The sequence below is a fragment of the Microbacterium sp. LMC-P-041 genome, from assembly GCF_030209555.1.
GTDB lineage: Bacteria > Actinomycetota > Actinomycetes > Actinomycetales > Microbacteriaceae > Microbacterium.
The window spans coordinates 1-228021 of record NZ_JARVRV010000008.1; the positions used below are offsets into that span (position 1 = coordinate 1).

A 228021-nucleotide genomic window follows, 5' to 3' on the forward strand; every position below is an offset into this window, starting at 1 on the left:
CCCCGGCGAGAACCCCGGAGAAACCCCCGGCGGCGAAACCCCCGGCGAGAACCCCGGAGAAACCCCCGGCGGCGAAACCCCCGGCGAGAACCCCACGGAACCGGCCGCGCCGACGACTCCGATCGAAGTGAGCCTCGCGAGCATCTGCCTCGACGCACGCGCTGTCACCTATGTGACCGTGAATGTGTCCGGCGAACCGGGCGCGGACATCGAAGCGCTGCTCGGCGGACGCCGCGGCGGCGTCGACGGCACATCGCTGACTGACGCAGGGACCGGCACGATCGAGTTGCGCCCCGGTCTCGTCCAGATTCTCCTCGGCGCGCCCCTCGAGGTCCACTACGTGACGGCGTCCGGTCCGATGCTGCCGACGACCACGAGCCTCTCGGCTCTCGGGGTGACCCTCGGTTCCGTGGCCCTCGCTCCCTCGTGCGGAGGGCCGGCTGCGGATCCCGCCGAGACAGTACCCTCCGAGCCGACTCCGGACGACGCGATCGCGCCGATCCCCGAGCCGACGGACGAGGCAGCACCCGCTGCCCCGACCGAGTCCCCGGACGCCGAGGCGTCCCCTGAGACGCCGGCACCCGAGACGGAGGCCCCGGCCGCTCCCGTCGAGACCGCTCCTCCGGCACAGCCCGTGACCGAGGACCAGACCGCCCTTCCGGCAGAGCCTGCCCCCGCTGACGACACCGCGCCCGCCGACGAGACCGCGCCGGTCGACCAGGTGGCCGCAGACGAGGCCGCGCCCGCGCTCTGACCCGCCATCGGCGGCGAATAGACTGGATCCATGTCCCAGGATCCCGCCTCCGTTCCCGGCGTCGACCGCCCCACCATCACCGCTCTCGACGTCGTCCGATCGGTCGTCCTGATCGTCGCAGTGGGCACCCTCGCCCTGTGGGGATTCGCCACCTGGCCCTTCCCGTACAACGTCATCCTCGGCATCGGGGCTCCGGTCGTCGTGATCCTGATCTGGGCGCTCTTCGTCTCGCCGCGACCCGTCCTGCGACTGCATCCGTTCCTTCGCGTCGTCGTCGAGCTGCTGATCTACGTCGGCGTCACGATCGCGTGGTGGCTGATGGACCAGCCCCTCATCGGCATCGCGTTCGCCGTGGTCGCCGTCGGCGCAGGCGTCGTGAGCGGCCGGCGTCGCATCCGATGAGCGCCCTCGACCTGCTCGTCGCCGCACTCGGCGACATCGTCGACACCGATGCGACGGTCCTCGAAGAAGCCCGCGCCGACAGATCGGGGCATGCGGCGCCCGGGCGGCCGCTCGCGGTCGTGCACGCCGAGACGGTCGAGCACGTCCAGACGGTGATGCGCATCGCGACCGAGACGGCGACCCCTGTCGTGGTGCGTGGCGCCGGCACCGGTCTCGCCGGCGCGGCGAACGGCGGCGAGGGCGAGATCGTGCTGTCCACTCGCCGGATGACCGCGATCCACGAGATCCGGGCCGACGACCTGCTTGCCGTCGTCGAACCCGGAATCCTCAACGCCGACCTCAACGACGTGCTCGCGGAGCACGGACTCTGGTGGGCGCCGGATCCTGCGAGCCGTGCGATCTCGACGGTCGGCGGCAACATCGCCACCGGAGCGGGTGGGCTGCTCTGTGCGAAGTACGGCGTCGTGCGAGACGCGGTCCTCGGTGTCGATCTGGTTCTCGCCGACGGCCGACTGCTGCACCTCGGCCACCGCAGCGTCAAAGGCGTGACAGGACTCGACCTCACCTCGCTCGTGATCGGCTCCGAGGGCACGCTGGGCGTGGTCGTCGGCGCCACCCTCAAGCTGCGCCGACTGGTCGAGGGAACGACCTGCACGGTGACGGCCGTCTTCCCCGATGTGCGTGCCGCAGCGTCCGCCTCGGCCGCGGTCACCGCCTCGGGTGCGCAGCCGGCGATCATGGAGCTGATGGACTCCGCGAGCCTCGCCGCCGTCGCAGCCCTGCTCGACCTCCCCTCGCCCGTGGCCGGGAGCGCCCAGCTGACGATCCAGACCGATGGTCCGGCGGCAGTGGCCGAGGCGACGATGATCTCCGACATCCTGACGGCTCATCAGGGTGTGACCGAGGTCTCCCATGACCGCGAAGAAGGAGAGCGCCTCCTGGCCATCCGGCGTGCCATGCACCCCGCCATGTCGGCGCTCGGCACGACCCTCATCGAAGACGTGTCGGTGCCGCGCAGCGCCATGCCCGCCATGTTCGACGAGATCGCCCGCATCGAGAAGGCCTACTCGATGGCGATCCCCACGGTCGCTCACGCGGGCGACGGCAACCTGCATCCGAACTTCATCTTCGAGGGCGCAGAGCCTCCCGCTGAGGTCTGGGCGGCGGCGGACGAGCTGTTCCGGGCCGCGATCGCGCTCGGCGGCACGCTGACCGGAGAGCACGGCATCGGAACGCTGAAGAGCCGCTGGTTGGCCGACGAGCTCGGAGACGACCAGTGGGAGCTGCAGCGTCAGATCACTCGGGTGTTCGATCCGCTGGGAATCCTCAACCCCGGCAAGGTCTTCGCTCCCGATGCCTGACATCCACGTCAGCGCCGCGGTCATCGTCGATGACGCCGGCAGGGTGCTCGTCGTGCGCAAGCAGGGCACGACGCGCTTCATGCAACCCGGCGGCAAGCCCGAGCCCGGGGAGACCCCGTCGCAGACGCTGATCCGCGAGCTGCACGAAGAGCTCGGCCTTCGCCTGGATGAGGGCGATCTGGAGCCGCTCGGCACGTTCGTCTCCGAGGCGGCCAACGAGCCCGGTCACCGAGTCGTGGCCGACGCGTTCTCGGTGTCCATCGCCGCGGCGGAGGTCGTCGTCCAGGCGGAGCTCGCCGAGCTGCGATGGATCACACCCGCGGATGCCGAGACGCTGCCGCTGGCGCCGCTCAGCATCGAGCACCTGCTGCCGCTGGCGTGGCCGACGATTCGGCCCTGAGAGCCGACCGCGTCAGATCCCCTGCCAGCTCGGCTTGTTCGCGAAGGTGTAGCGGTAGTAGTCGGCGAGCTTCAGCCGGGACGCCGCGGCCTCGTCGACGACGACGGTCGCGTGCGGGTGCAGCTGGATCGCCGAACCCGGGAGGATGGCCGACAGCGGCCCCTCGACGGCATCCGCCACGGCCTGTGCCTTGCCCGCTCCGAAGGCGAGCAGCACGAGGTGCCGAGCGCGAAGGATCGTGCCGAGCCCTTGGGTGATGCAGTGCATGGGCACGTCGTCGATCGAGTCGAAGAAGCGAGCGTTGTCTTCGCGGGTCTGCTCGGTGAGGGTCTTCACGCGCGTGCGCGAGGCGAACGACGAGCCGGGTTCGTTGAAGCCGATATGTCCGTCGGTGCCGATGCCGAGGATCTGCAGATCCACTCCTCCGGCCGCGTCGATCGCGGTCTCGTAGTCGTCACCTGCGTGCTGGATGGTGGCCTGTGCGCCGTTGGGCACATGGATCCGTCGCGGGTCGAGCCCCAGCGGCTCGACGACCTCGCGGGTGATGACCGAGCGGTAGCTCTCGGGATGAGCGGGGTCGATCCCGACGTACTCGTCCAGGGCGAAACCGCGCACCTGCGAGACGTCGCGACCCGCGAGCCTGCCTCGCAGCGCCTTGTAGACGGGGAGGGGCGTCGAACCGGTGGCGAGGCCGAGCACGGCATCCGCACGTCCGTCGATCAGCTCGACGATCTCGGCGGCGACGAGGGCGCCTGCCGCTTCTGCGTTCTCGACGATGACGACTTCAGCCATGAGAAACGGTCTCCTTGGAGGGGGTGGTTGCGCCGACGACCGCGGCCCCGAAGGCCGCGGCGGGAGAGCCGGCAGGGAGCAGTTCGATCCTGTCGTCCAGGTGGAGCGAGCGCATGAAGGGCGAGGCCTCGGCATCGGACCGGAGAGCGTCGCGGATGCCCGTGTAGAGCCTGTCGCCGAGCGAAGTGAGGCCGCCGCCGATGATCACGCGTTCGACGTCGGCGGAGAGCACGAGCGCACGCACCGCCGCGGCCCCGCCGTGGAAGAGATCGGCGCGGAGCGCGAGCGCCCGTTCGTCACCGGTGTCGGCTGCGTCGAAGATGTCGCGCACCGGGAGCGCACCGGGACGATCCCAGGCTCGGGCGAGCGCGCCTCCGCCGCAGAAGGTCTCGATGCAGCCGCGCTGTCCACAGCCGCAGAGACGGCCGTTCGGGTCGACCGAGAGGTGCCCGACCTCGCCGGCCGTGCCTCGCGCGCCACGCCAGATCGTGCCGTCGACGACGATCCCCGCAGCGACCCCGGTGCCGAGATTGAGATAGGCCATCGACCCGTCGACGCCGCGCAGCACCGCAGCCCCGAGGGCGGCCGCTTTCACGTCGTTCTCCACGCGGACGGGGATGCCCAGCTGTCGACCGGCGCGCCCGGCGAGATCCAGGGACTCGACGCCGAGATTCACGGCATGGAGCACCCGACCGGTGTCGGCGTCGACCAGCCCGGGGATCCCGACGCCCACCGATCTGACCGACGAGCGAGCGAATCCTCCCTCGTCGGCGAGCGCATCGACCGTCTCGAGGATGCTGACGACGACTGCCTCCTCACCCCAGCCGGTGGGTCGGCGCAGGCGCGCCAGAATGTCTCCGTCCGCGGACACCGCGACGGCATCGATCTTGGTTCCGCCGACGTCCAGGCCCACTCGTATGGGCCGACCGGACAGGTCGACGGCGAGCGCATCCGTCATCGGATGGTGCCCCTGCTCGTCTTCGGCTCGTGGACGCGGTCGCTCCCGCCGGTACGGATCACGAGACGCCCAGCTGGCTGGACAGCACCATCACGGCGGCACCGCGCAGGACGATGTCGTCCTGGTGTGTGCGGCGGATGAGCGCGTCCTCGAAGACGCCCTCGAGCGTGCGCGCGTGCAGGGTCTCGACCGCGGCGTCGATCAACACGCCGTCGAGCAGATCCTCGGGACCCGAGAGCACGACCTCGGACAGATCGAGTGCCGCGACGATCGGGGCGATCGCGATGCCCATGCGGGTGCCCGCATCGCGGAGGATCTCGTCGCGCGATCCGGGGGCGTCTGCGATGGCGGGACGCAGCCGCGTCTCACTCAGCCACGCTTCGAGGCAGCCGTCTTTGCCGCACGCGCAGCGGGGTCCACCGTCGGTGCCCACGACGACGTGGCCGATCTCGCCCGCTGCGAAGCGACTGCCGAGCAGCGGCTGGCTGCCGGTGATGACGCCGGCTCCGACTCCGCGACCGATCTTGATGAGCATGAAGTCGGCCTTCGCCTCGCCGAACGTGTACTCGGCGAGCACCGCGGCGTTGGCGTCGTTGCGCACGAGGACCGGAAGATCGAGATCGACGCCCAGTTTCGCCTCGAGAGGGAGATTGCTCCACCCGAGGTTGGGCGAGCTGAGCACGACGCCGTCGGGACGCACGACACCGGGGCTGCCGATCCCGACGCCGAGGATGGGCTGCGTGGCCGTCTCGGCGAGCGCTCGGGCCAGCTCCAGCGTGGCGGCGTAGGCGGCGTCGCCGTCTGCGCTCTCGGGTCGCGGCACCTCACGGCGCTCGAGCACGTCGCCGTCGAGGCTGAGCAGAGCGCCGACGAAGGCATGGGGGCCGGAGAGATCGATCCCGATGATCTGGTGCCCGACTCGGTCGATGTCGATGAGGATCGGAGGCTTGCCCGGTCCGACCGTCTCGCGCACTCCCATCTCGACGACGATGCCGTCGGAGATGAACTCCGCGACGAGGTCGGAGATGGTGACCCGAGTGAGGCCGGTCTCGCGAGAGAGGTCCGCTCGACTCATCGCTCCCGAGTGATAGAGCGTCTGCAGCACGAGCGCGCGGTTGTGACCGCGAGCGTGTTCCGGGAGCACCTTCGAGCGAGAGCGCAGGTGGCGCCCCGGGCCGAAGGCGTGCGCGCTCGCGGCGACGTAATCTGGCGACGTCGAAGGACGCGATCCATCCGATACGGACATGTTTGTTAGTAGACCTTACGAACATAAATTTCGCAACCCCTGCCACAGTTAGCACAGGGAGGGTTACGGAAACGTTACATTATGCCGAGAGTACTCCGGCGGCGGTGCCCGACGAGTCCGCCAGGCCTTCGACGAGGCCCGCGACTATCGCCTGCCGCGCCTCGCGTGTCAGAGGCTTCCCCGGCACTCCAGGACGCCTCTGCACGGGCGTCGGACCGTCGAGAGGACGATACCGCACACCGGACTCGGCGAGGCGTCTGAGATGGACGGGAAGACGTCGCGCGAACCCCTCATACGAGGGTGGTTCGCCGCCGTCCCACAGCCGTTCGGCGATCGCTGCGAGACGAGGGAACATCGCGAAGTCGACCCGATCTCTCGTCGGGAGGTGCTCGGTCCACACGTTGGCCTGTCCGCCGGCCGCGCCGTCCTCGATGCGCAGCGTGTACGCCTGCTCGATCGGCAGCGGCGGGCCGACCCGGATCGGCTCCTCCGCCGACTCCGACTGGGGGTAGTCGAGATACACCTCGAGGTCGGGGCACGCGATCACGGGGATGCCGCGCCTCAGCGCCTCGCGCATCGCGACGGGACCCCGCCACGCGAGGATCCGCACACCCTCGGGGACATCGCCCTCGAGCACCTCGTCCCATGCCAGGGCGATGCGCCCACGGCTGCGGAGGTGGGCGACGAACTGATCGGTGAACCAGGGCTGCACGTCGTGGGGAGTCGCGAGACCGAGCTCGCCCATCCGCTCGCGCGCAGCGGCGCTCTGCGCCCACTCGGTGACCGGCACCTCGTCGCCGCCGATGCCGATCCACGCAGAGTCGAAGAGGTCGCACAGGGCGTCGATCGCCGCGCGCCCGAACGTGAGGGCGTCATCCGTCGGCGCGAGGGTGCGAGGGTTCACGCCGAAGCGCGACCACGGCGCGACAGCTCGCTCGCTCGCATCCGTGTTGCCGAGCGCGGGGTACGCGGCGAGCGCCGCCTGGATGTGCCCGGGCAGTTCGACTTCCGGCACGACCGTCACGAATCGCTCCGCGGCGTAGGCGACCAGGTCGCGCAGCTCCGCATCCGTGTAATGACCCTCGTGCAGCCCCGGCACCACTGTGGCGTGCGGCCCGTGGCCCCGCTGTGTCTCCTCGCGGCGCGCGCCCACCTCTGTGAGCAGCGGATAACCCGGCACCTCGAAGCGCCAGCCCTGATCGTCGGTGAGGTGGAGGTGCAGCACCGTGAGATGGTGGTCGGCCATCAGATCGACGAGTCGCTTCAGGTCCTCGACCGGGCGGAAGTGCCGCGCGACATCGAGCATGACCCCCCGCCACGTGTGAGCCGGAGCAGACTGCCATGTTCCTGCGGGGATCCGAGCGCGATCGGAGCCGGGCTCGCGCAGCTGCCGGAGCAGCGTGACACCCCGGAACACGCCCGCCGCACTCGCCCCCGCGACGTCGATTCCGTCGGCGGTCACCGTCACGCGGAATGCCTCGGCGCCGACACGCGCTCGGGCGAACGGCTCCCCCGCGAGAGACTCGTCGATCCTCAGCGTGATCGCGGGTGCCGCCTTCGCGGTTTCGAGATGCTCGCCGAGACGGGATGCGCTCGCGACGAGGGCTTCCGGAGCCGACACCGAGGTGTGAACCGTCCACTCGAACGGCTCGGCAGCGGGATCGATCACCGACGGGATGTTCGGGACCGGGGCACGATGCGCGGCGGGCGTCATTCGCAGCGCTCGACCCGGTGTCGCGCCGCACGCGTGTCCCGCCAGCACCACCGGCACACCGCCGACGAGCACCTCGTCGACGCCGATCGGCGCCTCGTGGGGAGCATCGAAGGTCGCCCCCGCCGTGATGGTCTCGGGATCGAACAGCACGAGGTCGGCCGTGGCTCCCTCGCGGATCACACCCCGCGGCGCATCACCCCGGTCGAGGCCCAGCCGCATCGCCGGCGTGCCGGACAGGTGCTGCACAGCCTGTTCGAGGGAGAGCACCCCGAGTTCTCGCACGTAGTGCCCGAGGTAGCGCGGGAAGGTCCCTCGGCCCCGCGGGTGCGGTCTCGCGCCGATCAGGATCCCGTCGCTGCCGCCGCTGTGCCGCGGGTGCCGCATGATCGTGCGGACGTTCTCCTCGTCGCCGATGTGCATCAGGATGCCGGTGGCCCCCGCATCCTCGAGGATCGTGTCCAGCACCACGTCGACCGAGCGCCTGCCGGACGACTCGGCGATCTCCGCGACGGTCCGTCCGACGAGGTCCGCGAGTTCGGGCGACGAGGTGCCGGAGATCTGGATGGCCGACCAGTCGGCACGCTCCCCGTGGAAACCGTCGCAGCCGATCTCCTCGAGCTCGACGCGGACGGTCTCGCGTCCGCTCTCATCGAGCGCAGCGAGGGTCGCGAGCAGGTCGCCACTCTCGGCCAGTCGGCTCGGAAGCAGCGCCGCGAGCGTGGTGGCACCGGGAAGATAAGGGTAGGTGTCGAGGGTCACGTCGACGCCGTCGTCGAGGGCCTCATCGACCAGAGCGAGCAGCTCTGCCGCACGCCCGCGGTTCGGAGCGAAGTTCATGGTCGCATGCGTGAGATGGATCGGACACCCGGTGCGACGGCCGATGTCGAGCGCCTCCCGATAGGCATCCAGGGCTCCCCCGCCGTAGCTTCGGGTGTGGGGCGCCCAGTAGCCGCCGCGTTCGGCGACGACTCGGCAGAGCGCTTCCAGCTCCGCCGTGTCGGCGTACATCCCCGGGGTGTAGGTCAATCCGCTCGACATGCCGAACGCGCCTGCGTCGAGCGCCGCGCCGAGGATGCCGGACATCGCTGCGATCTCCGCAGGTGTGGCCGCCCGGTTCTCGTGACCGACCACCATCATGCGCAGATTGCCCTGCGGCACCAGGACCGCGGCGTTGCCCACCGCGGCCGAGTCGATCGCAGCGAGCAGGTCATCCATCGAACGCCAGGGGACGGCGGGCGGCATGCCGTTCCAGCCCGCGATCTGAGCCGGGATCACCGCCGCCGTCGCGTCGTCGAGCGGGGCATAGCCGAGCCCGTCCTGGCCGAGCACCTCCGTCGTGACGCCCTGGAGGATCTTCGCGTCGTGGGCTGCTCCCTGCAGCACGGCCAGCTCGCTGTGCGCGTGCATGTCGATGAACCCGGGAGCCAGCACCCGCCCCGCCCCCGCGACCTCCACCGCATCCGCCGGCAGTTCCAGGACCCTCTCATCTCCGTCGCGGATCACCGCGACGATGCGGGCTCCTTCGACCGCGACGTCGGCCGCGAACCTCTCGGCTCCGGTGCCGTCGACCACGGTGACGCCTCGGTACACCCGCACGGGCTTCTCGGTACTCAGAAGCATGTCGCGACCGCTCCGATCACCCGGGGGTCCGCCGCATCCGGGTCGTCGATGACCGCCACCACGCGCCATTTGTCGAAAGCCGTGCAGGGATGCGACAGCCCGAGACGCACGACGTCGCCGACGGAGACATCCGCCCCGTCTGCAAGAGCGAGGAAGGCGTGCTGGTCATTCAGGGCCGTGATCCGCCCCTCGACCGATTGTGGGACCGGCAGGTCGAGGTCGAACGGCACATCTCGACGGCCCGCGTCCAGCAGTGCGAGTCCCTCTTCGGGCTGCGAGACGACGCGCGACCACGCATGCATGGCGGATCGCAGCGGCGCCGTCGATGTCAGGGCGCCGAACGGCGACATGCGGGAGTAGAAGCCGTCATCGTGGATCTGGAACGCACCCGACCGCAGCACGATGTCGGCATCCGCTCCGTGAGGGGCCAGGATCGCCGCTGCCCGGTCGGGGAAGGCGCTGCCTCCTGCGCTGAGCACGGGCCGGACGCCGGGCGGATACTCGAGGCGACGGTGGAGGTCGACGAGTGTGGACAGATAGGCGTCGACGGCGGCGACAGACGCCTCCGACCGGTCGGGACCGAACGGTCCTTCGTAGCCGGCGACTCCGGCGAGCCGCAGACCGGGGGCCGCGACGATCGCCTGGGAGATGCGCTCCCCCTCTTCCACGCTGCGTGCGCCCGTGCGCCCGCCCCGGCCACCGAGTTCGACGAGCACGTCGAGAGGACGCTCGGCGTCGTGAAGCGCGTCGGCGAGGATGCCGACGGTCTCGACGGAGTCCGCCCAGCAGAGGATCCGGAGATCGCCCGCCGCAGCGAGCAGAGCGCCGAGGTGGTGCGCGGCGCCACGATCCGTGACGGCGTTCGCGATGAGCACGGTGGAAACCCCTGCCTCCACCGCGACTTCGGCCTGCCACGGCGTCGCGACGGAGATCCCCCATGCGCCGGCATCGAGCAGCCGCTGCCAGAGCGCCGGTGCCATCGTCGTCTTGCCGTGCGGTGCGAGGACGACTCCCTGTTCCGCCGCCCAGGCGAAGACGGTCGATTCGTTGTGGGAGAGCGCCGCCTCGTGGACCGTCAGCACCGGCGTCACGAGATCGGACAGGTGCAGGCCCGCGTCGGGTACCTCCGACAGCCGCAGCCCCCCGGAACGCGGAGGGAAACCCTTCGCCCAGGTGCCGAGTACAGGATCCGGGATTTGTAGAGGCATCTAACAAGGCTACTAGGCTGGTCGCATGACCGCGAAGATCCGAGTGTCGACCGACGCCGCCCCCGCTCCCGCTCACACCTTCTCGCAGGGGATCCGAAAGGGCCCGATCGTGCAGGTCTCCGGGCAGGGCCCTGTCGACCCCCAGACGAGCGAATACCTCTTCCCCGGCGATGTCGCGGCTCAGACCACGCGCACGCTCGAGAACGTCAAGGCGATCGTCGAGGCATCCGGCGCGACATTCGACGATGTCGTGATGCTGCGCGTCTACCTGACCAAGCGCGAGGACTTCGCGATCATGAACGACGCGTATGGCGCGTTCGTGACAGCGCACACCACCAGCGGGGTCCTGCCTTCGCGCACGACCGTCTTCACGGGCCTCCCCCGCGAGGAGATGCTGGTCGAGATCGACGGCCTCGCCGTCATCAGCGACTGACGCATCGGGAATTTCCGCGGTCCACGGACCGTTGCCTCCTCGTTATCAGCGATCGCGTAGCATATCGCTAAGGACACGTGAGAAACCGGGGGGTGAGTTCGTGACCGATCTGATCTCAGCGCAGGATGCGAAGACCGAGAAGCTGACCGAGGCGACCGCCTCCGGCGACCAGCCGAATCCTGTCGCGCCCGCCGACTCCGGCGACGCACCCACCGACTCCCAGCCGCCGCGCAGCGGCGACCAGGAACTCGCCTGGGCGCCGATCGAACCGGCTCCGAAGAAGAAGCGCCTCGGCCTGTGGATCGGCCTCGGCGTGGGCGCGCTGGCCCTGGGCACGGCCGCCGCCTCGATGATCCTGATCGCGCCGGGCACCACGGTCGCCGGGATTCCCGTCGGCTGGCTCACACCCGGTGCCGCGGCCGACACGATCCAGGCCCACGTCGCCGATGCAGAGGTCACTCTGACCGGAGCAGGCGGCGACACCGTGCTGACGGGAGCGGATCTCGGCGCCGAGATCGACGCGACCGCACTCGCGGACGCCGCTTTCGCGGAGCGTCCGTTCTGGAACGTGACCGCCTGGATGGGTGACCCCGTCGCCGGCGAGATCACTCTCGATCCCGCGACGGCCGAGGCCGCGTTGCGTGAGGCCGTGCCGTCGAGTTTCGAAGACGCGGTCGATGCCGGCGTCGTCTTCGACGCCGCAGGCGGTGGCTACGCGATCACCCCCTCAGCCACCGGGACGGCCGTCGACCTCGACGGTCTCACCGCCGCCATCGTCGACACGATCGCGGACGGTGGCACGAGCCTCGAGTTCTCCGGAGACCCGGCCGAAGCCGCGCCGGCGATCACTGATGAAGACGCCACGGCTTTCGCGACCTCACTGAACACGATGCTCGGCTCGATCGGCTTCTACATCGGCGAAGAGCGCACGGTGCCCGTCGACGCGGCGACCGCCTCGACCTGGATCTCCGTCGTCGACGACGGTGGCGAGCTCAGCGTGGTCGCCGACGAGGCTTCGATCCAGGCGACGATCGATGCCCTCCCGGCGGCCGTCGACCGGGCCCCGGTCAACGCGACGAACATCGTCGATTCGGCCGGCAAGATCCTCCGCACCGAGGCCGAGGGAGTGAGCGGTCGCGCGATCGGCGACACCTCTGCCCTCGCATCAGACGTCGCGACGAAGCTCGAGGCCGGCGAGGGCATCTTCCCCATCGAGGTCACCGAGACGCCGTTCGAGTCCGTCAACCTCGTGCGCAAGATCGATGTCGACCTCGGGTCGCAGACCGCGACCCTCATCGAGAACGGCGCGGTCGTGCGCTCCTGGGCGATCTCCTCGGGCAAGAGCGCGACACCCACCGACACCGGCAACTTCCGCGTCTACGCGCACGTGCGCGAGCAGACCATGAAGAGCCGCGAGCCGGACGGCTCGATCACCGAGACGCCCAACGTCCCCTGGGTCACCTACTTCAACGGCGACGAGGGCTTCCACGGCACGTACTGGCACAACGACTTCGGCAATCCCCGCAGCCACGGTTGCGTGAACATGCCGATCGATGTGGCTCGGTACGTCTACGAATGGTCGCCCGTGGGCCTCGAGGTCGCGGTCCACTACTGATCCCCGCTCTCACCGAGCAGATCCCCCGCACGCGACGCGTCGTCGATTCCGCGGAGGGATCACGCGAAGAAGGGGCCGGATGCTCTCGCATCCGGCCCCTTCTTCTGTGATCTGCGTCAGCTCAGCGCGTCGACGATGCCGTTCAGGGTGGTGGACGGGCGCATGACTGCGGTGACGAGCGCGTCGTCGGGGCGGTAGTACCCGCCGATCTCGACGGGCTTGCCCTGCACGGCGTTGAGCTCGGAGACGATCTTCTCCTCGTTCTCGGCGAGCGTGGCGGCGATCGGTGCGAAGGACGCGGCGAGCTCGGCATCCTTCGTCTGCTTCGCCAGCTCCTGCGCCCAGTACAGACCCAGGTAGAAGTGGCTGCCGCGGTTGTCGATCGTGCCGAGAGCGCGGCCCGGGGAGCGGTCCTCTTCGAGGAACGTTCCGGTCGCCGCATCGAGGGTCTCCGCGAGGACCCGGGCCTTCTCGTTCCCGCTGCGGTCGGCGAAGTGCTCGAGCGACGCGGCCAGCGCGAAGAACTCGCCCAGCGAGTCCCACCGCAGGTAGTTCTCCTCGACGAGCTGCTGCACGTGCTTGGGGGCCGATCCGCCGGCGCCCGTCTCGAAGAGGCCACCGCCGGCGAGCAGCGGGACGATCGACAGCATCTTCGCGCTGGTGCCGACCTCGAGGATCGGGAACAGGTCGGTCAGGTAGTCGCGCAGCACGTTGCCCGTCACCGAGATGGTGTCGAGGCCGTGGCGCATCCGCGCCAGCGTGTAGCGAGTGGCTTCCTCGGGAGCGAGGATCGTGATCGTGAGGCCCTTGGTGTCGAGCGTCGCGAGACCCTGGTGCACCTTGGCGATGATCTGCGCGTCGTGCGAGCGGTTGGCATCGAGCCAGAACACCGCGGGCACGCCCGTGGCGCGAGCACGGGAGACGGCGAGCTTGACCCAGTCCATCACCGGGATGTGCTTCGTCTGCGTCGCACGCCAGATGTCACCCGCGCCGACCTCGTGCTCGATCAGCACGGTGCCCTCGCTGTCGAGCACCTGAACAGTGCCTGCGGCGGCGATCTCGAACGTCTTGTCGTGGCTGCCGTACTCCTCAGCCGCCTGGGCCATGAGGCCCACGTTCGGCACGGTGCCGATCGTGGCGGGGTCGAGCGGGCCGTTGGCGATCACATCGTCGATGACCGCCTGATAGACGCTCGCATACGAGGAGTCCGGGATCACCGCGAGCGTGTCGGCCTCGCCGCCGTCCTTGCCCCACAGCTTGCCGCCGTTGCGGACGAGCGCGGGCATGGAGGCGTCGACGATGACGTCGCTCGGGACATGCAGGTTCGTGGTCCCCTTGTCGGAGTTCACGTACGAGAGACGCGGCCCCTCGGCGATGGCCCTGTCGAACGCTGCGGCGATCTCGTCGCCGTCGGCGATGTCACCGAGGCCCGAGAGGATCGAGCCGAGACCGTCGTTGGGGTTGAGTCCCGCGGCGGCCAGCTTGTCGCCGTACTGCGCGAACACGTCCTTGAAGAACACCCTCACGACGTGACCGAAGATGATCGGGTCGCTGACCTTCATCATTGTGGCCTTGAGGTGCACCGAGTAGAGGACGTCGTCGTTCTTCGCCGTCTCGAGCGTCTCGGCGAGGAAGGCGTCGAGGTGCGCGGCCGAGAGGAACGTCGCGTCGATGATCTCGCGCGGAAGGACCTTCAGCCCCTCCTTGAGGATCGTGACGGTGCCGTCTGCGGCGGTGTGGCGGAAGCTGAGGACGTCGTCATGGGCGGCGACCCAGGAGCGCTCGTTGTGCTTGAAGTCGTCGTGACCGAGCGTCGCGACGCGGGTCTTCGATCCCTCGGCGAACGGCTTGTTGCGGTGCGGGTGCTTCTTCGCGTAGTTCTTCACGGCCAGAGGTGCCCGACGGTCGCTGTTCCCCTCGCGGAGCACGGGGTTCACCGCTGAGCCCTTGATGCGGTCGTAGCGGGCGCGGACGTCCTTCTCCTCGAGAGAGGTCGGCTCGTCCGGGAAGTCGGGGATGTCGTAGCCCTGGGCCTGCAGCTCGGCGATCGCGCCCTTGAGCTGCGGGATCGAGGCCGAGATGTTCGGCAGCTTGATGATGTTCGCCTCGGGGAGCGTGGCGAGGCCACCGAGCTCGGCGAGGGAATCACCGACCTGCTGCTCCGGGGTGAGCTTCTGCGGGAATGCCGCGAGGATGCGTCCGCCGAGCGAGATGTCGCGGGTCTCGACCTCGATGCCCGCCTGCCCCGTGTAGGCCTTGATGATCGGCAGGAAGGAAGCGGTGGCGAGAGCCGGAGCCTCGTCCGTGTAGGTGTAGATGATGGCGTCGTCGGTCACCAGGAGGTTCTCCGTTCGCGAGGGCATATTTGTCTCGATACCAAGATACCTGAGCCGCTCCCGACGCACGTTCGCCGGGAGGCGGGGTGCACATCGACTTCCGGCATTCCGCAGAGCTGCACCCCTGACGAAAGTCGAGGTTTCTGCGCGGCGACCCGATGAGGGGCTAGCCTGTGATCATGTCCGAACTGCGCATGGTCGAACTCTCCGCTGCGACGATCGTCGCCGTGAACAACATGTCGCTCAAGCCCGGACAGGAGCAGTTCCTCGCTCCGGTGTCCTATGGCATCGCGGCGACCGTCATCAACCCCCAGACCTCCTGGCAGCGAGTCGTCCTCGACGACGACCAGGTCGTCGGTTTCGTCAGTGCGAACTTCGACGCCGACGCCCCGGAAGAGCACTTCCGCTCAGTGCTGTGGCGCATCAACGTCGACGCCGACGACCAGGGCAAGGGCGTGGGTCGCTTCGCGGTCGAGCAGCTCATCGAAGAGGCGCGAGTCCGCGGATTCGACCACATCAACGTCATCTACGAGGCCGGAGAAGACGGCCCCGAGGCGTTCTTCCTGCGTGTCGGCTTCACCCCTGTCGGCGAGACCGAGTACTCCGAGGTCATCGCTCAGATCCGCATCCCTTCGTAGACCGGCGGCGGGGTCTCGAATCCCCTCCCCCATCGAGGCCCCGTCGCCCTGTCCGGTGAATCGATGGGACCGCTCCCGCGTTCTCCGCGATCGATTTGTTGCGAGTGACCACAAAAAGGTTGCGCGCAGCGTTGAACCGTGCCTATCATCTCTGTCAGAGGCGGTAGCGAAGCGCTTCGACGATGTGACCGAAACGCGACGATGGAGTCCTGATGACGACGATCCACGAGGTGGCAGAAGCCGCCGGAGTGTCGATCAGCACGGTCTCCTACGCTCTGAGCGGCAAGCGCCCCGTCTCCGAGAAGACGCGACGCCGCATCGAGGACGCGGTGCACACGCTCGGTTACGAACCCGACGCCGGAGCACGGATGCTCGCCGGGCGCCGCACTCAGATCTTCGGGCTCACCGAGCCCCTCCGCGCCGACACGCACGCCCCGACCCACATGGCGTTCGTGCTCGCGACCGCGGTCGCCGCGCGGCGCCGCGGTTACGACATCCTCCTCCTGACCGACGAGCAGGCGTCGGAGGGCATGAACCGCGTCGCCGCGAGCAATCTGGTCGACGCCATCCTCGTGCTCGACGTCGCCCCCGACGATGAGCGCGCGGACATCGCCCGCTCCCTGCGCTCCCCCACCGTGTTCATCGGCATCCCCGACGACGCCCGGGATCTGACCTGTGTCGACCTCGACTTCGAGGCGACGGGGCATCTCGCGGTGGATCGACTGGCCGATGCCGGACATACGTCGGTCACGCTGTTCGGCCAGACCGAGGTCTCCTACCGGAAGTCGAACTTCCCTCGTCGCCTGCTCCTCGGCGTGCAGGAGCGAGCGGCCGAGCGGGGCGTCGACCTCGACTGGGTGACGACGGGCGTCACGACCACCGATGCCTCCTCCGTGCGCGCGGCCGCAGAGCTGGCGCTGGAGCGCGGCGTCCGCGCCTTCATCGTCCACGCCGTCGGCGACGTCCACGATGTCCTCCTCGAGACGATCTCGGCCCAGGGGCTGACGGTGGGAGAAGACGTCTCCGTCATCTCGGCGGCCGCATCGTTCGACACGTCTGCGCTCGTCGTCCCGATCGACACGATCCCGCTCGTGCCGCAGAGGTCATGCGAGCTCGCCGTCGACCTCGCGGTGCGACGCCTGGAGGAACCGGGCCTGCCCGCGCAGATCCACCTGATCCCACCCGAATACCAGTCCGCCGGCTCCGTCGCTCCCGCCCGGGAGTGACGGGCGTCGACCACGCAGCCGCATCGCGATCATCGAAGCGCTTCGACGATCGCCTCATCACAACTGAACACCCGACCCACTGAAGTGTCCGGCCCCAGGGCCACCGAGAAAGGAGTGCCGACGATGGCACGCACCACCCGCAGGACGAAGACGTTGGCGGCTCTCGCCGCTCTCACCGCGACAGGCATCGCCCTGAGCGGATGCACCGCCGGTTCCGGCGACGAGGGGGGCGGCGGCGACACCCTCAAGCTCTGGCACTACGAGGGCGCCGACAGCGCGATGGGCAAGGCGTGGGCCGAGGCGATCGCGATCTTCGAGGAGGAGACCGGCGCGAAGGTCGAGTTCGAGGAGAAGTCCTTCGAACAGATCCAGAAGACCGCCAGCCAGGTGCTCGACACGGACGCCGCCCCCGACCTCATGGAGTTCAACAAGGGCAACGCGACGGCCGGCTTCCTCGCCTCCACCGGCCTGATCGCCGACATCTCCGACGCCGTCGAGGAGTACGGGTGGGACGAGAAGCTCGCACCCTCTCTCCAGACCACCGCGAAGTACTCCGAAGACGGTGTGATGGGCGGTGACACGTGGTTCGGAGTCCCGAACTACGGCGAGTTCGTCGGCGTCTACTACAACCAGGACGCGTTCGCCGCGGCAGGGCTCGAGATCCCCACCACCTACGAGGAGTTCGTCGACGTGCTCGACGCGTTCGTCGCACAGGGAGTCACCCCTCTCGCCGAGGCCGGCGCGGAGTACCCGCTCGGACAGCTGTGGTATCAGCTCGCGCTGCTCGAGGGAGACCGCGACTTCGTCGACTCCTATCAGCTCTACGACGGAGAGGTCGATTGGCAGGGCCCGGAGGTCACCGCCGCCTCCGAGACGCTCCAGGACTACGTCGACAAGGGCTACATCGCCTCGGATGTCTCATCGGTCAAGGCCGAGGACGCCGGTGTCTCGTTCATCAACGGCACCTCGCCGATCTTCGTCTCGGGCTCCTGGTGGTTCGGACGCTTCGTCTCGGAGGCCACCGGCTTCGATTGGACGATGACGGCGTTCCCTGGAGCGGATCTCTCGCTCGGCTCGTCCGGCAACCTGTGGGTCGTCCCCGAGAACGCCGCGAACAAGGAGCTCGCGTACGAGTTCATCGACATCACGATGCGGCCGGAGATCCAGGCGATCATCGGCAACAACGGCGGCCTCCCCGTCGCGGCAGACACCGCTGACATCACCGATGAGAAGAGCGCGGCCCTGATCGAGACGTTCAACGGCGTGCTCGACGCCGACGGACTCTCGTTCTACCCCGACTGGCCCGCCCCCGGCTTCTACGACGTGATCGTCCAGGAGCTCCAGGGTCTGATCACCGGCACGCAGGACGCCGAGACGACCAACACCAACCTCGGCGAGCAGTACGACGAGGGCACGTCCGAATTCCGTTGATCCACTCGCGGGGGCGGCGACCGCACGTCGCCGCCCCCGCATCCTCCTGGAGATGAACATGTCACTCGTCACCCGCCGCGAGGGCCGCACGAAGCTGCCGCCCGAAGAGCCGTCGATCCCGCAGCGCAGCGGTGGGACCGGCGCCTACTGGATGTACCTGCTCCCGGGCTTCGTCCTGCTCCTCGTCGTCGTCATCGTCCCGCTGATCTGGAACGTGTATCTGACCTTCACGAAGTGGAAGGGCGTCCGCACGCCGGAGTTCATCGGTCTCGAGAACTGGCAGAAGATCCTCACCGACAGCGACTTCTGGACCTCGTTCACGAACTCGGTGTGGATGATCATCGCCATGGTCGTGGTGCCCACGATCGTCGGTCTCATCGTCGCCGCCCTTCTCTTCGACGTCGTCGGACGCAAGTTCGGCGGCAAGGTGGGCAGCTTCCTGCGGGCGACGTACTACCTCCCCCAGATCCTCCCGATCGCCGTCGCCGGCATCGTGATCGGCTGGATCGTCCGGCCGGGTGGCGACGGCGCGCTGAACCAGATCCTCGGATGGTTCGGCATCCCCGCCTACGACTGGCTCGGCCAGATGCCCTCGGCCCTCATCGTGCTGATGGTCGTCATGGTGTGGGTGCAGCTCGGCTACCCCGTGGTCGTCTTCATGGCGGCGCTGCAGCGCGTCGACCCTGAGCTCTACGAAGCCGCCGAACTCGACGGGGCGAACTGGTTCCAGCGATTCTCGGCGATCACGATGAGCATCATCCGCCCGGAGATCTTCGTCGTCACTCTGACCTGCACGATCGCGGCACTCAAGGTCTTCGGCCCCGTCTACATCATCACCCGCGGCGGCCCCGCCGGCGCCACCCTGGTGCCCGCGTACTACGCCTACCAGGAGTTCTTCACGAAGCGGAACGTCGGCTACGGCGCGACCATCGCCACCGTGCTGACCATCGTCGTGGTGATCGTGTCGATCATCTTCATCCGCGTGCAGAACTCGCTCGAGCGCAAGGAAAGGGCGGGTCTCTGATGCACGCCACCACCGCCATCGTCACCGGCAAGCCGGCCACCAGCCGTCCGCGCGGCGGCATGACCAAGAAGCGTCCGATCGACTGGCTCATGCTCGCCCTCGTCGTGATCGGTGCGCTGCTGATCATCGCGCCGTTCTACCTCGTGCTGGTCAACTCGTTCAAGTCGCCGGTCGACTACGCGACGTCGGGTCCGCTGGCGTTCCCCGAGACCCTCGACTTCGGCGGGATCATCAAGTTCTGGGAGAGGGTGAACTTCCCCGAGAAGGTCTGGAACTCGCTCTTCATCGCTGGCGTGGTCTCCGTCCTCGCCGTGGTCATCTCGATGCTCAACGCCTTCGCGATCGGCATCGGGCGAGTCCGCGGACGCAGCTGGATCGTGCTGCTCTTCCTGCTCGCGAACCTGCTGCCCCAGGAGGCCCTCCTCTACCCGCTCTACTACATGTTCAAGTCCGTCGGCCTGTACGACAACGTGTGGTCGGTGATCATCGTCTTCACCGTGATCCAGGCGGCGTTCGGCACGTATCTGCTGTCGTCGGTCTACGGGACGTTCCCGAAGGAGATCCTCGAGGCGGCGTCTCTCGACGGCGCGAGCCGCTGGCAGATCCTGTGGCGGGTCGTCTTCCCGATCAGCCGTCCGACCCTGTCGGTGCTGCTCATCTTCTTCTTCATCTGGACGTGGAACGAGTTCCTGATCCCGCTGACCTTCCTCGCGTCGAACGCCAACCAGACGGTCCCCGTGGCGATCAGCGTGCTGCAGGGCGACCGGCTCATGGACGTCACGACGACGAGCGCGTCAGCGCTGCTCGGCATCATCCCCACGCTCATCTTCTTCCTCATCTTCCAGCGCACCCTCACGCGCGGCATCACGGCAGGAGCAGTCAAGTAATGAAGTTCACCGACGGGTTCTGGCAACTGCGTCCAGGGGTCACCGCGCTGTACGCGCAGGAGGCCTATGACATCGCCGAGACCACCGACACCCCCGACGGGCGAGGGATCGTCATCACGGCGCCCACCATGGTGATCGCCAAGCGCGGCGACACCCTGAACCGTCCCGTGCTCACGACCACGCTCTCCTCTCCCGCCGAAGGGGTGGTGCGCGTGCGCATCGCGCACCACGAAGGCGGCCGCTGGCACGGCGGATTCGGCCTCCCCGGCGCAGGAGCGGGGGCCGCCTCCGTATCCGTGAGCGAGGCGGGCGGCGTCCTGGATGCCGGTTCGCTCGTGGCGCGGATCACCCACGGTGCGCCGTGGGGCCTGTCCTTCGAGGTCGACGGCAGGCGTGTGACCGGAAGCGGGCACAAGGCTCAGGGTTACGTCCGGCTCGCTCCGGACGCGCAGGTGGATGCCGGAATCGTCGACAACGCCCGCCAGGGCGGCTCGACCCCCAGCGGATCCGTCTTCGTGCACGAGCAGCTCGACCTGGGAGTGGGCGAGCTCATCTACGGCCTCGGCGAGCGCTTCGGCCCGCTGGTGAAGAACGGTCAGTCGGTGGACATCTGGAACGCCGACGGCGGGACCTCGAGCGAGCAGGCGTACAAGAGCATCCCGTTCCATGTGTCGAACCGCGGGTACGGGGTTCTCGTGAACGATCCGGGTCACGTGTCGTACGAGATCGGCTCGGAATCGGTCGAGCGCGTGCAGTTCTCGGTCTCGGGCGAGGTGCTCGAGTACTTCGTCATCGCCGGTCCGACGCCGAAGGAGGTGCTCTCGCGCTACACGGCTCTCACCGGACGGCCGCCGGTGGTTCCCGCCTGGTCATACGGGCTCTGGTTGTCGACGAGCTTCACGACCGACTACGACGAGCAGACCGTCAACTCGTTCATCGACGAGATGGCGGCGCGGGAGCTGCCGGTGTCGGTGTTCCATTTCGACTGCTTCTGGATGCGGGAATTCAACTGGACCGACTTCGTCTGGGATTCGCGGGTGTTCCCCGATCCCGAGGGCATGCTGTCGCGACTGCACGACAAGGACCTGCGCGTCTGCGTCTGGATCAACCCCTACATCGCCCAGCGCTCCCCGCTGTTCCGCGAGGCCGCCGATCAGGGCTTCCTCGTGCAGCGCCCCGACGGATCGGTCTGGCAGTGGGACCTGTGGCAGGCGGGTATGGGTCTCGTGGACTTCACGAACCCCGAGGCCACCGCCTGGTACCAGTCGAAGCTCCGCGGGTTGATCGACCAGGGCGTGGACTGCTTCAAGACCGACTTCGGCGAGCGCATCCCGACCGAGGTCGTCTGGGCCGACGGCTCCGACCCCGAGCGCATGCACAACCTGTACACCGATCTCTACAATCGCGCGGTGCACGACGTGCTCGTCGACGCCCGCGGCGCGGATGACGCCGTGCTGTTCGCGCGCTCGGCCACGGCGGGCGGACAGAGCATGCCGGTGCACTGGGGCGGGGATTCCACCTCGACCTATGCGTCGATGGCCGAGACCCTGCGCGGAGGGCTGTCGCTGGCGCTCAGCGGCTTCGCCTTCTGGAGTCACGACATCGGGGGCTTCGAAGGCACTCCGGATGCCGGGGTCTTCAAACGCTGGACGGCGTTCGGCCTGCTCGGCTCGCACTCCCGCTTCCACGGCTCGAGCTCGTACCGGGTGCCGTGGGCCTTCGACGAGGAGGCCGTCGACGTGACGAGGCGCTTCACCCACCTCAAGATGCAGCTCATGCCCTACCTCTATCAGCAGGGCATCATCGCCTCGAGAACCGGGCTGCCGGTGATGCGTCCGATGCAGCTGGAGTTCCCGGACGACCCGGCCGTCGGCTACCTCGACCGGCAGTACATGCTGGGCTCTGACCTGCTCGTCGCGCCGGTCTTCTCGGAGGACGGAACGGTGGAGTTCTATCTCCCGGAGGGCGAGTGGACGTCGCTGCTGACGGGAGAGACGGTCGCGGGTGGCGGATGGCGCCGGGAGACCCATGCCTTCGATTCGCTGCCGCTGTACGTGCGCCCCGGCACCGCGCTCCCCTGGGGCGCTCGCACCGATCGGCCGGACTACGACTATCACGACGGCCTGCGACTGCGCGTGTTCCCCGGCGGATCGGGGTCGACGACGGTGACGGTCACGAGCCCCGACGGCCGTGAGAAGATCTACGAAACCGACCTGACGGAGGTGACCCGGTGACTCTCTCCCCCGCCGATGACTACCGCGGATCCGGACTCGTCCTCCCCGAGGGCTTCACGTTCGGATCGGCGACCGCCGCGTACCAGATCGAGGGTGCGGCAGACGAGGACGGCAGGACGCCGTCGATCTGGGACACGTTCAGCCGAACGCCGGGCAAGGTGTGGAACGGCGACACCGGCGATGTGGCCTGCGATCACTACCATCGCGTCGATGAGGACCTCGACCTGATGTCGGATCTCGGACTGCAGGCCTACCGATTCTCGATCGCCTGGCCGCGCATCGTCCCTGCGGCAGACGGACGAGTCAATCAGGCGGGCATCGACTTCTACTCGCGTCTCGTCGACGGACTCCTCGAGCGCGGCATCCGCCCCGTGGCGACCCTCTACCACTGGGATCTTCCGCAGTACCTCGAGGATACGGGCGGGTGGACCTCTCGCGCCACGACCGATGCCTTCGAGCGATACGCGTCGATCGTGGGCGCAGCACTGGGCGACCGGGTACACACCTGGACCACGCTCAACGAGCCCTGGTGCTCCGCCTATCTGGGCTACGGTCAGGGCGGTCACGCGCCGGGTCGGCACGAGCCCGCCTCCGCGCTGTCGGCCGTGCACCACCTGAACCTCGCGCACGGGCGCGCCATCCAGGCGCTCCGGGCGACGTCGACCGGTGACCCCGACTACTCGGTGACGTTGAACTTCCATGTCCTGCGGGGCGTCGGCGACGGCGCTGACGAGGCCATGCGCCGGATCGACGGTCTCGCGAATCGCGCCTTCACCCACCCGATGCTGCGCGGCGAGTACCCCGCAGACCTCCTCGACGACACGGCATCGGTCACCGACTGGTCGTTCGTGCAGGATGGCGACCTCGCCACGATCAACCAGCCGATCGACGTCCTCGGGGTCAACTACTACTCGACGGCGACCGTCCGCCTGTGGGACGGGGTGTCGGAGAAGCAGCAGAACGACGGGCACAAGGGCACGGCCGGAGGCACGGCGTGGCCGGGCAGCGATCAGCTGGTCGAGTTCGTCGAGCAGCCGGGGCCGTACACGGCGATGGGATGGAACATCGCGCCCGAGGGACTGGAGGAGCTGCTCGTCTCGCTGTCGGAGCAGTTCCCGTCGCAGCCGCTCATGGTCACCGAGAACGGGGCGGCGTTCGACGACGAGGTGGCTGAGGACGGCTCCGTCCCCGATCCCGAGCGCACCGACTACCTGCGCAGGCACTTCACGGCCGCTCATCGTGCGATCCAGCGCGGTGTCGACCTGCGCGGCTATTTCGTGTGGTCGCTCCTCGACAACTTCGAGTGGGGCTACGGCTATGCGAAGAGATTCGGCATCGTGCGCGTGGACTTCGACTCGCTCGAACGCACCGTCAAGGACTCGGGGCACTGGTATCGACAGCTGATCGCCTCACGGACGATCGGCGCCTGAGGCACCGCACTCACGTGAGCATCGAGCGCCGTCTTCGCCCTGCGGAGGCGGCGCTCAGCGCTTGTCCGGGCGTTTGCGTTCGTTCCACGCGGCGAACGCCGATGCGGCGGCGCCGGCGGCACGGTCGATCGCCTCGGCCGACCGACTGATCACATCCTGCGCGGCATCCTGCCAGGTGGACGATGCCGAGGACGCCTCTCCCGCGTGCACCCGAGCGGCATGCTCGGCCGCTTCGAAGGCCCGCTCGAGATCGGCGACGGCGTCGCGGTACGCGGCGAAGTCCGCCGCGCTGACCCTCCCGGTGGCGGCGCGGCGCATCTCGACCGCGTGCGCTGCCGCGCGCAGATACGCCGCAGTCGCCGGCTGTCGGACGTCGGTCATCTCCGGGTAGGCGATCTGCAGCCCCGGATCGGTCTCGTAGCTCATCCAGCGCGCGACGATCGCCTCGTGCTGCGCCTGAAGCCTCTCCAGGGGGCGTGGTGCGGATGCCGTCGGGATCGCCGCACGGGCGGCGTTCAGGCGCACCTGCTTGGCGCGGACGTCGGCGGACGCGGCTTTGGCGTCGTTCTCCTTCGCCCGCAGCATCCGCTTGGCACCCGCGACCTGCTCCGGGGTCGCACGCCGCGCGCTGCGTTCGGCCGAGATGCGGGCGACGTCGGCGCGCGCCAGCTTGACGGCCATCCGCCTCTCGACCGCCGTCTGCCTGGCGGCTTTGAGATCATGCCGAGCCGCGTCGTACTCGAGTCGGCGTCCGCTCTTGATGCTGCGGCGACGCAGCCCGACCGCGCCGGCTGCGACACCCCCGGCTGCGGCGGGCGCGATCCACCACAACTCGACGGCGAGCAGCAGCGGATCCATACCTCGATGGTACCCAGAGCCAAGGCTCGTGTCCCTTCCCCCCTCTCCCCCTTTCCCCTCTCCTGTCCCCCTCCTCCCCTCCTCCTGTCCCCCTCCTCCTGTCCCTCTCCCCCCTCCCCTCCTCCCTCGTGTCTCCCTCCCCCTCCCCACATCTGCGGCTTTGGTCACCTTCTGCGGCCAGGGCCGAAGCTCACGGCCGCAGAAGCTCACCCGAGCCGCCGAAGTGGAGGGCGTGACTGCCCCTCCACATCCCGCTTCGGCAGTCGGTTCTCCTCAGGATGCGGGTAGCCGGCTTTCGAGGAGGTGGGCGGGGCGGCATCCTGAGGCGATGGACCTGAGGGAATGGCTCACTGCGCGAGGCGGCATCGCCCACCGATCGGACGCTGCCGAACACGGCTTCGCCCCGAGACAGGTTCGTGGGGCGATCCGCTCCGGAGCAGTGCGCCGCCTGCGCGCTCAGTGGGTGGCCCTGGCATCGGCTCCCGACGACCTGGTGGCGGCTGCCGCGGCATCCGCGCGGCTGACCTGCGTGTCGCTCGCACGTCGTCGCGGGTGGTGGGTGCCGGATCGAGCGCCGGGGGGTCTGCACCTGCAGGTCGGGCCCAATGCGCACCGCCACCGAGATGACGCGACCCTGCATTGGGGCGCGCCGCTCGTCGACTGCGGCCCGCGGCGACTCACGGCGTCCGTCGAAGACGCTTTGGCGCACATCGCCGGCTGCTGCCTCCACGAGGACGCACGGGTGATCTGGGAGTCGGCCGTCCGCATCGAGCGGCTCGACGTCGAAGCTCTTCGACTGGTGGAATGGCGTGAGCCGCGGTCGCGCGCACTGGCCGAGGAGGTCATCGGACTGTCGGACTCCGGCCTGGAGACGATGGTGGTCGTACGGCTCAGTGGTTGGGGTGTGCCCCTGCGCCAGCAGGTCCGGCTCGCGGGTCGCCGGGTCGACATCGTGATCGGCTCACACCTGGTCGTGCAGATCGACGGATACGCACATCACTCCTCGTCGGCGCAGCGGGGATCCGATGTCGCCCATGATGCCGAGCTGCGCCTGCGCGGGTACACCGTGTTGCGCCTGTCCTATGCGCAGATCGTGCACGGGTGGGAAGACGTCGAGCGCACTCTGCAGGCCGCGATCGCGCGGGGGCTGCATCTTCCACCCCGTCAGCGCCGATGATGGCCAACGGTTCGTGCGGCCACAGTGACCTTCTGCGGCCACGACTTCTCGTCGTGGCCGCAGAAGTGCGCCCTGGCCGCAGAAGACGCGGAGGGCGACAGCAGTCGCGCTCGCTCAGGCGACGGTCACACCAGCGTCTGCTGCCAGGCGGCGTGCAACTGAGCGAACTTGCCCGTGCCGCTGATGAGGGTCTCCGGGGTGTCGTCCTCGATGATCTTGCCGTGCTCCATCACGAGCACCCGGTCGGCGATCGCGACCGTCGACAGCCGGTGCGCGATGATGATCGCCGTGCGGTCCTTGAGAAGCGTCTGCAGCGCATCCTGGATCAGACGTTCCGAGGGGATGTCGAGCGACGCGGTCGCCTCGTCGAGGATCAGCACCGCAGGGTCCGCGAGGAATGCCCGCGCGAACGAGATCAGCTGACGCTGCCCCGCCGACACCCGGCCACCCCGCTTGTTGACATCGGTGCCGTATCCGTCGGGCAGCGACGAGATGAACTCGTCTGCCCCGACCGCGCGGGCAGCCGCACGGATCTCATCCAGCGAGGCATCGGGCTTTCCGAGAGCGATGTTGTCGGCGACCGTGCCGCTGAACAGGTAGGCCTCCTGCGTGACCATCACGATGGCGCGACGCAGGTCCTTCGGATGCAGGCTGCGCAGGTCGACTCCATCGAGCGTGACCGTGCCGATCGACGGGTCGTAGAACCGGGAGATCAGCTTCGCCAGAGTGGACTTGCCCGCGCCCGTGGTACCCACCAGCGCGATCGTCTGCCCGGCAGGGATGTCGAGCGAGAAGTTCGGCAGGATGGTCTTCTCGCCGTTGTATCCGAACGTGACCTCGTCGAACCGCACGTGTCCGCGCGACTCCCACAGGTCGACCGGCTTCTCGGGATCCGGAACCGTCGGCACCTCTTCGAGCACTCCGGACACCTTCTCCAGGGCCGCGGTGGCGGACTGGTAGGAGTTCAGGAACATCGCGATCTCCTGCATCGGCGCGAAGAAGTTGCGCACGTACAGCACGGCCGACAGCAGCACGCCGACGGTGAGGGTCTCGTTCGAGACCCTGATGCCGCCCCACAGCACGACGATTCCGAGCACGAGCGCCGCGACGCCCATCAGGCCGGGCTCGAACGTGCCGAACAGCAGCATCGAGCGTCGGTTGACGTCCCGGTAGTCGCCGGCGATCTTCTGGAAGGTCACGTCGTTGCGAGGCTCCTTGCGGAAGGCCTTGACGGCACGGATGCCGGTCATGGTCTCGACGAACTGCACGATGACCTTCGCGCTGATGACGCGCGACTCACGATAGACGAGCTGCGAACGCGAGTAGAACCAGCGCATCAGGAAGAACAGGGGTACGCCGCCGATCGCGAGGATGAGCCCGGACTGCCAGTCCCACACGCACAGCGCGATGAAGGTGAACAGGCCGAACAGCACGCCGGAGACGAGCTCGTTCAGCCCGCCGTCGAGCAGCTCCTTGATCGAGTCGAGGTCGCTCGTCTGACGCGAGATGATGCGACCGGACGTGTAGGACTCATGGAATTCCAGGCTGAGGCGCTGGGTGTGCAGGAAGATCCGCTTGCGGAGGTCGAGCAGCACTGCCTGCGTGAGCTTGGCCGCGATGATCACGTACCAGGCGATCATCGCCGCCGCGACGGCGCCGGCGAGAAGGTAGATCCCGCCGATCATGAAGGTCGGCATCCAATCGGCGCGCTCGAGCACAGCGGGCAGGGCACGGTCGAGACCGATGCTGATGAGGATCGGTCCCGCGACCTGGAGCGCCGTCGAGATGACGAGAACGATGGCCGCCAGAGTGATCTGCGGCTTCAGCGGACGCACGAGCGATCCCAGCAGTCGGAGCGACCGGCGACGGATGGCCCGGCTCTCCTCCTTGGTGTAGCTGGAGCGGTCTTCGTCCTGGGTTCCGGTGATCGCGGAGCTCATCGCTGCACCTCCTTCTCGGTGATGATGTCTTCGTCGGCGGCGTCCTGGCGGATCCCGTCCTGCACGACGGCGTCGATCTCGTCTTCCTCATCGCGGATGATCGGGATCGCGCCGGTGCGCGCCGCCTCCTCAGCCTCGAGGCTGGAGATGACGTGGCGGTAGTGACGACTCGTCTTCAGCAGCTCGCTGTGCGTCCCGACGGCGGTGACTCGGCCCGATTCGAGCAGCGCGACCCGGTCGGCCAGAGCCACGGTCGAGGGCCTGTGCGCCACGATCATGGCGGTCGTATCGGCCAGCACGTGCCGCAGCGCCTCTTCGACGAGAGCCTCGGTGTCGACGTCGAGCGCCGACAACGGGTCATCGAGCACGAGCACCTTCGGCTTGGCGGCGACCGCCCTGGCCAGTGCGAGACGCTGACGCTGTCCGCCGGACAGGCTCAACCCTTCCTCGCCGATGACGGTTTCGACCCCCTCGGGGAGCGAGTCCACGAAAGAGGCCTGTGCCACGTCGAGCGCTTCGCGCAGCACTCGTTCGGCCTCGTCGCTGTGCACGTCGAGATCGGCCCGTCCGAGCAGGACGTTCTCGCGCACGGTGGCCGAGAACAGCGTGGCGTCCTCGAACGCCATCGCGATGTGCTGACGCAGCTCGGCGAGCGGCAGGTCGCGCACGTCGACGCCGTCGAGCGTCACGCGCCCGCCGGTGACGTCGTAGAGGCGCGTGGGCAGGGTGGTCAGGGTGGTCTTGCCGCTGCCGGTCAGCCCCACGAGCGCCATGGTCTCGCCCGGGCGCAGCACGAGATCGATGCCGTCGAGCAGATCGCGCTCGTTCGCGCCCGCGTCCTGGTACCGGAAGTGCGCCTTGTCGAATGCGAGCTCGCCACGGGGTTCCGCGATGTGCACGGGGTTCTCGGGGTCGGTGATGCTGTTCGTCTCGGAGTAGATGTCGAACACGCGATCGGTCGCCGTGCGGGCGTCGAGCATGAACGAGAACAGGAACCCGATCGATTCGATCGGCCAGCGCAGCACGACGGCCATGGCGAAGAACGCGAACAGCTGAGCCTCGTCGATCTGTCCCTGCGAGATCAGCCAGATGCCGGACATCAAGCTCAGCCCGAACGCGATCTGCGGCATGAGATCGAGCCAGAACCAGATCGACGCGATCGCGCCGGCCTTGCTCATCTCGGTCTCACGCAGCGTCTCGGCCTGGCGGCTGAAGCGGCTCAGAGCGTGCTTGCCCCGACCGAACGCCTTGAGCACGCGGATGCCGTGCACGCTCTCCTCGACGCTGGTGGCGAGGTCGCCGGCCTGGTCCTGGCTGCGGCGAGTGAGCGCGCCGTAACGCTTCTCGAAGAGGTAGCCGCGGATCCAGAGCGGAATGGCGGTGACGATGAAGATCACTCCCAGCAGCCAGTGCCAGCGGAACAGGAGCACGGATCCGATGATGATGGTCAGGACGTTGACCACCAGCAGGACGAGGCCGAAGGCCAGCCACCGGCGGATCAGGCCGATGTCCTGCATCATCCGGCTCAGCAGCTGCCCCGACTGCCAGCGGTCATGGAAGGAGACCGGCAGCGTCTGCAGGCGCGAGTAGAGCTCGGTGCGCATCTTGTACTCGACCTGTGTTGCGGGGTTGAGCACGAACTGGCGGCGCAGCCAGACCATGAGCGCCTCACCCAGCGCGAGGCCGAAGACCGCGAGCGCACCCCAGGCGATCGCATCGATCGCGCCCGTCCGCACAGGACCGCGGATGATCTGCTCGAGGACGATCGGAATCATCAGTGCGATGATCGCGGCGACGAGCGCGCTCGCGGCGCCTCCCGCGAGCCGCCAGATGACGGGCTTGACGAAAGGCTTCAGGCGCCACAGTGCGGCCGGTGTGGAAAGGGAGGAGGAAGGGGAGGCGTTCTGCGATGAAGGCGAGGAAGACATGTCTCTCAGACGAGTTTCGTATGGGGAAGCGGTTGCTGAAGGCGGCAGACGCAGCGAAGGACTCTCGGAGTCCGGCATCCGGTGGTCGTGCGTGTCGGAAAGTGGCTCTAGCGGAGCGGGCGCACCGGGGTCGAGCCGAGAGCGGCGATCTGCACAGCGGCGATCGATGTCATGGTGTCCTCCTCAGGGGCTCGGCTATGTCGTCCCGGTCGGTGCGACAGCCCACCAGCCTATTCCTGTGAACAAGCTGAGCACAAGAGAGATTCCCGATTCATGCCCGCGCGGCTTCTCGCTCCAGCAGGCTCGCCTTGACGTCGAGACCCCAGGCGAACCCGCCGAGGGTGCCATCCGATCGCAGCACACGGTGGCAGGGCACGAACAGCGCGGGGGCGTTGCGGGCGCAGATCGATGCCGCGGCGCGCACCGCACGGGGGTTGCCGAGCCGCGCTGCGAACGAGGTGTAGGTCAGCGGCTCCCCCGGCTCGATCGACCTCAGCGCCGACCATCCGGTGAGCTGGAGCGCCGTGCCCGTCTGCTTCACGGCGACCGCGTCGATCGCCGAGAGGTCCCCGGCATAGAACGAGAGCGCAGCGGCAGCCGCATCCGTCTCGCCCTCGCGCACCTCCGTCGGCCGCACCGGGACGGCGAGCCGTGCGAGGATCGTCGCCTGGTCGGCCGTCCATCCAGAGGCGAGCACCCGCTGACGGTCGTCGGCGAGGATGGTGAACGGTCCGTCGAGCGTCTCGACGGTCTGGATGATGGCGTTCATGAGGTCTCCTTCACAAGGGCGGTGGTCTGTCTCGCGCTCGGCCGTCGAACCGGACGTGCGGGCGCTGCTCGCCAGAGGTGAGCACTGAGATAACTGCGCCACGGGGCAGCCCGCTCGGCCCACGCGACCAGCGGCAGCGGATCCGCCGGCAGTCCGGACGCGGCGGCCCCCGCACGAAGTGCGACGTCGCCGGGGAGCAGCACGTCGGGGTCGCCCAGCACCCGCATCCGCACGTAGTCGGCCGTCCAGGGGCCGATGCCGGGCATCGCGAGCAGGGCAGCGCGCTGCTCGACTCCGTCGTCGCCGACCGTGAGAGCGAGGCTGCCGTCGGCGAGGGCCGTGGCTGCGCCGACGATCGCCCTGATGCGGGCGGCCGGTCCGCGCAGCACCGAGGCCCCGTGCTCGGCGATCGCCGCCATCGTCGGGAAGAGCAGCCCCTGCTCCGTGCGCTCCCCCAGCGCGTCGGCGAGCGCGGTGAGGGCAGTGCGCGCGGCGACGACGGTGATCTGCTGACCGACCATGGCACGGATCAGCATCTCGTGCGGATCCGCCGAGCCCGGCACGCGGATGCCCGGAGTGCGCGCGACCAGCGGAGCGATCTCGGGGTGGGCGCTCAGCGCCTCGTCGACCGCGAGAGGGTCGGCGTCGAGGTCGAAGATCCGTCGCACGGTCGACACCAGCGGAGCGAGGTCGCCGAGCTGAGCGACGCGCGCCCGAAGGTGCAGTCGCTGCGTCGAGTCCTGATGCACTTCGAACCACGCGGGCCCGCCCGCCATACGCAGGTGCCGAGAGAAAGATGTGGTCGCGGCCTCTTCGACCCCCGATACCGCACGCGCAGCCATCCACTGGAAGATTCCGGACGCATCGAGCGGCCCGCGGTACGGGAGGACGAGGTCGATCGCACCGGGAGCAGCGGACGCCGGGGTCTTCCGTCGAGCCCTGAGCTCGCCCGGAGTCAGAGTGAACACCTCGCGGATCGTGTCGTTGCACTGCCGAATGCTCGCGAAACCGGCCGAGAAAGCCACATCCGAGATCTGCATGTCCGTGCCCACCAGCAGCATGCGCGCCGTGTGCGCGCGATGCGCCCGCGCGAGGGCGAGCGGACCTGCCCCCAGCTCGGTCGAGAGCAGTCGGGTCAGGTGCCGTGTCGAATAGCCGAGACGCACGGCGAGGCCCGACACTCCCTCGCGCTCGACGACGCCCGAGGCGATGAGACGCATCGCCCGCGCCGCGACGTCACTGCGCAGGTCCCACGCAGGCGAGCCCGGGGCAGCTTCGGGCAGACAGCGCTTGCACGCCCGAAAGCCCGCCTCGTGCGCCGCTGCGCTGGTGGGATAGAAGGTGACGTTCTGCGGCTTGGGCGTGCGCGCGGGGCAGCTCGGACGGCAGTAGATCCCGGTAGAGCGCACGGCGGTCACGAACTGCCCGTCGAAGCGGGTGTCGCGCGCGCTGATCGCACGGTATCGCTCATCGAAGTCGGTCACGGGGAAGCTCATGCCTCCACTCTGCCACCGCCCTCTGACATCGACTGGCGGAAATCGGACATCACGGTGGACATCGGGATCGGCCGCATCATCCGACGACGAGACCCCTCGCACCTGCATCGGCGCGAGGGGTCTCGGATGTGCCTGGGCCTCAGGGCCGCCGCACTCAGTGGAAGAAGTGACGCTCCCCGGTGAAGAACATCGTGACGCCGGCCTTGCGTGCGGCGTCGACGACCTCTTCATCGCGCACCGAGCCACCGGGCTGCACGATCGCGGTGACGCCCGCATCGATGAGCACCTGCGCACCGTCGGCGAACGGGAAGAAGGCATCGGAGGCAGCGACAGAACCGGCTGCACGATCACCGGCTCGCTCGACCGCGAGGCGGCACGAGTCGACACGGTTGACCTGCCCCATGCCGACGCCGACCGTGGCGTTGTCCTTCGCGAGCACGATCGCGTTCGACTTGACGGCGCGGCACGCCTTCCACGCGAAGATGAGGTTCTCCATCTCCTCGTCGCTGGGGCGCTCGCCCGAGACGAGCTCCCAGTTCTTGGCGACCGAGACGATGTCGTCGGGGAAGCGATCGGCATCCTGCAGCAGAAGTCCGCCCGAGACGAGGCGCACATCCATGCGCTCCTGCTGCCAGTCCTCCGGCAGCTGCAGCAGACGCAGGTTCTTCTTCGCCTTGAACACCTCGAGGGCTGCGGGTTCGAACGACGGCGCGACGATGACCTCGGTGAAGATGTCCTTCAGATTCTCGGCCATCTTGAGGGTGACGGTGCCGTTCGCGGCGATCACTCCCCCGTAGGCCGACACCGGGTCGCACTCGTGGGCGCGGATGTGCGCGCTCGCGATCGGGTCGAGGGCGTTCGGGGCGGTCGTGGCGATGCCGCACGGGTTCGCGTGCTTGATGATCGCGACGGCCGGCTTCACCATGTCGTAGGCGGCGCGCAGCGCGGCATCCGCGTCGACGTAGTTGTTGTACGACATCTCCTTGCCCTGCAGCTGCGTCGCCTGGGCGATGCCGTGGCCGCCGACACGGGTGTAGATCGCGCCGCGCTGGTGCGAGTTCTCGCCGTAGCGCAGCGTCGCCAGCAGCTCGGCCTGGATCGTGAGGTGCGTCGGCAGGTCCTCGCCCTCGCCGAGCGTGCCCTCCGCGAACCATGAGGCCACCGCGGTGTCGTAGGCGGCGGTGTGGGCGAAGGCGCGGGCCGCGAGCTCGCGGCGCTGCGTCAGCGTGGTGCCGCCGTTCTCGATGGCGCTGATGATGCCCGGGTACGACTGCGGCGAGACGACGATCGCGACGTTCGCGTGGTTCTTGGCCGCGGCGCGCACCATAGCGGGGCCGCCGATGTCGATCTGCTCGACCACGTCGTCGCCCTCAGCACCGGAGGCGACCGTCTCGACGAAGGGATACAGGTTCACGACGACGAGCTCGAACGGTGCGATGTCGAGATCCGCGAGCTGACGTTCGTGATCCTCGAGGCGCAGGTCCGCGAGCAGACCGCCGTGGATCTTCGGGTGCAGCGTCTTCACGCGGCCGTCGAGCATCTCGGCGACTCCCGTGACGGCGGCGACGTCGGTGACCTCGAAGCCCGCCTCGCGGATCGTGGAGGCCGTCGAGCCGGTCGAGACGATCTGCACGCCCGCGCCGGCGAGAGAGGCGGCGAGATCGAGCAGACCGGACTTGTCGCTCACCGAGACGAGTGCGCGGCGAACCGGGACGGTGTCGCGATCGCGGTACAGCGAGTGGTCGTGGCGGGGGCCGGCCATGATGGGCTCCTTCGTGCGAGGGGGGCGTGCGTGGATCGGTTCAGGATGCTGAGGTCAGCGAGAGCTCACCGGTCGCGATGCGGCGCACCACGTCGATGAGAAGTCGGCGCTCGACGGGCTTGATGCGCTCGTGGAGGCTGTGCTCGGTGTCACCGGCGACGACCGGCACGCGCTCCTGCGCGAGGATCGGGCCGGTGTCGACGCCGTCGTCGACGACGATCACGCTCGCGCCGGTCTCCGAGACGCCCGCGGCGAGCGCGTCGCGCACTCCGTGTGCGCCGGGGAACTCGGGCAGGTATGCGGGATGCGTGTTGATCAGTCGTGGCGAGAGGTCGGCGACGAGGGCGGCAGGAAGCAGACGCATCAGGCCGCTGAGCACGACGAGATCTGCGTTCCAGACGGCGAGCTGGCGGCCGAGCTCCTCGCCCCAGGCTTCGCGCGATTCGTGCTCGTGCCACGGAACCGTGAAGCTCGGGATGCCGAACTCCTCGGCGTGGGCCAGGCCGTCGGCTTCGCGGTCGGCGCCGACGACCACCACCCGCGCAGGGAAATCGGGGTGGCGAGCAGCCTCGAGGAGGGCGCGAAGGTTCGAGCCGGTGCCCGAGATGAGAACGGCGACCGTGAGCACGCGCCCAGTCTACCGGGGCCGATGGGAGGCCCCGAGCCGCATGTCAGCCGACGGGATCGCGCGGATCGCGCCGCGGGAGCCGGAATCCGCCCGCGTCATCCAGCGGCGCCGTGTCGTAGGTCGACGGTCCGTCCGGCCAGCCGACCGTTCCGTCGCTGGGATCCGTGCGTGCGTTCGACACCGCATCGGATGCCGTCATCTCGGCGACCCAGCGGTCGGTGCGCTCTTCCGCGAGCTCATCGCGATTGCGGGGCGACAGGAGCAGGATCGCTGCGCCGAGCAGGACCTCTCCTCCCAGCGCGAGAGCGAACGGCAGCGGGGCAGGGCCGGCTTCGGAGAGCCGCCCCGGACCCATCGACCCTCCGGCGAACAGGGCGGCGATCGCGGCGACAGCGGCGGTCAGCACGCCGATTCCGAGGGCGATCGTCGCACGCGGGGCGAGACCGAGCGGCGTGCCCTCCCAGACGAGGCGGGACCGGACCGCCCATCCGGCGAAGGCACCGGCACCGATCGGGAGGATGATGACGATGAGCATCCAGATCGACGTGCTCTCGGGAAGCAGCCCGAGCACGGGGATTCCGGGGACCACGCCGAGCTGGGTGCCCGCCGGGGACACCGCTGTGCCGACCCCCACGGCGAATCCGGGTCCGGCGAGCCAGGAGGCCGCCCAGACGATGATGGTGGGCAGATACGCGAGATGCCCGAGAGTGATGACTCCGGCGCCGAGCGCATCGACCCGCGCCGCCTGGAAGAGAGCCACCATCTCGCCGCCTCGTGCCGCCGTGAGCACGGCGACAGCAACTGCGGAGACTGCAGTGGTCCCCACGACGGCGAAGGCCGCTCCGCGCACGGCCGCACTCGGAACCGGCCCCCAATCGCCCCACGAGTCGACGACGTCGTGGATCCGGTCGAGGAAGCCGCCGTCACCGTCCTCCCAGGCGATGCGGACGGCACCGCACACGGCGCCCACGAGATAGACGGCTGTCGGAAGCAGGATCGCCTCGACGACGGGCGTCTCGACGGCTCCGAGATGGGCGGTCAGTGCGACTCCGGTCGCGATCGCCGCGAACGTGAGGGAGCCGGAGAGCGAGCCGAGGAGCCAGGCCCCCGCGCGCGCGGCGCGGGTGCCGGAGCGGGCTGCGAAGAGCAGCGTGAAGATCAGGAACGCGAGCGGTGTCACCGAGAGCGTGAAGGCGGCGGCCGCCGGTGCGATGCCCGTCGTGCGGAGCACCTCGGTCGATACGTCGATGCTCAGCGGCACGCCGTGGCCGAACTGCCACAGGGTGCCGGTGAGCGGCCAGAGCGCTCCCCAGTCGGCCGTGACGCCGAACGAGAGCGTCCAGAGCAGGGTGAGCGGCGCCAGCAGGACCACGAGACCGACCGCCGCAGCGATTGCGGCATCGAAGGCGGCGAGGAGCGCGACGAGGAGGCGTTGCATATCGAATCGAGACTACGACGAGAACCCTGTCGTCGCCTGTGGGCGCGCGCGACTCGGGCGACACGATATCGTCTCCAGCGGAGGTTTCCCGATGACAACTGCCCCGTCCCCCACCCGCTCAGAGGCCCAACCCAAGAACGCCCTCGACCGCTTCTTCGAGATCAGCAAGCGCGGATCCACGATCGGCACCGAGATCCGAGGGGGCCTGGTGACCTTCGTCACGATGGCCTACATCGTGATCCTCAACCCGATCATCCTGTCCGGCTCGGCCGACGTCGCCGGCGACACGCTCGATTTCAGCGCCGTCGGCGCCGCCACCGCGTTGACCGCCGGCATCATGACGATCCTGTTCGGTCTCATCACCCGCCTGCCGTTCGGCTTCGCCGCCGGCCTCGGCATCAACGCCTTCGTGGCCTTCTCGGTCGTCGGTCAGGTCACCTGGCCCGAGGCGATGGCTCTCGTGATGATCAACGGTCTCGTCATCGTGCTTCTCGCGGCGACCGGCCTGCGCAAGATGATCTTCGACGCGGTTCCGTTCCAGCTGAAGATCGCGATCACGGTCGGAATCGGCCTGTTCATCGCCTTCATCGGGTTCGTGAACTCCGGCTTCGTCACCGCGACCGGCAGCGCTTCTCCGCCGGTCGGTCTCGGCGTCGGCGGATCGGTCGCGACCGTGCCCACCGTGCTGTTCATCGTCACGCTCATCGTCACCGGCATCCTGGTCGCGCGCAAGGTCAAGGGCGGGCTGCTCATCGGCCTCGTCACCGGCACCGTCCTCGCGGTGATCGTCGAGGCGATCTGGCATCTCGGAGCCGCATCCGACGACAACGCGGGCGGCTGGGGGCTCACGGTTCCGACTCTCACGGGATCGCCGTTCGGTCTGCCCGACCTGAGCCTGGTCGGCGCGGTCGACTTCAGCTTCGACTTCAGCAAGGTGAGCCTCGTCGCGATCGTGATGATCGTCTTCACCCTCGTCTTCTCGAACTTCTTCGACGCCATGGGCACCATGACCGGTCTCGCCAAGGAGGCCGACCTCGCGAACGAGAACGGCGACTTCCCGCGCATCAAGTCGGCGCTGGTCGTCGAAGGTGTCGGCGCGATCGTCGGTGGTGGTACGTCCTCGTCGTCGAGCACCGTGTTCATCGAGTCCGGAGCGGGTATCGGCGAGGGTGCGCGCACCGGATTCGCCAACCTGATCACGGGTGGCATGTTCCTGCTCGCGATGTTCCTCACGCCGCTCACCTCGATCGTCCCGACCGAGATCGCGGCCGCCGCGCTCGTGATCGTCGGCGCGATGATGATGGCGCAGATCAAGTACATCGACCTCACGGAGTTCGACGTGCTGCTGCCCGTGTTCCTGACCGTGACCGTGATGCCGCTGACCTACTCGATCGCCAACGGAATCGGCGCCGGCTTCGTCAGCTGGGTGCTCATCCAGGCGTTCTCCGGCAAGGCCCGCAAGATCAGCCCGCTGCTGTGGATCGTCGCCGTCGGCTTCGTGATCTTCTTCGCCCGAGGTCCCATCGAGGCGCTCTTCGGCGTCGCCTGAGCGACGACGAACAACACGAAGGGCGGATGCTGCGGCATCCGTCCTTCGTCGTCCCTACGCACCTGGCGTGTCGAAAGCGTCCGGGCATAGAAGAAGGCCCCGGAGTGGAGTCCAGGGCCTTCTCCTACAGTCTAGCGCTTAGAGCGACTCGACGATCTCACGCATGAGTGCGGCCGTCTCGGACGGCGTCTTGCCGACCTTGACCCCCGCGGCCTCGAGGGCCTCCTTCTTCGCCTGGGCGGTGCCCGCGGAGCCCGACACGATCGCGCCGGCGTGGCCCATGGTCTTGCCCTCGGGAGCCGTGAAGCCCGCGACGTAGCCGACGACCGGCTTGGTGACGTGCGCCTTGATGTAGTCGGCCGCGCGCTCTTCGGCGTCGCCGCCGATCTCACCGATCATCACGATCGCCTTGGTATCGGGGTCGGCCTCGAACGCGGCGAGCGCGTCGATGTGCGTCGTGCCGATGACGGGGTCGCCGCCGATGCCGATGGCCGTCGAGAAGCCCAGGTCGCGCAGCTCGAACATCATCTGGTACGTCAGGGTGCCCGACTTCGACACGAGCCCGATCGGTCCCTTTCCGGTGATGTTCGCCGGCGTGATGCCGACGAGCGCCTCACCGGGGGTGATGATCCCGGGGCAGTTCGGTCCGATGATGCGAGTCGTGTTGCCCTTGCTCTGGGCGTAAGCCCAGGCCTCTGCCGAGTCGCCGACGGGGACACCCTCGGTGATCACGACGAGCAGCGGGATCTCGGCATCGATGGCCTCGATCATCGCGTCCTTGGTGAAGGCGCCGGGCACGAAGGCGATCGACACATCTGCGCCGGTCTCCTTCATGGCCTCGGCGACCGAGCCGAAGACGGGGAGCTCGACGGCGTTGCCGTCCTTGTCGGTGTGCGCGACCGTGGTGCCGGCCTTGCGTGCGTTCACGCCGCCGACGACCTGGGTGCCGGCCTTCAGCATGAGCGCCGTGTGCTTGGTGCCCTCGCCGCCGGTGATGCCCTGGACGATGACCTTGGAATCCTTGTTGAGGTAGATCGACATTTCTCTAGTCCTTGTGTCTCTCTGCGATCAGGCGTTGGCGAGTTCGGCGGCCTTGTCGGCGCCTTCGTCCATGGTGCTGGCGAGCGTGACGAGCGGGTGCGCGTACTCGGCGAGGATCGCACGACCCTCGTCGACGCGGTTGCCGTCGAGGCGCACGACCAGCGGCTTGGACGCCGTGGAGCCGAGCGTCTCGAGTGCGCCCTTGATGCCGTTGGCGACGGCGTCGCACGCCGTGATGCCGCCGAAGACATTGACGAACACGCTCTTGACCTGCGGGTCACCCAGGATGACGTCGAGGCCTGCGGCCATGACCTCTGCCGAGGCGCCGCCGCCGATGTCGAGGAAGTTCGCGGGCTTGACGCCGTTGTGGTTCTCGCCGGCGTAGGCGACCACGTCGAGCGTCGACATGACGAGACCTGCGCCGTTGCCGATGATGCCGACCTCGCCGTCGAGCTTGACGTAGTTCAGACCGCTCTTCTTGGCCTTCGCCTCGAGCGGGTCCGCTGCGTCCTTGTCTTCGAGCGCCTCGTGCTCGGGGTGGCGGATCTCGGAGGCGTTGTCGTCGAGCGTGACCTTGCCGTCGAGGGCGATGATGTCGCCCTCTTCGGTGCGGACCAGCGGGTTGACCTCGACGAGAGTCGCGTCCTCGCCCTTGTAGACGTCGAAGAGCTTGACGAACACGTCGGAGACCTTCTCGATGAGGTCCTCCGGGAAGTTGGCGGCGCGAGCGATCTCGACGGCCTTCTCCTTGTCGATGCCGGTCAGCGGGTTGACCTCGACGCGCGCGAGCGCCTCGGGACGCTCGACCGCGAGCTCCTCGATCTCCATGCCGCCCTCGACCGAGCAGAGGCTCAGGTACGAGCGGTTGGCACGGTCGAGCAGCACGGAGAAGTAGAACTCCTCAGCGATGCGGGCACCCTGCGCGACCATGACGCGCTTGACGATGTGGCCCTTGATGTCGAGACCGAGGATGGCCTTGGCCGCCTCGTACGCCTCGTCGGGGGTCTTGGCGACCTTGACGCCGCCGGCCTTGCCACGACCACCGGTCTTGACCTGGGCCTTGACGACGACGACGCCGCCGATCTTCTCAGCGGCTGCCTTCACCTCCTCAGGGGTGTCGGCGACGATGCCGGCGAGGACCGGCACTCCGTACTTCTCGAAAACGTCTCGTGCCTGGTACTCGTACAGATCCACTGTGCTTCCTTCACTGGGCTGCGGCCTGGAATTCTCTCGATGTCGAGACATCGATCAATCCCCCAGCCTACTACCGCCGCCTGAGCGCCCCTACGTCCGCAGAGCGCGGGCGACGAGCCGATGTCGTCCGGTAGCATTCTTGTGCGTTGAATCAGGGGGAGACAATGACGGACACGTTCGACTGGTCGGATCCGATCGCCACACGGGCCCGCATCGAGCAGCAGGTCAGAGACGCAGAGCGCCGCGCGGCACAGGCCGAGCAGGTGCGCGACGACATCGCTGCCGTGCGTGAGCGGGCGACGTCGCCTGGCCGTGATGTCGCGGTCACGGTGGATTCCTCCGGTCGGCTCGCCGAGGTCACGCTCACGGATGCCGCATACGACCGATCCCCCGCAGCGCTGGGCGCTCTGATCGTCTCCCTCGCCGGAGATGCGCAGCGCGCGGCCGGCGCGAAGGCCGTCGAGATCGCCGCCGAGGCGTTCGGCGCGGACGACGCAGCCGTCGAGCACCTGCGTGAAGAGATCGCTCAGCTCCCCGACCCGAGTCAGGACGGCCAGCCACGGATCGAGTACCGCTGATGGCGGAGCTGATCGCGGTAGACACCGAGACGGTGCGCAGGCACGCGCAGCGCGTCGGCCAGATCGCGTCGGATGTCAGGCTCGCCGAGAACGCCGCCGGGTCGATGAACGTCGGCGGCGGGGCGTTCGGGGTGATGTGCGCATTCCTGGTTCCGCCTGCGCAACTCGTCTCGTCGATCGCCATCGGCACGATCTCCGCCGCGGCGACCATGCTCGAGCAGTCCGAGGAACAGCTCAAAGGTCTCGCCGATGACTTCGATGAGGGCGAGCAGCGACAGCTCGACACGATCAGCGGTCTGATGGCATCGGTCGAGGGCGGCGTCCGATGACGCCGCCGAACCCGCTGGTGGCCGGACCGATCGATCCGACGACGCCGTTCAGCGGCGCAGGGCTGCTCGAGGACGGCTATGAGCTCGTCAACGCCATCGAGAGCGGAGACTGGGTGGCCGGAGGCCTCGCATCGTTCTCCGCCCTGGCGAACACCGTCGCGACGGCGATGGATCCGCTCGGATCGCTGATCGCGGCGGGTCTGGGCTGGCTCATGGACCATCTCGAGCCGCTCAAAGGCTGGCTCAACGACCTGACCGGCGACGCAGGTGAAGTCGCCGGATTCGCCGCGACGTGGGGCAACATCGCCCAGCATCTGCAGCAGGCGGGTGAGACCCTCGATTCCCGACTCGCCGACGTGAGCTCGATGTCGGGCGAGGCGATCGCCGCGTACCTCCGACTCCAGGCGGACGTCGCCGCTCATATCTCCGCCGCGGGCGCGTGGGCGGGCGGCATGAAGACCGGCATGGAAGCGGCATCCATGCTCGTCCAGGTCGTCCATGAGCTCGTGCGCGACACGCTCTCGCAGCTCGTGGGCTCGCTGATCTCCTATGCGAGCACGCTGGTGATCTCACTCGGCACTGCAACCCCGTACGTCATCGCGCAGGCGACGAGCCGGGTCTCGGCGATGACCGCCCGGATCTCCGGCACGGTGCTCAAGCTCGTCGACGCCGTCACGGCTCTCGCCAAGCACCTGGACGAACTCAAGGCGCTCTTCCAGCGCCTCGGAGACCTCTTCTCGCGCGGTCCGGGCGGCGGAAACGCTCCCTCCGGTCCCGGAGCACCGCACAGCCCGAACGGCACACCTCCCCACACCCCGCCCGACGGCACGACGCCGGACGGGCCCGCCTCGCCCGGTCCCAGCGTGCGCGACCAGAGCATGCTCACCGACGAGCAGCTCCAGACATATCTCGAGCGCAACTACCCGCAGTACGCCGACGACTTCGCCGACACCGGCACGCTCCCACCCGACGTGCAGATCCCCAAGGGGCCTGAGGTCCTTCAGCCGGATGGGAGCATCGACTGGAGCCAGGTGCCCGGCGGCGGGTACGTGCTGGATGCCAACGACAATCCGATCCGACAGCCGCACACGCCGCAGCCCGGTGACGTGCTCGACCGCTACGGTCCCCCCGACGGTCGATACACCTCACCGGTGCCGGATGACGGGCCGTACACGTACGACCAGCGTTCCCTGCCCTACGTCGAGAATCCCGCGCATTACCACCGCTACGAGGTCGTCGGCGATCTGTCCGATCTGCGTGGTGCGTTCGACAGCGCCCCTCAGCACGTCAAGGACGAACTCCTGGCGGGCGGTCTCAAGCCCGAATACCTCGGTTCACAGGGGTACCAGGGAGACATCGCGCCCGGATTCGGCTCGCCGGGTGGCGGCTCCCAGGTGCAGCTTCCGCTCACCGCCGAGCAGCTCATCGCGCTGGGCCTGCTAAAGGAGATCCCATGACGAACCTCACCGCCGCCGACGCACAGCGCATCATCCAGGACGAACAGCTCACCGCCACCGCGAACTGGTTCGGGCGCACCGGCCGTCGCGAACGGTCGGCATGGATCGATCGCGACGGCGATGAGTGGATCGTGTGGGACACCGACGAGCGCGGCGACCGGTTCTTCGGCCCGTCGCGCTTCTCCTCCGAAGCCGAGGCTCTCGACCAGTTCCTGCGGATGGCACGGTCGCACAAGGCAGCGGATTCCACCGCTGTGCGCCGGATCGGGGACTCCGCATGACCGAGGTCTGGATCGGCCCCGACGGCCGCGCCCTCACTCGCGAGCCCGTGCCGGCCGGCGCGGAGGTCTGGGACATGTACGGCCCCGTGAACACCCGCTACGTCTACCTCGTCGAGAACGGGCAGCCCGCTGCGTATCCTGAGCGCTCGCTCCCCTGGGTCGAGAATCCGTCGGCGTACCACCAGTTCATCGTCCTCGGCGATTGCGTACACGTCCGTGCCGCATACGAGCGATCCGGCGATGCCGCGCTTCGCCGCGACCTGGATGATCTCGTGGACATCGGCTACTACCGCTGGGACGAGCCCATCTACAGCGGCAGGGTGGCTCCCGCATTCGGCGAACCCGGCGGCGCCACCCAGCTCGTGCTGCCCCTACCGCTCTCGTTCTATCTGCGACTCGGAGTCGTGCGCGAACTGAGCGTCCCTGGAGGACTGGCATGAACCGTGACACCGTGCTCGCCGACCTCCGCGCACGCGGCCATGCCGGGTACTCGCTCTTCGAGGACCCGCGCGGCAAGCCGAACGTCATCGTCCTGACCTTCGGCAGGAACGGTTTCCAGACCTGGATCCAAGACGAACGCGCACAACCCATCGCCGGTTCGCTCCGCGCCTTCGACGCGGAATCCGAGGCCCTCGCCGACTTCACCCACCGGGTGGAGATCTGGAACCGCGTCAGCGGCGTCCGTCCGACGGCATAGACGGCCACGCCTCCGTCCGGTCGCCACGGCCTCACGCCCTACGGCGGCCGCCCATGATCGTCGACGACATCGACAGGTCTAGGCTCATTCCATGCACGAATCCGCAGAACTGCGCACCGGCGTCGTGGCCGCTGCACTCGAGCTCTTCGCGTCACAGGGCTTCGACCAGACCTCCGTCGAGCAGATCGCGAAGGCCGCAGGCGTCTCACGCTCGACCTTCTTCCGCCAGTTCGGCGGCAAAGAGGATGTGGTCTTCGCGGACCATGAGGTGCTGCTCGACCAGTTGCGGACCTTCCTCGCGGAAGGGCATGACGATCCCTGGCGTGCGGTCTGCGCGGCATCCGAGTCGGTCTTCGCCCACTTCGCGCACGATCCCGAACTCGCGCGTCGCCGCTATCAGATCGTCCGCCAGGTGCCGGTGCTCCGTGAGCGCGAGATCATCACGGTGTTCCGCTACGAGCGGCTGTTCGACGACTATCTGCGCAGCTCGCTCCCCGGGATCGATCCTCTCGATGCCGTCGGGTTCTCCGCCCTCGTCACCGCCGTGCACAACCATGTGCTGCGGCAGCTGCTGCGCGGCAAGAAGAAGGTGCCGCTCTCGACGCTGCAGACGGCGCTCGCCGACGTCCGCCGCCGCTACGGGGTGCCTTCCGACGCGGTCTCCGAGGCTCCGGATGACGTGGTCGTCGCCGTGTTCCCTCGCTCGATGCCGATCGCCGAGGTCACCCGGCGCCTGCGCTCTCAACTCGACTGAACCAGGACTCTCTCCACCGGAGTCGTGAAACCGAGTTTCAGAGCGTACGATACTTGGTGTCACGAAGGAGTCACCATGAGCACCGCAGCCTCTCCCCTGCCCGGCGAGCGCGTCTCGTCGTACGACATCACCGGGCGACAGGACAGCGATTACTACGCCGTCTTCGCCGACATCCCCGACGCCGACCGGTCGGCCTGGGATCGCGCCAAGGCCTACATCGACGAGGTCGGGCCTCAGATGGCGGACGCCTGGGATCGCGCGGAGTATCCACTCGAGGCCGCGCGCCGAATGGGCGAGATGGATCTCGTCGTCGATGGCATCGAGCATCCTGCCCTCACCCGGCTCTCTCCCCTCGCTGCCGGGCTCGTGAACATGGAGATCTCGCGCGGCGACGGGTCGCTCGGCACCGTGCTCGCCGTCCAAGGCGGGCTCGCGCTGCGCACCCTGGCGCTCTTCGGATCCCCCGCTCAGCAGGAGAAGTGGCTCACGGCTCTGGCCGACGGCTCGGTCTTCGGATCCTTCGCCCTCACCGAGCCCGACCACGGGTCTGATTCGGTATCGCTGGAGACCGTGGCCCGCCGCGACGGCGACGAGTGGGTCATCCGCGGCGCGAAGAAGTGGATCGGCAACGGCGCCTCGGGCGGCATCACTTTCGTGTGGGCCCGCGTCGACGACGAGACGGCGCCCGAACACGGTGCGGTCCGGTGCTTCCTCGTCGAACAGGACACCCCCGGATACACAGGGACCCCGATCCGCGGCAAGGCCTCGCTGAGGGCGATCCACCAGGCTCACATCGTGCTCGACGACGTCCGGGTGCCGCTCGACTCCGTGCTCCCTGGCACCAAGAGCTTCAAGGACGCGTCGGTCGTCCTCTACGCCACCCGCTCAGGGGTCGCGTGGTCGGCCCTCGGCCACGCGACGGCCTGCTACGAGGCGGCGCTGGCCTACTCGACCCAGCGCATCCAGTTCGGCAAGCCGCTCGCCAAGTTCCAGATGGTGCAGGAGCGCCTCACGCACATGCTCGAGGACCTCACGGCCATGCAGCTGTACTGCCGTCGCCTCGCAGACCTCGAGACCGCGGGTGAGCTTCGCCCCACGCAGGCCTCGCTGGCGAAGTTCCACAACACGCGAGCAGCTCGACGCGTGGCATCCGTCGCCCGTGACCTCCTCGGCGGCAACGGCATCCTGCTCGAGAACGGTGTGATGCAGCACATGGCCGACATCGAGGCGATCCACACCTATGAGGGCACCGAGAGCGTGCAGGCGCTGCTGCTCGGGCGCGACATCACGGGGATGAGCGCCTTCACCTGAGCGCTCACCACCGCGGCGCCGACGAGGACGTCAGTCGCAGCCGCAGCCGCCGGCCGGCGTCTTCACCATGAAGCAGACGTCGCACACGCCGTAGTCGCGCTCTTCCGTCTTGGTCGCGCGCTCGGCCTTCGGCGCAGCCGCGACACGAGGGGTCGTCGTTCTCTTCGCCTTGACAGGCGCGATCGGGCGGAACTCGCTCGGGTGCGTCACGTAGAAGTACGGTGCGCGTCCCTCGCTCGGCTGCAGTCGCAGGGGCGTCGAGCCGATGACGATCGTCTCGTCCTCGGTGAAGCCGTTGGTGTAGGTCTTGCCGATGTGCAGCGGGGCGCCGTCGCCGCGGCGGATCGCCTCGATGTAGCGACCGCGGTCGATATAGGAGGAGATGCCGACGGCGTCGGTGATCGCGGAGATGAACTCGTGGTTCTCCTCGGCGATGCGATGCGCGCGGAGCGCCTCCGCGAGGGTTCGGTACGGACGGGAGTTGCCTGTGGGGGTCGGGCCCTGAACTTCATTCATTTCCTCAAGGATCTCACGCCCGGGCATGGAAGACTGGCCGAATGGCACGCGCGACGATCATCGGCTCCGGACCGAACGGCCTGGCGGCGGCTGTGTCCCTCGCGCGCGCCGGCTACGAGGTGCACGTGCTCGAAGCTGCCGACACGATCGGCGGCGGAGTCCGCACGACAGAATCGACCCTCTCGGGCTTCCGGCACGACGTCTGCGCCGCCGTGCACCCGGCCGCGCTCTCCTCGTCGTTCTTCCAGGCGTTCGGCCTCGCCGAACGGGTGGACTGGATCCTCCCCGACATCTCGTACGCGCACCCGCTAGACGGCGGCAGAGCCGGAATCGCATGGCGCGACATCGAACGCACCGCGGCAGGGCTCGGCGTCGACGAGCGGGCCTGGCTGTCGCTCCTGCGCCCGCTCAGCACTCACGTCGAGGGTGTCGTCGACTTCACCGGCAATCAGATGCTCAGGGTGCCTCGCGAGCCGATCACGGCTCTCCGGTTCGCGCTGCGGATGCTCGACCAGGGCACGCCGCTCGCCCGGCGCAGCTTCCGCACCGAAGAGGCCGCCGCGCTGATGGCCGGTGTCCTGGCGCACGCGAACACCCCGCTCCCCTCGCTCGCCGGTGCCGCAGCCGGGCTGCTGCTCGCCGCGCAGGCGCACGCCGGCGGATGGATGTACCCGCGAGGCGGGGCGCAGCGCATCGCCGACAGCATGGTCGCCGATATCGAGGCCCATGGCGGATCCGTCGAATCGGGCATCCACGTCACCGACCTGGGATCGCTCGACTGGGGCGACCCCGCCCGTGGTGATCTGCTGATGCTGAACACATCGCCCCGCCTCACCCTCACCCATCCGGACATCCCCGCGGCCTACGCGCGGGCGATCCGCAACTACCGATACGGCCCCGCCGCTGCGAAGGTGGATTTCGCTCTCGACGGGCCGATTCCCTGGGCGAATCCCGACGTCGCCCAGTCGCCCACCGTCCACATCGGTGGATCGGCCGCGGAGACGTGGGCGAGTGAGAACGCTGTCGCCGGGGGACGGATCAGCGACCGACCGTACGTCCTGACGGTGCAGCCCTCGGTCTTCGACCCCAGCAGGGCGCCGGAGGGCAAGGCGGTGCTGTGGGCGTACATCCATGTTCCCCAGGACTCCGATCTCGACGCCACCGAACTCATCACGCGTCAGGTCGAGCGATTCGCACCGGGATTCCGAGACCTCATCCTCGCGCACCACTCGGTGCCGGCGTCGTCGCGCGAGGCGGTCAACCCGTCGGAGATCGGCGGCGACATCCTCGGCGGGGCGTTCACGATCCCGCAGGCGCTGCGGCGCCCGGTCCTCGGCATCGCGCCCTGGCGCACTCCGATGCACGGGGTGTACCTCGCGTCGGCGTCGACACCGCCCGGCCCGGGCGTCAACGGCATGGCGGGATGGCATGCCGCCCGCACGGCGCTCAAGGATGCCGGCATGCGCGTCTCCCTCGACGACCTCTTCTCCTGACGGGCGAAATCACCCTTCTGCCACGACGCGACCGACGCCAGGATGGATCCATGCGCTACGAGATCCCGTCCCCGATGCTGGCGAAGGCGGCAGCATCCGTCCCCGATCCCGCGAAGACCGCCGGAGGGCTGCTGTTCGAGCCCAAGTGGGACGGATTCCGCGGGCTGATCGCCTGGGACGGCGAGACCGTCGAGATCGGCTCCCGCGGCGCGAAACCGCTGACGAGATACTTCCCCGAGCTCGTCGAGGCGATCCCGCGACTGCTTCCGAGGCCGTGCCTGCTCGACGGAGAGATCGTCGTGGCCACGGGACACGAGGGGGCGCAGCGACTCGATTGGGAGGCGCTGAGTCAGCGCATCCATCCCGCGGCCTCACGAGTGGCGAAGCTCGCCGCGGAGACGCCTGCGATGTTCATCGCCTTCGATCTGCTGGCCGTCGACGACGAAGACCTCCTGAGCACTCCGTTCGCCGAACGCCGCGCGCGCCTGGAGACCCTGATGGAAGGGGTCGAGCATCCCCTGCACATCACGCGCACCACCCGCGATCGGGACGCCGCCGTGCGCTGGCTCGCCGAGTTCGAGGGCGCAGGGCTCGACGGGGTCGTCGCCAAGCCACTCGATCAGCCGTACGCGCCCGGAAAGCGCACCCTCATCAAGATCAAGCATGCCCGCACCGCTGACGTGGTCGCGCTCGGCTACCGCGTGCACAAGTCCGGGTCGGGCGTCGGGTCTCTGCTCGTCGGCCTCTACGACTCCGACGGCACCCTGCGGCAGGTCGGCGGCGTGGCCGCATGGAGTGATGTGCGCCGCCGGGAGCTCGTCGAGGAGCTCGCCCCGCTCGTGCAGCGCGACGACTCCGGCGAGGCCCTCACCGGCGAGGGTGAGCGTTCGCGCTTCAGCGGGTCCAAGGATGTCTCGTTCGTCCGGCTGCGCCCCGAGCTCGTGCTCGAGGTGCGCTACGACCAGCTCGAGGGTTCGCGGTTCCGCCATACGGTGCAGTTCGACCGCTGGCGTCCGGACCGGGATGCGCGGTCGTGCACCTACGACCAGCTCGACACCGTGGCCGGGTACGACCTGGCCGAGGTCATCGGCTGAGGCTCACTCCTCGACGGGATCACCGTTCGCATCCCAGTGGGCGTCGACCTTCTTGCTGGGCTGCACGCGTGGGGGCTCTCCGGGCATCTTGGGAAACTCGGGCGGGAACGACAACTCGCCGAGGCCCGCCGCCTTGTCCCGCTCCCACCACTCGAGAAGCGTGTCGATGCGCCCCGGCTCGTCCTGCTTGCCCGCCCAGGGATCACCGACCTCGGCGAGTCTCTTCGGGATGCTGCGGACGGTGAAGACCGCGGGGTCGAGACCGTCCAGCTCGTCCCAGTACACGGGCGTCGAGACCGTGGCCCCGGGAAGCGCGCGGGGGCTGTAGGCACCGGCCATCGTGCGGTCGCGGTTCGCCTGGTTGAAGTCGATGAAGACCCGCTGACCACGCTCCTCCTTCCACCAGCTCATCGTGACCTGCTCCGGCATCCGTCGCTCCAGCTCGCGGCCGGCTGCGATCACGGCGTGCCGCACATCGAGGAACTCATGAGCCGGTTCGATGGGCGCGAACACGTGCAGTCCACGGTTGCCACTGGTCTTCACGAACGCGGTGAGACCGACCTCCTCGAGCACCTCTCTCAGCGCGTGCGCGGCGGGGATGGCATCCGCGAAACCCGTGCCGGGCTGCGGGTCGAGGTCGATCCGCAACTCGACGGGATTGTCCGGGTCGGTGGCGAGGGACGCCCAGGGGTGGAAGACGATCGTGTTCATCTGCGCCGCCCAGACGATCGCGCTCGGGCGATTCAGGACGATCTGCGGATGCCGACGCGCACTGTTGTAGGTCACGGTGACGGCGTCGACATAGTCGGGCGTTCCCTTGGGCGGGTTCTTCGAGAAGAACCCGTCGCTTCCCACGCCGTCGCGGAAGCGCTCGAGCGAGACGGGACGATTCCCGTTCGCCTCGAGGAACGGCACGCTGACGAGCTGGAAGTACTCCGCGAGCTCGGCCTTCGTGATGCCGTCCTTCGGCCAGACGACCCTGTTCGGGCTCGAGAGCGCGACCTCGCGCTCTCCATCGGGATCGATGACTGTCAGGGTCACGCGTTCTGAGGCCATGCTCCGACCCTAGAGGGCCGGTGCGACGCGGGGGAAGCCCGTCAGTCGTCGATGTCGATCGCGAGGATCAGCACCGAGGTGAGAGCGTCGCGCTCGACCACGATGCTGGGGCCGGCCGGATCGATGATGACCCCGGCCATATCGATGTGGCTGGAGAGGATCTTGGCCAGCTGCAGCGGCTCGAACGGCAGCGGTCGATCGCCCCGACCGAGCGCGAGCACCTCGAGCGGGTGCGAGAAGAGCTGGAGGAACCGCTTGCCGTCGGGAGTCTGCGCTTCGGCGATCCCGACCTGTCCGCCGGGATTTCCCTCGTTGACGGCGACCCACATGCGCTTCGTCGCGAGCGCCTCACCGACCTTCGATGCGGTGTCCTGCTCACGCGGCGCGGCGATCAGCGACTTGACCGTCATGTCGACGTCTGCCTGCTCGAGCGCCTTCTGCAGGAGCTCGGACGGGAACACCACGCGGTGCGGTGCAGAGGCGTTGTCGACGATGAGGCCGGCGAAGTCACCCGAGACGACCTGCTGCAGAACGGACGTGACAGGCTGGGCGACGGCAGATGTCGCCGTCGGGTCCTTCTCGAGCTGCACGGAGTCTCGGACAGCGGCGGCCGAACTGAACGCGAGCATGAACTGACGATCGCCATCACGCACGACCGCGACAGCGAGAGGCTTGCCCTCACTGATCTGCGCGCGTGCATCACCGTTGACGCGGATGTACATGTGCCCCTGCAGCGCCTGGCGGAGCACTCCGAGCAGCTGCTCGTTCGTGGCGCCCTGCTCGACCTCTTTCAGGGATTCACGCAGCAGGACGTTGTCCTTCATGCCCGGGACGGTCTCGGTCTGCTCGGGCGGCATCGCGGGCGCCAGCGGCAGTCGACGCTCGGGCTCGGCCACGGGGGCGGGTGCCGGCGCAGCGGGAGCAGGGGCGGGTGCTGTCGCAGGCGCCGATGCTGCCGGCGCGTCAGGACCGGGCAGCTCGACCTCCGGTCCCGCCTGAGCACCGACCCCACGGAACGCCTGGACGGAGATACCGATGGTGGGCGTGGCCTCGGCGGCGTCCGCCGGCGCCTCCGCACCGTCCGGAGTCTCGTCGGCGGACTCCTCGGTCTCGGTGTCGAACTGGTCGGCGACGACGTCGTCGGCGGACTTCTTGCGGCGGGAGAACAGGGCCATATCAGCCAGCCTAACCCGCCAGAGGGCTAGATCTTCTCGATCGGCGCGACCTTGATCAGGAGCTTCTTCTGGCCGGCGGAATCGAAGCGCACGTGCGCGATGCGCTTGGCACCCTCGCCCGTCACCGCGTCGACCCGTCCGTCGCCGAAGTCCGTGTGGCGGATGCGATCCCCGGCGGCGAGTTCGAGGTCGCCGTTGTCACGCATCTTCGCCGTCACGCGGTTGGGGAACTTGTCCATCGCGGTCGAGAGCGGCTTGAGAGAGTCGCGCCCCGGCAGCTGCTTCACCGCGAAACGGTCGCCGGAACCGGAGCCGCCGGAGCCGCCGGAGCCGCCGGAGCCGCCGAATCCGCCTGCCCGGCGCGCATTGAGCGCACGGGACTGCATGCCTCCCCGGGAGTTGACGTCGCCGGGCGACTGGCGCCAGTCGATGAGTCCGGCGGGGATCTCCTGCAGGAAGCGGCTGGGCATCGCGACCGAGACCTCGCCGAACTGGGCCCTGGTCATCGCGAGCGACAGGTGCAGGCGCTTCCGCGCGCGCGTGATGCCGACGTAGAAGAGCCTCCGCTCTTCCTGAGGACCGCCCGGCTCCCCCGCCGAGATGCGGTGCGGGATCAGATCCTCTTCGACGCCGGTCACGAAGACCGCGTCGTACTCGAGCCCCTTCGCGGTGTGCATCGTCATCATCGACACCGACCCTGATTCGTCATCGAGGTCATCGGCATCCGAGACCAGGGCGACCTCTGTGAGGAAGTCCACGATCGTCCCGTCAGGATTGTTGCGCGCGAAGTCCCGCGCGACGGCGACGAACTCGTCGAGGTTCTCGACGCGCGCCTCATCCTGTGGGTCGCGGCTCGCCCGCAGGGCGTCGAGGTAGCCGCTCTTCGACAGCAGCACGCTGAGCCCGTCGGCGACGGTGGTCGGAGCGGGAACCTCGCCGGAGGCGGGGAGCATGATCTCCGTCGCCTCGGCCAGCACGGCATCGAGCTGGGCGATGCCGGCCTGGATCTTCGGACCGAAGCCCAGCTGCTCGGGCACGGACAGGGCCTGCCGGAACGTGATGTCGTGGTCTTCGGCGAACCGGGCGATCGCCGTCTCGGTCACATCGCCGATGCCGCGCCTGGGCTTGTTCAGGATGCGGCGGACAGCCATCTCGTCGGCCGGGTTCGCGACGGCGACCAGGTAGGCGAGGGCGTCCTTGATCTCGGCACGCTCGTAGAACTTCGTGCCGCCCATGATCTTGTAGGGCACGGCGGAGCGGATGAAGATCTCCTCCAGCGCACGCGATTGCGAGTTCGTGCGGTAGAAGACGGCCATCTCGGAGTACGGCATGCCGGCGCGGTGCAGCGCCTCGACCTCGTCGGCGACGAATTGGGCCTCATCGTGCTGGGAGTACCCGGTGAAGCCGACGATCATGTCGCCGTCGCCCTTGTCGCTCCAGAGCTTCTTGTCCTTGCGGTCGAAGTTGTTGCCGATCACCGCGTTCGCCGCCGAGAGGATGTTCTGCGTCGAACGGTAGTTCTGCTCGAGCAGCACGACGCGAGCGCCGGGGAAGTCGCGCTCGAACTCGCTGATGTTGCGGATGTCGGCGCCGCGGAAGGCGTAGATCGACTGGTCGGAATCACCCACCACGGTGAGTGACGCGCCTTCGAGCTCCGGCGTGGTCTCCGGCTCGAAGATCATCATGCCGTCGGAGGCATACGGATCGGGCGAATCGCCCGAGACCGGACGCGTCAGCTCGTGGATGAGGGCGTACTGAGCGTGGTTCGTGTCCTGGTACTCGTCGACCAGCACATGACGGAACCTGCGCCGATAGGTGTCGGCGACCTGCGGGAAGGCGCGGAACAGATAGACGGTCTGGCCGATCAGGTCGTCGAAGTCGAACGCGTTCGCCTTCTGCAGCTGCCGCTGGTAGTCGGCGAAAAGCTCGACGAAGATCCGCTCGGCCGGGTCGTTCATGTTCGCCTGTCGCGCATACGCGTCGGCATCCGACAGCTCGTTCTTGAGCTTGGAGATGCGCGACTGCACGGCCCCGGGCGTGAGACCGTAGGCATCGGCCTCGTGCTGCTTGACCAGCCGCTTGATGAGCGCCCGCGAATCACCGGAGTCGTAGATCGTGAACGACTTGGTGAACCCGAACTGCTGAGCCTCACGCCGGAGGATCCGCACGCAGGCGGAGTGGAACGTCGAGATCCACATGCCCCGCGCCGCGTCGCCCACGATCGCCTCGACGCGCTCGCGCATCTCACCGGCGGCCTTGTTGGTGAAGGTGATCGCGAGGATCTGGCTGGGCCATGCCTCGCGTGACCTCAGCAGAGAGGCGATGCGCCGTGTCAGCACGCTGGTCTTGCCGGAGCCTGCACCCGCGACGATCAGCAGCGCGGGTCCGCGGTAGGTCACCGCTTCGAGCTGCTGCGGGTTGAGGCCGGCGAGGAGGTCGTCCTGTCCCTGCGCTCCGGTGGAGCGAGGGCCGACGGATCCGGGGACGATGAGGGGGGCTTCGGTCATGGCTCTACGAGTCTAGGCCGCGCCACCGACACTGCCGGCGGATGGGGCGGATGCACGGGATCCCGTGCATCCGCCCCATCCTCGTCGCGTCGCTCGTGTCAGCTGACGCGTCGGCGCCGACCGGCGACGAGCGCACCGCCGACGACGAGCATCAGGGCCAGAGCGATCAGGGCCACGGGCACCTCCGCGCCGGTCGCAGCGAGGTCGGCGGCACCGTCACGGTCGTCACCGGAAGGCGCGCCGCCGGGCTGGCTCGAGACCGGGCCTTCGCCAGGAGTCTGCCCCGGGTTCTCCCCGGGCCCTTCGCCGGGCGTCTCTCCGGTCACTCCGGGAAGGGTGCCGACTCGCAGCGCCTCGGCGGCGAAACCGTCGGCGAACCACCAGACCGGACGCTCACCGTCGACCGACAGCGAGGCCGGGGCGGTCGCGAATCCCTCGTTGTTGATGTCGGGCATGCCGGCAGGGCGGGCGAAGTGCGCGATGCCGGGCTGTTCGGTGCCGTTCAGCGTGATCTGGGCCGACTGCCCCTGGCAGCCGTCGTCGCAGACCGCCCACAGCACGTCGAGCACGCTGTCGTAGTCGAGCGCCATGACGCCAGGCAGACCGGGTGCGATCTCCGACACCAGCGTGGCCTGGCCGTCGGCGCCGAGCGCGAACGCGTAGACGTGACCGTTGTCCTCGACCGCGACGAAGAACAGGCCGCCGCCGTGTCCGGCGTAGTCTGCCGAGTCGTACGGGGCCGCGGTGTTGACGTCGAAGAGTGCGCCGTCAAGAGCGCTGTCCGGCACCCACTGCACCGCCTCCATGCCGAGGTTCGCTCCCACGGCGGGGAGCGACGAGGTCAGATCCCACTCCTGCTCGGAGACGAGGTCGTCGGCGGAGGCTTCAGGGTCGACCTTCAGGATGGTGTTCTGGTTCACGCCCTTGGCGCTGTTGTCACGCTCGGAGGCGACGTAGACCGATCCCTCGCCGTCGACGGTGATGCCCTCGGTGTCGGGGCCTGCGGCGTTCGGGTCGCCGGCATCCTTCTGGAATCGCACGCGCTTGCCCGACTCCCACCCGGCGATCTGCGAGAACGAGCCGTCGGCGTGGGCCTCGAGCTTCCAGATGCGCCCCTCGCCGTTGTCCACGGCCCAGAGGAACGATCCGTCCGACGTCTCCTGCACGTCGAGACCCGAGCTGTCCTCGAGGAACGTCGGCGCGGTGTCGAGCACCCGGACGTCGGCCGAACCCGGCCATGGCGAGACGGGGATCTCGCCGGCGCAGATGTTCGCCGCACCCTTCGTGCTCTCCGCGGTCGCCGCGAAGGTGCCGGCGATGTCCGGGCAGCGCCCCCACGTGGTGGCCGCGTGCCCTGCGCCCCACGTGGTGGAGTCGATGAGCAGATCTCCGTCGAAGACGCGAACGGAGTCGCCGTCACCCAGACCGAAGCCGAGGTCCGTGCCCTCGATGACGAGGTATCCGCCCGCGGCGATGGTGGTCGCGGCCGGAATGACGTAGGAGTGGGTGTCGTCGTCGTCCTTCACGACGACGCCAGAGACGTCGAGGGCGGATGCGGTCGGGTTGACGAGTTCGATCCAGTCACCGGGCGATCCGCCGTCGGACTCGACCTCGTTGATCCGCACCGGGTTGCCGCACGCGTTGCGCTGGCCCTTGGTCGAGACCGCGATGTCGGCGAACTCTCCAGCTCCGTCCGCGCATCGCGCGAGGACGCCCGCCGCATGCGCCGCGTAGACGTGCTCGTCGACGATGTTGAGGTTCGCGTCGCGCAGCGTGACGGTGTCGCCGTTGCCCAGACCGAACACGAAGTCCTTCGGCTGGTCGAAGACGAGGTACGCGCCGGGTTCGAGCACGGTGCCCGCGGGCAGCGGCGTCGTCTCCGCCGCGTGGCCGACCGGGTCGCCGTCCATGACGGTCCAGCCGGAGAGGTCGACCGGTGTGCTGCCCGAGTTGACGACCTCGGCCCAGTCGGTCGCGTCGCCGTCGGACTCGATCTCGTTGATCACGACGTCCGGCATGACGCACGTGTTCGTCGCCCCCGGGGTCGCATATGCGAGCACGAAGGCGCCCTCTCCGTCGGGGCAGCGAGCGAGGGTCGCGGCGATGGCGTCGCCGTCGATGGCGGCATGGCCGCTCCATGCCTGCGTGTCGTCGACCAGCACGCCAGCCGTGTCGAACAGGCGGATGCGGTCGGCGCTGCCGATTCCGATCGGATCGCGGAAGGCCGTCTCGACGCCACCGACGAGACCGATGGTGCCCTCCTCGACAACGAGGAACTCGCCCGCGGCGATCTCCGTGCCCGGCAGGAACTGCCAGCGGTGGTCGTCGGAGTTGTCGCGGATCTCGTAGCCCGAGATGTCGAGAGGGGCATCGCCCGCGTTGTGGAACTCCACCCAGTCCGCCGGCTGCGAGTCGACCTCATTGATCGCGATGGTGCCGCCCAGAGGTTCGTCGGATGCGAAGACGTTCGCCGCGCCCTTCGTGGACTCGGACGTCTCCGCCCATTCGACGATGCCGTCGACCTCCCGCGCTCCCCAGGTCACTGCAGCGTGAGCCGCCCACGATGTCTCGTCCACGAGCACGGCGCTCGGGTCGAACAGTCGCACCTGGTCTTCTTTGCCGAGGCCGAAGGCGAAGTCGCCCGCTCCCGCATCGGCCTGGTCGAGAACGAGATGCGCGCCGGGCTCGATCACCGATCCGTCCGGGAACGTGTACGCCTCATCTTCGCCGTCGTCCTTGACGACGAAACCGCTCAGGTCGACCGCGACGGCCGACGTGTTGACGAACTCGATCCAGTCGCCGGGTGCTCCCCCGCTCGACTCGACTTCGTTGATGCGGACACCGGGTTCGGCTCCGGTGGCGGCGAGCGGTACGGCGAGCAGGGCGGCAGCGCTGAGCGCGCAGACCGTCGTGACCGCAGCCGCAGAGTGCAGGCGGGACATAGGGCTCCTGAGGGAATCAGTCGGGTAGGACTCCACATCAGCGATCCCGCATGGCCGAACGACGGCGTGCAGGTGCACGGATGGTGAACGACCGGTGGCGGTTCGCCATCGGCCCGGGAGGCCGCGAACAGGCGGATGCTCAGCCGTCGATGCGAGAATCGGCCCGTGCGCACGATCCTCAACATCATCTGGCTGATCTTCGCCGGACTCGCTCTCTTCCTCGGCTACATGCTGGCCGGCATCCTGCTGTGCATTCCGATCGTGACGATCCCCTGGGCCATCGCCTCGTTCCGCATCGCCCGCTACGCGATCTGGCCGTTCGGGCGTGAGATCGTCAGCAAGCCGACCTCCGGAGTCGGCTCGTTCCTCGGCAACGTGCTCTGGGTCATCCTCGCCGGCTGGTGGTTGGCGATCGGACACATCGTCTCCGGCCTCGCGCTCTGCATCACGATCATCGGCATCCCGATGGGCATCGCCGACTTCAAGATGGTGCCCGTCTCGCTGATGCCTCTCGGCAAGGAGATCGTGTCGCGCCGCGGCGCCTTCGACCGCACGCTCTGACCGCGGATGCCGGCTCTAGAATTGCCGGGATGGATGCCGATCGCCTGATCGCCTGGGACGCAGAGCTGCGCCGGGCGCACACGAGACTCCGCGCCGCCCTCGAGGCCACGAGGGAGGCGGTGCAGGACGGTTCGGATGCTCCGGATGCCACGCGCGAGCTCGCGCTGTTCTGCATCGGCTTCTGCTCGGCCCTCGATGGGCATCATCTGAGCGAGGACCGCGCCCTGTTCCCCGCGCTGCGCGACCAGCACCCGGAACTCGGCGACGTGATCGCCAAGCTGATGCAGGATCACTCGATGCTGGCCCACCTGCTCGGAGGACTCCGCACGGCCGTCGAGATCGGAGAGGGCAGCGAGACGCTGAAGCGCCACCTCGACGGCATCGGCGCGATCATGGAGTCGCACTTCCGCTTCGAGGAGCGCGAGATCCTCGAGCCGCTGCGAGCGCTCCACCTCGATCGCCCCGTTCCGGACGTGCTCGGCCCGTTCTGATCGAGGTCAGCCGCGAAAGAATCCGACCCCGAGGTCGGGGTGATCGACGAAGACCCCGTCGACTCCCGTGCGAGCGATGACGCCCCATTCGGCCTCGTAGTCCCCGTAGGCGCTCTTGCCTCCGTGGCCGCGGAACTCCGCCGAGAGGAAGGCGTTCTCCGGCCGACAGGTCCATGTGAAGACCGTGAGCCCGCGCGCGTGCGCATCGGGGACGATCGAGTTGCCTGCGGCGAGCAGCATGCGCTTGTCGACGCTGATTCCGTCGACCCGGCCGACGAGCGCATCGAGTCCCTGCGGGGTGACGGTGGCCGCATACGTGGGCGCCTGCGTGCCCTGAGCGACGACCAGATCGTACGCGCGTCCCGACGCCTCGATCAGATAGACGTACGACGCCGCGATGCCTCGGGCCCTCAGCTGTCCGAGGATCGTCGACTCGAAGGACTCCACGATCAGCGGCAGCTCGCCCTCGGCCCACCCCGCCGCACGCAGGTCGCGTTCGATCAGCGGCGCGAGGTCGAGGCCGATGCTCGCGAAGTATGTGGCGTGCTTGACCTCGAGCACCACGCCGATCTCGCGTCCGTACTCGACCGAGCCGGCCCGGACGATGTCGAGCACGTCGGTCAACCGCAGGATCGCCTGCGAACCGTCGAAGCTCGCGCTCGACACGCGCACCTTCGGGAGGCGCTCCCGGCTGCGCAACGTCGTGAGCTCATCCCAGGTGAAGTCCTCGGTGAACCAGCCGGTGAGGGCCTCGCCGTCGACGCGCTTGGTCGTCTTCCGGTCGGCGAACTCCCGGTGCTCGGCCACATCCGTGGTGCCGGAGATCTCATTCTCGTGCCGCACGATGAGCACGCCGTCCTTCGTGGCGACGACGTCGGGTTCGACCGCATCGACTCCCATCGCGAGGGCGAGCTCGTACGACGAGCGACTGTGTTCCGGACGATAGCCGGGCGCACCGCGATGCCCGATCACGAGAGGCGATTTCCTGGGCACGCTCTCAGCGTAGAACACCCTGATGACCTGCCCTTCCGGGTATCGTGGAGGAAAGCGACCTACAACCCACTTTGGAGTGAGGCCCACATGAGCAACTTCGCCTTCAACAACCCGGCGTTCCAGCAGCAGGATCCGCGCAACGTCGCGACCTACCCGGGTGCCCCGCAGGGAGCGCAGGGGGCGCAAGCCGCGTCGTTCCAGCACGGCACCATGGACGCCGCGGCGAACGCACAGCTGGAGGGCATGTACGCGGCTCCCCCGGCCGGAGCGATCGAGACCGACCGCATGTCCGTCGAGGACACCGTCTGGAAGACCGCCGGACTCTTCGCCATCCTGCTCGTCACCGCCGCCGTCGGCTGGTTCCTGACTCTGGGCGGCGTCGCCGCTCCCGAGCTGAACCCTTACGACCGCTTCGAGCCGAACCTCATGCCGTGGATCGTCGGCGCGCTCGGCGGCTTCGTGCTCGCGATGGTCATCACGTTCACCTCGCGCAAGAAGGTCCGCCCCGCGCTGATCTTCGCCTACGCCGCATTCGAGGGCCTCTTCATCGGCGGCATCTCGGCGTTCTTCGAGGTCCTGTGGCCCGGCATCGTCATGCAGGCGACCCTGGCCACGGTCTCGGTCGTCGGCGTGACCCTCGCTCTCTTCGCCAGCGGCAAGGTCCGCGCGTCGAAGAAGGCCACCAAGATCTTCATGATCGCCATGGTCGGCTACCTCGTGTTCTCGCTGCTGAACCTCGTGCTCATGTGGACCGGCGTCCTCCCCCAGGGACAGGCGTTCGGCCTCTACAGCGCTGAGATCTTCGGCATCCCGCTCGGTCTGATCATCGGCGTCCTGGTCGTCATCATGGCGGCCTACTCGCTGGTCCTCGACTTCGACCAGATCCAGCAGGGCGTGCGCAACGGCGCTCCCCGCAAGTACGGCTGGCTCGGCGCCTTCGGCATCATGGTCACGGTCGTCTGGCTCTACGTCGAGATCCTGCGCATCATCGCGATCGTCCGCGGCAACAACTGACCGCGAACCGCCTCACTCAGAGGCCCGTCCCTTCGGGGGCGGGCCTCTTGGCATATCCGAGGCCTCCGGCGCAAGGGGTTGGCTGATAATCAGCTGAGAGGGCACAGTGGATCACACGAGCCTTGGCACCCCAGGGCTCACGAAACAAAGGAGCTGAACATGAGCTTTCTCGGATTCCTTCTTCTCGGCCTCATCGCCGGAGCCATCGCGAAGCTGATCCTTCCCGGCAAGCAGGGTGGCGGATGGTTCATCACCCTCCTGCTCGGCGTCGTCGGCGCCCTCCTCGGCGGCTGGCTCGGAAGCCTGATCCTGAACCGTCCTCTCACGGAGTTCTGGGACCTGGGCACGTGGCTCCTCGCCATCGGCGGCTCGATCATCGTGCTGCTGATCTACGGCCTGATCGTCAACCGCGGCAGCAAGGCCCGCAGCTGACCTCATAGCAACACAGGAAACCGCCCTCTTCCCCAGCGTCGCTGGAGAAGAGGGCGGTTTCTCTGTGTGCCGTCTGCTCAGCGCGCGTCGGCCTTGGCCTGCAGCAGCGCCCGCTCCCTGTCGTTGCCTGCGAGCGCTGCGGCGACGGCGAACTCGCTGCGCGCCTCCTCCGCGCGACCGAGTCGCAGCAGCAGTTCCCCCCGCGTCGCGGGCAGCAGGTGGTAACCGGCCAGCGCACCCGAGGCGCCGAGCCGGTCGATGATCTGCAGAGCGGATGCCGGGCCCGTCGCCATCGCGACGGCAGCCGCCCGGTTGAGCTCCACGACCGGCGAGGGAGCGATCCGACCGAGCGCCTCGTACAGGAGCACGATCCGCTCCCAGTCGGTGTCGTCGACGGACGCGGCTGTCGCATGGCATTCCGCGATCCCCGCCTGAAGGCCGTAGGGGCCGCGACCCGAGCCGAGTGCGTCAGCGGCCGCGAGCGCAGCACGTCCCCGCGCGATGCGGCTGCGATCCCAGCGACGACGGTCCTGGTCGGACAGGAGCACCGGTTCGCCGTGGGCATCGATCCGGGCGGGGAACCGCGCGGCGGTGAGCTCCATCAGGGCCAGCAGGCTGTGCACGTCGCGCTCGCGCGGCATCAGCGCGGCCAGCACCCGCGTGAGTCTGATCGCCTCGATACTCAGCTCGGGGCGCATCCAGTCGGGACCGCTGCTCGCGGCGTGCCCCTCGTTGAAGATCAGGTAGAGCACGCCCAGGATCGCTCCCAGGCGCTCTGCGTGCTCCTCCCGTGGTGGCATCTCGAACGGGACCTGCGCCGCACCGAGAGTCTTCTTGGCCCGCACGATGCGCTGCTGCACGGTCGCCGTCGGCACCAGGAACGCCCGGGCGATCTCCTCGCTCGACAGGCCGCCCACCACGCGGAGGGTGAGCGCCACCTGCGCCTCGCGCGAGAGCACCGGGTGGCACGAGATGAAGATCAGCCGCAGCACGTCGTCGTCGACCGCATCCGGGTCCCAGGGCGGCGCGTCTGCGGCATCCGCCTGCTCTCGCTCGAGGTCGTGGGCGAGCACGGCCATCCGGTCGTCGAGACGTTCGCGGCGCCGCCAGCCGTCGATCGCCTTGCGCTTCGCGACCGCCGTGAGCCAGGCGGCGCCGTTGCGCGGCACGCCCTCGACCGGCCACTGCCGCAGGGCATCGAGCAGCGCCTCCTGCGCGAGGTCCTCGGCGAGGCCGAAGTCGCCGACCACACGCGTCAGGGTCGCGACGATCTTCGCCGACTCGATGCGCCACACGGCGGCGACGGCCCGCCGCACGCCCTCGTCGGGTGCGTGGCGGACCGTCTCGCGGTGTGCGGAGTCGGTCATCTCACTGCTGGGCGCGACGCGCCTCTTCCTCTTCGCGCCAGCCCTTCTCCTTCTCGATCCACTCGTTGTCGGCCGGGAAGTCGGACTCGTCGGTCACACGCCGCACCTCGAGGAACGACCCCTTGCCGAGGGGAGCCCTGCTCGCCCACTCCGCCGCCTCTTCACGACTGGAGACCTCGAGGATCCAGAAGCCGTTGAACAGCTCCTTCGTCTCTCCGTAGGGGCCGTCGGTGATGAGAGGCTTCTCGGCGCTGAAGTCGACGACGAATCCCTCCGCCGCGTCGCTGAGGCCCTCGCCCGCAGCCAGCACGCCGGCCTTGATCATCGACTCGTTGTACTTGCCCATCGCCTCGATGACCTGCTCGAACGGCATCTCCTTGTACGCCTCGACCGCTTCGTCGTTCGAGCGCATGATCAGCATGTACTTCATGGTGTTCTCCTCGGTGGTGGGGCCGCCTGTCGACCCTCTCATTGAAGACGTCGAACGAAGGTGCCGCAGATCGACATCTCCGCGAAAAAACTCTGGGATTCTCCGGTGGCCGTTCAGTCGAGCTCGTCGACCGCAGCCCGGATCGCGTCGGCCGAGGCCCGCAGCAGGGCGAGTTCGTGCTCGCTCATGGGCGTCTCGGCCAACGGCACGGCCCCGGCAGCGCCCACCACCGAGGGCACCGACAGCGCGACACCGCGAAGCCCGTATTCGCCGTCGAGCACCGTCGCGACCGGAAGCACCGCCCGCTCGTCGTGCAGCACTGCCTCGGCGATGCGGGCGCAGCTGACGCCGATCGCGAGATTCGTGGCTCCCTTGCCGCGGATGACGGCATAGGCCGCATCGCGCACCTCGACGGCGATGCGGTCGAGCTCGTCGACGGTGAACGGCTCATCGGCGGGCCAGTCGAGAATCGGCACCGAGCCGATGGTCGCGTTCGACCAGAGCGGGAACTCCGTGTCGCCGTGCTCGCCCACGATGTCGGCGTGCACGCTCGCGGTGCTCACATTCGCGCGATGCGCGAGCCGCCAGCGCAGACGCGACGTGTCGAGCACGGTTCCGGATCCGAAGACGCGATGCGGCGGCAGGCCCGAGACACGCTGGGCGACGACCGTCATCACATCGGCCGGATTCGTGACGATGATGAAGACGGCGTTCGGCGCGCGCTCGACGAGCTGGGGCATGAGCTTCTCGAGCAGACGAGCGTTGATGCCCGAGAGCTCCATGCGGGTCTGTCCCGGCTGCTGCTTCGCTCCGGCGGTGACGACGATCACGTCGCTGCCCTCGACGACGGCGAGGTCGGAGCCGCCGCTCACGGCCGCGGAGGTGAACTGCGTCCCGTGCGCGAGATCGAGCACCTCGGCATCCACCTTGTCGGTGGCGATGTCGTAGAGCGCGACCTCGGCCGCACTCCCCCGGATCAGCGCCGCATACGCGACGCTGACGCCCACACTGCCTGCACCGATCACCGTGATCTTCGTCCGCGCCTTGGTCATACGCTCATCCTGCCCGAAATAACGCGAACGGGCACGGACCGTGATGGTCCGTGCCCGTTCGAGATCAGGTGAGCGAGACGCTCACTCCCATTCGATGGTCCCCGGCGGCTTCGACGTCACGTCGAGCACGACGCGGTTGACGTCGCGCACGCCGTTGGTGATCCGGTTGGAGATCTTGGCCAGCACGTCATAGGGCAGGCGTGTCCAGTCGGCGGTCATGGCGTCTTCACTCGACACCGGACGCAGCACGATCGGGTGGCCGTAGGTGCGTCCGTCGCCCTGCACGCCGACCGAGCGGACGTCGGCGAGGAGAACGACCGGGCACTGCCAGATGTCCTCGTCGAGTCCGGCCTTGGTGAGCTCCTCGCGAGCGATGGCATCGGCCTCGCGGAGGATCTCGAGGCGGTCCTGCGTGACCTCGCCGATGATGCGGATTCCGAGGCCGGGGCCGGGGAACGGCTGGCGCCCGACGATGGCCTCGGGGATGCCGAGCTCGCGGCCGATCGCACGGACCTCGTCCTTGAACAGCGCGCGCAGCGGCTCGATGAGCTCGAAGTCGAGGTCATCGGGCAGCCCGCCGACGTTGTGGTGCGACTTGATGTTCGCGGTGCCTGCACCGCCGCCCGACTCGACGACGTCGGGGTAGAGCGTGCCCTGCACGAGGAACTTGACCGGGGCGCCGCCCGAGGCCTTCGCCTCGGCGACGAGGTCGAGCTGCACCTTCTCGAAAGCGCGGATGAACTCGCGCCCGATGATCTTGCGCTTCTCCTCGGGGTCGGTGACGCCCTTGAGGTGACCGAGGAAGACATCTGCCGCGTCGACCGTGATCAGACGCACGCCGGTCGACTCGACGTAGTCCTTCTCGACCTGCTCGCGCTCGCCCTTGCGGAGAAGGCCGTGGTCGACGAACACCGCGGTCAGCTGGTCGCCGATCGCCTTGTGCACGAGCGCGGTCGAGACCGCCGAGTCGACACCGCCGGAGAGCGCGGAGATGACGCGGGCGTCACCGACCTGCTCGCGGATGCGCTCGACCTGCTCGGCGATCACGTTGTCGCTGTTCCAGTCGGAGGCGAGCCCGGCTCCCTTGTGCAGGAAGTTCTCGAGCACCTGCTGTCCGTGGTCGGAGTGCTTGACCTCGGGATGCCACTGCACACCGTAGAAGCCGCGCTCCTCGTTCGCGAACGCCGCCACCTTCGTCGCGTCGGTCGTGGCGAGCACGTCGAACCCCTCGGGCGCCTTGGCGACCTGGTCGCCGTGGCTCATCCAGACGTTCTGCGCTGCTGGCTGGCCGCCGAGCAGCGTGCCGCCGTCGCCGGAGATGACGGCATCCGTCGCGCCGTACTCGCGAAGCCCGGTGTTCGCGACCTCGCCGCCGAGCGTCTGCGCCATGTACTGGAAGCCGTAGCAGATGCCCAGCGTGGGCACTCCGAGGTCGAACACGGCCGGGTCGAGGCGCGGGGCGCCCTCTTCGTAGACCGACGACGGACCACCCGAGAGGATGATGGCGACGGGGTTCTTCCCGGCGATCTCGGCGGCCGTGGCGGTGTGCGGCACGATCTCGCTGTAGACACCCGCCTCACGCACTCGGCGGGCGATCAGCTGCGCGTACTGCGCGCCGAAGTCGACGACGAGCGCGGGGCGCTGCTGGGTCTCGGACTGTTCGGTCACCGGACACCTTCCGTGGCAGGGGCGGGGGCCGCGGCGGCCTCCCGGGAAGCGAGGTAGGCCTTGACGTCGCGGGCGACGATGGCCTCCATGAAGAACGACAGCAGCGGGATGACGCCGCCGAGCGCGAGCAGGATGAAGCGCAGGAACGGCCAGCGCATCAGGCTCCACATCCGGAAGCACGCGAAGAGGTAGACGACGTAGAACCAGCCGTGCGCGACGAGGATCGAGAGCGAGATGTTGAGTCCGTCGCCGGTCGATTCGAGGCCCTCGGGTCCCTCGACCACGGGTGCGAACCACAGCAGACCGCCGGATCCCCCTGCGAAGAGCTCGAGTCGGATCGGCGTGTACTTCAGCACCATCTCGGCGACCAGCAGGAGCAGCATGACTCCGGTGATGATCGACGCGATCTGGTAGAACTTCAGCGCACCACGGATCGCCGGAAAGCTGGCGACTTTCGGTTCGGGCATGGCTCCAGTCTAGCCGGGGAGAGTCCGCGTCGATTCCGAGTCAGGGCGCGGGCGGGCGGGCGACGAGAAGCTCGCCCGCGCCCGTCGCCTCGAGCACCCCGGCCGCGTCCGGCACGAGCAGCGAGGAACCGATGCGGAGTCTCCGTCCGTCGATCTCGATGTCACCGCCGCTCACGATCACGATCGAGAAGCCGCGACCGACGACGGTCGAGCCGTCGACGGGGATCCGCTCGAGTCGGAAGTACTCGTCCGCGGCGGCTGGGAAGACGGAACCGGAATCGGGGGCGGTTCCGATCAGCGCATCCCGGTCGACCGCCGAGCGCCCACGGGTGTTCACCGCGGCCAGCGCCAGCTCGAAGCCGAGGCCGAGATGCCCGGCCTCGGCACCGTCGATCGCGAAGCCGTCCCACTCGAGAAGGATCGACAGATCTTCGGGCTGCTGGAGTTCGAGCAGCAGGATGCCGGCGCCGATCGCGTGCAGTTCGCCCGGCGGCACCCAGACGACGTCGCCCGCAGCGACCTCCACCTCGTGCAGCAGACCGAGCAGTGCGTCCACGTCCTGCCGATCCACGAGGTCGGCGAGCGCCGCGGCATCGACGTCCTCCCGAAGTCCGACATGCACCGTGCCGCCCTGGAGCATGTACCACGCCTCTGCCTTGCCGTGTGCTCGACCGAGATGCGTCGCTGCGAAGTCGTCGTGCGGGTGTGCATGCACCGGCAGTCGCTGCCCCGCGTCCAGCAGCTTCACGAGCAGTCGCGTGTCCGCACCCCACCGTGCGACGTGGGCATCGCCCAGCCAGGCCGTCGGATCGTGCTCGATCACGTCACGCAGCACGCGGCCGTCCGGGAGCGTGGTGAGCCCGAGCAGGGGCTCGCCGTTGACCGTGGTCGTCGAGCCGATCCAGTCCTCCGGCTCGCGGGGAGCGTCACTGGCTTCGCCGCGGAAGGCGCTGATGCGCGCACCGCCGCGGTAGAAGCGCTCGGCGGGCCGGTTGGACGGCAGCAGGATCGGGTTCACACGTTCTCCTTCGATCGCACGGCTCCGGCGAGGAAGCCGCCGACGAACGTGTCGCCGAGCCCGACGGTCGTCGGGGTGGCGACGTCGAGCGAGAATGCGGCGACCCCGACGGAACCGGGCAGACCGGCCTCGACGGCGGCGACGAGCGCCTCCCCTCCCCCGTGGCGGGGCATCGCATCGGTGTCGTCGACGTCCGCGGCGGTCAGGCCGTCACCCACGCGGTAGCGGGTGGCGGCGACGCGGACGGCGGAGTCGAGGGCGGCACCGTGCCGAGCGGCATCCGGTCCGATGGCGATCGCCCAGTAGCGGGTGTGCACGACGAGTGCCCGCGCGGGGATGATCGCGTGCACCGCGCGGAGGGCGCGGATGACGTCGTCGGTGTCGAGGAGGTTCACCGCGCGTCCGAGGTACTCCTGCAGCTCATCCTCGTTCATGCCGTAGACATGGATCTGCGGCAGCAGATGGCGGCGCACGGTGTCGGCGAAATCGCGCGTGTAGAAGCCCGCGTCCTCGTAGTAGACGAGCGCGTCGTCGGGGAGGCTGCGCATCGCGCCCTGCACCTCGGCGAGCCGGAGCTCCAGCAGGTCGTGATCCTGCATCGTGTTGAATCCCGAGACGAGGAAGACGCCCGCGTCGGCCAGCGTCGTCGGCAGATCGGTGGCGAGCAGCATCCTCCGGTTCGGCGGATCGTTCGCGAAGATCAGCCGATTGGGCGCGGGCGACAGGACGTCGCCGTCCGCGAGGCGCACGTGCGCGCCGACCGGATACTGCACGATCAGATGCGGGTCGAGGGTGTCCTCGGTCGCCGAGCAGATGTACGAGATCGTGTCCGGCAGCAGACGACGGACGTTGTCGTCGATGCTGACGAGGTGCTGCACGCTCGGGATGCCGAGGGCGTCGAGCACGAGCCCCGCTCGCACACCGGTGCCCCCGAGCGTGATCGCGTGCTCGAAGTGCGACACGAAGTCCTCGATCACCTCGGACGAGGCGACGAAACGCTCCGCCCCGGTCCCCGAGGCGACGAACGCGAGCACCGCCACCAGCAACGACCGTTCGTCGGTGATCGGCGCCGTGGTGGTGAGCTCGTGCCGCCGCACTCCGTGCGCGTGCGCCAGCCTGTCGAACACCGACGAATCCCACTTCAGCTCGTAGTCGACGGTGCCGCCGAGTCCGAGTACGAGAGTTCTGCCCACGTCGCCGATCATCCTTCCGAGATCCGGGGTTCAGTACAGCGACGCCTTGCCGTCCGCACCGAACAGCTCGATCTTCTCAGCAGCGGTGGCTTTCATGGCCTCGAGCGCCGCCGGCTGGATCGCGTTCGGCTCGCGCAGACGCTGATCGGTGCCGAGGATCTCGCGCATGCGGTTGTGGTACGAGACCTTGATGTCGCTCGAGATGTTGATCTTGTTCACACCCAGCTCGACGGCGCGGCGGAGTTCCGCATCCGGGTTCGAGGATCCGCCATGCAGCACGAGCGGGATGCCGACCGCGGCCTTGATCTGCTCGAGCAGGTCGTGACGCAGCTCGGGGTTCTTGTCGCTCGGGTACAGGCCGTGCGACGTGCCGATCGCGATGGCGAGACTGTCGACGCCTGTCTCCTCGACGAAGCGCACCGCGTCTTCCGGGTTCGTGTAGATGATCTCGGCCGCTCCCGACTCGCCGTAGCTGTCGTTGGCGCCGATCGTGCCGAGTTCGCCCTCGACCTGGATGCCGACGGCATGCGCCGCGTCGACCACCTTGCGCGTGAGCGCGACGTTCTCGTCGAACGGCAGCAGCGATGCGTCGATCATGACCGAGGTGAAGCCGGCCTTGATGGCCGAGATGATCTCCTCGTAGCTTCCGCCGTGGTCCCAGTGGATCGCGACGGGCACGCTCGACCGGTGGGCGCGGGCGTGCATCGCGGGGATGAGGTCGGTGGTGATGTGCGACACCTCGTCGGGGTGGATCGCGATGATGACCGGAGCAGCCTTCTCCTCGCTGATGTCCATGATTCCGTTGAACATCGCCCAGTCGCTGATGTTGAACGCCGGGATGGCGAAGTTGTTGGCATTGGCGACATCGAGGATGGATTTGCCGGTGTAGAGCACGTGATTTCTCCTGTTTCGTGGTGGTCGTGGATCCGTCGGGACGACGTCAGCTCTTCACGGACCCCGCCGTGAGACCGCTGATGAAGTACCGCTGGAAGATGAGGAAGAGGATGAGGACCGGGATCGAGCCGAGCACGCTCATCGCCATGATCTGGTTCCACTCGTACGAGTGCTGCCCCATGAGCAGCTGGATGCCGATGGGCACCGTGCGCATGTCGATCGTGCGGGTGAGGGTGAGAGCGAAGAGGTACTCGTTCCACGCGATCATGAACGTGTAGATGCCGACGGACACGATCCCGGGGATCGAGATCGGCACGAGGATGCGCCACAGGGCGGTCATGGATCCGGCGCCGTCGACGCGGACGGCCTCGTCGAGCTCCTTGGGGAGGGTGTTGAAGTAGCCGGTCATCATGATGATCGCGTAGGGCAGCGTGAACACCATGTAGGTGAGGATCAGCCCGAGGTACGAGTTGTACAGCCCGAGCGCCACCATCAGACCGAAGTACGGGATCAGCAGGGTGATGGGTGGCACGGCCTGCACGCTGACGATGACAACGTTGAGGATGCGCTTGCCCCGGAAGTCGAACCGGCTGAACGCGTACGCCGCCTGGATCGCGACGAGGAGGGTGAGGATCGTGACGGAGCCCGCGACGACGTAGCTGTTGAAGAAGAACCGCATCGTCTCGGGGTTCGTGAAGATCGCGATGTAGGCGTCGAACGAGAACGTGTCGGTGACCAGACGAGGAGGCAGTTCGAAGATCTGCGTGTTCGACTTGAACGAGCTCGACAGCATCCACAGCACGGGCCCTGCGGCGAACACTGCTCCGAGGATGAGGCCGATCATGACCCCGGTCTTGGCGACGCGGCGCTGGTTCTGCACGGTGAGAGCCATGGTCAGTCCCTCGCTTTCTGGTGACGGACGTAGAAGACGGCGAGCACCATCGACATGAGCAGGACCAGCACAGCGGAGGTCGCCGCGAGCGAGAAGTCGTACTTCGCGAAGGCGAGCTTGTAGGTGAAGGTGCTGAGCACCTCGGTCACGTCGATCGGTCCGCCACCCGTGGTCATCCAGATGAGCGCGAACTGCTGCGACGTCCAGATCAGGTCGAGCAGCACGAGGCTGACGATGATGGGACGCAGCTGCGGGATGGTGACGTTCCAGAAGCGCTGCACGGCACCCGCGCCATCGACGGTGGCAGCCTCGTTCAGCTCATTCGGGATGCCCTGAAGGCCGGCCAGCAGGCTGACCATGAAGAAGGGGTATCCCGCCCAGATGTTGATGAAGATGATGGTGCCGAGCGCGAGCTGCGGCGATGCGAGCCATTCGATGTCGGTGTTGAGCAGGAAGTTCACCACACCGTTCGGCGCCAGGAGCATCCGCCACAGCACGGCGATCACGGCGACCGTGAACAGCCACGGCAGCACGTACAGGGCCCGGAAGAAGGACCGTGAGAACCGACCGAGCAGCGGGCTGTTGAGCATCATCGCGAAGGCGAGACCGAGCACCAGGTGCGCCACCACGCTCGTCACCGTGAAGAGGATGGTGTTGCCCGTCGCCTTCCAGAAGCGCGGATCCGACAGGATCTCGACGTAGTTGCCGATGCCGACGAACTCGGGCGACTTGTTCAGGATCACGTTGTCCTGGAACGAATAGCCGATCACCATGACGATCGGCACGATCATCAGCACGAACAGCAGGATGATGGTCGGCGAGAGGAAGGCGTACGACTCGGTCGTCTTGCGCAGCTGCCGTCGGCGACGTGACAGCGCGACTCCGGTGACGATCACCTCGGTGTCGTCGGACGTTCTCAGGCTCATGGGAAGCGTGGCTCCTTGGTTGGTCGGGTGCCGCATCGCATCGGGAGCGATGCGGCACCCCGTTCAATGCGGGTCGTGGGAGATCAGAACTCCGCGACCCACGCGTCCTGCGCCTTCTTGAGCGCGTCGTCGATCGACTGCTGACCGTCGAAGGCCGACTGCAGCTGCTCGCCGAGCTGACGCATCAGCTCCTCCGCCACGGGGAGCCCGGTGAACTCGTTCGCCGGGTAGCCCGCCTGGTAGATCTCGAACGCCGTCTTGAACAGCTCATCGTCCTCGACGAACCCGGGGACGGACTTCGAGTTGCCGGGGAACGCGTTCGCCATCGTCGAGAGCTCCGAGTTGGTCTGCTCGCTCATGAGGAACTCGACCAGCTTGAATGCCGCCTCCTTGTGCTCCGAGTTCTCGGCGACGCCGATGCCCCAGGATGCGTAGGGGATGCCGCGCTCGCCGTCGTATCCGTCCTCGGCCGGCAGCGCCGAGATCGAGAACTTCAGATCGGGGTTCGTCTCGCGGATCAGGTTGATGTGCGCGAGCGAGTCGATCATCATGCCGACACGACCGTTGGTGAACTCCTCGACCTTGTCCTGCTCCTTCATCGTGAAGGAACCGGAGGCGATCGAGCCGTCATCCCACATGCCGCCGATGAAGTCGACCGCCGACGTCACGTCGTCGTTCGTCAGATCGGGCTGACCGTCTTCGAGCATCGAGCCTCCGGAGGCCCACACCCACGACATGACGTCGTTCTGCACGCCGTTCGGCGCTTCCAGGGAGAGCGGGAGCACCCAGCCCGACACGTCGCCGCCGAGCGCCGAGACCTTCGATGCCGCATCGGCGAACTCCGTGCGCGTGGCCGGCGGGGCGGTGACGCCCGCATCTGCCAGCAGCGTGTCGTTGGTGAACATCGGGTAGACGAAGTTCACCACCGGGATCATGTACGTGCTGTCGTCGACCTGGATCTGGCTCGCCAGCTCGCTGTCGTCGTAGTCGTACTCCTCCATGAGTGCGGTGAGGTCTGCGATCACTCCCTGAGAGGCGAAGTCGTTGACCCACGCGCCGTCGAGGCCGACGACGTCCGGCATGGTGCCGGAGGCCGCTCCCGCGAACAGCTGCTCCTTGGTCGATGCGTACGGTCCGCTCACGAGCTTGACCGTGACGCCCGGGTTGGCGTCCTCGAATTCGTCGATGAGCGCCCGGAACTCACCGTCGGTGAGCTCGGGCTCCCACCACTGGGCGAACTCGATGGTGACGTCTCCGCCATCCCCTCCATCGGTTCCGCTGTCGCCTGCCGCGCACCCTGCCACGGCCAGGACTGTCACGGCTGCTGTCGCTGCGCCGGCGAGCTTCAGAATGCGTCGCCCTCGCCCCACTGTGATCATCACTTCTCCTCTTCGAGATCGTGCCGCATTCGCGCTTCAATGCTTGTTCATGCGGTTTTGAGCAATGTTATGCCGTAGTTTGCGAGATCGTCAAGCATTCTCTGCATCTATTTCGACTTGTAACTACAGATTTCACGACTGTACCCGCATTGTCACAGCGAAAACCAAGTTGGTCGCGTGGATACGTCGGATGCCGATCTCTGCCGAAGTCTGCGGGTTTATCTGCGCACCTGTGCTAGAGATGTCTGCATGGAAGCAACTCCGTCGCCCAAGCGTCGACTCCCCGCCGGCCGCAAAGCCGACCTCGCCGCCTACGTCGAACAGGTCGGCGAAGTGACCGTCGGAGGTCTCGCAGAGCACTTCCACGTCTCGATCGACACGATCCGTCGGGACCTCGATCAGCTCGACCGAGAGGGCGTCGTCATCCGCACCCACGGCGGAGCGGTCAGCGCCGAGGGGCAGCTCAAGGACCGGGCGCTCGACGTCCGTCTCCGGCTGCAGACGGAGGAGAAGGAGACGATTGCGCGTCTCGCGGCGGGACTCATCGACGACGGAGCGGTCGTGATGCTCAACGCCGGAACGACGACGCTGGCTCTCGCTCGGGCGCTTCGCAACCATCGCGACCTGACGATCGCCACGAACAACCTGCGGATCCCCGCGGAGATCTCGCCATCCGCCTTCCGCGACCTCTACGTGTTCGGCGGGGCCGTGCGGGCGATCACCCAGGCCACCACCGGACCCGTCGCGTTCATGATGACCCCGGGCGGCCCGGAAGTGGACATCCGCTGCGATCTGGCACTGATCGCCGTGGGCGCCATCGACGAGGCCGGGTTCTCGACGTCGAACATGGGGGACGCGAACATGATGGCCGAGATGATCCAGCGGGCCGAGCGCACCGCGATCCTTGCCGACTCGTCGAAGTTCGGCCGACGACTGTTCGCTCAGGTCACCACGCTCGACCGAGCCGACTACCTGGTGACGGATTCGTCCCCGGCGCCGGCGTTCGCCGCCGCTCTCGCGCAGGCAGAGGTCGAGGTCATCAGCCCCTCAGCCTGACCGCTCTCGTCATCGGGAGGCGACCGGGCCACCGGGGGTGGGGGGAACAGCCACGATCAGGCGCGACCCGGTGATCGCGGCGGCGACGATCGCCGCCGTGCCGGCGACCGGCAGCAGGGCGAGCGCGAACGCCGCGCTCGGACCGAAGGCGAACGCGAAGACCAGGAACGCCGCCCAGGCGACCACGCCGACTCCGACCCACGTCCACTGCATCCTGGTCGTCGCTGTGCGAAGTGCCGTGGCCGTGATCGGTCGCCCGTGATGGATGACGTTCTCCGTCCATTGGCGACCGTCCCACCACCTCTGGGTGCGTCGATGGACGTCGTACCAGCCCGGTGCAACGGGTCCGCCGCCGCTCATGAGGCGAACGAGGGCTGGGGCCACGAGGGCAGGGCGGTGCACGAGAGAACCCCCGAGAGCACGGATGCGCGAGACTCCGAGTCGCCTCGTCCGATGACAGCGTCGATGCGGGCGGTCAGGTCGTCTGAGGGAGTCATGCGTCGAGACTGTAGGCATGGTCCGCTTGCCACTGGTCGTGCCGACTCTCGTAGGCGTCTGCAGCTTCGCCGTCCCAACCTGCGAGCATCACCTGCGAAGCGCTGTCGAGAGCGGCACCCTCGGCCCGCAGATCGGAAAGCGACCCGAGCAGGACATCGATCATGGTCTGGATCTGGTCGAAATCGACCTCGACTGCTACCCCCATGCCAGCACCATAACATCCCTCCTCCGCGCTGCAACGCGGCACCCTGACGAACCACGGGAACGACGAAGGCCGCCGTGATCACTCCCGACGGCCTTCGTGCGTGTCAGGCGGGCGTGCCGCCTATCGAGGTCAGAACCAGCCGGAGATGAGGTCCCACAGCCAGTCGATGATGCCGCCGATGATGCCGCCCGCGCGGTTGACGGTGACGGTGGCCGTCGCCTCATCGCCGTCGGCCTGAGCGACCGCGACCGTGTACTTGCCCGGCTGCGTGCTCTTCGGCACCGTGACGGTGGTCGAGAACGTGCCGTCGGCGGTGACCTGAACGGTGCCGACGTCGAGGGCCGCGCCCTTCTTCGGTCGCAGCTGCACGGTCACCGTCTCACCCGGCTGGTAGCCCTCGCCGGTGATCGTGAGCTTCTTGCCCGCTGCCACCTTCGACGAGCCGAGGTCGATCGATCCTGCGAACTCGACCGGCTCCTCCCCCGCGATCGAGAACGGCACCTGCACGGTGGTCCCGGTATCGGCGACGGCGACGGTGAGCAGCTGCTCACCGAAGACACCCGCCGGAACCGTGAAGCCGAGCGACGCGCGCCCTGCCTCATCGGTCGTGTCGACGATCGTGGGATCGACGGCGCTCGCAGCGAGCTGGGTGCCGCCGAGCGACAGGGTCACCTCGCCGGGCGCCTGCTCCCCCGCACTGAACGCCAGCGACGAGAGAGCGACCGTCACCTGGTCGCCGGCGCTGTAGCCGTCGGCATCCGGTGCACTGACCGAGACTCCCACCGCGCGCTGCGCGAGGTCGGGGGTCGCCGTCTTGTTCGCATCGAACCAGTCGACCATCGACTGCAGGTCGATCTTGCCGGTGTCACGCTTGCTCGAGCCCTCCTTGAAGGTGAAGAAGTTGTCTCCACCCCCGGCGAGGAACGAGTTCGCTGCGACCGTGTAGTTCGCCGCAGGGTCGATCGGCGTGCCGTTGAGCGTGATCGACGTGATCCTCGATCCCTGAGCCGCGGCCGGATCGTAGGTGTAGACGAGACCCTCCGATACGCCGAGCTTCAGGAACGGACGGGCCGAGCCTGCCGGCTGCCACTGCTCTTCGAGCACGCCCTTGAGCTGCACGCCGCTCAGCGACAGGGTCACCAGCGTGTTGGCGAACGGCTGCACCGTGGCCGCCTCGCGGTAGGTGACATTGCCGTTCGGGTCGTTGGCGTTCGACGAGGCGTACGTCAGGTTGGCGCGGATGCCTCCCGGGTTCATCAGCGCGATGTCCGCACCGGTGGACCACTTCTGCACGTCGGCGACGAAGTTGCCGATGGTGGACTCCCCACCGCGGTTCTCCGAGCCGTTCGTCTGACGAGCGCGGTTGAAGTCGGCGGTGATGTCTCCGACCTTGACCGCGCCGAGCACGTCGGCCTCAGCCTTCGCCTTCGCGACGATGTCGGCGACCTCCGGGACGGCCGGGTAGAGCGCCTTCCCTGCCGAGGTGAGGGGCTTGATCTCGTTGGTGATCGAGATCAGGTCCTTCGTCTTCGGGTCGACCTGGATGTTCATCAGTCCGAGGTTCTCGCCGTACTGCCCGGCCGAGATGACCGGACGCCCGTCGATCACGTGGTTGTAGGCGAGGTGCGTGTGTGCCGAGACGATCGCGTTCACGTCATCGTCCACGCCGTAGACGATCTCGCCCAGGGGCGAATCCGGCGTGATGCTCGACAGCTCGACGCTCGATGCTCCCTCGTGAACGAGAAGGATGACGACATCCGCTTCGCCGTTGGACGCGTCTCCGTCACGCAGGTCGTCGGCCACGGCGTTCACCGAATCGACGATGCTGCGCACCTCGAGATCCGCGATGCCCTCAGGCGACACGAGCGAGTCGAGGTCCTCGGTGACGGCGCCGACGAAGCCGACGCGCACGCCGTCGAGCTCCTTCACCCAGGCCGGTGCGAGCGCGGGCTCGCCCGTCTCGGTGACGAACACGTTCGACGAGATGTACTCCCAGTCCGCGCGGTCCTGCACGCGGTCGCGCAGGTCCTCCCAGCCCTGGTCGAACTCGTGGTTGCCCGCGGCACTGACGTCGAGGCCGGCGGCGTTGAGCGCGTCGATCGTCGGGTTGTCATCGTTGATGAAGGAGGTGAACGTCGATGCGCCGATCAGATCGCCGACACCGGCGAAGATCGTGTTCGGGTTCTCGGAACGGAACTGCTGCACGGCTCCGGCGACGACCGCCGCGCCTGCGGCAGCGCCGTCGGCCTCGATGCGACCGTGGAAGTCGTTCATGGTGACGACGTCGATGCTCACCGGCGGGACCTCGGAGGAGACGCCGACGATGATCGGGTCGTGGTCGCTGGAGCGGAACGGTGTTCCCGCCTCGGTGGCGCCGAACCCGTAGCCGCGGTCGCTCCACTCCGGAGAGTTGATGCTCCACACACCCGCGCCCGTGATGGATGCGGCGAGCGACGGCGACGCGAGCACGTGGTCGAGCGAGCCGAGCTCGCCGTCGAACGTGTACGTGTGCTGTTCCGGAGCCTTCTCGCGTGCGACGTCGCTCCACCCCTCGCTCGTGAAGACCTCGATCGGGTCCTCCTTCGCGTAGGCGTTGAAGTCACCGATCAGCAGGATGTCGCTGCTGCCTGTCGTCTCCTCGATCTCGGTGGTGAAGGTCTTGAGCGAGTTCGCCTGCTTCACGCGGTCGGCGTTGAAGAAGCCCTGGCCGTCTGCCGGCTCGGCGCCGCCGCCCTCGGGTGCCGACTTCGACTTGAAGTGGTTCGCCACCACCGTGACGACGCGTCCGTCGATGTCGAACGCCTGCGCGATCGGCTCGCGGGCGTTGCCCCAGACGCTCTCGTCCGTCACGGTCAGGCTGTCGCCGACCGTCTCGACCGCGTCCTTCTTGTAGATGATCGCGCTCGTGATGAAGTCGGTCGTCGCCGAGTCGTTCAGCTCATCGGGAGTGCGGACGTAGTCCCACTCCGCGCTGCCGAGTGCGTCGTTGAGCCCGTCGACCAGATCGGCCAGCGCCTCGTCGAGCGAGCCGCCGAGCTTGATCGAGTTCTCGATCTCCATCAGCGACACGATCTCGGCGTCAAGGCCGTTGATCGCCGCGACGATCTTCGACTTCTGGATCTCGAACTGGGCAGCATTCGCCGCGCCTCGTGCGTTCGAGTTCTCGCTCTTCAGCGTGGTGAAGTAGTTGAAGACGTTGAACGACGCCACCTGCACGTCGCCGCCGACCGTCGGGGCGGTGTCCGTGCGCGGGTTGGTGGGCTGGAAGCCGACCTTCAGGTCGGCGGACGACGTGCTGTCGATCGGCACGACCGGCTGAAGACGCCAGTCGTCGAAGCCGTACTGGAGCACGTACCCGTTCTCGCTGAAGTCGACCGTGTCGCCGTTGCGGACGACGAGGTCCTTCGTGAAGTACGGCTGGTCGTTGGGGTGCCCGCTGTTCGAGACCTGGATCGACCACCCGTCGTCGAGCAGGATCCGGTTGGCGCGGTTCGCCGCGGTGATCGCCGCCGCCTCGGCTCCCGGACGCACGAGCTCCGTGCTCTTGACGTTGAGATCCGCCCCGGCGTTCAGCCAGAGGGTTCCGAAGTTGAAGAGCTGGTGGCTGGAAGCCAGGCGATAGGTGCCCGCCGGGGCCACGTACATGTTCTCGTACTGCTCACGGTCGCCGCCGACGGCGGCGTCGGGAAGCGGGGTGACCTCGGGAACGCCCACCCCTGCCTGCAGGACCGAGATGCCGGTCAGCGCTGCCGGGTTGATCTGCGTCTGGCCGAAGTACTCGCTGACCGAGCCGGTGACCGAGACGCGATCGCCGATCGCGAGCGTGGGAGCGAGCGCGTTGAGGAAGACGAAGACGCCGTCCGATGCGCCGGGGGTCGCGTCGACCGCGCCGCCGGAGCCCTCGGTCTGGATCACGATGCCCTTGTAGCCGCCGGTCCGATAGTCGGCGGTGACGATGCCCTCGACCGTGACCGTCTGGCCGTTCAGCGGCGAGACATCGGTCGTTCCCTGGACGTCGGCGATCGACACGTCGGTCGGCTCGGGCTCAGGCTCAGGATCGGGGTCGGGGTCGGGAACCGTGCCCGCATTCTGCGGCGTGATGGTGGCCGACAGGCTGAAGTCCGCCTTGTTGTCGTCGGTGTCCTTGCCGCCCGTGCGGTTGAGCGATTTGACGTCGGTGTTGCCCGTGGGAGGAGTCGCGGCGGCAGTCTCGAATGTGTTCGAGGTGCCGTAGCCGAGCACGTCGATGACGCCGTCGACACCCGTGACCGAGCCGGGGGTCAGTGTGACCGCCGCGGTGCCCTCGACCAGCGCGAGAGTGCCGTTCGTTCCGCTCGGGTTGAGGGTGCTGACGACGTCGGCCGTCGGCAGTGCTGCGCCGTTGGCTCCGTTGCTGCCCGCCTGCACGAGATAGTGGCCGCCGGCGGGGATGACGCCGGTCAGCGGCGCGACGCCGTTCGAACCGCCCGTTCCTGTCGCGGATCGATACTGCAGCGAGAGCCCGTCGAGGGTGACGGGTGCCGCCGTGGGGTTGTAGAGCTCGACGAACTTGTTGGTGAACGCCGCCCCGGCACTGCCCCCGGAGAGGTAGGCCTCGTTGATCACCACCCCCGTTCCCGAGACGTCTGCGGAGGCTGGCGCGGCGATCAGGGCGCTGGCGCCCAGTGCGGCGACGCAGGTGGCGGCGAGAACGCCGAGACGCCCCCGACTTCTGCGGTCTGACCCGGGAACCTGATGGTTCGCGGCGTCGGGAGCGGACATCATCTGTGTTGTCTCCTCGGGTGTGTTCTGGCGACGGCTCTCGTGAAACCGGGCGGTGCGGGCTCTCAGCCGACGCACATGTGAGCGAGCATACGGAGGCCCTCCGACAACCTCAACGGAGTTTTCCGATTGGTAACCAAGCCCTCACCGAACGTCCGGACCCGACCCTGACGAAGGTGGAATATCGGACCGCGAACCGCTCACATGCGCGCGATGCGCCGCGCGGATGCGGGTCGGGTCAGGCGGAATCAGACGGAGTCGCCGGCGGCGGTCGCTGCGTCCTCGAACTCCTCGACCTCACGCTCCCAGGCGTCCTTGGCGAGTCGATACCAGAGGTAGAAGGCGAACCCGGCGAAGATCGCCCACTCCGCGGCATAGAAGATGTTGAGCCAGTTCACCGGCGACTGCTCCTCGGGTGCAGGCGAGGAGATGTCCGTGAGACCTGCCGTCGCCGTGATCGAGGCGAGGTACGGCCGATACACGTCGAGCTCGTCGACGTCGTGCCAGTGGCTGAGCAGCGCAGCGGTCGACATGCGGTCCATGCGCTGGGGATCGTCCTTCGGCGGCACCGATGGCCCCTCGTCCGAGATCACCCGACCGACGAGGGATACGTCCTCTGCGCTCTCGTCGAGCTTCTCGACGGCCGCCTCGGCGACGGCACGGTCGGCGGTCCATCCGATCGCGACCGCGATCGACGTGCGCTCCGCGACCCGCAGCTGACCGGTCACCCAGTAGCCCTCGACGCCGTCGTTGAACCGGCTCGACACGATGAGGAAGTCATCGCGGATCCAGGTCCCCGACGTCTCGACCTTCTGCCCGACCAGCGGCTCGGGGAGGTACGCACCCGGCTCGACCACATCGGTCAGCGGTCGCACCTGCTCGGTCGCTCCTGCGGGCGGCGGATCGGTCTCGATCGCGCGCTCGAGCTGCCACTGCCCCAGCCACGCGAACACGCCGGCCACCACGAGGCACAGCACGAGCATCCCGATCCAGCGTCCCCGGAGCATGACCTCGCGGAGAGTCGGGGGGAACAGAGCAGCAGAAGTCACGGCGTGGTGCGGGCCTCAGGCCTCGTACGGTGCGAGGACGACCTCGACCCGCTGGAATTCCTTGAGGTCGGAGTATCCGGTGGTGGCCATCGACTTGCGCAGCGCACCGATGAGGTTCGCCGTGCCGTCGACGACGGGCGCCGGACCGTAGAGGATCTCCTCGAGCGTGCCGATGCCGCCGACCTCGACGCGACGACCGCGCGGGAGCTTGGGGTGATGCGCCTCGGGACCCCAGTGGAAGCCGCGACCCGGTGCATCGGTGGCGCGTGCGAGGGCGACACCGAGCATGACCGCGTCGGCACCCATCGCGAGTGCCTTGACGATGTCACCGGACGTGCCGACGCCACCGTCTGCGATGACGTGCACGTAGCGTCCGCCGGACTCGTCGAGGTAGTCACGGCGGGCCGCGGCCACGTCCGAGACGGCCGTGGCCATCGGAGCGTGGATGCCGAGGGTCGCACGCGTGGTCGACGCCGCTCCCCCGCCGAAGCCGACGAGGACACCGGCCGCACCCGTGCGCATCAGATGCAGGGCCGCGGTGTAGGTGGCTGCGCCTCCGACGATGACGGGCACGTCGAGGTCGTAGATGAACTTCTTGAGATTCAGTGGCTCGTCGACGCTCGAGACGTGCTCGGCCGACACGGTGGTTCCGCGGATGACGAACAGGTCGACCCCTGCGGCGGCGACCGTGTCGTAGAACTCCTGCGTGCGCTGCGGCGTCAGTGATCCGGCGACGGTCACTCCGGCTTCACGGATCTCGGCGAGACGCTGCGTGATGAGCGCGGGCTTGATCGGCTCGGAGTAGAGCTGCTGCATGCGCGCGGTCGCCTCTCCCTCACCGAGGGATGCGATCTCCGCAAGAAGGGGCTCAGGGTTCGCGTAACGGGTCCACAGTCCTTCGAGGTCGAGGACGCCGAGTCCGCCGAGCTGCCCGAGCATGATCGCCGTCTGAGGGCTCACGACGGAGTCCATCGGTGCGCCGAGCACCGGGATCCCGAAGCCGAAGGCGTCGATCGTCCAGGCGGTCGACACGTCCTCCGGGTTGCGGGTGCGCCGCGAGGGCACCACCGCGATGTCGTCGAACGTGTACGCGCGACGCGCACGCTTGCCTCGGCCGAGCTCGATCTCCATGGTCACCACCCCAGACTACCGGGCGTACGCGATGACACCGACGGCTGGGAGACTGAGAGAGAGGTCGGGAGGCAATATGTCGGATTCGGTGGAGGTCGCCGTCGTCGGTGGCGGCGTGATGGGCCTTGCGACCGCGTGGGAGCTCACCCGACGAGGGATGAAGCCCGTCGTCTTCGAGCGCTTCGCCCGTGGCCACCACCAGGGCGCCTCGCACGGCGCCACGCGCAACTTCAACAACGCCTACGACGAGGACCACTATCTCGACCTGCTCGTCCGCGCACGCGCCGGATGGGACGCCCTCGGGCAGGTGGGCGGCGAGCCGCTGCTGCGTCTGCACGGCCTGGTCACCCACGGAGATGTCGACGTCGCCGCGATCGAACGGCGGCTGTCCGAGCGCGGCATCCACGCCGAGATGCTGACGGCGCACGAGGCATCGTCGCGATGGTCGGGCATGCGCTTCGGCGACGATGTGCTCTTCTCCCGCGACGCGGGCGTCGCCCGCGCATCCGCCGCGCTGGGCGAGTTCGAGCGACGGATCGTCGCCGCGGGAGGCGAGGTGCGCTGGGAGACCCCCGTGACGCGGATCGACGAGACCGACGACGGCGTCGACATCGTGCTGCCTGACGCCCTCGTGCGGGCAGACGTCGTCGTCGTCGCGGCCGGCGCCTGGACCGAGCGGATGCTTCCCGGCATCCCTCTGCCGCGCCTGGAGGTCACCGAGGAGTTCCCCGCGCACTTCCGCCCCGCCGCCGACTCGGTATGGCCCTCGTTCAATCACTACGTCGATCCCGGCCGCTACCCGGCGACGGTCTACGGGATGCCGACGCCCGGCGAGGGCGTCAAGGTCGGGTTCCATCGCGTGGGCGACGTCGTCGACCCGGATGCCCGCCCGCACGCGGTGACGCGCGCGCAGGCCCTCGCCGACTATGTGGGCGAGTGGATGCCGGGCCTCGACCCGGCATCCGCGGAGCCGATCAGCTGCACCTACACCTCGACCGATGACAGCGCCTTCGTGCTCGACCGATCGGGGCGGATCGTCGTCGGCGCCGGCTTCTCCGGCCACGGCTTCAAGTTCGCCCCTGGCGTGGGCGCGACCCTCGCCGATCTGGCCCTCGATCTCTCCGCTCTCGCGGCGGAGCCGTTCCGACTGCGCTGAACTCAGCGGGCTCGCACCACGCGGCGCTCGTCCCACACGGGGGCATCGGCTTCGTACACCTCGCCGTCCGAGCCGAACACGAGGAACCGGTCGAACGAGCGGGCGAACCAGCGATCATGCGTGACCGCGAGCACGGTCCCCTCGAAACGACGCAGAGCGTCTTCGAGCGCCTCGGCCGACTCGATGTCCAGGTTGTCCGTCGGCTCGTCGAGCAGCAGCAGCGTCGCACCGGAGAGCTCGAGCAGCAGCACCTGGAACCGGGCCTGCTGGCCGCCCGACAGCGATTCGAAGGTCTGCTGCGCCTGCCGCACGAGTCCGTACCGGTCGAGCGCCGAGCTCGCGGCATCCCGCGGCATGCCGGCCCGTCGTTCGTCTCCCCTGTGGAGGATCTCGAGCAGCGTTCGGCCGACGAACTCGGGATGCGCATGCGTCTGCGCGAACAGCCCCGGCACGACGCGCGCTCCCAGCACGGCCTGCCCACGGTGATCGACCGTCGCGAGCTGCTCCCCGGTGGACGTCACGTGACCCAGCGTCGGGTCCGGATCGCTGCCCCCGCGTGCGAGGAGGCGGAGGAAGTGCGACTTCCCCGATCCGTTCGACCCGAGCACGGCGACCCGATCGCCGTACCAGACCTCGGCGTCGAACGGCCTCATCAGCCCGGAGAGCTCGAGCCCGTGTGCGACCACCGCGCGCTTGCCCGTGCGTGACCCTCGCAGCCTCATGTCGAAGTCCTGAGCCGGGGGTCGCTCCTCCGGCGGTCCGGCCTCCTCGAATTTGCGCAGTCGCGTCTGCGCCGCCTGGTACCGCGACGCGAATCCGTCGTTCACCGACGCCTTCACCTTGAGGTTCGCGACGAGGGTCCGCAGCTTCTCGTGCTGCTCGTCCCACCGGCGGCGCAGCTCGTCGAGTCTGTCCATGCGGTCGCTGCGCGCCTGGTGGTAGGTCGCGAATCCGCCGCCGTGCACCCACGCCGAGGCCCCCGCGCCGCCGGGCTCGAGGGTGATCAGCCGATCGACCGCACGGGCCAGCAGCTCCCGGTCGTGCGACACCAGCAGCACGGTCTTCGGCGTCTGCCGGAGCTGCTCCTCGAGCCAGCGCTTGGTGGGAACGTCCAGATAGTTGTCCGGCTCGTCGAGCAGCAGCACCTCGTCGGGTCCGCGCAGCAGCGCCTCCAGAGCGAGTCGCTTCTGCTCGCCACCCGACAGCGTCGTGAGATCGCGGAAGCGGGCACGCTCGAAGGGCACTCCCAACGCGGCGACCGTGCACTGGTCCCAGACCGTCTCGTGCTCGTAGCCGCCGGCATCCGCGTACTCCGCGATCGCCGTCGCATACGCCATCTGCGTGTCGTGCTCATCGCGCTCGATCAGCGCGTCCTCCGCAGCCTCGAGAGCCTGCGCCGCCTGCCGGATGCGATGGGGTGCGACCCGCACCAGCAGCTCGTGAACGGTCTGACCGGACTCGCCGTGGCCGACGAACTGGTCCATCACGCCGAGGCCGCCGTCGATCGTCACGACGCCGTCATCGGCGGGCTGGTCGCCTCGGATGATGCGGAGCAGCGTCGTCTTACCGGCCCCGTTGGGCCCGATGAGGGCGCTCGTCGACCCGGCTCCGACGCGAAAGCTCGTCTCGTCCAACAGCGGTCTGCCGTCGGGAAGGGTCAGCGAGACCCCCGCAACATCTATGTATCCCACCGTGCGTGGCCGTCCTTCCGCCCGCGTGGCGAGCCGACCAGGCTATCAGCGATCGGGCCGACCGGTCAGCGAGTGCGGCCGACCACCTGGATCGCCTCGGTGCGCGGCGCCGCCGGGAGCAGCATCCGGAACTCGGTGCCGACGCCCTCTCTGCTCGTCACGTCCATCGTGCCGCCGTGGGCGAGCACGATCGCCCGGGTGATCGTGAGGCCCAGACCGACGCCGGGCACGGCGTTGCGGGTCGCTGTCGACGCGCGGAAGAATCGGGTGAACAGCATGCCCTGCTCGTCTTCGGGGATGCCCACACCGGTGTCGCGCACGGAGAGCTCGACGCCTCCGTCGACGAGACGCACGCCCGCGGTGACCCGCCCGCCCGCAGCGGTGAACTTAATCGCATTCGAGAGCAGGTTGTCGAGGGCCTGTCCGATACGTCCCGAGTCGAGCGAGAGCACGACGGGAGTCGCCGGGATCTCGGCCACGATCTCGATGCCCTCGCGCTGCGCATGCGGGCCGGACGATGCGACGGCGCTGCGCACCAGCTCGGTGACGTCGGCGTCTCGGCGCTCGAGCGGGAAGCGGCCCGATTCCACCTGGGCGGTGAACAGCAGGTCCCCGACGAGGTTGAGCAGGCGCTGCGCGTTGCGCTCGATGATGTCGACGAACTCCTGCTGGTCGGTCGTCAGAGGCTGCGCGGGATCGTTCTGCAGCAGGTCGAGGAAGCCGATGATGGCGCTGAGCGGTGTCCGCAGCTCGTGCGAGATCATGCCGACGAACTCGTCCTTCATGCGCGCGACCTCCACCGCCCTGGTCTCGTCGGTGATCACCAGCAGGTAGCCGTGTCGGGAGCCGTCGGAGTCCTGGTAGGGAGTGACGGTGACGCGCGCGGGAACCGTCGATCCGCCGACGGTCGCCACGTCGATGTGCGAGTCCACCGGCAGACCGGCGTCGGCATCGTCGAACAGCGCACGCAGGCCGGGGTGCAGCCCGTCGTCAGCGCGTGCGGCGGCCTCGGTCGCGAACGGGGCGAGAGCGTGCGAGGGGAAGAACCGGTCCACCGGAACGGCGGCGAGCGCGTCCGGCACCGCCATGCCGAGCAGGCGCACCGCACCCGGATTCCATGCCGTGATCACCCCGCAGTTGTCGGTGGCGATGACCGCCTGGCCGGTGATGGAGTTCCACAGGCTCGTGAAGGACTCGGAGAGCGCGCGATACTGCTGCTCGCTCGACTTCAGCTGCTCGAGCATCGCCTCGTTGGCGGCGAGAGCGGCCGTGCGCTCGACGACATGCGCCTCGGCCTGGGCCGTGCGCAGTCTCTGCAGTCGGGAGAGCTCGTTCACGATCGCACCGACGGTGGCGAACACCAGCGGGCCGATGACACCGCGAAGCCAGGCCACGGGGTCTTCCGGCGGATCGATGATGTTCGGCATGAGCAGCGCGATCGATGAGAACACACCGACGATCACGACCTGGCGGCGACCGGGGGCTGCGGCGATCCAGATGACCGGGAGGAGCACGAACGAGGAGAAGAGGGATGACGGTCCGCCGGTACCCGCCCTGATCGCACCCAATCCGAGGATGTCGATCATCGGAATGAGCATCACGACCCAGCCGTCGTACACCCCGCGCACCGAGAGCACGGCCGCGAGTGCCGTCACCACCGCGATGGTGGCGAGGCCGAAGATCGCGACGCCGGTGTCGGTCACCGGGATGCCGGGGATCGTGAACATGAGGACGGAGGCGACCGCGACGGCGATCGCCGTGGGACCCTGCTTCATCAGCGGCGTCGGATTGTCGAAGTACCGGCGCCAGCTGCGCTCCATCGTCTGCTGGACGGTGCTGGTCGGAGTCATCGTGCCACTTCTCTGAGGAGTGCCCGCAGTTCGGCCCCGATGATCGGCTTGGGCAGTGCCGCGTCGGCGTCGGGGTAGTCGGCGACGTCGAGCACGGAACTCACGATCAGGAAGCACTCCGGGAAGCGGGTCTTGATGAGTCTCGCCAGCTCCGAGCCGCTGATGCCGGGCAGCAGCAGGTCGAGCACGGCGACGACCGGTGAGATCGTCGAGAATGCGGCGATCGCCGATTCGGCGTCCACCGCGGCGAACACGTCGAAGCCCTCGCGGTCGAGATAGCGCTTCAGGAGCGCCGTCTGGTCTGCGCTGTCCTCGACCACGAGGGCCAGCGGCCGCGCGGTCATCGCAGGAACAGCTCTCGCACGATCACGATGACGACGACGACGCCCAGGGCGAGGAGGGCCTGCGGGATCAGGAGCTTCTCCCGACGGGCGTCGGCGGCGATCTCCTCCTCCTCGGCGCTTCTCGAAGGTGCTTCGGTCATGAGTCGACCCGTCCGATCTTCTCGGTCTTGATCCATGCGGCGTCGGCGTGGCGCCACTCTTTGATGTAGGAGTCCACCGTGATGGCGCAGAGCAGCGAGCCGTACCCGCAGACGTAGAGCAGCAGCCCGGCGAAGAACCGTCCTGCCGGCAGGGGCTCGACGACACGGGCGAGCCAGATCCCGAGCATCGAGATCGGTCCCCAGAGGTAGAAGACGACAGCCCACATCAACCGCGTCTCGTCGGTGAGCGCGAGCCCGAGGTCGTTCAGGCCCGATTCGAACAGCCAGGGGAACAGGGCGATCGCCATCAGGATGAGGGCGCCGAGCCCGGGGAACATCAGCGCCTCACGCCACGACTGTCGGCCGATCCGCCCATCGAGCTGCACGGCGTAGAGCATCGAGAACAGATAGATGCACGCGGCGGCGATCCACATGAATCGGAACACGAACTCGGCGATGTCGCTGTGCAGGACGAGCAGCACGAGCAGCGCGGTGGCTGCGAGGATCATGAAGGCCGGCAGCAGCAGGATGGTGAACCACGCGAGCCCGAAGGCGAAGCTGCCGAGGTTGTGCACTCGGCTCGGGCGGAACCACAGATGCCGGTAGATCGACGTCAGCTGCACATTGCCGCGGGCCCACCGGAGGCGCTGCTTCCACAGACTGTCGATCGTGCGCGGCTCTTCGGCCAGCACGACCGCGTGCGGCTCGAACACCATCCTGCGCCCGGCCAGCTGCCCTTCGAAGGTCGTCATGGTGTCCTCGGCGAGCGTTCCCGTCGGGATCCGGCCGCCGATCGCCTCGAGATTCGCGCGTGAATGCAGCTGCGCACCTCCGGCGAGGCACGCGATCGCTCCCCCGACGTTCTGCGTCCGCCGGGCCGAGAGCTGCCCGATGACGTACTCGATCGCGATGAACCGGGTGAGGTAGTTGCGGTCGCGACTGCCCTCGGCGATATACGCGGTGACGGCGCCGACCTTCTCATCGGCGAGATGCCGGCTCATCTTGCGCAGCGAATCCCGCGCGAAGATCACATCGGCGTCCATGATCAGCACCGCTTCGGTCCACTCGTCCGCGAGCACGATGTCGAGTCCGTGGTTGAGCGTGTGCGCCTTGCCCTCGCCGCCCTTGTCCCGACGCAGATGCACGACCCGTCCGGGGAATGCCGCCGCCTTCGCGGCGACCACCTCGGGGGTGTCATCGGTCGATGCATCGTCGATGACGAAGATGCGCAGGCGGTCGGCCGGGTACTCGAGCTGCATCAGGCGTTCGATCGCCTGGCCGAGCACGAGGCCCTCGTTCCACGCCGGGATCAGCACCGCGACGCGGGGATGGTGCGGTGCCGCCTTGCCGTAGTGGTTGCGGAACGCGTGCACGGGCAGGGCGAGGAACTGCAGCCCGGTGTTGATCACCGGCAGGGTGCCGACCAGCACGCAGAGCAGGAGGATGACGACGACGACGGTCTCGACCCAGTTCAGTTCGGCCATCAGCTCGCCCTCCATCGGTCGAGGATCTCTGTCACGCGCGCGTAGCGTCCGACGTCGGACGCGATGTGGCTGTCCGTGGACGCGACGATCTCGGCGCCGGCGCTGCGCAGCGCGTCGAGCAGGGGGATGCCGGGGCAGCCCCACTTCTCGTTCACCTCGACCTGCGTGTCGGTCTCGGCCGCCGTCGTCGCCCACGCGGTGATGCGATCGGCACCGAGTTCCGCTTCTGAGAGACCGATCTTGGGCAGGATCGAGAAGCAGTGGGCGAGCTGATTGCCGGGGTGACGTCGCATCGCCGCGATCAGTGCCGACACGAGCTGATCGAGCGCGTCCTCGGCGGCCCAGCCGGCGTCGAGCCGTTCGCGGACGGCGCTCGGACCGAGGGGTCCGTCGATTCCGGGGAACTGGTGGTCAGCGATCAGGATGCGATCGATCCCGCTCGGCAGCTCGGGGATGTCCAGTTCTCCCGAGGCATCGAGGATCTTCGCCTCGACTCCCGTCAGTACCGTCAGACCCTCGGGCACGCGCAGCGCCCTCACCGCCGCGAGGTACTCGGGCACCCAGGGCGTCGACTGCCGCACGTGGTCGACCAGGCGCACGGTCGTGAGACCGGCAGCGGATGCCGCGGCGACGTTCTCGGCGAGAGTGGAGACCGCGTCATCCGAGAACGTCGAATGCACGTGGTGGTCGCCTCGCAGCAGCGCGTGACTCACAGTTCCTCCTGATGTCCCGCGTGCGCGGAGACGAGGATCTCGTCGACCTCGACGATCACGTCCTCGAGGAAGCGCACCGACGCGATCTCGCGGAAGGCGACCGTCGACGGGATCCCGCGGCCCAGGAACAGGTCGGCGACGAGCGAGGGGATGTCGACTCCCGCGGCGATCGTGAGCGGAAGCGCGCCAGGGAATCGGGGATTCACCTCGAGGAGCACCGCTCGGCCGTCGCGGTCGCGCCGGAGCTGGACGTTGGCGACGCCGACGAGTCCGATCGCCCGGGCGATGGATGCCGCCGCGTTCTCGAGTTCGTCGTCGTGCACCGTGCGCCCCGCGATGGCCACACCGGAGTCGACCCTGGCTCGGGTCCGCGGCACCGCCGCGACCACCGAGCCGGAGGCATCTGCGATCACATCGACCGAGTACTCCTCGCCCGGGAGGAAGTCCTGCACGATGAGTCCTTCGTCCTGCGGCAGCGCTTCGAGCGCCGCCCGGTCGGGGACGAGCCGTACGCCGCGGCTGCCGGCTCCCTGACGAGGCTTGGCGAAGACGGGGAACTCCCAATCGACCGCCAGCGCATCGGGGCCCGCGAGGACAGTACGCGGCGTGAGACCGGTCGACTCGCACCGCTCGGCGAGCAGCAGCTTGTCGAGGGCGATGGAGAGCGTGTCCTGCGAGGGCGCGGCGAGCACAGCCGGAGCCAGCTCCTCGCGCCTGCCGGCGAGCGCGATCAGCTCGACATCGACGGTGGAGATCACGAGATCGAGCCGGTCGTCCTCGACCATGCGGGCTATCGCCGAGACGAAGTCGTCATCGCGCCCCGGCGGCACGAGACGGCGGTGCGTCGGCGGCACGAGGTAGATGCCGCTCGCCCAGCCGTCCATGTCCGCGGCGAAGACCTCGAGGTCTTCACGACGAAGCAGCGAGCGGATGACGGCGACGCCCGCCGGGCCGCCGGCGCCCGTCACCAGTACGCGCGCGCTCATCAGCTCTCCCGTCGTGTGAGTTCGTGGGCGCCGATGAACTCGGCGGTCTCACGGACGACCTCGAGCGGCTCGACCGCCGATCCTCCGCCGAAGCGCGACCAGTAGCGAGCGGTGGCCGTCACGAACTCGGGTTCGAGGTAGTCCCGGGTCGCCGTCTGCGAGCCGAAGCATTCGAGCAGCCGCAGCTTCTGACCGATGTACTGGTCGATGCGGACGAATCGCGTCGGGCGGAAGTCGATCGTCGCCGAGGGGCTCTGGTAGCAGGCGACCGTTCCGACCCGCCGGGTCGCGGCGATCGTCGCCTCGCTCACCGCTCGGTGATCCTGGTGCCGATCGTTCGACGAGTGCGTGTAGACGATCGTCGGCTGGACCTCCTGCACGACCTCCTCGATCAACCGGACCGTGGCTCCGCCGCCGGAGATCTCGGTGTCGATGAGGTCTTTGACGAACAGTCGCGCACCGAGCATCTCCGCCGAGGCGAGCGATTCGTGCTGCCTGCTGTCAGCGTCTCCCCCGCGCGCACCGCGCGAGAGGGTGAGGATCGTGATCGAGTCGCCCGCCTGGGAGTGCGCGGCGAGGAGTCCTCCGACGCCGATCTCGACATCGTCGGGGTGCGCGCCGATGGCGAGCACCACCTCTTTGGTGCGGTTGGCCTCGCGGCGCGTGCGGCCCTCCGTCACGAGCCGGGTGACCGCCTCGACGAGCTTCACGTTGTCGAGCGGCTTGGTGAGGAACTCGTCGGCCTGCGCGCGCAGAGCCGAGACGGCGTACTCGACCGAGACGTGCGCGGTCATGACGACCACCGGCAGGAGCGGGTCGTTCCGACGCAGCTGCGCGAGCAGCTCCAGCCCGTCGAGTCCGGGCATCTCGATGTCCGTGACGACCACGTCCGGCGTGAAGGTCTCGAGCCGCGCGACGGCGGACTCGCCATCGTGAGCGACCACGACCTCGCAGCCGGCCCGCCTCTCGAGCACGGTCTTGACGAGCAGGGCGACGTCTGGGTCGTCGTCGACGACGAGGACGCGGGGAGCATCCTGGGGCATATCTGCAGCTCTCAGTGGGGAAGTCCCCCTGCCGGTCAGCGGCCGGCGTAGCACTCCCTGCGCCCTTCGCGCCGGGAGCTCGAGGGGAAGTCGAGCGGGTGTCTCTAAATACTGGCATATCAACAGACCGCCCCGATGGCGGCCACGGCTGCTCCCTCAGTACTCTCGAGGATGAAAGCGGTCTGCGGACGGCCGCCCCTCTCGAAACGGAGCGACCATGACCGACTCGACGCGGCCCGAAGACCCGCAGGACAGCCCTCCCGCGTGGGACGGAGCGCGACCGGCGGATGCCGCCGTGGATCCTGCCGCCTACCCGCTGGCCGGCCCGGGACAGCCCACGCCGTACACCTCCCCCGCCGGGCAGGGGCTGGCGGTCGCGGGACTCGTCCTGGCCTTCGTCATCGCTCCGCTCGGACTGATCCTGAGCATCGTCGCCGCCGTCAGGCTCGGCAAGGCCGGGGCACCGCGCGGCCTCGCCATCGCGGGAATCGCGGTCGGCGCCGTCATCACCGTGATCTGGATCATCGGCATCATCGTGCTCGTGAGCGTCTTCGCGAACCTGTTCGCGATGTGCGCCGACCTCGGTCCGGGCGTGTGGCAGGTCGGCGGAGTCACCTACACCTGCAGCTGAGTTCGCAGCCGAACAAGAAAGGGGCCGGATGCGATCGCATCCGGCCCCTTCTCGATTCGTCTCAGCGCTTGTAGTTCGGCGCCTCGACCACGATCTGCACGTCGTGCGGGTGCGACTCCTTGAGTCCCGCCGCGGTGATGCGCACGAACTTGCCGCGCTGCTTGAGCTCTTCGATGGTGCGGGCTCCGACGTAGAACATAGACTGCCGCAGTCCGCCGACCAGCTGATACGCGACGGCCGACACGGGGCCGCGATACGGCACCTGGCCCTCGATGCCCTCGGGGATCAGCTTGTCGTCGCTGGGCACGTCGGCCTGGAAGTAGCGGTCCTTCGAGTACGAGGTCTGCTTGCCGCGGGTCTGCATGGCCCCGAGGGAGCCCATGCCGCGGTACTGCTTGAACTGCTTGCCCGACTGGAAGACGATCTCGCCCGGCGACTCGTCGGTGCCGGCGAGCAGCGAGCCGAGCATGACGGCGTCAGCACCCGCGACGAGCGCCTTGGCGATGTCGCCGGAGTACTGCAGACCACCGTCGGCGATCACAGGGACGCCGGCCGGACGTGCGGCGAGCGACGCCTCGTAGACGGCCGTGACCTGGGGCACGCCGACGCCGGCGACGACGCGCGTCGTGCAGATGGAGCCTGGCCCCACGCCCACCTTGACCGCGTCGACACCTGCGTCGATGAGCGCCTGAGCGCCCTCGCGGGTGGCGACGTTGCCGCCGATGACGTCGATGTGCGCGAAGCTCTCGTCCGCCTTGAGCCGCGTGACGAGGTCGATCACGCCCTGTGACTGGCCGTTGGCCGTGTCGACGACGAGGACGTCGACTCCGGCGTCACGCAGCGCCTCTGCGCGCTCCCAGGCATCGCCGAAGAAGCCGATGGCCGCGCCGACACGCAGACGACCCTGGTCGTCCTTCGTGGCGAGCGGATACTTCTCGCTCTTGTCGAAGTCCTTGATGGTGATGAGACCGGCCAGCTTGCCGTCCTCATCGATGAGCGGCAGCTTCTCGACACGGTGATGCGCGAACAGGGCGATGACCTCGCCGGCGGCGACGCCCACCGGTGCGGTGACGAGACCCTCCGACGTCATGACGTCCTTCACGAAGGTGGTCTGACGCTCGAAGCCCGAGACGAAGCGCATGTCGCGGTTGGTGATGATGCCGACGAGGCGGCCGTCGGGGTCGACGACCGGCAGACCCGAGATGCGGTACTTGGCGCAGAGCGCGTCGACCTCTTCCACGGTCGCGTCGGGCGACGTCGTGATCGGGTCGGTGATCATGCCCGACTCGCTGCGCTTGACGCGGTCGACGTGGGCCGCCTGATCGGCGATGGAGAGGTTGCGGTGCAGGATGCCGATGCCGCCCTCTCGCGCCATCGCGATGGCCATGCGGGATTCGGTGACCGTGTCCATGGCGCTGGAGAGCAGCGGAGTCGCGACCGAGATACGGCGAGTGATCCGCGACGAGGTGTCTGCCTCGCTGGGGATGACGTCGGTGTGCCCGGGAAGGAGCAGCACATCGTCGTACGTGAGTCCGACGAAGCCGAAGGGGTCGTGCTGGTCCATGGATAGTCCTCCTGCGGGCGCGATCTGGGGCGAGGGTGTACCAATTCTAAGTGCGGAGCGGCTGAGGAAATTCCCTGCGCCCGCTGACATCGCGCGCAGGACGCCCCGGGTGACCTATCGGTATTTCGCAACTTCGTGATGGGATCGTTCTCACCGTGAGCAGATCGTGCCTTGGTCGAAACAGAGCCGACACATTACGCTCATACCGTCGTACATCAGGGCCGATGAACAACTCCGTCATGGCCTGTGTACTGGGCTGGAGGTTCTGTGCGTCCGACGATCTCGGCGAATCGAAGCGGAATGCGGTGGGTCATCATCCTGCTCGCGTCGCTCCTCGCCATCGCTTTCCTGTGGTTGCAGCCTCCTGCTGCGGCTTCCGCCGAAGAAACGGACGACGGCCAGGAGATCACAGACTTCTACTTCGCCGGTGTCATCACCTTCGATGACGACCCCGTCGAAGGCGTCGTGATGACGATCGAGGGCGGCGGCTTCGAAGGCGAGACCGAGACCGACGCCGAGGGCAAGTGGCGCCTGTACGTGCCCGAGAAGGACACGTACACGCTCACGGTCGACGAGGAGACCCTCCCCGACGGCGTGATCGTCGATGCGGCGCAGCTGCCCGAGGGCACTCAGCCCATCGCCGGCACGACGGCGTCGTTCGAGGTCGAGTTCGGCCTGACCGGCACGAAGATCCTCAACCTCTTCCTCGGTGAGGGCGAGAGGATGACGACGTCCTTCATCGACCAGCTCCTCTCACGTCTCGTGGGCGGCCTGAACTTCGGTCTGCTGCTGGCGCTCGCCTCCATGGGCGCGGCGCTCATCTACGGCACGACGCGGCTGTCGAACTTCGCTCACGCCGAGATGGTCACCTGGGGCGGCCTGGTCGCCCTCGTGACGACGAGCTTCTGGCATCTGCCGCTGTGGCTCGGCATCATCGCCGCCGTGATCGGGGGCGGTCTCTTCGGCTGGGCCCTGGATGCCGGCATCTGGCGTCCGCTGCGACGACGAGGCCTCGGTGTCGTGCAGCTGATGATCGTCAGCATCGGTCTGTCTCTCGCCCTGCGCTATGCGTTCCAGTACATGATCGGTGGTGGCACGCGCCAGCTCCCCGGGGCCAGCCCCGAGCCGTTCCGGTTCGGTCCGATCTCGCTGTCCTACATCGACCTGATCGGCATCGTGGTCAGCATCGTCGTGATCGTGGGCGTCGCGTTCTTCCTCACCCGCACCCGCATCGGCAAGGCGACCCGCGCCATCTCCGACAACCCGCAGCTCGCCGCAGCATCCGGCATCGACGTCGACAAGGTCGTGCGCTACGTCTGGATCCTGTCCGGCACGCTCGCCGCCATCTCCGGCATCCTCTGGGCCTACTTCCGCCCCGGCGTGAAGTGGGACATGGGCATGCAGATGCTGTTGCTCATCTTCGCCGCCATCACCCTCGGCGGGCTCGGCACGGCGTTCGGTGCGCTCGTCGGCTCCCTCATCGTCGGCATCGCGGTCGAGGTCTCCACCCTCTGGATCCCCTCGGATCTGAAGTATGCGAGCGCCCTGGTCGTGCTCATCGTGATCCTCCTCGTCAGACCTCAGGGCCTGCTGGGACGCAGGGAAAGGTTGGGCTGATCGCCATGGACTTCGGAAGCATCTTCTCGAACACAGCCGTCTATCTGTTCAGCCCCGTCACCCTCGCCTACGCGCTGGCGGCGACCGGTCTGGCCGTGCACTTCGGCTATGCGGGCCTGCTCAACTTCGGCATGGCCGCCTTCATGGCGGTCGGCGGATACGGCTACGCGATCTCCGTGCTGACCTTCGGGCTCCCCTGGTGGGTCGGCATGCTCATCGGTCTCCTGGGGGGCGCGTTCTTCGCAGTCCTCCTCGGAATCCCGACGCTGCGGCTCCGTGCCGACTACCTCGCCATCGCGACGATCGCCGCGGGTGAGATCGTACGACTGCTCTTCACCACCCAGATCTTCGACGAGTACACCAACTCGGCCGACGGTCTCGCGCAGTTCAACGGCGGGTTCCGCGACGCCAATCCGTTCCCGCCGGGCACCTACGGCTTCGGACCGTGGACCTACAGCGCGAACGACCTGTGGAACCGGGTGTTCGGACTCATCGTGCTGCTCGTCGCGATCCTGCTGGTGTGGTCGCTCATGCGCAGCCCGTGGGGACGCGTCCTCAAGGGAATCCGCGAAGATGAGGATGCCGTGCGCTCGCTCGGCAAGAACGTCTTCGCGTACAAGATGCAGGCGCTCGTCGTCGGTGGCGTGATCGGCGCAGCCGGAGGAATCGTCTTCGTCCTCCCCTCGGCTGTCGTGCCGGGCAGCTACACGACCTCGCTCACGTTCTTCCTGTGGACGATCCTGCTGCTGGGCGGCGCGGCCACCGTGTTCGGCCCGACACTCGGGGCCATCCTCTTCTGGGTCGTCTTCGCTTTCATGGCGAACCTGCTCCCGGCGATGGCGCGGTCCGGAATCCTGCCCATGTCCGACAGCCAGGCCTCGACCCTGGTGTTCATCTTCGTCGGCATCGCCCTGATGCTGCTCGTGATCTTCCGACCTCAGGGCATCCTCGGAGACAAGAGGGAGATGACCTTTGTCAAATGAACTGACCCCCGACGAGAGCGCCCAGACGGCGCCCGCGACCGGCAGCATCCGCCGACCGAAGACCACCGGGCTCGCCAAGGGCCCTGCGGCCCCCGGCGTGCCGAAGGTCGATCCCATCCTGATCGCGGATGCCGTGCAGCGGCGCTTCGGCGGTCTGACGGCCGTCGACGTCGACCACGTCGAGATCCCTCGCGGCGCCATCACCGCTCTGATCGGCCCGAACGGAGCAGGGAAGACGACCCTGTTCAACCTGCTCTGCGGTTTCGACAAGCCGAACAGCGGGACCTGGTCGTTCGACGGCACGAGCCTCTCGGGCGTCCCCTCCTTCAAGGTGGCGCGCATGGGACAGGTGCGCACGTTCCAGCTGACCAAGTCGCTGTCGCTGCTCACCGTGCTCGAGAACATGAAGCTCGGCGCTCCGGGACAGCGCGGCGAGGGCTTCTGGTCGAGCCTGTTCCCGTTCCTGTGGCGCAAGCAGGATCAGGAGATCGAGGTCAAGGCCCGCGAGCTGCTGGCCCGCTTCAAGCTCGACGCCAAGGAGAAGGACTTCGCCGCGGCGCTCTCGGGCGGCCAGCGCAAGCTCCTCGAGATGGCGCGAGCGCTCATGAGCGATCCGACCCTGGTGATGCTCGACGAGCCGATGGCCGGCGTCAATCCGGCGCTGACCCAGTCGCTCCTCGATCACATCCTCGACCTCAAGGGCCTGGGCATGACGGTGCTGTTCGTCGAGCACGACATGCACATGGTCCGCCACATCGCCGACTGGGTCGTGGTCATGGCCGAGGGCAAGGTCGTCGCCGAGGGCCCGCCCGACGAGGTCATGGAGGACCCGGCCGTGGTCGACGCCTATCTCGGCGCCCACCAGGACCTCGATCTCGGTGCCGTGACCGGTCGCATCCCCGTGATCGAGAACGCCACCGCCGCCAAGCTCCGCGAGCAGATCGAAGCAGAAGCCGAGGCGGAGCTCGAAGCGACGAGCACGCCGGATCACGACCAGAAGGACAACGCATGAGCGCCGAGACCTCCGCTGCGGCACCGCGAACGGACGACATCGTCGTCGAGCTGAAGGACGTGCACGCCGGCTACCTGCCCGGTGTGAACATCCTCAACGGCGCCAACCTCGTCGCCCGACAGGGCGAGCTGATCGGCATCATCGGCCCCAACGGCGCCGGCAAGTCGACCCTGCTGAAGGCGATCTTCGGGATGGTGAACGTCCGCAGCGGCGAGATCACCGTGAACGGAGAGAGCATCATCGGGTTGAAGGCCGACAAGCTCGTCAAGCGGGGCGTCGCCTTCGTGCCGCAGACGAACAACGTGTTCCCTTCGCTCTCGATCGAGGAGAACCTGCAGATGGGGCTGTATCAGAACCCCAAGATCTACGCCGAGCGCCTCGAGTTCGTCACCGGCATCTTCGCCGAACTCGGCAAGCGCCTCAAGCAGCGCGCCGGGTCGCTCTCGGGCGGCGAGCGGCAGATGGTGGCGATGTCGAGGGCACTCATGATGGACCCGTCGGTGCTGCTTCTCGACGAGCCCTCCGCCGGCCTCTCCCCCGTGCGTCAGGACGATGCGTTCATCCGCGTCTCCGACATCAACAAGGCGGGCGTGACGACGATCATGGTCGAGCAGAACGCGCGGCGCTGCCTGCAGATCTGCGACCGCGGCTACGTGCTCGACCAGGGCAAGGACGCGTACGAGGGCACCGGACGCGACCTGCTGAACGATCCGAAGGTCATCGGCCTCTACCTCGGAACTCTCGGCACCGACGCCGCCTGAGGGCTCCCACGACAGAGGGGCGGATGCGACTCGCATCCGCCCCTCTTCTGTCCCCTCGCGCAGCGGGCACGCACACGACGAAGGCCCCGGATCGAGGATCCGGGGCCTTCGCTCGTGATCAGTTGGTGCGGGAGATCAGGTTGTCGGCGCCGTACTCGTACGTGCCGATCGATGCACCCTGCGGGTCGCCGTTCTCATCGAACGTGATCTCGCCGGAGTAGCCGTCGTAGTCGGCGGTTCCACCGTCGTTGATGATCGCCGCGCAGTCCTCGAAGCTGGTGCACTTCTCACCGTCTCCGCTGCCGCCCGAGACCTCGGCCATCTTCGCAGCGATGTCCGCGCCCTCGGTCGAACCGGCGGCGAGAGACGCGAGTGCGACGAGCACGACCGCGTCGTAGGCCTCGGCTGCGTAGGTGAAGTCGTTGACCTCGGGGTTGCCCTCGCCGGTCCAGAACGTCTGCAGACGGTCGGTGAAATCGTCCTCGAGCGCCGGTCCCGGCTTCGTGCCCTGTGCGCCCTCGAGCGAGAACGGGAAGTTCGTGTCGGGCGAGGAGCCGTAGTCCGACAGGTTTCCGTCGACGAGGTAGAACTTGTCGGGCGAGATGCCGGCGTTGACCAGCAGCGGGGCGATGGTCTTGAACTGGTCGAACGACACGATCGCGACGGCGTCGGGGTTCTGAGCCTTGATCGTCTCGACCTGTGCGTCGAACTGACCGTCACCGACGTTGTACGACGCGTCAGCGACGACCTCGCCACCCGCGTTCTCGAACGTCGACTTGATGTTGTCGAACAGTCCGGTTCCGTAGGCGTCGTTCTGGTAGATCACGCCGAGGGTCTTGTGTCCGTCTTCGGCGATCAGGTTGCCGAGGACCTCACCCTGCAGAAGGTCGCTGGGCGCGGTGCGGAAGTAGAGACCGTTGTCGTCCCAGTCGGTGAAGTCCGGGCCGGTGTTCGAGGCCGAGATCTGCAGGATGCCGGCGCTGACGTTTCCGTCGAGGATCAGGCGTGAGACGCCCGACGCCGCGGCACCGACGATGGCGGTGACGCCCGCGCCCTGGAGCTTGCTGATCGACGTCTCGTAGGCCTTGGTGTCGGTGTCGCCTTCGTCTTCAGCCGTCAGGTTGATCGTGACGCCGGCAGCAGCATCGTTGACCTCCTTGACCGCGAGGCCGACGCCGGATTCCATGGGCGGGCCGAGGAACGACAGCGAACCGGTCTGCGGCAGCAGCGAGCCGAGCTCGAGCGTGAGGTCGGCCGACGATCCGCCGCCGCCACCACCGTCGGACGGCTCCTCAGAGGGCGTGCCGCTGCAGCCTGCGACGACGATCGCCGAGACGCTCAGCAGCGCGACTCCGGCGAGAATCTTGGCGCTGCGCGAGCGCGTGAATGAGGTCATGATGCTCCCTTGCGTGACTGGCCGTGGATTGTGACCACGGTCGGGTGCTCTAACACTAGGACTGAAAGGCTTCGCGTAGGGGTCGCCGATGTTTCGGTGCGTTAACGATCCGACACCGAGTTTCCGGACGGGTGAACCGGGAGTTCAGACGAGTGTCGGCTGATCGATCCGGCGTCCGCGACGCGCGGCGAGCAGCAGGTCGATCAGGAACACGAGGATCGCGACCCAGACGATGATGAAGCCCGCCCACCGCTCGGCCGGCATCGGCTCGCCGAGCACGACCGCGCCGATGATGAACTGCATGACGGGGGTGATGAACTGGATCATCCCGATGACGGTGAGGTTGATGCGCCGGGCGCCCGCGGCGAAGAGCAGCAGGGGCACCGCCGTGGCCACACCGGCGAACGCGAGAAGCACCGCATGCCACACACCGTGGGAGCCCATCGTGATCCCGGCGGGGGTGGCGGCGACGAGGATCAGCTGCACGACGGCGATCGGGATCAGCCAGAACGACTCGAGCGTGAGTCCGCTGACCGCATCGACCGCGGGGCCGATCTTCTTCTTGATGAGTCCGTAGACGCCGAACGAGGCGGTCAGCGAGAGGGCGATCCACGGGAACTCGCCGTAGAAGAGGACGATCACGATCACGGCGACCGCCGCGATGCCGATCGCCGCCCACTGGAGCCTGCGAATGCGCTCCTTGAGCACGAACACCCCGAGCAGCACGGTGGTGATCGGGTTGATGAAGTAGCCGAGGCTGGTCTCCACGATGTTCCCGGAGAGGGTTCCGATGAGGAACACCTGCCAGTTGACGTAGATCAGGACACCCGCCAGAGCCGTCCATCCCAGCAGCCTCGGCTGTCGGACGATGACGCCGAAGGCGGCCCAGCCGCGCATGACGGTGAGGAGGAGCAGGCAGAAGACGAACGACAGCAGCACGCGCCACGCGACGACCTCCCACGGACCGGTGGGCACGAGCAGCAGGAAGTAGAGGGGCAGCACGCCCCAGAGCAGATACGCTCCCCCCGCGTACGCGACTCCCGCCGTCTGAGTGGCTCGGGAGGCGGCGTTCGTCGGGGTCACCGCACAACCCTATGCCCGTCGCCGCGCCGCCTCCGCCCCACGAGACCAGCCGTCCGGACATTGACAGAAATCGATGCACCGGTGGCCGAACACGCAGGAAGGCCCGGATGCGTGATGCATCCGGGCCTTCCGAAGACGTTGTCTCAGCGGACGACGACTGCGAGCACGTCGCGAGCCGACAGGACGAGGTACTCGTCTGCGCCGAACTTCACCTCGGTGCCGCCGTACTTGCTGTAGAGCACACGGTCGCCCACGGCGACGTCGAGCGGAACGCGGTTGCCGTTGTCATCGATGCGGCCGGGGCCCACGGCCACGACCTCGCCCTCCTGGGGCTTCTCCTTGGCGGTGTCGGGGATGACCAGGCCACTCGCGGTGGTCTGCTCGGCCTCGACCTGCTTGATGACGATGCGGTCCTCGAGCGGCTTGATGGAAACCGACACGGTCTACCTCTTCTTTCTTGACGCTGACAGGAAGACTTTTCGCACTCTCAACCCGAGAGTGCTAATCCAGTCTAGGCGTTCCGCTGGCACTCACGCAATGCGAGTGCCAATGCGGCGAACAGCCCGCCGCATAAGCTGGGGCAGTGGAGATCTCCGAGCTGCGCGCACTGCTCACCCCCGAGGGCCTGAAGGCGCTGGACGAACTCGGCCCCGTCGACGAGGTCGCCGACGTCGCTCGGATCGTATCCCGGCTGCGTGCGGCCGGCCACTCGCCCGAGCTCGTCTCGGCCGTGGTCGGACAGGCACGACTTCGCACCAAGGCGAAAGGCAAGTTCGGCAACTTCGCGGCCCGGATGCTGTTCACCCGGGCCGGACTCGAGCAGGCGACACGGCTGGGCGTGGCCGCCCGGCATGCCCAGCGGATGCGCCGCGCCGGCATCACTCGCGTCGCGGATCTCGGCTGCGGCATCGGCGGGGATTCTCTTGCCTTCGCCGGTGCAGGGCTCGACGTCGTCGCCGTCGACGCCGACGAGGTGACCTCGGCGATCGCGGCGTACAACCTGGCGCCTCTCGGAGACAGCGCGAGGGTGATCCACGGCACGGCCGAGGCGCACGTGCCCGTCGAGGGCGACGAGAACCAGGCGATCTGGATGGATCCGGCCCGCCGCACCGCCGGGCACAGCGAGACGCGCCGGGTCTCGTCCGATGACTACTCTCCGCCGCTGGACTGGGCCTTCGCTGTGGCCTCGCGCACATCGACGGGCATCAAGCTCGGTCCCGGTCACGACCGCGATTCGCTTCCCGTCGACGCCGAGGCGCAGTGGGTGAGCGCAGACGGCAGCGTGGTCGAGCTCGTGCTCTGGACGCGCGCACTCGCCCGCGATGGCATCCGCCGTTCCGCCCTCGTGATCCGCGGCGAGCGCTCACATGAACTCACCGCAGGCGCCGACGCCGTCGACGAGCCCGTGCGGGAACTCGGCGCGTTCCTGCACGAGCCGGACGGGGCGGTGATCCGGGCGCGTCTGATCGGCGATGTCGCGCGCAGCCTCGACGCGGGAATGCTCGACGAGCGCATCGCGTACCTCACCTCCGACGCCGCGGTCACCAGTCCGTTCGTGCAGTCGTTCCGGGTGCGCGAGACGATGCCGGCGAACCCGAAGGCGATCAGCGCCGTCCTCAAGGCGAACGACATCGGATCCCTCGACATCAAGAAGCGCGGCATGGACATCGACCCCGCGGCCTTCCGCAAGAAGCTGGCGCTGCGGGGCGAGCAGACCGCGACGCTGATCCTCACTCGCGTGGGTGATCAGCGACGAGCGATCCTCGCCGATCGGGTGCCGGCAGCCGGCTGACGTCTCCCCGGCGCCTAGCCCTCGGAGTCGTCCGACGGGATGTCGACCTGGATCGGATCCTGGAATTCGCCGCCGAGCTCGAGCGTCTCACCGGGCCTCACCGTCGGCTCTGCCGTCGCCGTCGTGCTGTCTCCGGACACCACGAGGTAGGGCATGCCGTTCGACGTGTACGCGAGACGCACGCTCCAGTCGGAGATCATCCCTCCGGCCTCGTCCACGATGGTTCCGGCGACCTCGATGACGTCCGCCGACGATTGTCCCTCGCTCGCCGGGCGGCATTCGACGGCCTGGACGGCATCGACGATGAGGCAGTCCTGGATGTCGTCGCTCGCGACGCGCTGTGCGCGCCAGACCGGGGCATCGCGGAAGTACCCGACGACCGAGAAGGAGAACTCTTCGAAACCCTCCTCGACCAACTGCTCGGCGCGTTCCCGCTCGTCACCCTGGAACTGCGACAGCCAGGAGTTCTCGTCCGAACGCCATCGCTGGATGATGCCGACGACCTCCCCGTTCATCGCTCGCGCGGCGGATGCCCAGATCTCCTCGAGGCCCTCGTCCCCCTCCCCCGGCACCGCGACGCTCGCGTTCAGGCCGATGCCGTTCCCGTTGTCGAGATCGGACGCGGGCTGGCACTGATCCGCCGACTTATCGGCGGCGTCGAGCGTCAGGCACACCGTCTCGCCGTCGTCCTTCGTCGCGTACCAGACGAGGGCGTCCTCGTCCTGTCCGATCGCGCGCAGACTGCCCGGGTCGAACCCGCCCTCGGCCTGCAATTCCGCACGCCGCTCCTGCTGCGCGGAAGTCAACGCGACGGCATCGCCGGAACGCCCGAAGAGCGCCCAGCCGGTGCCGAGACCGATCACGAGCAGAAGTGCGGATGCCGCGGCGACCGCCTTCCAGTGCTGACGGAATGCGGCGCGGAGGCCTCCGGTCTCGGCAGACCGGCGTCCGTCGTCCGCGTGTTCGTCGGGAGCGCTGGGGGAAGCGTCGGCGACGGGTGCCTGACCGTCACGGAACGGCTTCTCCGACGTCGGCGGCTCGTGGGCCGGTCCCTGCCCGACCGGCGCGTCGACCCGGTCACGCGGGCCAGGGTCGACCCGGTCAGGCCTGCCAGGCTCGCCGCGCAGCGATTCGAGCTCTCTCAGCCTCGCCGCCTCGGCCTCGGTCAGGCCACCGTCGCGGCCGTACGCTTTGACCTGCAGCCCGCGCAGCTCGGCAGAGTCACTCTCCTGCAGCATCGTCGCCCTCCCAGCCCTTCGTCACGGTCAGGTACTGCTGACCGTAGCCGAACCGGTACTCGTAGCGGGTCGTCTTCCCCTCACCCACGACGTCGAGCACGAGCGTCCTGTCCGCGTCGGCGAGCATGATGCTGTCATCGCAGGCCATCGGAGGGTCGGGCATCGACCCGTCGTAGACGAGACAGTACCTCTGCGTGGACATGTCGATCCCCGTCCAGATCGGCACGTCATCGTCGTAGCCGGCGACCAGGATCGTCCGCCGGTCCAGTCCCGTCCGCTCGGCGAGGGCGGTCGCCGCCTCCGCCTCGTCGGGGCTGGCGAACATCGCCGTGGACTGCGGCGAGGTGATGTAGCTGCGGGTGACGACCGCCGGCTCGCCGGCCGGCGTGAGGAACATCTGCGCCTCGACGTCATAAGTCTGACTCTGGCTCACGGGTTTCGTGAGAGTGGCATTCACGCCCTGGACCACGGCCTGCTCCCGCGTCGTGCACGCGGGAGCCGTCGCGTCCTCGTGTCCGAGCACCAGGCACACGTCAGCGCTCTCGTTCTTCGTCGCGAACCAGATCACGACGCCTTCTTCCTCCGCCACGGCCCGCACCGACCCCGGGTCGAAGTCCCCCGATGCGACGATCGCGCTCTGCCACTCCTCCTGCTGGGCGCTGAGCTGCATCGGCGCGGGACCCCGATCGGTGAAGAGAAGCCAGCCCAGCGCGAGGCCGATGACCGCGAAGGCCGTGGCGACCGCGACCGCGAGACGCCGATGGTGTCGCAGCGCGATGAGCGGGGACTCACCCTGGGCCTCGATGTCCACGGCCGCCTCGGGAGGTGACGCGATCCCCTCCTCCTCGGCATTTCCCCGCGGAGCGTGCGCAGGGTCCGGCGCACGCGTCTCCGGACTTCTCGTCGCCGGCGGCCCCGCCAGACGCGTCTTCGCGGATTCCAGCTCGCGCAGCCGCGCTGCGTCCGCCGCGCTCAACGCCCCCGCACGGCCGTACGCCCGCGCCTGGAGCGCGCGCAGCTCGACGGATCGGTCCGCGTCGAGCATCGGCTATCCGAGTCTCTCGAACTGCATCCCGGCCCAGACGAGCCAGCCGAGGCTGTAGACGGTCGCACACAGACCGAGAACGAGCGCCCAACGAGCGATGGCGCGGCTCTCGACCGGTCGGCGCAGCGACATGATCGACGCGATCACGGCGACGATGGCGATCGGGATGCCCCAACCGACGAAGAACGACGCGGCCAAGGCGACGACCGCCGCCATCAGCGCCCAGGGAGCGAGGCGGGTGTCGTCCACGGCGGACGTGCCCGTCGCCGGCTCCCAGTCGCTCTCCCGACCGATGTCCTCGGCGACCGGCCCCGTGACGACCACCGGCTCGACTCCGACCGGGCCGGTGGGGAGCTTCGTGTATCCCTCGCGGCGCGACCCGGGTATGCGTGCCGACCCCGCCGGATGCTCGACCTCGCCGCTCGGGCGCTCGATCCTGGTCGGCGGCACCGCGGCACTCGAGGCGGGCCCCGGTTCTGCACCCGCCCGATCCGGAGTGCGAGGCACGTCGCTCAACACATCACCGCGACGCGCTCGTCGACCTGGATCTCGGTGACGGGAAGCGTCGAGTCGGCTCCGAACGCCAGCGTCGACGGGCGACGGCCGGACGCGATGAGCTCCGCGGCGAGCGCCGCGATCATCGCGCCGTTGTCGGTGCACAGCGACAACGGCGGGATGCGCACCGTCACGCCGGCCTTCTCCGCCCTCGCGAGGGCGACCTCGCGGAGTCGTCGGTTGGCGATCACTCCTCCACCGAGCAGCAGGCGGGGCACGCCGAGGTCTGCGCACGCGGCGAGCGCCTTCGTCACGAGCACATCGACGACCGCCTCACGGAAGCTCGCGGCGACGTCGGCGACGGGCACGGGAACGCCGTCTGCCTCGCAGCGCTCGACCCAGCGCGCGACAGCGGTCTTGAGCCCGGAGAAGGAGAAGTCGTAACGGTGCTTCGCGAGGTCGGAGGCGCGCGAAAGCCCTCGAGGGAAGCGGATCGCGTTCGGATCTCCGTCGAGTGCCGCTCGATCGATCTCGGGTCCGCCGGGGTACGGCAGCGACAGCAGTCGGGCGACCTTGTCGAATGCCTCCCCCGCGGCATCGTCCATGGTCTCGCCCAGCATCTCGACGTCGGTCGTGAGATCGCGCACGTGCAGCAGCGAGGTGTGCCCGCCCGATACCAGCAGCGCGATCGTCGGGTACTCCAGCGGCTCGGAGTCGGGAGTCAGGATGTCCGCGGCGATGTGTCCGACCAGGTGATTGACCGCGTACAGCGGCTTGTCGAGCGACACCGCCAGCCCCTTGGCGGCGCCGACGCCGACCATGAGCGCTCCCGCGAGGCCGGGTCCACTCGTGACGGCCACCGCGTCGAGGTCGCCGAGCCGCACGCCGGCCTCGGCCAGGGCGGCATCGATCGAGGGTTGCAGGGCCTCGAGATGGGCGCGGGCGGCGACCTCGGGAACCACTCCGCCGTAGCGGGCGTGCTCGTCCATGCTCGACGCGATCGTGTTCGAGAGCAGCGTGCGTCCGCGGACGATCCCGATGCCGGTCTCGTCGCAGCTCGTCTCGATGCCCAGCACCAGCGGCTCGGTCATGAGGTCGCCTCCTTCGCGGCATCCGACGCCGTCTCATCTCGATGCTCGGAGCGCGGATGCTGCAGGGCGAGGCGCATCACGATCGCGTCGACGTCGTCGGGCTGGTAGTAGCGGGGGCGACGTCCGATCTCCTCGAACCCCTCCGAGCGGTACAGCCCCTCGGCACCGGGGTTGTCTGCCCGCACCTCGAGGAAGACCTCTCTGGCTCCGCGTTCCACCGCGGCATCGAGAAGGGACCGCAGAAGCGCCCGGCCACGACCGCGACCGCGGTGCTCGACATCGAACGCGATGGTCTGGATGTCGGCGTCACTCGACCCCTGCAGTGCACGGACTCCGCCGTAGCCGATGATCGCGCCGTCCTGCTCGTCGACCAGATAGCGTCCGTGCGGGCTCGCGAGCTCCAGGGCCATCGCCTCCGAGCTCCACGCGTCGGTGGGGAACGAGCGGTGCTCTATCGCCATGATGGCGTCGAGGTCGTCGGGCGTCGCGTCGCGCAGGGTCATGACCCCACCTTCTTGGGCGCTCCCGGCACGGTGACGTCGGGCTGACGCAGATAGATCGGCTCGGTGCCCGCGAGTGCGCGCCCGGCAGCCAACGCCCTCGCGCCCACGCGAGCCAGATCGACGCCGGACAGCGTCTCCACATCGATACGACGGATCCCCTGGAGGTGCTCGTCGGCGTCGACCCGTGCGACCAGCACGGTGTCCGTGATGACGTGCGGGATGCCGTCGGCATCCGTTCCGTCGAAGACGGTGATGGCGACCTCTCGGCGGCGGGCGTCCGTCACGATGGCGAACGGCCCGGTCACGGCGTGATGCTCGACGGCCGTGAGCGCTGCGGCGAAGTGGCTCGGCACGGGGACGACGGGGATGCCACGCCCCAGCGCGAACGTGCGTGCCGTCGCGATGCCGATGCGGAGTCCGGTGAACGGCCCCGGGCCCATACCGGCCACCACATGATCGATCGGGCCTGATCCGGGCGCGTCGACGGCCCGCACGAGCAGCTCGCCGATGACCTCCGCGTGACGGAGCGGATCGGCGGCCGAGGCATCTGACAGACGCGTGCCGTCATCGTCGATGAGGGCGACGGCGGTGCCCAGGGAGGTGTCGACGGCGAGGATCACCTCTCCAGGGTAGTCGTCGTTCAGCCGGTGATCGCTGAGCGTCCGCCACGCGTGATCGACACGTGCCGCGGTGCGTCGGCGTCAAGCTCCGAGGGGTCGAGCTCGTCGTCACCGCCGACGGGACGCTCCAGCTCGATGTCCCACCAGGTCTCGGCCAGGTCCTCGGCCATCCCGCGTCCCCACTCGATCACCACGACCGATCGTGCGAGGTCGAGGTCGAGATCGTCGAGCTCTGCCCCTGAGCCGAGCCGGTAGGCGTCGACGTGCACGAGCGGCGCGCGTCCGACGAGCGAGGGGTGCGTGCGGGCGATCACGAAGGTGGGGCTCTGCACGGGGCCGCGTACGCCCAGGCCCTCCGCGAGTCCGCGGGTGAACGTCGTCTTGCCTGCGCCGAGCGGGCCGGTGAGGATCAGCAGGTCGCCCGCTTCGAGCTGCTCGCCGATGCGGAAGCCGAGCTGCTCCATCGCGTCCGAGGTCTCGATCTCGCGGCGCCCCAGGAAGGACGGGTCGACGCTCATGCCGACCGCCGGGGAACACGGGCGCCGATGCGCGTCACGATCTCGTAGTCGATGGTCGATGCGGCGTTCGCCCACTCCGATGCCGAGGGCACGCCGAGCGTCGGGTCGCCGAACAGCACGACCTCGTCGCCGATCGACACCGGGGCGTCCCCGACGTCCACGACGAACTGATCCATGGCGATGCGGCCGACGTTCGTGTATCGGCGCCCGGCGATCGATACGGGCAGGCGCCCGGATGCGTGGCGCGGCACGCCGTCGGCGTATCCCAGCGGGACGAGCACCAGCGTCGTGTCACGGGAGGTGCGGTGGTCGTATCCGTACGACACCCCGGCGCCGGCCGGCACGCGGCGGACGGCGGCGATCGCCCCCCGCAGCGTCATGGCCGGGCGAAGCCCCAGCTCCGCAGAAGAGCGGTCGTCGAACGGCGAGAGGCCGTAGATACCGATGCCGATGCGCACGGCGTCCAGACGCATCTCCGGCAGGTCGATCGCGGCCGCTGTCGCCGCGATGTGCCGGATCTCGGGATGGATGCCGAACGACGCCGCCGCCGTGACCGCCTCCTCGAACTTCGCGAGTGCCTCACGGTCGTCCTGGGGCGACGTGTTCGAGAGGTGGCTGAAGAGCCCGACGATGCGCAGCCGCCCGATGCGTTCGAGGCGCGCGGCTTCGGCGAGCACACGACGCCAGTCCGCCGGGGCGATGCCGTTGCGCGACAGCCCGGTCTCGAACTTGAGGTGCACGCCGACCGGGCGGTCGACCGAGGCGACCGCTCCCGCCGCTTCGAGCTGGTCGAACGACGAGATTCCCACCTCGATGTCGTGCGCCGCAGCCTGGTCGAAACGCTCGCCCGGCGCGTGCAGCCAGGCGACGATCGGAGCGGTGATGCCCTGACGACGGAGTTCGAGCGCCTCAGGGATCTCGGCGACCCCCAGACGAGTGGCACCCCCGGCGAGGGCGGCGACGGCAGTCGCGGCAGCCCCGTGGCCGTAGGCGTTCGCCTTCACGACGGCGATGACCTGCACGCCGGTGAGTCTGCGGAAATGGCGGACGTTGTCGCTGATGGCATCCAGCTCGATGCGGGCTTCGCGGAACGGAACGGTCACAGCGGCTCTCCTTCGGCGACCACGAACGCTGCGGCGAGCCCCGCGTCATGGGTGAGGGTCAGGTGCAGTCGGGTGATCCCGCGCTCTGCGACGACGTCGGCGGTGGAACCGGAGAGCACGAAATGCGGGCGGCCGGATGCCTCGGAGGCGATCTCGATCTCGATCCAGTGCACGCCGTCAGAGCCGCCGAGCGTCTTGATCAGGGCTTCCTTCGCGGCATAGCGCGCGGCGAGCGACGGCAGTCTGAGACCCCGCTCCCCCGGCGCGAACAGCCGCTCCAGAAGCCGCGGCGTGCGCTCCATCGTCCGCTCGAACCGCGGGATGTCCACGAGGTCGATGCCGGTCCCGATGATCACCAGTTCAGCCTAGTCGCGGCATCCCGAATCGGTCGGCCCAGCCTCTGCACGCCGCCCGTGCCCCGGACGGGTGACGTGTCTCGACGAGCCGCCTCCGGAGGCCGACGACGCTTACTCGACGGTGACGGACTTGGCGAGGTTGCGCGGCTGGTCGACGTCGAGCCCCTTGGCCGTGGCGAGCGCCATCGCGAAGATCTGCAGCGGGACGACAGCGAGCAGCGGCTCGAACATCGCGCCGGCGAGCGGGATGCGGATGACTTCGTCGGCGAACGGCAGCACGGCCGCATCGCCCTCTTCCGCCACCACGATCACTCGAGCTCCGCGAGCGCGGATCTCCTGGATGTTCGAGACGACCTTGGAGTGGACCACAGCCGAGTGTCGAGGCGAAGGCACCAGCACGAAGACGGGCTGTCCGGGCTCGATCAGTGCGATCGGGCCGTGCTTCAGCTCGCCGGCGGCGAAGCCCTCCGCGTGGATGTACGAGATCTCCTTGAGCTTCAACGCGCCTTCGAGTGCGATCGGGAAGCCCACGTGACGACCGAGGAACAGCACCGAACGAGTGTCGGCCATCCAGCTCGCGAGCTGGGTGACATGCTCCTGCTCGCTCTCGAGGACCTTGGCGATCTTCTCGGGAAGGGCGGTGAGCTCGGCGACGTCGACCGACGCGTCCTGGACGGAGCCGCGCACGCGCCCCACGTGCAGGCCGAGCAGCAGCAGAGCGGTGATCTGCGCAGAGAAGGCTTTCGTCGACGCCACTGCGACCTCGGGCCCGGCGTGGGTGTAGACCACCGCATCGGACTCGCGAGGGATCGTCGCACCCTGCGTGTTGCAGATGGAGAGGGTGCGCGCGCCGCGCTCCCTCGCGTACTTGACGGCCATCAACGTGTCCATCGTCTCACCGGACTGGCTGATCGAGATCACGAGGGTGTCGTCGCCGATCACCGGGTCGCGGTAGCGGAACTCGTGCGCCAGCTCGACGTCGACGGGGACCCGCGCCCACTGCTCGATCGCGTACTTGCCGACGAGCGCCGAGTACGCGGCCGTACCGCAGGCGGTGATGATGATGCGGTTGATGCCGAGGAACAGGTCGTCGAGCCCGTCGAGCTCGGGGATCACGACCTGGTCGCCCTGGATGCGGCCACGGATCGTGTTGGCGACCGCCTCGGGCTGCTCGGCGACCTCCTTGGCCATGAAGCTCGACCAGCCGCCCTTCTCGGCGGCGGCGGCGTCCCACGAGACGTCGAACGGCTCGGCCTCGACAGGCGTGCCGGCGAAGTCGGTGACGGTGACGGCGTCCGGGGTGATCGAGACGATCTGGTCCTGGCCGATGGCCAGTGCCTTGCGGGTGTGCTCGATGAACGCGGCGACGTCGGAGCCGAGGAAGTTCTCACCCTCGCCGAGGCCGATCACCAGGGGCGAGTTGCGGCGAGCACCCACGACCAGGCCCGGGTGGTCCTGATGCATCGCGAGCAGGGTGAAAGCGCCCTCGAGGCGGTTGACGACGGCGCGGAACGCGCCCTGCAGGTCTCCGCCGTTGTTGCGGTACTCGCGGCCGAGCAGCGCGGCAGCGACCTCGGTGTCGGTCTCGCTGCGGAAGCTGACGCCATCGGCGAGCAGCTCGTCGCGGAGCGAGGCGAAGTTCTCGATGATGCCGTTGTGGATCACGGCGAGCTTGTCGTCATCGGCGAGATGCGGGTGCGCATTCTCGTCGGTGGGCCCACCGTGGGTGGCCCAGCGGGTGTGCCCGATGCCCGTGTTGCCGTCCGACAGCTCGGCATCCTTCAGCGAATCGCGCAGCATGGCGAGCTTTCCCGCCTTCTTGCGCATCCCGAGGGAACCGTCGCCGTCGATGACGGCGACACCCGCGGAGTCATACCCGCGGTACTCGAGACGGGCGAGGCCTGCGAGCAGGATGTCCTGGCTGGGCCGCGGGCCCACGTATCCGACGATTCCACACATGTCGTCAAGAGTAAGGCGGGCTTTTTGCGAAGGTTCCGAACGAAATAGCCGACCGGTCAGAGCTTCCGCAGGAGCACGCTCTCGACGCTGTGGTCGACGCCCTTGTTGAGCACGAGACGCGCGCGATGCTTGGTCGGCATCACGTTCTCGACCAGGTTCGGCATGTTGATCTCGTTCCAATAGCCGAGAGCCGTCGTGATCGCCTCGTCATCGGTCAGGTGGGCGAAGACGTTGAAGTAGGACGAGGGATTCGAGAACGCGCCCTGGCGCAGTGCGAGGAACCGATCGACGTACCACTTCTCGATGTGCGAGGTGTCGGCGTCGACGAAGATCGAGAAGTCGAAGAGGTCGCTGACGGCCACGTCATTGGGGGCGGGCGGCGGCTGGAGGACGTTCAGGCCCTCGACGATCACGACGTCGGGGCGACGGACGACCACATGGGCGTCGGGGACGATGTCGTAGCGCATGTGCGAGTAGAACGGCGCCCGCACCTCTGCCGCACCGCTCTTCACCTCGGTGAGGAACTCGAGCAGCGCCCTCCGGTCGTAGGACTCCGGAAAACCCTTGCGCTCCATCAGGCCCCTGCGCTCGAGCTCGGCATTCGAATACAGGAACCCGTCCGTCGTCACGAGCTCGACGCGAGGGGTGCCCGGCCAGCGGCTCATCAGCTCGCGCAGCAGACGGGCGATCGTCGACTTGCCGACGGCGACCGAGCCGGCGACTCCGACCACGAACGGGGTCGTGGAATCGTCCTCCTGAAGGAACGAGCTGGTCGCGGCGCCCAGCCGCTTGGTGGCCGTCGCGTAGAGGCTCAGCAGTCGACTGAGCGGCAGATAGACCTCGCGCACCTCGGCGAGATCGAGCCGGTCGCCGATGCCCCGGAGTTCGACGACCTCGGTCTCGGTGAGCGGCTGGTCGAGTCCCGCCGCCAATCGCGCCCATTCATCGCGCCCGATCTCGCGATACGGAGACAGCGGCAGCGTGGGGTCGGCGGTGGTCACGGATACATCGTAACGGCGCACGAGTAGTCTCTATCCGTGCGCCTGGGAGTACTCGACATCGGTTCCAACACCGTCCACATGCTCGCCGCCGACGTCCGCCCCGGCGGCAGGCCGCTGGCGACCACCAGCGACCGCACCGTCCTGCGCCTGATGCGCTACCTCACGGATGACGGATCGATCTCGGAAGAGGGGGTGCGCGCACTCGAAGCGGCCGTGGCCCAGGCGCGCGCGGTCGCGGAAGCCGAGCGGGTCGATGAGCTGCTCGCCACCGCGACGAGTGCGGTGCGCGACGCCCGGAACGGCGCCGACGTGATCGCCCGCATCGAAGCCGCCCTCGGCCAGCCTCTGCAGGTGCTCGATGGAGAGACCGAGGCCGAACTCACCTTCCTCGCCGTTCGGCGCTGGTTCGGCTGGTCGGCAGGCCAGCTCCTTCTCCTCGACATCGGCGGCGGATCGCTCGAGGTCGCGGCGGGCGGCGACGAGCTTCCCGACGCCGCGGCTTCCGTCCCACTCGGAGCCGGTCGGATGACCGTGCAGTTCCTTCCGCAGGACCCGCCGGGCGAAGACGACGTCGAGCGGCTTCGCGAGCACGCGAGCGCCACCCTTGCCGAGGTGCTTCCCCGATTCACCGCGCTCCCGCGGCCCGATCACGTCGTCGGCTCCTCGAAGGCGATCCGATCTCTGGCTCGACTGGCCGGCTATCCGGTTCCCGGCTGGTCGGGGATCCAGCGCATGGTGCTGCCGCGAGCAGCGCTGGGATCGTGGATCCCTCGACTCGCTCGCCTGCCCGCATCCGCGCGGCAGGAGCTGCCCGGGATCACGGCGGATCGCACGTTCCAGATCGTCGCCGCCGCGGTATCGCTGCACACGGCCATGACGGCGCTCGACGTCGATGAGCTCGAAGTGTCGCCGTGGGCTCTGCGCGAGGGCGTGCTGCTGAGATACATCGAGCAGTTGAACTGGAGCGCGCCGCGCGACTGACCAGGGGTCGGTGCCGCACGGCGCGCTCGACGGTTCAGAGGGAGAGGCGCTCCCGCACCACATCGACGAGGCGGTCCGCGTACGACTGCGCGGATTCCGCATCCGGTGCCTCGACCATGACTCGGACGAGCGCCTCGGTGCCCGACTTGCGCAGGAGCACCCGGCCCGTCTCGCCGAGTTCGGCTGCGACCTCGCGAACGGCCTGCTGCACGACGGCGTCGGACTCGAGCGCGTCCTTGTCGACGTCGCGGACGTTGATCAGCACCTGCGGGTAGACGGTCATCACGCTCGCGAGCTCGGCGATCGTCTTGTTCTGGCGCGCCATCTCGGCGACGAGGTGGAGCCCTGTGAGCAGACCGTCACCGGTGGTCGCGAACTCGCTCATGATGACGTGTCCGGACTGCTCTCCGCCCAGGGCATAGCCGCCCCGGTTCATGTCCTCGAGGACGTAGCGGTCGCCCACCGCGGTCTGTCGAACCGTGATCCCCTGCTCGCGCATGGCGATGTGCAGACCGAGATTGCTCATCACGGTGGCGACGAGGGTGTCGTCGGTGAGGTGACCGCGTTCCTTCATCGCGACCGCGAGGATCGCCATGATCTGATCACCGTCGATGACGTTGCCCTGAGCGTCGACAGCCAGGCATCGATCGGCATCGCCGTCATGCGCGATCCCGATGTCGGCACCGAGACGGACGACAGCCTCGGCGAGCTGGTCGAGGTGCGTCGAACCGACGCCGTCGTTGATGTTCCAGCCGTCCGGATCGGCACCGATCACGGTGACATCGGCCCCGGCATCGCGGAAGGTCTCCGGCGAGACGCCGGATGCGGCGCCGTGGGCGCAGTCGAGCACGACCTTGATGCCGTTGAGTCGGTTCGGCAGCGAGCCGAGCAGGTGGACGACGTAGCGGTCTTCGGCGTCGGAGAATCGGATGATCCTGCCCACGCCGGCACCGGTCGGACGCAGCTTCTCGCCGGCCATGGCCTCTTCGATCCGCTGCTCGACGACATCGGGCAGCTTCACGCCGCCGCGGGCGAAGATCTTGATCCCGTTGTCGGGTGCCGCGTTGTGCGAGGCCGAGATCATCACGCCGAAGTCGGCGTCGCGGTCGGCGACGAGGAACGCGAGAGCCGGCGTCGGGATCACTCCGGCCTCGAGCACGTCGACGCCGGAGGATGCGAGTCCTGCGGAGACGGCAGCTGTCAGGAAGTGACCGGAGACCCGGGGGTCGCGGGCCACGACTGCAGTGAGTCGCTTGCCTTCGGCTTTACGAGCCTCCGCAGTACGGCCCTGGCCCAGGACGACAGCAGTCGCCTGGGCCAGGGTGAGCGCGAGGTCGGCGGTGAGGATGCCATTGGCAAGCCCTCGCACGCCGTCCGTGCCAAAGATCGGCATCGGAGCGGTGGACCTTAACGCTTCGAGTACTGAGGCGCCTTGCGGGCCTTCTTGAGTCCAGCCTTCTTACGCTCCTTGACGCGAGCATCGCGCGACAGGAAGCCGGCCTTCTTCAGGGTCGGACGGTTGTTCTCCTCGTCGATGCCGTTGAGCGAACGAGCGATGCCGAGACGCAGTGCACCGGCCTGGCCCGAGGGGCCACCGCCCGAGATGCGCGCGATGACGTCGTAGCCGCCGGCGAGGTTGAGGATGGTGAACGGGTCGTTGATCAGCTGCTGGTGCAGCTTGTTCGGGAAGTAGTCCTCGAGCGTGCGGCCGTTGACCGTGATCGTTCCCGAGCCGGGGACGAGACGCACGCGGGCGATGGCCTGCTTGCGACGGCCGACAGCGGCACCCGGGACGCTCAGCACGGGGCGGGGAGCCGCCTCGACTGCGTCGGTCTCGGGAGTCGACGTCGAGAAGTTCTGGGGGTTTTCGGTGGTGTCCTGGATGTCAGCCACGAGTATGTCCTTAAGTCTTTACGGCGCTTACTGGGCGACCTGGTCGAGGGTGTACGTCTTCGGCTGCTGAGCGGCGTGCGGGTGCTCTCCACCGACGTAGACCTTGAGCTTCGACAGCTGCTGACGGCCGATGCTGTTCTTGGGGAGCATGCCACGGATGGCCTTCTCGACAGCACGGACCGGGTTCTTCTCCATGAGCTCGGCGTAGGTGACCGACTTCAGGCCGCCCGGGTAACCCGAGTGGCGGTAGGCCAGCTTCTTCTGGAGCTTCTGACCGGTGAGCGCGACCTTGTCGGCGTTCACGATGATGACGAAGTCACCCGAGTCGATGTGGTTGGCGAAGGTGGGCTTGTGCTTGCCACGCAGGAGCGTAGCGGCGTGCGAGGCCAGACGGCCGAGAACGACGTCAGTGGCGTCGATGACGACCCAGTCACGCTGGACCTCGCCGGCCTTAGGGGTGTAAGTGCGCGTCACGATAGTGCTGCTTTCTTGTTCGAACGGAGAAGTTCGTGAATCCCACTCCGGGGTGGTTCTTCCCTACAGGGAGGAACACGCCAGTGGAGGGCTCACGTTCGTGGCACTCGGCAGTCGAGTACCAAAGTGACAGCTTACGTCATTCCGAGCGTTCTCCCAAACCGGGCCGGTCGGCGGTCAGTCGAAGCGGGTGGTCACCAGGATCGGACGGTGGTCGCTCATCCCCTGCGGGAGCGTGGTGACCCGCTGGATCTCGAAGCCGACAGAGGTGGCGAAGTCGTAGTGGCCGCGGAACACGCGGTACCGGGTGTAGGTGTGATCGTCGCTCAGTGTCAGCGCGTATCCGTGTTCGCGGATCGTCTGACCGAGGTTCTCCTTGAACACGGGGTAGTTGTAGTCGCCGACCATCAGCTGCGGCAGTCCCTCGCCGAGCGTCGCCAGCTCGGTGAGCGCCGCCCGGATCTGATGCCGCCGCAGGGAGTTCAGGGCCGTGAGCGGCGCCGCATGGAACGACGCGGCGATGAACTCGCGCCCCGCGTCGATGTCCCGCAGCCGTGCGCCCAGGACCCGCTCGTGCGCGGGCTTGGCGATGCGGTCGTGCAGCGACTTCTTCAGCTCGATCGTGCGAATGCCCTGCAGGTGGAACTCGCTCGCGCGATAGAACATCGCGAGTCCCAGCCGGTTGCCCTGCGTCGCATCCGCGAGGGTGAGGTCTCCGATGGTCTCCGGCAGGTCCGCGACATCGCACTCCTGCAGGCACAGGATGTCAGGATCGTGCGTCGAGGCCAGCGCCGCGAGCTCTCCTGCGGCGCGGTGCTTCTGCAAGTTGTACGAGATGACCTTCATCGCACTTCACGGTAGTGCGTCAGTCTTGGATTCCGGTGGCAATCGTCCGCCCTCGCGTCGTCGCGTCGCCGCGGCGTCCGACGTCGCCGGGGAACAGTGCATCCCGCGCGAGCTGGCGCTCTCTGCGACGTCGGCGCGAATCCGCCCAGCCGATGACGAAGCCCGAGGCGATCAGCACGACGGCGGCGACGAGGGGCCACCGTGCGTCCATCGCCGTCCATTCCGCCCAGATCGCGCCGGTGCCCACGATGAGAGCACCCGCCCCGACCACGGACAGACCGATCTGCAGCCGGACCATCGACCGATTGCCCGCGAGCAGGGACTCGACCAGGCTCGTGTCGACGCGACGCGGCACGCCGTCAGAGACCCACCGCACCAGCGCGCGCTCGCGCGAGAACTGCAGGACGACTCCCCCGAGCCAGGCGACGATGCCGAGGGCGGCGCACATCGCGATCGCTGCGCCGCTGGTCAGGCTCAGCACATCGATGCCGTTCTCGATGGGCTCGTCCCAGTAGACCGGGTCGCAGGTGCGGCACTGCTGTCGCATGAACACCGACAGCATGAAGGCCGCGAGCGAGAGGAGCGTCGCCGTCAGCAGGATCTTCGCGATCCGGCCGACCGTCCGCGCGCTCGGCACCGCGAGCCAGCGGGGCACGACGGTGCGCATCGCCGCGTCCCTGCGGTCGGTGTCGCGCCTTTCCGCGAGCGGCACCAGCCGCTTCCACCGGCTCCACTGCGTGCTCATCCGCGGCCCAACGCGCTCGACGGCTCGTCGCCCGAGTCGTCGCACCGCCGCGGCGCCGGCGGCCAGCACGGCGATGACGAGGAGCGCGACCCAGCTCACCGCATCCTCACGGAGATCTTCCGTGAAGAGCACCCCCAGCGCCAAGAGGGCGCCGAGTCCGACCACGCACCAGAACATCACCGTGCCGGTCTTCTGCAGGAGTGCGGCCGGTGACGCCTGCAGCGTCTGGCGCAGGGAGTGCTGCGGCACGGCATCCGGGTTCTCGAGCGCAGCGGCTTCGACGGCGCGCAGTGCCGCGAAGCGTTCGGCGACCACGACGACGGGGACGAGGGCTGCCAGCAGCGCAGCCGCGAGCAGGAAGACGCCCATGCTCGCTCGGAACAGAGGGTCGAGGTCGATCTGCCAGTACAGGGACAACAGCGCCTCCTCCCCCACGATGCCGACCACGATGATGCCGACGAACGTGTAGAGCGTGCCGACGATCAGCCCGATGCAGGTGTCGACCAGCGCTCGCCAGAACGCCCAGCCCGGGGAGGTGACTTCGACGAACATCGCAGCCCGCCGACTCATGCGCTCGTGCCGTCACGACGGGCGCGCGTCTGCTCCGCCCTGGTCAACAGCAGATCGTCGGCGGGATAGCCGACCTCGGTGAGCGTGAGTCCCCGCGCCGCCAGGACCTTGAACTCGCTGGTGCGGGTGAGCGCGTCGCGCAGCACGACCAGATCGTCGATGTCGAGACGCCTTTCCCCCACGGCGACACACGCGCCCACGAGGGCCCGCACCATGCTGTGGCAGAACGCGTCGGCCTTCACCTCGGCGACCAGCACACCCTCGGCGTCCCTCGACCAGCGGTAGTCGAGGAGCGTCCGGATCGTCGTGGCCTCCTCGCGAGGTTTGCAGTAGGCCGCGAAATCGTGGAGTCCGATGAGCGTCCGCGCCGCGGCATCCATCGCCTGGTCGTCGAGAACGCCGCGGTGCGCGGTCGTGTCGTGGCGCCGAAGAGGGTCGTACCCCGCCGTCGAGTCGGCGAGACGGTAGCGGTAACGCCGCCAGACCGCAGAGAATCGGGCGTCGAATCCAGCGGGAGCGATGGACGAGCGCGTGACGGTCGCATCAGGGTAGGCGCCGAGCACTCCCCTCATCCGTCGCGCGATCGACGCCGCAGGGTCCTGCGGCGCACGCCCCTGACGCGACTCGATGCGGGCCCACTGCTCCTCGTCGAGGTCGACGTGCGCGACCTGACCCAGGGCGTGGACCCCGGCATCCGTGCGTCCTGCGACGACGAACTGCACCTCGGAGCCGACGATGCGAGCAAGCGCGGCCTCGAGAGTCCCCTGCACTGTGCGCAGGGTGGGCTGCTTGGCCCACCCGCGGAAGTGGGTGCCGTCGTAGGCGATGTCGAGCCGGATGCGCACGGATAAAGCCTAGGGCGTACCCGCGCGCGATCCGGCTCGGACAGGATGCCGCAGCTCAGATGCCGCCGTCGATCGAGCGGATCAGGCCCGGCTCGTCGGGCACCATCACCTGGGTGTCGCGGTTGAGGCTCTCGCCGCGGAAGAACCTCTTCGACCGCGGGAACAGGTACCAGACGAACATGAGCACGAGGCCGAACGCGAGCGCTCCGATGCCGATCACGAAGGTGCCGCCGATGCCGAAGAGCACCGTGTAGCCGTAGTCCACGTCCCACATGTCGATCGCCGACTGCACGAAGGCCCAGGTGAGCATGGCCGCGCCCAGCACCGGGAACAGCCCCTTGAAGAGGAAGTCGCGCGCCGAGCGGGTGAGGTCCTTGCGGAAGTACCAGGCGCAGGCGAACCCGGTGATGGCGTAGTAGAACGCGATCGCCAGACCGAGCGACAGGATCGAGTCCTGGAGGATGTCGTCGCTGATCAGGGTCATGCCGATGTAGTACGCGATGGCCACGACCCCCATGACGATGGTCGAGAAGGACGGAGTCTTGTAGGTCGGGTGCACGTCCTTGAACTTCGCCGGCAGAGCGCGGTAGACGCCCATCGCGAGGGTGCCGCGGGCGGTGGGGAGGATCGTGGTCTGCGTCGACGAGATGGCCGAGAGCACGACGGCGACCACGAGCACCCAGCCGAACGGGCCGAGCAGGCCGTCCTTGATCGCCAGGAAGAAGTCGTCGGCGTTGGCCTCGTTGCCGAGCCCGGTGCCCTCCGACCCGAGACCGGCGTACATCATCGCGGCGATCGTGACGCCGACGTAGGTGACGAGGAGGATGACGGTCGTCAGCAGCGCCGCGCGACCGGGGATCTTCTTGGGATCCTTGGTCTCCTCGTTGAGCGCGAGGCACGTGTCCCAGCCCCAGTAGATGAAGAGAGCGAGCAGGATCGACTCGGTGAATCCGGGCCAGCTGGTGAACGCGAACGGGTTCAGCCATTCCATCTCGAACGGCGTCGGGTTCGGGGCGGTACCCGCGAAGAACTGCCAGAGAGCGGCGACGACGAAGATCGCCAGGGCGAGGTACTGGATGCCCAGCAGAACGTTCTGGATGCGCTCACCGATCTCGACGCCGCGCCAGCTGACCCAGGTCATCGCGGCGATGAACAGCACAGCGACGAGGACGATCCGCCAGTCGTTGTTCTCGAGATCGAACCCGATCAGGGACCAGAAGTAGACCGATGCGATCTGGGCGAGGTTGGCGAGCACCACCATGCCGGCGACTGCGACACCCCAGCCGCCCATCCAGCCGACCCAGGGACCGAACGCCTTCGTCCCCCACGTGAACGTGGTGCCGCAGTCGGGGACGGCGTTGTTCAGCTCACGGTAGGCGAAGGCGATCAGCAGCATCGGCACGAACGCGATGATGAACGCGATCGGTGCCTGAGCTCCGACGGCCAGCACCACATAGCCGAGCGTCGCGACGAGTGAGTAGACGGGGGCCGTCGAGGCCAGGCCGATGACGGTCGAGCCCCACAGACCGAGGGTGCCGGCGGCCAGGCCCTTGCCGTCGGGGCGTTCGAGATGGATCGGCGTCGTAGCTGACATGCTCAGAACATACGGGTACCGCGTATATCGCGTCAATCCTTTTCTTATACCGACGGATTCCGTGGGCGTCTGCGCAACTGAGCGACGGAATCAGTCGAGTGAGTCACGAACGATCATTCCGTCGGCGTGGTCGGCGACCCACTCGACGAGCGGCAGCATCCGCCCCATGAGATCCCGCCCGAGAGGAGTCAGGCTGTACTCGACGTGCGGAGGCACCGTCGGGAAGGACTCCCGACGCACCAGCCCGTCGTCGGCGAGGGTTCGCAGGGTCGAGGCGAGCATCTTCTCGCTGATGCCGCCGACCTCGCGGCGCAGTTCGCCCCAGCGATGGGTGCCGTCGGAGAGGGACGAGAGCACGAGCACGCCCCACTTGCTCATCACGTGGTCGAGGATGACGCGGGTGCTGCATCCCGGCTCGAAGATCTGCGGAGTCGACTCACGGATCTGTGCATAACTAACCGTCATGTAGGTACCTTACTTCAAAGTGGGTACCCACAGTATGGAATGTTCCGACACGGTGGCCAGGTTATCGCCTCTGTCACCTACGAAAGGACACCCCATGACCATCCTCGTCACCGGTGCGACCGGCAACCTCGGACGCCTCGTCATCGCCAGCCTCCTCGAGCGCGGCGCCGACCCGCAGTCGATCATCGCCGGCGCCCGCGATGTCGCGAAGGCCGAGGATCTCGGCGTGCGGGTCGCGCGGCTCGACTACACCGACCCCTCCTCCGTCACCTCCGCCCTCGAGGGCGTGGACAGCGTCCTGCTGATCTCGGGTTCCGAGGTCGGGCAGCGCGTCGCGCAGCACCAGGCGGTCATCGACGCCGCCCGGTCCGCCGGTGTCACGAAGTTCGTCTACACCAGCGCTCCGAAGGCCACGACGAGCGATCTCGTGCTCGCCCCCGAACACAAGGCCACCGAGGAGCTCATCACGGCGTCCGGTCTCCCGGCAGTCATCCTGCGCAACAACTGGTACACCGAGAACTACGCCGCTGACCTCGCCCGTGCAGCCGAGACCGGAGTGCTCGCCTCCGGAGCCGGCGACGGCCGCGTCGCGTCGGCCAGCCGCAAGGACTTCGCCGAGGCCGCAGCCGTCGTGCTGCTCGAAGACGGTCACATCGGGCAGGTGTATGAACTCGGCGGCGACGTCGCGTGGGACTACACCCAGCTCGCAGCCGCGATCGCGGAGGTCTCCGGCCGCGACGTGACCTATCAGCCGCTCACGGCCGACGAGCAGCTCGCCGGACTCCAGGCGGCCGGTCTCGACGAGGGCACGGCGGGCTTCGTCGTCGCTCTGGATGCCGGCATCGCGTCGGGCGCGCTCTCCGAGTCCGACGGCACGCTCGCGCGCCTCATCGGCCGTCCCACGACGCCTCTCGTCGAGGGCCTGCGCGCCATCGCCTGATCCGCCGTTCGGCATCAGGCCGGCCGCCCCACCAGGAGGCGCCGATCCTCACCCAGGACCGGCGCCTCAGCGCGCTCACGCGGACTCAGTCCGACGATGCCTCCCGAGGATGGACATACGCGATCGTGAGCACGATCTCGACGGGCCCCAGCCCGTCCTCCGCCAGGACCTTCCCCAAGGCCGCGCGGACGTCGTGCAGCAGCTCGACGGCACTCGCCGAGTACTCGATGCCGAGCGATGCCTCGACCACGACGCCCTCGTCGGCGACGCGAACCGCCACGAGCGGCTCGTCGACCCGGCTGATGCCGATCGCGACCGCACCTTCTCCGACGAGATTCGACACCAGTGAGCCCGCCCGGTAGACGCTGCGCACACCCGGGGTGGCCAGCACGGCCGCCTCGAACCTCTCAGCGAGTCCCGTGGGATCGGTAACGCTCATGGTGTCTCCTCCGCCGCGCTGCTGATTCTCTGGATGTCCCGCACGGTGACGTCGATCGCGGTCACCGTGAGGGACGTCTGCCGCCGCAGACGCTCGGCGACCTCTTCGCGGAGCCGGTCCACCGCCTGCGGGATCGACTCGCCGTAGACGGCGTTGACCTCGATCGCGATGCGGATCGGCTCGCCCACGGCGGTGACGTCGCCGTCGAGTGTCGACCGCCCGACCAGAATGCCGGGCACAGCGTTCTCCGCCGAGCGGATGAGGCCCCGGACGGCACCCTCGGTGATTCCGAAGTCGGCCGCGGGGTCGGTCTCTGCGAACGGGATCCGACGCCCGGCGCGGGCGTCCAGGGCGATGCCCGAGAGGATGCGATCGACCCAGCTGTCATCGACCTCGGGCATGGCGGCGGCATCGGCGTCGATCAGCTGACCGCCGAGGCCGTGCAGCCGCTCGAGTGCGTCGAGAGCGAGCTGGCATCCCGGCGAGCCCTCGATCGACGGGTCGAGGGGAACCCTCCCTGCTTCGAGATAGTCGCTCAGCTCTTCGAGCGTGTGCCCGTCGAGATCGCCCGGTTCGAGACCGAGCTGACGGACGTCGGGGGTCGCCTGATCATCGCTCATCGCCAGGCCTCCATTCGCACGATCATGAATTTGCGGGCTCTGGCGAGAAGGCCACGCGCCGTCGACACCGATATGTCGAGCTCGGCGGCGATCTCGTCGTACGAGTACCCGCCCATCTCCCTGAGCACCCAGCACTCCCGCTGGGCGGCCGGCAGCTCCTGCAACGCCGCCCCCAGCGCCTCGATCCCCGCGCGGGCCTCGACGACGCGCGCCGGAGCACCCTGCGGCGGCGCGGCCTGCTCCACGTCGTCGACGTCGATCATCGGTCGCAGTGCGCGGATGCGATCCACCGCCTTGCGGCTCACGATGCGCATCAGCCAGCTCTTGACCTTCGCGGGGTCGTCCAGTTCGGAGAACCGCTGCCACGCGGTCACGAACGTCTCCTGGACGATGTCGTCGACATCGGCCGAGGCGTTCAGCATCCGCTGCGTGTACGCGCGCATCATCGGCGTGTACCTGCGCACCAGCACCGCGAATGCGGCGACGTCCCCATCCATCGCCCGACCGGCGACGATCCGGTCGTCGGCCTGCTCGAGTGCAGAGCGAAAGCGTTCCCCAGCCATGCGTCGACTCCCTTTTCCATTCCCCCGAAGAGATTCGGAGCGGACCCGTGATCGGATCGGATCATCGACCCGATCACGAGGTCACGAGATGCTGATCCGATCACTCGTTCGCATCTCGATGGATCACAGGACACGCGTCTCCACGGCGTCGTCGGCGGCGGCGCCGTCGTCGTCCGACGCGTCATCGGAGGGGATGTGGACGTCGTTGATGGTGACGTTGACCTCGACCGCCTGCTTGCCGACGAACTCGCTCATCGCGACGGAGATCGCCGCGCGGACATCGTCCGCGACCTTCTGCAACGATGCCGGGTACTCGGCGACGATCGTCACGTCGACCGCGACCTGCGTCTCGCCCACTTCGACGCTGACACCCTGGGTCAGGTCGGTGGAGTTGAGAGCATCACGGATGGCTCCGACGGCGCGAGCGGCTCCGCCACCGAGCGCGTACACACCGGGAACCTCGCGAGCCGCGATTCCCGCGATCTTCGCGACCACGCCGTTCTCGATGATCGTCGCACCCGTCGAGGCGACGGTCGAACCTGCCGGGGCGACCTGGACCTTGGGCTGCTGTGCGTTCGAGACGTTCGCCATCATGTGCTCCTTCGTCAGTGTGTTCCGATCCCCTGCGGGGAGGGCCGCAGTGCAGCGACACCACTAAGACGGATGCTACGAACGATTCGTCACAGATTGGTCGTCATTCATGACGGAGGCCGCTCCCCGACGGGGAGCGGCCTCCGCTGAGAGGGGACGTCAGCGAGCCGTGCGGGCGAATGCGACGGATGCCAGCGCCGCAGCCTGGTCGCCGAGCACCGCGTCGTCGAACAGCACCCTCGGCGAGTGGTTCCACTCGATCGTGCTCGGGTCCGCGTCGGGCGGCGAGGTCATCAGCGCGATGAAGGTGCCGGGCACCTCGTCGAGGACGAAGGCGAAGTCCTCTGATCCCATCATCGGCGTCGGCATGATGACGACGCGCTGCTCGCCGAAGACACCCTGCAGCACGTCGACGGTCTCGGCCGTCTCTGCGGGGTCGTTCACGGTCACCGGATACATCGTGTCGAAGCGCACGTCGGCGGTGAGGCCGTGCGCGGCCGCCACCCCCTCGATCACCCGAGGCAGCCCCTCCTGGAGGGTCGCGAGCGACGCGGGCGACATGTTGCGGACGGTCGCAGCGAGCTCGACCTGCTCGGGGATGACGTTGACCGCTCCCTCACCCGTCGAGAGCCGGGTCACCGACAGCACCACGGGATCGAAGGCATCGAACCGCCGCGTCACGAAGCTCTGGAGCGCCAGCACGATCTCGGCCGCGGCGGGCACCGGATCGAGCGTCTGATGAGGCTGCGAACCGTGCCCTCCCCTGCCGTCGACCGTGACGAAGAGCTGGTTGGATCCTGCGGCCACCGCTCCGCTCCTCGTCGCGAAGAGGCCGCGCGGACCGGGTGCGACATGGATCGCATACGCGGCGACCGGACGTTCACCGGCCGCGTCGAGCAGCCCCTCCTCGATCATGACCTTCGCGCCCCCGTGTCCCTCCTCCCCCGGCTGGAACATGAAGATCACCGAGCCGTGCAGCTCGTCGCGTCTCTCCGAGAGAAGCCTCGCCGCGCCCACGAGGCCCGCGGTGTGCAGGTCGTGCCCGCACGCGTGCATGGTGCCGTTGGTGGAGGCGAACTCCAGACCGGTCGTCTCCTCGATCGGCAGGGCGTCCATGTCACCGCGCAGCAGCACCGCGGGCCCCGGCCACCCTCCGCGCAGAACCGCCACGACCGAGGTGGTGCGCGTGCCGGTGGTGATCTCGAGGGGCAGTCCTTCGAGCGCGTCGAGAACCTTCTGCTGCGTGCGCGGCAGGTCGAGTCCGAGCTCGGGGTCGGCGTGCAGAGCTCGTCGCAGGGCGACCAGGTCGGGCAGGATCGCGACGGCATCGGCCGCGAAATCGGGGGCGCTCACGAGTGGGCCTTTCGTGCGGAGGTGTCGGTGAGGCGCGGCATCCGCATGAATGCGAGCGCGAGGGCGGAGATGATGAACGCGCCGGCGCAGACGCTCCAGATGGTGATGTAACCGCCGATCGACGAGCTGAGGGATCCGGATGCGGTGAAGCCCGCGAGCAGCACGGCGAACACCGCGCCGGCAGCCGACCCTCCGAGGGTGCGCAGCGAGTTGTAGACCCCGGCCGCGATCCCGGTCGAATCGCTCGGGGCCAGTTCGGCGACGAGCGCGGGGAGAGCTCCGAGAAGGAAGCCCATACCGACACGATCGGAGCACGGAGCTCACAGTGCACTCTTAGGTTCAGAGTGCAATATTGCACTTCATGAGCGAGAGTGCAGATTCATTGCGAGAGCAGCGCAAGAGGGAGACGTCCCGCGCACTCACCGACGAGGCTCGCCGACTGACGACCGAGCACGGTTTCGCCGGCTTCACCGTCGAGGAGCTCTGCTCTGCGGTCGGCGTCTCGCGGCGTACGTTCTTCAACTACTTCGAGAGCAAGGAGAACGCCGTCTTCGGGTTCGCCGCGATCGACTCGCGACAGGAAGCGCTCGAGGCCGCCTTCGTCGCGCAGGACGGCGAGCTGCTCGACGACTTCATCGGGTTGACGATCGCGCGATTCGAGCTCTTCAATCCCCTCGACGACGCACCGGCGCTGTTCGCGGTGATCGAGCAGGAGCCTCGACTGCTCAAGGCCGCATTCGAGCAGCTGGCGAAGAACGAGAGGCGCGACGGCGAGCTCGTCGTTCAGCGAAGCGGTGGAGGCGACGATGCCGCGCTGCGCGCCGAGGTCATGGTCCACACTGTCGGCGCCCTGGTGCGCCTGTGCATGGACCAGCTGCTGCACCACCACTCGACCGACTCCTTCAGCGACCTCGTCAGCCGACGCCTCGAGATCGCTCGCACCGTGTTCGCACCATCACAGAAAGCCCACTGAATGTCCGCCACCGCCACCAAGGATGCGCCCTTCCTGCTCACGAAGCGCCGCATCTGGATCATCTTCAGCGCCCTGATAGCGGGCATGCTGCTCTCGAGCCTCGACCAGACGATCGTTTCGACCGCCATGCCGACCATCGTCGGACAGCTCGGCGGCGTCGACCACCAGGTCTGGATCACCACGGCCTATCTGCTCGCGACCACCATCGTCATGCCCATCTACGGCAAGTTCGGTGACGTCCTGGGCCGACGCAACCTCTTCCTCGTCGCGATCGCGCTGTTCACGCTCGCGTCCGTCGGATGCGCCTTCGCCACCGACTTCTGGATGTTCGTGATCTTCCGCGCACTGCAGGGCCTCGGCGGCGGCGGTCTGATGATCCTGTCGCAGGCGATCATCGCCGACATCGTCCCCGCGAACGAGCGCGGCAAGTACATGGGTCCCCTGGGCGCCGTCTTCGGTCTGTCGGCCGTCGCCGGCCCCCTGCTCGGCGGGTTCTTCGTCGACCACCTCACCTGGCAGTGGGCGTTCTACATCAACATCCCGGTCGGAATCGCCGCCTTCATCATCGCCCTCGTCGCGTTGAAGCTGCCCAGCAAGAAGGCCCAGAAGCCGATCGACATCTTCGGCGTCATCTTCCTCTCGATGGCGACGACCTGTCTGATCTTCTTCACCGACTTCGGCGGCGACAAGGAGTTCGGCTGGGATTCGCTCGCCACATGGGCCTGGGGAGCCGGGCTCATCGTTGCCGCGACCGCGTTCGTCATCACCGAGGCCAAGGTGCAGGACCCGATCATCCCGCTGAGCCTTTTCCGCAATCCGATCTTCGTCAACGCGACCGCGATCGGTCTCGTGCTCGGCATCGGGATGTTCGCGGCGATCGGGTTCGTCCCGACGTTCCTGCAGATGTCGTCGGGCACGTCGGCCGCCGCATCCGGTCTGCTGATGATCCCGATGATGGTGGGACTGATCGGAACGTCGATCTTCTCGGGCATCGCGATCTCGAAGACGGGGAAGTACAAGATCTACCCGATCGTCGGAACGATCCTGACGGGCATCGCGATGATCTCGATGACCACCCTCTCGGCCGAGACGCCGATCTGGCTGATCTGCGCCTTCCTCTTCGTGTTCGGCGCCGGTCTGGGCCTGATCATGCAGGTCGTCGTGCTGGTCGTGCAGAACGCCGTCCCCGCCGGCGAGATCGGCACAGCTACGAGCACGAACAACTACTTCCGCGAAGTGGGTGCATCACTCGGAACCGCCGTCTTCGGCACGATCTTCACCACCCGCCTGACCGAGAACCTGCTCGGCGTCTTCGCCGACGCCGGAGCATCACCGGATGCCGCCTCGCAGGCGGCGTCGACGATCGACCCCGCGACGCTGAACTCGCTGCCGGACGAGGTCAGGGACGGCATCGTCACGGCCTACGCGGATGCCCTCGCACCGGTCTTCTGGTACCTGGTGCCCTTCATCGCTCTCGCTCTGGTGCTCTCGCTGTTCCTCAAGCAGATCCCGCTGTCGGATCAGGCGGGGCTCGTCGCTCGGGGCGAGGCCATCAGCGGCGAGGAGGCGGAGCGTCTCGAGGCGGAGCAGCGCGGCGGCTCCGGTCGAAGTGACGCCGCCCCCGGCGACGAGGACCGCATCGCAGCCGGTCGGCGCGACATCCCGCCCGCCGGTCGCTGACTTTTTCACGAAAGACGGGCCCGCTCCTCAGATGAGGAGCGGGCCCGTCTTTCGTGCGTGGTCAGGGGAGGTCGCCGACCTCGAGCTCGTCCGGGTGATCCGCGTTGTCGCCGTCGGCCTTCTGGCTCTCACCCGGGGTGGCGGGGTCGACCTCGGGGTCCGGGTCGTTCGTCACGAAGTCGGCGTCCACGCCGGTCGCGTCGATCTCGGCGCCTTCGTCCGGTGCTGCGTGGGGGTCTGACATGAGTCGCTCCTATCGTCCGGGTACTGGACGACCAGTGTGACCGCCGCAGGCCTCGCCAGGGCATCCCCTTGACATCGCGCACGCCGAGCCGCATCCGATCCGGTGGGCACCGTGCGAACATCGTGCCCGGAGTGCGTGCGGATCGATCCTGAGCCCGGGTACGCAAAAACCCCCGGGAATCCCGGGGGTTTTCATCTGTAGCAGGAGCGGGGCTTGAACCCGCGACCTCACGATTATGAGTCGTGCGCTCTGACCAGCTGAGCTACCCTGCCACACCGCATCCGCATCGCAGATACGAACGCTGTGAGCCCCGAGTCAGGATTGAACTGACGACCCCTTCCTTACCATGGAAGTGCTCTGCCACTGAGCTATCGGGGCGTGCTGCCCCTCGCGGGGCAACCACACGAGAATACCATCACTGTGGCGTCCTCATGAAATCGAGGTGTCAGTACGAGGTACGACCCGCGTTCTCGCGCAACCACGGCAGCGGATCGATCGTGCCGCCGTTGATGATGATCTCGAAGTGCAGGTGCGCTCCGTAGGAACGACCGGTGTTTCCGGTGTGGCCGACGACGTCGCCGACCTTCACGGTCTGCCCGGGCTTGACCTGCAGCGAGCCGTACTGCATGTGCGAGTAGTGGCTCGTCACGATCTGTCCGTCGATCACGTGGTCGATGTACACGGTGACGCCGTAGGCGCCGCCCTGCTCGGTGGCGATGCGCACCACGCCGTCGGAGATCGCCTGGATGGGCGCTCCCTCACCGGGGACGAAGTCGATTCCCTCGTGCAGACGACCCCAGCGCATGCCGTATCCCGAGCTCATACCCACGCCGACCTTGAACGGCCACTGGATGGCAGCCTCGGCGTCGTTGGTGAAGACCTCGTTCGAGTAGTTGATGCCCTCTTCCGATGCCACCTGGATGAGAGACACGCTCGAGAAGCTGTCGGAGCGCGCGAGCGGCTCGTTCTGCACGTCGGAAGACGTGACGAACGCCTGGATCTCGTCGTCGGATGCAGCCTTCGACGCCGTACCCGATGCAGCGACGAGGGACGTCGCCGCGAGCGACGGCGTTCCCTGCACTGCGGCGACGGCTTCGGCAGGAAGGGTCATGCCGACGGCGAGGAGACCGGCGAGGCTCATCACGCCGACGGTCGCGCCGACGGCGAGGAACTTGCGTGCAGACGGGCGACGGCGCACGACATGCTCGACCGGAGTCTCGTCAGCCTCGGCGGCCTCAGTCGGGTCGTCGGCGGGCTCGGCCGCGGCCTCGGGTGCCACGCGACGGAATGCACGGGCAGCCGTCTCGAAGGCATCCTCGTCGCTCGAACGGTGGCTTGCGTCGTCCGCGCGCTCCGAGTCGGGCTGATCGTGCTCGGCTGCTGCGGGCATCGCAATCGGCTCGGCGACGATCGGCTCGATGACGATCGGCTCGGCGACGTCCGCGGGAGGCTCAGCGGTCTCGCTCACGACGACGTCGGCGGAGTCGGATGCTGCTGACGCCGCCGCGACCGCGGTCGCGGCGATGAAGACCTCTGCGGTGTTCAGTCGCTGGCGGGCGGCACGTCGAGACAGGGGAGCCTCGGAGGGGACGGGCGCGGCTTCGGAGACGGGCGCGGCTTCGGAGACGGCTTCCGTCACTCCTGCCGCGGAGGCCTCGAAGGCCGCAGTGCGGGGACGGCTGGAGCGGCGCGTGGGCGCAGAGGCAGCCTGGGGATTCTCGAAGGGCAAATCAGATTCTCTCGGGTTCAAACGTCAAGCTCGGGGGCGCTTACGACCTTCACCGATTCGGGCCGATGAAAGTAACGATCGGATAAACCCTAGCCTGATCCACCTGTGAATGCCATGAATCGTTCACGTTTCATCTCGAAGAATATCGAGGACGCGCTGATGGACCTCAGTGCCACCCGCGATGAGCATGGGTCTCGCGGAGGCACGGTCGATCAGCGAGACATCGCCCCCCGCCTCGGTGACCAGCAGCGCGCCTGCCGCGTGATCCCACGGCTTCAGGCCGCGCTCGAAGTAGCCGTCCAGCCGCCCGGAGGCCACGAAAGCGAGGTCGAGGGCGGCAGAGCCTGCGCGGCGGAGGTCTCTCGCGATCGGCATGATCCTGCGCACGGTCGCGAGGTCGCCGTCATGCGTCGCGGGGTCGTAGCCGAATCCGGTGGCGAGCAGCGCTCCCGCCGGCGTCTCGGTCGTGACCGACAGCCGCACGTCGCCCAGGAAGGCGCCATGACCTCGAGCGGCGGTGAACATCTCGGCGGTTGCGGGCGCGTAGACGGCAGCGGCGAGCGCCTCCCACTCCCCCGCGACTGCGCTGCCCCTCACTGCCGCGATGCTCACGGCATAGGAGGGGATTCCGTAGGCGTAGTTCACCGTGCCGTCGATCGGATCGACGACCCAGGTGATGCCGGTCACGCCGGGTTCAGCCTCCGACTCTTCGCCCAGGAAGCCGTCGCCGGGTCGAGCGACCCTCAGCCGGTCGCGGACGAGCGCTTCGACTTCGCGATCGGCATCGGTGACGATGTCCGCCAGCGTCGACTTCGTGGCGGCGAGGTGCACGCCCTCGTCGCGACGGCGCCGCGCCAGGTCGCCCGCCTCGCGTGCGATCCGGCGGGCGAGGTCAGCCAGTTCGAGTTCGATGCTCACTGGGGAGGCAGCGGCGGAGCCGGCGGGTAGGCGTCGTGAGCAGTGGGAGCCGGCGGGTAGGCGTCGTGAGCCGCGGGCGCGGGCGGAGCCGGAGGCGTCGCCGGGCCCTGCGAGTACGGCTCAGGCGCGGTCGGGAACGGCGCGACGGGGAACCCCTGCGGCGCGGGAGCGACAGGGAGCGCCTGCTGCGGCTGCGGCGACGGGTGGCCGGTGTAGTAGGCATTCCAGTCCGGCGAGCCGTCGGGCAGCACAGGCAGGGGCGTCACACCGTCTGCGTAGGTCGGCCATGCCGGAGCGGCTGCGACACTCTGCGCCGCGGCGGCGGCACGAGCGCCGGCCGGCTTGCGAGGAGCGAACAGGGCGTTGAGCAGCGGGATCAACGTGGTTCCGACCGCGGCCAGGATCGTGAGTGCGACGACGATTCGCCAGTACAGCTCGCCGTAGTCGAAGGTGTGCGGGAAGGTGAGGAAGAAGATCAGCATGGCCACGAGGCCGCCGAGGAACACGATCGTCGCGATGTAGATGATGCGGGTGAACGTCGTCACGTGACGCTGCGCGGCCGGAGTGAACAGCCTCACATGCAGCAGGGCGAGCTGCAGGATTCCCACCACGAGCAGCAGCTGGAAGAAGCGCTCTGCACCGGTGAAGAACGCGTCGTCCTCGGGCAGCCAGATCTTGACCGCTCCGACCAGCAGAGCCACGATCCAGCTGACCATGCTCGACAGCGCGAGCCAGTCGGGACGGTTGGGGGCGAGTCCCGCCTCGAGGATCGCGATCCCCGCGAACGCGGCGAGCAGGAGGATCGTGAGGAATGCCCGCCCGATCAGCCCGTCCTGATCACCGATCAGAACCCACACGACGCAGACGAGCGCCGCGGCGATGAGTGCGCCGATGGCGATCCAGATCGCCCCTCTGATGAGAAGGGACATGTTCTTCTTCTCGACCAGCGCGGGGGGCTGCTGGGTGATCTCCGGCTGCGACATCGCGTTCCTCTCGTTGAGCGGCGTTGCGTTCATCCTTGCATGCGCCGGCGCGGAGGCAGGAGCCTCGACATGATCCGTGGATACATCGGGGCGAACCGGCTCCCGCGGGAATCAGCCCTTGCGTGCGGATGCCGCGGCGAACGCGGCGATCCGGGCCTGAGCGTCCGGGGTCGCCAGGGAGGCACCGATCGAGCGCGCCTCCTCGCTCAGCTGCTCGGCGAACGTCCGCTCGGGCTGAGAGCGGACGAGGCGCTTCGCGTGACCGTACGCTTCAGCCGCACCGGCGAGCCAGAAGCGGGCGATCTCCTCCGCACGCGCCCTCACCCGGCCGGCTTCGTCCGCAGAGTCGGCCCCGTCGACGGCCTCTGCGACGAGGCCCCATTCCACGGCTTCCGCGGCCGTCAGGAGGCGGTCCTGCAGCACCAGCTGCAGCGCGCGGCGCTGTCCGACCGCTCGAGCGAGCTGAGCCGAGACCGACAGGTCGGGTGTCAGCCCGATGTTCGCATAGAGGCTGCCCAGCCGAGAGCGTGAGCCGACCACGGCGTAGTCGCTGCTGAGCAGGATGCCGAGCCCGCCGCCGGCGGTCGTCCCGTGGGCTGCGGCGACGACCGGCACCGCAGACTCGGTCAGCGACCGGATCCCGGCGTTGATGACTTCGGCCAGGGCCGTGATCTCTTCACCCGATCCCATCGTCGTCGCCATCTCGATGACATCACCGCCGGCGCAGAACGCGGGGCCCGCCGCATCGATCAGGATCGCCTTCACATCCGTGCGCGACGTCGCCTCGGCCGTCGCGTCGCGCCACGCGTGCGCCAGATCGGAGTTGAAGGCATTGAGCCGTGCCGGACGGTTCAGTGTGAGCCGGGCCAGCCCCTCATCGACGGTGAACAGGATGGCATCGTTCATGGCTTCTCCTTCGAGCGCAGACGTATGCGACCAGGCTAACCGTGATCAGGCCTGCTGCCTCACGCGGCCCACGAAGGCCTCCATTCGCCGCCTCGTGCCGTCGAGACGGACGTCCACCTGTCCGGGGGCGAGGATCTCGTTCGGGGCGAGCGGGTGGGCGAGTCTCACGTTCTCGTGACAGGAGAGATCGGCGCACATGTAGGTGCCGACGGAGTCGCCCCGCTCACCGGCCTCACCTGCGAGCCGTGCTGAGAACAGCGCCACCTGGTTTCCCGGCTGCATGGTGTGGCAGATGTTGCACATGCCCGAACGACCTCGGCCGGGGTCCGAGACTCGCAGCACGAACCCCGAGACCTCACCGTCGTGCTGAGTGAGCACGTAGCCGCGCCGACCCGCACTCGGGTCTCGCCACGCGAAGAAGTCCAGGTAGTCCCAGTCGATCAGGACGAAGTCGTGGGGCATCTCCATGACCCGCAGCTCGTCGGCATCCGCATTGACGAACGAGGCACGGACGTCTGCTTCGGTGAGCGCTCGCATCGCTCCAGTCTATGAACACCGGTGCGCATGGGGTCGCGACCAGGCGTCCGAGATCGCGCCGAGGCGCGGCCAGGGTGAGTTCCAGGGCGAAATACCGCGTGCTCGATGCGCTCCCTCACGACCCCGACGCGCCCGCACCTATCGTGAACACAGGTCGACGAGAGCACGAACCCCCAGGTTCACCCCTCCCACGCTCCCGACTCTGAGGCGCACCACGCGTCACCCGAACTCGGGGTGCGCCTCGATCGACCGGTCAGTCGCTCATTCCTCGAGCAGCCCCAGCTCTGCGGCGCGCAGAAGAGCCTGCTCCCTGTTCGACGCACCGAGCTTGCGGTACGCGCTGCGACGTTGGACCTTCACCGTGTTCGGTGAGACGAAGAGTGCCGCGGCGAGCGCGTCGGTGGACGACGTCCTAAGCAGCTCTCGCATCACCGCGAGTTCTCTCGACGTGAGCCTGACCGGGGGCGGCAGCGCCGGGAACGGGCATCCGTCCGAGGCGCGCGCGAGATAGAAGTCGAGGAATTCCTGCTCGGTCGGCGCGCACAGTTCGCGCACCTCGCTCAGCACGTCAGTGGAGAAGAGCGCGAGCGGAGCCTGAGAGCGCTGCTCTCGCATCACGGCGACGGCGCGAGACATCGCGCGGGCAGACGCCTCACGCCTGCCCAACCGTGCTGCCGCGGCTGAGGACGTGATGGCTGCGAGGCAGAGCCGGTCGAGGTCCGGGTCGCGTTCGGCCTGGGCGACCTCGGCCGCGGCGTAGGAACGCGCGTCGTCACCGGTGAGGAGCGCGACGAACGCCTCGACGGCGAGCCGAGCCGGATCATCGCCCGGGAGCCCGGCCGCAGTCCGTCGGGCCGCCGTCTGGTCGCCGAGCGCCAGCGACGCCATCGCCTGCGCGACGGTCAGCCGGGACGATCCGTAGTCGGAGACCGCCGAGTTCACGCCCCGTCCGAGCGAATGGGCGATGGCCAGCGATGCCTCGGCCGCGTGCCCCTCACGCACCTCGATCTCGCTCTGAGCGCAGACGAGGTAGGGCCAGAGCTCCGTCGTTCCCAGGTGGTGTGCGATCGAATCCGTACGGCATCTGGCCTCGTCGAGATCGAGCGCCGCGATGGCGATGACGACGTGGGCGATCTGCTCCAGTATCCCGAACTGCTCCGATCGCCAGGCGGGCGGCAGATCGGCGCCGTCGATCTCGTCGAGGACCCGCCGCGCATCGGACAGCCGTCCCCGCAGGGCGTATACGCCGGCGAGAGTCGCAGCGCAGTGATACCAGCCGCCGTCGTCATCGGGCATCCGCAGACCGACACCGTCTTCGAGGATCATGACGGTATGCGCGACCTGAATCGTCATTCCGAGCTCCAGGACCTCGATGGCATCCGAGATCCGACCCAGCTGAAAGAAGCTGAGCCCGCAGTTGCTGAGCAGCAGCGCCGCGAATCCGGTGCACTCCGCACGCTGCTCGGTATCCATCGTGTGGAAGACCTGAACAACCAGATCGGCGGACATCCCGGATCGCCGGAACTGCCCGGCGAACCGCTCGGCCAGCGCCTTCGCGCTGAGCATCCAGAACCGCTCGACGGGGTCATCGTCGACGCCCCGGCGGCCGAGTGACAGCGCGGCGCCCTGAAAATAGGCGAACGCGCGCAGCCGTTGACCGAGACGCAGCAGGACCAAAGCCAGCAGCATGCCGAGCAGCGGATGACGCGCGAGCACGAGAGGATTCTCGCGACGCAGCAGCGTCTCGACTTCGCGAGGACTCGAGCGGGAGAGGATGAACCAGGACTTGCGCCCGAGGCGCACCGCGAGGACGTAGTCCCTCGCTCTCATCGCATTGGTCAGCGCCTCGAGATGGCGGCCGTGCTCGGAAGCCCACAGCGCGACTGTTCGGCGGATCGGTGCCACGGCGTCGAGTGGCCGCTGATCGAGTCGGCGCGCGAGCGCTTCGCGCAGCAGCGGGGTGTAGACGAACCCGAGACCGTCATCCGCCGGTTCCCACATGCCCAGTCCGTAGAGCTCGGCCCGATCGAGGTGCTCGTCCCCGCCATCCGGCCAGCCGAGACGCCGGACGATCTCGCGCGTCACTCTCCCCGGCACCGAAGTCCGAAGCAGGAACTCCTGGAAGTCGGCCGGAGCATCCGGACCGATCAGGCTGGCCATCAGAGCATCAGCGAGCCCTTGCACCTCGACGGCGGCGATCTCGACCGGGTCCCGATGGGTCGCGAGAGCAAGGCCCAACGCCCGGGCTGCGAGGGGCAGTGCGCTCTCCTCACCGAGCGGATGCGGCGGGAGCGCCTGACCGGATACGCATTCCACCACCGCCCGAGCCTCGTCACACGTGAAGAAGAGATGCGCGGGTCCGACGACGCACACGTCCGCGGACGCGAGCATCTGCAGCGTCCGCGTCACCGTCGAGCGGCGCGTCGCCACGACGATCCGCAGGAGCGGTGCGGCGTCGAGAAGATCGAGAGCCCGCCCGAGAAGCGACCGCTCATCGGCCCGCTCCGCATTGTCGATCAGTAGGACGCACGGGCGACTCAGGTCGCCGAGCAGGCGCCCGAGTTCGCCGCCCGGATCCCGGATGCTGTCGAACCCACGCAGCGCCGAGCGAGCGGTGCTCCGATCAGCGATCAAGTCCTGGACGATGACCTTGGTCAGGATCTCGCGAAGCATGAGGTGCTCGTTCGTGACGCTCTCGTCGAACCCGAGTCGCACCGCAGCAGCCGCTCGTTCTTCCTGCATCGTCGCCCACTGGCTCAGCAGAACCGACTTCCCACCTCCGGCGGGGCCGCTGATGACCGTCAGGGCATGCCCTCGATCGAAGATCTCCGTCAGCCGCGGACGATCGAGCATGTGCAGGGGAAGACGCGCGCCGCGCGCACGTCCGCCTGTCCCCTGCTCCATCGCCGGCCTCCCCCGAGAACGCGAAACTCTCCGCGATCCGATCGTAGGTCTGCGAATGATTCCGGAATACTGCGAAAGCCGACGTATACCGAGATATCGGCTGAGTATGCCGCTCTTCGGCTATTCGGCAGCGCGCTGCATCGCCTCGTCGGCCTCCATGACGATGCTCCGCATCGCTGACGCGGCGGCATCGGCATCTCCGCCCGCAACCGCGAACGCGACATCCCGATGCCACTGCACAGCGCTCTGATTGGCCACGTGCGGCATGAGGTCATGCGCCGTGCGCCCCCTGAGCACTGCCTCGACCATGCCGCCCAGAGCGGCGAGCATCCGATTGCCGGACGAATCCAGCAGAAGACGGTGAAGCCTGATGTCCGCGGCGAGGTAGCGCTCTCGGTCGGCCTCGTGGTCCTCCTCGCTCATCGCGACGACGAGTGAGACGAGCTCGACCTTCTGTTCCGACGTCGCGTTCACCGCAGCGAGTCGCGCAGCGAGCGGTTCGATCACGGAACGGAGCTGGCTGAGCTCGCGAAGCTGCTCATCGCGACCGGGGCCCGCGAGTCGCCACGCGATCACCTCCGGCGCGTAGACGTTCCAATCGGCCCGCGGCCGCACCTCGACACCCGATTTCCGCCGCACCCAGACAAGACCGAAGGACTCGAGGACCCGCACCGCCTCACGGGCGGCGGAGCGGGACACTCCCCGCTCCTGAGCGAGCTCCACCGTCAGCATCCGCGAGCCCGGGGGGTGCTCGCCGTCGACGATCGCGCGACCGAGCTCGGCGACGAGCGAGTCGTGGACAGGGCTTGCAGGGCCGGCGACGGTCATATGTCGAGTATGCCCGCCACAGGGTCGTTGACGTGGGACGTCTCAGGCGATTGTTTCGGTTATGTTGCGCATGACGTGGTATGCGTGCTTATTATGTACGGCATAAGGTCGTAAACCACGCCCGGATCAAGGAAGCTCATGGCACTCTTCACCCCCGCCGCCGACGCGCTCATGACGGCAGTCGCCGACACGGCAGCCCCTGACCGCCCCGCCGGTCAGCTGATCACCGCCGCAGTGCTCGGGATCGCGATCATCATCGTCCTCATCACGTGGGTGAAGCTGCATCCCTTCCTGTCGCTCACCATCGGCGCGCTCGCCACCGGCGCGATCGCCGGCATGGACATCGCGGCATCGGTCACCAGCTTCTCGACCGGATTCGGCACCACGATGGGCGGGGTGGGAATCCTGATCGCCCTCGGTGCCATCTACGGAAAGCTCCTCGCCGACTCGGGTGGTGCCGACCGCATCGTCGATACGCTCGTCAGCCGTGCCAGCGCACGGTCGCTGCCGTGGGTCATGGGACTCATCGGTGCGGTCATCGGTCTCCCGATGTTCTTCGAGGTCGGCCTCGTGCTCCTCGTGCCGGTCATCATCCTCGTCGCACGGCGCTCCGGGGCGCCACTCATGCGCATCGCGATCCCGACGCTCGCCGGCCTCTCGGCCATGCACGGCCTCGTGCCGCCGCACCCGGGCCCGCTCGCCGCGATCGACGCGCTCGGAGCCAACCTCGGCCTCACCCTCGCCTTCGGTGTGATCGTCGCGATCCCCGCCGTGATCATCTCTGGGCCGCTCTTCGCCCGCTTCGCAGAGCGCTGGGTCGACGTCCCGGTCCCCGAGCTGTTCGTGACGGACGAGGACGAGGGCATCGAGCAGCGTCGCCGCCCGTCGTTCGGTGCGACGCTCTTCAGCATCCTGCTCCCCGTGTTCCTCATGCTCGCCAAGGCTGTCGCCGACATCTCGGCCGCAGGCTCCGACGCCCCGTGGAAGGTCGCGCTCGACTTCCTCGGCACGCCGGTCATCGCCCTGCTCATCGCCGTGCTCGCCGGATTCTTCATCCTCGGCCGCGGCGCCGGATTCGACCGCACGAAGATCAACGACATCGTCGGCTCGTCGCTCGGCCCCATCGCCGGCATCCTGCTGATCGTCGGCGCGGGTGGCGGATTCAAGCAGGTGCTGGTCGACACCGGCATCGGCAACGTGATCGCCCAGTTCGTCTCCGGGTCGTCCGTCTCCGTGCTGATCCTCGCGTGGCTGGTCGCTGTGGTCATCCGCATCGCCACGGGATCCGCGACCGTCGCGACGATCACCGCCGCCGGCATCCTGCAGCCGCTCACCGAGACCCTCGACTCCCCCATGGTCGCGCTGCTGGTGCTCGCGATCGGCTCGGGCTCGGTGTTCCTGTCGCATGTCAATGATGCGGGTTTCTGGCTCATCAAGGAGTACTTCGGCCTCAGCATCCCGCAGACTCTGAAGTCATGGACAGTACTCGAATGCCTCATCTCCGTCACCGGTCTCGCCGGCGTCCTCGTCCTGAGCATGTTCGTCTGAGCGCGCCATGATGTCCGTCAACGCACCCGTCCTCGTCTTCATGGGCGTCGCCAGCACCGGAAAGTCGACCGTGGCAGCGATGCTCGCCGGCCGTCTCGGCTGGGCGTTCGAAGAGGGCGACGACCTGCATCCCGAGGCGAACGTCGCCAAGATGGCTGCCGGCCACGCTCTGAACGACGAGGACCGCTGGCCCTGGCTCGACCGCATCGCCGAGTGGATCGATGAGCGCATCGACGCCGGCGAGCCCGGCATCGTGACCTGCTCCGCCCTGCGACGCAGCTACCGCGACATGCTTCGCCGGGATGCGGTCACGTTCGTGCACTTCGCCGGCGAGCGCGAGCTGATCCTCGAGCGGATGCTGCGCCGCCAGGGGCACTTCATGCCCGCCACACTGCTCGACTCGCAGTTCGCGACGCTCGAGCCACTGGAGGCGGACGAGCGGGCCATCGAGATCGACATCGCTCTGACGCCGGCTGAGCAGGCCGCTCAGATCGCGTCACGGCTGCGGTTGCACCCAGACTACTGAGACGATGCCTCGGCCCGCGACACTCTGAGTCATGAAGAACTCGATGTGGCGCGCTGTGCGGATCCTGGTCGCGGCGACGACGCTCAGCGTCGGGCTGACCGGCTGCTCGTCCTCCTCCGGCGGAACTCAGCCTGCGAACGATGCGTCGACTGCTGAGACGACCCTTGGCGCCGGTTCGGTCAGCGACGCCCCTCGTGCGAGCCCTCTCAGCTGCGATGGCGTGGCTGTGATGTTGACGGTCGATCCGCTGTCAGCCACCGCCGGGCAGACGGTCTCCGTGTCAGTGCATCCCCCCGAGTGCCTCGACGAGCTCTGGGCGGGCGAGGTGATCATCCGCTCCCCCGAGGGCGATCTGCGCACCGGTTCACGTCTCGAGGTCGGAGCGACCTCGGTGTCGGTCGAGGTGCCGCCCGATCTCACGGGGACGCCGATGCTGATGCTCGTACCCGATCTCGATTGCGAGCGATCAGGTGCGACCGGCGACTGCCACTATCCATACGCGGAGATCGAGATCCGCGCCGCTACTCCGTGAGCAGACCCAGCCCTGCGATCCCCTCGACGACCAGGTCGTGGTCGTCCGATGACGGAAGTCCCGACACCGTCGCGACCGCGACGACACCCACACCGTCGACGCGGATCGGCACCGACCCACCCGCGACCGCGTAGACGACCGGATCGAGCCATCCCGGCTCGTACATGTCCCGGCCGCCCTGCTCGATGCGCGCTTCGAGCAGAGCCGTGCTGGTCTCGAACCTGAGAGCGGTCGCCGCCTTCTTCGCCGCCCATGCGTCGTTGTCGGCCGTCGCGCCCGGCAGAGATGCGTGGAAGAGGACCCCTGACGGGGTGCGCACGTCCACGGCAACCGGGTGGCCCTCGGCCAATGCCCGTTCTGCGATCGAGCGACCCAGCTCCCATGCGTCCCTGCGGTCGAAGCGGCGCAGGACGAGTTCGACGTGCTCCTTCTCGAGCTGCGCGATCCGTGTCTGGTCACTCATGTCCGGTACCTCTCGTGTGCGTCTGTTCAGCCGAGTTCCCCCGATCCGTACGGTCGAATCGGCTGCTGCCTCTGGAAGGCGTACTCGCCACCCTGACGCCCTCCGAAGGGGCGTCCGTGATCGGCGAACTCCTCACGATAGAACGCCAGCCGCCAGGATCCGATCTCGATCCGCGATCCGGTGCGCAGAATCCGGGCATCCTCGGAGCTGTGCGGCAGATTGGGCCGCCCGCCGCCGGTGGGGGCGTACGAATACAGGACGTACTCGTCGTCCTCGTTGTGGCGGACTTCGGCGTGCAGCGCCTCCACTCCCTCGAGCCGCAGGTCGGCGTCCTTGCCCGAGCCGATCGTCGTCCGTCCGGGAAGGAGATCGAACTCACGCGGCCTGGTGCTGTTCCAGTCGCCGTTCCCGACCGCGAAGATCAGCCGTGGTCGACCGGATCCGGGAAGGTAGTGGGTGGTCGTCACCCGCCGCGGCACCCGACGTGCCAACGTGGGAACGAGGGGGAAGAGAGTGGGCGGCGGGGCGGGGAGGCGGAACCGGCTGCCATCGTCCCGGTGCTTCACCTCCGAGAGCAGCGCCGACAGATGTCCGAGCCTGATGTGCGACGATCCGGCGATCGCACGGCCGACAGGCCCTGACCTGACGTCGCCGAGCTGGAGCAGAGTCCCCTTCGGCCCTTCCACACGCACGCTGAGGCCTCGTCGCGACAAGGCATCGGCGAGAGGTGCCAGCTGCGTGAGCTCGCGGCGACCCATGCCGGTGAGGCCCGCAGTGGACTCGAACGAGATGACGACCGCCCGACCCGCGGCACGCACCGTGAAGCGAGTCGGAGATGCGCCGTCCGAAGCGACGTGCTCGACCTTCAGGTCGATATCGAGACGGATCATGGTGGCAGGCCGTCAGGCCGGCCGGCTCTCGCCGGACTCGCTGTCGCTGGTCGTCACGCGCAGCGTGCCGTTGAACTTCCACGTCGCGCGAGGCGCATCCGGCCCGATATCCCGAGGGACTTCCACGGTCATGTCCTCGAACGTGTAGTTGACCGCCGCTCCGCGACCGGTCAGATAGGCCCACATCTCTCGGCCGAGATCCGTCCAGTCCGTGATCGATGCTCCACTCGGCCCCGAGGCCTCGGAGAACAGTTCGGACGTTTCCTTCTCATCACTCATGGGGTGCTCCTTCGCTGGTGCCCGGTGGTGTTGAAGCGATTATGCGCGCCCCCGATCACTCTGTCCATATGTTTTTGAATACAGTCCAGAAATTGTCTTCCGCTCTCCGAGGCAGCTCAGAGAAACTTCGCGGCCGGTGCATCCAAACGGTGGTGACCAGCGGAATAACCCTGTGTCACGACCCTCGCCGTGACTCCGATCGACAATGGAGTTGAACGATGACTGGAAAGATCCGCGCCTCCCTCGCAGGGGTGGCCGCACTCGCCCTCGTCCTGACCGCCGCGCCCGCACAGGCCGCAGAGACAGCACGCCCCTCGGGGAACATCGTCGATGTTCTCGTCACCGCCTCAGGAGGAGGCGCTCCAGACCGAAACGCCAACGACTACGACCTGCTCGTCCAGGCGGTGCTCGCCACCGGCCTCGACAGCACGCTCGCAGATCCGGCGGGAACGTTCACCGTCTTCGCTCCGAACGATCGAGCCTTCCTGCGGCTGGTGTCCGACCTGACGGGCACCGCACCCGCATCCGAGGCGGCGGCACTGACCACGCTCACGACCGCCTTCACCACCGACCAGATCGCCGACATCCTGCTCTACCACGTCGTCGCGGGCAAGAAGCTGGGCCCGATCAAGGTCATCACGTCGAAGTCGCTCACCATGGCCAACGGCGGGGTCGTCCGGCCGCGCGGCGTCTTCTTGCGTGACGAGAGCGCCACCCTGCGGGACCCGGCCCTGGTGCTGTGGCGGGTGAACATCATCGCGAACAATGGAGTGATCCACACGATCGATCGCGTCCTGGTTCCTGCGATGTGAGCACGCCGTGAAAAGGAAACGCCCCCGAGGACGGGGGCGTTTCTCCGGCTCGTGGATCTCGTGATCGAGAACAACGAACAGAGGGTGGGGTTTTCCCGTATCTCCTCCCCGAGTCCTACCCTTTACAGGGATCGGGGCCCGCGATTCCTCGCGTTTCCCACGCGTTCCTTTCGCGATTCCCACGGATACCCCCGACTGCCCTACTCCTGCTTGAGGTGCCAGCGGGCGAAACTCAGGATTCGGCCGCGGCGCCGTCGTCCTCAGGTTCTGGCTCTCCCCAGGGGATCGCCTACCTGAGGGCCTGCTACGTCGAGACTGAGCTCGCCCTGCGACGCTCTCGTCGTGCCTGTTGTCTCATCGGTTGAGCTGCCACTGCCCAACGGTCGCGCACAGTGCGACCCAGCCAGCCCAGGGACCTCTGGGCGGCCTGCCGACAGCTCACGCAAGAAGCAGAACTGGCACCGAAACGAGGAAAGCCCCCGGTATTCCCGGGGGCTTTCCTCGTTTGACCTGGCATTCTGAGATACGAGAACAAAATCCTCGAGATCCGGGAATACCCCATGGTGGCGAGTGAGGGATTCGAACCCCCGAATGCTGAGCAGTCTGATTTACAGTCAGATCCCTTTGGCCGCTTGGGTAACTCGCCAGAGCGCACCCGTCCGACTTCGACAGCCAACCGGGGGCACGATAGATAATCATACCTGCCGAGGGCAGGCGTGAGAAATCGAGCGGTCAGCTGCCGAACACGCCGCGATCGGTGTCAGCGATCGACTCCGGAGTCCGCAGCAGGCCGCCCTCGGCTCGGCACGTCGCAGCAGCCACATCCATGGCTCGATCGAGCAGGTGCTGCCAGCCTTCCGCATCGGAGGGTGTCCCCTGAGCAAGGCCGGCCGCCACGGCCGCGAGAGTCGCATCTCCGGCTCCCACGGTGTCGACGACGCGACCGGGCAGCGTCGAGATGGGCGCCGTGACGATGCCGGCATCCGACTCGAGGGCTGCACCATCGGCGCCTGCGGTCGCGAGCACCGCGCTCACCCCGAGCGCGCGCAGCCGCGCCCTCAGCGCATCGAGATCGCCGTCATAGAGGAGAGCCGCATCATCGGCGCCGATCTTGACGATCGACGCTCCTGCGGCGGCGCGCTCGAAGCCCTGCACGAACTCGGCACGGTCGCTCAGCATCCCCGACCGTGGGTTCGGGTCGACAGCGAGGCGAGTGTCGCCGACGGCGTCGAGCAGGGCGTCGACCTCACCGGGCACGTCGAAGGGGAAGCAGCTGACGGCCACGAGATCCGAATCGGCGATCGCACGGACAGCCGCGTCGGAATAGCGGATGCTGCGCCGCTGCGCGGCCTCGTTGAACACGTAGACGGGCTCGCCGTCGGGACCACGCTGCACGATCGCCCGGGACGAGCCCAGCGGCGCCTCGCTGGCGATCAGCCGCACGTCGTGATCGTCGAGGTATTCGCGAATGTGCGCCCCCGCTTCGTCGTCCCCGACCATCGCGATCAGGGTGGTCGGCACACCGAGCCTGCGAAGACCGACGGCGACGTTCAGTGCCGCGCCGCCGACCAGCTCACGCACCCCGCCGACGTCGTGGATCTCGTCGATCAGCGCGTCTCCGACGACGACTGCACCGGGCATAAGGGAGGAATCATCACTCATTCCGCCGACACTACCGCGAGAGCGGCTTCCGCGGCGGTTCGGTCAGCCTCCCTGCACGGGCTGGGCACAGCGCTACGGTGAGCGCATGAACGCTCGAATCGCCGCCGGCGCTGCGGCTCTCCTGCTCCTCGCCGTGCTCACCGGCTGCGATCCGACCGGTTCGGGCACCACGCCGTCGAACGATTCCGCTGAACCGTCGTCGAGTCCGGGACCGGACGAATCGGAGAGCCCGTCGCCCTCCCCCACACCGACAGAGACTCCGATCGCTCTGCCGACCGACTGCAGGGCGATCCTCTCGGACGACGTGCTCGCACAGCTCGAGGGAGTGCCACTCAATGACGCGGCCTTCGGACCGTCCGGGGTCGGAGACGACGGCGAGCTCACCTGCATCTGGGCGGATCCGAGGGCGGACACCACCCGGCTGGTCACCACCATCTCCCTGATGAACCGAGGGCCGGCCCTCGACATGCTGAACGCTCTCGTGGCCGACGAGGGCTACACGTGCTTCACTCCCGACGGCGGCACGCGCTGCGAGAAGACCTGGCAGAACGAGCAGTACCCTGTCACCGACGGTCGCACCCTCTTCTGGCGGGACGACGTGCTGATCGACTCCCAGTACTCGAATCTCGCGCCCGAGGGATACACCTCGAGCATCGTGGCGCACCTCTTCGACTGATCCGTCCCCCTGTCCACGGCAGGCACCCCGGATCCGGGCACGAAGAAGGCCCCGGGCGAATCGCCCGGGGCCTTCTCACTCACTCACTCGATCAGTTGTACGTACCCGGCGTGATGTCGTCCGTCGAGAACGCGTCGAAGTCGACGTAACCGAAGTCGCCGTCGGCGTACGCACCGTCGGATGCGAAGATCCGGTTCGGGTAGCGCTCGCTCTTGGCTTCCTCCGTCGCCTCGACCGTGACGTCGCGGTACTTCGAGAGACCGGTTCCGGCGGGGATGAGCTTTCCGATGATGACGTTCTCCTTGAGACCGACCAGCGGGTCGCGCTTGCCCTCCATGGCGGCCTGCGTGAGAACGCGGGTCGTCTCCTGGAAGGAAGCGGCCGACAGCCACGACTCGGTCGCGAGCGACGCCTTCGTGATACCCATCAGCTCCGGACGGCCGGACGCGGGGCGCTTGCCCTCTGCCACAGCCTCGCGGTTGATCGCCTGGTAGCGCTTGAGGTCGACCATCTCACCCGGGAGCAGGGTCGTGTCGGCGTGATCGACGACGGTGACCTTGCGGAGCATCTGACGGACGATGACCTCGATGTGCTTGTCGTGGATCGGCACACCCTGCGAGCGGTAGACACCCTGGACGCCGCCGACGAGGTAACGCTGCACCTCGCGGGCACCCATGACGCGCATGACCTCCTTGGGGTCGAGCGTTCCGACCAGGAGAGGCTGACCGACCGTGACGTGCTGACCGTCCTCGACCAGAAGCGTCGCACGCTTCAGGACCGGGTAGATCACTTCCTCGTCACCGTTGTCGGGCGTCAGGATGACCTTCTTGGCCTTGTCCGTCTCGTCGATCGTGATGCGGCCATCGGCCTCGGCGATCGGCGATGCGGCCTTCGGGGTGCGAGCCTCGAAGAGCTCCTGCACGCGGGGCAGACCCTGCGTGATGTCATCTGCCGACGCCGAACCACCGGTGTGGAACGTACGCATCGTCAGCTGGGTACCGGGCTCACCGATCGACTGTGCCGCGATGATGCCGACGGCCTCGCCGATGTCGACGGTCTTACCCGTCGCGAGCGAACGGCCGTAGCACTGCGCGCAGACACCGACGGCGGAGTCGCAGGTGAGGACCGAGCGCACCTTGATGCTCTCGACACCGAGACCGACCAGCTTGTCGATGAGAACGTCACCCACGTCGTCGCCGGCAGAGGCGAGGACCTCGCCCTTGCTGTCGACCACGTCGGAGGCCAGCGTACGAGCGAACACCGAGTTCTCGACGTTCGCGTCGCGCACGAGCTCACCCTGCGAGTTCGGAGCGGCGATCGGGAGCTCGAGGCCCTTCGACGTGCCGCAGTCCTCTTCGCGGATGATGACGTCCTGCGAGACATCCACCAGACGACGGGTCAGGTAACCCGAGTCGGCGGTACGCAGAGCGGTGTCGGCGAGACCCTTACGGGTACCGTGCGTCGCGATGAAGTACTCCGCAACCGACAGACCCTCGCGGTACGAGGAGATGATCGGACGCGGGATGATCTCACCCTTGGGGTTGTTCACCAGACCACGCATACCGGCGATGTTCCGGATCTGCAGCCAGTTACCACGAGCACCCGACGACACCATGCGGTTGATGGTGTTGTCCTCGGGGAAGTTGGCCTTCATCGCAGCCTGGACCTCGTCGGTCGCCTCGGTCCAGATCTTGATGAGCTCCTGACGACGCTCGACGTCGGTCGTGAGGCCCTTCTCGTACTGGGACTGGACCTTCGCGGCCTGCTTCTCGTAGCCCGCGACGATCTCAGCCTTGTTCGGCGGCGTGAGGATGTCGCTCAGGGCGACGGTCACACCCGAGCGCGTGGCCCAGTAGAAACCGGCGTCCTTGATGCGGTCCAGCGACGCAGCCGTCTCGACCTTGGGGTACTCCTCGGCCAGCTTGTTGACGATCTGCGACAGCTTGTTCTTGTCAGCCTGCTCGCGGACGAACGGGTATCCCTTGGGCAGCGTGTCGTTGAAGATCGCCTGACCGAGCGATGCGTCGACGAGACCGTGACGCTCGTAGCCCTCGGGAGCTTCGCCCTCGAGGAACGTGAGACCCGGGATGCGGATGCGGACCTTGGCCTGCAGGTCGAGGGTTCCCTCGTCCTTCGCCAGGATCGCCTCGCCCACCGAACCGAATGCACGGCCCTCACCGGCTGCGCCCGCCTTGACCGTGGTCAGGTGGTGCAGACCGATGATCATGTCCTGCGAAGGCAGGGTGACCGGGCGTCCGTCGGACGGCTTCAGGATGTTGTTCGACGCGAGCATCAGCACGCGGGCCTCGGCCTGAGCCTCGACCGACAGCGGCAGGTGGACAGCCATCTGGTCACCGTCGAAGTCGGCGTTGAACGCCGCGCAGACGAGCGGGTGCAGCTGGATGGCCTTGCCCTCGACGAGCTGAGGCTCGAAGGCCTGGATGCCGAGACGGTGCAGCGTGGGCGCACGGTTGAGCAGCACCGGACGCTCGCGGATGATCTCCTCGAGCACGTCCCAGACCTCGGGACGCGTGCGCTCGACGGCGCGCTTGGCCGCCTTGATGTTCTGCGAGTGACCGAGGTCGATCAGGCGCTTGATGACGAACGGCTTGAAGAGCTCCAGAGCCATCTGCTTGGGCAGACCGCACTGGTGCAGCTTCAGCTGCGGGCCGACGATGATGACCGAACGGCCCGAGTAGTCGACGCGCTTGCCGAGCAGGTTCTGGCGGAAACGACCCTGCTTACCCTTCAGCATGTCGCTGAGGGACTTCAGGGCACGGTTACCGGTACCGGTGACGGGACGACCACGGCGACCGTTGTCGAACAGTGCGTCGACGGCCTCCTGCAGCATCCGCTTCTCGTTGTTGACGATGATCTCGGGAGCACCGAGGTCGATCAGACGACGAAGACGGTTGTTGCGGTTGATCACACGACGGTAGAGGTCGTTGAGGTCGGAGGTCGCGAAGCGGCCACCGTCGAGCTGCACCATCGGGCGCAGCTCCGGCGGGATCACCGGAACGACGTCGAGGACCATGGCGGCCGGGCTCATGCCGGTCTCCAGGAACGAGTTGACGACCTTCAGACGCTTGATCGCGCGGATCTTGCGCTGGCCCTTGCCCTCGGAGATCTGCAGGTGCAGGCTCTCCGCCTCGGCTGCCAGGTCGAACGCCGCGAGGCGACGCTGGATCGACTCGGCGCCCATGTAGGCCTCGAAGTACTGACCGAAGCGGTCCTGGAGCTCGTGGAAGACGTCGTCCTCGGGACGCAGTGCGCCGACCTCGAGCGTGCGGAAGTCCTCCCACACGCGCTCGAGCTTGGCGATCGCCTCGTCGGCACCCTTGCGGATGAGCGACATCTCCTTCTCGGCGGCGTCCTTGACCTTCTTCTTCGCGTCGGCCTTGGCGCCCTCCGCCTCGAGGGAAGCGAGCTCCTCCTCCAGGCGAGCCAGGCGCTCGGCGATCTTCGCGTCGCGGCGGTCTCCGAGCGTCTTCAGCTCGAGACGGATGTTGTTCTCCTGCGTGCCCAGGTCGCGGTGACGAGCATCCTCGTCGACCGAGATGACCATGTAGGCGGCGAAGTAGATGACCTTCTCGAGGTCCTTCGGCGCCATGTCGAGCAGGTACCCGAGACGCGAGGGAACACCCTTGAAGTACCAGATGTGGGTGACGGGAGCGGCGAGCTCGATGTGACCCATGCGCTCACGACGGACCGAGGACTTGGTGACCTCGACGCCGCAGCGCTCGCAGACGATGCCCTTGAAGCGGACACGCTTGTACTTGCCGCAGGCGCACTCCCAGTCGCGGGACGGGCCGAAGATCTGCTCTCCGAAGAGACCGTCCTTCTCCGGCTTCAGGGTGCGGTAGTTGATGGTTTCAGGCTTCTTGACCTCGCCGTAGGACCAGGCGCGGATGTGGTCCGCGGTGGCCAGGCCGATGCGAAGCTCATCGAAAGTGTTTGACTCGAGCACAAATTCTCCTGTGTAGGAATTCTTCTGAAGAAATCGGGGAGGTGGGCCGCCGACCGGGCGTGACGCGCGGTCGGCGGCCTGGACCTTAGATCTCGTCGATCGAGGCGGCCTCGAAGCGGCTGGAGATGTTGATGCCGAGTTCCTCCGCAGCGCGGAAGGCCTCGTCGTCGGTGTCACGCAGGTTGACGAGCGTGCCGTCTGCCGAGAGGACCTCGACGTTCAGGCAGAGCGACTGCATCTCCTTCATGAGCACCTTGAAGGACTCGGGGATGCCGGGCTCCTGGATGTTCTCGCCCTTGACGATCGCCTCGTACACCTTGACGCGGCCGAGGATGTCGTCGGACTTGATCGTGAGGAGCTCCTGGAGCGCGTATGCGGCGCCGTAGGCCTCGAGGGCCCACACCTCCATCTCACCGAATCGCTGGCCACCGAACTGCGCCTTACCACCGAGCGGCTGCTGGGTGATCATCGAGTACGGACCCGTCGAACGTGCGTGGATCTTGTCGTCGACCAGGTGGTGCAGCTTCAGGATGTACATGTAGCCCACCGAGATCGGCGCCGGGAACGGCTCACCGGAGCGGCCGTCGAACAGCTGCGTCTTTCCGGTCGAGTCGATCAGGCGGATGCCGTCACGGGTCGGGGTGGTCGCATCGAGGAGACCGGAGATCTCCTCCTCGCTCGCACCGTCGAACACCGGGGTCGCGACCTTGGTGCCGGGGGCAGCCTCGAACGCGTCCTTGGGGAGCCGTGCAGCCCACTCCGGGGTGCCTTCGACCTTCCAGCCCTGCTTCGCGATCCACCCGAGGTGGGTCTCGAGCACCTGGCCGAAGTTCATTCGACCGGGGATGCCCAGCGGGTTCAGGACGATGTCGACCGGGGTTCCGTCCGCGAGGAACGGCATGTCCTCGATCGGGAGGATCTTGGCGATGACACCCTTGTTGCCGTGACGACCGGCGAGCTTGTCACCCTCGGTGATCTTGCGCTTCTGGGCGATGTAGACCACGACGCGGCGGTTGACACCGGAGCCGAGCTCGTCGTCGCCGTCCTCGGCGTTGAACTCCTTGACGGCGATGATCGTGCCCTGCTCGCCGTGGGGCACCTTGAGAGAGGTGTCACGGACTTCGCGGCTCTTCTCGTTGAAGATCGCGCGGAGCAGACGCTCTTCCGCCGACAGCTCGGTCTCGCCCTTCGGCGTGACCTTGCCGACGAGGATGTCACCGGGGCGGACCTCGGCACCGATGCGGATGATGCCGCGCTCGTCGAGATCCTTCAGGAGCTCGGGGCTGACGTTGGGGAGGTCACGGGTGATCTCCTCCTTGCCGAGCTTCGTGTCGCGCGCGTCGACCTCGTACTCCTCGATGTGGATCGAGGAGAGGGTGTCGTCCTTGACCAGGTCCTGGCTCAGGATGATCGCGTCCTCGAAGTTGTAGCCCTCCCACGTCATGAACGCGACGAGGAGGTTCTTTCCGAGTGCCAGTTCGCCGTTCTCGGTGGCGGGGCCATCGGCGATGACCTCTCCGACCTCGACGCGGTCGCCCTCGTTGACGACGACCTTCTGGTTGTACGACGTGCCCTGGTTCGAGCGGTCGAACTTGCGCAGGTGGTAGTCCTGCGTTCCACCCTCGTCGAGCATGACGGTGACGCGGTCTGCGGAGACCTCGGTGACGACACCCGGCTTCTCAGCCGTGAGCACGTCGCCGGCGTCGATGGCCGTGTAGCCCTCCATACCGGTTCCGACGAGCGGCGAGTCGCTGCGGAGCAGCGGCACAGCCTGACGCTGCATGTTGGCGCCCATGAGTGCGCGCTGTGCGTCGTCATGCTCGAGGAAGGGCACGAGCGAGGTCGCGACCGACACCATCTGGCGCGGCGAGACGTCGATGTAGCCGATCTCCTCCGGAAGGAAGAGGTCCACCTCACCGCTACCGCCCTTGGGGCGCGCGAGGACGTGGCTCTCGCGGAAGCGACCGTTCTTGTCGAGCGGGGCGTTCGCCTGCGCGATGTTGAAGTCGACCTCTTCGGAAGCGGTCAGGTAATCGATGTGCTCGGTGACGACGCCACCCTCGACCTTGCGGTACGGGGTCTCGATGAAACCGAACGAGTTGATGCGCGCGAACGTCGCGAGAGCACCGATCAGACCGATGTTCGGGCCTTCAGGGGTCTCGATGGGGCACATGCGGCCGTAGTGCGACGGGTGGACGTCACGGACCTCGACGCCTGCGCGGTCACGGCTCAGACCACCGGGGCCGAGAGCCGAGAGGCGGCGCTTGTTGGTCAGACCCGCGAGCGGGTTGTTCTGGTCCATGAACTGCGACAGCTGCGAGGTTCCGAAGAACTCCTTGATCGCGGCGACGACGGGGCGCACGTTGATCAGGGTCTGCGGCGTGATCGCCTCGATGTCCTGCGTGGTCATGCGCTCGCGGACGACGCGCTCCATGCGGGACAGACCGGTGCGGACCTGGTTCTGGATCAGCTCGCCGACCGCGCGGATGCGACGGTTGCCGAAGTTGTCGATGTCATCGGTCGCGATGCGGATGTCGGCCTTCTTGCCCGAGCGGATGCCGGGGAAGGTCTCTTCCGTGCCTGCGTGCAGACGCACGAGGTACTTGATCGTCGCGACGATGTCCTGAACCGTGAGGACCGAGTCGGTCAGCGGAGCGTCGAGACCGAGCTTGTGGTTGATCTTGTAACGACCCACCTTCGCGAGGTCGTAGCGCTTCGGGTTGAAGTAGAAGTTGTCGAGGAGCGCGCGGGCGGCCTCGGCGGCGACCTGCTCGCCCGGACGCAGCTTGCGGTAGATGTCGCGGAGCGCATCTTCCTTCGTGACGATCGTGTCCTTCGCGAGCGTCTCCTCGATCGAGGTGTAGCCGGCGAACTCCGTGAGGATCTCCTCGCTGGTCATGCCCAGCGCCTTGAGGAACACGGTGACCGACTGCTTGCGCTTGCGGTCGACGCGCACGCCGACCTGGTCGCGCTTGTCGATCTCGAACTCGAGCCATGCACCACGGCTCGGGATGACGCGAGCCGACACGATGTCCTTGTCGGACGTCTTGTCGGGGGTCTTGTCGAAGTACACACCGGGCGAACGCACGAGCTGCGAGACGACGACGCGCTCGGAGCCGTTGATGATGAACGTTCCCTTGTCGGTCTGCAGCGGGAAGTCGCCCATGAAGACCGTCTGGGTCTTGATCTCACCCGTGAGGTGGTTCATGAACTCGGCCTCGACGTACAGCGGAGCGGCGTACGTCTTGCCGCGCTCCTTGCACTCCTCGATCGAGTACTTCTCCGGCTCGAGGTAAGGGTTGGTGAACGACAGCTGCATCGTCTCGCCGAGGTCCTCGATCGGAGAGATCTCCTCGAAGATCTCGCCGAGACCGCTGTTCTCGTTCACGTCGGTGCGGCCGGCCTTCTTGGCCTCTGCGACTCGAGCCTTCCAGGCGTCGTTGCCGACGAGCCATCCGAAGGATTCCGTCTGCAGAGCGAGAAGGTCAGGGACCGTCAGCGTGTCGGAGATCTTGGCGAACGAAAGACGGGAAGCTCCGCGTCCGTTCTTGGTGGTGGTGGATGTGGATGCGTTGCGAGCAGCAGCCAAGGGAATAACCTCCGTGAGCCCCGCAGGGCTTCTCGATTCCTTTGTCGTCAGGTGGAGTGTGCGCTCAAAGACTCAACGAAATGCCGACCACCATATGAGGGCACGGAGAAGCGAGCGCAACTACCAACTATACGCGCGATCTTGCGACATGGCAAGCGCAATCCTTGACCTTCTTCGGATGCTGCGGTAATGGCACCCGGAAGCATCGTCCGCAGACCCAGTGCGCCCGCCCCGGAGCTCGCGCTCGGGGCGGGACGCATCGTCGTGGTCAGGAGGCGATGTTGAGTTCGTTCCCCGGGATCGACGCCAGCAGACGTCGCGTGTACGGGTCTCGAGGATTCGTGAAGATCTCCTCCGAGGATGCCGCCTCGACGAGCGAGCCGTCCTTCATCACGCACACGTAGTCGCTGATCAGGCGGACCACGGCGAGGTCGTGGGAGATGAAGAGATAGCTGAGTCCGTACTCGGTCTGCAGGTCGCCCAGCAGGTTCAGGATCTGATCCTGCACGAGGACGTCGAGCGCTGACACCGGTTCGTCGCACACGATCAGCTCGGGCGAGAGCGCGAGTGCACGGGCGATCGCGACACGCTGACGCTGACCGCCGGACAGCTCGGACGGATACCGGCGCAGCATCGACTGCGGCAGCGCCACGTCGTCGAGCAGCTGCCGGACGCGCTTGCGCCGATCGGCGCCGCTCCCCCGCTTGTAGAAGTCCAGCGGCTCGGAGATGAGGCGCTCGATGGTGAACATCGGATTCAGGCTCGAGTACGGATCCTGGAAGATCGGCTGCACCTTCTGCCGGAAGTCCCGGGTCTCCGCACGGGTGAGCGAGGAGACGTCCTTGCCCTCGTAACGGATGAGACCGCTCGTCGGCTCGATGATCTTCAGCAGCATCCGCGCGGTCGTCGTCTTGCCCGAACCGGACTCGCCCACGATCGCCACCGTCTCGCCGCGCGGGATGGCGAGCGACACGTCGTTCACGGCGACGAAGTCCTCTTTCTGCCCTCGGACCGGATAGACCTTGGTGAGGTTCTCGATCTCGACGATGTTGTCCGCTGTCGGCAGGGCGAGCGCGCCCGAGGCATCCTCGGCTGCGTTCGGATCGGACGGACGTTCCTCGGCGTGGAACGCCTCCGGGCGCAGACGCGCGGCAGCCACAGACGGCGCCGCCTGCACGAGCGACTGCGTGTAGGGGTGCTGCGGATTCTCGAGGATCTGCTTCGCCGGCCCCTGCTCGACCACCTTGCCGCGGTGCATCACGATGACGCGCTCGGCACGCTCGGCCGCGAGTCCCAGATCGTGCGTGATGAGCAGCACGGCGGTGCCGAGCTCGCGCGTCATGTCGCCGATCTGGTCGAGGATCGTCTGCTGCACCGTCACGTCGAGTGCGCTCGTCGGCTCGTCCGCGATCAGCAGGCGCGGTTTGCACGCCAGGCCGATCGCGATCAGCGCGCGCTGGCGCATGCCGCCGGAGAACTCGTGCGGGTACTGCTTCGCGCGCTTCTCGGGATCCGGCAGTCCGGCGGCTGTCAGCGCCTCGACGACCTTCTGCTGCACGTTCTGCCTGGTGGCGAGTCCGTGGGCGAGCAGGGTCTCGGCGACCTGGGTGCCGATCTTCGCGACCGGATTCAGGTTCGACATGGGGTCCTGCGGCACGAGGCCGATGTCGCGCCCGCGGATGGTGCGCAGCTCGCTCTCGGGAGCGCGGGTGATGTCCTTGCCGTCGAGGCGGATGCTGCCGCCGGCGACGCGCCCGCCACCGGCGAGCAGCCCGATGATGGCCATGGCAGTCGTCGACTTGCCCGACCCGGACTCCCCCACGATCGCGACGGTCTGGCCCGGCGCGATCTCGAGGTCGACTCCCTCGACGGCGTGCACGACGCCGTCCATGGTGGCGAAGTCGACCGCCAGCCCTTCGACGGACAGCAGCGGAGCGTCCGTGGTCCGTGTCTCTTTCGCAGCGTTCATCGTGCTCTCGTCCTCGGGTCCATGGCCTCGCGCAGGGCTTCACCGAACAGGGTGAAGCCGAGCGCGGTGACCGCGATGCAGATGCCGGGCAGGAATGCCAGCCATGGCGCGATGGCCAGCTCGGCCTGGGCGTAGGTGAGCATGCGGCCCCACTCGGCCGTCTCGGGACGACCGCCGCCGAGACCGAGGAACGACAGCGCCGCCGCATCGATCACCGCCGTCGCGAGCGTGAGCGTGCCCTGCACGATGACAGGTCCGATGGCGTTCGGCAGCACGTGCGACATGGTGATCTGCCCGCGACCGAGCCCCAGCGTCTGGGCGGAGAGCACGTAGTCGCTCGATCGCTGCTGCAGCATCGACGCCCGCAGGAGGCGGGCGAAGATCGGAACCTGGGATGCTCCGATGGCGATCATCACCGCGAAGGGCGTCTGACCCAGGATCGCGGCGATGGATACCGCCAGCAGCAGGTTCGGCACCGACAGGATGATGTCGACGATGCGCATGATGAGGGTGTCGACCCATCCGCCGAACGTGCCGGCGAGGAGTCCGAGGATCATTCCGCCGACCAGACCGAGCGCGGTCGAGATCACACCGATCAGCAGCGACGCCTGCGCGCCCCAGATGAGCTTGGAGAGCACATCGCCGCCGAACCGGTCGAGCCCGAGGGGGAACTCCGGCAGCTCCCCCGGACCGGGGATGTGCGTCGGCGTGATGTACTTCGCGCCGGGCAACGCCGTCTCGGGGTACGGAGCGAGCAATGGCGCGAGCACCGAGACGAGGACGAACACCAGCACGATGCCGGCGCCGATCCAGGCCGTCGGGTTGCGGCGGAGGCGGCGGAACACGTCGCGCCAGAACCCCCCGGGCCCCTCTTTGAGGCCGGCCTGATTCACGGCGACCGTGTCGACGACCGAGCCGCTCGCCGCGGACGGACCCTGCGCGGGTGGGAGCGAGATGGTCATGACGCCACCCCCTTTCGGAGAACGAGACGGATCATCACTGCACCCGCACTCTCGGATCGATGAAGCTGTACGACACGTCGACGGCCAGGTTGATCAGCGCGTAGGCGATCGCGATGAAGATGATGAACCCCTGCAGCACGGGGAAGTCCCGTGTGAAGATCGCCCTCGCGAGGAAGGACCCGATGCCGGGGAACGCGAAGACGGTCTCGGTGAGCACTGCCCCCGAGATCAGGAGCCCGGTCTGCAGACCGATCGTCGTGATCACCGGCAGCATCGCGTTGCGGAGGATGAAGCGACTGCGCAGCGTCGACGAGCCAACGCCCTTCGCCCGCCCCGTCCGCACGTAGTCCGCGTTCTGCACTTCGAGCACGCTCGCCCTGGTGATGCGGACGATGATCGCGAGCGGGATGGTGCCGAGCGCGAGTGCCGGGAGCACCAGGTGCATGAGGGCATCCCACGAGGCGTCGAACTCGCCGGTGATGATGCCGTCCCACACATAGAACCCCGTCGGATGGGTGGCGTCTATTCGTGGGTTCTGCCTGCCGTCCGACGGCAGCCAGCCGAGCTGCACGGCGAACACGTACTTGAGGATGAAGGCGAGGAAGAACACCGGGATGGTGATGCCGATGAGGCTCAGCACGACCGACGCGTGGTCGGTGAATTTGCCGTGGCGGCGAGCGGCCCAGTATCCGAGCGGGATGCCCACGCCGACCGCGAAGATGAGCGCGACGACGCTCAGCTCGATCGTGGCCGGGAATCGGCGGAAGAACTCCTCCGTGACCGGCCGGTTGGTCTGGATCGATGTGCCGAAGTCGCCCTGCAGCAGGCGGCCGACCCAGATGAAGTACTGCTCGATGATGGGCTTGTTGAAGCCGTAGAGCTCGTTGACCCTCGCGATGGCCTCGGGTGTCGCCTTCTCGCCGAGAAGCGCGACGGCCGGGCCGCCGGGGAGGGCCCTGACCCAGGCGAACAGCAGGATGCTGAGGCCGATCAGGGTGGGGATGAGGAAAAGCAGTCGTCTGCCGATGGTGCGCAGCAAGAGGTCTCCGTTGATCAGAAGGTACGCCGGGCCCGGGTCCCCGCGGCGAGCGCGGGGACCCGGGTGGGCAACTCAGTCGGTCAGACCTACTCGGTGAGGACGATGTCCGTGAAGACCTCGTCGTTCACCGGGCTGGCGGGGTAGCTCTCGACACGCGGGTCGAACGCCAGTGTGGGCGCCGGGTGCGCGAGCGGGACACCGGGGATGAACTGCGCGACCATCTCGTTGATCTCCTCGTAGAGGGCCGTCTGGTCCTCGAGGTTGGAGACGCCGCGAGCCTCGTTGAGCTTCTGGAACAGCTCCGGGTTGTCGAAGCCCCACTCGGAGCTCTGCTGCCCGAAGAAGACGCCGACGAAGTTGTCCGTGTCGTTGTAGTCACCGGTCCAGCCGAGCAGGTGGATGCCGTGGTCCGACGTGCCGGTGGTGCGGTCGAGGTACTCGACCCACTCCTCCGAGACCGGGGTGGTCTCGACGCCGACCTCGGCGAGCTGCGACGAGAGGACCGTGAAGATCTGCTCGGGGTCCGGCATGTAGGGACGCGAGACGTTGACGGGGTAGTTGAAGGTCAGCTTCAGCGGGTTGGCCTCGTCGTAGCCGGCCTCCGCCAGCAGCTCCTTGGCCTTCTCGGGGTCGTAGTCGTAGGTCGTGACATCGGGGTTGTAGCCGTTGACGGTGTCGGGCACGAACTCGATCGCCTTCTCGGTGCCCTCGGGCAGGACCTGGCTGATCAGGGCATCCTTGTCGACCGCGTACGAGAGCGCCTCGCGGACCTTCGGGTCCTGCAGCTCAGGGAGCGCCTGGTTGAACGCGAGGTACAGGATCGTGAACGGAGGACGGGAGACCATGGTGAAGCCGTCGTCCTCGAGTGCCTGCGTGTCGGCCGGACCGACGAGGTCGTAGCCGTCGATGGAGCCGGACTCGAGAGCCTGACGACGCGCGGTCGGGTCGTCGATCGTGCGGAAGATGATCTCGTCGATCTGACCCGCCTCGCCCCAGTAGTCGTCGTACGCCTTGAGCGAGACCTGCTCGCCCGGCGCCCACTCGTCGAACTGGTACGGGCCGGTGCCGACCGGGTGCCCCATCGCGTACTCCGAGAGGACGGGTGCCTCGGCCGAGCCGCTGACCTCGTCAGCACCGAACTCCTGCAGGGCCGAAGGGCTCTGCATGGAGAAGGACGGCAGCGACAGCGACGCCACGAACCCTGCGAACGGCTTGTTCAGGTCGATCGTCACGGAGTAGTCGCCGTCGGGGGTGCAGGACTTGTAGACGGCGTCAGCCGGGTTCTCCGCGTAGCCCTTGAAGAGCTTGTTGTAGTAGTAGCCGAACGCCTCGGAGGCCGCGAGGCCGGTCCAGTTGAACCAGCGGTCGAAGTTCGCGCATACGGCTTCGGCGTTGAACGGCGTGCCGTCGTGGAAGGTCACGTCCTCCTTCAGCGTGAAGGTGTGGCTCATGCCGTCTTCGGACGATTCCCATGACTCGGCCAGCAGCGGTGCCGGGTCGGCCGTGCCGGGCTCGGTGCCGACGAGGCCCTCGAAGATCTGACGCGAGACGCGGAAGCTCTCGCCGTCCTGGGCGAACGCCGGGTCGAGGCTCGCGGGGTCGGAGGACGCCGCGAACACGAAGGTTCCGTCGACATCGCCGGACGCCTCTCCGCCGTCGTCGCCGCGCTCGCTGGCGACGCATCCTGAGAGGACCATCGCGGCGACTGCCGCTCCGGTGACGGCGATGAGACCTCGCCGACGCATGACTGAGTGGTGCATTGTGTGACCTTCCTGTCGAGCGCTGCTGTGCGCGTTCCGAAGACATCGTCGACTTCGGAAACGGTGATTCCTTGAAACTACCCAGTGCGCAGACCGATGCCAAACACCTGCAGGTTTCATTCCTGTTACGGATGTCCGGGGGTGTGGCCGATCCGGTAATCTCCAGAGCGTGCCCGACACGTCTCCCCTCGCCGTCTGCGTCGGCGAGGGCCTCGTCTCCTTCGTCCCGGCCATCGCCGCGCCCCTCGAGGACGTGCGGACGTTCCACCGCTCGCTCGCCGGAGCGGAGTGGAACACGGCGATCGCACTGGCCTCGGCCGGCATCCGCACCGCCGTCGTCTCCCGTGTGGGCGACGACGGGTTCGGGCGCTTCCTCGCCGCCGAGCTGCGCCGGCACGAGGTCGACGACTCCGCCGTGGAGATCGACGCCGAGGCGCCTACCGGCCTCTACGTCAAGGAGCTGTCACCGCGTCCGGACGGCTCCGTCGACGGGACCATGCACTACTACCGCTCCGGCTCCGCGGCCGCGGCCCTGTCGCCGGCGACGCTCGACTCCGACGCGGCATCCGCGCTGCTGTCACGGGCCGCCCTCGTGCACACCTCGGGGATCACGCCTGCTCTCTCGGACACCGCCCACGCAGCGCAGAACGCCCTCTTCGATGCGCCGCGCGACGGGCGGCTGCTCAGCTTCGACGTGAACTGGCGACCTGCGCTGTGGCGCGGGCGACAGGACGAGGGGCGCGCGGTGATCGCGGACTACGTCCGCCGCGCCGACATCGCGTTCTGCACACGCCCCGACGCCGAGGCGGTCTTCGGCACCGGCGAGCCCGATCGACTGCGCGAGCTGTTCCCCGAACCGAGGTATCTGCTGGCCACGAGTCCAGACGGCGCTGTGGCCTTCGACGGCGCCGAGCGCACCGACAGCAGGTCGCTCGATGTCCCCGTCGTGGAGTCCATCGGCGCCGGAGATGCGTTCGCCGCCGGATTCCTGGCCGGCGTCCTGTCGGGACTCTCGCTCACCGGCAGCCTCGCTCGCGCGCACCGGATCGCGACCAGGGCACTGGTCAGCACCCGAGACCACATCGACTGATCAGCGGCGCTGTTCCTGCCGGTCGCCACGGGCACCGGTGACGGTCGACGGGTATCTCATCGCCTGCCTCTAGCGACGTCGACGCGGCGCCGCAGCGTCGTGCGTCAGCTGCAGCGGGATGACCACGGGTTCGCCCCGGTGCTGGACGACCCGGACGAAGAGGATGTCGACCAGCGCCAGCTGCGCGATGCGGCTCGACATCGCGGCCATGCGGAACGGCGACTCCTGCGCGTAGGTGATCAGCGAGACGTCTGCGGCGAGCGCGAGCGTCGAGTCGGGCGCGCTGGTGATGGCCACCGACAAGGCGCCCGCATCTCTGGCGATCTCGACAGCCCGGACGACCTCCTGCGTCTCGCCCCCGTGGGAGAACGCGATGACGACGTCCTCCGGGGTCCGCAGCGACGCCGTCGTGAGGGCGAGGTGCGGATCGGCGGAGTGCGCGACCGAGCACCCGATGCGCGCGAGCTTCTGCTGAAGGTCCTGAGCGGTCAACGACGATGCGGCCTGCCCGAACAGATCGACGTGGCGCGCCGCCACGACGGCCCTGGCGACGCGGTCGAGCGCGTCGGCGTCCAGTCCGAGCGCCGTCTTCTCGATCGCGTCGATCTCCTGTGCCGCGAGCTTCGCGGCGATGGCGGACGGCTCGTCATCGGGATCGATCGCCGTGGTGTCGAGGCCGAAGCGCGCCTGCTGCGCCTGGGCGAGCGTGATCGTGCGGGCGACCGCGACCCGCAGCTCCCGGTATCCGCTGAAGCCGAGCGACTGCGCGAAGCGAGCCACGGTCGACAGCGATGTGTGACAGAGCTGGGCGAGGTCGTTGATGGCGAGGTCGACGACGAGCGTAGGGTCTCCGAGGATCGTCTCCGCGACCCGTGCTTCTGCAGCACTCAGTCGGGGAACGGATCGGCGCACCAGCGCGAGAACATCGGCGTCCACGGTGTCATCCTGCCTCAGTCGGCGGCACCTGCGCTGTCGGGCGACGGATCGGCGCGGCGCGACGAGCCCCCGATCAGTCGATCTCTGGCGGCCTGGGCTCCGATCCGGCTCGCGGATCCGACCTCCACGAGCGCGAGGGGCAGCGGCTGCCGTGCCGCGAGTCCGACGTTGACCACGACCGCGTCGGGATCACGCAGGGCGGCGCGCTCGACGAGCGCACGCTGCCCGTCGTCGGTGTCTGGACGATCCAGGAGGACGACCGTCAGTCCGTCTGCGGCGACAGCCGCGTCGAGAGCCCCATCCTGCTCGTCGATCGTCGTCCGTGCGACGTCGACGCGCACGCGATGACCGTCTGCCGCCAGAGTCTCAGCCACGTATGCCGACGCGCTGTCGACCGCGAGCGTCGAACGTCGACGAGCATCGACGACGGCGAGCGCCTCGGCATCGCGCGCCACTCCTGTGATCGCGCGTCGGACGATGTCCGATCCGTCGTAGTCGACGGGAGTCGCAGTCTCGGCACGGACGCTCAGGGTCTGAGCCAGGCGGGAGACCCTCCCGGCCGCTTCGGCGAGTCGCTCGCGAGAGAGTGAGCCGTCGTCCACCGCCGCGAGGATCCCGTCGCGCGCGGCGAGGAAGTCTCGACGGTCCTGGTCGGGGAGCGTGGCCTCACCGCGGTTCGTCGGGTTGCCGATGCACAGCAGATCCGCTCCGGCCGCGAGGGCCCGCGCGGCGCCTTCGCCGATGCCGACGGTCTCGCGGATGGCCGCCATGTCGAGGGCATCCGTGATGATCACGCCGTCGAAGCCCCAGCCGCGGAGCAGCCCGAGCACTCGGGGGTTCAGCGTCGCCGGCTCGGCGCCCCAGGCGGGAACGACGATGTGCGCGGTCATGACGGCGTCGACACCTGCAGCCACCGCCGCGCGGAACGGCTCGAGGTGCACGCGCTCGAACTCCTCGATCCCCAGCGAGATCTCGGGCAGTGCGTGGTGCGAGTCGGTGTGCGTGTCACCGTGCCCCGGGAAGTGCTTGACGCACGCCGCGACCGCCGTGCTCTGCAGGCCCTCCACGGCCGCCTGCACGTGTCGGGCGACGAGCTTCTGGTCGCTGCCGAAGGAACGGACGCCGATCACAGGATTCCGCGGATCGGTGTTCACATCCGCGACGGGACCGAGCACGACGTTGCCGCCGATCGCGGCCACTCGTCGAGCCAGCTCGGCACCCGATGCCCGCGTCGCCTCGACGTCGTCGACGATGCCCAGCTGAGCCGCCCCCGGAAGCGTGGAGCCGGCTGCGGACTCGAGGCGTGTGACGTTGCCGCCCTCCTCGTCGATCCCGATCAGCGCGTCCGGATTGGCCCGGAGGATCTCGTCGCTCAGAGCCGGAAGTCCCTCGCCGACGTTCTGACTGAAGTACACGACACCCGCGAGGCCGTCGCGCAGCTCGTCGAGAAGCCATTCGGGGGCCTCCGTGCCGAGGAACCCCGGCCAGAGCACCCCGTTGGCGAGGCGGACGAGGTCGTCGGTCATCCCTTCACCGCTCCCGCGACCATGCCGGCCGAGAGACGACGCTGCACGATCACGAAGAACACCATCACCGGGATCGTGATGATCGTCGACGCGGCCATGATGCTGCCCCAGTCGTTGGAGTGCAGGCCGAAGAACGACTTCAGTCCGATCGAGACCGTGTACTGGTCGGTCGCGCTGCCGAGGATCGTCATGGCGAAGATGAATTCGTTCCAGGCCGTGATGAAGCTGAAGATGCTGGTCGCGACGAGACCGGGCATCACCAGCGGCAGCAGGATCGAGCGGAACATCCGCCACCAGCTGGCGCCGTCGATGTACGCGGCCTCCTCGAGCTCGACGGGCACGGCGGCGACGAATCCGCGCAGCATCCAGATCCCGAACGCCAGCGAGAGCGCGACGTACACGACCATCAGGCCGAGGATGCTGTTGAGCAGCCCGAGGCTCTTGACCTGCAGGAAGAGCGGGATGACGAGGGCCTCGAGCGGAACCATCTGCACGACGAGGATCATCATCAGGATGGTCGTGCGGAACTTGAAGCGGAACCGGGCGACTGCGACAGCCGCGAGCAGACACACGAGGGCGCTGACCAGGACGGTGACGAGAGCCACGATCGCGGAGTTGCGGAGGTAGGTGCCGAAACCGCCGTCGGTGAGGACGAAGGCGAAGTTGTCGAACGTGAACTCCTGAGGCAGCAGCGACTGCCCTCCGCTGGACGCCTTGGCGTCGAGCGCACTGGAGACCATCCAGTAGACGGGGAACAGCGTGAAGATCAGGACGGCGGCGATCGCGATGCCGGTGCCGACGCGCGACATGACAGACGGGCGGGGGTTCACAGCTCGTCCTCCTTCATGAGGGAGCGGATGTACACGATCGTGATGCCGATCAGCACGAGGGTGAGCAGCACGGCGAGCGCGGCACCGAAGCCGTAGCGGTTCTGGCCGAAGGATTCGACGTACGACCAGACGCCGAGGTTCAGCACCGACCGGTTGCCGCCGCCTCCACCGGGCATCAGGTAGACCTGCGCGAAGACCTTGAAGTCCCAGATCGTCGACAGGATGATCACGACCGAGAAGACGGGCTTGAGAGTGGGGAAGATGATCTTCCAGAACCGCATCCACGCGTTCGCGCCGTCGAGCGCGGCTGCCTCGAGCATCTCCTTCGAGACGCCGAGCAGGCCCGCGAGCACCGTGATGGCGACGAACGGGAAGCCGTGGTGCACGACGTTCAGCAGCACGATCGCGTAGAACGACCACTGATTGGTGAACCAGTTCACCGGGTCGTCCATCAGGCCGAGATCCTGCAGGACGGTGTTGAAGATGCCGCGGTCGGCATCGAAGATGAACGTCCAGACGTAGGTTCCGGTGACGGCGGGCATCGCCCACGCCACCATGATGCAGCTCGAGACGATGGTGCGCCACACCGTGCCCAGCTTCGCGAGCAGCAGCGCCACGAGCGTGCCGACCGCGACCGTGACGAACACGGCGACGGCGGCGAAGCCGACGGTGTTCGGCAGGACGACGGTCCACAGTGTCGGGTTGGTGAGCGCCTCGACGTAATTGTCGACGCCGATCCAGTTGTTCTCGCCGGTGTTGATCTCGCGAAGACCGTAGTCCTGCAGCGAGAAGATGACGACCTGGATGAGCGGCCAGAGCATGAGCACCGCGAGGATGACCAGCCCGGGGGCGAGAAGAAGCCAGGGGCGGGCCGTGATCAGCGAGAAACCCCGCTTGGGCGGCCGGCCGCCGGCCACGGAGGCGGAGGTGGACTCCGCCTTCGTGACCGGCAGTGGCGCTTGCACCATCGACATGAAGGGATACAGCCTTACTGGTTCAGCAGGTCGGTCATCTCAGCAGCGGCGTCCTTCGTCGCCGTGGCGACGTCCTTCTGCCCGCTGAGGATCGCCTGGATCATCGAGTTGGTGGTCTTCTTCGCCTGAACGGCACCGAAGTTCGGGGTGACCGGCACGGATGCGCCGCCCTCGACCATCTGCTGCGCGAACGGAGCGACGAGCGGGTCGGTCGAGGCCAGGGCCTCCTCCATCGCGGACTGCACTCCCGGGAAGTATCCGGTCTCGTCAGCCCACTTCTCGGCGAACTCGCCCGTGGTCATCAGCTTGACGAACTCCCATGCGAGGTCGGCGTTCTCGGTCGTGTTGAAGACCGACAGGTGCGAGCCGCCGAGCACGGACGGAGCGATGCCGCCGTCCTCGCCGGGGATCACGGCGGCGCCGATCTTGCCCTCGAGCTCGGGGTTGGCCTCGATCAGAGCCTTCGGGGTCCAGGAGCCCGAGAGCATCATGGCGACGTTGCCCTGCGTGAACGAGTCACGGAGGTCCGTCTCCTTCCAGGTCGTGGCCCCGGCGGAGGAGAAGCCGTGCTCGGTCGCGAGTCCGGTGTAGAACTCGATTCCGGCCTGCGACTCCTTGCTGTCGAGTTCGCTCGTCCAGGTCTTGCCGTCGAGGGTCGCGACCTCGCCGCCGGCGCCCCAGACCCAGGGGTACACCTGGAACTCCGCGTCACCCGCGACGGGGAACGGCAGCATGTCGGGCTTGGCGGCCTTGATGGCCTCGCCAGCGGTGACGATGTCGTCCCACGTCTTCGGGGCCTCGAGACCGAGCTCCTCGAACACGTCGGTGCGGTAGACGATGGAGCGGACTCCGGCGTACCAGGGCATGCCGTACAGCTCGTCTTCGTAGGTGCCGGCGACCGCGAGGCCCTCGACGAGGTCGTCACGCAGGCCGTCTTCGGCGTCGACGTACTCGTCGAGCGGCTCGAGGGCACCGGCGTCAGCGAACTCCGCGGTCCAGGTGGTTCCGGTCTCGGCGATGTCGGGCGTGGTGCCGCCGGCGATCGACGTGACGAAGCGATCGTGAGCGTCCGCCCACTGGATCTCCTCGATCTTGACCGTGGCGCCGGTCTCGTCTTCGAAGGCGCTCGAGACCTCGTCGTAGAACGCGCTCGCGTCCGGGTTCGTGCCCTTCATGATCCAGACGGTGAGCTCCTGGCCCTCTCCGTCGACGGCTCCGCCGGTGTCGGCTCCGCCGCCGGCACAGGCCGCCAGGCCCAGGGTGGCCACGGCGCCCAGCGCCACGACCGGAAGAATGCGCTTGTGCATCAGGGATCTCCTCTTTGAACGTCCTGGCGGCATCGGGTGCCTACCACGTAGGAAAAAGTATTCATCACTAACTAATTCCCTGCAAGTTATTCTCGGAAACGTCATGCGGCCGTAACATCGAGCCTCCGCGGCAGACTCGCGGCGAGTCAGCAGCCCTCAATCCTCCCATCGCGTGAGCCGACCACACGATGTCGAGGCGGAGTGAGCGCGTAGTCTCGGAGGATGGGCAGGACGCGAGCGAAGGACACCGAGCACCCGCAGGTCCGTCTCGACCACGGAGGCATCGCCCGCATCGTGCCGTCGGAGTTCACCAGCGGATTCGAGCTCATCGTCGACGACACCCCGCAGTCGCACGTCGACCTGGATGACCCCACGCACCTGCACTTCGAGTACATCGTGCGGATGGGCGCCGTGATCGACCAGCTCGCTGCCGGCCCCCTGACCGCGGTGCACCTCGGCGCGGGCGCACTGACGATCCCCCGCTACATCGAGGCGACCCGCCCCGGTTCTCGGCAGCAGGTGATCGAGCTCGAGGCACCGCTGGCCACCCTCGTGCGCGAGCACCTCCCCCTGCCGCGAGGCGCGGCCATCCGGCTCCGCATCGGAGATGCCCGCGAGGGCGTCCGCCGCCTCCCCCCGGCGATCGTCGGCACCTGCGATCTGGTGGTGTCCGACGTCTACTCCGGAGCCCAGACGCCGGCCCACCTCACCAGCATCGAGTTCTACCGCGAACTCGCCGAACTGCTCGCGCCCGCCGGCGTGCTGCTCGTGAACGTCGCCGACGGGCCGGGCCTCGCGTTCGCCCGGCGACAGGTCGCGACGATCGCGGAGGTTCTGCCCGAGATCGGCGTCCTCGCCGACACCCAGGTGCTGAAGGGGCGCAGGTTCGGCAACCTCGTGATCGCCGCATCGGCGGCTCCCCTGCCCACCGAATGGCTGCCCAGGATGCTCGCCGCGGGGCCACATCCCGCCAAGATCGCGCAGGGTGCCGAGGTGACCGCCTTCGTGCAGGGTGCGCGCGTGGTGACCGATGCGGATGCCGTCGCCTCCCCTCGTCCGGACGCCTCGCTGTTCCTCCGCTGAGGCCTCGATCGAGATCGGATGCGGGGCCGTGGGGCGTGCCGCCCCGACGACTGCGCCGACGCGAGGCACACTTGACGGGGGACGCTGCGGAAGGAGAGCAATGAGTTTCATCCAGGGATACGACCCGGAGAGCCTTCGCGAGCTGGTCGACCTCGGTGAATGCGCCGCACGGCTGGAGGAGATCGAGAGCCAGCGGAGCCTTCCGGCACTGCTGGAGCGGGTCTGGCTGCTGAAGGTCCTCGACCGTCTGGACGAAGCGCTCCCCCTCGCCGATGAGGCCGTGCGCCAGTCGCGCATGGCGGGCACACGCAAGGACGTCCTGCGCTCGAGGGTGCTGCACGCCACGATCCTGCAGCACCGCGGCGCCCACGCCGCCGCCGAGCAGGAGCTCGCGACGTGCGCCGCCGAAGCCGAGGGACAGCGCTGGCTGTCGATCGCCGCGTTCGCGCACCACCATCACGGCAGGAACGCCTACGAGGCCGGCGACTACGAGACCGCTCGCGAGAGCTTCAAGCAGTCCCTCTTCCTGCGCCGTGAGGCCGGGGCCGAGGACCGAGAGCTCGAGACGGTGCTGCTCGCCATCGAAGCCGCCGAGCGGCGCCGCACGACGCAGCTCGTCGCGGGCTGACGGCAGCACACGCCCGCCGGTGCCCCGCTGAGGGGCGATGTCGGCGGTATGGCTTAGCCTGATCGCATGGCGGAACTTGACCGGGTGCGCGTCTGGGGCGAGGCACTGATCACGCTGCACCTCGACGACAGCTGGTCATTCGGCTTCGACCACGCGAAGCGTCGGGCGGGGCAGTGCGACTACACGAAGAAGCGCATCACCGTGTCGCGGTATCTGGCTGCGCGGTTCGAGGACGACGAGATCCATCAGGTGCTGCTGCACGAGGTGGCGCATGCCCTCGCGGGTCATGAAGCGGCCCACGGCCCGACCTGGAAGCGCGTGGCCCGAGACCTGGGCTACGTCGGCGGAACCACCCACCATGGCGAGACGGCGGTCGAACTCGCGCCGTGGGTCGGCCAGTGCCCCGCTGGTCACGTGACCTACCGCCATCGGCGTCCGTCACGCGCCACATCGTGCGCGCGGTGCTCCCGCTCGTACGACGCGCGCTATCTGTTCGACTGGACTCGGCGCGAGATCACGGCCGACACAAGGCTCGCGGCGCAGATGTCGCGCTGATCCGCGCACGACGTCGACCCGCCCCGAGCGCCGCGAACCGCGAGAGTGCGGTCAGCGCGCGTGAGGACCTGATTCCGGATCGGCCTCGGGCGAGGGTTCCTCCTGCGCTCGATCCGAGGCTGCCGCGTCGGCGGGTGCGTCCCGGTCGACGGGAATGTCGTCATCCTCCCGCTCCTCAGGCCGCCCGCGCGCCGCACCGACGTCGCTCGCACGCCCCGCACGCCGACGCAGGAGCGCTGCCACGGCTCGCCACCCGACGAGGAAGACGCCGAGCACGAGGGTCGTGACGATGATGAACGCGATCTGCGCGGTGTCCCCCGCCACGACGCGCAGCAGCAGCCCGCCGACCACGGTGACGAGCCAGACGACGGCACCCCAGGCCAGCGACCACGGACGACGCGGTCTCGCCGGCAGAAGCGCGGCCACGACGTGACCCAGCAGGAGGGCGACGATGAACGGCCAGGCGGTGAGCAGGAACCCGCCGGGATCTTCTCCGTGCGAGGCACGGCCGATCACGGCGAAGACGAGCACCAGGACGGCATCGACGATGAAAGCGGGGACGAACCTCATGCCATGACCCTACGTCGCGGAACACGAAACCCGTGCCGGATGCACGGCCTGTTGCCGAGCGCGTGCAGGGACGAGATCCACAGGCGCCTCACCCCCGAGCGGGGATGGCCTGCGCGCCGGGGACGACCGCAGACCGCTCAGTCGAAGGCGACGAAGAGCCCGTCACGCAGCACGGGGACGACATCCAGGGCGTCGAGCTCGGCGGCGTCCGACACCGTCGTCGGCGCAGCACCGGATGCCCGCATCCGCTCGGTCGCGGCGACCCCGTCCGCGAGCTCACGCGCCGAACCGCTCGCGCTGACCATGTGGCGCAGCGCTCTCTTCAGCGCGCGGAATCCCTCGGCGGCCACGGCCGCATCGGGCGCCGTGTGGTCGATGCCGAGTTCGGTGAGCGCGGCGACGATCGCGCCGGCTCCCAGGTGGTCCTCGACCGCGAAGCGCACGGTGCCCGCGGCGTCGGCTTCGCCCGCGGCGATCACGCTCACGGAAGTACGTGACTGGTTGCGCTCCTGCAGCGTCGCGATCGCTCGTGCCACTGCCGCCGCGTTGCGGAGACTTCCGATCAGCACGACCGCGTCGCCGGCGCGGGCGGCGACCGCGGCACCGTTGCGGGACCACTCACGCGCGTCGTCGAGCGAGACCGCGGAGCCCGACGCGACAGCGTCTGCCACCGTCGACGAGAAGCGGAGCACGTCGACCACGACGACGACATCGGCGGGCGCGACGCGATCGAGCCCGTCGACGCCCCACTCGAGACGCACCTGATACGTGGACTGGTCGAACGGAGACGGCATCCGTCCAGCCTAGAACGACCGCCCGGGTGCCGATGCCCCGATGACCGATTCGGTCATCGGGGCATCCCCAGGCGTCGTCGTCAGTCGGCGGCCAGTGCGTCGACGGGCGCCACGCGAGTGGCGAGGCGGGTCGGCGTCGCGGCAGCCACCAGGGTCAGCACAGCGGTCGCCGCGACGATGATGACCACGGGCAGCCAGGGCACGTGCGGTGCGACGAGCCCGGCGGCCTCGAAGTCGGGCAGGGTCGGCACGGAGCCGAGCAGCGACTGCGCCGCGATCCATCCGTAGGCGATGCCCAGGATCAACCCGGTCAGCGTGGCGGCCACCGTGATGTGCGCCGCCTCGAGCAGCACCATGCGGCGCACCTGCCCATTGGACAGGCCGATGGACCGGAGGAGTCCGAGCTCGCGACGACGCTGCACGACGCCGATCGTCAGAAGGTTGACGAGACCGACCGCGGCGATCACCGCCGACACCGCCACGAGCACCATCATCACCGATGCGAAGGCGTCGAACGGGGTGAAGAACTCCGCAGGCGTCTCACCCTCGACCTGACCGATCAGCATCTGCTTGACCGATTCGAGCGCGACCGCGAACATCGTGACCAGTGTGACCCCCATCACGACGCCGATCGCCATGCGCGACGAGCGCTCGGGATAGCGGAGGGCGTTCTCGGCCGCGAGCCTTGCCGTGGCACTCGATCCGAACATCCGCCCGACCAGACGCAGCACGGGAGGCATGAACAGCACCGATCCGAGCGCGAGTCCGGTGAAGGAGAGCAGTCCGCCGACGAAGGCGACGACCACCCCGAGCGGGTGCACGAGGCCGACGACGACCCCTGCCGCCAGCAGCACGGTGCCGGAAGCGAGCAGGATCCATGCGCCGATGTGCCGCCCGGGGCGGGACAGCTCTTCGCGAGTGCGCTCGACCGACCCGCCGATCGCCTGCAGCGGGGTGACGGCGAGGACGCGTCTGGAGCCCACCCATGCCGCCGCCCAGGTCGTGAGCGCGACGCCGACGACCGGCAAGGCGATGAAGGGCTGGGCGAGAGAGAACCCCTGCGGCACGTTCTCGATCAGTCCGGAACCGATCTGCACGCCGACCGCGGCGATCACGAGGCCGGCGAGAAGCCCGAGTGCCGCGCCGATGACCCCCACCGCGAAGCCCTGCCGGCCGACCACGGCCCGCTGGGACCTCGCGGTCGCGCCGATGAGGCGCATCAGGGCGATCTGACGCGTGCGCCCGGCGATGATCGTCGAGAACGTGTTCGCGGTGACGATCGCGGCGACGTACATCGCGACGCCCGTGAGCAGAACCGAGAGCAGTCCCACGATGAACGCGAGCGTCTCGCTGTCGCCGATGAAGGGGTCGGCCTGCAGCACGGCTCCGAGGTAGGCCGTGGTCTCGACCAGCACCACTCCGAAAGCGGCCGAGAGCGCTGCGACCAGGATGCTGGCGCCCATGCCCCGGTCGCGCAGCCAGGCGAGGCGCGGACCGGTCGCGGACGTCTGCGGTACGACGGCGAGAGTCGGAGACTCGATGACGGCGCTCATGCCGCGACCTCGGCGGCGAGCATGTAGGCCGAGATCTCCTCGGCGGTCTGGCGCGGGTGGTCGGCGACGATCCGGCCGTCTCCGAGGAACAGCACCCGGTCGGCGTGGCTCGCCGCGATCGCGTCGTGGGTGACCATGGCGATGGACTGTCCGTGCTCGCGGCTCGCGGTGGCCAGCAGCTGCAGCACCTCGCGCCCCGTGCGGGAATCGAGATTGCCCGTGGGCTCGTCGGCGAACACGAGATCGGGCGCCGTGGCGAGCGCACGGGCGATGGCGACGCGCTGCTGCTGGCCCCCCGAGAGCTGATGCGGTCGGTGCTGCAGACGGGATCCGAGCCCGAGCGTCTGGATCAGTCCATCGATGCGCGCCTTCTCGATCGCGCTGGGTCGCCGCCCGTCGAGCTCGAACGGCAGCATGATGTTGCCGAGGGCGGTGAGCGTCGGCACGAGGTTGAACGCCTGGAAGATGAAGCCGACCCGGCGGCGGCGCAGGATCGTGAGATCGAGGTCTCCGAGCTCCGTGATCTCGGTGTCGCCGATCCAGCTCCTCCCCTGCGTCGGGGTGTCGAGGCCGGCCATGATGTGCATGAGCGTGGACTTGCCCGAACCGGACGGTCCCATGATGGCGGTGAACTGTCCGCGGCGGATGCCGACGCTGACGTCGTCCAGCGCGTGGACGGTGCCCTCGCCGGCGCCGTAGGTCTTCTTGAGGTGCTGGACGCGGGCTGCGAGCCCGAGGTCGGTGGTCGTGATCTCCATGCCTTCGACGCTACGGACGCCGGCTGCTCCGCCGCGTCGGCCTGACGGCGCATCCCCCTACATCGTAAGGATGATCCCGCGGACAGGAATCGGCTCAGGCGAGTCCGTGCTCGAACGCGAAGACCACCAGCTGCACCCGGTCGCGGAGGGTGAGCTTCGTCAGGATGCGGCTGATGTGGGTCTTGACGGTCGCCTCGCTGAGATATTCGCGAGCGGCGATCTCGGAGTTCGAGAGCCCCCGGGCGGCGAGCGCGAAGATCTCGCGCTCACGCTCGGTCAGCGCGGAGAACTGCACGGGCACCGGCTTCGGCTCCTCGGCGAAGTGCTCGAACAGCTCGCGGGTCGCCGACGCGGCGATGACGCTCGAGCCCGCGTGGACGGTGCGGATCGCGGCGAGGAGGAACTCGGGGTCGGCGTCCTTCAGGAGGAATCCGCTCGCCCCCTGACGGATCGCGCGAGCGGCGGCCTCGTCGAGGTCGAAGGTCGTCAGCATGACGATGCGCGGCGGGTCGGGCTGAGCGAGGATCTCGGCGGTCGCAGCGAGCCCGTCCATGACCGGCATCCTGATGTCCATCAGCACCACGTCCGGTCGAGTCGCGTGCACGAGAGCGACGGCTTCGCGGCCATCGCCCGCTTCTCCGACGACGTCGAGATCGGGCTGCGAGGCGAGCAGCATGCGGACTCCGGCGCGGAACAGCGCCTGATCATCGACGAGGACGACCCTGATCATGCGACTTCTCCGATCGGGAGCGAGGCGCGGACGACGAACTGCGCTCCCTGGCGCTCCGCCTGAAGGCTACCGCCGACGAGCTGCGCCCGTTCACGCATGCCGATCACCCCGTGACCGCCGCCGATCTGCGGCTGATCCCGTCCCACGGTGTTGCGCACCTGGATGTCGACACGGTCGGGAAGCCACGCGAGGTGCACGTCGACCGCGCCGTCGCCGTGACGGATGGCGTTCGTGAGCGCCTCCTGGAGGATCCGGTACACCGCGAGCTGGATGGCTCCCGGCGGCTCCCCCGGCGGCATCGGATCGACGGTGATCCGGGGCTCGACTCCTGCCTGACGCACCTGCGCGAACAGCGACTCGAGGTCTGCGAGCGTCGGCTGGGGACCGTCCCCCTGTCGGTGGCGCAGCTGCGTGAGCAGCAGACGCACGTCGCTCAAGGCGCTGCGAGCGGTCTGGGCGATGGTCCCGAGTGCCTCGGTGGCCATCTCGGGCTTCGCGGCGGCCGCATACCTGGCGCCGTCGGCCTGCGCGATCACCACGGCCAGCGAGTGCGCGACGATGTCGTGCATGTCGCGGGCGATCCGCACACGCTCCTGCTCCTCCGCCGCGAGCGACTCCGCCTTCAGCTGCGCCGAACGGGTGCTCCGCGCGCGCAGCACCACCCGCCACAGCAGACCGCAGACCCACGCGAATCCGAGCGCGAGCACCGAGACGACCAGGAGCAGCGTGCCGGTCGTCAGCTGATCCCACCCGCTGGCGCCGGAGGTGACGCCCGTGACGACGACCAGGTAGACCGCCGAGACCAGAGCACCGAGCAGCGCCGAGCCGAAACCCCACCACAGCACCGCGCGGGACCCCCAGGCGGCGGTCGCGTAGAGCACCAGGAGGATCGCCACATCGATCGGCAGCGGACCGAATCCGGACAGCATCTGCACGATCGCGCCCGCCCAGGCCACGGCGAGCGCGAGTCCGGGGGCGAGCCTGCCGATCGCGACTCCGCCGAACATCAGGATGCCCGCGGTGACGATCGCCGCGACCGCCGCACCGCTGATCCCCTCGCCGACCGCCCCCGGGCCGTAGAAGACGACGGAGAACGGCGTGAGGATGACGAAGAGCAGCGCCGCCCCGACGATGTCGAGCACGAGCGCCGTACGGGAGAGCGGGCGGATCACTCCCCCACGCTACGCGGCACGGCATCCGCCTCGCATCCGCCTGCAGATGTATCCGCAGTCCGGTCAGGCGCGGGCGATGATCTCGCCGTGCGGCACGAGGTACCAGCCGTCGCCGTCGTCGGCCCAGCGCTTCCACGCGTCGCTGATCTCCTGCAGGTCGCTCGACGTCGCCATCTCGCTGTCGACCAGCTGCCGCGCGAGCGCCGATTCGAGGATGCGGTCGGCCCACATGCCGCCCCACCAGGCGCGATCCTCGGGATTCGCGTAGGTCCAGTTGGAGGTCGTCGCGGTGACGTCATCGAATCCGGCCGCGCGGGCCCAGGCGAGAAGGCGGCGCCCCGCATCGGGCTCGCCGCCGTTGGCCCTCGCCGCTCGCCGGTAGAGGTCGAGCCAGTGGTCGAGTTCAGGGAGCATGGGGAACCAGATGAAGCCTGCGTAGTCGGCGTCACGTGCCGCCACGACACCGCCGGGCGCTGCGACCCGGCGCATCTCACGCAGCGCCTGCACCGGATCGCCGACGTGCTGCAGCACCTGGTGCGCGTGGACGACGTCGAAGGTGTCGTCGGCGAAGCTCAGCGCGTGCACGTCTTCGACCGCGAAGTCGAGGTTCGTGAGCCCTCTGCTCGACGCGAGATCGCGCGAGAGTGAGAGCGCGTTCTCATCGATCTCGGTCGCCGTAACGTGGGCGACGACGCCCGCGAAGTCGACCGTGATGCTGCCGGGCCCCGCTCCGACGTCGAGAAGCCTGGTGTTCGCGGTGAGGTGGGGGCGCAGGTACTCCGCCGAGTTCGCGATGGTGCGGCTGCTGTGAGAGCGGAGGACGGTCTCGTGATGTCCGTGCGTGTAGGTGGCCATGCCTCACTCTGGCAGGAGAGTTCCCACTCCGGCGAATCGACCGTCAGTGCAGTTCGACGACGGCGCGTCTGATCGACTCGCGGTCGGGTTTGCCTGAGGCCAGCACGGCGAGTTCGTCGACCATGATCAGCCGCGCCGGCCTCGCGTGCCTGCCCAGCTCTTCGGCGACGAGGTCTCGTGCGTGCGCGAGCTGCTCCGACTCGCTTCGTCGCAGAGCTTCGCCTCTGGGTGCGACGATGACCGAGGCCTCACCCCATCGCTCGTCCGGTACGCCGACGACCACCGCGCCGGTGAGTCCCGGGACACTGCGAACCAGCCGTTCGACGCGGTCGAGGGAGATGTTGATTCCGCCCGAGACGATCACGTTGTCGGCACGACCGTGCACCCGCACGACGCCGTCGTCGTAGAGCCCGAGATCGCCGGTGTGATACCAGCGGATGCCGTGCTCGTCGCGCGAGAAGTTCTTCGCCGTGAGCTCCCCGTCGCCGAGATAGCCGTCAGCGAGCATCGGACCGGCGATGCGCAGCTCTCCGTCCACCGTGCGCACGGCGACGGTGTCGAGGGGGACGCCGTCGTAGACGCATCCCCCGCTCGTCTCGGTGGAGCCATAGGTGCGGACGAGTCGGATGCCGAGATCGGCGGCGCGGTCGCGCAGCGGTTCCGGCAGCGCCTGGCCACCCACGAGGATCGCCCGGTACGCCTGAAGGGCCGCACGCACAGGTCGGTCGTCTGCCGCATCGAGCAGCGTCGACAGCTGCGCGGGGACGAGCGAGGTGTACAGCTCGGGGATGCCGGCGGAACCGCCCGGCAGCGGGCGGAGCATCGACAGCGTCGCGTCGGCGAACGAATCGGGTGAGAACCGACCGCTCAGCGCGACAGGGTGCGTGCCTGCCATCAGAGACCGCACGATGACCTGGAGTCCGGCCACGTATCCGGCAGGCAGGGCGAGCAGCCAGCGCCCGCCGCCCACTCTCGACGCCGTCGCCTCGGCACTCGCCCGCAGCGCCTCGCCGCTCAACGCGACCCGCTTGGGGACCCCGCTGGAGCCCGAGGTGGCGATCACGACGGCCGTGCCGTCCGGCACCCATTTCGGGGCGTCTCCGAGCATCCCGAATCCGAGCGCCGGCCCGCCGTCGAGCGCGCGCGCCAGAGCGGCCCGCAGTTCGGCCGGATCCTCGGCATCCGTCGGCGTCAGCGCGACCATGTGCGTCTCGATCCGCTCAGTAGTGCCAGGGGAACGAGGTCCAGTCGGCGTCCCGCTTCTCGAGGAACGAGTCGCGACCCTCGACTGCTTCATCGGTGCCGTAGGCGAGGCGGGTGGCCTCGCCGGCGAACACCTGCTGCCCCACGAGCCCGTCGTCCACCGCGTTGAAGGCGAACTTCAGCATGCGGATCGCCGTGGGCGACTTGGTGAGCACGGTGCGCGCCATCTTCAGCGCCTCGCGCTCGAGGTCGGCATGGGGCACGACCCGGTTGACCGCCCCGGCCTCGTACGCCCGCTGCGCCGAGTACTCCTCGGCGAGGAAGAACACCTCGCGCGCGAACTTCTGCCCGGTCTGCCTCGCCATGTACGCCGATCCGTACCCCGCGTCGAAGCTGCCGACATCGGCGTCGGTCTGCTTGAACCGCGCCTCCTCGGCGGAGGCGATCGTGAGGTCGCACACCACGTGCAGCGAGTGCCCTCCGCCGGCCGCCCAGCCCGGCACGACGGCGAAGACGACCTTCGGCATGAAGCGGATGAGGCGCTGGACCTCGAGGATGTGCAGGCGACCGGCGCGAGCCGGATCGTGCACGGTCGTCTCGTCATCGGAGTACTTGTATCCGTCGCGGCCGCGGATGCGCTGGTCGCCGCCCGAGCAGAACGCCCACCCGCCGTCCTTCGGACTCGGTCCGTTGCCGGTGAGGAGGACCGCGCCGATGCGGGGGTTCTGCCGTGCGTCGTCGAGTGCCCGGTAGAGCTCGTCGACCGTGTGCGGGCGGAAGGCGTTGCGCACCTCGGGGCGGTTGAACGCGATGCGCGCGACTCCGCCGTCCGTGCTCACGTGGGCGGTGATGTCGGTGTAGTCCTCGGCGCCGGGCGCGAGCACCCATTCGTCCGGGTCGAACAGGTCTGAGACGAATGCGCTGGTCACACCATCCAGCCTATTCCCGCCCGGGTTGCACACGGAGACGGCGTCGCCCCGAAGAGGCGACGCCGTCTGCGTGCGGTGATCAGCCGCGGCGAGCGCGAGCGGTCTTGATCCAGCCGTCGACGATGTCCCAGATCGGGAACGCGATGAGGGCGAACCCGGTGATCACGGTCAGGATGCGCATCGTCTCATCGGTCACGCCGTTGTCGGTGAAGACGAAGCGGAGGAACTCGGGGTTGAGCAGCTCGCCCTGCACCAGCAGCGTCAGCGACCAGACGGCGAACACCGCCGCGAGCAGGGTGTTGACCACAGCGGCACCGATCGTCCAGCGGCGCCGAGCGTAGACCACCACCGTCAGCAGCGCCTCGGCGACGAACAGCCCGAGGAAGAACGTGATCCCCCAGGGCCACAGACCCGGGTTCAGGATCGCGATCGGAGCTCCTTCCGTCGGGAAGAAGCCGATGAATGCGTCCCAGAAGACCGCGCCCACCCCCAGCACGAGGAACACGAGCGCCGCGATCGCGTCCGCCCTGGCGGCTCCGTTCTGGGTCGGCTCGGGCAGCTGGTCGACGTCCCACTTCACCCCGGTGTCCGCTCCGGTGCGCTCGAGGATGAAGAAGACCAGGGTCACCCAGAAGCAGACGTGCACGATGACCGAGATGCCGACCGTGACGGCGGCGCCGATCATCGTTCCGATGGGTGCGCGCTCGATCGCCTGCGCGATCGCGACTCCGCCCATCGCGCACACCGGCACGATGATGAGCAGCAACTTGAGCAGCCGCCACCACACGAGGTAGTACCGGGGTCCGATCAGGTGCAGCGGCCGGTCGGCGTAGCCGGCGGCGAGGACGCCGGGGTCGCCCAGCTCTGTGAGGACCGCCCGTTCGGCCTCGGCCGGGTCGTCCCCCTGTTCGAGTCTCGCGTCGATCGCGTCGGCGATGGATCCTTCGAGCTCGGCGCGGACGTCGTCCTGCACCTCGGGTGTGAGGCTGCGGATCGTGGCGCTGATGTATCGCTCGGTGAGCGTGGCTGTCGAGGGCATGTCAGTTCTCCTCAGCTGTGAGGGTCGCGATCGCCGTCGTGAGCGATCGCCATTCTTCGGTCAGGGTGTCGGCGAGCCGGATGCCGGCTTCCGATGTGCGGTAGAACTTGCGGGGCCGCGCCTCGTCGGTGTTCCACTCGCTCGTCAGGTACTCCTGCTTCTCGAGACGCCGAAGCAGCGGGTACAGCGTGTTCGCATCGGTGGCGAAGCCGCGGCGCTCGAGGTCTTCGAGCAGCCCGTAGCCGTACCCCGCCGTGCGCAGCAGCTGCAGGCTCGCCAGCACCACGGTGCCGCGGCGCAGTTCCTGCAGATGCGTGTCGAGGGTCTCGTTCATGTCGATCACATTACTGTGCGTCACACACCATTGTCAATCACACATTTATGTGAGGGACAAGGCGCGTACGGTGGTCGCATGGCGATCGAGATCCTCCGCATCGACGCGACCGATGACCGGTCCGTCGATGCATGGTGGGATGCGTACGCCACCGCCGAACGCGCGGATCGCGGCGCGGATGCCGTCGTGTGGTCGCTCGAGGAGTCGCGCAGCGAGCTGCAGCAGGAGTCGGCCGTCGTCGACCGACGCGCCTATCTGCTGCGCCACGCCGACCGGATCGTCGGCTCCGCGAGCCTCGCGCTCCCCCTGAAGGACAACACCCACGTCGCCCATCTCGCGATCAGCGTGCCGCCCGAGCACCGACGGCGCGGCATCGGCTCCGAGGCCCTCGCGTTCCTCGAGGCAGAGGTCACGGCGTCCGGTCGGACGATCGCGCAGGGGGCGACGTCGTGGCGCCACGCACTCGGTTCGGAGGGTGCCGGATCGCCGGGGCGTGAGTTCGCACGCGCCCGCGGCTACAGCCTGGCCCTCGGCGACGTGCAGAGCAGGCTCGACCTCCCGGTCGACCCCGCACTGCTCGACCGGATCGAGAGCGACATCGCATCGGCGATCGCTCCGTACGAGATCCGCAGCTGGGTCGGCCGCATCCCCGATGAGGTCGTGGAACGCTGGACGATCCTCGACGCCGCCCTCGAGACCGAAGCCCCGACCGGCGAACTCGCCATCGAACCCCAGAGACCCGATGTCGACAGCATCCGCGAGAGCGAGGAACTGCTCGACCGCCAGAGGCGCGTGTCGTTCGGGGCCATCGCCCTCGCGGCCGACGGCGAGGCCGCGGCGTATTCGCAGCTCGTCGTGTCGACCGACGACGGCAACGCCTATCAGTGGGGCACGCTCGTGCGCACCGCGGACCGGGGGCACCGGCTCGGCATCGCGGTCAAGGCAGCCAATCTCCGGATGCTGCAGAGGGAGGCGCCGCAGACCCGCGCCGTCTACACCTACAACGCCGAGTCGAACGCGCACATGCTCGCCGTCAACACCGCGCTCGGGTTCCGCCCCAGCGAGCGGATGGGCGAACTGCAGAAGCGCCTGCGCTGAGGCGGACCCGTCGGCACGGCGGATCCCCGACGAGGCGCCGACAGAGCAGAATGAGCACATGCTCCCACCGCTCGCAGATCTGCTCGGCTCGGCCAGGGTCGTCTCGCTTCCGATGCACACCCGCTTCCGCGGGGTCGACAAGAGAGAGGCGCTGCTCGTCGAAGGGCCGGAGGGATGGGCGGAATTCTCTCCGTTCGTCGAGTACGACGATCTCGAGTCGGCCACCTGGCTCGCGGCGGCGATCGACTTCGCCTGGAGGACGCAGCCCGAACCTCTCCGCGAGCGCATCGGCGTGAACGCCACCATCCCGGCTGTCGAGGCGGCGCAGGTCGCCGAAGTGCTGGCCCGCTTCGCCGGCTGCCGCACCGCCAAGGTCAAGGTCGCGGAACCCGGGCAGACGCTCGCAGACGACATCGCCCGTGTGCGGGCCGTGCGCGAGGCCATGGGGCCGGAGGGTCGCATCCGCGTCGATGCCAACGGCCTGTGGAACGTCGACGAGGCCGAGCACGCCGTGCATGCGCTCAACGAGTTCGATCTCGAGTACGTCGAGCAGCCGTGCGCGACAGTGCCGGAGCTCGCCGAACTGCGCACCCGGGTGAAGTACATGGGCATTCCGGTGGCCGCCGACGAGAGCATCCGCAAGTCCTCCGACCCGCTCGCGGTCGCGCGCGAGAAGGCCGCCGACCTGCTCGTCATCAAGGCGCAGCCGCTCGGGGGCATCACGCATGCGCTGCAGATCATCACCGCCGCGGGCCTGCCCGTCGTGGTCTCCAGCGCGCTCGACACCGCGATCGGACTCTCCCAGGGTGCGGCGCTCGCCGCCGCCCTGCCGACTCTCGACTACGACTGCGGGCTCGGCACGGCATCCCTGTTCCTCGACGATGTCGCCGACCTGCGCCCGGTGGACGGCTCGATCCCGGCAGCTCGGGTCACCCCGGATCCCGATGCTTTGGCGCGGCTCGCCGCCTCGGACGACCGACGGGACTGGTGGCTCGATCGCCTCACGCGGTGCTACGCCGTGCTCGACGCGCGCTGACCGCCGTTCGTCTGCGAGGTCACTCCGCGAGCAGCAGCTGCACGAGCCGCCCGAGCTCCTCGCCGCTGGAATGCCGCAGCTGGTCGGAGTCCTGACCGGCCATCGCTCCGCGAACGGTCATGCCCTCCCAGATGATCATGAGCATGCGCGCGGCCTCTTCGGCGGGAACCTTCAGCTCGAGCGAGCTCACCGAGACGATGTCGGTGATGATCACGGCGATGCTCGAGACCATCTCGCGCTCCTGCACGAGGTAGGCAGCGCCGAACTGATGGTCACGCAGAGCACGGATCCGGATTTCGCTCATCAGCATGACGCCCAGGCGGTCATCGCCGCCCGCGTCCATGATCCGCTGGACGAGCTCGACCGGGTCGCATCCCTCTGACAGACCGCCCTCGGCGGCGATCTCGTCGACGCGGTCACGCACCGCATTGACGCGCTGCTCGCCGACGCTGCCGGCGAGCACGAGGAAGAGCTCGTCCTTCGACTCGAAATTCGAATAGAACGCGCCGCGGGTGAACCCGGCGCGATCGCAGACCGCTTCGACGGAGGCGCCGTCGAGGCCGACCTCGGCGAAGACCTGCGCGGCCGCATCGAGAAGCCGGGCTCGCGTGTTCTCCCGGCTGCGGGTGGCGGGTGTCGTCATCGAATCCTCCTGCCTCTCATTCTCACACCCCGCACACAGACTCCGGGGCTCGGACCACCTTACGATACAGGTATGTATTGGATACACCTGTGTATCCAGCCCGTATTCCCTGAGGAGCCTCGTGTCCACACTCCTGTCCTCGCTCGGTCGCTGGTCCTACCGGCACCCGTGGCGCGTTCTCGTCTCCTGGCTGCTCGCCCTCGGCATCGCGGGGGCCGGCGCCCTCGTCCTCGGGGCTGGCACGGACAACTCCTTCTCGATCCCGGGCACCGAGTCCCAGGCCGGCCTCGAGCAGCTCAACCGCTCGTTCCCCGCGGTCAGCGGCACCAGCGCGCAGATCATCGTGGTCGCCGCCGACGGCGACTCGATCACGGATGACGCATATAAGACCGACATCGAGGATGCCGTCGACCAGCTCGCCGACCTCGACGACTCGGTGCTCTCGGCGACCTCCCCGTTCGACGAGATGGTCAGCGGCATGATCAACGACGACGAGACGGCCGGTATCATCCGCCTGCAGTTCGACGGCCAGGCCAGCGATGTATCGGCGGAGACGCAGGATGACCTGCGAGCCGTCGTGGCCGAACTCGCCGATGAGCTGCCGGACGGATCACAGACCTCCCTCGGCGGAGAGCTCTTCGCCACCTCCATCCCCGGTGTCACGCTCACCGAGGCCGTGGGTCTGCTGATCGCGCTGCTGGTGCTGATCGTCACGTTCCGCTCGTTCGTCGTCGCAGGACTCCCGCTGCTCACGGCAGTGCTCGGTGTGGGCATCTCGATGGCCGGCATCTTCGCCGCCACCGCCTTCGCCACGGTCTCGTCGACCACTCCCCTCCTCGCCCTGATGCTCGGGCTCGCCGTCGGAATCGACTACGCACTGTTCATCATGGCCAGGCACCAGGATCAGGTCCGCGAGGGAGTCGACCCCGAGGAGTCGACAGCGCGGGCTGTAGGCACGGCAGGCTCGGCGGTGGTGTTCGCGGGCGTGACCGTGCTGATCGCCCTGATCGGACTCGGGTTCGCGGGCATCCCGTTCCTGACGACGATGGGCATCGCGGCCTCCGCCGCCGTCGCGGTCGCCGTCGCCATCGCCGTGACGCTCACCCCCGCGCTGCTGGGCTTCATGAAGGGCCGGGTGGCCGGCCGGCCGCGCAAGGCTCCGAAGGCGAAGAAGGGCAAGGCAGCCCCCGCGCAGCGCCGTCGCTTCAGCGAGCGCTGGGTGACCGGCGTCACCCGGCGTCCGATCCTCGTATCCCTGGCCGTCGTGCTCGGGCTCGGCATCGTCGCCGTGCCCGCCCTCAGCCTGAATCTCGCGCTGCCCAACGCGGGCGTACTGCCGCAGGACTCCGAAGCGCGGCAGAGCTACGACCTGGTCGGCGAGCAGTTCGGTCCCGGGTTCAACGGACCGCTGATCCTGACGGGCACGATCGTCACGTCGACCGATCCGCTGACCCTGATGGAGGATCTCGGCGACGAGGTCGCCCAGATCGACGGGGTCAAGGAGGTCGCCCTCGCCACCCCGAACGAGACCGCAGACACCGGCATCGTGCAGATCATCCCCGAGACCGCACCCGATGACCCCGCGACGGCCGATCTCGTGCGAGAGCTGCGCTCGCACCACGACGAGTGGCTCGACGAGTTCGGCATCGACCTGAAGGTGACCGGGTTCACCGCGGTGGGCATCGACATCTCCGACCAGCTGGGCAACGCCCTTCTCCCGTTCGGCATCTTCGTCATCGGCCTGTCTCTGATCCTGCTCACGATCGTGTTCCGCTCTCTCTGGGTGCCGGTCACGGCAGCCGCCGGCTATCTGCTCTCGATCGTCGCCGCGTTCGGCATCGTGGGAGCCGTGTTCGAGTGGGGCTGGTTCGCCGACGCCCTCCATGTCGCGAAGGTCGGTCCGATCATCAGCTTCATGCCGATCATCCTGATGGGTGTGCTGTTCGGGCTCGCGATGGATTACCAGGTGTTCCTGGTGTCTCGGATGCGCGAGGACTTCGTGCACGATCCCGACGGCAGGAGCCCCGATCGCGCGACTCGCCGAGCCGCGGCACTGCGTGCCGTGCGCAGCGGCTTCACGGGATCGGCGAAGGTCGTCACCGCTGCCGGCCTCATCATGTTCGCCGTCTTCGTGGCGTTCGTCCCCGAAGGCGACTCGTCGCTCAAGCCGATCGCGCTGGGCCTTGCGGCCGGCATCGCGATCGACGCGTTCCTGGTGAGGATGACGCTGATCCCTGCACTCATGGCCATCCTCGGGGAACGCGCATGGGAGATCCCGGCCTGGCTGGAGCGGGTCCTCCCGAGCGTCGACATCGAAGGAGAGGCGGTCGAACGCGAGCGTCACCTGGCGGGCTGGCCGGGCGATGACTCGATCGTCGCCGCCGACGACCTCACGATGACGGATGCCGGCATCGACGGCCTCCACCTGCGCCTCGCACCCGGGGCCTCCGCCGTGCTCACCGGATCGTCAGCCGGCGCATTGCGCGCGCTCGCTCTGACGATCGCCGGGCGGGCGACTGCGGACGACGGCCGCCTCCGGGTCGCAGGCCATCTTCTGCCCGGTCGATCCGCGTGGGTGCGGGCGCATGTCGGAGCGGTCATGGCCGCCGATGCCGCGAGCCTGTCGGCCGACCTCGCCGAGGCACTGCGCGGACGGCCGGCTCTCGTGGTGATCGACGGAGCCGACCGGCTCTCCCGCCCCGAACGCGATCAGCTCGCGGCGCGACTGCGCGACTCCCGCAGCACGACGGCGATGCTGCTCACCGCGCTCGATCCCCAGGCGGCCCTGGAGATCCTGGCCGATGCCGGCCGTTCATCGGCTGACACGATCGACATCGACGCGCCAGCCGCACAGTCGCAATCCGAGTCCTCGGTGCCCCGCATCGTCGACGGCACCACCGAATCGACCGAGGTGAACGCATGACCCTCCCCATCGAACGCGCCCGTTCGCGCAAGCCCATCACGTGGCTGACGATCCTCGGCGTCCTGCTGCTTCCCGCGGCAGTGGGCGGCATCCTGGTCGCTGCCCTGCAGAATCCCACCGAGCGTCTCGAGTCGATGACCGCGGCGATCGTCAACCTCGACGAGCCCGTCGAGATCGACGGACAGCTCACTCCGCTCGGTCGACAGCTCGCCTCGGGGCTCGTCGAAGGATCGGACGAGCTCGATTCCAACCTCACCTGGGTGATCTCGAACGAGGACGACGCCGCCGACGGTCTCGCCGACGGCTCGTATCAGGCCGTCATCACGATCCCCGAGGAGTTCTCGGCCGCAGCGACCTCGGCGGGGCAGGCGATCTCGGACGGCGGCGGCGCCGCGGAGCAGGCCACGATCCAGGTCACCACCCCGGAGGACGGGCTCGTCGCCGATGACCTGATCACGAGTCAGATCGCGAACGTGGCGGCCTCGAGCATGGGCACACTGCTGTCGGAGGCGACGACGGAGAACATCCTCGTCGGCTTCACCACGATCGGAGACCAGATCGGCGAGGCCGCGGACGGCGCCGCCGAACTCGCCACCGGCGCGCGGGATGCGGCCACGGGAGCCGCGGCGATCCCCGACGGCGCGACTCAGCTCGCCTCCGGTGCCACGGAGCTCGGAAACGGCGCATCCTCCTTGGCATCCGGGCTCGACACACTCGCGTCGAAGACCCGCGAGGCCGCGAACGGCGCGAGCCAGATCGGCACCGGGCTGACCGCAGGCGCGACGGAGCTGCAGAATCAGGCCGGTCAGCTGCCCGCTCTCGTGGGAGCTGTCGAGACCGGGACCGCGGCCGCGACGGATGCCGCCACCCAGACCGCCGGGCTTGCTCAGCGCCTCGGCGCGATGGCCGCGAGCTGTGACCCCATGACCTCCGGTGATCTGTGCGCCGAGCTCGCCGCCGAGGCCGCGAACGCTGCGGATGCCGCGACGTCGGCCGGAACCGCATCGGGGTACCTCACGACCGTCTCTCCCCAGATCGCGACTCTCCCGGGCGCATTCACCACTCTCGCGGCCCAGCTCGGCGAGGCGGGTGCGGGGGCGACGGGTCTCGCAGACGGTCTGAACCAGTTGGCGTCGCAGGGTCTCGACGAATCGGCGAGCGGTGCACGAGCACTGGCGACGGGCGCATCCCAGCTGTCGGACGGAGCGACCGAGCTCGCGACCGGTGCCGACGAGCTCGCGACCGGCCTCGACACCCTCGCCACGGGAACCGGCGATCTCGCGGGCGGCCTGCGCACCGCATCCGATTCGCTCCCCTCGTTCAGCGACTCCGAGTCGACCTCGCTCGCGTCGGTGATCGCCGATCCGGTGGCGTCCAAGGGCGCCGACGGCGCCACGATCTTCGGCCCGACCGCGATTCCGCTGCTCGCCGCCGTGGTGCTGTGGTTCGGGTCTCTCGCCTCGTTCCTGGTCATGCGGGCCTACACCGCGCGCACCCTGACCTCCCGACGCTCGTCGGCCGGACTCGCCCTGCGCGCCTTCGCCCCGGCTGCCGCCATCGGTGCAGCCCAGGGTCTGCTGGTGTCGCTCATCGTGCAGATCGTCGCCGGATACGACGCCGCGGCCTGGTGGGCCTTCGCAGGAATCGCCGTGCTCGCCGGGGTCGCCTTCGCGGCCGTGAACCAGGCACTCGTCGCGGTCTTCGGCGGCGTCGGCCGCTGGGTCAGCGCGCTCGTCGGCGTGCTCGCGATCGCGACCGGTCTGATCTCGACCGTGCCGGGATGGCTGGCGGATCTCGGCGCATCGCTGCCGACCTCCCCCGCGTTCGCCGGGCTGATCACCGCGAACGGAGGCGCAGCCGCAGCCCTCATCGTCTGGGGCGTGCTGTCGCTCGTCGCGACCACCGTCGCGGTGGCGCTGCGGCGCACCACCTCCGTGAAGGCGGCCCTCGCGACGGCGTGAACCACCTCGCCGAGCACCGCTTCGGACCACGACGCAGGACGCGCCGCGCATTGATCACGATGCGCGGCGCGTCCTGTATCCGCTCCGAATCCGTGCCCGCTCGCGATCGAACGGTATTCGGACGTGTGCCCGCGCACGTACGATCAGAGGATGCGTCGCCCCTTCATGACCTCTCCCGCCCAGCTCGAGTCACTCGAGGGACAGCAGTATCTCGTGCTGCGACCCACGCGGGCCGTGTCGGACGTGTACCGGGCCGAGCAGAGGTCGGCGCTCGGCCGGATGGATGCTCCGCACCCGCACACCGAGCACGTCACCCTGCGCGCGTTCCATGAGCCCGAGCGCCGCGAAGAGCTGCTCGCGCTGATCCGCGAGTGGGCGGTGGCGCAGCGTCCGATCGAGGTCGTCGCCGAGGCCGTCGACGTCTTCCCCGCCCCCTGGCAGGTCGTCATCCTGCGGCTGCGGCGCACCGCATCCATCGTGTCGGCGTACTCCACGCTCAGCGAAGCGCTCGAGGGAACGGACTTCCGCCGTCTCGACGAGCGCAGCACGGACGACTGGACGTTCCACCTGTCGGTGATCTATGCGAAGACGCTCGCGCCCGCGGCGTGGACGGAACTGTCGCACAAGTCGCGGCGCTCGCTCAGCTCGCGCCCCGCCGAGACCATCAGCGAAGTCGAGCTCGTCTGGTACGAAGACGGAGCCGAGCACTCCGAGGTCATCCCCTTCGGACTGCGCTCGTTCAGATGAGCCGCGCTCGGGCGCTCAGCTGAGGCCCGAGTATGCGTGCAGACCCTTGAAGAAGACGTTGACGATCGTGAAGTTGAAGAGCACGGCCGAGAAGCCGACGATCGCCAGCCACGCCGAGGGGTTGCCGCGCCAGCCGCGCGTCGCGCGAGCGTGGATGTACCCGGCGTAGAGAACCCAGATGACGAAGGTCCAGGTCTCCTTGACGTCGAAGCCCCAGAAGCGGCTCCAGGCGTAGTAGGCCCAGATGGAGCCGGCGATCAGCGTGAACGTCCAGAGGATGAAGCCGATGATCGTGAAGCGGTAGGCCATGCTCTCGAGCCGTTCGGACCCGGGGAACGTGCGCAGGAATCCGGGGCCGGTCTTCTCCGCGCCCTCGGAGATGAGGCGCTCGCGACGCGACTGCATCAGCTGGATCACCGAGAGGGCGAAGGCCAGAGCGAAGAACGCGGTGCCGAGCGAGGCCACGAAGACGTGGATCACCAGCCACACGCTCTTCAGCGGGTCCATCAGGGGCGAGACGTCGACGTAGAAGTTCGTGGCGGAGAGACCCAGCAGCACGACGACCAGACCCGTGATGAACGTGCCGAGAAAGCGCAGATCGATGCGCGTCAGCACCACCAGGAACACGGCGACGATCAGCAGCGTTCCCATCATCGCGAATTCGTAGAGGTTGGCCCACGGCACTCGCCCGGCCGCGAGACCACGGGTGAGCGTGGCGGCGAAATGGAAGATGAACGCGAGCACGGTCAGCGAGGTCCCGATGCGGGCCATCACGAAGCGCTGAGGCGCGGCCTCGGAGCCGGATGCCGCGGCAGCCGTCGCCGCCTTGCCGCCGCGCGAGCGGGTTCCGGCTCCGACGAGTTCGAACTCCTGCACGGTCGCCGCGTCCGCGGACAGCTGCGACCGACGGGCGAGGTCGAAGGCGTAGGCCACGAAGGCCGCCGCATAGATCGCGATCGCCGTCCACAGCAGGATCGGCGAGATCACTTCGAGATCGAACATGGTGTCAGTCTACTTTCGGGGTGTCGGATGCGGGGCGCGCGGAGTCGCGGTCGGCGGGCGTCTCGGGTGCCGTCGCCGCCTGGTCGGAGCCATCGGCGTCGGAGCCGTCAGCCTCAGGGTCTTCAGCCTCTGAGGCGTCGGTGTCGGTGTCGGGCTCCTCGACCTCGACCGCCGTCGTGACTCCGGCCGCGTCCATCAGACGCGCATGGCCTGCCACGAGGTCGTCGACGGCCGTCGCGAGCGTCGGGTCCTCGCCGCGAGCGAGACCGGCGTACTCGAGAGCGACGGTGCCGTCCTGTGCCGTCGCCTTGACCCACACCCGGCGTCGCGGGATGAACAGGGCGAGCATCAAACCGCCGAGCGCGAGAAGCGCGAAGCCGAGCACCCAGGGGCCAGACGCGTCGCGGTGGATCTGCAACGAGGCGAAGCGCTTGACCGATTGCGACGCGTCTGTCGCACCCGCCGGGGACTCGTCCTCGAAGGTCACGGTTCCCAAGCCGTTCGGCAGGTCGGCGGTCTGTCCGGGTGCCAGCTCGATCGATTCGAGGTCCGTCGTGCGCCCGGTGACCTTGGTCATACCGGTGGTGTCGAGCACGTAGACCGACCGCGGGATGCCCTCGTTGATGCCCAGGTCGCCGGTGTAGACGTCGAGCGTGAGGGTCGGGTTGGTGAGGTCGCCGAATCCCGAGAAGAACGCGCCGGTGTCGAGCACCCCCGTCGTCGGGTAGAAGAAGCCGACGAGGCCGACCTGCTCGCTGAGGCCGTCGGGGATCTTGATGACGCCCAGCGAGGTCATGTTGTTGTCCTGCGGCAGGAACGGCGTGCTGTTCGTGAACACCACGTCACCATCGGGGTTGCGCACGGTGATCGTCGGCGCGTAGCCGTTGCCGAGCAGGAAGACGTTGTCGTCGGCGACGCCGAGGGGCTCGTTGACCTTGACCGATCCGGTGCGCTCCTCGCCGTTCTCCTGCACGGTGACGTTGGCCGAGAAGTCGCCTGCCTGGCCCGAGCCCGGCTCGCCGAACGGCTGGTACGTGACGTCGAAGCTGTCGAGACGCATCGAGTAGGGCGCGAGTGCTCCGTCGCTCACGAAGCGGCCGCGGTTCATCGAGTCGTAGTCGAGCAGGGTGTTCGCGAACGTCTCGCCCTCGACCAGGACGCGCTGTCCGGTGTACGCGAACCCTCCCCCGACGCCCACCGTGATCAGGACGCCGACGAGAGCGAGGTGGAAGAGCAGGTTGCCCGATTCACGCCAGTAGCCGCGCTCGGCCGAGACCGACGACGATCGCTTGTCGTCGTACCGCTCGACCCGGTAGCCCAGGGCTTTGAGCTGCTTCTGCGCGATGTCGATCGATGCGGCGGCCTCTGCCGGAGCATCCGTCGAGGCGCGCTCGACCGCGCGGAAGTCGGCGAGGCGCTTCAGACGTGCTGGGGTGCGCGGGGGGCGTGCCTGCAGGGCCTTCGCATGGTGGCGGATGCGCGGGATCACACAGCCGACGAGCGAGGCGAACAGCAGCAGGTAGATCGCCGAGAACCACGGCGAGAGGTAGACGTCGAACATCTTCAGCCCGTCGAGCACGGGGAAGAGATCGGGGTTGTCGCGCTCCCACTGCGTGACGCCGTTGGGGTCGGCCATCCGCTGGGGGAAGATCGAGCCGGGGATCGCCGCGATCGCGAGCACGAGCAGCAGGATCAGCGCGGTGCGCATCGAGGTCAGCTGACGCCATCCCCAGCGCAGCCAGCCCAGGAATCCGAGGCGGGGCTGGGTGATCGACTCTTCGCCGTCGACGTGGTCGGACGGCCGGAGGGGGTCGCTCGACCTCTCGGTTGTGCTGCTCACGTCATCCTTCCGATGCGTCTTCTTCTGATCAGATCGGGAGGTCGACACTGCTCATCACCGCCGTCAGTCGGGACATGATGTCCGTCCAGAGCCCCGTGACCATCAGCAGGCCGAGGAGGATGAGCAGCACGCCGCCGATCACGTTCACGACGCGGATGTGCCGGCGCAGGAATCCGATCGCCTTCGTCGCCCATCCGAACCCGAGCGCGACCAGCAGGAACGGGATGCCGAGGCCGAGCGAGTACGCCAGCCCGAGCAGGCCCGCCCGCACCGGGTCGCCGGCGTTGAACGAGAGGGCGAAGATCGCGGTGAGCGTGGGTCCGAGGCACGGCGCCCATCCGATGCCGAGGGCGATGCCGAGCAGCGGTGCGCCGATCAGGCCAGCCTTCGAGTCGACGTGGAATCGCAGCTCGCGCTGGGCGAACCCGAACAGACCGAGGAACACGAGGCCCATCAGGATGATCACGCCGCCGAGGATGCGAGTGATCAGCTCGCCCCACTGCAGCAGGAAGACGTTGGCGAGCCCGCCGAGCGCGGTGAGGGACACGAACACGAGGCTGAAGCCGAGGATGAAGAGCAGCACGCCCACGACGAGTCGGCCGCGAGCGGGGGCCTCGACCGTCGACACCGCCGAGCCGTCCGTCGGGTTCGGGACGCGGCGGGGGGCGACCGCTCCCCCGAGGAATCCGAGGTAGCCCGGCACCAGGGGCAGCACGCACGGCGACAGGAACGACACGAGGCCCGCGAGCAGCGCGACGGGGATCGCGAGCCAGAGGGCTCCCGATCCGATGATGACTTCGGGGTTCACGCCGCTCCCGGGAGACTCACGAGTCCTCCGCGAGCGCGTCCTTGACGAGCGTCGAGAGGATCGAGGTGCCGTCGATGGGCCCGATGATGCGGGCGGCCACGCGACCCTGCTTGTCGAGCACGAGAGTGGTGGGGGTCGCCTGGATCGGCACCGACGACGCGAAGGCGAGCTTCGCCTCGGCCGTGTCGACGTCGATGAGGCTCGGGTAGGTCACACCGAACTCGGCGGAGAACGCCTTCGCGGTGTCGGCCTGATCGCGCGTGTTGATGCCCAGGAAGGCGACGTCGTCGCCGCCATGCTCCTGCCAGACGCTCTCGAGGTCTTCCGCCTCGAGGCGGCACGGGGCGCATCCGGCGTACCAGAAGTTGACGACCGTGACCTTGCCCGCGAGGTCAGAGCTGGAGAAGTCCTCGCCGTCCTCGGTGAGTCCGCCGAAATCGGTGACGGGTTCGCCGCGTTCGGCGACCGGAATCTCGACGATCGCTCCGTCTGCCGCGACATAGCCCGGGTTGTCACCGCTGAGGAACGAGTCGTTCACGGGATCGGGAGCGCAGGCGCTCAGACCGATGGCGAGCACCGCGGCGAGCGCGGCCCCGACCGCGCGGCGAGATGGCCGGATGCGGGAGGAGCGGCCGCTGCGGATCGGACGAACCGTCGAGGCGAGTGGCACGATTCCCAGTTTACGCGGGGGTTCCTATGCATGGGCCGGATGCCCCGGGGGTGCTCGCCCACCGTCAGAGACGCGCGAGGACGTCCTCCACGCTGGCCCGGAAGCGCGGGCAGGTGGCGATGTCGTGCGACCGGCATCCCATCGCGTGCTCGGTCATCTCCCGCGATCGGCGCATGTCCTCCATGCGCCGATCGAGATCGTCGAGGTGCCGCTGCAGCACCTCGTGACGCCCCGCACTGCCGTCGTCGAGGAGCACGGCGATCTGATCGAGGGTCATCCCGGCTGCCTTGCTGCGCTGGATGACGGCGATGCGCACGACGTCGTCCTGGCCGTAGCGACGCCTCCCTGCGGTGTCCCGCGCGGGGCGCAGCAGGCCGACCGACTCCCAGTGCCTGAGCACGTTCGTGGGCAGCTCGAAGCGCTCGGCGACCTCTCCCACGGACCACGGACTCTCGATGCTTGACTTCATGTTGACATGAAGTCACAGACTGAGGACGAACGCAAGCGAGCACCCCTCGGAAGGACCCCATATGTATGACGCGATCGTGATCGGCGCAGGCCCCGCCGGCCTCCAGGCGGCATTGACCCTCGGGCGGATGCACCGCCCCACGCTGCTTCTGGATTCGGGCGAATACCGCAACGGCACCGTGCTGCACATGCACAACGTCATCGCGAACGACGGAACTCCCCCGGCGGAGTTCCGCGCGACGGCGCGAGCGCAGCTCGCCGAGTACCCGGATGTCGAGCTCCGCGACGTCGGAGCACAGACGATGACCGGCTCAGACGGCGGCTTCGTCGTACGACTCGCCGACGGCGAGACGGTCGAGACCCGACATGTCATCCTCGCGACCGGCGTCGCCGACGATCTCCCCGACATCCCCGGACTTCAGGACCTCTGGGGCACGAAGGCCTTCAGCTGCCCGTTCTGCGACGGTCACGAGCACGCCGGTCGCTCGATCGGCATCCTCGGGCCCGCTCCTCGAGCCGAGCACCTGATCGGGCTGCTCGGGCGCATCGTCGGCGACATCACGGTGTTCCCCGTCGAGCAGCCGTTCGCGGCCGACGAGACGCGGACTCTCGAAGGCCTGGGCGTTCGGGTCAGTGCGGAACCGGTCGCCGCCGTCGCGCCGGAGGCGGCTGATGTGCGCATCACCACGGCGTCGACCGCGCACACCGTGGCCGGCGTGTTCGTGGCATCCGGTTCACTGCGCCACCGTGCGCCGTTCGCCGATCAGCTCGGCCTGGAACTGCTGCCCTCCGGCTCGATCGAGATCGACGACTTCGGGCGCACATCGCAGCCCGGGGTCTTCGCGGCGGGCGACCTCGCGCACCGGGCGTCGCTTCCCGGACCCATGGCATCGGTGCTGCTCGCGTCCGCTGCCGGTCAGATGGCGGCGGTCGGCGTCATCCAGTCGCTGATGGCGCACTGACCGCAGCGGAAGGGAGACCGAGGCGAGGGATCAGACTGCTCCCACGTCCACCGCACCGCCGGTCGCCGCAGGTTCGGCGTAATCGACCTCACGCCACACGTCGCCCACCAGCTCGAACGAGGTGACGCTCGACAGTGCGCAGCGCCGGGTGCGCGGGTCGTGCTGCAGGGGCAGACCCGCCACCCGGAGGTGGGTGATCCAGATCGGCGCCTGATGGGACACCATCACCAGATCGCCGTCGTCGACCGACCGCCACGCCTCGGCCATCATGCCCAGCATCCGCTCGGCGATCGACGCGTAGGGCTCACCCCAGCTGGGCAGCGACGGCTGCCGCAGGTGCCACCACTTGAGCGGGTTCAGAAGCGAGCGGCGCATCTGCGTGCCCTCGAACACGTTGGTCGGCTCGATCAGACGGATGTCGATCTCGGGCGAGAGGCCGAAGCGCTCGGCGAACGGCTCAGCAGACTCCTGCGCCCGCTCGAGCGGAGAGGAGTAAAGCCCCGCGACCGGACGATCGAGCCCGGCGATGTGATCGGCGGCGGCTCGCGCCATCTTCCGTCCCGCCCTGCTCAGGTGATAGTCGGGGAGCCGACCGTAGAGCACGCGCTTGGGGTTGTGCACCTCGCCGTGGCGGACGAGGTGCAGTCGCGATGCCACCACGTCACGCCCTGCTGTAGCGGGAGTCGCCGAAGCCGAGGATGAGATACCCGATATAGGGGAAGACGAAGAGCAGGAAGAAGGAGAAGAGCCCTCCCTTGCCGAACCGCTCGCCGAGTCGGACCGCCACGATGATCCCGAAGACGAAGCCGACGATGGGGATGAGATAGAGCAGTGCGAGCCAGCCGGACATCCCGGCGATCTTCACGAGGAACACCACGTTCACGATCGGGATGACGGCGAGGATGCCGGGGTACCCCGCCTTGGTGAACACCTTCCACAGACCGACCGCGACGAGGACGTAGAAGACGAGCACGATGAGTCCGGTCGTGCCGGAGAAGATCGACGCGTACAGGTCGGAGATGCCGTTGGAGTCCATGGTGACCCTTTCTGTCGTGGCGATCCTACTGACCGATATGCCGCGGGCAGAGGAGGCGACACCCGCCCACGTAGAATGGGCGGGTTCATCATTTCCCAGATCAGGAGGAATCCTCCGTGCTTCGCACCCACTCGGCAGGCTCACTGCGAGCCGAGCATATCGGTCAGACCGTCACCCTCTCGGGTTGGGTCGATCGCCGTCGTGATCACGGAGGAGTCGCGTTCATCGATCTTCGGGATGCGTCCGGCATCGCGCAGGTCGTCATCCGCGATGAGGAGATCGCGCACCCGCTGCGCAACGAGTTCGTCCTCAAGGTCACCGGCGAGGTCTCGCGTCGCCCCGAGGGCAACGCGAACCCCAACCTGCCCACCGGCGAGATCGAGCTCATCGCGACCGACGTCGAGGTGCTGAACGAGTCCGCTCCGCTGCCGTTCCAGGTGTCGACCGCCGTCGCCGACACCGAGACGGTCGGCGAGGAGGCGCGCCTCAAGTACCGCTATCTCGACCTGCGTCGCCCCGCCGCGGCATCCGCTCTGCGTCTGCGCTCGAACGTCTACAAGGCCGTCCGCGATGTGCTGCACGGCGAGGACTTCACCGAGGTCGAGACGCCGACCCTCACGCGCTCGACGCCCGAGGGCGCCCGCGACTTCGTCGTGCCCGCCCGTCTGCACCCGGGCAGCTGGTACGCCCTGCCGCAGTCGCCGCAGCTGTTCAAGCAGCTGCTCATGGTCGGCGGCGTCGAGAAGTACTACCAGATCGCCCGCTGCTACCGCGACGAGGACTTCCGCGCCGACCGCCAGCCGGAGTTCACGCAGCTCGACATCGAGATGAGCTTCGTCGACCAGGAAGACGTCATCACGCTGATGGAGTCGCTCATCGTCGCGATGTGGAAGACCATCGGCGTCGATGTGCAGACCCCGCTGCCCCGCATGACCTACGCCGAGGCGATGGCCAAGTACGGCTCCGACAAGCCCGACCTGCGCTTCGGACTCGAGCTGGTCGAGGCGACCGAGTACTTCGCGGAGACCCCGTTCCGGGTGTTCCAGGCCGAGTACGTCGGCGCGGTCGTCATGCCCGGCGGTGCGAGCCAGCCCCGCAAGCAGCTCGACGCGTGGCAGGACTGGGCCAAGCAGCGCGGTGCGCGTGGCCTCGCGTACGTCCTCTTCAACGAGGACGGCTCGCTCGGCGGCCCCGCCGCCAAGAACCTGTCCGAGGCGGAGCAGGCGGGCCTCGCCGAGTTCGTCGGCGCATCCGCGGGTGACTGCGTGTTCTTCGCCGCCGGATCGACGAAGGAGAGCCGTGCACTGCTCGGCGCCGCCCGCGTCGAGATCGGACGTCGTCTCGGCTTCCTGAACCCCGACGAGTTCGCGTTCACGTGGGTCGTCGACGCTCCGATGTTCGAGCCGGCAGCGGATGCCGTGGCGTCGGGTGACGTCGCCGTCGGCGCCGGAGCCTGGACGGCCGTGCACCACGCGTTCACGGGGCCGAAGCCGGAGTTCCAGGACACGTTCGACACCGACCCCGGTTCGGCTCTCGCCTATGCATACGACATCGTGTGCAACGGCTCCGAGCTCGGCGGCGGATCGATCCGCATCCACCGCGAAGACGTGCAGAAGCGCGTGTTCGAGGTCATGGGCATCAGCGACGAGGTCGCGCAGGAGCAGTTCGGCTTCCTGCTGGACGCTTTCAAGTTCGGCGCCCCGCCGCACGGTGGAATCGCCCTCGGCATGGACCGCGTGCTGCAGCACCTGTCGAAGACCGAGTCGATCCGCGACGTCATCGCCTTCCCGAAGTCGGGCAACGGGTTCGACCCGCTGACAGCCGCTCCGGCACCGATCACGGCCGAGCAGCGCGCCGAGGCCGGCGTCGACTTCGAGCCCGAGGACGACGAGGCCTGACGCCGCATCGCCCGTCGCACCGAGACCCCGTTCCGCTCAGCGGAGCGGGGTCTCTGCGTATGCGCCGGGCCGGATCCCGGACGCATGCACCGCGCGCATCCCCCGCTCGGCCGAATGCGTCAGGATCGGCCGGACTCGCCGAATCCGGCCGATACACGCGCAGAACACCGCGCGGACGGCGAGCGGATGCCGGAGCGCAGGCGGATGCCGGAGCGCAGGCGCGGAGGCGGAGGTGCGGCAGCGCGGATGCTCAGCGCAGCTGCGCGAGCGCCGGAACGATGTTCTCGGTCCACACGTCGACGCCGAGTTTGGCGATGAGGGCGACCACCACGACGAGGAACACGACGCGGATGAAGGTCGTGCCGCGCGAGATGGCCATGCGGGATCCGAGGTAGCTGCCGGCGACGTTCGCGACCGCGAGGATGCCGCCGAGCAGCCACAGCACGGCGCCGTGCGGGATGAAGAGCAGCAGGGCGCCGGTGTTCGTGGCCAGGTTGACGATCTTCGCCTTCGCGCTCGCCTGCAGGAAGTCGTAGCCGAGCAGCGCGACGAGCGAGATCACCAGGAACGTGCCGGTGCCCGGCCCGATCAGACCGTCGTAGAAGCCGATCACGAGCCCTGACAGACCAGCCATGATGTGGTGCTTGTGCCCGCTGAAGCGCAGCCGCGTCGCGGCGCCCATCTGCGGGCGGAAGGCCGTGAAGAGCGCGACGGCGAGCAGCGCGACCACGATGATCGGCTTGAAGGCGGCGGCCGGCAGAACAGTCGCGACGGCAGCTCCCCCGAATGATCCGACCAGGGCGATCGCGGCCATCGGCAGAGCCGTGCGGATATCGGGTTTCGCACGTCGGTAGTAGGTGACGCTGCTCGTGGCCGTGCCGAACACGGACGCGAGCTTGTTGGTCGCGAGAGCCTGGATCGGCGAGATCCCGGGGATCAGCAGCAGGGCGGGGAGCTGCAGCAGACCACCGCCGCCCACCACCGCATCGATCCACCCGGCAGCGAAGGCCGCGACGACGACGAGGATCAGCGTGCCCCAGGTGAGCTGTTCGAGCCCGAGCACACTGCCGATGTCCATCCGTCCAGGATGTCAGACCACGCGGCACCTCGAACGCCACTGCAGTCCGACCCGTCACACCCTCGACACCTGTCGTTCACCCGAGCCGCGATCATCGGCAACCCTCGGCTCATAGTGTCCTCTCGCAACCCGAATCCGGCTCACAGCGCCGGGCACCGAGAGGACCCTGATGACCAACTTCCACCGCCGCGCACGAATCGGCGCCGGCATCGCCCTGTTCACGACCGCCGCGCTGGGTCTCACCGCCTGCGCCACCGGCGCGGAGACCCCGGCCGCAGGCAGCGACGCTGTCGACGCCGCATCCGCGACCTCGGTCGAGGACTTCGGTTCCTTCTCCGACCTCGAAGAGGCCGCGAAGGCCGAGGGCCAGCTCAACGTCATCGCGCTTCCGCGTGACTGGGCGAACTACGGCGAGATCCTCGACCTCTTCGCCGAGAAGTACCCCGAGATCACGATCAACGAGGCCTCTCCCGACGTGTCGAGCGCCGAGGAGATCCAGGCTGCGAAGACGAACGAGGGCCTCGACACCGCGCCCGACGTGTTCGACCTGGGTCTGACCGTCGCATTGCAGAACACCGACGTCTTCGCGCCGTACCAGGTGCAGACGTGGGACGAGATCCCCGACGCTCTCAAGGAGCCGACCGGCCTCTTCGTCGGCGACTACGGCGGATACATGTCGATCGGCTACGACTCCTCGAAGTTCGAGGCTCCCACGTCGCTCGACGATCTGAAGGATGCCGCCTACAAGGGCGCCGTCGCCATCAACGGAGACCCGACGCAGGCCGGCGCGGCCTTCGCCGCCGTGGGCCTCGCGACCGTGCAGTCCGACGGCACCCTCGACGACTTCCAGCCCGGCATCGACTTCTTCTCCGACCTCCAGAAGGCTGGCAACCTGCTCAAGGTCGATGTGACCACCGCCACCGTGGCCAGCGGCGAGACCCCTGTCGTCTTCGACTGGGACTACCTGAACGCGGCGCACGCCACCGACAACAAGGACTGGAAGGTCGTCGTCCTCGACGGCACGGGCTACGCGGGCTACTACAACCAGGCGATCAACAAGGATGCTCCGAACCCGGCCGCCGCACGCCTGTGGCAGGAGTTCCTCTACAGCGACGAGGTGCAGAACCTGTGGCTCAAGGGCGGCGCACGCCCGGCCCGCATGGAGGCCATGACCGAGGCCGGCACCATCGACGCCGACCTGGCTGCTGCTCTTCCCGAGGTCCCCAGCGAGACGGTCGTCCCGACCGAGGAGCAGTCGACGAACGCCGGCACGCTGCTCGGCGAGAAGTGGGCCGTGGCGGTCCAGTGACGACTGCCACCGCAGCGGGGGCGGATGCCACGGCATCCGCCCCCGTCTCCCCCGCAGCGCACAGCGCTGGGCCTGCGACCTCGTCGCGGGCCCAGCGCTCCGCGCCGTCCGTCGCCTGGCTCGGTCTCGTGCCGTTCGCCGCTTACGTCGTGCTCTTCCTCGCCGTTCCCACCCTCCTCGCGATCGGCTCCGGCTTCTTCACGAAGGACGGGTCGTTCACCTGGTCGAACCTGTCGGCCCTGGCAGACCCCGTCGTCCTCACCACGTTCGCCAACTCCGCCGGCCTGTCGCTACTGACCGCCGTCGTCGGCGCGATCGCGGGTGCTCTGGTCTGCTATGCCCTGCTCGGCATGAACCCGGACGGCGCCGTGCGCTCGACCGTGGATGCTGCGGCCGGCGTCCTCGCCCAGTTCGGCGGCGTGATGCTCGCCTTCGCCTTCATCGCCACGATCGGCATCCAGGGGGTCGTCACCCTCTTCCTCAAGAACGACCTCGGTATCGACATCTTCGCGAACGGCACGTGGCTCTACGAGCTTCCCGGGCTGATCCTCCCGTACATCTACTTCCAGATCCCGCTCATGGTGATCACCTTCATGCCCGCCCTCGCAGCCCTCAAGCCGCAGTGGGCCGAGGCGAACCTCACGCTCGGCGGCACGCGCGCGAGCTTCTGGCTGCGCATCGGCGTCCCCGTGCTCGCACCCTCGTTCCTCGCGAGCCTCCTGCTGCTCTTCGCGAACGCCTTCTCGTCGTACGCCACCGCCGCCGCCCTCGCCAGTCAGGGTTCGCAGATCGTGCCGCTGCAGATCCGCGCCGCCCTCACGAGCGAGACCCTTCTCGGCCGTGAGAATCTCGCCGGCGCGCTCGCGCTCGGCATGATCGTCATCGTGGGAGTCGTGATGGCCCTGTACTCGCTCATCCAGCGTCGGGCCGCGAGGTGGCAGTCATGAACCGCCTCGGCCCGTCACTCGCGACCCGCTGGATCATCGGCGTGGTCGTCGGCGCATTCTTCGCGATCCCGCTCGTCTCGACCCTGCTCTACACGCTGCGCCAGACCGACGGCAGTCTCGGCCTCGAGCGGTGGGCCGCGCTCTTCGATCCCGCGAAGTCGGCGGCGATCAGGCCGATCTGGATGGGCCTGGGCAACTCCCTGGTCCTCGCGGTCGTGACCGTCGCGATCGTGCTCCTGCTGCTCGCACCGACCATGATCCTGATGAACCTGCGCTTCGCGAAGCTCACACCCGTCTTCGAGTTCGCCGTGCTGCTGCCGATCTCGATCCCCGCGATCGTGCTGGTCGTGGGTCTCGCACCGATCTACCTGCAGATCGGACGCACCCTCGGCACCGGCACGTGGACGCTGGCCTTCGCCTACGGCATCACCGTGCTGCCGTTCGCGTACCGCTCGATCCAGGCCTCCATCGACGCCGCCGACCTGCGCACGCTCGCCGAAGCCGCCCGATCCCTCGGCGCCGGCTGGCCTACCGTCGTGCTGAAGGTGCTCGCTCCCAACCTGCGTCAGGGACTCCTCGCGGCGTCTCTCATCTCGATCGCCGTCGTGCTCGGCGAGTTCACGATCGCCTCGCTCCTCAACCGCCAGGTGTTCCAGACGGCCATGGTCGTCGTGCAGAAGCAGGACCCGTACGCTCCGGCGATCTTCACCCTGCTGGCGCTGCTGTTCGTCTTCCTGCTTCTGCTTCTCATCGGCCGCGTCGCCCGCGGCACCGGAAAGGCCCGCTCATGACCCTCCCCCAGACCGCCGACAACATGCTGCTCGCCGAAGCCGGAGAGGGCACACGCGTGCAGCTGCAGGGCATCGTGAAGAGCTACTCGGGCAACACGGTGCTGCACGGCGTCGATCTCGACATCGCCCCCGGTGAGTTCGTCTCGCTGCTCGGCCCCTCCGGCTGCGGCAAGACGACGCTGCTTCGCGTGCTCGCCGGACTCGAGGGGCTCGACAGCGGTGCGGTGCTGCTCGGCGGCAACGATGTCTCGCGGGTGCCCACGAACAAGCGGGACATCGGCATGGTGTTCCAGTCGTACTCCCTGTTCCCGCACCTGCGGGTCGCGGAGAACACGGCGTTCGGGCTGCGTCGCCGCGGCGTCGGCAAGGCCGAGGCGGCAACGCGCGCCCTCGACGCCCTCGCGCTCGTGGGGCTCTCGGACTTCGCCGATCGCTACCCGCATCAGCTCTCCGGAGGTCAGCAGCAGCGCGTCGCGCTCGCCCGCGCTCTGGTCACCGAGCCGAAGGTCCTGCTTCTCGACGAGCCGCTCTCTGCCCTCGATGCGAAGGTGCGGGTGCAGCTGCGCGATGAGATCCGGCGCATCCAGCTGCGGCTCGGCATCACCACAGTGTTCGTCACGCACGACCAGGAGGAGGCCCTCGCGGTCTCCGACCGGATCGCCGTGATGAACGCCGGCACCATCGAGCAGATCGGAACCCCGGAGCAGCTCTACACGACGCCGTCCACGGCGGGCGTCGCCGCCTTCGTCGGGCTCTCGAGCGTCGTCTCGGGTGTCGCCGAGGGTGATCACGTGGTCGTGTGGGGTCAGAAGCTTCCCCTGCAGTCGCCGGCCGACGGGCCCGTCGACGTGTATCTGCGCCCGGAGAACGTGCACTTCGCATCCGAGGCCGATGCCGCGACCGATGCGCTGGTGCAGGAGAGCACGTTCCTCGGCAGCATGCGCCGCACGCTCGTGCGCACCGAATCAGGCGAGCTGGTGCGCCTCCAGCACGCTCCGGGCATCCACCCGGCCTTCGGCGATCGCGTGCGGATCGCCGTCGCTCCCGAGCCCGTCGCCGTGCATCCGCGCGGCTGACCGAACCCTATCGCTGGCGCAGTACTCCGAGATACCGTGATGCTCGAGGGCCTCGTGCCCTCCTCACCGTCGAGAAAGGACACCTCATGGCAGGCACGTTCGAGCTGTACACCGACAAGTCCGGCGAGTACCGGTTCCGCCTCAAGTCCGGCAACGGCGAGGTGATCGCGATCAGCGAGGGCTACTCGTCGAAATCGTCCGCGCTGAACGGCATCGACTCGGTGCGCCGCAATGCCGCGGATGCCGAGGTCGTGGAGGCCTGACCTCGCACCGCACTCTCCGCACACGAGACCCCCTCGCGCTGACTCAGCAGGAGGGGGTCTCGTCGTGACAGGTGAGACGCGAACTCAGAGGACGCGAGCCAGGAAGTCCTGCGTACGCGGATGCTGCGGGTTCGCGAGCACCTCGCGCGGGTCGCCCTCTTCGACGATGTAGCCGCCGTCCATGAAGATCAGACGTGATCCGACCTCGCGGGCGAAGCCCATCTCGTGCGTGACGACGAGCATCGTCATGCCCTCGTCCGCGAGCGAGCGCATGACCTGCAGCACCTCGCCGACGAGCTCGGGGTCGAGCGCCGACGTCGGCTCGTCGAACAGCATCATGTCCGGGTTCATGCACAGCGCCCGCGCGATCGCGACACGCTGCTGCTGACCGCCCGACAGGTGTCCGGGAAAGGCGTCCGCCTTCTCGGCGAGCCCGACGCGTCCGAGCATCTCCTTCGCGACCCGCTCAGCCTCAGCCTTGGACCGCTTCTTCACGCGCTGCTGCGCGATCATGAGATTGCCCATCACATCGAGGTGGGGGAAGAGGTTGAAGCTCTGGAACACCATGCCGATGCGGGTGCGCACCCGGTCGATGTCGACATCGGGATCAGTGATGTCGATCCCCTCGATGAGCACCTTGCCGCCGGTCGGCTCCTCGAGCAGGTTGACCGAGCGCAGCAGCGTCGACTTGCCCGAGCCCGACGGGCCGATGATGCAGACGACCTCTCCGGCGGTGACGGTGAGGTCGATGCCCTTGAGCACCTCGTTGTCGCCGAAGCTCTTCACGAGCCCCTGCAGGTCGATCGCGGGGGCGTGGACGTCAATCAGATCGGTGATCATCGCTGCCTCGACATCCTTCGTTCCAGGTACGCGCTGAAGCGCGTGAGGGGGATCGTCACGATCAGGTAGAGGGCCGCCGCCATGATGAGCGGCGTTCCGTTCGCGTTCTGCGTGCTCGCGTCACGCGCGAAGTTCGTCAGCTCCTTCGACCAGATGAAGGAACCTGCCACGAAGAGCAGCGACGTGTCCTTCAGCAGCAGGACGAACTCGTTGGTCAGCGGCGGGATGATGATGCGGAACCCCTGCGGGACCACGATCCAGAACGTCGTCTTCATGGGCGACATGCCGAGCGAACGTGCTGCCTCGGTCTGCCCCTTCGGAACGGCCTGGATGCCGGCGCGGATCGTCTCGGCCATGTACGCCGATGCGACCAGGATCAGACCGATCAGGCCGAGCACGACCGGTCCGCCGAGCTTCGTGCCCGGCACGCCGAGTCCGATCGGCAGGATGAACGCGATGGCGAAGATCGTGAGGATCGCGGGAAGCCCGCGGAAGAGCTCGATCCACGCCGTCGCGATCCATCGGAAGGGTCCGATGGACGACAGCTTCAGCAGCGCGAGCACGACGCCGAGCAGCAGACCGCCGGCGAACGCGACGGCCGTGAACCACAGAGTGTTCACGAGCGCCGTGGTGATGATGCCCGGAAGCATCTTCGCCGCGACCTCCGGGTTGAAATACAGCTGCGCGATGCGGGCCCAGTCGGTGCTGACGATCAGCCAGACGGCGACCGCGATCAGCACCGCATAGACGGTGTACCGATACAGCTTGCTTTTCGTGGTGCGCCTCAACGCCATTGTCAAGGTCTCCCTGTCCTACGTCGCTCGCCGATTACTTCGCGGTGAAGTAGGTGTCGTAGATCGTCTGGTAGTCGCCGCTGTCGCGGAGATCCTGCAGCGCGCCGTCGATCGCCTCGCGCAGAGCGTCCTTCTCGCCCTTCGCGTATGCGAAGCCGTACGACTCGCCGGTCTCGTACTCCTCGACGATCTTGTACGCGCTGTCGGCCTTCTCGTGCTCGAGGTTCACCGGCTGGTCCTGAAGGATCGCGTCGATCTGTCCGGCCTGCATCGCGGGCCACAGCTCTCCGTCGGAGGGGTACTGGACGAGTTCTGCGCCCTCGGCGTTCTCGGTCGCGTAGGCCTCTCCGGTGGTGCCCTGCTGCACGCCGACGTTCTTGCCCGAGAGATCGTCGATCGATTCGATGCCCGAGTCGGTGCGCACGAGCAGCGACTGCAGCGACTCGTAGTACGGCTCGGAGAAGTCGATGTTCGCCTTGCGCTCGTCGGTGATCGTCATGGCCGAGGCGCCGACGTCGCACTGTCCGGCGGCGAGCGTGGTGCCCGACTGCAGCGCGTCGAATCCGACGTCCTGCACCGAGAGCTTCAGGTCGAGCTCCTTCGCGATCGCGTCGAGCAGGTCGATGTCGAAGCCGGTGTAACCCGTGCCGTTGTCGCCGCCCTCGAACTCGAACGGTGCGTAAGGGATGTCGGAGCAGACCGTCAGGGTGCCCGCCTCGATGAGGTCGTACTCGTCGCCGGCCGCAGGCTCACCCGATCCCGCGTCACTGCCGCCGGTCGCGCATCCGGCGAGGGCGAGGGTGGCGGTCGCGGCGAGCGCGATCCCGGCGATGATGTTGCGACGCTGCATGTCAGCTCCTGAAGGACGAGGGTGTGGTTCCCCACGGACGGGTAGGAGAACATCTAAACATGCACCACCGGGCCGAACCCGCCGTCGGCCGCCTTCTGCGGATCACATTTGTGTTGCAAGTGTGACCGAATATGACGGGCGTGTTACGCACGATGCGGCACCGATTGTTCACCTTGCCTGAGTATCCTCTGTGCCGACAGCCCGAGCCGACACGCTCCGGACTCAGAGGAGACCCGATCATGGCAAAGAAGACCTCAGCACAGCGCACCGCCGAAGCCGCTCTCGACGCGGCGAAGGATGCGGCGAAGGATGCGAAGAAGCTGATCAAGTCCCTGCCCAAGAAGGACGCCAAGAAGCTGAAGCCTCTCGTCGAGGACGCGAAGGACGCGGCGAAAGTCTCGAAGAAGAAGGTCGCGGATCGGCCCAAGAAGGTCGCGAAGTCGGCGACCGCGGCGACCGCGCGCCTCACCCAGGCCACCGCACGCCTGGAGGCCGAGAAGAAGGCGTCGGACAGGAAGTCCGCGGCGAAGAAGGATCAGAAGAAGGCCGACAAGAAGTCCGCCGTCGAGCCGACGCCGGATGCGAAGCAGCCGGCCCCGAAGAAGGCCCCCAAGAAGGCCGTGGCCAAGAAGGCCGTGGCCAAGAAGGCCGTGGCCAAGAAGGCCGTGGTCGCGGCTCCGACCGTCGAGCCGACGGTCACGATCACGACCCCGACGTCGGCACCCGCACTGGCACCAGCACCAGCACCGGCACCGGCACCGGCACCGGTACCAACAGAGACCTCTGCAGCGGCACCGGAGCTCAGCGCGCTGACCCTGGTCCAGCTGCGCGCCCGCGCCCGCGCCGAGGGCCGCACCGGATACTCGCGCCTGACGAAGGCCGCTCTGCTCGACCTCCTTGCGCGCTGACGTGCAGGAGGCGCTCGACCGGGGCGCCGATGCGCCTCCTCCCCGCACGCTGATCGACATCCTTCAGGAGACGACCCGGCGATACCCCGACGCCTCGGCCATCGAGGACGCGGACGGGGCGCTCAGCTACGCCGAGCTGCTCGCGCACGTCTGGCGTACGGCGGCCCTGCTGCACGAGAGAGGCGTGCGCCGCGGCGACCGCGTCGGCATCCGCATGTCGTCCGGACACCGCGAGCTGTACATCGCGATCCTCGGCACCATCGCGGCGGGTGCCGCCTATGTCCCCGTCGATGCCGACGACCCGCAGGAGCGTGCCGATCTCGTGTTCCACGAGGCCCGCATCGTGGGCACGATCACCGACGCCGGCTACATGCCGGCCGGGGCGACCGAGGCGGTCGATCTCCTGGGCGGCGAGTCACCTCATCCGCGCACCTCCGCGATCCCGATCGTCGCGCCGCCGACTGTCGACGACGACGCCTGGATCATCTTCACCTCCGGGTCGACCGGCGTGCCCAAGGGCGTCGCGGTCTCGCACCGTTCGGCCGCGGCCTTCGTCGACGCCGAGGCACGTCTGTTCCTCCAGGCCGCACCGCTGAGTCCCGGTGATCGCGTGCTCGCAGGCCTCTCGGTCGCCTTCGACGCGTCCTGTGAGGAGATGTGGCTCGCGTGGGGCCACGGCGCCTGCCTGGTGCCCGCACCGCGAGCTCTCGTGCGCTCGGGCGAAGACCTGGGGCCGTGGCTGCTCGGCCACGGCATCACCGTCGTCTCGACGGTGCCGACGCTCGCCGCCCTCTGGCCGCAGGACGCGATCGAGAACGTGCGCCTGCTGATCTTCGGCGGGGAGGCCTGCCCGCCCGAGCTCGTCGCCCGGTTGGCGTCGGACGGACGTGAGGTGTGGAACACCTACGGCCCGACCGAGGCCACGGTGGTGGCCTGCGCCTCGCTGATGGACGGCACAGGTCCGGTGCGCATCGGCCTCCCGCTCGACGGGTGGTCGCTCGCCGTGGTCGATGCTGACGGACAGCGCGTCGCCGAGGGCGAGACCGGCGAGCTGATCATCGGCGGAGTCGGTCTCGCCCGGTACCTCGACCCTGCGAAGGATGCCGAGAAGTACGCGCCCATGCCCACTCTCGGCTGGGACCGGGCCTACCGCTCCGGCGACGTCGTGCGGGTCGAGTCCGAGGGACTGATCTTCCAGGGGCGCGCCGATGACCAGGTCAAGATCGGCGGCCGCCGCATCGAGCTCGGCGAGGTCGAGGCGGCGCTGCAGGCGCTGAGCTCCGTCTCGGCGGCGACCGTGGTGGTGCAGAAGACCGAGACGGGCATGCCGATCCTCGTCGGCTATGTCGTGCCCGACGAGGGGTTCGACCGGCGGGTGGCGCGTGGTGAGCTCTCGGAGACGCTTCCCGCTCCGCTGATCCCCCTGCTCGCCGTCGTCGACGACCTGCCCGTCCGCACGTCCGGGAAGGTCGACAAGGCGGCTCTCCCCTGGCCGCTCGATTCCGGCGACGCGAACGACTCGTCCCTGTCCGGCACGGCGGCGTGGCTCGCCGAGCAGTGGTTCGCCGTGCTCGGCGTGCGCCCGGGCGACGAGGACGCCGACTTCTTCCAGCTCGGCGGCGGGTCGCTCGCGGCCGCCCAGCTGGTCTCCCGCCTGCGCACCCGGGCGCCGGAGTTCACGATGACCGACGTCTACGATCTGCCGCGGCTGCGCCAGATGTCGGATGCCGTCGACGATGAGGCCGATGACGAGGACGCCGAGGAACGCGTCTTCAGCCAGCCCGTCCCGACCCCCCGACGGATGCAGTGGGTGCAGACGATCGCGGGTCTCCCGCTGTTCGTGTTCACCGGCATCCGCTGGCTGCTCTACCTGCTCGCCGCGAGCTGGCTCCTGCGGCTGTCCCCCGGATTCGAATTCCTGCCCGCTGTTCCGGTGTGGACGATCATCGTCGGCCTGCTGATCTTCGTCACCCCGGTGGGGAAGATGACGATCGCCGCCGTCGCCGCGCGTCTGCTGCTCGCCGGACTCCGCCCTGGCGACTATCCGCGCGGCGGCGGAGTGCATCTGCGTCTGTGGCTCGCGGAGCAGATCGCCCAGCAGGTCGACCCGGTCGGCCTGGCCGGTGCTCCCTGGGTCGTCTACTACGCACGAGCTCTCGGCGCCCGCATCCACCGAGATGTCGATCTGCACACCGTCCCGCCGATCACGGGCATGCTCGACATCGGCTCCGGAGCCTCCATCGAGCCCGAGGTCGACCTCACCGGCTATTGGATCGACGGCGACACCGTGCGCATCGGCGGCATCCGCATCGGCGCGGGAGCGACCATCGGCGCCCGCAGCACCCTCGCCCCCGGCACGAAGATCGGTCGCGGCGCCGAGATCGCGCCCGGCTCAGCCGTGTTCGGTCGGGTCCGCGCCGGGCAGCGCTGGGCAGGATCGCCGGCGGCACGCGTCGGCGGAGTGTCACGGCCGTTCGCGGAGGGTCGCCCACCCAGCCGCACCCGGTGGTTGTGGGCCTACGCCGTCTCCTCCGCCGCGCTCGGCGTCCTCCCTGTCCTCTCGCTCGCCGCCGGCGCCTGGGTGCTCGCGCTGGGCATGCGCGGGTCCGACTCCCTGACAGCGGCCGTCCCGAGCATCCTGGCGCTGCTGGTTCCCGCAGTGCTGCTCGCCGGCTTCGTCTTCGCCGGTCTCGTGCTCGTCCTCGTGCGTGTGCTCGGAGCCGGTCTCGGCGAAGGCGTGTACCCGGTGCGCTCGCGCATCGCCTGGCAGGCGTGGACGACCGAGCGTCTGCTCGATTCCGCCCGTACCTTCCTCTTCCCGCTGTACTCGAGCAGTGCCACTCCCTTCTGGCTCAGGGCCCTCGGGGCCGAGGTCGGGCGCGACGTCGAGGCGTCGACCGTGCTGCTCATCCCGAAGCTCACGACCATCGCCGACGGAGCGTTCCTCGCCGACGACACCATGGTCGCGACCTACGAGCTGCAGGGCGGATGGATGCGGCTGGGCACCGCGCGCATCGGCAAGCGCGCGTTCCTCGGCAACTCCGGCATGGCCGCCGGCGGGCACAACGTGCCTCGCGACGGCCTCGTCGCCGTCCTGTCCGTCGCTCCGCCCAAGGCCAAGGCGGGCTCATCGTGGCTGGGCTCGCCCGCCGCGCGACTGCGCCGTGTGGTGAACGACTCCGATCTCGAGCGCACGTATCGCCCGCGCCCGGGACTCCGCCTCGCGCGGGCTCTGTGGGAGCTGTGCCGCATCATCCCGGTGTTCGTGACCTGCGCGATCGGAGTGAGTGTGATGCTCACGCTCGCCGCGGTGGTCGAGGCCTGGGGACTCGCATGGGCTGTGCTGCTCTCGAGCGCCGTGATGCTCGCCGCAGGCGCCTTCGCCGCTCTGATCACCACCGCCGCCAAGTGGCTGATCGTGGGGCCGATCCGTGCCGGCGAGCATCCGCTCTGGTCGAGCTTCGTGTGGCGCACGGAGGTGTCGGACACCTTCACGGAGATGGTGGCCGCACCCTGGTTCGCCAACGCCGCATCGGGCACTCCTGCACTCGCCATCTGGCTGCGCACCCTCGGCGCGAAGATCGGCCGAGGCGTCTGGACCGACAGCTACTGGCTGCCCGAGCCCGACCTGGTCACCCTCGGGGACGGTGCGACCGTGAACCGCGGATGTGTGGTTCAGACGCATCTGTTCCATGATCGAGTGATGAGCATCGACGCAGTGACCCTCGAGAGCGGTGCGACCCTCGGTCCGCACAGCGTGATCCTGCCCGCGGCCACGATCGGATCGGATGCCACGGTCGGGCCCGCCTCACTCGTGATGCGGGGAGAGTTCGTGCCGATCGGCAGTCGTTGGAGCGGCAACCCCATCGGGCCGTGGCGTGCCGTCAAAGTGCGCTCCTACCAGGCCTCGAACGCATGACCGTCGACCCCTACACCCCGCACAGCGGCGATCGGCGCTACGGGGTGCTGCACTACGACCTGGCCATCGACTATCGCGTGACCACGAACCGCATCGCGGGCACGGCGACGATCCGGCTGCAGATGCAGGAATCGGCGAAGCACGTCTCGTTCGACCTCGTCGGGCTCAAAGTCACGAAGGTGCGGGTCGTCGGTGATCGCGCCGCCTCGTTCAGACAGGACGACCGGCGGCTCAAAGTGGTCTTCGGGGGCGAGCGGGCGAGCGGTCAGGAGCTCACGGTCGCGGTCGAGTATTCCGGTTCTCCGTCGCCCCGGCGCACTCGATGGGGGCTCCTCGGGTGGGAAGAACTCGAAGACGGCGTACTCGTCGCGTCGCAGCCGACCGGCGCGCCGACCTGGTTCCCCTGCAACGACCTGCCCTCGGACAAGGCGACGTATCGGTTGGAGTTCACGGCCGATCCCGAGTACACCGTTGTCAGCGGCGGCGCAGCCACGCGATCGACGCAGCGCGGTCGCACCCGGTGGATCTTCGAGCAGCCGGTGCCGACCGCGACATACCTGATGACCGTGCAGATCGGCCAGTACGACGATGACAGGGTCGCTCTCGGCACGACTCCCGGGCGTCTGTTCCACCCGCGGGCTCTCGCGGGTCGCGTGCGCTCCGACTTCGCCCCGCTGCCGCACATGATGGAGACGTTCGTCGACGCCTTCGGCACGTATCCCTACGAGTCCTACAAGGTCGTCATCACACCCGACGATCTCGAGATCCCCCTCGAAGCGCAGGGCATGGCCATCTTCGGTGCGAATCACGTCGACGGAGCCGGGGGCAGCGAGCGCCTGATCGCGCATGAGCTCGCGCACCAGTGGTTCGGCAACAGCGTCGGCGTCGCCCGCTGGCGGGACATCTGGCTGAACGAGGGATTCGCCTGCTACGCCGAGTGGCTGTGGTCGGAAGCGTCCGGCGCGTCGACCGCCCACGAGAACGCTCTGGTCCATCACGCCGCCCTCCGCGGCCTCGCCCAGGATCTGCTGCTCTCGGATCCCGGTCCGAACGACATGTTCGACGATCGCGTCTACAAGCGCGGCGCCCTCACCCTGCATGCCCTGCGACTCACGATCGGCGATGAGCGGTTCTTCGCTCTGACGCGGGAGTGGACCGCGCGGTTCGCGCGACTCGCTGTCACCAGCGACGACTTCCTCGGCCTCGTCGGCGAGGTGGCCGACGACCAGGCGCGCACCCTGGTGCGGACCTGGATCGACGAACTCCCGCTGCCCGCACTTCCTGCATCCCGGTCCTGAGACCGAGCGGGATCACCCCCGAGCGACGCTCAGCACGTACCCCGGTGGGCCGACCAGCGTCGTGACGTCGATCGTGGCGGCACGACCCGGAAGCGCTGCCGACCACACGCAGGGATCCGTGTTCGCGCGCAGTCGGAGGAGCACCTCTGACGGCTCTGTCTCGAATCCGCGACCATCCGCCTTGACCGCCGCCTCGATGCGTGTCCACCCCGCGAGATCCGGGGCTGCGACGTCAGGGAACATCGTTCGCAGCTCGTCGACCCGGCCGGCCGCAGATGCCTGCTCGACATCGACGCCGAGCGACGCCGCAGTCCCCACCGCTGCCGGAGCCACTGCGACGACGACGAGACCCTCCGCATGACTCACGCTGAGCAAGACGCCGTCGGCGCGCGGCCGACCATGGTCCGCCCCGCACCTGGCACAGCGGCTCGAGATGACGACGTCGTGCGTTCCGGTGATCCGGCGCACGAGGGCGCGCATCAGTGCCCTGCCGGCGAGGAACGCCTGGGCACGGCTGCCGCTCAGCTCGCGGAGGCGTTCCCGCTGACCCATCGCCGCGGCATCGGCTTCAGTGAAATCGTGCAGCTGCGAGGGCGATGCCCAGGCGATCGTGATGTCACGCCAAGTGGTCTCTCCTGCGATTCCCCCTGCGCTCATCACACCGAGAACCGCCGATCAGAGGTTCAGAGTTCGAAGTCGACGGCCACACGGGAGGCGACGACCGAGCGCACGTACGCCACGACCTCTTCGTGCGCCGGGTGCACCTGATACTCCTCGAGAGCAGCGATCGAATCGACGTCCGCGACGAGGGTGACGTCCCAGTTCGCGTCGGGATAGGCGACGTTCGCGCCCGCGGTGATCGAGCGCAGCTGCGGTACGACGCCGTCGAGAGCGTTCAGACGACGGGCGACCTCGGCGGCCTGCTCGGCGCGTGTCGCCGCATCGTCGGCTGCGAGCTTCCAGGTGACGACGTGACGGATCATCGGGCTTCCTTCTCGAGTGCGTCCTGCTGCACGGCTGATTCGAGCGCGTCGCGCAGTCGGTCGGCGGACAGACGCCAGTGCGCGTGCAGGTCGCCGTCGATCAGGACGACGGGGATCTTCTCCCACCACAGCTCGTAGAGCACAGGATCGTCGGCGATCGAGGCCTCCACGATCTCGATGCGCTCGGCTGCCGCGTCAGGCAGGTCGGCGACGACGGCGTCGATGATCTCGGACGCGACATCGCAGAGATGGCAGTCCGGCTTGCCGATGAGGGTCAGCGTGGTCACGCCGACGGCACCTCGATATCGCGGCCCTGCGCGATCCACTCGCCCGTTCCGCCCTCGACGTTGGTGGCGTCGTATCCGCGGGACTCGAGCGCTTCGACGACGCGCGCCGACCGCCCACCCGCTTGGCAGATGACGTCGAACGACTCTGCGGGCAGCTCTTCGAGCCGGTTGCCGATCTCGGACATCGGGATGTTGACGGCCCCGGGTACGTGACCGGCGGCGAACTCATCCACCTCTCGGACATCGATGAGCGGGGTGTTCGACCGCTCGGCGAGCTCGGTGACGGTGATCGACTTCATGGCATGCTCCTGCGACGAGTGGGAAACCGGGGGCAGAGACACAAAGCGCCCGTCCGGAGACAGGCGCTCGTGTCTGGTCGCTTACTTCTTGTTGCGACGCTGGTGGCGAGTCTTACGAAGCAGCTTGCGGTGCTTCTTCTTCGCCATGCGCTTGCGGCGCTTCTTGATGACAGAACCCACGGAAACCTCACTAAGTCAGTGGCTGGGTGTCGTCGGTGACGGACACCCGGGTACGGGCACGGAAAAATGCCTCGGATCAGTCTAGCAAACCGTGGAGCGTCTGCTGCACGCGCTCACGAGACGACGCCGAGGACGTCAGCCGACGTCAGCTATCGGTCGCTGCAGGGCCTCGGCGACCGCGGATTCCGGAACACGGAAACTGCGACCGAAGCGGATGGCTGGCAGCTCCCCAGCGTGCACCATCCGATAGACCGTCATCTTCGACACACGCATGAGTTCGGCGACCTCGGCCACCGTAAGGAACCGGACATCTGGAACCTCGGGCATCCCACGTACCCCTTTCTGGATTGTGTGCACACTCTATGGGCAAGGTGGGACACGTGTAAACCCATGTGGCCTGTGTGATCAGTGTGCATCCCCGATGGTCGCGAAGGCGCGCACGGGAAAGGTCCCGAATCCGCGCACGGCCGGCGGAACGGGCGAGGTCACAGCGGAGACATAGGACGTATGCCGGAACCGCTCAGACTGCCCTGCGAGGCTGACCACACGACTCACGATGGCACCATCCGAGTCACGCGGGCTGGGGCCCGCGGCCTCGCCCCTGACGACACGCCCCCCGATCGTCAGGGGCGATGTGTGTCTCCGGCCGCGATCAGCCGCCGAGACGCTTGAGAGCCGTCGCGACCACGTGCTTGGCCGATGCCGCGGCACGGCCGACGACCTCGGCCGCGTGTGCGGCTCCGTCGGGCAGCGGCAGTCCGGGGTAGTCGATGTCGGGTGCGTCGTCGCCGTAGGCATCCATGAGGAAGGGCACGAGCCAGTCGTCGACGGCCTCGAGCGGCTCGACGGCCAAGCTGTAGAAACGACGCTGCCCGTCTTCGCGGACGCTGACCAGCTCGGCCTCGCGCAGGACCTTCAGATGCTTCGAGACGGTCGGCTGGCTGATGCCGAGGTCGGCGACGATCTGGCTCACGCTCGTTCCGGCGTCCCCTTCGGCGGTGCGTCGCAGGAGAAGCTGGAGAATGTCTCGCCTCGTACCGTCTGCGATCACGTCGAAGATGTCCGTCATGTGATCAGGGTAGTCGTCCCCGGCACGGAGTACCATGACGAAGGCTCGGCGATCAGCGCCGTGCATCCGCGTACGTCGGAGCAGGAAGATCGAAGGGGGACGCGATGTCGGGCATCGTTTCGGCGTCGTCGCCTCGACAGCGTCTCCAGAACGCCGCCTCCTGGGGCAAGCACATCATCACGTCGTCGCCCTCGCGCTTCGCGATCGTCATCTTCGCGCTGCTCATCCTGGTCTTCACGGTGCTGCTCTCGCTGCCGATCGCCTCGGCCTCGCGCACGGTCACGCCGTTGGCGGATGCACTGTTCACCGCGGTCTCCACCATCTGCGTCACGGGACTCGCGACCGTCGACATGGCGACGTACTGGTCGCCCTTCGGTCACGTGCTGATCTTCATCGGCGTCAACATCGGCGCGCTCGGCGTTCTCACCCTCGCCTCGTTGATGGGCATGCTCATCTCCAAGAGACTGGGACTCCGCGCCAAGCTCCTCGCCGCGGGAGACACCAACCCCCTTCGCGCGCACGGTGGCGTGGTGAACGAGAGCCAGACCGTCCGGCTGGGCGAAGTCGGTCAGCTCCTGACGACCGTGGCCGTCTCCGCGCTGATCATCGAGGGCGTGCTCGCGGTCCTCCTCTACCCCGCACTCGTGATGGCCGGGGTCGAGCCGATCGCAGCGCTCTGGGAGGCCCCCTACTTCGCCGCGATGGCCTTCACCAACACCGGCTTCGCGCCGAACGCCGGCGGAGTCGCCGTGTTCGCCGACGACTATCTCGTCCTCACGCTGCTGATGGCCGGCGTGTTCCTCGGCAGCATCGGCTTCCCGGTGATCTACACCCTGGCCAAGCACGTGTGGCACGTGAAGAAGTGGTCGCTGCACACCAAGCTCACCCTGGTCACCACGGTGCTGCTCTTCGTGCTCGGCGCCGCCGTCTTCCTGATCCTCGAGTACGCGAACCCGAAGACGTTCGGGTCGATGGATGCCGCGGACACGACCTTCCAGGCGTTCTTCCTGTCCGCGATGACGAGGTCGGGCGGCTTCAACGTGATCGAGATGGACGATCTGAACGGCTCATCCCTCCTCGCCGCGAGCATGCTGATGTTCGTCGGCGGCGGCTCGGCCTCCACCGCAGGCGGAATCAAGGTGACGACCCTGGCGGTGCTCGCGATCGCGGTGTGGTCCGAGGCCAAGGGCCGTCAGTCCGTCGAGGCGTTCGGCCGTCGCATCCCCAGCGACGTGCAGCGCGTCGCGTTGAGCGTCGTCGCCTGGGGAGCCACGATCGTGGCGCTCTCGACGATCATCATCGCCCAGATCACCAAGGCGGACATCAGCCACGTCCTCTTCGACGTCATCTCGGCTTTCGCCACCGTCGGACTCTCGACCGGCCTCACCGCCGATCTCCCCGACGCCGGTTCGTACGTCCTCGCGACCACCATCTTCATGGGGCGCGTTGGTACAGTGACTCTCGCCGCGGCCGTCGCCGCGACATCGCGAACGCAGTACTACTCACTGCCCGTGGAAAGGCCGATCGTTGGTTGAAGTCCTCCGGGGCGACGCTCCCGTCCTCGTCATCGGTCTCGGCCGGTTCGGTGCCGCCTGCGCAGGCGAACTCGATCGTCTCGACCGCGAGGTCCTGGCGATCGACGACAACCTCGAGCTCGTGCAGAAATGGTCGGACCGCGTCACGCACACGGTGCAGGCCGACGCCAAGAACATCGACGCCCTGCGGCAGATCGGCGCGCAGGACTTCCAGGTCGCCGTCGTCGCCGTCGGCTCGTCGATCGAGGCGTCGGTGCTGATCACCGCGAACCTCGTCGATCTCAAGGTGCCGCAGATCTGGGCCAAGGCGGTCTCGCAGTCGCACGGCAAGATCCTCGCCCGCGTCGGCGCCAACCACGTCATCTACCCCGAGCGAGAAGCCGGTGAGCGCGTCGCGCACCTCGTCTCCGGCCGGATGCTCGACTTCATCCGCTTCGACGACGACTTCGTGCTGGCCAAGATGTACCCGCCGAAGTTCATCCGCGGCGTGGGTCTGAACGAGTCCGGCGTGCGCAGCAAGTACAAGGTCACGGTCGTGGGAGTGAAGAGCCCGGGCAAGCCGTTCCGCTACGCCGAGGCGAACACGATCGTGACCAACCACGATCTGATCATCGTCTCGGGCACCAACAGCGACATCGAGCGCTTCGCCGCCCTCGACCGCTGACCGGCATCCGCGCGACGGACGTCAGGCGTCGATGTCGAGCGCGATCTCGACGAGGTCCTCGACGCCGACGCCCTCACGGTCTTGCAGGGCCTTCTTGATCGGCACGATGTAGCCGCCGTCCTTGGGCCAGAGGGCGGTGGTCACCGTCGTGTCGCCGATCGTGACGGATGCGGGGATCATCCCCCATCCGTAGGTGACGACGCTCGCGACCTCACCGATCATCTCGCTCTCCGCCGGCGGCACGGTGACGAAATGGAACGGCGCGGGACCGCGCCAGAACCAGATCTCCCCGGAGAACCGCAGCTGCATGTCAGGCTCCGGCCGCGAGTTCCTTCGCGCGTGCGAGCGCGGCAGCGGCGGCATCCGCGAAGGTGCGATCGAGGTGCGCGTCCTGCAGCACCGCCACGGCCTTCTCGGTGGTGCCCTTGGGGCTCGTGACCCTGCGGCGGAGCTCGGACGGCTCCTCACCCGACGCATCGAGCAGCGCAGTGGCGCCGATGAAGGTCTGCTCCACCATGACCCGCGCGTCGCTCTCGCTGAAGCCCATTCCGACGGCTGCCTTGGTCAGCTCCTCGATGAGCAGGTAGACGTAGGCGGGGCCGGAACCCGAGATCGTCGAGAGTGCGTCGATCTGCGATTCGGGAACCTCGACGACCGCGCCCACGGTGGCGAAGAGGCGGTGCACGAGGGCGAGATCGTCGTCGGATGCCGCCGCCCCCGCGGCCAGACCGGTGACTCCCTTGCCAACTGTCGAGGGCGTGTTCGGCATCGATCGGATGACCCGCACGTCGGCGCCGAGGTTGTCGGCGAAGGTCTGGATCGTGACTCCCGCGGCGAGGCTCACGACGATCGCGTCGTCGGCCAGATGCGAGGCGATCTCGCGCAGCAGATCGGGCACCATCGCGGGCTTCACCCCGACGAGGACGATGCGAGCCTTCGCGACCGCATCCGCGTTGCCGTCGGTGGTCTCGGACAGGGCGATGCTCCTGACCCCGTCGAGGTCGGCGAGGGCCGCCGCCTTCTCGGGCGTGCGGTTCGTCGCGGTGATTCCCCCGTCGACCTGGATGCCGGATGCGACCACCCCTCGGAGGATCGCGCCGCCCATCGATCCGGCACCGAGGAACGCGAGAGCGGGAAGCGAGTCAGCCATGTCGCCATCCTACGGCGGGCGCACCGGGCGACCACGGACGAGCCGATCTAGACTCGACGCATGAGTGCATCCGGCGGCGGCAAGGCCATTCTCGCGGCGTTCCTGGCGAACCTGGGCATAGCCCTGGCGAAGTTCCTCGCGTGGGCGCTGTCGGGATCCGCATCGATGCTCGCCGAGGCGATCCACTCGGTCGCCGACTCGGGCAACCAGCTGCTGCTCATGCTGGGCGGACGCAAGGCGAAGCGCGAGGCGGACAGGGCGCACCCCTTCGGCTACGGGCGGGAACGGTACGTCGCCGCGTTCGTGGTGTCGATCATCCTGTTCTCCGTCGGAGGTCTGTTCGCGATCTACGAGGCGATCGACAAGCTCACGCACCCGCATGAACTCGACAAGACGTGGTGGTGGCTGCCGATCGTCGTGCTGGTGGTCGCGATCGGCCTCGAGTCGTTCTCGCTGCGCACCGCCGTCAGAGAGAGCAATCTCGTCCGTGACACGGGCCAGTCCTGGGTGTCGTTCGTGCGCCGCGCGAAGGCGCCGGAGCTCCCCGTCGTGCTCCTCGAGGACGTCGGGGCACTCACCGGTCTCACGTTTGCACTGCTCGGCGTCGGGCTCACCGTGATCACCGGAAACCCGCTGTTCGACGCACTCGGCACATTGATGATCGGCATCCTGCTCGTGCTCATCGCGATCGTGCTCGGCGTCGAGACGAAGAGCCTCCTCGTGGGCGAGGGCGCCACGCAGGCCGATCACGATCGCATCGTCGACGCGATCAACGCGGGCGACGAGATCGAGAAGATCATCCACATGAAGACCCTCTACCTGGGCCCGGACGAGCTCATGGTCGCGGCGAAGATCGCACTCAACGCGAACAAGCCGCTGCGCGAGGCAGCTGTCGACATCGATGCGATCGAGGCCCGCATCCGCGAGGCTCTTCCGATCGCACGCGTGATCTACATCGAGCCCGACGTGTACCGGCCGTCGCTCGACCCCGAGCCGTCGACCGACGTCTTCGTGCTCAAGTCCTCCGACTGATCGCGCGCGGGGTGCCGTAGCCGTCAGCGCCGCTGCTCGAAGAAGCTCCGCAGCAGGGCCGTGGCGGCATCCGCTTCGACCCCGCCGACGACCTCGGCGCGGTACGGCAGCCGACGGTCGCGCAGCACGTCGTACATGGATCCGGCTGCCCCCGCCTTATCGTCCCACGCGCCGAAGACGACCCGCCCGATCCGGGCCTGCAGGATCGCGCCCGCGCACATCAGGCAGGGCTCGAGGGTCACGACGAGGGTGTGGCCGTCGAGATTCCACGAGCCGACGGACGCCGCAGCCGACCGCAGCGCCGCGATCTCGGCGTGCCCCGTGGGGTCGTGGGTCGCCTCACGATGATTGCGTCCTTCGGCGATGATCCGGCCCTCTGCGTCGAGCACCACCGCGCCGACCGGGATCTCCGAGGCCGCCGACGCCTCGGCCGCGAGCTCGAGCGCGCGTCGCATCGCACGGGCGTCGGAGGCGGTCATGCATCGAGCCTACGACAGCCGCTCGGGCAGCCGACGGCATCCGATGTCGTACCGGAGCCCCCGGCGCATTAGCCTGTATCCATGCGTGTCCACGTCGCCGACCACCCTCTCGTCACTCACAAGCTCTCGGTGCTGCGCGACCATCGCACCCCGTCGCCCGTCTTCCGGCAGCTGACCGAAGAGCTCGTGACGCTTCTCGCGTATGAGGCGACCCGCAACGTGAAGGTCAGTCCGGTCGAGATCACCACTCCCGTGACGACGACGATGGGCGTGAAGATCTCGGAGCCCCGTCCGATCGTCGTGCCGATCCTGCGCGCCGGCCTCGGCATGCTCGAGGGCCTGGTGAAGCTGCTGCCGACGGCAGAGGTCGGGTTCCTGGGCATGGTCCGCGACGAGGAGACCTTCGAGCCGACCACCTACGCCGAGCGCCTTCCCGACGACCTGAGCGATCGTCAGTGCTTCGCGATCGATCCGATGCTCGCGACCGGCGGCTCGCTGGCTGCCGCCATCCAGTTCCTCTTCGACCGCGGGGCCAAGGACGTCACAGCGATCTGCCTGCTCGGCACTCCCGAAGGCCTCGCCGCCATCGAGGCGCTCGTCGGAGACCGCGACGTGACGATCGTGCTCGGGGCCCTGGATGAGCGCCTCAATGAGAAGGGCTACATCGTGCCCGGACTCGGCGACGCCGGCGATCGGCTCTACGGCACCGTCTGACGGATCTCCGGCTCGCGCGGTTCGTCCTCGAGAAGGGGCACGCCGAAGCTCGCCACCACGTCTCGCACCTCGCCGAGGTACTGCTGAGCCTGTTCGGTGAGCGGTATGGCCGTGCGTCCGATCCAGCCGATCTCGATGCGCTCGTCGACGTCGAGGGGCACGGCGACGATCTCGGGATCGAGATCGTCGCTGATGATGCCGGTCGAGATCGTGTATCCGTCGAGACCGATCATCAGGTTGAAGATCGTCGCTCGATCGGAGACCCGGATCTCCCGCGCACTTGAGAGGGTCGAGAGGATCTCCTCCGCGAAGTAGAACGAGTTGTTCGCGCCCTGGTCGAAGGTGAGACGCGGAAGGCCGACGAGATCGTCGAGGGTCGCACGGTCTCGCGACGCGAGTGCGTTCCGCCGTGAGACGAAGATGTGCGGCTCGGCGATGAAGAGCGGATGGAATGCGAGACCCGAGTCCCGCAGGAGCTTGTCGATGACGTTGCGGTTGAAGTCGTTGCGGAAGAGGATGCCGAGTTCGCTGCGGAGCGTCCGCACATCCTCGATGATGTCCCACGTGCGGGTCTCGCGGAGCGAGAACTCGTATTCGGCGGCGCTCGAGCGCTTGACCATCCGCACGAATGCGTCGACGGCGAAGGAGTAATGCTGGGTGGAGACCCCGAGGAGGCGGCGCGACGGTGGCCGCCCGAGGTAGCGCTGCTCGAGAAGCTCGGCCTGCTCGACGATCTGTCTGGCATACCCGAGGAACTCCGTGCCGTCGCTCGTGAGCGTCACCCCTCGCGCCGACCGGGTGAGCAGATCGCGTCCGACTCGGCTCTCGAGGTCTTTCATCGCCGCGGACATCGTGGGCTGCGCGACATAGAGCACGTCGGCCGCCGCGGTGATGGACCCCTCCGCAGCGACCTCGATGAAGTACTGGAGCTGTTGCAGTGTGATCCCGCTCGATCGCCTAGGCATAGGAGAAGGCTATATCACCGCATAGCGGAGCCGAATTACCCGATAGCTCCGGCAAGGCTGCACTATGAGATCACCGCTTTCGCGAGGCCCGATGGGCCTCCCCTCCCCCGGATTGGCCCCTCATGGCGAACGAGATCACGTTCAGCATCACGACCACTCGCTTCGACGAGGACTATGCCCCGTCCGACAGCTCGCGCATCACCACGAACTTCGCCAACCTCGCGCGCGGCGAGCGCCGCCAGCAGAACCTCCGCAACGCCCTGGAGATGATCGACCGTCGCTTCAACGACCTCGCGGGCGGCGACGAGCGCTACACGGTCGAGCTCGACATCGTCTCGGTGCAGTTGCGATTCGCCGATGGCAACGACGAGGAGTTCCCGGTGCTCGAGGTGCTCGACGTCCACATCGTCGACCGGCTGACCGGCGAACGCCACCATGGGATCGTGGGAAACAACTTCTCCTCCTACCTCCGCGACTACGACTTCAGCGTCGTCCTGCCTGCGGCGAGCGCGGCCGCCGGCGGATTCTCCACTCCCGACGACTTCGGCGTGCTGCACGGCAAGCTCTTCCAGCATTTCCTCGAGTCCGAGGCGTACCAGGAGCGCTTCTCGACCCTGCCGGTGATCTGCATCAGCGTCTCGACCAGCAGGACCTATCACCGCAACGGCAACCACCACCCCGTGCTCGGCGCCGAGTACGTGCAGGACTCCTTCTCGCTCACCGACGAGTACTTCGGGAAGATGGGGCTGCAGGTCCGCTACTTCATGCCACGCGGCAGCGTCGCCCCCCTCGCCTTCTACTTCCGCGGCGACCTCCTGAGCGACTACTCCGATCTGCAGCTCATCGGCACGATCAGCACCATGGAGACCTTCCAGAAGATCTACCGGCCTGAGATCTACAACGCGAATGCGCCGGCCGAGAGCGTCTACCGTCCGAGCCTCGCCCACGACGACTATCAGCAGACGGAGATCACGTACGACCGCGAGGAGCGCAGCCAGCTCGCCGTCGTGCAGGGACGCTACGCCGATGAGCACTTCGTCACGCCGCACCGGACGGTGCTGGACCGGTGGGCTGCCGGGTATCCCGCTCCGTCCTCCCCCGCGTCCGCCTCCCCCGTTGCGGTCCGATGACCGGCCGCGGATCGTCGACCGTGCGAGAACTCCTCCCCACCTCGATCGTCGGAAGTCTGCCCAAGCCGGCGTGGCTCGCCCGGCCCGAAGTCCTCTGGTCGCCGTGGGAGCTGCAGGGCGATGCGCTCGCGGAGGGCAAGCATGACGCCCTGCGCGCCGCAGTGCACGAGCAGCGTCGACGCGGGATCGACATCATCAGCGACGGGGAGCAGACCCGTCAGCACTTCGTCACCACCTTCATCGAGCATCTCGACGGAGTCGACTTCGAGAATCGGGAGACGGTCCGCATCCGCGATCGCTATGACGCGAGCGTGCCGACCGTCGTCGGCGCAGTGAGCCGCCGCGCGCCCGTGTTCGTGGACGACGCGGCCTTTCTGCGCCAGCAGACCGACCAGCCGATCAAGTGGGCGCTGCCTGGCCCGATGACGATGATCGACACGCTGTCGGACCGCCACTACCGCAGCCGCGAGAAGCTGGCATGGGAGTTCGCGACGATCCTCAATCAGGAGGCGAAAGAGCTCGAGGCAGCCGGAGTCGACATCATCCAGTTCGACGAGCCCGCGTTCAACGTGTTCTTCGACGAGATGAAGGACTGGGGCGTCGCTGCTCTGGAGCGGGCAGCAGAAGGACTGCGTGCGGAGACCGCGGTCCACATCTGCTACGGCTACGGGATCAAGGCCAACAACGATTGGAAGGCGACCCTCGGAGCCGAGTGGAGGCAGTACGAGGAGTCGTTCCCCCTTCTGCAGCGATCCACCATCGACATCGTCTCGCTGGAGAGCCACCACTCCCACGTGCCGCTCGACCTCATCGAGCTGATCCGCGGCAAGAAGGTGATGCTCGGCGCGATCGACGTCGCGAGCGAGCAGATCGAGACTCCGGAAGAAGTCGCCGACACCCTGCGGCGCGCGCTCGAGTTCGTCGATGCGGACCTGCTCATCCCCAGCTCGAACTGCGGGATGGCGCCCCTACCGAGGCGCGTCGCTCTCGACAAGATGAGCGCCCTGTCAGCGGGAGCGCGAATCGTGCGCGACGAACTCGGCGGCACCGGCGTCTGACCGCGCTCGAACAGCCGCGTCGTGTGACTCACACCCTCAGGAGGTAGCAGCGCTCCTCGCCGTACTTCGTGAAACCCGCTCGCGCGAGGATCGGCGCGGAGGTGGCGGTGCGCCCCTTCACCAGCGCTGTGGTCGCTCCCCGCGCCGCGCTCTGGCGAAGCCGCTCCACGAGGACGGCACGGTAGGCTCCTCGTCCCCGTGCCTGCTCGATCGTCGCCGCTCCCCACAGACGTGCGAAGCCGTCGACGATCGTGCAGCCGCCCGTGCTGACCGCCTCGCCGTCCGCGCCGAGACGGGCGAGAACACGCACCTGCGTGCCTGCGTCGTACGCCGATGTGATCTCGTCGAGTTCGATGCGTAGGCCTTCGTCATCGAGCGGCTGCTGCTTCCAGACCGGCACATTGATCGCGTCGACTTCGCGAACCTGCTCGAGCGTTCGCACGACCTCCGCCCTGGCTTCAGGCGGGACATCGCTCGCGGCGCTGTCGATCGTGGCTCTGTCGATCCGGCTCGCGAAGACGGCCACGGTGTCGATGTGCTCGGCTCCGCGCTTGCGGAGCTCGGCTTCGAGATCGGGGCGGTCGGACGCGTTGGTCCAGAACCGCAGCTCGCTCTCGTCCCACGCCCTCGTGCGGTCGATGGCGTGTTCTACGACGGTTGCGGCATCCGCATCCGAGTCGACCTGAGAGCCGCGCACTCCGCCACCGAATCGCGTCGGATACCGCACCAGCTGCAGATGGCTCCGCTGCTGCTCGCTGCCGCGGGGAAACCACACCCACGCGGCCGAGGCTCGCAGGACATCATCGATCGTGTGAGTCATCGCTCTCCTCTGCCGACGGCGACCTCAGCTCGCCGCTCCGACCAGACGCGCGAAGGCGCTCATCCGAGCGACCCCCTCGGGAGTGCGCGGAAGATCGTCGAGCAGGGCCGGTGAGTGGATGAGGTACGCCGCGACCTGCGCCCTCGAGATCGCCACGTTCAACCGATTCTGCAGCAGGAGGAACTCCGGGCCTCGCGGAGCATCGCGTCCGCTGGACGCCGCGAGCGAGGTGATCGAGACCACCGCCTCCTTGCCCTGGAAGTTGTCGACCGTGCCGACCGGGACGTCGTGGAAGCCCGCCGCGGCGAGCGCATCGTGCACGGTCTGACGCTGGGCGTTGTACGGCGCGACGACGATGATGTCGTTCTGCGCCAGCGGGCGCGCCGTGGACTCTGCGTCATTGTCGGTGAACGTGCGTCCGACGAGACCGCGTACCAGCGCCACCACTTCGGCCGCCTCTTCCGGCGACTCTGTGGCGTTGCCTCGATGCCGCAGCGGGACGACGTGGAGCCCCGCGTCGACGCCGTCGATCGACCGCCTCTCGGTTCCGGGTGCCGAGGCGAGCTGGCCCGCGTACGCGAGCCTGGACACCGGGGCCGCGACGAACGGATGCATGCGCCACGATCTCGCGAGGAAGTAGCCGTGATCGGGCTTGATGACCGCGTCGCCGTCCATGACCCAGCCGAGCGCCGAGGTGTCGACCGGCTCGGGGTGCGCGCCCTGACTGACCTGAGGAAGCTGCTGCGGGTCTCCGAGGAGCAGCAGGTTCTTCGCTCCGGCCGCGACGGCGATCGTCGACGCGAGCGAGAACTGCCCTGCTTCGTCGACCACGAGGAGATCGAGCCCTCCGCGCTCGACGCGGGCGGTGTTGCTGAAGTCCCACGCTGTGCCGCCGACGACCGCACCGTGCTCGGCGTGCTCGGCGAGGAATGACGCCATGCCGTTCTTGGGGATGACGGTGTAGCCCGGCTCGACGGAGGGGTCTTTCGGAGCCTTGCCGACCTGACTCGCCGGCACACCGTCGGCGACGACTCGTTCGAGGAGGTTCTCGATGATCGCGTGGGACTGCGCCACGACACCGATCCGGAATCCGTGCTCCTTCACCAGCCGGGCGATCACCTGCGAGCCCGTGTAGGTCTTGCCGGTCCCCGGGGGGCCCTGCACGGCGAGGTAGCTGCGATCGAGATCGAGCACGCCTCGGACCATGGCGTCGATCACGTCGTCGCCCTGCTCGGGCAGCCGACGACCGGACAGCGTGCGCGGAGGGATGCGACGAAGCACGTCGGTGGCCGCGTCACGCGGGAACCCGGGTGCGGCCGCGTGGACGGAGTCCGCCCACTCATCGATCGCGCCCTGCAGCGAGACGACGCGTGGCGGCGCAGCCGGAGTGAGAGCGAGGGGAAGCTCGTCCCAGGTCTGCCCCTGGATCGCCGTCTCGGTGATCAGATAGCCGTCGTCGAGCACCTCGGCGACCGTGACGGTGTGAGGGACATGCACCGCTCGTGACGGTGCCTCGGTGTCGAAGGGAGCCGGCACCGGATACAGGGCGAACGGCTGCGCGCCGGCGCCCAGAGTGGTGCCCGGCGACACCTCGCCGCGGATCTCGATGTCGCGCGACATCACCCGTCGGCCCTCGCCGATGCTCCAGTCCCTCTGCACGCGCGATGAGGCGCGGTCGATGCGCACGACGTCACGCGTGCCGTCCCACATCGTGACGGGTTCGCGCAGTCGCTGGAAGTGCGAGACCCAGAAGCTCTTCGCCTCGCGCGGGAAGTAGTCGATCGCCGCGGCCGCGATGCGATGCACCTGACCGTCGTCGCCTGCGTCGACCGCGCGCTCCGCATCGGCGAGCAGTGACACCGAGCGCGGTGACGGCTCGTAGATCACCTCGTCCGCTTCATCCGGCGGCGCCGGATTCACGCCCTCAGCCCTCGCGATGTCGATCAGCCAGTTGCGGAGGCGCCGGGTGGAGACGCAGTCGTAGCGGTTGTAGTCGGCGAGGTCGGCGAATACGGCATCCGCTTCTTCCTGCTCCCCCGCCGCCGCGAGCTCTCGAGCCGCGACGTACTGCACGATCGAGTCATCGCCCTTCTGGACGTCGCTCGTGCGCACATCCGCGCCCATGTAGAGAGGCTCGAGCTTCTTGATGGAGTACGACCTCGTGCCGACCCGCACGGTCCGCAGCACGAGCGGATACAGGTCGACGAACACTCCTTCACGCAGCAGTCGATCGATCTCGCCCTCACGGACGCCGTGCCGCGCCGCCATGGCCACGAGGTGCGAGGTCTCATACGGGGCGTAGTGATAGATGTGCATGCCCGGATGAGCCGCGCGCCGCAGCTTCACGAAGTCGAGGAACCTCTCGAACGCCTCGCGTTCCGCCGCGAAATCGTGTGCCCAGAGCGCGGTGTACTGATCGGAGTTGTCGACCCATCCGAAGAGGTAGTCGATCCCCCAGTGAGCCTGACCGTCCGGCGCCGGCTCGGTGTAGAGAGGGTCACCCTCGAAGTCGAAGAAGATGTCTCCGTGGCTCGGCACCGGGAGCGTATGGATCGCGGCCGCGTAGTGCACGTCGTAGGTCGGCGCACCGTCGGCATCCGCCTGGATCTGCAGTCGGGCCTGTGCCCTCAGAGTCTCGAACGTGTCGGTGTTCATGCCGTCAGGGGGCGTGGGCGCCTCTGCCAAGGCGTCGATGGTCTCGATGCCGGCGGCTCTCAGTCGCGCACGCTGCACGGGCCGCATGCGGGCGACCATGAGGAGATCTCGGTGCGCGATCACCTGTTCCTCGCAGGTGGCGCAGCGCCCGCACGCCACGACCTCGAGATCGCCGCGGTCGTCGCCCCACGCCAGCGCCGCCCCGGCGGAACCGTCGTCGATGCGACGATCTGCGATGAGCGCGCGCAGACGCGCCCGTCGCACCTGGAACAACGGAAGGAGGTCGTCGACGGAGTGGGTGCTCACTGAGCCGTCGCCGAGGATGAGGTCGACCTCGTCGGATCGTGGGATGCCGAGCCGATCGAGCTGATCGACATATGCCGCGAGCTGCATGAGGGCCGTGACCCGCGCTTTTCGGGCGAGCTTCGAATCCTGCACCCGCCAGCGACCGTCGTCGTCGCGCTTCAGGAAATCTGCGAATCCCACGAACTCGGGTGTAGCGAAAGCCGCCTGGAAGACGACGACAGCGTCGGAGCCGAGTGCCTGAACCGTCTCTTCGACCGCCGCCGCCAGGGCAACTGCGTCGACGGACGACACCTTCTCGACGAGATGCACCCGATCGGCGCCGAGATCATCGAGATAGCGCGCCAAGACGTTCCGCTCATGCACGTCTCCGAGCAGCGCCGCCCGCGCCAGAGTCGCGTCTTCGGGCTCGTCGACCGCGGGGACCCGCCCCAGCTTGGCGTCGATCGCACGGCACCACGCGAACTCGCATTCGGCGGCCGCCTTGAGGTCGCTCGCGCTCCAGATGACGCGCTGCGCCTGAGTGTCGATCCGCACGATGCTCCCGTTCTGTCGGACACTTCGACACTAGCCGCGGCATCCGACACGGGATCACGATGGGCCGCTCAGCGCCACCAGGAGTCGTCGGGCGTCACGGGCAGGTTGCGCTTGTGCTGGGTGGCGAGATAGCGCGACTCGATGCGCCCGGCGACCTCCGGGTCGACCTGGCGCCCTTCGAGGAAGTCGTCGATCTGCTCGTAGGTGAGTCCGAGCTCGTCCTCATCGGCGCGACCGGGCTGACCGTCGAGCAGATCGGCGGTGGGCACCTTGTAGGCGAGCTGGTCGGGAGCGTCGAGGAGCAGGAGAAGCGAACGCCCCTGCCTCTTGGTGAGCCCGGAGAGCGGGAGGATGTCGGCGGCCCCGTCGCCGAACTTCGTGTAGAAGCCCGTCACGGCCTCAGCCGCGTGGTCGGTGCCGATCACGAGCAGACCGTCGTGGCCGGCCAGCGCGTACTGCGTCACCATGCGCACTCGCGCCTTGATGTTGCCGCGATTGAAGTCGCTGATGTCGCTCGTGACGGCGAACTCGATGTCCTCCTCGACGCCGTCGACGCCGTTCTGGATGTTCACCTCGACCGACGCATCCGGCTCGATGAACTCGAGTGCTGCCTGGGCATCCGCCGCGTCCTTCTGGATGCGGTACGGCAGCCGGACGGCGAGGAACTTCGCCTCCCCGCCCTCTGCTCGCACCCGCTCGACGGCGAGCTGCGCCAGACGACCGGCGAGTGTCGAGTCCTGACCGCCCGAGATGCCGAGCACGAAACCTTTCGCGCCGGTGGTGCGCAGGTAGTCGACGAGGAACTGCACGCGGCGCTCCACCTCGATCTCGGGGTCGATCTCGGCCCTCACGCCGAGCGCTTCAGAGATCTGCTGCTGCAGGGTCATGTGTTCCTCCGGTCTACCCGACGTCAGTATCCTCCTCCAGTGTTACATCGAGATGACGTGGATCGCACGCGCGTGACTCCGCGGCGGCCGATGCACCTGAGAGGATGGCGGAGTGAAACTTCTCGTCGCAGCCATGGCCTCCGAACTCGCAGCGTTCCCGGAAGAGCTCGAGGGATTCGACCAGCTCGTGACCGGCGAGGGCAAGATGCAGGCCGTCTACGCCCTGACCCGTGCGCTCGACGCCAAGGAGTACTCCGAGGTCGTGGTCGTCGGCACCGCCGGTGGGATCGACCCTGAACTCGAGGCGACGGTCCACGAGATCGGCAGCGCGCTGCAGCATGACGTGTTCGACCTCGACGGTGTCGCAGGGCAGCACGTGTCTCTGCCGGCGCGCGTGTCGACGGGCCGCGAGGGTGTGCTGATCGCGACCGGAGACAGCTTCGTCGGCGATGCGGGGATCACGGCCGTCATCCGGCCGTCCGGTGCGGGACTGGTCGACATGGAGACCTATGCGTACATCTGGGTCGCCGGGAAGTTCGGGGTGCCGATCCGTGCTTTCCGTGCGATCTCCGATCGAGCCGAGGACGGTGCGCTCGTCGACTTCCGCGAGGCGATCGCCCGCTGCAGCGTGCAGCTGCGCGAGGTGATCCGTCGGGAGTACGGCGTCTGAGACACGCACCGCGTCGGTGCGGGGTCTCAGCGCGTCTCGATGACGCTCGGCCCGTTCGGCGTCGCGCGTACGGAGAGCTGCGCGGGGATCTGCTCCTGCATCGCCTCGACGTGGCTGATCACCCCGACGGTGCGACCGCCCTGTCGGAGCTCGTCGAGGGTGCGCATAGCGACGTCGAGCGTGTCGCCGTCGAGGGATCCGAACCCCTCGTCGATGAAGAGGGTGTCGAGACGGATGCCGCCGGCTCGCGCCGTGACCACCTCGGCGAGTCCGAGAGCGAGGGCGAGCGAACTCAGGAACGTCTCGCCTCCTGACAGGGACTGCGCTGGCCTTGTCTGGCCGGTGAATGCGTCGAACACGACGATCCCGAGCCCGGATGCCGCGCCGCGCGCGGCGAGCGCGTCGGAGTGACGCAGTTGGTAGCGCCCGGTCGACATGTCACCGAGGCGTCGATTGGCCGCCTCGACGATCTCCTCGAGCTCTGCGGCCAGCACGAACGTCTCGAGGGTCATCTTGCGCGTGTTCGCACCGCGCCCGGCGATGGTGTCGGCCAGGTTCTGCAGGACTTCGTACTCGGCGGCGTCCTCCGCGGTGCGCGCGTGCTCGGCGGCGGCGGCCTCGATGAGTGCCGCGAGCTGCTCCGCCACGGCGGCAGCTCGCCCGGCTTCGTCGACCGCTGCCGACCAGCGCTGCCGAGCGGCGAGGGACCTCAGCTCGGCGGGATCGAGATCGATCGGCTCCTCGGGCAGCGTGCGCAGTTCGAGGTCGAGGAGGATCGCGCGCTCCTTCTCTCTGAGCACGGCATGCTGCGTGATCCGGCTCTCGAGCGCCGCCTGGGAAGCGGCGGAGCGCAGCGCCCGCTCGACAGCGGCCACGTCGGGAAACTCGGACGCGGCGAGTGCGGCGTCCCGCTCGAGCATCGCCGCGGTCGCCGCCTCTGCTCTGCGCTCACGTTCGGCCGACGCCTCGACCAGCGCGAGAGCAGCCTGAACTTCATCGAGCGTCGCAGCGAGCCGCGCTGCCACGGAGTCGAACGGTCCTTTCGCGTCGGCGATCGCCTGACGCGCCTCGGCCATGCGCTGAGCCACGAGCGAGTGCTCCTCGCGGGCTGCGGCCAGCGCGGCGGTGTGACGTTCGCGATCGATCTCGAGCCGCCGGATGCGTTCGATCAGGGCGTCGCGCCGCTGTTCGAGCCTCGTCCGCTCGTGCGAGGCCTCGACGCTCTCCGCGTGTGCGGCGGTCGCGTCGTGCAACTCTGTGGCAGCCTCATCGGCTGCTCGGCCGTCGGCCCGGGTGACTGCGGCGGCGAGATCCGCACGCAGCGAGGACACGTGCTCGGCGGCGTCCCGCTCACGCCGGGCGATGATGTCGCGCTCGGTCTCGGCTTCGTCGACGTCGTCGGCGGACACCGGATCCGTGTGCACGGCGGGAGCGGGATGCTCGGGGGATCCGCATACCGGACACGCCTCGTCGTCCTGCAGGGAAGCCGCCAGCTCTCCCGCGATGCCGTCGAGGCGCCGCTGTCTGAGCTGAGCCAGCGCCGTCTGGGCCGCGGCGAGCGCGGCGCTGGCCTCAGCGAGCTCTCGCTCCGCGCCGCCGTGCGCGACGCGGAGGCGTTCCGCCTCGAGCGCCGCCGCATGCCGCACGGCGGCACCATCTCGCGCTGCAGCCAGATCCGCGACGCGATCGGCACGCTGCCTCGCGGCGTCACGGTCGAGAGTGAGCTGTTCGAGCTGTCCCGGAAGAGCGAGGCGATCGGCCTCCGCGGCCTCGATCCGCGCGGTCGCCGCCGCCACGGCATCCGCGGCCGCGGTGAGTTCGGCGTCGAGAGCGGACGCGGAACCCTCCAGTTCCGCCGCCCGCTGCCACGTGCCCGTCTGCCTGGTGCGTTCAGCCGCCCATTCCGCGAGATCGTCCGTGACGATGTCGTGAGCCGCCCACACGGCGCGTGCGCGCTTCTCGGCTTCGACCGAAGCATCGAGCGCAGAAGACGCCGTCGCCGCGGCCGTGATCGGGCCCCGAAGAAGCTCCGCAGTCCGAGCCTCGTGCAGTTCCGTGCGCGCGTCCGCGATCCGAGGCTCCTCGGCCTCGAGACGATCGAGCGCTGCCCTGGCACGATCGCGCTCGATCTGCGCCCTCTGCTCGTCTCGCAGCGTCGCGAGCGCCGCATCCGCGGCATCCGACTCCTTCTCGGCGTCGACACGCTCCGCCGCGCGACGCTCGGCGCGGTAGTCCGCTCGAGCCTGAGCGCGACGCAGACGGTCGAGACGCTCGTCCGTCGTCATCACGAGGGACTCCGCCTCACTCGATGCGGTGTCGCCTCCCTGCGCGTCGCTGTCATGCCCGAGGTCGGCGTTGTCGACCAGTCGCTCGCCTTCGTCGAGGCGGGCTGACACGGTGGCGAGACGGGCTCCGAGTGACCGCTCCGCCGCCTTGCGTCGCTCGTCGAAACGCGTCTGCATGTCCTCGAACCGCTCGGTGCCGAACAGCCGCCGCAGCAGCGCCTGCCGCTCACGACTGCCGGCGAGCAGGAACTCCGAGAAGCGGTTCTGCGCGAGCAGGATCACCTGCAGGAACTGCTCACGGCTGAGCTGCAGGATCTCGTCGAGTTCGTAGGCTGCCTCGCGTTCCTTCGCAGCGAGTCCGATCCACTCGCCGCCGACCAGCGTGTCGAGCTGCACGGCTGCCGACTGCACCGTCATTCCGCCGCCACGCTTCTTGGGCCGCTCGTACTCGGGCGAACGTGTGACCCGGTATCGGCCTGCCGGAGTGCTGAACTCGACGACGACCTCGGTGACGTCGTCGGGCTCGCAGTGGTCGCTGCGCAGTCGCTTCTCGCCGCCCTCGTACCGTGGCACCCCACCGTAGAGAGCGAAGCAGACCGCATCGAGGATGCTGGATTTGCCTGCTCCCGTGCGACCGGCGATCAGGAAGATGCCGTCGTCTGCGAAGGCGTCGAAGTCGACGACCTGACGATCGCGGAACGGCCCGAAGCCCTCGACCTCGAGGAGGTGCAGCTGCATCAGAGCGCCTCCTTCGCTGTCGGAGAGTCTTCGCGTCGAGCGGCCACCGGACTAGACGAGGGCTTCTGCACGAACGCGGTCATCGAGCACCTCGCGGATCAGCTCGGCCTCGCGCTCGGTCGCCCCGTGTCCTGAGCGGACGTGCTCGAGGAAGGCCTCGATCCGTTCAGGATCGGTCACGGCACCCTGCAATCTCTCGACGTACGACCGCTCGATCGTCTCCGAGGTCTGGGACGGCTGATGCTGCACCATCGCGCAGTGCGGATACCGCTCACGGAGTCGGCGCATCGGCTCTGTCTGGGCGAGCGCGTCGGTGTAGACCGCGCAGACCCAGTCCTCCGCGTGAGCGGCGACGTTCTCGGTCGACAGGATCTCCTCGAGGGTGCCCGTGAGCGTGACGAGACGGCGAGGCACGGGGAGCTCGAGCCACTCGACCGATGCCAGTCCGGTCGCGTCGAGCTCGACCAGCCAGGACCCGCGCGGCTTGTTCTGCTCGCCGAAGCTGTAATGCAGGGGGGCGCCCGAGTAGCGCACGCGCTCGCTGATCTGCTGGCGCCCGTGGATGTGACCGAGGGCGACGTAGTCGGGACCGTCGAACACGGTCAGCGGCACGACGTCGAGACCGCCCTGCCGGACCTCGCGCTCGAGGCCCACCGTGGCGTCGACCCCGGCGGAGAAGCAGTGGGCGATCGCGACGGACCGGCCGGGGTGTTCATTCATACCGACCCGTACGAGGTCCATGGCGTGCGCCAGCGTCTGCGCCTGCGTGCGCAGTTCGGCCCCATTCCAGTGCTGTCGGACGATGGCGGGCTCGAGGTAGGGGATGCCGAAGAAGTGCACGGGGCCGTCGGCGTCTGTCAGTGTCACCGGAGTGCCGATCGCGAGGGGGTCGGTCAGCACATGAATGCCGTCACGCAGCAGTCGCGCCTGGAACCCCAGCCGCGCGGCGGAGTCGTGGTTGCCGCTCGTGACGATCACACGGGCCCCCGTCTCGTGCAGCGCCACGAGAGCGTCACCGAGAAGCGTGTACGCGGGGCCGGCGGGGGTCGCCGAGTCGAACACGTCGCCGGCGACGATGACGACGTCGACCGCGTGGTCGCGAACCTGCGCCGTGAGCGCCCCGAGCACCTCGGCCAGCGCGTCCATGGTCGAGTTGCCATGGAAGGTGCGGCCGATGTGCCAGTCGGAGGTGTGCAGGATTCGCATACTCACACGCTACGAACCCCCACCGACATTCGGTCCGAGGCGTGCCGTGGCGCCCGTTCCCCGCATCGAGATCTCCGCGATCCGGCCGAGAGAGGACGCCACGACGACGTCAGTGCGCAGCGACGGCCAGTCCCGGCTGCGCCGGCATCAGCTCGTCCTTCGTGCCCCGCACCATCACCGCGGCGATCACCGCGGCGACGAGCATGAGGATCGACGCGACGATGAAGACCCAGCCGTAAGCGTCGGTCAGCTGCCCGGGGTCGAGATCCGCCTGGGCGTGCCCTCCGACCGACGCGGCGTACACGGCTGTGAACACCGACAGGCCGATCGATCCGCCGATCTGCATGGCCGAGTTGGCGACTGCCGACGCGATGCCCGCGTCATGCGGAGCCACTCCGGTGAGAGCGAGGTTCTGCAGCGGGATGAAGACGAAGCCCATGCCGACGCCGAGCAGCACGAGCGCCGGGGCGATCTGCACCAGGTAGGCGCCGTCCGGGGTGATGCCCGACAACAGGAACAGACCCGCCGCGGCGATGAGCGGTCCGACGATCATCATCGGCCGCGGTCCGATCACTCCGAGCAGCTTGGTCGCGATCGGGGCGATGATCATCGTGGCGATCGGCAGCGGCAGGGTCGCCGCGCCCGCCTGAAGCGCGCCCATCCCGAGCACGAACTGCAGGTGGAAGGTCAGGTAGAGCGTCGCGCCGATCATGATCGCTCCGGCCACGCCCTGGATCAGGAACGCACCACCCCTGACCCGGTCCGCGACGACCCGCAGCGGAAGGAGCGGCTGGGCCACGCGGCTCTCGACCCAGACGAACGCGGCGAGCAGCACGACTCCGAGCACGAGGAAGGTGATGGTGAGCGGGTCGCCCCAGCCGTTCTCGGCGAGGCTGAACCCGTAGACGAGGGAGCCGAGACCGAGGGTCACGGTGATCGCGCCCCAGACGTCGTAGCGGTTGTCGCCGTCCGCCTTGCTCTCCGTCAGGAAGAGCGCTCCGCCGATCAGTCCGATCGCGACGAAGAACAGGTTGACGAGCAGGCACCAGCGCCAATCGGTGAACTCCGTGAGGAATCCGCCCAGGAGCAGACCGACGGCCGCTCCTGTTCCTGCGACCGTCCCGAAGACGGCGAACGCCGTGTTGCGCTCCTTCCCGGAGGGGAAGGTCACGGTGAGGAGAGCGAGGGCGGCGGGAGCGAGGAGCGCGGCGAAGACCCCCTGGAGGCCGCGCGCGAGGATCAGCTCCCAGCCGGACTGCGCGAGGCCGCCGAACAGGGACGCCGCGCCGAAGCCCACCATCCCGATCATGAAGGTGCGCTTGCGACCGAGGTAGTCGGCGATGCGTCCTCCGAGCAGAAGCAGCGCGCCGAAGGCGAGGGCGTAGGCCGTGACCACCCACTGACGCTGGCCGTCGCTCAGACCGAGCGATGCCTGCGCCTGCGGCAGGGCGATGCTGACGATGGTGCCGTCGAGGACGACGATCAGCTGCGTGAGGGAGATGACGACGAGCGCCCACCACCGTGTCTGGGGGCGGGCGCGCAGGGACGATGACATGGAAGAACCTCCGGTGTCGGGGACGATGCCGGAGGTTTCGAGCCTCGGACCAGCGCGCGTCAGCGCCTGACCACCTCAGCCGACGGGGCTGAGCAGAGCATCCATATTACCGGAGGAATGACGCCGCGTAACACAGCGTCACACGTCGATGCGTCAGCGCGAG

At 68.2% G+C, this 228021-nt stretch carries 211 protein-coding genes, 3 tRNA genes and 1 pseudogene (1 of these 215 only partly in view); 72 read left to right on the forward strand and 143 right to left on the reverse strand.

Annotated features, from left to right (window positions below; all coding sequences use genetic code 11):
• The 4 genes and pseudogenes from QRN21_RS14675 to QRN21_RS14690 form a co-directional block, all read left to right on the forward strand.
• Positions 1 to 754 (forward strand): annotated as a pseudogene (locus QRN21_RS14675) (hypothetical protein); the annotation flags it as partial.
• A gap of 30 nt (positions 755 to 784) precedes the next feature.
• Positions 785 to 1156, forward strand: coding sequence for a YrdB family protein (locus QRN21_RS14680; protein WP_285364848.1), 372 nt, complete (start codon positions 785 to 787; stop codon positions 1154 to 1156).
• Positions 1153 to 2517 carry an FAD-binding oxidoreductase gene (locus QRN21_RS14685; RefSeq protein ID WP_285364850.1) on the forward strand — a complete coding sequence of 455 codons (1365 nt, stop codon included), beginning with the start codon at positions 1153 to 1155 and terminating at the stop codon, positions 2515 to 2517. Before QRN21_RS14680 ends, QRN21_RS14685 begins: the two co-directional genes overlap by 4 nt.
• Positions 2510 to 2917 carry an NUDIX hydrolase gene (locus tag QRN21_RS14690; protein WP_187250104.1) on the forward strand — a complete coding sequence of 136 codons (408 nt, stop codon included), beginning with the start codon at positions 2510 to 2512 and terminating at the stop codon, positions 2915 to 2917. Before QRN21_RS14685 ends, QRN21_RS14690 begins: the two co-directional genes overlap by 8 nt.
• Positions 2918 to 2929: 12 nt before the next feature.
• Here the strand turns inward: QRN21_RS14690 and nagB are convergent, their stop codons facing one another.
• From nagB to QRN21_RS14715, 5 genes are all read right to left on the reverse strand, one after another.
• Positions 2930 to 3709, reverse strand: coding sequence for a glucosamine-6-phosphate deaminase (nagB, locus tag QRN21_RS14695; protein WP_285364852.1), 780 nt, complete (start codon positions 3707 to 3709; stop codon positions 2930 to 2932).
• Positions 3702 to 4667: an ROK family protein gene (locus QRN21_RS14700; protein WP_171821895.1), complete on the reverse strand. Its 966-nt coding sequence runs from the start codon at positions 4665 to 4667 to the stop codon at positions 3702 to 3704. Before QRN21_RS14700 ends, nagB begins: the two co-directional genes overlap by 8 nt.
• A 58-nt stretch (positions 4668 to 4725) precedes the next feature.
• A complete protein-coding gene (locus QRN21_RS14705) occupies positions 4726 to 5913 on the reverse strand; it encodes an ROK family transcriptional regulator (RefSeq protein ID WP_056277392.1) in 1188 nt (395 codons plus the stop codon).
• A gap of 79 nt (positions 5914 to 5992) precedes the next feature.
• Positions 5993 to 9247 (reverse strand): family 20 glycosylhydrolase, encoded by a 3255-nt coding sequence (locus QRN21_RS14710; protein ID WP_285364855.1) that lies wholly within the window; start codon positions 9245 to 9247, stop codon positions 5993 to 5995.
• Positions 9238 to 10455, reverse strand: coding sequence for an alanine racemase (locus QRN21_RS14715; RefSeq protein WP_285364857.1), 1218 nt, complete (start codon positions 10453 to 10455; stop codon positions 9238 to 9240). Before QRN21_RS14715 ends, QRN21_RS14710 begins: the two co-directional genes overlap by 10 nt.
• Positions 10456 to 10480: 25 nt before the next feature.
• Here QRN21_RS14715 and QRN21_RS14720 point away from each other — a divergent pair, with 25 nt between their 5' ends.
• Together QRN21_RS14720 and QRN21_RS14725 are read left to right on the forward strand one after the other, a co-directional pair.
• Complete coding sequence (locus tag QRN21_RS14720) at positions 10481 to 10888, forward strand: RidA family protein (RefSeq protein WP_053095391.1); 408 nt, start codon at positions 10481 to 10483, stop codon at positions 10886 to 10888.
• A 100-nt stretch (positions 10889 to 10988) separates the two neighbouring features.
• Entirely contained in the window at positions 10989 to 12503 is a 1515-nt protein-coding gene (locus QRN21_RS14725) for a L,D-transpeptidase family protein (RefSeq protein WP_285364860.1), read from the forward strand.
• A gap of 116 nt (positions 12504 to 12619) precedes the next feature.
• Here QRN21_RS14725 and QRN21_RS14730 read toward each other — a convergent pair whose 3' ends face one another.
• Positions 12620 to 14839, reverse strand: a complete 2220-nt coding sequence (locus QRN21_RS14730) for an NADP-dependent isocitrate dehydrogenase (RefSeq protein WP_285365329.1) — start codon at positions 14837 to 14839, stop codon at positions 12620 to 12622.
• Positions 14840 to 15018: 179 nt separating this feature from the next.
• Here QRN21_RS14730 and QRN21_RS14735 point away from each other — a divergent pair, with 179 nt between their 5' ends.
• From QRN21_RS14735 to QRN21_RS14765, 7 genes are all read left to right on the forward strand, one after another.
• Entirely contained in the window at positions 15019 to 15477 is a 459-nt protein-coding gene (locus QRN21_RS14735; protein ID WP_056277753.1) for a GNAT family N-acetyltransferase, read from the forward strand.
• A 212-nt stretch (positions 15478 to 15689) separates the two neighbouring features.
• Positions 15690 to 16703 (forward strand): LacI family DNA-binding transcriptional regulator, encoded by a 1014-nt coding sequence (locus tag QRN21_RS14740; protein WP_285364863.1) that lies wholly within the window; start codon positions 15690 to 15692, stop codon positions 16701 to 16703.
• 123 nt (positions 16704 to 16826) lie between these two features.
• Complete coding sequence (locus tag QRN21_RS14745; protein ID WP_056277377.1) at positions 16827 to 18134, forward strand: ABC transporter substrate-binding protein; 1308 nt, start codon at positions 16827 to 16829, stop codon at positions 18132 to 18134.
• Positions 18135 to 18192: 58 nt separating this feature from the next.
• On the forward strand, positions 18193 to 19158 hold the full coding sequence (locus QRN21_RS14750; RefSeq protein WP_157538122.1) for a carbohydrate ABC transporter permease: 966 nt from the start codon (positions 18193 to 18195) through the stop codon (positions 19156 to 19158).
• The gene (locus QRN21_RS14755) at positions 19158 to 20045 is read left to right on the forward strand and encodes a carbohydrate ABC transporter permease (RefSeq protein WP_198032385.1); all 888 of its coding nucleotides are present in this window, start codon (positions 19158 to 19160) and stop codon (positions 20043 to 20045) included. The genes QRN21_RS14750 and QRN21_RS14755 overlap by 1 nt, the downstream gene beginning before the upstream one ends.
• Positions 20045 to 22279 (forward strand): alpha-xylosidase, encoded by a 2235-nt coding sequence (yicI, locus tag QRN21_RS14760; RefSeq protein ID WP_053099019.1) that lies wholly within the window; start codon positions 20045 to 20047, stop codon positions 22277 to 22279. The genes QRN21_RS14755 and yicI overlap by 1 nt, the downstream gene beginning before the upstream one ends.
• The gene (locus QRN21_RS14765) at positions 22276 to 23709 is read left to right on the forward strand and encodes a GH1 family beta-glucosidase (RefSeq protein ID WP_285364870.1); all 1434 of its coding nucleotides are present in this window, start codon (positions 22276 to 22278) and stop codon (positions 23707 to 23709) included. The genes yicI and QRN21_RS14765 overlap by 4 nt, the downstream gene beginning before the upstream one ends.
• A 54-nt stretch (positions 23710 to 23763) precedes the next feature.
• Here the strand turns inward: QRN21_RS14765 and QRN21_RS14770 are convergent, their stop codons facing one another.
• Entirely contained in the window at positions 23764 to 24567 is an 804-nt protein-coding gene (locus QRN21_RS14770) for a hypothetical protein (RefSeq protein ID WP_285364873.1), read from the reverse strand.
• A 328-nt stretch (positions 24568 to 24895) separates the two neighbouring features.
• Here QRN21_RS14770 and QRN21_RS14775 point away from each other — a divergent pair, with 328 nt between their 5' ends.
• Complete coding sequence (locus QRN21_RS14775; RefSeq protein WP_285364875.1) at positions 24896 to 25744, forward strand: endonuclease domain-containing protein; 849 nt, start codon at positions 24896 to 24898, stop codon at positions 25742 to 25744.
• A gap of 125 nt (positions 25745 to 25869) precedes the next feature.
• Here the strand turns inward: QRN21_RS14775 and QRN21_RS14780 are convergent, their stop codons facing one another.
• From QRN21_RS14780 to QRN21_RS14810, 7 genes are all read right to left on the reverse strand, one after another.
• Positions 25870 to 27684, reverse strand: a complete 1815-nt coding sequence (locus QRN21_RS14780; RefSeq protein ID WP_053099015.1) for an ABC transporter ATP-binding protein — start codon at positions 27682 to 27684, stop codon at positions 25870 to 25872.
• Positions 27681 to 29612 (reverse strand): ABC transporter ATP-binding protein, encoded by a 1932-nt coding sequence (locus QRN21_RS14785; RefSeq protein WP_053099014.1) that lies wholly within the window; start codon positions 29610 to 29612, stop codon positions 27681 to 27683. Before QRN21_RS14785 ends, QRN21_RS14780 begins: the two co-directional genes overlap by 4 nt.
• A 271-nt stretch (positions 29613 to 29883) precedes the next feature.
• Complete coding sequence (locus tag QRN21_RS14790; RefSeq protein ID WP_056277359.1) at positions 29884 to 30381, reverse strand: methylated-DNA--[protein]-cysteine S-methyltransferase; 498 nt, start codon at positions 30379 to 30381, stop codon at positions 29884 to 29886.
• Entirely contained in the window at positions 30378 to 31877 is a 1500-nt protein-coding gene (locus QRN21_RS14795; RefSeq protein WP_056277357.1) for a DNA-3-methyladenine glycosylase 2 family protein, read from the reverse strand. Before QRN21_RS14795 ends, QRN21_RS14790 begins: the two co-directional genes overlap by 4 nt.
• Before the next feature lie 154 nt (positions 31878 to 32031).
• Positions 32032 to 33639 (reverse strand): bifunctional phosphoribosylaminoimidazolecarboxamide formyltransferase/IMP cyclohydrolase, encoded by a 1608-nt coding sequence (purH, locus tag QRN21_RS14800; RefSeq protein ID WP_285364880.1) that lies wholly within the window; start codon positions 33637 to 33639, stop codon positions 32032 to 32034.
• Between the two features lie 40 nt (positions 33640 to 33679).
• Positions 33680 to 34267 (reverse strand): phosphoribosylglycinamide formyltransferase, encoded by a 588-nt coding sequence (purN, locus tag QRN21_RS14805; protein WP_056277354.1) that lies wholly within the window; start codon positions 34265 to 34267, stop codon positions 33680 to 33682.
• 43 nt (positions 34268 to 34310) lie between these two features.
• Positions 34311 to 35705 carry a cell division protein PerM gene (locus tag QRN21_RS14810; RefSeq protein WP_285364883.1) on the reverse strand — a complete coding sequence of 465 codons (1395 nt, stop codon included), beginning with the start codon at positions 35703 to 35705 and terminating at the stop codon, positions 34311 to 34313.
• Between the two features lie 91 nt (positions 35706 to 35796).
• Between QRN21_RS14810 and QRN21_RS14815 the strand changes: the two genes are divergently transcribed.
• Positions 35797 to 37254, forward strand: coding sequence for an NCS2 family permease (locus QRN21_RS14815; protein WP_053099008.1), 1458 nt, complete (start codon positions 35797 to 35799; stop codon positions 37252 to 37254).
• A gap of 138 nt (positions 37255 to 37392) precedes the next feature.
• Here the strand turns inward: QRN21_RS14815 and sucD are convergent, their stop codons facing one another.
• On the reverse strand, positions 37393 to 38295 hold the full coding sequence (gene sucD, locus QRN21_RS14820) for a succinate--CoA ligase subunit alpha (protein WP_285364884.1): 903 nt from the start codon (positions 38293 to 38295) through the stop codon (positions 37393 to 37395).
• 27 nt (positions 38296 to 38322) lie between these two features.
• Positions 38323 to 39489: an ADP-forming succinate--CoA ligase subunit beta gene (gene sucC, locus QRN21_RS14825; RefSeq protein ID WP_053099006.1), complete on the reverse strand. Its 1167-nt coding sequence runs from the start codon at positions 39487 to 39489 to the stop codon at positions 38323 to 38325.
• A 164-nt stretch (positions 39490 to 39653) separates the two neighbouring features.
• Here sucC and QRN21_RS14830 point away from each other — a divergent pair, with 164 nt between their 5' ends.
• The 8 genes from QRN21_RS14830 (at position 39654) to QRN21_RS14865 (ending at position 44896) form a co-directional block, all read left to right on the forward strand.
• Complete coding sequence (locus QRN21_RS14830) at positions 39654 to 40067, forward strand: YbaB/EbfC family nucleoid-associated protein (RefSeq protein WP_056277348.1); 414 nt, start codon at positions 39654 to 39656, stop codon at positions 40065 to 40067.
• On the forward strand, positions 40067 to 40396 hold the full coding sequence (locus tag QRN21_RS14835; protein WP_285364887.1) for a type VII secretion target: 330 nt from the start codon (positions 40067 to 40069) through the stop codon (positions 40394 to 40396). Before QRN21_RS14830 ends, QRN21_RS14835 begins: the two co-directional genes overlap by 1 nt.
• Positions 40393 to 41853 (forward strand): glycohydrolase toxin TNT-related protein, encoded by a 1461-nt coding sequence (locus tag QRN21_RS14840; protein ID WP_285364889.1) that lies wholly within the window; start codon positions 40393 to 40395, stop codon positions 41851 to 41853. Before QRN21_RS14835 ends, QRN21_RS14840 begins: the two co-directional genes overlap by 4 nt.
• The gene (locus tag QRN21_RS14845) at positions 41850 to 42134 is read left to right on the forward strand and encodes a hypothetical protein (RefSeq protein WP_056277343.1); all 285 of its coding nucleotides are present in this window, start codon (positions 41850 to 41852) and stop codon (positions 42132 to 42134) included. Before QRN21_RS14840 ends, QRN21_RS14845 begins: the two co-directional genes overlap by 4 nt.
• Positions 42131 to 42574, forward strand: coding sequence for a hypothetical protein (locus tag QRN21_RS14850; protein WP_285364891.1), 444 nt, complete (start codon positions 42131 to 42133; stop codon positions 42572 to 42574). Before QRN21_RS14845 ends, QRN21_RS14850 begins: the two co-directional genes overlap by 4 nt.
• Positions 42571 to 42831, forward strand: a complete 261-nt coding sequence (locus tag QRN21_RS14855) for a hypothetical protein (protein ID WP_053099000.1) — start codon at positions 42571 to 42573, stop codon at positions 42829 to 42831. Before QRN21_RS14850 ends, QRN21_RS14855 begins: the two co-directional genes overlap by 4 nt.
• 91 nt (positions 42832 to 42922) lie before the next feature.
• The gene (locus tag QRN21_RS14860; RefSeq protein ID WP_053098999.1) at positions 42923 to 43585 is read left to right on the forward strand and encodes a TetR/AcrR family transcriptional regulator; all 663 of its coding nucleotides are present in this window, start codon (positions 42923 to 42925) and stop codon (positions 43583 to 43585) included.
• A 75-nt stretch (positions 43586 to 43660) separates the two neighbouring features.
• Positions 43661 to 44896 (forward strand): acyl-CoA dehydrogenase family protein, encoded by a 1236-nt coding sequence (locus QRN21_RS14865; RefSeq protein WP_072590866.1) that lies wholly within the window; start codon positions 43661 to 43663, stop codon positions 44894 to 44896.
• Positions 44897 to 44926: 30 nt separating this feature from the next.
• On the opposite strand, the gene QRN21_RS14870 is transcribed toward QRN21_RS14865, so the two are convergent.
• On the reverse strand, positions 44927 to 45412 hold the full coding sequence (locus QRN21_RS14870; RefSeq protein WP_285364895.1) for a hypothetical protein: 486 nt from the start codon (positions 45410 to 45412) through the stop codon (positions 44927 to 44929).
• A 41-nt stretch (positions 45413 to 45453) separates the two neighbouring features.
• On the opposite strand from QRN21_RS14870, the gene QRN21_RS14875 reads away from it, so the two are divergent.
• Together QRN21_RS14875 and QRN21_RS14880 are read left to right on the forward strand one after the other, a co-directional pair.
• Positions 45454 to 46905, forward strand: a complete 1452-nt coding sequence (locus QRN21_RS14875; RefSeq protein WP_285364898.1) for a phytoene desaturase family protein — start codon at positions 45454 to 45456, stop codon at positions 46903 to 46905.
• Between the two features lie 50 nt (positions 46906 to 46955).
• Positions 46956 to 47999, forward strand: coding sequence for an ATP-dependent DNA ligase (locus QRN21_RS14880; RefSeq protein ID WP_056277324.1), 1044 nt, complete (start codon positions 46956 to 46958; stop codon positions 47997 to 47999).
• Positions 48000 to 48002: 3 nt separating this feature from the next.
• Here the strand turns inward: QRN21_RS14880 and ligD are convergent, their stop codons facing one another.
• The 4 genes from ligD to QRN21_RS14900 all read right to left on the reverse strand — a co-directional run bounded on the left by ligD (position 48003) and on the right by QRN21_RS14900 (position 55679).
• Positions 48003 to 49055: a non-homologous end-joining DNA ligase gene (gene ligD, locus QRN21_RS14885; protein ID WP_285364901.1), complete on the reverse strand. Its 1053-nt coding sequence runs from the start codon at positions 49053 to 49055 to the stop codon at positions 48003 to 48005.
• A 41-nt stretch (positions 49056 to 49096) separates the two neighbouring features.
• Complete coding sequence (locus QRN21_RS14890; protein ID WP_053098993.1) at positions 49097 to 50230, reverse strand: SseB family protein; 1134 nt, start codon at positions 50228 to 50230, stop codon at positions 49097 to 49099.
• Positions 50231 to 50256: 26 nt separating this feature from the next.
• Positions 50257 to 52737, reverse strand: a complete 2481-nt coding sequence (locus QRN21_RS14895) for an ATP-dependent helicase (protein ID WP_285364904.1) — start codon at positions 52735 to 52737, stop codon at positions 50257 to 50259.
• A 98-nt stretch (positions 52738 to 52835) separates the two neighbouring features.
• Positions 52836 to 55679 carry a lamin tail domain-containing protein gene (locus QRN21_RS14900; protein WP_285364906.1) on the reverse strand — a complete coding sequence of 948 codons (2844 nt, stop codon included), beginning with the start codon at positions 55677 to 55679 and terminating at the stop codon, positions 52836 to 52838.
• 165 nt (positions 55680 to 55844) lie between these two features.
• Between QRN21_RS14900 and QRN21_RS14905 the strand changes: the two genes are divergently transcribed.
• The gene (locus QRN21_RS14905; RefSeq protein ID WP_187250071.1) at positions 55845 to 56240 is read left to right on the forward strand and encodes a YccF domain-containing protein; all 396 of its coding nucleotides are present in this window, start codon (positions 55845 to 55847) and stop codon (positions 56238 to 56240) included.
• Positions 56241 to 56269: 29 nt separating this feature from the next.
• Complete coding sequence (locus tag QRN21_RS14910; RefSeq protein WP_285364909.1) at positions 56270 to 56731, forward strand: hemerythrin domain-containing protein; 462 nt, start codon at positions 56270 to 56272, stop codon at positions 56729 to 56731.
• Positions 56732 to 56737: 6 nt separating this feature from the next.
• Here QRN21_RS14910 and QRN21_RS14915 read toward each other — a convergent pair whose 3' ends face one another.
• A complete protein-coding gene (locus QRN21_RS14915) occupies positions 56738 to 57724 on the reverse strand; it encodes a glycerophosphodiester phosphodiesterase family protein (protein WP_056277746.1) in 987 nt (328 codons plus the stop codon).
• A gap of 87 nt (positions 57725 to 57811) precedes the next feature.
• Between QRN21_RS14915 and QRN21_RS14920 the strand changes: the two genes are divergently transcribed.
• Positions 57812 to 58738 (forward strand): Bax inhibitor-1/YccA family protein, encoded by a 927-nt coding sequence (locus tag QRN21_RS14920; protein WP_285364912.1) that lies wholly within the window; start codon positions 57812 to 57814, stop codon positions 58736 to 58738.
• A 159-nt stretch (positions 58739 to 58897) separates the two neighbouring features.
• Positions 58898 to 59170: a GlsB/YeaQ/YmgE family stress response membrane protein gene (locus QRN21_RS14925; RefSeq protein WP_053098987.1), complete on the forward strand. Its 273-nt coding sequence runs from the start codon at positions 58898 to 58900 to the stop codon at positions 59168 to 59170.
• 77 nt (positions 59171 to 59247) lie between these two features.
• Here QRN21_RS14925 and QRN21_RS14930 read toward each other — a convergent pair whose 3' ends face one another.
• The 11 genes from QRN21_RS14930 to QRN21_RS14980 all read right to left on the reverse strand — a co-directional run bounded on the left by QRN21_RS14930 (position 59248) and on the right by QRN21_RS14980 (position 70456).
• Complete coding sequence (locus tag QRN21_RS14930) at positions 59248 to 60537, reverse strand: RNA polymerase sigma factor (protein WP_056277308.1); 1290 nt, start codon at positions 60535 to 60537, stop codon at positions 59248 to 59250.
• 1 nt (position 60538) lies between these two features.
• Entirely contained in the window at positions 60539 to 60967 is a 429-nt protein-coding gene (locus tag QRN21_RS14935; protein WP_053098985.1) for a YciI family protein, read from the reverse strand.
• A gap of 113 nt (positions 60968 to 61080) precedes the next feature.
• Complete coding sequence (locus tag QRN21_RS14940) at positions 61081 to 62019, reverse strand: L-lactate dehydrogenase (protein WP_053098984.1); 939 nt, start codon at positions 62017 to 62019, stop codon at positions 61081 to 61083.
• Between the two features lie 81 nt (positions 62020 to 62100).
• Complete coding sequence (guaA, locus tag QRN21_RS14945) at positions 62101 to 63687, reverse strand: glutamine-hydrolyzing GMP synthase (protein ID WP_285364917.1); 1587 nt, start codon at positions 63685 to 63687, stop codon at positions 62101 to 62103.
• Positions 63684 to 64154, reverse strand: a complete 471-nt coding sequence (locus tag QRN21_RS14950) for a DUF3817 domain-containing protein (protein WP_053098982.1) — start codon at positions 64152 to 64154, stop codon at positions 63684 to 63686. The genes guaA and QRN21_RS14950 overlap by 4 nt, the downstream gene beginning before the upstream one ends.
• A gap of 40 nt (positions 64155 to 64194) precedes the next feature.
• Positions 64195 to 65172, reverse strand: a complete 978-nt coding sequence (locus QRN21_RS14955) for a class I mannose-6-phosphate isomerase (RefSeq protein ID WP_285364920.1) — start codon at positions 65170 to 65172, stop codon at positions 64195 to 64197.
• Positions 65169 to 66365 carry an ADP-dependent glucokinase/phosphofructokinase gene (locus QRN21_RS14960; RefSeq protein WP_285364923.1) on the reverse strand — a complete coding sequence of 399 codons (1197 nt, stop codon included), beginning with the start codon at positions 66363 to 66365 and terminating at the stop codon, positions 65169 to 65171. The genes QRN21_RS14955 and QRN21_RS14960 overlap by 4 nt, the downstream gene beginning before the upstream one ends.
• Positions 66366 to 66395: 30 nt before the next feature.
• Positions 66396 to 67259 carry a ketose-bisphosphate aldolase gene (locus tag QRN21_RS14965; protein ID WP_053098979.1) on the reverse strand — a complete coding sequence of 288 codons (864 nt, stop codon included), beginning with the start codon at positions 67257 to 67259 and terminating at the stop codon, positions 66396 to 66398.
• Positions 67260 to 67305: 46 nt separating this feature from the next.
• Positions 67306 to 68151: a carbohydrate ABC transporter permease gene (locus QRN21_RS14970; RefSeq protein ID WP_053098978.1), complete on the reverse strand. Its 846-nt coding sequence runs from the start codon at positions 68149 to 68151 to the stop codon at positions 67306 to 67308.
• Positions 68152 to 68153: 2 nt separating this feature from the next.
• Positions 68154 to 69077 (reverse strand): carbohydrate ABC transporter permease, encoded by a 924-nt coding sequence (locus QRN21_RS14975; protein ID WP_053098977.1) that lies wholly within the window; start codon positions 69075 to 69077, stop codon positions 68154 to 68156.
• A gap of 83 nt (positions 69078 to 69160) precedes the next feature.
• Positions 69161 to 70456, reverse strand: a complete 1296-nt coding sequence (locus tag QRN21_RS14980; protein ID WP_285364925.1) for an ABC transporter substrate-binding protein — start codon at positions 70454 to 70456, stop codon at positions 69161 to 69163.
• 249 nt (positions 70457 to 70705) lie between these two features.
• Here QRN21_RS14980 and QRN21_RS14985 point away from each other — a divergent pair, with 249 nt between their 5' ends.
• The gene (locus tag QRN21_RS14985; protein ID WP_053098975.1) at positions 70706 to 71512 is read left to right on the forward strand and encodes a DeoR/GlpR family DNA-binding transcription regulator; all 807 of its coding nucleotides are present in this window, start codon (positions 70706 to 70708) and stop codon (positions 71510 to 71512) included.
• Between the two features lie 9 nt (positions 71513 to 71521).
• Here the strand turns inward: QRN21_RS14985 and QRN21_RS14990 are convergent, their stop codons facing one another.
• The 6 genes from QRN21_RS14990 to QRN21_RS15015 form a co-directional block, all read right to left on the reverse strand.
• A complete protein-coding gene (locus QRN21_RS14990) occupies positions 71522 to 71872 on the reverse strand; it encodes a DUF2510 domain-containing protein (protein WP_230101018.1) in 351 nt (116 codons plus the stop codon).
• Positions 71869 to 72009, reverse strand: a complete 141-nt coding sequence (locus tag QRN21_RS14995; protein WP_162253849.1) for a hypothetical protein — start codon at positions 72007 to 72009, stop codon at positions 71869 to 71871. Before QRN21_RS14995 ends, QRN21_RS14990 begins: the two co-directional genes overlap by 4 nt.
• Positions 72006 to 72215: a WXG100 family type VII secretion target gene (locus tag QRN21_RS15000; RefSeq protein WP_056277292.1), complete on the reverse strand. Its 210-nt coding sequence runs from the start codon at positions 72213 to 72215 to the stop codon at positions 72006 to 72008. Before QRN21_RS15000 ends, QRN21_RS14995 begins: the two co-directional genes overlap by 4 nt.
• 129 nt (positions 72216 to 72344) lie before the next feature.
• Entirely contained in the window at positions 72345 to 76979 is a 4635-nt protein-coding gene (locus QRN21_RS15005; RefSeq protein ID WP_285364931.1) for an ExeM/NucH family extracellular endonuclease, read from the reverse strand.
• Positions 76980 to 77224: 245 nt separating this feature from the next.
• The gene (locus tag QRN21_RS15010; RefSeq protein ID WP_082298004.1) at positions 77225 to 77983 is read right to left on the reverse strand and encodes an SURF1 family protein; all 759 of its coding nucleotides are present in this window, start codon (positions 77981 to 77983) and stop codon (positions 77225 to 77227) included.
• 57 nt (positions 77984 to 78040) lie between these two features.
• Positions 78041 to 79156, reverse strand: a complete 1116-nt coding sequence (locus tag QRN21_RS15015) for a GuaB3 family IMP dehydrogenase-related protein (protein WP_285365330.1) — start codon at positions 79154 to 79156, stop codon at positions 78041 to 78043.
• Positions 79157 to 79232: 76 nt separating this feature from the next.
• Here QRN21_RS15015 and QRN21_RS15020 point away from each other — a divergent pair, with 76 nt between their 5' ends.
• Entirely contained in the window at positions 79233 to 80312 is a 1080-nt protein-coding gene (locus tag QRN21_RS15020) for an FAD-dependent oxidoreductase (RefSeq protein WP_285364934.1), read from the forward strand.
• 2 nt (positions 80313 to 80314) lie between these two features.
• Here QRN21_RS15020 and QRN21_RS15025 read toward each other — a convergent pair whose 3' ends face one another.
• The 8 genes from QRN21_RS15025 to QRN21_RS15060 form a co-directional block, all read right to left on the reverse strand.
• A complete protein-coding gene (locus QRN21_RS15025; RefSeq protein WP_285364936.1) occupies positions 80315 to 82003 on the reverse strand; it encodes an ABC-F family ATP-binding cassette domain-containing protein in 1689 nt (562 codons plus the stop codon).
• Between the two features lie 65 nt (positions 82004 to 82068).
• The gene (locus tag QRN21_RS15030; RefSeq protein ID WP_285364939.1) at positions 82069 to 83853 is read right to left on the reverse strand and encodes a sensor histidine kinase; all 1785 of its coding nucleotides are present in this window, start codon (positions 83851 to 83853) and stop codon (positions 82069 to 82071) included.
• Complete coding sequence (locus QRN21_RS15035; protein WP_053098963.1) at positions 83850 to 84197, reverse strand: response regulator transcription factor; 348 nt, start codon at positions 84195 to 84197, stop codon at positions 83850 to 83852. Before QRN21_RS15035 ends, QRN21_RS15030 begins: the two co-directional genes overlap by 4 nt.
• Entirely contained in the window at positions 84194 to 84337 is a 144-nt protein-coding gene (locus QRN21_RS15040) for a hypothetical protein (protein WP_200955156.1), read from the reverse strand. The genes QRN21_RS15035 and QRN21_RS15040 overlap by 4 nt, the downstream gene beginning before the upstream one ends.
• A complete protein-coding gene (locus QRN21_RS15045) occupies positions 84334 to 85821 on the reverse strand; it encodes a glycosyltransferase family 2 protein (RefSeq protein WP_053099397.1) in 1488 nt (495 codons plus the stop codon). Before QRN21_RS15045 ends, QRN21_RS15040 begins: the two co-directional genes overlap by 4 nt.
• Complete coding sequence (locus tag QRN21_RS15050) at positions 85821 to 86534, reverse strand: PHP domain-containing protein (RefSeq protein ID WP_056277280.1); 714 nt, start codon at positions 86532 to 86534, stop codon at positions 85821 to 85823. The genes QRN21_RS15045 and QRN21_RS15050 overlap by 1 nt, the downstream gene beginning before the upstream one ends.
• The gene (locus tag QRN21_RS15055; RefSeq protein WP_056277277.1) at positions 86531 to 87520 is read right to left on the reverse strand and encodes an ATP-grasp domain-containing protein; all 990 of its coding nucleotides are present in this window, start codon (positions 87518 to 87520) and stop codon (positions 86531 to 86533) included. Before QRN21_RS15055 ends, QRN21_RS15050 begins: the two co-directional genes overlap by 4 nt.
• Entirely contained in the window at positions 87520 to 88563 is a 1044-nt protein-coding gene (locus QRN21_RS15060; protein WP_053098960.1) for a response regulator, read from the reverse strand. Before QRN21_RS15060 ends, QRN21_RS15055 begins: the two co-directional genes overlap by 1 nt.
• A gap of 217 nt (positions 88564 to 88780) precedes the next feature.
• Here QRN21_RS15060 and QRN21_RS15065 point away from each other — a divergent pair, with 217 nt between their 5' ends.
• The gene (locus tag QRN21_RS15065; RefSeq protein ID WP_285364948.1) at positions 88781 to 89194 is read left to right on the forward strand and encodes a hypothetical protein; all 414 of its coding nucleotides are present in this window, start codon (positions 88781 to 88783) and stop codon (positions 89192 to 89194) included.
• Positions 89195 to 89255: 61 nt separating this feature from the next.
• Here QRN21_RS15065 and guaB read toward each other — a convergent pair whose 3' ends face one another.
• Entirely contained in the window at positions 89256 to 90758 is a 1503-nt protein-coding gene (gene guaB / locus QRN21_RS15070; RefSeq protein WP_053098958.1) for an IMP dehydrogenase, read from the reverse strand.
• A 300-nt stretch (positions 90759 to 91058) separates the two neighbouring features.
• Between guaB and QRN21_RS15075 the strand changes: the two genes are divergently transcribed.
• From QRN21_RS15075 to QRN21_RS15090, 4 genes are read left to right on the forward strand one after another with little or no spacing between them, the layout of a single operon-like run.
• Positions 91059 to 92375, forward strand: a complete 1317-nt coding sequence (locus tag QRN21_RS15075) for a branched-chain amino acid ABC transporter permease (RefSeq protein WP_042539449.1) — start codon at positions 91059 to 91061, stop codon at positions 92373 to 92375.
• 5 nt (positions 92376 to 92380) lie between these two features.
• On the forward strand, positions 92381 to 93358 hold the full coding sequence (locus tag QRN21_RS15080) for a branched-chain amino acid ABC transporter permease (RefSeq protein ID WP_053098957.1): 978 nt from the start codon (positions 92381 to 92383) through the stop codon (positions 93356 to 93358).
• A 46-nt stretch (positions 93359 to 93404) separates the two neighbouring features.
• The gene (locus QRN21_RS15085) at positions 93405 to 94370 is read left to right on the forward strand and encodes an ABC transporter ATP-binding protein (RefSeq protein WP_053099395.1); all 966 of its coding nucleotides are present in this window, start codon (positions 93405 to 93407) and stop codon (positions 94368 to 94370) included.
• Entirely contained in the window at positions 94367 to 95131 is a 765-nt protein-coding gene (locus QRN21_RS15090; protein ID WP_053098956.1) for an ABC transporter ATP-binding protein, read from the forward strand. The genes QRN21_RS15085 and QRN21_RS15090 overlap by 4 nt, the downstream gene beginning before the upstream one ends.
• Before the next feature lie 118 nt (positions 95132 to 95249).
• Here the strand turns inward: QRN21_RS15090 and QRN21_RS15095 are convergent, their stop codons facing one another.
• The 3 genes from QRN21_RS15095 to groES form a co-directional block, all read right to left on the reverse strand.
• Complete coding sequence (locus QRN21_RS15095; protein ID WP_053098955.1) at positions 95250 to 96527, reverse strand: ABC transporter substrate-binding protein; 1278 nt, start codon at positions 96525 to 96527, stop codon at positions 95250 to 95252.
• Between the two features lie 144 nt (positions 96528 to 96671).
• Positions 96672 to 97610, reverse strand: a complete 939-nt coding sequence (rarD, locus tag QRN21_RS15100) for an EamA family transporter RarD (protein WP_072590848.1) — start codon at positions 97608 to 97610, stop codon at positions 96672 to 96674.
• A 143-nt stretch (positions 97611 to 97753) separates the two neighbouring features.
• Positions 97754 to 98050, reverse strand: coding sequence for a co-chaperone GroES (groES, locus tag QRN21_RS15105; RefSeq protein WP_039394204.1), 297 nt, complete (start codon positions 98048 to 98050; stop codon positions 97754 to 97756).
• Between the two features lie 143 nt (positions 98051 to 98193).
• On the opposite strand from groES, the gene QRN21_RS15110 reads away from it, so the two are divergent.
• On the forward strand, positions 98194 to 99402 hold the full coding sequence (locus QRN21_RS15110; RefSeq protein ID WP_285364960.1) for a class I SAM-dependent methyltransferase: 1209 nt from the start codon (positions 98194 to 98196) through the stop codon (positions 99400 to 99402).
• A 14-nt stretch (positions 99403 to 99416) separates the two neighbouring features.
• On the opposite strand, the gene QRN21_RS15115 is transcribed toward QRN21_RS15110, so the two are convergent.
• The 11 genes from QRN21_RS15115 to coaA all read right to left on the reverse strand — a co-directional run bounded on the left by QRN21_RS15115 (position 99417) and on the right by coaA (position 109331).
• The gene (locus QRN21_RS15115; RefSeq protein ID WP_285364961.1) at positions 99417 to 100640 is read right to left on the reverse strand and encodes a hypothetical protein; all 1224 of its coding nucleotides are present in this window, start codon (positions 100638 to 100640) and stop codon (positions 99417 to 99419) included.
• Positions 100624 to 101685 (reverse strand): hypothetical protein, encoded by a 1062-nt coding sequence (locus QRN21_RS15120; RefSeq protein WP_285364963.1) that lies wholly within the window; start codon positions 101683 to 101685, stop codon positions 100624 to 100626. The genes QRN21_RS15115 and QRN21_RS15120 overlap by 17 nt, the downstream gene beginning before the upstream one ends.
• 3 nt (positions 101686 to 101688) lie before the next feature.
• Positions 101689 to 102135 carry a hypothetical protein gene (locus tag QRN21_RS15125; RefSeq protein WP_285364965.1) on the reverse strand — a complete coding sequence of 149 codons (447 nt, stop codon included), beginning with the start codon at positions 102133 to 102135 and terminating at the stop codon, positions 101689 to 101691.
• Between the two features lie 62 nt (positions 102136 to 102197).
• The gene (gene tsaD / locus QRN21_RS15130) at positions 102198 to 103271 is read right to left on the reverse strand and encodes a tRNA (adenosine(37)-N6)-threonylcarbamoyltransferase complex transferase subunit TsaD (RefSeq protein WP_285364967.1); all 1074 of its coding nucleotides are present in this window, start codon (positions 103269 to 103271) and stop codon (positions 102198 to 102200) included.
• Positions 103268 to 103774, reverse strand: coding sequence for a ribosomal protein S18-alanine N-acetyltransferase (gene rimI, locus QRN21_RS15135; RefSeq protein ID WP_053098948.1), 507 nt, complete (start codon positions 103772 to 103774; stop codon positions 103268 to 103270). The genes tsaD and rimI overlap by 4 nt, the downstream gene beginning before the upstream one ends.
• Positions 103771 to 104394, reverse strand: a complete 624-nt coding sequence (tsaB, locus tag QRN21_RS15140; protein ID WP_285364969.1) for a tRNA (adenosine(37)-N6)-threonylcarbamoyltransferase complex dimerization subunit type 1 TsaB — start codon at positions 104392 to 104394, stop codon at positions 103771 to 103773. Before tsaB ends, rimI begins: the two co-directional genes overlap by 4 nt.
• A 20-nt stretch (positions 104395 to 104414) precedes the next feature.
• Positions 104415 to 104912 (reverse strand): tRNA (adenosine(37)-N6)-threonylcarbamoyltransferase complex ATPase subunit type 1 TsaE, encoded by a 498-nt coding sequence (tsaE, locus tag QRN21_RS15145; RefSeq protein WP_053098946.1) that lies wholly within the window; start codon positions 104910 to 104912, stop codon positions 104415 to 104417.
• Entirely contained in the window at positions 104909 to 106015 is a 1107-nt protein-coding gene (gene alr, locus QRN21_RS15150; RefSeq protein ID WP_056277250.1) for an alanine racemase, read from the reverse strand. Before alr ends, tsaE begins: the two co-directional genes overlap by 4 nt.
• On the reverse strand, positions 106012 to 106371 hold the full coding sequence (locus QRN21_RS15155) for a holo-ACP synthase (protein ID WP_056277247.1): 360 nt from the start codon (positions 106369 to 106371) through the stop codon (positions 106012 to 106014). The genes alr and QRN21_RS15155 overlap by 4 nt, the downstream gene beginning before the upstream one ends.
• Positions 106372 to 106482: 111 nt before the next feature.
• Entirely contained in the window at positions 106483 to 108330 is a 1848-nt protein-coding gene (glmS, locus tag QRN21_RS15160; RefSeq protein WP_053098943.1) for a glutamine--fructose-6-phosphate transaminase (isomerizing), read from the reverse strand.
• Positions 108331 to 108386: 56 nt separating this feature from the next.
• Positions 108387 to 109331: a type I pantothenate kinase gene (gene coaA, locus QRN21_RS15165; RefSeq protein ID WP_053098942.1), complete on the reverse strand. Its 945-nt coding sequence runs from the start codon at positions 109329 to 109331 to the stop codon at positions 108387 to 108389.
• Positions 109332 to 109367: 36 nt separating this feature from the next.
• Between coaA and QRN21_RS15170 the strand changes: the two genes are divergently transcribed.
• Positions 109368 to 110312 carry a Ppx/GppA phosphatase family protein gene (locus QRN21_RS15170; RefSeq protein WP_053098941.1) on the forward strand — a complete coding sequence of 315 codons (945 nt, stop codon included), beginning with the start codon at positions 109368 to 109370 and terminating at the stop codon, positions 110310 to 110312.
• Positions 110313 to 110346: 34 nt separating this feature from the next.
• On the opposite strand, the gene glmM is transcribed toward QRN21_RS15170, so the two are convergent.
• The 8 genes from glmM to QRN21_RS15210 form a co-directional block, all read right to left on the reverse strand.
• A complete protein-coding gene (glmM, locus tag QRN21_RS15175; RefSeq protein WP_053098940.1) occupies positions 110347 to 111705 on the reverse strand; it encodes a phosphoglucosamine mutase in 1359 nt (452 codons plus the stop codon).
• 14 nt (positions 111706 to 111719) lie between these two features.
• Positions 111720 to 112205: a 30S ribosomal protein S9 gene (gene rpsI / locus QRN21_RS15180; RefSeq protein WP_042539158.1), complete on the reverse strand. Its 486-nt coding sequence runs from the start codon at positions 112203 to 112205 to the stop codon at positions 111720 to 111722.
• A 27-nt stretch (positions 112206 to 112232) separates the two neighbouring features.
• Complete coding sequence (rplM, locus tag QRN21_RS15185) at positions 112233 to 112679, reverse strand: 50S ribosomal protein L13 (RefSeq protein WP_045253410.1); 447 nt, start codon at positions 112677 to 112679, stop codon at positions 112233 to 112235.
• A gap of 177 nt (positions 112680 to 112856) precedes the next feature.
• Complete coding sequence (locus QRN21_RS15190; RefSeq protein WP_053098939.1) at positions 112857 to 113525, reverse strand: endonuclease/exonuclease/phosphatase family protein; 669 nt, start codon at positions 113523 to 113525, stop codon at positions 112857 to 112859.
• A 19-nt stretch (positions 113526 to 113544) separates the two neighbouring features.
• Positions 113545 to 114822, reverse strand: a complete 1278-nt coding sequence (locus tag QRN21_RS15195) for a hypothetical protein (RefSeq protein WP_285364977.1) — start codon at positions 114820 to 114822, stop codon at positions 113545 to 113547.
• A gap of 14 nt (positions 114823 to 114836) precedes the next feature.
• Positions 114837 to 115685 (reverse strand): tRNA pseudouridine(38-40) synthase TruA, encoded by an 849-nt coding sequence (gene truA / locus QRN21_RS15200; protein WP_285364979.1) that lies wholly within the window; start codon positions 115683 to 115685, stop codon positions 114837 to 114839.
• Between the two features lie 55 nt (positions 115686 to 115740).
• A complete protein-coding gene (locus QRN21_RS15205) occupies positions 115741 to 117279 on the reverse strand; it encodes an APC family permease (protein ID WP_053098936.1) in 1539 nt (512 codons plus the stop codon).
• A gap of 90 nt (positions 117280 to 117369) precedes the next feature.
• On the reverse strand, positions 117370 to 117744 hold the full coding sequence (locus QRN21_RS15210; protein ID WP_053098935.1) for a winged helix-turn-helix transcriptional regulator: 375 nt from the start codon (positions 117742 to 117744) through the stop codon (positions 117370 to 117372).
• A gap of 94 nt (positions 117745 to 117838) precedes the next feature.
• Between QRN21_RS15210 and QRN21_RS15215 the strand changes: the two genes are divergently transcribed.
• Positions 117839 to 118684 carry an SDR family oxidoreductase gene (locus QRN21_RS15215; protein ID WP_056277233.1) on the forward strand — a complete coding sequence of 282 codons (846 nt, stop codon included), beginning with the start codon at positions 117839 to 117841 and terminating at the stop codon, positions 118682 to 118684.
• 85 nt (positions 118685 to 118769) lie between these two features.
• Here the strand turns inward: QRN21_RS15215 and QRN21_RS15220 are convergent, their stop codons facing one another.
• The 6 genes from QRN21_RS15220 to QRN21_RS15245 form a co-directional block, all read right to left on the reverse strand.
• The gene (locus QRN21_RS15220) at positions 118770 to 119123 is read right to left on the reverse strand and encodes a hypothetical protein (RefSeq protein ID WP_285364984.1); all 354 of its coding nucleotides are present in this window, start codon (positions 119121 to 119123) and stop codon (positions 118770 to 118772) included.
• A complete protein-coding gene (locus QRN21_RS15225; RefSeq protein WP_285364985.1) occupies positions 119120 to 119743 on the reverse strand; it encodes an Asp23/Gls24 family envelope stress response protein in 624 nt (207 codons plus the stop codon). Before QRN21_RS15225 ends, QRN21_RS15220 begins: the two co-directional genes overlap by 4 nt.
• Complete coding sequence (locus tag QRN21_RS15230; RefSeq protein WP_056277222.1) at positions 119740 to 120306, reverse strand: RNA polymerase sigma factor; 567 nt, start codon at positions 120304 to 120306, stop codon at positions 119740 to 119742. Before QRN21_RS15230 ends, QRN21_RS15225 begins: the two co-directional genes overlap by 4 nt.
• A 123-nt stretch (positions 120307 to 120429) precedes the next feature.
• Positions 120430 to 120897, reverse strand: coding sequence for an Asp23/Gls24 family envelope stress response protein (locus QRN21_RS15235; RefSeq protein WP_082586538.1), 468 nt, complete (start codon positions 120895 to 120897; stop codon positions 120430 to 120432).
• Positions 120898 to 121056: 159 nt separating this feature from the next.
• On the reverse strand, positions 121057 to 122250 hold the full coding sequence (locus QRN21_RS15240; protein WP_285364989.1) for a M20 metallopeptidase family protein: 1194 nt from the start codon (positions 122248 to 122250) through the stop codon (positions 121057 to 121059).
• The gene (locus QRN21_RS15245) at positions 122247 to 122546 is read right to left on the reverse strand and encodes an MFS transporter (RefSeq protein WP_285364991.1); all 300 of its coding nucleotides are present in this window, start codon (positions 122544 to 122546) and stop codon (positions 122247 to 122249) included. Before QRN21_RS15245 ends, QRN21_RS15240 begins: the two co-directional genes overlap by 4 nt.
• A 65-nt stretch (positions 122547 to 122611) precedes the next feature.
• Here QRN21_RS15245 and QRN21_RS15250 point away from each other — a divergent pair, with 65 nt between their 5' ends.
• Positions 122612 to 123223 carry a TetR/AcrR family transcriptional regulator gene (locus QRN21_RS15250; RefSeq protein ID WP_285364993.1) on the forward strand — a complete coding sequence of 204 codons (612 nt, stop codon included), beginning with the start codon at positions 122612 to 122614 and terminating at the stop codon, positions 123221 to 123223.
• Positions 123224 to 124903, forward strand: coding sequence for an MDR family MFS transporter (locus QRN21_RS15255; protein ID WP_056277215.1), 1680 nt, complete (start codon positions 123224 to 123226; stop codon positions 124901 to 124903).
• A gap of 61 nt (positions 124904 to 124964) precedes the next feature.
• Here QRN21_RS15255 and QRN21_RS15260 read toward each other — a convergent pair whose 3' ends face one another.
• The 10 genes from QRN21_RS15260 to QRN21_RS15305 form a co-directional block, all read right to left on the reverse strand.
• A complete protein-coding gene (locus QRN21_RS15260; RefSeq protein WP_187250039.1) occupies positions 124965 to 125147 on the reverse strand; it encodes a hypothetical protein in 183 nt (60 codons plus the stop codon).
• A gap of 198 nt (positions 125148 to 125345) precedes the next feature.
• Positions 125346 to 125419, reverse strand: a tRNA-Met gene (locus QRN21_RS15265).
• A 34-nt stretch (positions 125420 to 125453) separates the two neighbouring features.
• Positions 125454 to 125525, reverse strand: a tRNA-Thr gene (locus tag QRN21_RS15270).
• A 67-nt stretch (positions 125526 to 125592) separates the two neighbouring features.
• The gene (locus QRN21_RS15275; protein ID WP_285364996.1) at positions 125593 to 126876 is read right to left on the reverse strand and encodes a peptidoglycan DD-metalloendopeptidase family protein; all 1284 of its coding nucleotides are present in this window, start codon (positions 126874 to 126876) and stop codon (positions 125593 to 125595) included.
• A gap of 123 nt (positions 126877 to 126999) precedes the next feature.
• Positions 127000 to 127794 carry an inositol monophosphatase family protein gene (locus tag QRN21_RS15280; protein WP_053098924.1) on the reverse strand — a complete coding sequence of 265 codons (795 nt, stop codon included), beginning with the start codon at positions 127792 to 127794 and terminating at the stop codon, positions 127000 to 127002.
• The gene (locus tag QRN21_RS15285; protein ID WP_157538099.1) at positions 127791 to 128810 is read right to left on the reverse strand and encodes a hypothetical protein; all 1020 of its coding nucleotides are present in this window, start codon (positions 128808 to 128810) and stop codon (positions 127791 to 127793) included. The genes QRN21_RS15280 and QRN21_RS15285 overlap by 4 nt, the downstream gene beginning before the upstream one ends.
• Positions 128811 to 128888: 78 nt before the next feature.
• A complete protein-coding gene (locus QRN21_RS15290) occupies positions 128889 to 129683 on the reverse strand; it encodes an enoyl-CoA hydratase/isomerase family protein (RefSeq protein ID WP_285364998.1) in 795 nt (264 codons plus the stop codon).
• A 45-nt stretch (positions 129684 to 129728) separates the two neighbouring features.
• A complete protein-coding gene (locus tag QRN21_RS15295) occupies positions 129729 to 130220 on the reverse strand; it encodes an FBP domain-containing protein (protein WP_053098921.1) in 492 nt (163 codons plus the stop codon).
• A gap of 261 nt (positions 130221 to 130481) precedes the next feature.
• On the reverse strand, positions 130482 to 133124 hold the full coding sequence (locus QRN21_RS15300; protein ID WP_285365001.1) for a LuxR C-terminal-related transcriptional regulator: 2643 nt from the start codon (positions 133122 to 133124) through the stop codon (positions 130482 to 130484).
• Between the two features lie 120 nt (positions 133125 to 133244).
• Positions 133245 to 133952, reverse strand: coding sequence for a FadR/GntR family transcriptional regulator (locus QRN21_RS15305; protein WP_056277198.1), 708 nt, complete (start codon positions 133950 to 133952; stop codon positions 133245 to 133247).
• 138 nt (positions 133953 to 134090) lie between these two features.
• On the opposite strand from QRN21_RS15305, the gene QRN21_RS15310 reads away from it, so the two are divergent.
• Genes QRN21_RS15310 through QRN21_RS15320 form a run of 3 tightly spaced genes read left to right on the forward strand, consistent with a single transcriptional unit; the run spans position 134091 to position 136558 of the window.
• Entirely contained in the window at positions 134091 to 135500 is a 1410-nt protein-coding gene (locus QRN21_RS15310) for a GntP family permease (RefSeq protein ID WP_372984322.1), read from the forward strand.
• Positions 135501 to 135507: 7 nt separating this feature from the next.
• Positions 135508 to 136026, forward strand: a complete 519-nt coding sequence (locus tag QRN21_RS15315; protein ID WP_285365003.1) for a gluconokinase — start codon at positions 135508 to 135510, stop codon at positions 136024 to 136026.
• A 31-nt stretch (positions 136027 to 136057) separates the two neighbouring features.
• Positions 136058 to 136558 carry a hypothetical protein gene (locus QRN21_RS15320; RefSeq protein ID WP_285365006.1) on the forward strand — a complete coding sequence of 167 codons (501 nt, stop codon included), beginning with the start codon at positions 136058 to 136060 and terminating at the stop codon, positions 136556 to 136558.
• Here QRN21_RS15320 and QRN21_RS15325 read toward each other — a convergent pair.
• The 3 genes from QRN21_RS15325 to QRN21_RS15335 are packed head-to-tail and all read right to left on the reverse strand — an operon-like array spanning position 136548 to position 138190.
• Complete coding sequence (locus QRN21_RS15325; protein ID WP_072590829.1) at positions 136548 to 137021, reverse strand: heme-binding protein; 474 nt, start codon at positions 137019 to 137021, stop codon at positions 136548 to 136550. The two genes, QRN21_RS15320 and QRN21_RS15325, sit on opposite strands and share 11 nt — an antisense overlap.
• Positions 137022 to 137047: 26 nt before the next feature.
• Positions 137048 to 137911: an FHA domain-containing protein gene (locus QRN21_RS15330; protein ID WP_187250032.1), complete on the reverse strand. Its 864-nt coding sequence runs from the start codon at positions 137909 to 137911 to the stop codon at positions 137048 to 137050.
• A 12-nt stretch (positions 137912 to 137923) separates the two neighbouring features.
• The gene (locus QRN21_RS15335) at positions 137924 to 138190 is read right to left on the reverse strand and encodes a hypothetical protein (protein ID WP_053098914.1); all 267 of its coding nucleotides are present in this window, start codon (positions 138188 to 138190) and stop codon (positions 137924 to 137926) included.
• A gap of 218 nt (positions 138191 to 138408) precedes the next feature.
• Between QRN21_RS15335 and QRN21_RS15340 the strand changes: the two genes are divergently transcribed.
• Entirely contained in the window at positions 138409 to 139002 is a 594-nt protein-coding gene (locus tag QRN21_RS15340; protein WP_285365012.1) for a fasciclin domain-containing protein, read from the forward strand.
• Positions 139003 to 139563: 561 nt separating this feature from the next.
• Here the strand turns inward: QRN21_RS15340 and QRN21_RS15345 are convergent.
• Positions 139564 to 139648, reverse strand: a tRNA-Tyr gene (locus QRN21_RS15345).
• 86 nt (positions 139649 to 139734) lie between these two features.
• On the reverse strand, positions 139735 to 140664 hold the full coding sequence (locus QRN21_RS15350; protein ID WP_285365015.1) for a carbohydrate kinase family protein: 930 nt from the start codon (positions 140662 to 140664) through the stop codon (positions 139735 to 139737).
• 85 nt (positions 140665 to 140749) lie between these two features.
• Between QRN21_RS15350 and QRN21_RS15355 the strand changes: the two genes are divergently transcribed.
• Positions 140750 to 141340, forward strand: coding sequence for a hypothetical protein (locus QRN21_RS15355; RefSeq protein ID WP_053098903.1), 591 nt, complete (start codon positions 140750 to 140752; stop codon positions 141338 to 141340).
• Positions 141341 to 141431: 91 nt separating this feature from the next.
• Here QRN21_RS15355 and rpoC read toward each other — a convergent pair whose 3' ends face one another.
• The 6 genes from rpoC to QRN21_RS15385 all read right to left on the reverse strand — a co-directional run bounded on the left by rpoC (position 141432) and on the right by QRN21_RS15385 (position 154626).
• The gene (gene rpoC, locus QRN21_RS15360) at positions 141432 to 145307 is read right to left on the reverse strand and encodes a DNA-directed RNA polymerase subunit beta' (protein WP_053098902.1); all 3876 of its coding nucleotides are present in this window, start codon (positions 145305 to 145307) and stop codon (positions 141432 to 141434) included.
• A gap of 85 nt (positions 145308 to 145392) precedes the next feature.
• Positions 145393 to 148896, reverse strand: coding sequence for a DNA-directed RNA polymerase subunit beta (gene rpoB / locus QRN21_RS15365; protein ID WP_053098901.1), 3504 nt, complete (start codon positions 148894 to 148896; stop codon positions 145393 to 145395).
• A 268-nt stretch (positions 148897 to 149164) separates the two neighbouring features.
• Positions 149165 to 150865 carry an ABC transporter ATP-binding protein gene (locus QRN21_RS15370; protein ID WP_285365020.1) on the reverse strand — a complete coding sequence of 567 codons (1701 nt, stop codon included), beginning with the start codon at positions 150863 to 150865 and terminating at the stop codon, positions 149165 to 149167.
• Positions 150862 to 151827 (reverse strand): ABC transporter permease, encoded by a 966-nt coding sequence (locus tag QRN21_RS15375; RefSeq protein ID WP_053098899.1) that lies wholly within the window; start codon positions 151825 to 151827, stop codon positions 150862 to 150864. The genes QRN21_RS15370 and QRN21_RS15375 overlap by 4 nt, the downstream gene beginning before the upstream one ends.
• 34 nt (positions 151828 to 151861) lie before the next feature.
• Positions 151862 to 152866: an ABC transporter permease gene (locus QRN21_RS15380; protein ID WP_053098898.1), complete on the reverse strand. Its 1005-nt coding sequence runs from the start codon at positions 152864 to 152866 to the stop codon at positions 151862 to 151864.
• Between the two features lie 86 nt (positions 152867 to 152952).
• Entirely contained in the window at positions 152953 to 154626 is a 1674-nt protein-coding gene (locus QRN21_RS15385; protein ID WP_053098897.1) for an ABC transporter substrate-binding protein, read from the reverse strand.
• Between the two features lie 169 nt (positions 154627 to 154795).
• On the opposite strand from QRN21_RS15385, the gene QRN21_RS15390 reads away from it, so the two are divergent.
• Positions 154796 to 155716, forward strand: a complete 921-nt coding sequence (locus tag QRN21_RS15390) for a sugar kinase (RefSeq protein ID WP_285365023.1) — start codon at positions 154796 to 154798, stop codon at positions 155714 to 155716.
• Positions 155717 to 155785: 69 nt separating this feature from the next.
• Here QRN21_RS15390 and QRN21_RS15395 read toward each other — a convergent pair whose 3' ends face one another.
• Genes QRN21_RS15395 through QRN21_RS15415 form a run of 5 tightly spaced genes read right to left on the reverse strand, consistent with a single transcriptional unit; the run spans position 155786 to position 161289 of the window.
• Positions 155786 to 156652 (reverse strand): MurR/RpiR family transcriptional regulator, encoded by an 867-nt coding sequence (locus QRN21_RS15395; RefSeq protein WP_056277179.1) that lies wholly within the window; start codon positions 156650 to 156652, stop codon positions 155786 to 155788.
• 14 nt (positions 156653 to 156666) lie between these two features.
• Complete coding sequence (locus QRN21_RS15400) at positions 156667 to 158178, reverse strand: glycoside hydrolase family 3 N-terminal domain-containing protein (RefSeq protein ID WP_285365026.1); 1512 nt, start codon at positions 158176 to 158178, stop codon at positions 156667 to 156669.
• Complete coding sequence (locus QRN21_RS15405; RefSeq protein ID WP_053098893.1) at positions 158175 to 159008, reverse strand: carbohydrate ABC transporter permease; 834 nt, start codon at positions 159006 to 159008, stop codon at positions 158175 to 158177. The genes QRN21_RS15400 and QRN21_RS15405 overlap by 4 nt, the downstream gene beginning before the upstream one ends.
• A complete protein-coding gene (locus QRN21_RS15410) occupies positions 159005 to 159982 on the reverse strand; it encodes a carbohydrate ABC transporter permease (protein ID WP_053098892.1) in 978 nt (325 codons plus the stop codon). The genes QRN21_RS15405 and QRN21_RS15410 overlap by 4 nt, the downstream gene beginning before the upstream one ends.
• Positions 159983 to 159996: 14 nt before the next feature.
• Positions 159997 to 161289: a sugar ABC transporter substrate-binding protein gene (locus QRN21_RS15415; protein WP_053098891.1), complete on the reverse strand. Its 1293-nt coding sequence runs from the start codon at positions 161287 to 161289 to the stop codon at positions 159997 to 159999.
• A 222-nt stretch (positions 161290 to 161511) separates the two neighbouring features.
• Here QRN21_RS15415 and QRN21_RS15420 point away from each other — a divergent pair, with 222 nt between their 5' ends.
• The 3 genes from QRN21_RS15420 (at position 161512) to QRN21_RS15430 (ending at position 163555) form a co-directional block, all read left to right on the forward strand.
• Complete coding sequence (locus tag QRN21_RS15420; RefSeq protein ID WP_053098890.1) at positions 161512 to 162372, forward strand: spermidine synthase; 861 nt, start codon at positions 161512 to 161514, stop codon at positions 162370 to 162372.
• Positions 162373 to 162472: 100 nt separating this feature from the next.
• Positions 162473 to 163000, forward strand: coding sequence for a hypothetical protein (locus tag QRN21_RS15425; RefSeq protein WP_056277172.1), 528 nt, complete (start codon positions 162473 to 162475; stop codon positions 162998 to 163000).
• Between the two features lie 66 nt (positions 163001 to 163066).
• On the forward strand, positions 163067 to 163555 hold the full coding sequence (locus tag QRN21_RS15430) for a SprT-like domain-containing protein (protein ID WP_053098888.1): 489 nt from the start codon (positions 163067 to 163069) through the stop codon (positions 163553 to 163555).
• A 51-nt stretch (positions 163556 to 163606) separates the two neighbouring features.
• On the opposite strand, the gene QRN21_RS15435 is transcribed toward QRN21_RS15430, so the two are convergent.
• The 11 genes from QRN21_RS15435 to QRN21_RS15485 all read right to left on the reverse strand — a co-directional run bounded on the left by QRN21_RS15435 (position 163607) and on the right by QRN21_RS15485 (position 173492).
• On the reverse strand, positions 163607 to 164125 hold the full coding sequence (locus QRN21_RS15435) for a DUF3054 domain-containing protein (RefSeq protein ID WP_285365032.1): 519 nt from the start codon (positions 164123 to 164125) through the stop codon (positions 163607 to 163609).
• A 137-nt stretch (positions 164126 to 164262) separates the two neighbouring features.
• Positions 164263 to 164919, reverse strand: coding sequence for a 2-phosphosulfolactate phosphatase (locus QRN21_RS15440; RefSeq protein WP_187250011.1), 657 nt, complete (start codon positions 164917 to 164919; stop codon positions 164263 to 164265).
• A gap of 80 nt (positions 164920 to 164999) precedes the next feature.
• A complete protein-coding gene (locus QRN21_RS15445; protein ID WP_053098886.1) occupies positions 165000 to 166472 on the reverse strand; it encodes an ABC transporter permease in 1473 nt (490 codons plus the stop codon).
• Positions 166469 to 167230 (reverse strand): ABC transporter ATP-binding protein, encoded by a 762-nt coding sequence (locus QRN21_RS15450; RefSeq protein ID WP_053098885.1) that lies wholly within the window; start codon positions 167228 to 167230, stop codon positions 166469 to 166471. Before QRN21_RS15450 ends, QRN21_RS15445 begins: the two co-directional genes overlap by 4 nt.
• A gap of 94 nt (positions 167231 to 167324) precedes the next feature.
• Complete coding sequence (locus QRN21_RS15455) at positions 167325 to 167960, reverse strand: response regulator (RefSeq protein ID WP_053098884.1); 636 nt, start codon at positions 167958 to 167960, stop codon at positions 167325 to 167327.
• Positions 167957 to 169132, reverse strand: a complete 1176-nt coding sequence (locus tag QRN21_RS15460) for an ATP-binding protein (protein WP_285365038.1) — start codon at positions 169130 to 169132, stop codon at positions 167957 to 167959. The genes QRN21_RS15455 and QRN21_RS15460 overlap by 4 nt, the downstream gene beginning before the upstream one ends.
• A gap of 63 nt (positions 169133 to 169195) precedes the next feature.
• Positions 169196 to 169987 carry a class I SAM-dependent methyltransferase gene (locus QRN21_RS15465; protein WP_285365041.1) on the reverse strand — a complete coding sequence of 264 codons (792 nt, stop codon included), beginning with the start codon at positions 169985 to 169987 and terminating at the stop codon, positions 169196 to 169198.
• Between the two features lie 43 nt (positions 169988 to 170030).
• The gene (locus QRN21_RS15470) at positions 170031 to 171191 is read right to left on the reverse strand and encodes an AMP-binding protein (RefSeq protein ID WP_285365043.1); all 1161 of its coding nucleotides are present in this window, start codon (positions 171189 to 171191) and stop codon (positions 170031 to 170033) included.
• A 16-nt stretch (positions 171192 to 171207) separates the two neighbouring features.
• The gene (locus QRN21_RS15475; protein WP_285365046.1) at positions 171208 to 172119 is read right to left on the reverse strand and encodes a 1,4-dihydroxy-2-naphthoyl-CoA synthase; all 912 of its coding nucleotides are present in this window, start codon (positions 172117 to 172119) and stop codon (positions 171208 to 171210) included.
• 79 nt (positions 172120 to 172198) lie between these two features.
• Positions 172199 to 173158 carry a permease prefix domain 1-containing protein gene (locus tag QRN21_RS15480; RefSeq protein WP_285365047.1) on the reverse strand — a complete coding sequence of 320 codons (960 nt, stop codon included), beginning with the start codon at positions 173156 to 173158 and terminating at the stop codon, positions 172199 to 172201.
• Between the two features lies 1 nt (position 173159).
• The gene (locus QRN21_RS15485; RefSeq protein ID WP_285365050.1) at positions 173160 to 173492 is read right to left on the reverse strand and encodes a PadR family transcriptional regulator; all 333 of its coding nucleotides are present in this window, start codon (positions 173490 to 173492) and stop codon (positions 173160 to 173162) included.
• A 78-nt stretch (positions 173493 to 173570) separates the two neighbouring features.
• Between QRN21_RS15485 and QRN21_RS15490 the strand changes: the two genes are divergently transcribed.
• Positions 173571 to 174590 (forward strand): GNAT family N-acetyltransferase, encoded by a 1020-nt coding sequence (locus QRN21_RS15490; RefSeq protein WP_053098877.1) that lies wholly within the window; start codon positions 173571 to 173573, stop codon positions 174588 to 174590.
• 58 nt (positions 174591 to 174648) lie between these two features.
• Positions 174649 to 175626: an o-succinylbenzoate synthase gene (locus QRN21_RS15495; RefSeq protein WP_056277139.1), complete on the forward strand. Its 978-nt coding sequence runs from the start codon at positions 174649 to 174651 to the stop codon at positions 175624 to 175626.
• 19 nt (positions 175627 to 175645) lie between these two features.
• On the opposite strand, the gene QRN21_RS15500 is transcribed toward QRN21_RS15495, so the two are convergent.
• Positions 175646 to 176269 carry a TetR/AcrR family transcriptional regulator gene (locus tag QRN21_RS15500; protein ID WP_053098875.1) on the reverse strand — a complete coding sequence of 208 codons (624 nt, stop codon included), beginning with the start codon at positions 176267 to 176269 and terminating at the stop codon, positions 175646 to 175648.
• Between the two features lie 121 nt (positions 176270 to 176390).
• Between QRN21_RS15500 and QRN21_RS15505 the strand changes: the two genes are divergently transcribed.
• The 3 genes from QRN21_RS15505 (at position 176391) to QRN21_RS15515 (ending at position 181900) form a co-directional block, all read left to right on the forward strand.
• Entirely contained in the window at positions 176391 to 179192 is a 2802-nt protein-coding gene (locus QRN21_RS15505; protein ID WP_285365054.1) for an MMPL family transporter, read from the forward strand.
• Positions 179189 to 181153 carry a YhgE/Pip domain-containing protein gene (locus tag QRN21_RS15510; protein WP_285365057.1) on the forward strand — a complete coding sequence of 655 codons (1965 nt, stop codon included), beginning with the start codon at positions 179189 to 179191 and terminating at the stop codon, positions 181151 to 181153. The genes QRN21_RS15505 and QRN21_RS15510 overlap by 4 nt, the downstream gene beginning before the upstream one ends.
• Before the next feature lie 165 nt (positions 181154 to 181318).
• Complete coding sequence (locus QRN21_RS15515) at positions 181319 to 181900, forward strand: 2'-5' RNA ligase family protein (RefSeq protein WP_083569431.1); 582 nt, start codon at positions 181319 to 181321, stop codon at positions 181898 to 181900.
• A 15-nt stretch (positions 181901 to 181915) separates the two neighbouring features.
• On the opposite strand, the gene ccsB is transcribed toward QRN21_RS15515, so the two are convergent.
• From ccsB to QRN21_RS15540, 5 genes are all read right to left on the reverse strand, one after another.
• Complete coding sequence (gene ccsB, locus QRN21_RS15520; protein WP_056277133.1) at positions 181916 to 182902, reverse strand: c-type cytochrome biogenesis protein CcsB; 987 nt, start codon at positions 182900 to 182902, stop codon at positions 181916 to 181918.
• 4 nt (positions 182903 to 182906) lie between these two features.
• Positions 182907 to 184742: a cytochrome c biogenesis protein ResB gene (gene resB / locus QRN21_RS15525; RefSeq protein WP_285365063.1), complete on the reverse strand. Its 1836-nt coding sequence runs from the start codon at positions 184740 to 184742 to the stop codon at positions 182907 to 182909.
• Between the two features lie 28 nt (positions 184743 to 184770).
• Positions 184771 to 185550 carry a cytochrome c biogenesis CcdA family protein gene (locus tag QRN21_RS15530; protein WP_053098870.1) on the reverse strand — a complete coding sequence of 260 codons (780 nt, stop codon included), beginning with the start codon at positions 185548 to 185550 and terminating at the stop codon, positions 184771 to 184773.
• A 16-nt stretch (positions 185551 to 185566) separates the two neighbouring features.
• Positions 185567 to 186220 (reverse strand): TlpA family protein disulfide reductase, encoded by a 654-nt coding sequence (locus QRN21_RS15535; protein ID WP_082297998.1) that lies wholly within the window; start codon positions 186218 to 186220, stop codon positions 185567 to 185569.
• 64 nt (positions 186221 to 186284) lie between these two features.
• The gene (locus QRN21_RS15540) at positions 186285 to 186689 is read right to left on the reverse strand and encodes a MerR family transcriptional regulator (RefSeq protein ID WP_053098869.1); all 405 of its coding nucleotides are present in this window, start codon (positions 186687 to 186689) and stop codon (positions 186285 to 186287) included.
• A 61-nt stretch (positions 186690 to 186750) separates the two neighbouring features.
• Between QRN21_RS15540 and QRN21_RS15545 the strand changes: the two genes are divergently transcribed.
• The gene (locus QRN21_RS15545) at positions 186751 to 187650 is read left to right on the forward strand and encodes an NAD(P)/FAD-dependent oxidoreductase (protein WP_285365069.1); all 900 of its coding nucleotides are present in this window, start codon (positions 186751 to 186753) and stop codon (positions 187648 to 187650) included.
• 30 nt (positions 187651 to 187680) lie between these two features.
• Here the strand turns inward: QRN21_RS15545 and QRN21_RS15550 are convergent, their stop codons facing one another.
• A complete protein-coding gene (locus QRN21_RS15550; RefSeq protein ID WP_187249997.1) occupies positions 187681 to 188310 on the reverse strand; it encodes a histidine phosphatase family protein in 630 nt (209 codons plus the stop codon).
• Between the two features lies 1 nt (position 188311).
• A complete protein-coding gene (locus QRN21_RS15555) occupies positions 188312 to 188686 on the reverse strand; it encodes a DUF5684 domain-containing protein (protein ID WP_053098866.1) in 375 nt (124 codons plus the stop codon).
• Between the two features lie 116 nt (positions 188687 to 188802).
• On the opposite strand from QRN21_RS15555, the gene aspS reads away from it, so the two are divergent.
• On the forward strand, positions 188803 to 190584 hold the full coding sequence (gene aspS / locus QRN21_RS15560; protein WP_053098865.1) for an aspartate--tRNA ligase: 1782 nt from the start codon (positions 188803 to 188805) through the stop codon (positions 190582 to 190584).
• Positions 190585 to 190834: 250 nt separating this feature from the next.
• On the opposite strand, the gene QRN21_RS15565 is transcribed toward aspS, so the two are convergent.
• Positions 190835 to 191662, reverse strand: a complete 828-nt coding sequence (locus QRN21_RS15565) for a sulfite exporter TauE/SafE family protein (RefSeq protein WP_285365074.1) — start codon at positions 191660 to 191662, stop codon at positions 190835 to 190837.
• A 169-nt stretch (positions 191663 to 191831) separates the two neighbouring features.
• Between QRN21_RS15565 and QRN21_RS15570 the strand changes: the two genes are divergently transcribed.
• The 5 genes from QRN21_RS15570 to QRN21_RS15590 all read left to right on the forward strand — a co-directional run bounded on the left by QRN21_RS15570 (position 191832) and on the right by QRN21_RS15590 (position 196048).
• Positions 191832 to 192971 (forward strand): ABC transporter substrate-binding protein, encoded by a 1140-nt coding sequence (locus tag QRN21_RS15570; protein WP_285365076.1) that lies wholly within the window; start codon positions 191832 to 191834, stop codon positions 192969 to 192971.
• Complete coding sequence (locus tag QRN21_RS15575; protein ID WP_285365078.1) at positions 192968 to 193918, forward strand: ABC transporter permease; 951 nt, start codon at positions 192968 to 192970, stop codon at positions 193916 to 193918. The genes QRN21_RS15570 and QRN21_RS15575 overlap by 4 nt, the downstream gene beginning before the upstream one ends.
• Positions 193915 to 194709, forward strand: coding sequence for an ABC transporter permease (locus tag QRN21_RS15580; protein WP_285365079.1), 795 nt, complete (start codon positions 193915 to 193917; stop codon positions 194707 to 194709). Before QRN21_RS15575 ends, QRN21_RS15580 begins: the two co-directional genes overlap by 4 nt.
• Positions 194706 to 195785 (forward strand): ABC transporter ATP-binding protein, encoded by a 1080-nt coding sequence (locus QRN21_RS15585; protein ID WP_056277111.1) that lies wholly within the window; start codon positions 194706 to 194708, stop codon positions 195783 to 195785. Before QRN21_RS15580 ends, QRN21_RS15585 begins: the two co-directional genes overlap by 4 nt.
• Positions 195786 to 195871: 86 nt before the next feature.
• The gene (locus QRN21_RS15590; protein WP_072590798.1) at positions 195872 to 196048 is read left to right on the forward strand and encodes a YegP family protein; all 177 of its coding nucleotides are present in this window, start codon (positions 195872 to 195874) and stop codon (positions 196046 to 196048) included.
• Positions 196049 to 196132: 84 nt separating this feature from the next.
• Here QRN21_RS15590 and QRN21_RS15595 read toward each other — a convergent pair whose 3' ends face one another.
• From QRN21_RS15595 to QRN21_RS15605, 3 genes are read right to left on the reverse strand one after another with little or no spacing between them, the layout of a single operon-like run.
• Positions 196133 to 196888, reverse strand: coding sequence for an amino acid ABC transporter ATP-binding protein (locus QRN21_RS15595; protein WP_053098859.1), 756 nt, complete (start codon positions 196886 to 196888; stop codon positions 196133 to 196135).
• Positions 196885 to 197682 carry an amino acid ABC transporter permease gene (locus tag QRN21_RS15600; protein ID WP_053098858.1) on the reverse strand — a complete coding sequence of 266 codons (798 nt, stop codon included), beginning with the start codon at positions 197680 to 197682 and terminating at the stop codon, positions 196885 to 196887. Before QRN21_RS15600 ends, QRN21_RS15595 begins: the two co-directional genes overlap by 4 nt.
• A gap of 34 nt (positions 197683 to 197716) precedes the next feature.
• Entirely contained in the window at positions 197717 to 198532 is an 816-nt protein-coding gene (locus QRN21_RS15605) for a transporter substrate-binding domain-containing protein (RefSeq protein WP_053098857.1), read from the reverse strand.
• A 239-nt stretch (positions 198533 to 198771) separates the two neighbouring features.
• Here QRN21_RS15605 and QRN21_RS15610 point away from each other — a divergent pair, with 239 nt between their 5' ends.
• The 3 genes from QRN21_RS15610 to QRN21_RS15620 are packed head-to-tail and all read left to right on the forward strand — an operon-like array spanning position 198772 to position 204657.
• Positions 198772 to 199440, forward strand: coding sequence for a hypothetical protein (locus tag QRN21_RS15610; protein ID WP_285365081.1), 669 nt, complete (start codon positions 198772 to 198774; stop codon positions 199438 to 199440).
• Positions 199430 to 203359 (forward strand): Pls/PosA family non-ribosomal peptide synthetase, encoded by a 3930-nt coding sequence (locus QRN21_RS15615; protein ID WP_285365083.1) that lies wholly within the window; start codon positions 199430 to 199432, stop codon positions 203357 to 203359. Before QRN21_RS15610 ends, QRN21_RS15615 begins: the two co-directional genes overlap by 11 nt.
• Positions 203356 to 204657 carry a M1 family metallopeptidase gene (locus QRN21_RS15620; RefSeq protein ID WP_285365085.1) on the forward strand — a complete coding sequence of 434 codons (1302 nt, stop codon included), beginning with the start codon at positions 203356 to 203358 and terminating at the stop codon, positions 204655 to 204657. The genes QRN21_RS15615 and QRN21_RS15620 overlap by 4 nt, the downstream gene beginning before the upstream one ends.
• Positions 204658 to 204669: 12 nt before the next feature.
• Here the strand turns inward: QRN21_RS15620 and QRN21_RS15625 are convergent, their stop codons facing one another.
• The 7 genes from QRN21_RS15625 to QRN21_RS15655 form a co-directional block, all read right to left on the reverse strand.
• Positions 204670 to 205314 (reverse strand): 4'-phosphopantetheinyl transferase family protein, encoded by a 645-nt coding sequence (locus QRN21_RS15625; protein ID WP_285365087.1) that lies wholly within the window; start codon positions 205312 to 205314, stop codon positions 204670 to 204672.
• Between the two features lie 26 nt (positions 205315 to 205340).
• Positions 205341 to 205640, reverse strand: coding sequence for a Dabb family protein (locus QRN21_RS15630; protein WP_053098852.1), 300 nt, complete (start codon positions 205638 to 205640; stop codon positions 205341 to 205343).
• Positions 205637 to 205927 (reverse strand): glutaredoxin family protein, encoded by a 291-nt coding sequence (locus QRN21_RS15635; protein WP_053098851.1) that lies wholly within the window; start codon positions 205925 to 205927, stop codon positions 205637 to 205639. Before QRN21_RS15635 ends, QRN21_RS15630 begins: the two co-directional genes overlap by 4 nt.
• Positions 205924 to 206226 (reverse strand): rhodanese-like domain-containing protein, encoded by a 303-nt coding sequence (locus QRN21_RS15640; protein ID WP_053098850.1) that lies wholly within the window; start codon positions 206224 to 206226, stop codon positions 205924 to 205926. Before QRN21_RS15640 ends, QRN21_RS15635 begins: the two co-directional genes overlap by 4 nt.
• Positions 206227 to 206307: 81 nt before the next feature.
• Positions 206308 to 206406 (reverse strand): 30S ribosomal protein bS22, encoded by a 99-nt coding sequence (locus QRN21_RS15645; protein ID WP_003792170.1) that lies wholly within the window; start codon positions 206404 to 206406, stop codon positions 206308 to 206310.
• A 135-nt stretch (positions 206407 to 206541) separates the two neighbouring features.
• Positions 206542 to 206733: a helix-turn-helix domain-containing protein gene (locus tag QRN21_RS15650; protein WP_053098849.1), complete on the reverse strand. Its 192-nt coding sequence runs from the start codon at positions 206731 to 206733 to the stop codon at positions 206542 to 206544.
• Positions 206734 to 207058: 325 nt separating this feature from the next.
• On the reverse strand, positions 207059 to 207475 hold the full coding sequence (locus QRN21_RS15655) for an ArsR/SmtB family transcription factor (protein ID WP_056277731.1): 417 nt from the start codon (positions 207473 to 207475) through the stop codon (positions 207059 to 207061).
• A 104-nt stretch (positions 207476 to 207579) separates the two neighbouring features.
• On the opposite strand from QRN21_RS15655, the gene QRN21_RS15660 reads away from it, so the two are divergent.
• Together QRN21_RS15660 and QRN21_RS15665 are read left to right on the forward strand one after the other, a co-directional pair.
• Entirely contained in the window at positions 207580 to 209010 is a 1431-nt protein-coding gene (locus QRN21_RS15660; protein ID WP_053098848.1) for a TrkH family potassium uptake protein, read from the forward strand.
• Positions 209003 to 209674, forward strand: coding sequence for a potassium channel family protein (locus QRN21_RS15665; protein ID WP_047520565.1), 672 nt, complete (start codon positions 209003 to 209005; stop codon positions 209672 to 209674). Before QRN21_RS15660 ends, QRN21_RS15665 begins: the two co-directional genes overlap by 8 nt.
• A gap of 21 nt (positions 209675 to 209695) precedes the next feature.
• Here QRN21_RS15665 and QRN21_RS15670 read toward each other — a convergent pair whose 3' ends face one another.
• Together QRN21_RS15670 and proC are read right to left on the reverse strand one after the other, a co-directional pair.
• On the reverse strand, positions 209696 to 209983 hold the full coding sequence (locus QRN21_RS15670; protein ID WP_285365096.1) for a DUF1905 domain-containing protein: 288 nt from the start codon (positions 209981 to 209983) through the stop codon (positions 209696 to 209698).
• 1 nt (position 209984) lies between these two features.
• On the reverse strand, positions 209985 to 210824 hold the full coding sequence (gene proC, locus QRN21_RS15675) for a pyrroline-5-carboxylate reductase (RefSeq protein ID WP_285365098.1): 840 nt from the start codon (positions 210822 to 210824) through the stop codon (positions 209985 to 209987).
• 60 nt (positions 210825 to 210884) lie between these two features.
• On the opposite strand from proC, the gene QRN21_RS15680 reads away from it, so the two are divergent.
• Positions 210885 to 211856, forward strand: coding sequence for a cation diffusion facilitator family transporter (locus tag QRN21_RS15680; RefSeq protein ID WP_285365100.1), 972 nt, complete (start codon positions 210885 to 210887; stop codon positions 211854 to 211856).
• A 23-nt stretch (positions 211857 to 211879) separates the two neighbouring features.
• Here QRN21_RS15680 and tadA read toward each other — a convergent pair whose 3' ends face one another.
• Positions 211880 to 212335 (reverse strand): tRNA adenosine(34) deaminase TadA, encoded by a 456-nt coding sequence (tadA, locus tag QRN21_RS15685; protein ID WP_285365101.1) that lies wholly within the window; start codon positions 212333 to 212335, stop codon positions 211880 to 211882.
• An 81-nt stretch (positions 212336 to 212416) separates the two neighbouring features.
• On the opposite strand from tadA, the gene upp reads away from it, so the two are divergent.
• Complete coding sequence (gene upp / locus QRN21_RS15690) at positions 212417 to 213049, forward strand: uracil phosphoribosyltransferase (RefSeq protein WP_042538962.1); 633 nt, start codon at positions 212417 to 212419, stop codon at positions 213047 to 213049.
• Here upp and QRN21_RS15695 read toward each other — a convergent pair.
• Positions 213034 to 214014 carry a LysR family transcriptional regulator gene (locus QRN21_RS15695; RefSeq protein ID WP_056277084.1) on the reverse strand — a complete coding sequence of 327 codons (981 nt, stop codon included), beginning with the start codon at positions 214012 to 214014 and terminating at the stop codon, positions 213034 to 213036. The two genes, upp and QRN21_RS15695, sit on opposite strands and share 16 nt — an antisense overlap.
• Before the next feature lie 122 nt (positions 214015 to 214136).
• Between QRN21_RS15695 and QRN21_RS15700 the strand changes: the two genes are divergently transcribed.
• Positions 214137 to 215144, forward strand: a complete 1008-nt coding sequence (locus QRN21_RS15700) for a putative oxygenase MesX (RefSeq protein WP_056277081.1) — start codon at positions 214137 to 214139, stop codon at positions 215142 to 215144.
• A gap of 20 nt (positions 215145 to 215164) precedes the next feature.
• Entirely contained in the window at positions 215165 to 216202 is a 1038-nt protein-coding gene (locus tag QRN21_RS15705; RefSeq protein WP_285365104.1) for a methionine synthase, read from the forward strand.
• A 28-nt stretch (positions 216203 to 216230) separates the two neighbouring features.
• Here QRN21_RS15705 and QRN21_RS15710 read toward each other — a convergent pair whose 3' ends face one another.
• The 3 genes from QRN21_RS15710 to nadE all read right to left on the reverse strand — a co-directional run bounded on the left by QRN21_RS15710 (position 216231) and on the right by nadE (position 221404).
• Positions 216231 to 217022: a GNAT family N-acetyltransferase gene (locus QRN21_RS15710; RefSeq protein WP_285365107.1), complete on the reverse strand. Its 792-nt coding sequence runs from the start codon at positions 217020 to 217022 to the stop codon at positions 216231 to 216233.
• 24 nt (positions 217023 to 217046) lie between these two features.
• Positions 217047 to 220517 (reverse strand): TM0106 family RecB-like putative nuclease, encoded by a 3471-nt coding sequence (locus QRN21_RS15715; RefSeq protein WP_285365110.1) that lies wholly within the window; start codon positions 220515 to 220517, stop codon positions 217047 to 217049.
• 68 nt (positions 220518 to 220585) lie between these two features.
• A complete protein-coding gene (gene nadE / locus QRN21_RS15720) occupies positions 220586 to 221404 on the reverse strand; it encodes an NAD(+) synthase (protein WP_053098839.1) in 819 nt (272 codons plus the stop codon).
• A gap of 112 nt (positions 221405 to 221516) precedes the next feature.
• Between nadE and QRN21_RS15725 the strand changes: the two genes are divergently transcribed.
• Positions 221517 to 222074 (forward strand): phosphorylase family protein, encoded by a 558-nt coding sequence (locus tag QRN21_RS15725; protein ID WP_072590787.1) that lies wholly within the window; start codon positions 221517 to 221519, stop codon positions 222072 to 222074.
• A 26-nt stretch (positions 222075 to 222100) separates the two neighbouring features.
• Here the strand turns inward: QRN21_RS15725 and QRN21_RS15730 are convergent, their stop codons facing one another.
• The 4 genes from QRN21_RS15730 to QRN21_RS15745 form a co-directional block, all read right to left on the reverse strand.
• On the reverse strand, positions 222101 to 225097 hold the full coding sequence (locus QRN21_RS15730) for an AAA family ATPase (protein WP_285365115.1): 2997 nt from the start codon (positions 225095 to 225097) through the stop codon (positions 222101 to 222103).
• Between the two features lie 51 nt (positions 225098 to 225148).
• Positions 225149 to 226303: an exonuclease SbcCD subunit D gene (locus QRN21_RS15735; protein ID WP_053098836.1), complete on the reverse strand. Its 1155-nt coding sequence runs from the start codon at positions 226301 to 226303 to the stop codon at positions 225149 to 225151.
• Positions 226304 to 226412: 109 nt separating this feature from the next.
• Positions 226413 to 227858 carry an MFS transporter gene (locus tag QRN21_RS15740; RefSeq protein ID WP_053098835.1) on the reverse strand — a complete coding sequence of 482 codons (1446 nt, stop codon included), beginning with the start codon at positions 227856 to 227858 and terminating at the stop codon, positions 226413 to 226415.
• Positions 227859 to 228011: 153 nt separating this feature from the next.
• A protein-coding gene (locus QRN21_RS15745; RefSeq protein WP_053099389.1) for a GNAT family N-acetyltransferase crosses the window boundary here: on the reverse strand, positions 228012 to 228021 show its end. The gene runs 299 nt beyond the window's last position; 10 of the gene's 309 nt are visible here — the last part of the coding sequence; its start codon lies beyond the right edge, outside the window; its stop codon occupies positions 228012 to 228014.

What these genes read in the sequence shown, in the direction of transcription:
- QRN21_RS14795 (WP_056277357.1), bottom strand. Translation starts at nt 31,877, where the DNA reads ATGAGCTTCCCCGTGACCGACTTCGATGAGCGATACCGTGCGATCAGC.
- QRN21_RS15570 (WP_285365076.1), top strand. Translation starts at nt 191,832, where the DNA reads ATGACCAACTTCCACCGCCGCGCACGAATCGGCGCCGGCATCGCCCTG.
- QRN21_RS15625 (WP_285365087.1), bottom strand. Translation starts at nt 205,314, where the DNA reads ATGAGCGCAGGGGGAATCGCAGGAGAGACCACTTGGCGTGACATCACG.
- QRN21_RS15600 (WP_053098858.1), bottom strand. Translation starts at nt 197,682, where the DNA reads ATGGCGTTGAGGCGCACCACGAAAAGCAAGCTGTATCGGTACACCGTC.
- QRN21_RS14910 (WP_285364909.1), top strand. Translation starts at nt 56,270, where the DNA reads ATGGATGCCGATCGCCTGATCGCCTGGGACGCAGAGCTGCGCCGGGCG.
- QRN21_RS15040 (WP_200955156.1), bottom strand. Translation starts at nt 84,337, where the DNA reads ATGACCGAAGCACCTTCGAGAAGCGCCGAGGAGGAGGAGATCGCCGCC.
- QRN21_RS15415 (WP_053098891.1), bottom strand. Translation starts at nt 161,289, where the DNA reads ATGCACAAGCGCATTCTTCCGGTCGTGGCGCTGGGCGCCGTGGCCACC.
- QRN21_RS15480 (WP_285365047.1), bottom strand. Translation starts at nt 173,158, where the DNA reads ATGCCCTCGACAGCCACGCTCACCGAGCGATACATCAGCGCCACGATC.
- QRN21_RS15585 (WP_056277111.1), top strand. Translation starts at nt 194,706, where the DNA reads ATGACCCTCCCCCAGACCGCCGACAACATGCTGCTCGCCGAAGCCGGA.
- QRN21_RS14720 (WP_053095391.1), top strand. Translation starts at nt 10,481, where the DNA reads ATGACCGCGAAGATCCGAGTGTCGACCGACGCCGCCCCCGCTCCCGCT.
- QRN21_RS14995 (WP_162253849.1), bottom strand. Translation starts at nt 72,009, where the DNA reads ATGACTCCCTCAGACGACCTGACCGCCCGCATCGACGCTGTCATCGGA.
- QRN21_RS15425 (WP_056277172.1), top strand. Translation starts at nt 162,473, where the DNA reads ATGAGTTTCATCCAGGGATACGACCCGGAGAGCCTTCGCGAGCTGGTC.
- QRN21_RS15385 (WP_053098897.1), bottom strand. Translation starts at nt 154,626, where the DNA reads ATGCACCACTCAGTCATGCGTCGGCGAGGTCTCATCGCCGTCACCGGA.
- QRN21_RS15470 (WP_285365043.1), bottom strand. Translation starts at nt 171,191, where the DNA reads ATGGTCGCGCTGACGCCGACGGATGCCGAGGATCCGGCCGAACTGCGG.
- QRN21_RS15660 (WP_053098848.1), top strand. Translation starts at nt 207,580, where the DNA reads ATGTCGGGCATCGTTTCGGCGTCGTCGCCTCGACAGCGTCTCCAGAAC.
- QRN21_RS15300 (WP_285365001.1), bottom strand. Translation starts at nt 133,124, where the DNA reads ATGGAGCAGGGGACAGGCGGACGTGCGCGCGGCGCGCGTCTTCCCCTG.
- tsaD (WP_285364967.1), bottom strand. Translation starts at nt 103,271, where the DNA reads ATGACCGAGCCGCTGGTGCTGGGCATCGAGACGAGCTGCGACGAGACC.
- QRN21_RS15260 (WP_187250039.1), bottom strand. Translation starts at nt 125,147, where the DNA reads ATGTCAGACCCCCACGCAGCACCGGACGAAGGCGCCGAGATCGACGCG.
- QRN21_RS15610 (WP_285365081.1), top strand. Translation starts at nt 198,772, where the DNA reads ATGGCAAAGAAGACCTCAGCACAGCGCACCGCCGAAGCCGCTCTCGAC.
- QRN21_RS15370 (WP_285365020.1), bottom strand. Translation starts at nt 150,865, where the DNA reads ATGAACGCTGCGAAAGAGACACGGACCACGGACGCTCCGCTGCTGTCC.
- QRN21_RS14810 (WP_285364883.1), bottom strand. Translation starts at nt 35,705, where the DNA reads ATGCAACGCCTCCTCGTCGCGCTCCTCGCCGCCTTCGATGCCGCAATC.
- QRN21_RS14920 (WP_285364912.1), top strand. Translation starts at nt 57,812, where the DNA reads ATGAGCAACTTCGCCTTCAACAACCCGGCGTTCCAGCAGCAGGATCCG.
- QRN21_RS15005 (WP_285364931.1), bottom strand. Translation starts at nt 76,979, where the DNA reads ATGATGTCCGCTCCCGACGCCGCGAACCATCAGGTTCCCGGGTCAGAC.
- QRN21_RS15080 (WP_053098957.1), top strand. Translation starts at nt 92,381, where the DNA reads ATGGACTTCGGAAGCATCTTCTCGAACACAGCCGTCTATCTGTTCAGC.
- QRN21_RS15445 (WP_053098886.1), bottom strand. Translation starts at nt 166,472, where the DNA reads ATGAGCGCCGTCATCGAGTCTCCGACTCTCGCCGTCGTACCGCAGACG.
- QRN21_RS15190 (WP_053098939.1), bottom strand. Translation starts at nt 113,525, where the DNA reads ATGAAGGTCATCTCGTACAACTTGCAGAAGCACCGCGCCGCAGGAGAG.
- QRN21_RS14940 (WP_053098984.1), bottom strand. Translation starts at nt 62,019, where the DNA reads ATGACCAAGGCGCGGACGAAGATCACGGTGATCGGTGCAGGCAGTGTG.
- QRN21_RS15355 (WP_053098903.1), top strand. Translation starts at nt 140,750, where the DNA reads ATGAACGCTCGAATCGCCGCCGGCGCTGCGGCTCTCCTGCTCCTCGCC.
- QRN21_RS14870 (WP_285364895.1), bottom strand. Translation starts at nt 45,412, where the DNA reads ATGAATGAAGTTCAGGGCCCGACCCCCACAGGCAACTCCCGTCCGTAC.
- QRN21_RS15555 (WP_053098866.1), bottom strand. Translation starts at nt 188,686, where the DNA reads ATGGACTCCAACGGCATCTCCGACCTGTACGCGTCGATCTTCTCCGGC.
- QRN21_RS15515 (WP_083569431.1), top strand. Translation starts at nt 181,319, where the DNA reads ATGACCTCTCCCGCCCAGCTCGAGTCACTCGAGGGACAGCAGTATCTC.
- QRN21_RS14770 (WP_285364873.1), bottom strand. Translation starts at nt 24,567, where the DNA reads ATGGATCCGCTGCTGCTCGCCGTCGAGTTGTGGTGGATCGCGCCCGCC.
- QRN21_RS14745 (WP_056277377.1), top strand. Translation starts at nt 16,827, where the DNA reads ATGGCACGCACCACCCGCAGGACGAAGACGTTGGCGGCTCTCGCCGCT.
- QRN21_RS15095 (WP_053098955.1), bottom strand. Translation starts at nt 96,527, where the DNA reads ATGACCTCATTCACGCGCTCGCGCAGCGCCAAGATTCTCGCCGGAGTC.
- QRN21_RS14790 (WP_056277359.1), bottom strand. Translation starts at nt 30,381, where the DNA reads ATGAACGCCATCATCCAGACCGTCGAGACGCTCGACGGACCGTTCACC.
- QRN21_RS15000 (WP_056277292.1), bottom strand. Translation starts at nt 72,215, where the DNA reads ATGGGGGTAGCAGTCGAGGTCGATTTCGACCAGATCCAGACCATGATC.
- QRN21_RS14755 (WP_198032385.1), top strand. Translation starts at nt 19,158, where the DNA reads ATGCACGCCACCACCGCCATCGTCACCGGCAAGCCGGCCACCAGCCGT.
- QRN21_RS14935 (WP_053098985.1), bottom strand. Translation starts at nt 60,967, where the DNA reads ATGAAGTACATGCTGATCATGCGCTCGAACGACGAAGCGGTCGAGGCG.
- QRN21_RS15250 (WP_285364993.1), top strand. Translation starts at nt 122,612, where the DNA reads ATGAGCGAGAGTGCAGATTCATTGCGAGAGCAGCGCAAGAGGGAGACG.
- QRN21_RS15245 (WP_285364991.1), bottom strand. Translation starts at nt 122,546, where the DNA reads ATGGGCTTCCTTCTCGGAGCTCTCCCCGCGCTCGTCGCCGAACTGGCC.
- QRN21_RS14845 (WP_056277343.1), top strand. Translation starts at nt 41,850, where the DNA reads ATGACGAACCTCACCGCCGCCGACGCACAGCGCATCATCCAGGACGAA.
- QRN21_RS15285 (WP_157538099.1), bottom strand. Translation starts at nt 128,810, where the DNA reads ATGAACGCAACGCCGCTCAACGAGAGGAACGCGATGTCGCAGCCGGAG.
- QRN21_RS14925 (WP_053098987.1), top strand. Translation starts at nt 58,898, where the DNA reads ATGAGCTTTCTCGGATTCCTTCTTCTCGGCCTCATCGCCGGAGCCATC.
- rimI (WP_053098948.1), bottom strand. Translation starts at nt 103,774, where the DNA reads ATGACCCTGCGCGACGCGACGCCCGACGACCTCGACGCCATCATGGCG.
- QRN21_RS15195 (WP_285364977.1), bottom strand. Translation starts at nt 114,822, where the DNA reads ATGTTCGTCGAAGTCACCTCCCCGGGCTGGGCGTTCTGGCGAGCGCTG.
- upp (WP_042538962.1), top strand. Translation starts at nt 212,417, where the DNA reads ATGCGTGTCCACGTCGCCGACCACCCTCTCGTCACTCACAAGCTCTCG.
- QRN21_RS14700 (WP_171821895.1), bottom strand. Translation starts at nt 4,667, where the DNA reads ATGACGGATGCGCTCGCCGTCGACCTGTCCGGTCGGCCCATACGAGTG.
- nadE (WP_053098839.1), bottom strand. Translation starts at nt 221,404, where the DNA reads ATGACCCTGCAGCAGCAGATCTCTGAAGCGCTCGGCGTGAGGGCCGAG.
- QRN21_RS15590 (WP_072590798.1), top strand. Translation starts at nt 195,872, where the DNA reads ATGGCAGGCACGTTCGAGCTGTACACCGACAAGTCCGGCGAGTACCGG.
- QRN21_RS14785 (WP_053099014.1), bottom strand. Translation starts at nt 29,612, where the DNA reads ATGTCTTCCTCGCCTTCATCGCAGAACGCCTCCCCTTCCTCCTCCCTT.
- QRN21_RS14815 (WP_053099008.1), top strand. Translation starts at nt 35,797, where the DNA reads ATGACAACTGCCCCGTCCCCCACCCGCTCAGAGGCCCAACCCAAGAAC.
- QRN21_RS15115 (WP_285364961.1), bottom strand. Translation starts at nt 100,640, where the DNA reads ATGCTGCAGGAGAGTGACTCTGCCGAGCTGCGCGGGCTGCAGGTCAAA.
- QRN21_RS14975 (WP_053098977.1), bottom strand. Translation starts at nt 69,077, where the DNA reads ATGAGCCTGAGAACGTCCGACGACACCGAGGTGATCGTCACCGGAGTC.
- QRN21_RS15340 (WP_285365012.1), top strand. Translation starts at nt 138,409, where the DNA reads ATGACTGGAAAGATCCGCGCCTCCCTCGCAGGGGTGGCCGCACTCGCC.
- QRN21_RS15225 (WP_285364985.1), bottom strand. Translation starts at nt 119,743, where the DNA reads ATGAGCGATGATCAGGCGACCCCCGACGTCCGTCAGCTCGGTCTCGAA.
- QRN21_RS14855 (WP_053099000.1), top strand. Translation starts at nt 42,571, where the DNA reads ATGAACCGTGACACCGTGCTCGCCGACCTCCGCGCACGCGGCCATGCC.
- QRN21_RS15015 (WP_285365330.1), bottom strand. Translation starts at nt 79,156, where the DNA reads ATGGAGATCGAGCTCGGCCGAGGCAAGCGTGCGCGTCGCGCGTACACG.
- nagB (WP_285364852.1), bottom strand. Translation starts at nt 3,709, where the DNA reads ATGGCTGAAGTCGTCATCGTCGAGAACGCAGAAGCGGCAGGCGCCCTC.
- QRN21_RS14970 (WP_053098978.1), bottom strand. Translation starts at nt 68,151, where the DNA reads ATGGCTCTCACCGTGCAGAACCAGCGCCGCGTCGCCAAGACCGGGGTC.
- QRN21_RS15510 (WP_285365057.1), top strand. Translation starts at nt 179,189, where the DNA reads ATGACCCTCCCCATCGAACGCGCCCGTTCGCGCAAGCCCATCACGTGG.
- QRN21_RS14680 (WP_285364848.1), top strand. Translation starts at nt 785, where the DNA reads ATGTCCCAGGATCCCGCCTCCGTTCCCGGCGTCGACCGCCCCACCATC.
- QRN21_RS15205 (WP_053098936.1), bottom strand. Translation starts at nt 117,279, where the DNA reads ATGTCAGCTACGACGCCGATCCATCTCGAACGCCCCGACGGCAAGGGC.
- QRN21_RS15010 (WP_082298004.1), bottom strand. Translation starts at nt 77,983, where the DNA reads ATGCTCCGGGGACGCTGGATCGGGATGCTCGTGCTGTGCCTCGTGGTG.
- QRN21_RS14875 (WP_285364898.1), top strand. Translation starts at nt 45,454, where the DNA reads ATGGCACGCGCGACGATCATCGGCTCCGGACCGAACGGCCTGGCGGCG.
- QRN21_RS14930 (WP_056277308.1), bottom strand. Translation starts at nt 60,537, where the DNA reads ATGACCGACTCCGCACACCGCGAGACGGTCCGCCACGCACCCGACGAG.
- QRN21_RS14780 (WP_053099015.1), bottom strand. Translation starts at nt 27,684, where the DNA reads ATGAGCTCCGCGATCACCGGAACCCAGGACGAAGACCGCTCCAGCTAC.
- QRN21_RS15305 (WP_056277198.1), bottom strand. Translation starts at nt 133,952, where the DNA reads ATGACCGTCGCCGGCCCTGCAAGCCCTGTCCACGACTCGCTCGTCGCC.
- QRN21_RS15670 (WP_285365096.1), bottom strand. Translation starts at nt 209,983, where the DNA reads ATGCAGCTGCGGTTCTCCGGGGAGATCTGGTTCTGGCGCGGTCCCGCG.
- tadA (WP_285365101.1), bottom strand. Translation starts at nt 212,335, where the DNA reads ATGACCGCCTCCGACGCCCGTGCGATGCGACGCGCGCTCGAGCTCGCG.
- QRN21_RS14860 (WP_053098999.1), top strand. Translation starts at nt 42,923, where the DNA reads ATGCACGAATCCGCAGAACTGCGCACCGGCGTCGTGGCCGCTGCACTC.
- QRN21_RS14950 (WP_053098982.1), bottom strand. Translation starts at nt 64,154, where the DNA reads ATGCCCGAACCGAAAGTCGCCAGCTTTCCGGCGATCCGTGGTGCGCTG.
- ligD (WP_285364901.1), bottom strand. Translation starts at nt 49,055, where the DNA reads ATGGCCTCAGAACGCGTGACCCTGACAGTCATCGATCCCGATGGAGAG.
- QRN21_RS15320 (WP_285365006.1), top strand. Translation starts at nt 136,058, where the DNA reads ATGAAGAACTCGATGTGGCGCGCTGTGCGGATCCTGGTCGCGGCGACG.
- QRN21_RS14850 (WP_285364891.1), top strand. Translation starts at nt 42,131, where the DNA reads ATGACCGAGGTCTGGATCGGCCCCGACGGCCGCGCCCTCACTCGCGAG.
- QRN21_RS14690 (WP_187250104.1), top strand. Translation starts at nt 2,510, where the DNA reads ATGCCTGACATCCACGTCAGCGCCGCGGTCATCGTCGATGACGCCGGC.
- QRN21_RS14895 (WP_285364904.1), bottom strand. Translation starts at nt 52,737, where the DNA reads ATGACCGAAGCCCCCCTCATCGTCCCCGGATCCGTCGGCCCTCGCTCC.
- QRN21_RS15455 (WP_053098884.1), bottom strand. Translation starts at nt 167,960, where the DNA reads ATGATCAGGGTCGTCCTCGTCGATGATCAGGCGCTGTTCCGCGCCGGA.
- sucD (WP_285364884.1), bottom strand. Translation starts at nt 38,295, where the DNA reads ATGTCGATCTACCTCAACAAGGATTCCAAGGTCATCGTCCAGGGCATC.
- QRN21_RS14685 (WP_285364850.1), top strand. Translation starts at nt 1,153, where the DNA reads ATGAGCGCCCTCGACCTGCTCGTCGCCGCACTCGGCGACATCGTCGAC.
- guaB (WP_053098958.1), bottom strand. Translation starts at nt 90,758, where the DNA reads ATGGACCAGCACGACCCCTTCGGCTTCGTCGGACTCACGTACGACGAT.
- QRN21_RS15375 (WP_053098899.1), bottom strand. Translation starts at nt 151,827, where the DNA reads ATGACCATCTCGCTCCCACCCGCGCAGGGTCCGTCCGCGGCGAGCGGC.
- QRN21_RS15545 (WP_285365069.1), top strand. Translation starts at nt 186,751, where the DNA reads ATGTATGACGCGATCGTGATCGGCGCAGGCCCCGCCGGCCTCCAGGCG.
- QRN21_RS15655 (WP_056277731.1), bottom strand. Translation starts at nt 207,475, where the DNA reads ATGACGGACATCTTCGACGTGATCGCAGACGGTACGAGGCGAGACATT.
- QRN21_RS15630 (WP_053098852.1), bottom strand. Translation starts at nt 205,640, where the DNA reads ATGATCCGTCACGTCGTCACCTGGAAGCTCGCAGCCGACGATGCGGCG.
- QRN21_RS15700 (WP_056277081.1), top strand. Translation starts at nt 214,137, where the DNA reads ATGGCGAACGAGATCACGTTCAGCATCACGACCACTCGCTTCGACGAG.
- QRN21_RS15490 (WP_053098877.1), top strand. Translation starts at nt 173,571, where the DNA reads ATGGCGATCGAGATCCTCCGCATCGACGCGACCGATGACCGGTCCGTC.
- QRN21_RS15730 (WP_285365115.1), bottom strand. Translation starts at nt 225,097, where the DNA reads ATGCAGCTGCACCTCCTCGAGGTCGAGGGCTTCGGGCCGTTCCGCGAT.
- QRN21_RS15045 (WP_053099397.1), bottom strand. Translation starts at nt 85,821, where the DNA reads ATGGCCGAACTGAACTGGGTCGAGACCGTCGTCGTCGTCATCCTCCTG.
- proC (WP_285365098.1), bottom strand. Translation starts at nt 210,824, where the DNA reads ATGGCTGACTCGCTTCCCGCTCTCGCGTTCCTCGGTGCCGGATCGATG.
- QRN21_RS14865 (WP_072590866.1), top strand. Translation starts at nt 43,661, where the DNA reads ATGAGCACCGCAGCCTCTCCCCTGCCCGGCGAGCGCGTCTCGTCGTAC.
- QRN21_RS15255 (WP_056277215.1), top strand. Translation starts at nt 123,224, where the DNA reads ATGTCCGCCACCGCCACCAAGGATGCGCCCTTCCTGCTCACGAAGCGC.
- QRN21_RS15035 (WP_053098963.1), bottom strand. Translation starts at nt 84,197, where the DNA reads ATGACCGCGCGGCCGCTGGCCCTCGTGGTCGAGGACAGCGCAGACCAG.
- QRN21_RS14740 (WP_285364863.1), top strand. Translation starts at nt 15,690, where the DNA reads ATGACGACGATCCACGAGGTGGCAGAAGCCGCCGGAGTGTCGATCAGC.
- QRN21_RS15350 (WP_285365015.1), bottom strand. Translation starts at nt 140,664, where the DNA reads ATGAGTGATGATTCCTCCCTTATGCCCGGTGCAGTCGTCGTCGGAGAC.
- QRN21_RS15695 (WP_056277084.1), bottom strand. Translation starts at nt 214,014, where the DNA reads ATGCCTAGGCGATCGAGCGGGATCACACTGCAACAGCTCCAGTACTTC.
- QRN21_RS14715 (WP_285364857.1), bottom strand. Translation starts at nt 10,455, where the DNA reads ATGCCTCTACAAATCCCGGATCCTGTACTCGGCACCTGGGCGAAGGGT.
- QRN21_RS14985 (WP_053098975.1), top strand. Translation starts at nt 70,706, where the DNA reads ATGGAAGCAACTCCGTCGCCCAAGCGTCGACTCCCCGCCGGCCGCAAA.
- QRN21_RS14710 (WP_285364855.1), bottom strand. Translation starts at nt 9,247, where the DNA reads ATGCTTCTGAGTACCGAGAAGCCCGTGCGGGTGTACCGAGGCGTCACC.
- QRN21_RS15440 (WP_187250011.1), bottom strand. Translation starts at nt 164,919, where the DNA reads ATGCCGTCTCCGTTCGACCAGTCCACGTATCAGGTGCGTCTCGAGTGG.
- QRN21_RS15620 (WP_285365085.1), top strand. Translation starts at nt 203,356, where the DNA reads ATGACCGTCGACCCCTACACCCCGCACAGCGGCGATCGGCGCTACGGG.
- QRN21_RS15295 (WP_053098921.1), bottom strand. Translation starts at nt 130,220, where the DNA reads ATGCGAGCGCTCACCGAAGCAGACGTCCGTGCCTCGTTCGTCAATGCG.
- QRN21_RS15335 (WP_053098914.1), bottom strand. Translation starts at nt 138,190, where the DNA reads ATGAGTGATGAGAAGGAAACGTCCGAACTGTTCTCCGAGGCCTCGGGG.
- QRN21_RS15595 (WP_053098859.1), bottom strand. Translation starts at nt 196,888, where the DNA reads ATGATCACCGATCTGATTGACGTCCACGCCCCCGCGATCGACCTGCAG.
- QRN21_RS15740 (WP_053098835.1), bottom strand. Translation starts at nt 227,858, where the DNA reads ATGTCATCGTCCCTGCGCGCCCGCCCCCAGACACGGTGGTGGGCGCTC.
- QRN21_RS15580 (WP_285365079.1), top strand. Translation starts at nt 193,915, where the DNA reads ATGAACCGCCTCGGCCCGTCACTCGCGACCCGCTGGATCATCGGCGTG.
- QRN21_RS15650 (WP_053098849.1), bottom strand. Translation starts at nt 206,733, where the DNA reads ATGCCCGAGGTTCCAGATGTCCGGTTCCTTACGGTGGCCGAGGTCGCC.
- QRN21_RS14830 (WP_056277348.1), top strand. Translation starts at nt 39,654, where the DNA reads ATGACGGACACGTTCGACTGGTCGGATCCGATCGCCACACGGGCCCGC.
- QRN21_RS15315 (WP_285365003.1), top strand. Translation starts at nt 135,508, where the DNA reads ATGATGTCCGTCAACGCACCCGTCCTCGTCTTCATGGGCGTCGCCAGC.
- QRN21_RS14840 (WP_285364889.1), top strand. Translation starts at nt 40,393, where the DNA reads ATGACGCCGCCGAACCCGCTGGTGGCCGGACCGATCGATCCGACGACG.
- ccsB (WP_056277133.1), bottom strand. Translation starts at nt 182,902, where the DNA reads ATGTTCGATCTCGAAGTGATCTCGCCGATCCTGCTGTGGACGGCGATC.
- QRN21_RS15430 (WP_053098888.1), top strand. Translation starts at nt 163,067, where the DNA reads ATGGCGGAACTTGACCGGGTGCGCGTCTGGGGCGAGGCACTGATCACG.
- QRN21_RS15210 (WP_053098935.1), bottom strand. Translation starts at nt 117,744, where the DNA reads ATGACGGTTAGTTATGCACAGATCCGTGAGTCGACTCCGCAGATCTTC.
- QRN21_RS15435 (WP_285365032.1), bottom strand. Translation starts at nt 164,125, where the DNA reads ATGAGGTTCGTCCCCGCTTTCATCGTCGATGCCGTCCTGGTGCTCGTC.
- QRN21_RS15120 (WP_285364963.1), bottom strand. Translation starts at nt 101,685, where the DNA reads ATGCTCGACGCGGACCGATCCGTCGAGCTGCGCGCGCTCCAGGCGCGG.
- QRN21_RS15290 (WP_285364998.1), bottom strand. Translation starts at nt 129,683, where the DNA reads ATGAACGATGCCATCCTGTTCACCGTCGATGAGGGGCTGGCCCGGCTC.
- QRN21_RS15065 (WP_285364948.1), top strand. Translation starts at nt 88,781, where the DNA reads ATGACCGACTCGACGCGGCCCGAAGACCCGCAGGACAGCCCTCCCGCG.
- QRN21_RS15060 (WP_053098960.1), bottom strand. Translation starts at nt 88,563, where the DNA reads ATGCCCCAGGATGCTCCCCGCGTCCTCGTCGTCGACGACGACCCAGAC.
- yicI (WP_053099019.1), top strand. Translation starts at nt 20,045, where the DNA reads ATGAAGTTCACCGACGGGTTCTGGCAACTGCGTCCAGGGGTCACCGCG.
- QRN21_RS15055 (WP_056277277.1), bottom strand. Translation starts at nt 87,520, where the DNA reads ATGAGCGCGCGCGTACTGGTGACGGGCGCCGGCGGCCCGGCGGGCGTC.
- QRN21_RS15450 (WP_053098885.1), bottom strand. Translation starts at nt 167,230, where the DNA reads ATGGAGATCACGACCACCGACCTCGGGCTCGCAGCCCGCGTCCAGCAC.
- QRN21_RS14835 (WP_285364887.1), top strand. Translation starts at nt 40,067, where the DNA reads ATGGCGGAGCTGATCGCGGTAGACACCGAGACGGTGCGCAGGCACGCG.
- QRN21_RS15310 (WP_372984322.1), top strand. Translation starts at nt 134,091, where the DNA reads ATGGCACTCTTCACCCCCGCCGCCGACGCGCTCATGACGGCAGTCGCC.
- glmS (WP_053098943.1), bottom strand. Translation starts at nt 108,330, where the DNA reads ATGTGTGGAATCGTCGGATACGTGGGCCCGCGGCCCAGCCAGGACATC.
- QRN21_RS15465 (WP_285365041.1), bottom strand. Translation starts at nt 169,987, where the DNA reads ATGGCCACCTACACGCACGGACATCACGAGACCGTCCTCCGCTCTCAC.
- QRN21_RS15020 (WP_285364934.1), top strand. Translation starts at nt 79,233, where the DNA reads ATGTCGGATTCGGTGGAGGTCGCCGTCGTCGGTGGCGGCGTGATGGGC.
- QRN21_RS14890 (WP_053098993.1), bottom strand. Translation starts at nt 50,230, where the DNA reads ATGGCCCTGTTCTCCCGCCGCAAGAAGTCCGCCGACGACGTCGTCGCC.
- QRN21_RS14735 (WP_056277753.1), top strand. Translation starts at nt 15,019, where the DNA reads ATGTCCGAACTGCGCATGGTCGAACTCTCCGCTGCGACGATCGTCGCC.
- tsaE (WP_053098946.1), bottom strand. Translation starts at nt 104,912, where the DNA reads ATGAGCGTCGACCCGTCCTTCCTGGGGCGCCGCGAGATCGAGACCTCG.
- QRN21_RS15500 (WP_053098875.1), bottom strand. Translation starts at nt 176,269, where the DNA reads ATGACGACACCCGCCACCCGCAGCCGGGAGAACACGCGAGCCCGGCTT.
- QRN21_RS15330 (WP_187250032.1), bottom strand. Translation starts at nt 137,911, where the DNA reads ATGATCCGTCTCGATATCGACCTGAAGGTCGAGCACGTCGCTTCGGAC.
- purH (WP_285364880.1), bottom strand. Translation starts at nt 33,639, where the DNA reads ATGGCCGGCCCCCGCCACGACCACTCGCTGTACCGCGATCGCGACACC.
- QRN21_RS15090 (WP_053098956.1), top strand. Translation starts at nt 94,367, where the DNA reads ATGAGCGCCGAGACCTCCGCTGCGGCACCGCGAACGGACGACATCGTC.
- glmM (WP_053098940.1), bottom strand. Translation starts at nt 111,705, where the DNA reads ATGCCGATCTTTGGCACGGACGGCGTGCGAGGGCTTGCCAATGGCATC.
- QRN21_RS15230 (WP_056277222.1), bottom strand. Translation starts at nt 120,306, where the DNA reads ATGGCTGGGGAACGCTTTCGCTCTGCACTCGAGCAGGCCGACGACCGG.
- QRN21_RS14990 (WP_230101018.1), bottom strand. Translation starts at nt 71,872, where the DNA reads ATGAGCGGCGGCGGACCCGTTGCACCGGGCTGGTACGACGTCCATCGA.
- QRN21_RS15420 (WP_053098890.1), top strand. Translation starts at nt 161,512, where the DNA reads ATGGGCAGGACGCGAGCGAAGGACACCGAGCACCCGCAGGTCCGTCTC.
- QRN21_RS14980 (WP_285364925.1), bottom strand. Translation starts at nt 70,456, where the DNA reads ATGATCACAGTGGGGCGAGGGCGACGCATTCTGAAGCTCGCCGGCGCA.
- QRN21_RS15565 (WP_285365074.1), bottom strand. Translation starts at nt 191,662, where the DNA reads ATGGACATCGGCAGTGTGCTCGGGCTCGAACAGCTCACCTGGGGCACG.
- QRN21_RS14750 (WP_157538122.1), top strand. Translation starts at nt 18,193, where the DNA reads ATGTCACTCGTCACCCGCCGCGAGGGCCGCACGAAGCTGCCGCCCGAA.
- QRN21_RS14775 (WP_285364875.1), top strand. Translation starts at nt 24,896, where the DNA reads ATGGACCTGAGGGAATGGCTCACTGCGCGAGGCGGCATCGCCCACCGA.
- QRN21_RS15400 (WP_285365026.1), bottom strand. Translation starts at nt 158,178, where the DNA reads ATGACCGACGACCTCGTCCGCCTCGCCAACGGGGTGCTCTGGCCGGGG.
- QRN21_RS15030 (WP_285364939.1), bottom strand. Translation starts at nt 83,853, where the DNA reads ATGACTCCGACCAGCACCGTCCAGCAGACGATGGAGCGCAGCTGGCGC.
- QRN21_RS15540 (WP_053098869.1), bottom strand. Translation starts at nt 186,689, where the DNA reads ATGAAGTCAAGCATCGAGAGTCCGTGGTCCGTGGGAGAGGTCGCCGAG.
- QRN21_RS15495 (WP_056277139.1), top strand. Translation starts at nt 174,649, where the DNA reads ATGCTCCCACCGCTCGCAGATCTGCTCGGCTCGGCCAGGGTCGTCTCG.
- QRN21_RS15325 (WP_072590829.1), bottom strand. Translation starts at nt 137,021, where the DNA reads ATGAGTGACCAGACACGGATCGCGCAGCTCGAGAAGGAGCACGTCGAA.
- QRN21_RS15235 (WP_082586538.1), bottom strand. Translation starts at nt 120,897, where the DNA reads ATGGCGAACGTCTCGAACGCACAGCAGCCCAAGGTCCAGGTCGCCCCG.
- QRN21_RS15640 (WP_053098850.1), bottom strand. Translation starts at nt 206,226, where the DNA reads ATGAAGTCGATCACCGTCACCGAGCTCGCCGAGCGGTCGAACACCCCG.
- QRN21_RS15220 (WP_285364984.1), bottom strand. Translation starts at nt 119,123, where the DNA reads ATGAGCGTTACCGATCCCACGGGACTCGCTGAGAGGTTCGAGGCGGCC.
- QRN21_RS15605 (WP_053098857.1), bottom strand. Translation starts at nt 198,532, where the DNA reads ATGCAGCGTCGCAACATCATCGCCGGGATCGCGCTCGCCGCGACCGCC.
- QRN21_RS15680 (WP_285365100.1), top strand. Translation starts at nt 210,885, where the DNA reads ATGAGTGCATCCGGCGGCGGCAAGGCCATTCTCGCGGCGTTCCTGGCG.
- QRN21_RS15710 (WP_285365107.1), bottom strand. Translation starts at nt 217,022, where the DNA reads ATGACTCACACGATCGATGATGTCCTGCGAGCCTCGGCCGCGTGGGTG.
- QRN21_RS14880 (WP_056277324.1), top strand. Translation starts at nt 46,956, where the DNA reads ATGCGCTACGAGATCCCGTCCCCGATGCTGGCGAAGGCGGCAGCATCC.
- QRN21_RS15735 (WP_053098836.1), bottom strand. Translation starts at nt 226,303, where the DNA reads ATGCGAATCCTGCACACCTCCGACTGGCACATCGGCCGCACCTTCCAT.
- QRN21_RS14705 (WP_056277392.1), bottom strand. Translation starts at nt 5,913, where the DNA reads ATGTCCGTATCGGATGGATCGCGTCCTTCGACGTCGCCAGATTACGTC.
- QRN21_RS15410 (WP_053098892.1), bottom strand. Translation starts at nt 159,982, where the DNA reads ATGTCGATGGTGCAAGCGCCACTGCCGGTCACGAAGGCGGAGTCCACC.
- QRN21_RS15485 (WP_285365050.1), bottom strand. Translation starts at nt 173,492, where the DNA reads ATGAACGAGACCCTCGACACGCATCTGCAGGAACTGCGCCGCGGCACC.
- QRN21_RS15075 (WP_042539449.1), top strand. Translation starts at nt 91,059, where the DNA reads ATGCGGTGGGTCATCATCCTGCTCGCGTCGCTCCTCGCCATCGCTTTC.
- QRN21_RS15215 (WP_056277233.1), top strand. Translation starts at nt 117,839, where the DNA reads ATGACCATCCTCGTCACCGGTGCGACCGGCAACCTCGGACGCCTCGTC.
- QRN21_RS14900 (WP_285364906.1), bottom strand. Translation starts at nt 55,679, where the DNA reads ATGTCCCGCCTGCACTCTGCGGCTGCGGTCACGACGGTCTGCGCGCTC.